The 228,798-nt window shown below is 71.6% G+C and carries 198 protein-coding genes, 3 tRNA genes, 4 pseudogenes and 1 riboswitch (1 of these 206 only partly in view); of the genes and pseudogenes, 115 read left to right on the forward strand and 90 right to left on the reverse strand.

Annotation, left to right across the window (positions count from 1 at the left end; all coding sequences use genetic code 11):
- The first annotated feature begins 141 nt into the window (after positions 1-141).
- The 3 genes from GTY67_RS23670 (at position 142) to moeZ (ending at position 3,212) form a co-directional block, all read left to right on the forward strand.
- The gene (locus GTY67_RS23670; protein WP_093693877.1) at positions 142-1,107 is read left to right on the forward strand and encodes an NAD-dependent epimerase/dehydratase family protein; all 966 of its coding nucleotides are present in this window, start codon (positions 142-144) and stop codon (positions 1,105-1,107) included.
- Complete coding sequence (locus tag GTY67_RS23675; protein ID WP_161280237.1) at positions 1,095-1,934, forward strand: spherulation-specific family 4 protein; 840 nt, start codon at positions 1,095-1,097, stop codon at positions 1,932-1,934. The genes GTY67_RS23670 and GTY67_RS23675 overlap by 13 nt, the downstream gene beginning before the upstream one ends.
- A gap of 99 nt (positions 1,935-2,033) precedes the next feature.
- Positions 2,034-3,212, forward strand: coding sequence for an adenylyltransferase/sulfurtransferase MoeZ (moeZ, locus tag GTY67_RS23680; RefSeq protein WP_030561087.1), 1,179 nt, complete (start codon positions 2,034-2,036; stop codon positions 3,210-3,212).
- 67 nt (positions 3,213-3,279) lie between these two features.
- Here moeZ and GTY67_RS23685 read toward each other — a convergent pair whose 3' ends face one another.
- From GTY67_RS23685 to GTY67_RS23695, 3 genes are all read right to left on the reverse strand, one after another.
- On the reverse strand, positions 3,280-4,860 hold the full coding sequence (locus tag GTY67_RS23685; protein ID WP_093693875.1) for an alpha/beta hydrolase: 1,581 nt from the start codon (positions 4,858-4,860) through the stop codon (positions 3,280-3,282).
- Between the two features lie 95 nt (positions 4,861-4,955).
- Complete coding sequence (locus tag GTY67_RS23690; RefSeq protein ID WP_161280238.1) at positions 4,956-6,557, reverse strand: alpha/beta hydrolase; 1,602 nt, start codon at positions 6,555-6,557, stop codon at positions 4,956-4,958.
- 83 nt (positions 6,558-6,640) lie between these two features.
- Positions 6,641-9,538 carry a lysylphosphatidylglycerol synthase domain-containing protein gene (locus GTY67_RS23695; RefSeq protein WP_161280239.1) on the reverse strand — a complete coding sequence of 966 codons (2,898 nt, stop codon included), beginning with the start codon at positions 9,536-9,538 and terminating at the stop codon, positions 6,641-6,643.
- Between the two features lie 221 nt (positions 9,539-9,759).
- Between GTY67_RS23695 and GTY67_RS23700 the strand changes: the two genes are divergently transcribed.
- The 5 genes from GTY67_RS23700 to nudC all read left to right on the forward strand — a co-directional run bounded on the left by GTY67_RS23700 (position 9,760) and on the right by nudC (position 19,812).
- Positions 9,760-10,167: an MGMT family protein gene (locus tag GTY67_RS23700; RefSeq protein WP_161280240.1), complete on the forward strand. Its 408-nt coding sequence runs from the start codon at positions 9,760-9,762 to the stop codon at positions 10,165-10,167.
- Positions 10,168-10,384: 217 nt separating this feature from the next.
- A complete protein-coding gene (locus GTY67_RS23705) occupies positions 10,385-13,825 on the forward strand; it encodes an ATP-dependent DNA helicase (protein ID WP_161280241.1) in 3,441 nt (1,146 codons plus the stop codon).
- Positions 13,826-13,877: 52 nt separating this feature from the next.
- The gene (locus tag GTY67_RS23710) at positions 13,878-17,381 is read left to right on the forward strand and encodes a UvrD-helicase domain-containing protein (RefSeq protein WP_161280242.1); all 3,504 of its coding nucleotides are present in this window, start codon (positions 13,878-13,880) and stop codon (positions 17,379-17,381) included.
- A gap of 10 nt (positions 17,382-17,391) precedes the next feature.
- Positions 17,392-18,789 carry a dipeptidase gene (locus tag GTY67_RS23715; protein WP_093693869.1) on the forward strand — a complete coding sequence of 466 codons (1,398 nt, stop codon included), beginning with the start codon at positions 17,392-17,394 and terminating at the stop codon, positions 18,787-18,789.
- A gap of 66 nt (positions 18,790-18,855) precedes the next feature.
- Complete coding sequence (nudC, locus tag GTY67_RS23720) at positions 18,856-19,812, forward strand: NAD(+) diphosphatase (RefSeq protein WP_093693868.1); 957 nt, start codon at positions 18,856-18,858, stop codon at positions 19,810-19,812.
- Positions 19,813-19,883: 71 nt separating this feature from the next.
- On the opposite strand, the gene GTY67_RS23725 is transcribed toward nudC, so the two are convergent.
- Complete coding sequence (locus tag GTY67_RS23725; protein WP_073878569.1) at positions 19,884-20,138, reverse strand: glutaredoxin domain-containing protein; 255 nt, start codon at positions 20,136-20,138, stop codon at positions 19,884-19,886.
- A gap of 278 nt (positions 20,139-20,416) precedes the next feature.
- On the opposite strand from GTY67_RS23725, the gene GTY67_RS23730 reads away from it, so the two are divergent.
- From GTY67_RS23730 to GTY67_RS23750, 5 genes are all read left to right on the forward strand, one after another.
- Positions 20,417-22,636, forward strand: a complete 2,220-nt coding sequence (locus tag GTY67_RS23730; RefSeq protein ID WP_161280243.1) for an ATP-dependent DNA helicase UvrD2 — start codon at positions 20,417-20,419, stop codon at positions 22,634-22,636.
- A 166-nt stretch (positions 22,637-22,802) separates the two neighbouring features.
- Positions 22,803-23,132, forward strand: coding sequence for a hypothetical protein (locus GTY67_RS23735; protein ID WP_161280244.1), 330 nt, complete (start codon positions 22,803-22,805; stop codon positions 23,130-23,132).
- Positions 23,133-23,296: 164 nt separating this feature from the next.
- Positions 23,297-23,665 carry a WhiB family transcriptional regulator gene (locus GTY67_RS23740; protein WP_015611216.1) on the forward strand — a complete coding sequence of 123 codons (369 nt, stop codon included), beginning with the start codon at positions 23,297-23,299 and terminating at the stop codon, positions 23,663-23,665.
- Positions 23,662-24,021, forward strand: a complete 360-nt coding sequence (locus GTY67_RS23745; RefSeq protein ID WP_176727602.1) for a hypothetical protein — start codon at positions 23,662-23,664, stop codon at positions 24,019-24,021. Before GTY67_RS23740 ends, GTY67_RS23745 begins: the two co-directional genes overlap by 4 nt.
- 234 nt (positions 24,022-24,255) lie before the next feature.
- Positions 24,256-24,459, forward strand: a complete 204-nt coding sequence (locus tag GTY67_RS23750) for a hypothetical protein (RefSeq protein WP_161280245.1) — start codon at positions 24,256-24,258, stop codon at positions 24,457-24,459.
- A gap of 7 nt (positions 24,460-24,466) precedes the next feature.
- Here the strand turns inward: GTY67_RS23750 and GTY67_RS23755 are convergent, their stop codons facing one another.
- Both GTY67_RS23755 and GTY67_RS23760 read right to left on the reverse strand, forming a co-directional pair.
- Positions 24,467-25,966: an AarF/ABC1/UbiB kinase family protein gene (locus tag GTY67_RS23755; protein WP_161280246.1), complete on the reverse strand. Its 1,500-nt coding sequence runs from the start codon at positions 25,964-25,966 to the stop codon at positions 24,467-24,469.
- A 63-nt stretch (positions 25,967-26,029) separates the two neighbouring features.
- Positions 26,030-27,175, reverse strand: coding sequence for a ThiF family adenylyltransferase (locus GTY67_RS23760; protein ID WP_161281582.1), 1,146 nt, complete (start codon positions 27,173-27,175; stop codon positions 26,030-26,032).
- A gap of 291 nt (positions 27,176-27,466) precedes the next feature.
- Between GTY67_RS23760 and GTY67_RS23765 the strand changes: the two genes are divergently transcribed.
- The 4 genes from GTY67_RS23765 to GTY67_RS23780 all read left to right on the forward strand — a co-directional run bounded on the left by GTY67_RS23765 (position 27,467) and on the right by GTY67_RS23780 (position 31,329).
- Positions 27,467-28,111 (forward strand): M48 family metallopeptidase, encoded by a 645-nt coding sequence (locus tag GTY67_RS23765; protein WP_161280247.1) that lies wholly within the window; start codon positions 27,467-27,469, stop codon positions 28,109-28,111.
- Positions 28,112-28,249: 138 nt separating this feature from the next.
- Positions 28,250-29,863, forward strand: coding sequence for a TerD family protein (locus tag GTY67_RS23770; protein WP_161280248.1), 1,614 nt, complete (start codon positions 28,250-28,252; stop codon positions 29,861-29,863).
- A 12-nt stretch (positions 29,864-29,875) separates the two neighbouring features.
- On the forward strand, positions 29,876-30,556 hold the full coding sequence (locus GTY67_RS23775) for an AIM24 family protein (RefSeq protein WP_093691315.1): 681 nt from the start codon (positions 29,876-29,878) through the stop codon (positions 30,554-30,556).
- Between the two features lie 17 nt (positions 30,557-30,573).
- Positions 30,574-31,329: an AIM24 family protein gene (locus GTY67_RS23780; RefSeq protein ID WP_093691317.1), complete on the forward strand. Its 756-nt coding sequence runs from the start codon at positions 30,574-30,576 to the stop codon at positions 31,327-31,329.
- A gap of 58 nt (positions 31,330-31,387) precedes the next feature.
- Here the strand turns inward: GTY67_RS23780 and GTY67_RS23785 are convergent, their stop codons facing one another.
- Together GTY67_RS23785 and GTY67_RS23790 are read right to left on the reverse strand one after the other, a co-directional pair.
- Positions 31,388-31,936 carry an NUDIX hydrolase gene (locus GTY67_RS23785; protein ID WP_093691319.1) on the reverse strand — a complete coding sequence of 183 codons (549 nt, stop codon included), beginning with the start codon at positions 31,934-31,936 and terminating at the stop codon, positions 31,388-31,390.
- The gene (locus GTY67_RS23790; protein WP_093691321.1) at positions 31,933-33,381 is read right to left on the reverse strand and encodes a zinc-dependent metalloprotease; all 1,449 of its coding nucleotides are present in this window, start codon (positions 33,379-33,381) and stop codon (positions 31,933-31,935) included. The genes GTY67_RS23785 and GTY67_RS23790 overlap by 4 nt, the downstream gene beginning before the upstream one ends.
- Before the next feature lie 190 nt (positions 33,382-33,571).
- Here GTY67_RS23790 and GTY67_RS23795 point away from each other — a divergent pair, with 190 nt between their 5' ends.
- The 3 genes from GTY67_RS23795 to GTY67_RS23805 all read left to right on the forward strand — a co-directional run bounded on the left by GTY67_RS23795 (position 33,572) and on the right by GTY67_RS23805 (position 36,808).
- On the forward strand, positions 33,572-34,729 hold the full coding sequence (locus GTY67_RS23795; RefSeq protein ID WP_093691323.1) for an SDR family oxidoreductase: 1,158 nt from the start codon (positions 33,572-33,574) through the stop codon (positions 34,727-34,729).
- A 109-nt stretch (positions 34,730-34,838) separates the two neighbouring features.
- The gene (locus GTY67_RS23800; protein ID WP_161280249.1) at positions 34,839-35,300 is read left to right on the forward strand and encodes a molybdenum cofactor biosynthesis protein MoaE; all 462 of its coding nucleotides are present in this window, start codon (positions 34,839-34,841) and stop codon (positions 35,298-35,300) included.
- 401 nt (positions 35,301-35,701) lie between these two features.
- A complete protein-coding gene (locus GTY67_RS23805) occupies positions 35,702-36,808 on the forward strand; it encodes a PDZ domain-containing protein (RefSeq protein WP_161280250.1) in 1,107 nt (368 codons plus the stop codon).
- Between the two features lie 24 nt (positions 36,809-36,832).
- Here the strand turns inward: GTY67_RS23805 and GTY67_RS23810 are convergent, their stop codons facing one another.
- Positions 36,833-37,393 carry a PPA1309 family protein gene (locus GTY67_RS23810; RefSeq protein ID WP_237502904.1) on the reverse strand — a complete coding sequence of 187 codons (561 nt, stop codon included), beginning with the start codon at positions 37,391-37,393 and terminating at the stop codon, positions 36,833-36,835.
- 136 nt (positions 37,394-37,529) lie between these two features.
- Between GTY67_RS23810 and GTY67_RS23815 the strand changes: the two genes are divergently transcribed.
- The 4 genes from GTY67_RS23815 (at position 37,530) to GTY67_RS23830 (ending at position 43,212) form a co-directional block, all read left to right on the forward strand.
- Positions 37,530-40,490 (forward strand): UPF0182 family protein, encoded by a 2,961-nt coding sequence (locus tag GTY67_RS23815; RefSeq protein WP_161281583.1) that lies wholly within the window; start codon positions 37,530-37,532, stop codon positions 40,488-40,490.
- 42 nt (positions 40,491-40,532) lie between these two features.
- A tRNA-Met gene (locus GTY67_RS23820) sits at positions 40,533-40,606 on the forward strand.
- Between the two features lie 211 nt (positions 40,607-40,817).
- On the forward strand, positions 40,818-43,049 hold the full coding sequence (locus GTY67_RS23825) for a tetratricopeptide repeat protein (RefSeq protein ID WP_161280251.1): 2,232 nt from the start codon (positions 40,818-40,820) through the stop codon (positions 43,047-43,049).
- A gap of 89 nt (positions 43,050-43,138) precedes the next feature.
- Positions 43,139-43,212: transfer RNA gene (locus tag GTY67_RS23830), tRNA-Met, on the forward strand.
- A 158-nt stretch (positions 43,213-43,370) separates the two neighbouring features.
- Here GTY67_RS23830 and GTY67_RS23835 read toward each other — a convergent pair.
- Entirely contained in the window at positions 43,371-43,790 is a 420-nt protein-coding gene (locus tag GTY67_RS23835; protein ID WP_109163703.1) for a Fur family transcriptional regulator, read from the reverse strand.
- A gap of 143 nt (positions 43,791-43,933) precedes the next feature.
- On the opposite strand from GTY67_RS23835, the gene GTY67_RS23840 reads away from it, so the two are divergent.
- Positions 43,934-45,403, forward strand: coding sequence for a catalase (locus GTY67_RS23840; protein ID WP_093691543.1), 1,470 nt, complete (start codon positions 43,934-43,936; stop codon positions 45,401-45,403).
- 129 nt (positions 45,404-45,532) lie between these two features.
- On the opposite strand, the gene GTY67_RS23845 is transcribed toward GTY67_RS23840, so the two are convergent.
- Together GTY67_RS23845 and hisN are read right to left on the reverse strand one after the other, a co-directional pair.
- On the reverse strand, positions 45,533-45,940 hold the full coding sequence (locus GTY67_RS23845) for a CBS domain-containing protein (protein ID WP_093691337.1): 408 nt from the start codon (positions 45,938-45,940) through the stop codon (positions 45,533-45,535).
- 211 nt (positions 45,941-46,151) lie between these two features.
- Positions 46,152-46,952 (reverse strand): histidinol-phosphatase, encoded by an 801-nt coding sequence (gene hisN, locus GTY67_RS23850; RefSeq protein ID WP_093691339.1) that lies wholly within the window; start codon positions 46,950-46,952, stop codon positions 46,152-46,154.
- Between the two features lie 197 nt (positions 46,953-47,149).
- Between hisN and GTY67_RS23855 the strand changes: the two genes are divergently transcribed.
- A complete protein-coding gene (locus tag GTY67_RS23855; protein WP_161280252.1) occupies positions 47,150-47,755 on the forward strand; it encodes a TetR/AcrR family transcriptional regulator in 606 nt (201 codons plus the stop codon).
- Here GTY67_RS23855 and GTY67_RS23860 read toward each other — a convergent pair.
- The 4 genes from GTY67_RS23860 to GTY67_RS23875 form a co-directional block, all read right to left on the reverse strand.
- Positions 47,647-47,970, reverse strand: coding sequence for a multidrug efflux SMR transporter (locus tag GTY67_RS23860; protein ID WP_030561029.1), 324 nt, complete (start codon positions 47,968-47,970; stop codon positions 47,647-47,649). The genes GTY67_RS23855 and GTY67_RS23860 overlap by 109 nt on opposite strands.
- Before the next feature lie 130 nt (positions 47,971-48,100).
- The gene (gene rsgA / locus GTY67_RS23865) at positions 48,101-49,117 is read right to left on the reverse strand and encodes a ribosome small subunit-dependent GTPase A (protein ID WP_093691343.1); all 1,017 of its coding nucleotides are present in this window, start codon (positions 49,115-49,117) and stop codon (positions 48,101-48,103) included.
- Between the two features lie 3 nt (positions 49,118-49,120).
- The gene (aroA, locus tag GTY67_RS23870; RefSeq protein ID WP_161280253.1) at positions 49,121-50,461 is read right to left on the reverse strand and encodes a 3-phosphoshikimate 1-carboxyvinyltransferase; all 1,341 of its coding nucleotides are present in this window, start codon (positions 50,459-50,461) and stop codon (positions 49,121-49,123) included.
- A 113-nt stretch (positions 50,462-50,574) separates the two neighbouring features.
- Positions 50,575-51,288 carry a M50 family metallopeptidase gene (locus GTY67_RS23875; RefSeq protein ID WP_161280254.1) on the reverse strand — a complete coding sequence of 238 codons (714 nt, stop codon included), beginning with the start codon at positions 51,286-51,288 and terminating at the stop codon, positions 50,575-50,577.
- 53 nt (positions 51,289-51,341) lie between these two features.
- Between GTY67_RS23875 and GTY67_RS23880 the strand changes: the two genes are divergently transcribed.
- The 9 genes from GTY67_RS23880 (at position 51,342) to GTY67_RS23920 (ending at position 59,634) form a co-directional block, all read left to right on the forward strand.
- Entirely contained in the window at positions 51,342-52,157 is an 816-nt protein-coding gene (locus GTY67_RS23880) for an SOS response-associated peptidase (protein ID WP_161280255.1), read from the forward strand.
- A 75-nt stretch (positions 52,158-52,232) separates the two neighbouring features.
- On the forward strand, positions 52,233-52,874 hold the full coding sequence (locus GTY67_RS23885) for an alpha/beta family hydrolase (RefSeq protein WP_161280256.1): 642 nt from the start codon (positions 52,233-52,235) through the stop codon (positions 52,872-52,874).
- Positions 52,875-53,147: 273 nt separating this feature from the next.
- On the forward strand, positions 53,148-53,804 hold the full coding sequence (locus GTY67_RS23890) for a sigma-70 family RNA polymerase sigma factor (RefSeq protein ID WP_018510075.1): 657 nt from the start codon (positions 53,148-53,150) through the stop codon (positions 53,802-53,804).
- Complete coding sequence (gene rsrA, locus GTY67_RS23895; RefSeq protein ID WP_161280258.1) at positions 53,801-54,142, forward strand: mycothiol system anti-sigma-R factor; 342 nt, start codon at positions 53,801-53,803, stop codon at positions 54,140-54,142. The genes GTY67_RS23890 and rsrA overlap by 4 nt, the downstream gene beginning before the upstream one ends.
- 95 nt (positions 54,143-54,237) lie before the next feature.
- The gene (locus GTY67_RS23900) at positions 54,238-55,602 is read left to right on the forward strand and encodes an HD-GYP domain-containing protein (protein ID WP_161280259.1); all 1,365 of its coding nucleotides are present in this window, start codon (positions 54,238-54,240) and stop codon (positions 55,600-55,602) included.
- Positions 55,599-56,894, forward strand: a complete 1,296-nt coding sequence (locus GTY67_RS23905) for a metal-dependent phosphohydrolase (RefSeq protein WP_256062296.1) — start codon at positions 55,599-55,601, stop codon at positions 56,892-56,894. Before GTY67_RS23900 ends, GTY67_RS23905 begins: the two co-directional genes overlap by 4 nt.
- Before the next feature lie 92 nt (positions 56,895-56,986).
- A complete protein-coding gene (locus GTY67_RS23910; protein WP_093691361.1) occupies positions 56,987-57,982 on the forward strand; it encodes a hypothetical protein in 996 nt (331 codons plus the stop codon).
- Between the two features lie 120 nt (positions 57,983-58,102).
- Positions 58,103-58,741: a peptide deformylase gene (gene def, locus GTY67_RS23915; protein ID WP_093691363.1), complete on the forward strand. Its 639-nt coding sequence runs from the start codon at positions 58,103-58,105 to the stop codon at positions 58,739-58,741.
- A 155-nt stretch (positions 58,742-58,896) separates the two neighbouring features.
- A complete protein-coding gene (locus GTY67_RS23920; RefSeq protein WP_161280260.1) occupies positions 58,897-59,634 on the forward strand; it encodes a D-Ala-D-Ala carboxypeptidase family metallohydrolase in 738 nt (245 codons plus the stop codon).
- Positions 59,635-59,669: 35 nt separating this feature from the next.
- On the opposite strand, the gene GTY67_RS35350 is transcribed toward GTY67_RS23920, so the two are convergent.
- Positions 59,670-60,647, reverse strand: coding sequence for a helix-turn-helix domain-containing protein (locus GTY67_RS35350; RefSeq protein WP_093691367.1), 978 nt, complete (start codon positions 60,645-60,647; stop codon positions 59,670-59,672).
- A gap of 81 nt (positions 60,648-60,728) precedes the next feature.
- On the opposite strand from GTY67_RS35350, the gene GTY67_RS23930 reads away from it, so the two are divergent.
- Positions 60,729-60,938, forward strand: a complete 210-nt coding sequence (locus GTY67_RS23930; protein WP_093691369.1) for a hypothetical protein — start codon at positions 60,729-60,731, stop codon at positions 60,936-60,938.
- A 46-nt stretch (positions 60,939-60,984) separates the two neighbouring features.
- Here the strand turns inward: GTY67_RS23930 and GTY67_RS23935 are convergent, their stop codons facing one another.
- The 8 genes from GTY67_RS23935 to GTY67_RS23970 all read right to left on the reverse strand — a co-directional run bounded on the left by GTY67_RS23935 (position 60,985) and on the right by GTY67_RS23970 (position 71,139).
- Positions 60,985-61,785 carry an ABC-2 family transporter protein gene (locus GTY67_RS23935; protein ID WP_161280261.1) on the reverse strand — a complete coding sequence of 267 codons (801 nt, stop codon included), beginning with the start codon at positions 61,783-61,785 and terminating at the stop codon, positions 60,985-60,987.
- A gap of 6 nt (positions 61,786-61,791) precedes the next feature.
- Positions 61,792-62,649 carry an ABC-2 family transporter protein gene (locus GTY67_RS23940; RefSeq protein WP_343238761.1) on the reverse strand — a complete coding sequence of 286 codons (858 nt, stop codon included), beginning with the start codon at positions 62,647-62,649 and terminating at the stop codon, positions 61,792-61,794.
- The gene (locus GTY67_RS23945; RefSeq protein ID WP_093691393.1) at positions 62,646-63,617 is read right to left on the reverse strand and encodes an ATP-binding cassette domain-containing protein; all 972 of its coding nucleotides are present in this window, start codon (positions 63,615-63,617) and stop codon (positions 62,646-62,648) included. Before GTY67_RS23945 ends, GTY67_RS23940 begins: the two co-directional genes overlap by 4 nt.
- A 200-nt stretch (positions 63,618-63,817) precedes the next feature.
- Positions 63,818-64,837 (reverse strand): ribonucleotide-diphosphate reductase subunit beta, encoded by a 1,020-nt coding sequence (locus GTY67_RS23950; protein ID WP_018510062.1) that lies wholly within the window; start codon positions 64,835-64,837, stop codon positions 63,818-63,820.
- Positions 64,837-67,251, reverse strand: a complete 2,415-nt coding sequence (locus GTY67_RS23955) for a ribonucleoside-diphosphate reductase subunit alpha (RefSeq protein ID WP_093691395.1) — start codon at positions 67,249-67,251, stop codon at positions 64,837-64,839. Before GTY67_RS23955 ends, GTY67_RS23950 begins: the two co-directional genes overlap by 1 nt.
- Before the next feature lie 133 nt (positions 67,252-67,384).
- Positions 67,385-67,520, reverse strand: a riboswitch (cobalamin riboswitch).
- 179 nt (positions 67,521-67,699) lie between these two features.
- Positions 67,700-67,903: a YbdD/YjiX family protein gene (locus tag GTY67_RS23960; protein WP_093691397.1), complete on the reverse strand. Its 204-nt coding sequence runs from the start codon at positions 67,901-67,903 to the stop codon at positions 67,700-67,702.
- The gene (locus tag GTY67_RS23965; RefSeq protein ID WP_161280262.1) at positions 67,900-70,125 is read right to left on the reverse strand and encodes a carbon starvation CstA family protein; all 2,226 of its coding nucleotides are present in this window, start codon (positions 70,123-70,125) and stop codon (positions 67,900-67,902) included. The genes GTY67_RS23960 and GTY67_RS23965 overlap by 4 nt, the downstream gene beginning before the upstream one ends.
- Positions 70,126-70,374: 249 nt before the next feature.
- Positions 70,375-71,139 carry a GntR family transcriptional regulator gene (locus tag GTY67_RS23970; RefSeq protein WP_093691401.1) on the reverse strand — a complete coding sequence of 255 codons (765 nt, stop codon included), beginning with the start codon at positions 71,137-71,139 and terminating at the stop codon, positions 70,375-70,377.
- A 279-nt stretch (positions 71,140-71,418) separates the two neighbouring features.
- Here GTY67_RS23970 and GTY67_RS23975 point away from each other — a divergent pair, with 279 nt between their 5' ends.
- From GTY67_RS23975 to GTY67_RS23990, 4 genes are all read left to right on the forward strand, one after another.
- A complete protein-coding gene (locus GTY67_RS23975; RefSeq protein ID WP_161280263.1) occupies positions 71,419-72,717 on the forward strand; it encodes a sugar ABC transporter substrate-binding protein in 1,299 nt (432 codons plus the stop codon).
- A gap of 114 nt (positions 72,718-72,831) precedes the next feature.
- Positions 72,832-73,839 carry a sugar ABC transporter permease gene (locus tag GTY67_RS23980; protein ID WP_093691405.1) on the forward strand — a complete coding sequence of 336 codons (1,008 nt, stop codon included), beginning with the start codon at positions 72,832-72,834 and terminating at the stop codon, positions 73,837-73,839.
- Positions 73,836-74,696: a carbohydrate ABC transporter permease gene (locus GTY67_RS23985; RefSeq protein WP_093691407.1), complete on the forward strand. Its 861-nt coding sequence runs from the start codon at positions 73,836-73,838 to the stop codon at positions 74,694-74,696. Before GTY67_RS23980 ends, GTY67_RS23985 begins: the two co-directional genes overlap by 4 nt.
- A 9-nt stretch (positions 74,697-74,705) precedes the next feature.
- Positions 74,706-76,247 (forward strand): glycoside hydrolase family 3 protein, encoded by a 1,542-nt coding sequence (locus GTY67_RS23990; RefSeq protein ID WP_161280264.1) that lies wholly within the window; start codon positions 74,706-74,708, stop codon positions 76,245-76,247.
- A gap of 198 nt (positions 76,248-76,445) precedes the next feature.
- Here GTY67_RS23990 and nagB read toward each other — a convergent pair whose 3' ends face one another.
- Complete coding sequence (nagB, locus tag GTY67_RS23995; protein WP_161280265.1) at positions 76,446-77,231, reverse strand: glucosamine-6-phosphate deaminase; 786 nt, start codon at positions 77,229-77,231, stop codon at positions 76,446-76,448.
- Positions 77,232-77,417: 186 nt separating this feature from the next.
- Here nagB and GTY67_RS24000 point away from each other — a divergent pair, with 186 nt between their 5' ends.
- Both GTY67_RS24000 and GTY67_RS24005 read left to right on the forward strand, forming a co-directional pair.
- Positions 77,418-78,500, forward strand: a complete 1,083-nt coding sequence (locus GTY67_RS24000; RefSeq protein WP_093691413.1) for an SIS domain-containing protein — start codon at positions 77,418-77,420, stop codon at positions 78,498-78,500.
- Between the two features lie 382 nt (positions 78,501-78,882).
- The gene (locus GTY67_RS24005; protein ID WP_161280266.1) at positions 78,883-80,349 is read left to right on the forward strand and encodes a PAS domain-containing sensor histidine kinase; all 1,467 of its coding nucleotides are present in this window, start codon (positions 78,883-78,885) and stop codon (positions 80,347-80,349) included.
- 192 nt (positions 80,350-80,541) lie between these two features.
- Here the strand turns inward: GTY67_RS24005 and GTY67_RS24010 are convergent, their stop codons facing one another.
- The gene (locus GTY67_RS24010; protein ID WP_003953983.1) at positions 80,542-80,799 is read right to left on the reverse strand and encodes a WhiB family transcriptional regulator; all 258 of its coding nucleotides are present in this window, start codon (positions 80,797-80,799) and stop codon (positions 80,542-80,544) included.
- Between the two features lie 320 nt (positions 80,800-81,119).
- Positions 81,120-82,088, reverse strand: coding sequence for a diacylglycerol kinase family protein (locus GTY67_RS24015; RefSeq protein WP_093691417.1), 969 nt, complete (start codon positions 82,086-82,088; stop codon positions 81,120-81,122).
- Positions 82,089-82,271: 183 nt separating this feature from the next.
- Here GTY67_RS24015 and GTY67_RS24020 point away from each other — a divergent pair, with 183 nt between their 5' ends.
- Positions 82,272-82,721 carry a hypothetical protein gene (locus GTY67_RS24020; RefSeq protein WP_161280267.1) on the forward strand — a complete coding sequence of 150 codons (450 nt, stop codon included), beginning with the start codon at positions 82,272-82,274 and terminating at the stop codon, positions 82,719-82,721.
- Between the two features lie 42 nt (positions 82,722-82,763).
- Here GTY67_RS24020 and GTY67_RS24025 read toward each other — a convergent pair whose 3' ends face one another.
- The 3 genes from GTY67_RS24025 to GTY67_RS24035 all read right to left on the reverse strand — a co-directional run bounded on the left by GTY67_RS24025 (position 82,764) and on the right by GTY67_RS24035 (position 84,616).
- Positions 82,764-83,687 (reverse strand): RNA polymerase sigma factor SigF, encoded by a 924-nt coding sequence (locus tag GTY67_RS24025; RefSeq protein ID WP_093691421.1) that lies wholly within the window; start codon positions 83,685-83,687, stop codon positions 82,764-82,766.
- A gap of 23 nt (positions 83,688-83,710) precedes the next feature.
- Entirely contained in the window at positions 83,711-84,124 is a 414-nt protein-coding gene (locus tag GTY67_RS24030) for an anti-sigma regulatory factor (protein WP_014048265.1), read from the reverse strand.
- Between the two features lie 231 nt (positions 84,125-84,355).
- Positions 84,356-84,616 (reverse strand): UBP-type zinc finger domain-containing protein, encoded by a 261-nt coding sequence (locus GTY67_RS24035; RefSeq protein WP_093691423.1) that lies wholly within the window; start codon positions 84,614-84,616, stop codon positions 84,356-84,358.
- Positions 84,617-84,651: 35 nt separating this feature from the next.
- On the opposite strand from GTY67_RS24035, the gene GTY67_RS24040 reads away from it, so the two are divergent.
- Positions 84,652-86,253, forward strand: coding sequence for a Na+/H+ antiporter (locus GTY67_RS24040; RefSeq protein WP_161280268.1), 1,602 nt, complete (start codon positions 84,652-84,654; stop codon positions 86,251-86,253).
- Here GTY67_RS24040 and GTY67_RS24045 read toward each other — a convergent pair.
- The 3 genes from GTY67_RS24045 to GTY67_RS24055 all read right to left on the reverse strand — a co-directional run bounded on the left by GTY67_RS24045 (position 86,229) and on the right by GTY67_RS24055 (position 88,929).
- The gene (locus tag GTY67_RS24045) at positions 86,229-87,149 is read right to left on the reverse strand and encodes a pyridoxal-phosphate dependent enzyme (protein WP_161280269.1); all 921 of its coding nucleotides are present in this window, start codon (positions 87,147-87,149) and stop codon (positions 86,229-86,231) included. The genes GTY67_RS24040 and GTY67_RS24045 overlap by 25 nt on opposite strands.
- Before the next feature lie 34 nt (positions 87,150-87,183).
- Complete coding sequence (locus GTY67_RS24050; protein ID WP_161280270.1) at positions 87,184-88,380, reverse strand: globin domain-containing protein; 1,197 nt, start codon at positions 88,378-88,380, stop codon at positions 87,184-87,186.
- 102 nt (positions 88,381-88,482) lie between these two features.
- On the reverse strand, positions 88,483-88,929 hold the full coding sequence (locus GTY67_RS24055) for an Rrf2 family transcriptional regulator (RefSeq protein WP_161280271.1): 447 nt from the start codon (positions 88,927-88,929) through the stop codon (positions 88,483-88,485).
- A 176-nt stretch (positions 88,930-89,105) separates the two neighbouring features.
- Here GTY67_RS24055 and GTY67_RS24060 point away from each other — a divergent pair, with 176 nt between their 5' ends.
- The 6 genes from GTY67_RS24060 (at position 89,106) to GTY67_RS24085 (ending at position 94,671) form a co-directional block, all read left to right on the forward strand.
- Positions 89,106-90,512, forward strand: a complete 1,407-nt coding sequence (locus GTY67_RS24060; RefSeq protein ID WP_093691433.1) for a family 2B encapsulin nanocompartment shell protein — start codon at positions 89,106-89,108, stop codon at positions 90,510-90,512.
- Between the two features lie 92 nt (positions 90,513-90,604).
- Entirely contained in the window at positions 90,605-91,648 is a 1,044-nt protein-coding gene (locus tag GTY67_RS24065) for a family 2 encapsulin nanocompartment cargo protein polyprenyl transferase (protein ID WP_093691557.1), read from the forward strand.
- Positions 91,649-91,749: 101 nt separating this feature from the next.
- Positions 91,750-92,346 (forward strand): GNAT family N-acetyltransferase, encoded by a 597-nt coding sequence (locus GTY67_RS24070; protein WP_093691435.1) that lies wholly within the window; start codon positions 91,750-91,752, stop codon positions 92,344-92,346.
- Positions 92,347-92,434: 88 nt separating this feature from the next.
- Positions 92,435-93,184 (forward strand): DUF6304 family protein, encoded by a 750-nt coding sequence (locus GTY67_RS24075; RefSeq protein WP_161280272.1) that lies wholly within the window; start codon positions 92,435-92,437, stop codon positions 93,182-93,184.
- A gap of 156 nt (positions 93,185-93,340) precedes the next feature.
- Entirely contained in the window at positions 93,341-94,312 is a 972-nt protein-coding gene (locus tag GTY67_RS24080) for a DUF1648 domain-containing protein (RefSeq protein ID WP_161280273.1), read from the forward strand.
- A 2-nt stretch (positions 94,313-94,314) separates the two neighbouring features.
- Positions 94,315-94,671, forward strand: coding sequence for a GntR family transcriptional regulator (locus GTY67_RS24085; RefSeq protein ID WP_161280274.1), 357 nt, complete (start codon positions 94,315-94,317; stop codon positions 94,669-94,671).
- Positions 94,672-94,840: 169 nt separating this feature from the next.
- Here GTY67_RS24085 and snpA read toward each other — a convergent pair whose 3' ends face one another.
- A complete protein-coding gene (gene snpA / locus GTY67_RS24090) occupies positions 94,841-95,500 on the reverse strand; it encodes a snapalysin (protein WP_093691443.1) in 660 nt (219 codons plus the stop codon).
- 285 nt (positions 95,501-95,785) lie between these two features.
- Here snpA and GTY67_RS24095 point away from each other — a divergent pair, with 285 nt between their 5' ends.
- The 5 genes from GTY67_RS24095 to GTY67_RS24115 all read left to right on the forward strand — a co-directional run bounded on the left by GTY67_RS24095 (position 95,786) and on the right by GTY67_RS24115 (position 100,733).
- Positions 95,786-96,739 carry a LysR family transcriptional regulator gene (locus GTY67_RS24095; protein ID WP_093691445.1) on the forward strand — a complete coding sequence of 318 codons (954 nt, stop codon included), beginning with the start codon at positions 95,786-95,788 and terminating at the stop codon, positions 96,737-96,739.
- Between the two features lie 124 nt (positions 96,740-96,863).
- Positions 96,864-97,871 (forward strand): NAD-dependent epimerase/dehydratase family protein, encoded by a 1,008-nt coding sequence (locus GTY67_RS24100; RefSeq protein ID WP_237502905.1) that lies wholly within the window; start codon positions 96,864-96,866, stop codon positions 97,869-97,871.
- A gap of 99 nt (positions 97,872-97,970) precedes the next feature.
- On the forward strand, positions 97,971-99,455 hold the full coding sequence (locus GTY67_RS24105) for a choice-of-anchor A family protein (RefSeq protein ID WP_202462329.1): 1,485 nt from the start codon (positions 97,971-97,973) through the stop codon (positions 99,453-99,455).
- A 22-nt stretch (positions 99,456-99,477) separates the two neighbouring features.
- Positions 99,478-99,855: a DUF952 domain-containing protein gene (locus tag GTY67_RS24110; RefSeq protein WP_161280275.1), complete on the forward strand. Its 378-nt coding sequence runs from the start codon at positions 99,478-99,480 to the stop codon at positions 99,853-99,855.
- The gene (locus GTY67_RS24115) at positions 99,852-100,733 is read left to right on the forward strand and encodes an NAD(P)H-binding protein (protein WP_161280276.1); all 882 of its coding nucleotides are present in this window, start codon (positions 99,852-99,854) and stop codon (positions 100,731-100,733) included. The genes GTY67_RS24110 and GTY67_RS24115 overlap by 4 nt, the downstream gene beginning before the upstream one ends.
- Before the next feature lie 21 nt (positions 100,734-100,754).
- On the opposite strand, the pseudogene GTY67_RS24120 reads toward GTY67_RS24115, so the two are convergent.
- A pseudogene (locus GTY67_RS24120) lies at positions 100,755-100,980 on the reverse strand (DUF1266 domain-containing protein); the annotation flags it as partial.
- A 143-nt stretch (positions 100,981-101,123) separates the two neighbouring features.
- Entirely contained in the window at positions 101,124-101,519 is a 396-nt protein-coding gene (gene sodN, locus GTY67_RS24125) for a superoxide dismutase, Ni (RefSeq protein ID WP_093691455.1), read from the reverse strand.
- A 121-nt stretch (positions 101,520-101,640) separates the two neighbouring features.
- On the opposite strand from sodN, the gene sodX reads away from it, so the two are divergent.
- Positions 101,641-102,159, forward strand: coding sequence for a nickel-type superoxide dismutase maturation protease (gene sodX / locus GTY67_RS24130; RefSeq protein ID WP_093691457.1), 519 nt, complete (start codon positions 101,641-101,643; stop codon positions 102,157-102,159).
- Here the strand turns inward: sodX and GTY67_RS24135 are convergent.
- The gene (locus GTY67_RS24135; protein WP_093691459.1) at positions 102,072-102,692 is read right to left on the reverse strand and encodes a CGNR zinc finger domain-containing protein; all 621 of its coding nucleotides are present in this window, start codon (positions 102,690-102,692) and stop codon (positions 102,072-102,074) included. The two genes, sodX and GTY67_RS24135, sit on opposite strands and share 88 nt — an antisense overlap.
- Before the next feature lie 87 nt (positions 102,693-102,779).
- Here GTY67_RS24135 and GTY67_RS24140 point away from each other — a divergent pair, with 87 nt between their 5' ends.
- Positions 102,780-103,541, forward strand: coding sequence for a class I SAM-dependent methyltransferase (locus GTY67_RS24140; protein ID WP_161280277.1), 762 nt, complete (start codon positions 102,780-102,782; stop codon positions 103,539-103,541).
- 86 nt (positions 103,542-103,627) lie between these two features.
- Here the strand turns inward: GTY67_RS24140 and GTY67_RS24145 are convergent, their stop codons facing one another.
- The 3 genes from GTY67_RS24145 to GTY67_RS24155 are packed head-to-tail and all read right to left on the reverse strand — an operon-like array spanning position 103,628 to position 106,348.
- Entirely contained in the window at positions 103,628-104,392 is a 765-nt protein-coding gene (locus GTY67_RS24145; RefSeq protein ID WP_093691463.1) for an amino acid ABC transporter ATP-binding protein, read from the reverse strand.
- Positions 104,389-105,357, reverse strand: coding sequence for an amino acid ABC transporter permease (locus tag GTY67_RS24150; protein ID WP_093691465.1), 969 nt, complete (start codon positions 105,355-105,357; stop codon positions 104,389-104,391). The genes GTY67_RS24145 and GTY67_RS24150 overlap by 4 nt, the downstream gene beginning before the upstream one ends.
- Positions 105,358-105,385: 28 nt before the next feature.
- Positions 105,386-106,348 (reverse strand): ABC transporter substrate-binding protein, encoded by a 963-nt coding sequence (locus tag GTY67_RS24155; RefSeq protein ID WP_030560888.1) that lies wholly within the window; start codon positions 106,346-106,348, stop codon positions 105,386-105,388.
- A gap of 527 nt (positions 106,349-106,875) precedes the next feature.
- Between GTY67_RS24155 and GTY67_RS24160 the strand changes: the two genes are divergently transcribed.
- From GTY67_RS24160 to GTY67_RS24185, 6 genes are all read left to right on the forward strand, one after another.
- Positions 106,876-108,117, forward strand: a complete 1,242-nt coding sequence (locus GTY67_RS24160; RefSeq protein ID WP_093691467.1) for an NADP-dependent malic enzyme — start codon at positions 106,876-106,878, stop codon at positions 108,115-108,117.
- Positions 108,118-108,412: 295 nt separating this feature from the next.
- Positions 108,413-109,381 (forward strand): zinc-binding dehydrogenase, encoded by a 969-nt coding sequence (locus GTY67_RS24165; protein WP_161280278.1) that lies wholly within the window; start codon positions 108,413-108,415, stop codon positions 109,379-109,381.
- 65 nt (positions 109,382-109,446) lie between these two features.
- Positions 109,447-110,892 (forward strand): cellulase family glycosylhydrolase, encoded by a 1,446-nt coding sequence (locus GTY67_RS24170; RefSeq protein ID WP_161280279.1) that lies wholly within the window; start codon positions 109,447-109,449, stop codon positions 110,890-110,892.
- Complete coding sequence (locus GTY67_RS24175; protein ID WP_093691559.1) at positions 110,870-111,409, forward strand: GNAT family N-acetyltransferase; 540 nt, start codon at positions 110,870-110,872, stop codon at positions 111,407-111,409. Before GTY67_RS24170 ends, GTY67_RS24175 begins: the two co-directional genes overlap by 23 nt.
- Before the next feature lie 31 nt (positions 111,410-111,440).
- Entirely contained in the window at positions 111,441-111,650 is a 210-nt protein-coding gene (locus GTY67_RS24180) for a sigma factor-like helix-turn-helix DNA-binding protein (RefSeq protein ID WP_006127526.1), read from the forward strand.
- Positions 111,650-112,228 carry a Clp protease N-terminal domain-containing protein gene (locus tag GTY67_RS24185; protein ID WP_161280280.1) on the forward strand — a complete coding sequence of 193 codons (579 nt, stop codon included), beginning with the start codon at positions 111,650-111,652 and terminating at the stop codon, positions 112,226-112,228. Before GTY67_RS24180 ends, GTY67_RS24185 begins: the two co-directional genes overlap by 1 nt.
- Before the next feature lie 280 nt (positions 112,229-112,508).
- Here GTY67_RS24185 and GTY67_RS24190 read toward each other — a convergent pair whose 3' ends face one another.
- Positions 112,509-113,582 (reverse strand): PadR family transcriptional regulator, encoded by a 1,074-nt coding sequence (locus tag GTY67_RS24190; protein ID WP_161280281.1) that lies wholly within the window; start codon positions 113,580-113,582, stop codon positions 112,509-112,511.
- A gap of 1 nt (position 113,583) precedes the next feature.
- Positions 113,584-114,441, reverse strand: coding sequence for a DUF4097 family beta strand repeat-containing protein (locus GTY67_RS24195; protein ID WP_161280282.1), 858 nt, complete (start codon positions 114,439-114,441; stop codon positions 113,584-113,586).
- A gap of 153 nt (positions 114,442-114,594) precedes the next feature.
- On the opposite strand from GTY67_RS24195, the gene GTY67_RS24200 reads away from it, so the two are divergent.
- Positions 114,595-115,446 carry a hypothetical protein gene (locus GTY67_RS24200; protein ID WP_161280283.1) on the forward strand — a complete coding sequence of 284 codons (852 nt, stop codon included), beginning with the start codon at positions 114,595-114,597 and terminating at the stop codon, positions 115,444-115,446.
- Here GTY67_RS24200 and GTY67_RS24205 read toward each other — a convergent pair.
- From GTY67_RS24205 to GTY67_RS24235, 7 genes and pseudogenes are all read right to left on the reverse strand, one after another.
- Positions 115,443-116,399, reverse strand: a complete 957-nt coding sequence (locus tag GTY67_RS24205; protein WP_161280284.1) for an IS481 family transposase — start codon at positions 116,397-116,399, stop codon at positions 115,443-115,445. The genes GTY67_RS24200 and GTY67_RS24205 overlap by 4 nt on opposite strands.
- A 110-nt stretch (positions 116,400-116,509) precedes the next feature.
- Positions 116,510-116,695: a DUF6104 family protein gene (locus GTY67_RS24210; RefSeq protein ID WP_003966321.1), complete on the reverse strand. Its 186-nt coding sequence runs from the start codon at positions 116,693-116,695 to the stop codon at positions 116,510-116,512.
- Between the two features lie 134 nt (positions 116,696-116,829).
- Positions 116,830-120,660, reverse strand: coding sequence for a multifunctional oxoglutarate decarboxylase/oxoglutarate dehydrogenase thiamine pyrophosphate-binding subunit/dihydrolipoyllysine-residue succinyltransferase subunit (locus GTY67_RS24215; protein WP_161280285.1), 3,831 nt, complete (start codon positions 120,658-120,660; stop codon positions 116,830-116,832).
- A 283-nt stretch (positions 120,661-120,943) separates the two neighbouring features.
- Complete coding sequence (locus GTY67_RS24220; protein ID WP_093691485.1) at positions 120,944-122,020, reverse strand: HAMP domain-containing sensor histidine kinase; 1,077 nt, start codon at positions 122,018-122,020, stop codon at positions 120,944-120,946.
- Positions 122,017-122,754, reverse strand: a complete 738-nt coding sequence (locus tag GTY67_RS24225; RefSeq protein ID WP_015611314.1) for a response regulator transcription factor — start codon at positions 122,752-122,754, stop codon at positions 122,017-122,019. Before GTY67_RS24225 ends, GTY67_RS24220 begins: the two co-directional genes overlap by 4 nt.
- Before the next feature lie 246 nt (positions 122,755-123,000).
- Complete coding sequence (locus tag GTY67_RS24230; RefSeq protein ID WP_161280286.1) at positions 123,001-123,711, reverse strand: spermidine synthase; 711 nt, start codon at positions 123,709-123,711, stop codon at positions 123,001-123,003.
- A gap of 640 nt (positions 123,712-124,351) precedes the next feature.
- A pseudogene (locus tag GTY67_RS24235) lies at positions 124,352-124,576 on the reverse strand (sigma factor-like helix-turn-helix DNA-binding protein); the annotation flags it as partial.
- 220 nt (positions 124,577-124,796) lie between these two features.
- On the opposite strand from GTY67_RS24235, the gene lon reads away from it, so the two are divergent.
- The gene (lon, locus tag GTY67_RS24240) at positions 124,797-127,217 is read left to right on the forward strand and encodes an endopeptidase La (RefSeq protein ID WP_093691493.1); all 2,421 of its coding nucleotides are present in this window, start codon (positions 124,797-124,799) and stop codon (positions 127,215-127,217) included.
- Positions 127,218-127,349: 132 nt separating this feature from the next.
- Here lon and GTY67_RS24245 read toward each other — a convergent pair whose 3' ends face one another.
- A complete protein-coding gene (locus tag GTY67_RS24245; RefSeq protein WP_161280287.1) occupies positions 127,350-128,114 on the reverse strand; it encodes a polysaccharide deacetylase family protein in 765 nt (254 codons plus the stop codon).
- Between the two features lie 153 nt (positions 128,115-128,267).
- Positions 128,268-129,125 carry a lysozyme gene (locus GTY67_RS24250; protein ID WP_202462331.1) on the reverse strand — a complete coding sequence of 286 codons (858 nt, stop codon included), beginning with the start codon at positions 129,123-129,125 and terminating at the stop codon, positions 128,268-128,270.
- 203 nt (positions 129,126-129,328) lie between these two features.
- Here GTY67_RS24250 and GTY67_RS24255 point away from each other — a divergent pair, with 203 nt between their 5' ends.
- Positions 129,329-129,811, forward strand: a complete 483-nt coding sequence (locus GTY67_RS24255; protein WP_161280288.1) for a MarR family transcriptional regulator — start codon at positions 129,329-129,331, stop codon at positions 129,809-129,811.
- Positions 129,812-129,837: 26 nt separating this feature from the next.
- On the opposite strand, the gene GTY67_RS24260 is transcribed toward GTY67_RS24255, so the two are convergent.
- Positions 129,838-130,629, reverse strand: a complete 792-nt coding sequence (locus GTY67_RS24260; protein WP_161280289.1) for a protein phosphatase 2C domain-containing protein — start codon at positions 130,627-130,629, stop codon at positions 129,838-129,840.
- A 363-nt stretch (positions 130,630-130,992) separates the two neighbouring features.
- Here GTY67_RS24260 and GTY67_RS24265 point away from each other — a divergent pair, with 363 nt between their 5' ends.
- From GTY67_RS24265 to GTY67_RS24285, 5 genes are read left to right on the forward strand one after another with little or no spacing between them, the layout of a single operon-like run.
- Positions 130,993-134,247: a nitrate- and nitrite sensing domain-containing protein gene (locus GTY67_RS24265; RefSeq protein WP_161280290.1), complete on the forward strand. Its 3,255-nt coding sequence runs from the start codon at positions 130,993-130,995 to the stop codon at positions 134,245-134,247.
- Positions 134,244-134,723 (forward strand): roadblock/LC7 domain-containing protein, encoded by a 480-nt coding sequence (locus tag GTY67_RS24270; RefSeq protein ID WP_093691505.1) that lies wholly within the window; start codon positions 134,244-134,246, stop codon positions 134,721-134,723. The genes GTY67_RS24265 and GTY67_RS24270 overlap by 4 nt, the downstream gene beginning before the upstream one ends.
- Positions 134,720-135,136 carry a DUF742 domain-containing protein gene (locus tag GTY67_RS24275; RefSeq protein WP_015611323.1) on the forward strand — a complete coding sequence of 139 codons (417 nt, stop codon included), beginning with the start codon at positions 134,720-134,722 and terminating at the stop codon, positions 135,134-135,136. The genes GTY67_RS24270 and GTY67_RS24275 overlap by 4 nt, the downstream gene beginning before the upstream one ends.
- Positions 135,117-135,788: an ATP/GTP-binding protein gene (locus GTY67_RS24280; RefSeq protein ID WP_093691507.1), complete on the forward strand. Its 672-nt coding sequence runs from the start codon at positions 135,117-135,119 to the stop codon at positions 135,786-135,788. The genes GTY67_RS24275 and GTY67_RS24280 overlap by 20 nt, the downstream gene beginning before the upstream one ends.
- Before the next feature lie 51 nt (positions 135,789-135,839).
- Positions 135,840-137,075: a styrene monooxygenase/indole monooxygenase family protein gene (locus GTY67_RS24285; RefSeq protein WP_093691509.1), complete on the forward strand. Its 1,236-nt coding sequence runs from the start codon at positions 135,840-135,842 to the stop codon at positions 137,073-137,075.
- Between the two features lie 49 nt (positions 137,076-137,124).
- Here the strand turns inward: GTY67_RS24285 and GTY67_RS24290 are convergent, their stop codons facing one another.
- The 5 genes from GTY67_RS24290 to GTY67_RS24310 all read right to left on the reverse strand — a co-directional run bounded on the left by GTY67_RS24290 (position 137,125) and on the right by GTY67_RS24310 (position 143,756).
- On the reverse strand, positions 137,125-138,348 hold the full coding sequence (locus GTY67_RS24290) for a C40 family peptidase (protein WP_161280291.1): 1,224 nt from the start codon (positions 138,346-138,348) through the stop codon (positions 137,125-137,127).
- Positions 138,349-138,542: 194 nt separating this feature from the next.
- Positions 138,543-141,602: a PQQ-binding-like beta-propeller repeat protein gene (locus GTY67_RS24295; RefSeq protein WP_161280292.1), complete on the reverse strand. Its 3,060-nt coding sequence runs from the start codon at positions 141,600-141,602 to the stop codon at positions 138,543-138,545.
- A gap of 94 nt (positions 141,603-141,696) precedes the next feature.
- Positions 141,697-141,972, reverse strand: coding sequence for a hypothetical protein (locus GTY67_RS24300; RefSeq protein ID WP_093691515.1), 276 nt, complete (start codon positions 141,970-141,972; stop codon positions 141,697-141,699).
- Positions 141,973-141,976: 4 nt separating this feature from the next.
- Positions 141,977-142,753 (reverse strand): TetR/AcrR family transcriptional regulator, encoded by a 777-nt coding sequence (locus GTY67_RS24305; RefSeq protein ID WP_093691517.1) that lies wholly within the window; start codon positions 142,751-142,753, stop codon positions 141,977-141,979.
- A gap of 34 nt (positions 142,754-142,787) precedes the next feature.
- Positions 142,788-143,756, reverse strand: coding sequence for a diiron oxygenase (locus GTY67_RS24310; RefSeq protein WP_202462332.1), 969 nt, complete (start codon positions 143,754-143,756; stop codon positions 142,788-142,790).
- Between the two features lie 279 nt (positions 143,757-144,035).
- Between GTY67_RS24310 and GTY67_RS24315 the strand changes: the two genes are divergently transcribed.
- Positions 144,036-145,145 carry a ferritin-like domain-containing protein gene (locus tag GTY67_RS24315; RefSeq protein WP_093691521.1) on the forward strand — a complete coding sequence of 370 codons (1,110 nt, stop codon included), beginning with the start codon at positions 144,036-144,038 and terminating at the stop codon, positions 145,143-145,145.
- A gap of 61 nt (positions 145,146-145,206) precedes the next feature.
- On the opposite strand, the gene GTY67_RS24320 is transcribed toward GTY67_RS24315, so the two are convergent.
- The 3 genes from GTY67_RS24320 to GTY67_RS24330 are packed head-to-tail and all read right to left on the reverse strand — an operon-like array spanning position 145,207 to position 147,789.
- Positions 145,207-146,151: a sucrase ferredoxin gene (locus GTY67_RS24320; protein WP_161280293.1), complete on the reverse strand. Its 945-nt coding sequence runs from the start codon at positions 146,149-146,151 to the stop codon at positions 145,207-145,209.
- Positions 146,152-146,161: 10 nt separating this feature from the next.
- On the reverse strand, positions 146,162-147,367 hold the full coding sequence (locus tag GTY67_RS24325) for a cupin domain-containing protein (protein ID WP_161280294.1): 1,206 nt from the start codon (positions 147,365-147,367) through the stop codon (positions 146,162-146,164).
- Complete coding sequence (locus GTY67_RS24330) at positions 147,364-147,789, reverse strand: BatC protein (protein WP_161280295.1); 426 nt, start codon at positions 147,787-147,789, stop codon at positions 147,364-147,366. Before GTY67_RS24330 ends, GTY67_RS24325 begins: the two co-directional genes overlap by 4 nt.
- Before the next feature lie 383 nt (positions 147,790-148,172).
- On the opposite strand from GTY67_RS24330, the pseudogene GTY67_RS24335 reads away from it, so the two are divergent.
- Positions 148,173-148,853, forward strand: a pseudogene (locus tag GTY67_RS24335) (ADP-ribosylglycohydrolase family protein).
- 101 nt (positions 148,854-148,954) lie between these two features.
- Positions 148,955-149,848: a hypothetical protein gene (locus tag GTY67_RS24340; protein WP_093691527.1), complete on the forward strand. Its 894-nt coding sequence runs from the start codon at positions 148,955-148,957 to the stop codon at positions 149,846-149,848.
- 484 nt (positions 149,849-150,332) lie between these two features.
- Here GTY67_RS24340 and GTY67_RS24345 read toward each other — a convergent pair whose 3' ends face one another.
- The 10 genes from GTY67_RS24345 to ligD form a co-directional block, all read right to left on the reverse strand.
- Positions 150,333-150,818: a DUF3291 domain-containing protein gene (locus GTY67_RS24345; RefSeq protein WP_161280296.1), complete on the reverse strand. Its 486-nt coding sequence runs from the start codon at positions 150,816-150,818 to the stop codon at positions 150,333-150,335.
- Entirely contained in the window at positions 150,815-151,897 is a 1,083-nt protein-coding gene (locus GTY67_RS24350; protein WP_161280297.1) for an amidase family protein, read from the reverse strand. Before GTY67_RS24350 ends, GTY67_RS24345 begins: the two co-directional genes overlap by 4 nt.
- 53 nt (positions 151,898-151,950) lie before the next feature.
- Positions 151,951-153,408: a penicillin-binding transpeptidase domain-containing protein gene (locus GTY67_RS24355; RefSeq protein ID WP_093691533.1), complete on the reverse strand. Its 1,458-nt coding sequence runs from the start codon at positions 153,406-153,408 to the stop codon at positions 151,951-151,953.
- The gene (locus GTY67_RS24360) at positions 153,405-154,937 is read right to left on the reverse strand and encodes an FtsW/RodA/SpoVE family cell cycle protein (protein ID WP_237502907.1); all 1,533 of its coding nucleotides are present in this window, start codon (positions 154,935-154,937) and stop codon (positions 153,405-153,407) included. The genes GTY67_RS24355 and GTY67_RS24360 overlap by 4 nt, the downstream gene beginning before the upstream one ends.
- A 150-nt stretch (positions 154,938-155,087) precedes the next feature.
- The gene (locus tag GTY67_RS24365) at positions 155,088-155,600 is read right to left on the reverse strand and encodes an SH3 domain-containing protein (RefSeq protein WP_161280298.1); all 513 of its coding nucleotides are present in this window, start codon (positions 155,598-155,600) and stop codon (positions 155,088-155,090) included.
- A 107-nt stretch (positions 155,601-155,707) separates the two neighbouring features.
- On the reverse strand, positions 155,708-157,051 hold the full coding sequence (locus tag GTY67_RS24370; protein WP_161280299.1) for a HAMP domain-containing sensor histidine kinase: 1,344 nt from the start codon (positions 157,049-157,051) through the stop codon (positions 155,708-155,710).
- Positions 157,048-157,836, reverse strand: coding sequence for a hypothetical protein (locus GTY67_RS24375; protein WP_161280300.1), 789 nt, complete (start codon positions 157,834-157,836; stop codon positions 157,048-157,050). Before GTY67_RS24375 ends, GTY67_RS24370 begins: the two co-directional genes overlap by 4 nt.
- A gap of 86 nt (positions 157,837-157,922) precedes the next feature.
- Positions 157,923-158,237 (reverse strand): zinc-ribbon domain-containing protein, encoded by a 315-nt coding sequence (locus GTY67_RS24380; protein ID WP_161280301.1) that lies wholly within the window; start codon positions 158,235-158,237, stop codon positions 157,923-157,925.
- Positions 158,234-160,390, reverse strand: coding sequence for a PBS lyase (locus GTY67_RS24385; RefSeq protein WP_161280302.1), 2,157 nt, complete (start codon positions 160,388-160,390; stop codon positions 158,234-158,236). The genes GTY67_RS24380 and GTY67_RS24385 overlap by 4 nt, the downstream gene beginning before the upstream one ends.
- 249 nt (positions 160,391-160,639) lie before the next feature.
- Entirely contained in the window at positions 160,640-161,539 is a 900-nt protein-coding gene (gene ligD / locus GTY67_RS24390; protein WP_161280303.1) for a non-homologous end-joining DNA ligase, read from the reverse strand.
- 59 nt (positions 161,540-161,598) lie between these two features.
- Here ligD and GTY67_RS24395 point away from each other — a divergent pair, with 59 nt between their 5' ends.
- Entirely contained in the window at positions 161,599-162,714 is a 1,116-nt protein-coding gene (locus GTY67_RS24395) for a Ku protein (RefSeq protein ID WP_161280304.1), read from the forward strand.
- Positions 162,715-162,780: 66 nt separating this feature from the next.
- Complete coding sequence (locus GTY67_RS24400) at positions 162,781-164,667, forward strand: serine/threonine-protein kinase (RefSeq protein WP_202462333.1); 1,887 nt, start codon at positions 162,781-162,783, stop codon at positions 164,665-164,667.
- Here the strand turns inward: GTY67_RS24400 and GTY67_RS24405 are convergent.
- Both GTY67_RS24405 and GTY67_RS24410 read right to left on the reverse strand, forming a co-directional pair.
- Positions 164,636-166,303 (reverse strand): hypothetical protein, encoded by a 1,668-nt coding sequence (locus GTY67_RS24405; RefSeq protein ID WP_202462334.1) that lies wholly within the window; start codon positions 166,301-166,303, stop codon positions 164,636-164,638. The genes GTY67_RS24400 and GTY67_RS24405 overlap by 32 nt on opposite strands.
- A gap of 323 nt (positions 166,304-166,626) precedes the next feature.
- On the reverse strand, positions 166,627-169,839 hold the full coding sequence (locus tag GTY67_RS24410) for a BTAD domain-containing putative transcriptional regulator (RefSeq protein ID WP_161280305.1): 3,213 nt from the start codon (positions 169,837-169,839) through the stop codon (positions 166,627-166,629).
- Between the two features lie 275 nt (positions 169,840-170,114).
- Here GTY67_RS24410 and GTY67_RS24415 point away from each other — a divergent pair, with 275 nt between their 5' ends.
- Positions 170,115-171,365 carry a hypothetical protein gene (locus GTY67_RS24415; RefSeq protein WP_161280306.1) on the forward strand — a complete coding sequence of 417 codons (1,251 nt, stop codon included), beginning with the start codon at positions 170,115-170,117 and terminating at the stop codon, positions 171,363-171,365.
- A 445-nt stretch (positions 171,366-171,810) separates the two neighbouring features.
- Here GTY67_RS24415 and GTY67_RS24420 read toward each other — a convergent pair whose 3' ends face one another.
- Positions 171,811-174,051 carry a tetratricopeptide repeat protein gene (locus tag GTY67_RS24420; RefSeq protein ID WP_161280307.1) on the reverse strand — a complete coding sequence of 747 codons (2,241 nt, stop codon included), beginning with the start codon at positions 174,049-174,051 and terminating at the stop codon, positions 171,811-171,813.
- A 358-nt stretch (positions 174,052-174,409) separates the two neighbouring features.
- Positions 174,410-174,808: a WXG100 family type VII secretion target gene (locus tag GTY67_RS24425; RefSeq protein ID WP_161280308.1), complete on the reverse strand. Its 399-nt coding sequence runs from the start codon at positions 174,806-174,808 to the stop codon at positions 174,410-174,412.
- Positions 174,809-175,105: 297 nt separating this feature from the next.
- Here GTY67_RS24425 and GTY67_RS24430 point away from each other — a divergent pair, with 297 nt between their 5' ends.
- Genes GTY67_RS24430 through GTY67_RS24450 form a run of 5 tightly spaced genes read left to right on the forward strand, consistent with a single transcriptional unit; the run spans position 175,106 to position 178,801 of the window.
- Positions 175,106-175,411, forward strand: coding sequence for a WXG100 family type VII secretion target (locus GTY67_RS24430; RefSeq protein ID WP_161280309.1), 306 nt, complete (start codon positions 175,106-175,108; stop codon positions 175,409-175,411).
- Positions 175,411-177,180: an RNase A-like domain-containing protein gene (locus GTY67_RS24435; protein ID WP_093693070.1), complete on the forward strand. Its 1,770-nt coding sequence runs from the start codon at positions 175,411-175,413 to the stop codon at positions 177,178-177,180. The genes GTY67_RS24430 and GTY67_RS24435 overlap by 1 nt, the downstream gene beginning before the upstream one ends.
- Before the next feature lie 30 nt (positions 177,181-177,210).
- On the forward strand, positions 177,211-177,771 hold the full coding sequence (locus GTY67_RS24440) for a hypothetical protein (protein ID WP_093693071.1): 561 nt from the start codon (positions 177,211-177,213) through the stop codon (positions 177,769-177,771).
- Positions 177,772-177,831: 60 nt separating this feature from the next.
- Positions 177,832-178,131 (forward strand): RNase A-like domain-containing protein, encoded by a 300-nt coding sequence (locus GTY67_RS24445; protein WP_161280310.1) that lies wholly within the window; start codon positions 177,832-177,834, stop codon positions 178,129-178,131.
- A 13-nt stretch (positions 178,132-178,144) separates the two neighbouring features.
- On the forward strand, positions 178,145-178,801 hold the full coding sequence (locus tag GTY67_RS24450; RefSeq protein WP_093693073.1) for a contact-dependent growth inhibition system immunity protein: 657 nt from the start codon (positions 178,145-178,147) through the stop codon (positions 178,799-178,801).
- Between the two features lie 128 nt (positions 178,802-178,929).
- On the opposite strand, the gene GTY67_RS24455 is transcribed toward GTY67_RS24450, so the two are convergent.
- Positions 178,930-179,001, reverse strand: a tRNA-Arg gene (locus GTY67_RS24455).
- Between the two features lie 173 nt (positions 179,002-179,174).
- Here GTY67_RS24455 and GTY67_RS24460 point away from each other — a divergent pair.
- The 26 genes from GTY67_RS24460 (at position 179,175) to GTY67_RS24585 (ending at position 206,874) form a co-directional block, all read left to right on the forward strand.
- A complete protein-coding gene (locus tag GTY67_RS24460) occupies positions 179,175-179,588 on the forward strand; it encodes a response regulator (RefSeq protein ID WP_093693074.1) in 414 nt (137 codons plus the stop codon).
- Positions 179,589-179,736: 148 nt separating this feature from the next.
- Complete coding sequence (nrtL, locus tag GTY67_RS24465) at positions 179,737-181,104, forward strand: ArgS-related anticodon-binding protein NrtL (RefSeq protein WP_161280311.1); 1,368 nt, start codon at positions 179,737-179,739, stop codon at positions 181,102-181,104.
- Between the two features lie 29 nt (positions 181,105-181,133).
- Complete coding sequence (gene lysA / locus GTY67_RS24470) at positions 181,134-182,525, forward strand: diaminopimelate decarboxylase (RefSeq protein WP_093693075.1); 1,392 nt, start codon at positions 181,134-181,136, stop codon at positions 182,523-182,525.
- Between the two features lie 256 nt (positions 182,526-182,781).
- Positions 182,782-184,071: a homoserine dehydrogenase gene (locus tag GTY67_RS24475; RefSeq protein ID WP_093693152.1), complete on the forward strand. Its 1,290-nt coding sequence runs from the start codon at positions 182,782-182,784 to the stop codon at positions 184,069-184,071.
- Between the two features lie 7 nt (positions 184,072-184,078).
- Positions 184,079-185,149, forward strand: coding sequence for a threonine synthase (gene thrC, locus GTY67_RS24480; RefSeq protein WP_030569176.1), 1,071 nt, complete (start codon positions 184,079-184,081; stop codon positions 185,147-185,149).
- A 561-nt stretch (positions 185,150-185,710) separates the two neighbouring features.
- On the forward strand, positions 185,711-186,628 hold the full coding sequence (gene thrB, locus GTY67_RS24485; RefSeq protein ID WP_093693077.1) for a homoserine kinase: 918 nt from the start codon (positions 185,711-185,713) through the stop codon (positions 186,626-186,628).
- A 389-nt stretch (positions 186,629-187,017) separates the two neighbouring features.
- Complete coding sequence (rho, locus tag GTY67_RS24490; protein WP_093693078.1) at positions 187,018-189,072, forward strand: transcription termination factor Rho; 2,055 nt, start codon at positions 187,018-187,020, stop codon at positions 189,070-189,072.
- Positions 189,073-189,403: 331 nt separating this feature from the next.
- A complete protein-coding gene (locus GTY67_RS24495) occupies positions 189,404-190,507 on the forward strand; it encodes an LCP family protein (protein ID WP_161280312.1) in 1,104 nt (367 codons plus the stop codon).
- A gap of 138 nt (positions 190,508-190,645) precedes the next feature.
- Positions 190,646-190,870 (forward strand): 50S ribosomal protein L31, encoded by a 225-nt coding sequence (gene rpmE / locus GTY67_RS24500; RefSeq protein ID WP_093693080.1) that lies wholly within the window; start codon positions 190,646-190,648, stop codon positions 190,868-190,870.
- Between the two features lie 152 nt (positions 190,871-191,022).
- Complete coding sequence (gene prfA / locus GTY67_RS24505) at positions 191,023-192,099, forward strand: peptide chain release factor 1 (RefSeq protein ID WP_093693081.1); 1,077 nt, start codon at positions 191,023-191,025, stop codon at positions 192,097-192,099.
- 46 nt (positions 192,100-192,145) lie between these two features.
- On the forward strand, positions 192,146-192,991 hold the full coding sequence (gene prmC, locus GTY67_RS24510) for a peptide chain release factor N(5)-glutamine methyltransferase (RefSeq protein ID WP_093693082.1): 846 nt from the start codon (positions 192,146-192,148) through the stop codon (positions 192,989-192,991).
- Positions 192,992-193,043: 52 nt separating this feature from the next.
- Entirely contained in the window at positions 193,044-193,691 is a 648-nt protein-coding gene (locus GTY67_RS24515) for an L-threonylcarbamoyladenylate synthase (protein WP_093693083.1), read from the forward strand.
- Positions 193,688-194,329, forward strand: coding sequence for a low molecular weight phosphatase family protein (locus GTY67_RS24520; protein ID WP_018509915.1), 642 nt, complete (start codon positions 193,688-193,690; stop codon positions 194,327-194,329). Before GTY67_RS24515 ends, GTY67_RS24520 begins: the two co-directional genes overlap by 4 nt.
- 279 nt (positions 194,330-194,608) lie before the next feature.
- On the forward strand, positions 194,609-195,889 hold the full coding sequence (gene glyA, locus GTY67_RS24525; RefSeq protein WP_093693084.1) for a serine hydroxymethyltransferase: 1,281 nt from the start codon (positions 194,609-194,611) through the stop codon (positions 195,887-195,889).
- A gap of 132 nt (positions 195,890-196,021) precedes the next feature.
- On the forward strand, positions 196,022-197,413 hold the full coding sequence (locus GTY67_RS24530) for an MraY family glycosyltransferase (protein WP_176727565.1): 1,392 nt from the start codon (positions 196,022-196,024) through the stop codon (positions 197,411-197,413).
- Positions 197,414-197,782: 369 nt separating this feature from the next.
- Positions 197,783-198,169 (forward strand): hypothetical protein, encoded by a 387-nt coding sequence (locus GTY67_RS24535; protein ID WP_161280313.1) that lies wholly within the window; start codon positions 197,783-197,785, stop codon positions 198,167-198,169.
- Between the two features lie 380 nt (positions 198,170-198,549).
- Positions 198,550-198,990 (forward strand): hypothetical protein, encoded by a 441-nt coding sequence (locus GTY67_RS24540; RefSeq protein ID WP_093693087.1) that lies wholly within the window; start codon positions 198,550-198,552, stop codon positions 198,988-198,990.
- Between the two features lie 200 nt (positions 198,991-199,190).
- Positions 199,191-200,024 carry a F0F1 ATP synthase subunit A gene (gene atpB, locus GTY67_RS24545; RefSeq protein WP_093693088.1) on the forward strand — a complete coding sequence of 278 codons (834 nt, stop codon included), beginning with the start codon at positions 199,191-199,193 and terminating at the stop codon, positions 200,022-200,024.
- Between the two features lie 86 nt (positions 200,025-200,110).
- On the forward strand, positions 200,111-200,341 hold the full coding sequence (gene atpE / locus GTY67_RS24550; RefSeq protein WP_093693089.1) for an ATP synthase F0 subunit C: 231 nt from the start codon (positions 200,111-200,113) through the stop codon (positions 200,339-200,341).
- A gap of 41 nt (positions 200,342-200,382) precedes the next feature.
- Positions 200,383-200,919 carry a F0F1 ATP synthase subunit B gene (locus tag GTY67_RS24555; RefSeq protein ID WP_093693090.1) on the forward strand — a complete coding sequence of 179 codons (537 nt, stop codon included), beginning with the start codon at positions 200,383-200,385 and terminating at the stop codon, positions 200,917-200,919.
- The gene (locus GTY67_RS24560; protein ID WP_161280314.1) at positions 200,916-201,731 is read left to right on the forward strand and encodes a F0F1 ATP synthase subunit delta; all 816 of its coding nucleotides are present in this window, start codon (positions 200,916-200,918) and stop codon (positions 201,729-201,731) included. Before GTY67_RS24555 ends, GTY67_RS24560 begins: the two co-directional genes overlap by 4 nt.
- 135 nt (positions 201,732-201,866) lie before the next feature.
- A complete protein-coding gene (gene atpA / locus GTY67_RS24565) occupies positions 201,867-203,438 on the forward strand; it encodes a F0F1 ATP synthase subunit alpha (RefSeq protein WP_073727285.1) in 1,572 nt (523 codons plus the stop codon).
- 3 nt (positions 203,439-203,441) lie between these two features.
- On the forward strand, positions 203,442-204,359 hold the full coding sequence (locus GTY67_RS24570; protein WP_093693092.1) for a F0F1 ATP synthase subunit gamma: 918 nt from the start codon (positions 203,442-203,444) through the stop codon (positions 204,357-204,359).
- Positions 204,359-205,801 carry a F0F1 ATP synthase subunit beta gene (atpD, locus tag GTY67_RS24575; RefSeq protein ID WP_161280315.1) on the forward strand — a complete coding sequence of 481 codons (1,443 nt, stop codon included), beginning with the start codon at positions 204,359-204,361 and terminating at the stop codon, positions 205,799-205,801. The genes GTY67_RS24570 and atpD overlap by 1 nt, the downstream gene beginning before the upstream one ends.
- A gap of 109 nt (positions 205,802-205,910) precedes the next feature.
- Positions 205,911-206,285: a F0F1 ATP synthase subunit epsilon gene (locus tag GTY67_RS24580; RefSeq protein WP_093693094.1), complete on the forward strand. Its 375-nt coding sequence runs from the start codon at positions 205,911-205,913 to the stop codon at positions 206,283-206,285.
- 142 nt (positions 206,286-206,427) lie between these two features.
- Positions 206,428-206,874 (forward strand): DUF2550 domain-containing protein, encoded by a 447-nt coding sequence (locus GTY67_RS24585; protein ID WP_030569125.1) that lies wholly within the window; start codon positions 206,428-206,430, stop codon positions 206,872-206,874.
- A gap of 176 nt (positions 206,875-207,050) precedes the next feature.
- On the opposite strand, the pseudogene GTY67_RS24590 reads toward GTY67_RS24585, so the two are convergent.
- The 3 genes and pseudogenes from GTY67_RS24590 to GTY67_RS24600 form a co-directional block, all read right to left on the reverse strand.
- Positions 207,051-208,925: pseudogene (locus GTY67_RS24590) on the reverse strand (glycoside hydrolase family 18 chitinase).
- A gap of 189 nt (positions 208,926-209,114) precedes the next feature.
- Complete coding sequence (locus tag GTY67_RS24595) at positions 209,115-209,765, reverse strand: response regulator transcription factor (protein ID WP_161280316.1); 651 nt, start codon at positions 209,763-209,765, stop codon at positions 209,115-209,117.
- Positions 209,762-210,949 carry a histidine kinase gene (locus GTY67_RS24600; protein WP_161280317.1) on the reverse strand — a complete coding sequence of 396 codons (1,188 nt, stop codon included), beginning with the start codon at positions 210,947-210,949 and terminating at the stop codon, positions 209,762-209,764. Before GTY67_RS24600 ends, GTY67_RS24595 begins: the two co-directional genes overlap by 4 nt.
- 151 nt (positions 210,950-211,100) lie before the next feature.
- Here GTY67_RS24600 and GTY67_RS24605 point away from each other — a divergent pair, with 151 nt between their 5' ends.
- Positions 211,101-211,673: a hypothetical protein gene (locus GTY67_RS24605; protein ID WP_161280318.1), complete on the forward strand. Its 573-nt coding sequence runs from the start codon at positions 211,101-211,103 to the stop codon at positions 211,671-211,673.
- Here the strand turns inward: GTY67_RS24605 and GTY67_RS24610 are convergent.
- From GTY67_RS24610 to GTY67_RS24620, 3 genes are read right to left on the reverse strand one after another with little or no spacing between them, the layout of a single operon-like run.
- Positions 211,670-212,242, reverse strand: a complete 573-nt coding sequence (locus tag GTY67_RS24610; RefSeq protein ID WP_093693099.1) for a cob(I)yrinic acid a,c-diamide adenosyltransferase — start codon at positions 212,240-212,242, stop codon at positions 211,670-211,672. The two genes, GTY67_RS24605 and GTY67_RS24610, sit on opposite strands and share 4 nt — an antisense overlap.
- Positions 212,243-212,255: 13 nt before the next feature.
- Positions 212,256-213,005: an ABC transporter permease gene (locus GTY67_RS24615; RefSeq protein ID WP_161280319.1), complete on the reverse strand. Its 750-nt coding sequence runs from the start codon at positions 213,003-213,005 to the stop codon at positions 212,256-212,258.
- 10 nt (positions 213,006-213,015) lie between these two features.
- Positions 213,016-213,798: an ATP-binding cassette domain-containing protein gene (locus GTY67_RS24620; protein WP_161280320.1), complete on the reverse strand. Its 783-nt coding sequence runs from the start codon at positions 213,796-213,798 to the stop codon at positions 213,016-213,018.
- 82 nt (positions 213,799-213,880) lie between these two features.
- Here GTY67_RS24620 and GTY67_RS24625 point away from each other — a divergent pair, with 82 nt between their 5' ends.
- From GTY67_RS24625 to GTY67_RS24640, 4 genes are all read left to right on the forward strand, one after another.
- Positions 213,881-214,522, forward strand: a complete 642-nt coding sequence (locus GTY67_RS24625; protein WP_093693101.1) for a TetR/AcrR family transcriptional regulator — start codon at positions 213,881-213,883, stop codon at positions 214,520-214,522.
- Between the two features lie 151 nt (positions 214,523-214,673).
- Positions 214,674-215,522, forward strand: coding sequence for a 3-hydroxyacyl-CoA dehydrogenase family protein (locus GTY67_RS24630; RefSeq protein ID WP_030569100.1), 849 nt, complete (start codon positions 214,674-214,676; stop codon positions 215,520-215,522).
- A 215-nt stretch (positions 215,523-215,737) separates the two neighbouring features.
- Positions 215,738-216,061 carry an STAS domain-containing protein gene (locus tag GTY67_RS24635; RefSeq protein ID WP_093693102.1) on the forward strand — a complete coding sequence of 108 codons (324 nt, stop codon included), beginning with the start codon at positions 215,738-215,740 and terminating at the stop codon, positions 216,059-216,061.
- A 221-nt stretch (positions 216,062-216,282) separates the two neighbouring features.
- Positions 216,283-218,784, forward strand: a complete 2,502-nt coding sequence (locus GTY67_RS24640; RefSeq protein ID WP_161280321.1) for an ATP-binding protein — start codon at positions 216,283-216,285, stop codon at positions 218,782-218,784.
- A gap of 51 nt (positions 218,785-218,835) precedes the next feature.
- On the opposite strand, the gene nucS is transcribed toward GTY67_RS24640, so the two are convergent.
- Positions 218,836-219,507, reverse strand: coding sequence for an endonuclease NucS (gene nucS, locus GTY67_RS24645; RefSeq protein ID WP_093693104.1), 672 nt, complete (start codon positions 219,505-219,507; stop codon positions 218,836-218,838).
- Between the two features lie 272 nt (positions 219,508-219,779).
- Between nucS and GTY67_RS24650 the strand changes: the two genes are divergently transcribed.
- A complete protein-coding gene (locus GTY67_RS24650) occupies positions 219,780-220,172 on the forward strand; it encodes an SCO5389 family protein (protein WP_003966234.1) in 393 nt (130 codons plus the stop codon).
- Between the two features lie 157 nt (positions 220,173-220,329).
- Here the strand turns inward: GTY67_RS24650 and GTY67_RS24655 are convergent, their stop codons facing one another.
- Positions 220,330-221,364: an LLM class flavin-dependent oxidoreductase gene (locus tag GTY67_RS24655; protein ID WP_161280322.1), complete on the reverse strand. Its 1,035-nt coding sequence runs from the start codon at positions 221,362-221,364 to the stop codon at positions 220,330-220,332.
- Positions 221,365-221,589: 225 nt separating this feature from the next.
- Here GTY67_RS24655 and GTY67_RS24660 point away from each other — a divergent pair, with 225 nt between their 5' ends.
- Positions 221,590-221,919: an ATP/GTP-binding protein gene (locus GTY67_RS24660; protein WP_093693106.1), complete on the forward strand. Its 330-nt coding sequence runs from the start codon at positions 221,590-221,592 to the stop codon at positions 221,917-221,919.
- 18 nt (positions 221,920-221,937) lie between these two features.
- Here GTY67_RS24660 and GTY67_RS24665 read toward each other — a convergent pair whose 3' ends face one another.
- The 6 genes from GTY67_RS24665 to scy form a co-directional block, all read right to left on the reverse strand.
- Entirely contained in the window at positions 221,938-222,795 is an 858-nt protein-coding gene (locus tag GTY67_RS24665; protein ID WP_161280323.1) for an ABC transporter permease subunit, read from the reverse strand.
- The gene (locus GTY67_RS24670; RefSeq protein ID WP_161280324.1) at positions 222,792-223,985 is read right to left on the reverse strand and encodes an ABC transporter ATP-binding protein; all 1,194 of its coding nucleotides are present in this window, start codon (positions 223,983-223,985) and stop codon (positions 222,792-222,794) included. Before GTY67_RS24670 ends, GTY67_RS24665 begins: the two co-directional genes overlap by 4 nt.
- Before the next feature lie 195 nt (positions 223,986-224,180).
- A complete protein-coding gene (locus GTY67_RS24675; RefSeq protein WP_093693108.1) occupies positions 224,181-224,960 on the reverse strand; it encodes an ABC transporter permease in 780 nt (259 codons plus the stop codon).
- A gap of 5 nt (positions 224,961-224,965) precedes the next feature.
- On the reverse strand, positions 224,966-226,006 hold the full coding sequence (locus GTY67_RS24680; protein WP_161280325.1) for an ABC transporter ATP-binding protein: 1,041 nt from the start codon (positions 226,004-226,006) through the stop codon (positions 224,966-224,968).
- A 79-nt stretch (positions 226,007-226,085) separates the two neighbouring features.
- Positions 226,086-227,024, reverse strand: a complete 939-nt coding sequence (locus GTY67_RS24685) for a cellulose-binding protein (protein ID WP_093693110.1) — start codon at positions 227,022-227,024, stop codon at positions 226,086-226,088.
- 304 nt (positions 227,025-227,328) lie between these two features.
- Positions 227,329-228,798: the final stretch of a polarized growth protein Scy gene (scy, locus tag GTY67_RS24690; protein WP_161280326.1), read on the reverse strand. 2,421 nt of this gene lie beyond the right edge of the window; 1,470 of the gene's 3,891 nt are visible here — the last part of the coding sequence; the start codon falls outside the window, past its right edge; its stop codon occupies positions 227,329-227,331.

Consider the following 228,798-nt stretch of genomic DNA (forward strand, 5'->3'; position numbering starts at 1 on the left):
CCCCGCGGAGCCGACGCCGCGGGTCTGTCCGACACCGCACGAACCGACCGCACGAACTGACTGACCCACCAAGGAGTAACCCGCCATGACCCCCCAATCCCCCGCACCGGCAGCCCGCCGTCGGCACCGAGGCGGTGCGCGATGAGGGTGCTGCTGCTCGGAGCCAACGGATTCCTCGGCCGCTTCGTCGCCGACCGTCTGCTCGCCGACCCCGCTGTCCACCTCACGGCCCTCGGCCGCGGCGACGACGCCGACGTCCGGTTCGACCTCGCCGGCGGCAGCCCGGGAGCGCTCACCCGCTTCCTGGACGCCGTCCACCCCGGAGTCGTCGTCAACTGCGCGGGCGCCACCCGCGGCGGCGCCCGCGACCTCACCCGCCACAACACCGTCGCCGTCGCCACCGTCTGCGAGGCCCTGCGCCGCAGCGGCTGCGGGGCCCGGCTCGTCCAGGTCGGCTGCGCCTCCGAGTACGGCCCCTCGCAGCCCGGCTCCTCCACCGCCGAGGACGCCGTCCCGCGCCCCGGCGGCCCGTACGGCGTCAGCAAGCTCGCCGCCACCGAACTGGTCCTCGGCTCGGGCCTCGACGCCGTCGTGCTCCGGGTCTTCTCACCGGTCGGCCCCGGCACCCCGGCCGGCTCCCCGCTCGGCCGGCTCGCCGAGGCGATGCGCCGGGCCATGCAGTCCGGCGACGGTGAGCTCAAGCTCAGCGGCCTCGGCGTGCAGCGGGACTTCGTCGACGTACGGGATGTGGCGCGGGCCGTCCACGCCGCCTCGCTCTCCGCCGCCCAGGGCGTCGTCAACATCGGCACGGGCCGCGCCGTCCGCCTCCGCGACGCCGCCGCCGTCCTCGCCAGGGTCGCCGGATACGCGGGCGCACTCCACGAGCTGGACTCCCCGCCTCCGCGCCTGCCCATCGGGGCCCCGCGCACATCCGCCGAGTCGGTCATGGAGCACCTCTCGGCGACCCCGTCCCCGTACCCCGACGGCTGTGGCGCCTGGCAGCAGGCCGACGTCCGCACCGCGCGGGACCGGCTCGGCTGGCGCCCCCGGATCAACCTGGAGGAGTCGCTCGCGGACATCTGGATGGAGGCGGCATGCCGTATCTGACCGCCCCCGCCGACGCCCGCAGGACCGCCGGCGGCGAACAGCTCGGCTTCGGCGTCCCCGGCTACGCCCACCCGCTGCTCGCCCCCGCCGAGTGGGCCGAGCTGACCCGCCCCGGCACCCCGCTGCACTGGGCCGTCCTCAACATCGCGGAGGGCCCCGGCACCCGGCCCGACCCGCACTGTCTGGAGGTGGCCGGGAGACTCCGTAACGCCCGGGAACGCGCCCTGCACGGCGAGGCCCCGGACGACTCCGTACGCGCCTGCGGCGGCCGGCTGCTGGGCCACCTCGACCTGGCCCACGGCAACCGGCCCTTCGACGAGCTGATCGAGGACGCGCGGGCCTTCATCGACTGGTACCGGGTCGGCGGCTTCTACCTCGCCCGCTGCCCCGCCGAGCGGGCCGGCCTCCCCGGCGTACGCCGTCTCACCGGCACGCTGCACGCCCTGCTCTCGGAGAGCGACAGCGCGGACGACGGCGGACGCCTGGTCCTGGGCCACGCCACCCACCCGTACCCCGGTTACGCGGAGGCGGCCGACCAACTGGTCACCTTCCAGGGCCCGTGGACCGACTACCGCTGGTCGCAGGTGGCCGAGTGGACGGCGGACTACCCGCCGGAGCGGTTCGCGCACTTCGTCCACGGGGTGCCGCGCACCCATCTCGACGAGGCGATGCGCATCGCCCGCTGGCAGGGCGCCGGGACGATCTTCTTCACCGACCGGGGCGGGCGGAGCGGCGAGGGGCAGAGCGGACAAAGCGACCCATTCGCGGCGCTGCCCAGGTACTGGGACGAAATCGTCTCGCGGATCGGACCCGGTATCTCGGAATGAGAAGGGGCGTGGCAGTGTTACCGGAAGAACAACCGTACGTAGTCGATGTACGCGCAGTCGACGTACGTAAATCCGACCACCTGCATTGTTGAGGTTCCTGTGTCGCTGCCACCCCTGGTCGAGCCAGCCGCTGAGCTCACCGTCGACGAGGTCCGCAGGTACTCCCGCCACCTGATCATCCCGGATGTCGGGATGGACGGACAGAAGCGCCTGAAGAACGCCAAGGTGCTCTGTGTGGGCGCCGGCGGGCTCGGCTCGCCGGCCCTGATGTATCTCGCCGCCGCCGGTGTCGGCACGCTGGGCATCGTGGAGTTCGACGAGGTTGACGAGTCGAACCTGCAGCGCCAGATCATCCACAGCCAGGCCGACATCGGCCGGTCCAAGGCGCAGTCCGCCAAGGACTCCGTGCTGGGGATCAACCCGTACGTCAACGTGGTCCTTCACGAGGAGCGGCTCGAAGCCGAGAACGTGAAGGAGATCTTCGCCCAGTACGACCTGATCGTGGACGGCACGGACAACTTCGCCACCCGCTATCTGGTCAACGACGCGGCGGTGCTGCTCAACAAGCCGTACGTCTGGGGATCGATCTACCGCTTCGACGGCCAGGCCTCCGTGTTCTGGTCCGAGCACGGCCCCTGCTACCGCTGCCTCTACCCGGAGCCCCCGCCGCCGGGCATGGTCCCCTCCTGCGCCGAGGGCGGCGTGCTGGGTGTCCTGTGCGCGTCGGTCGGCTCCATCCAGGTGACCGAGGCGATCAAGCTGCTCGCCGGCATCGGTGACCCGCTGGTGGGCCGTCTGATGATCTACGACGCCCTGGAGATGCAGTACCGCCAGGTCAAGGTCCGCAAGGACCCCGACTGCGCGGTCTGCGGCGAGAACCCGACCGTCACCGAGCTCATCGACTACGAGGCCTTCTGCGGCGTCGTCTCCGAGGAGGCCCAGGAGGCGGCGGCCGGCTCCACGATCACTCCCAAGCAGCTCAAGGAGTGGATCGACGGCGACGAGAAGATCGAGATCATCGACGTCCGCGAGCCGAACGAGTACGAGATCGTCTCGATCCCCGGCGCCAAGCTGATCCCGAAGAACGAGTTCCTCATGGGCAACGCCCTCCAGGACCTCCCGCAGGACCGCCGTATCGTCCTGCACTGCAAGACGGGTGTCCGCAGCGCCGAGGTCCTCGCGGTCCTCAAGTCGGCGGGCTTCGCCGACTCGGTGCACGTCGGCGGCGGCGTGATCGGCTGGGTCAACCAGATCGAGCCCGAGAAGCCGATCTACTAGAGCGTCACGCAGTACAGGTGAAAGGGGCCGGTCCACTCCGCGTGGACCGGCCCCTCTCTCATGCGCGTCACCCGCAGGTCGTGCCGTCCTCCGGGACCTTCCCCTCCAGGAAGTAGTCGTCCACGGCCCGGGTCACACAGTCGCCCTCGCCGTAAGCCCCGTGTCCCTCACCCTTGTTGGTGAGCATGATGCCGACGCCCTTGCCCAGCTCGTCCGCCATCCGCTGCGCCCCCTCGTACGGGGTGGCCGGGTCGCCGGTCGTCCCGATGACCAGGATCGGGCCCGCGCCCGGCGCACTGGTCTCCGGCGTCTCGTGCTCCCCGTCGACCGGCCACTGCGCGCACCAGCCCGCCGTGTCCCAGGCCAGGAACGGCCCGAACACCGGCGAGAGCCTGCGGAACTCCGGCAGCAGGGCCCGGGCCTCGTCCACCGTGGGGCGGGCCTTGGAGTCGGCGCAGGAGATGGCCCGCTGGGAGTGCGCCTGGGTGTCGTAACGCCCGTTCTCGTCCCGGCCGTTGTACGAGTCGGCCAGCCGCAGCAGGCCGTTGCCCGTGCCCTTGTTCTCCGCCTCCTCCAACGCGGCCGTCAGCGCGGGCCAGTTGGAGCGCGAGTAGAGCGGGGTGACGATGCCGGTGATCGCCAGGGACTCGGTCAGCTCGCGGCCGGACGCGGTCGGCAGCGGCTTGCGGTCGATCCGGGCCAGCAGCCGGGCGATGCGCTCCGAGGCCGCCTTCGGGTTCTCGCCGCGGTCCTTGAGGTAGTTCTCCAGGGCGCGTTGGAAGCCCGTCGCCTGGTTGCGGGCGTGCCCGATGCCGTCGGCCGTCGGGTCGACGACCGCGTCCAGCACGGTGCGCCCCACGTTCTGCGGGAAGAGGTGCGCGTACGTCCCGCCCAGCTCCGTACCGTAGGAGAAGCCGAAGTACGACAGCTTGTCGTCGCCGAGGACCTGGCGGATCAGGTCCAGGTCGCGGGCGGCGTTGGACGTGCCGACGTGCGGGAGGACCTTGCCCGAGCGGCGCCGGCAGCCCGCGCCGAAGTCCGCGCCGTCCTTGATGAACGCCGCCTCCTCGGCCGCCGTGTCCGGGGTCAGGTCCACACTGCGGAACGCCTGCTCCTGCTCCTCGTCGGTGCGGCAGCTCACCCCGGAGCTGGCCGCGACCCCGCGCGGATCGAACCCCACCAGGTCGTAGCGCGAGTTGAGCCTCTCGTACGAGGGGGCCGCGCGCGGCAGTATCTCGACGCCCGAACCGCCGGGGCCGCCGAAGTTGAACAGCATCGACCCGATCCGGCGGTCCCGGTCGCGGGCCTGCTTGCGGATCAGCGCGATGGAGATGGTCTCGCCGGACGGCTTCGCGTAGTCCAGGGGCACGTCGACGCTCGTACAGCGCCAGTCCGAGCCGGGCGCGCTCCCGCCGCGCGGGGCCTCACAGCGCTTCCAGTCGGGGCGCTGGGAGGTGAGGGCGGCGGGCAGCGGCGGGGTCTTCGGCGTCTCCTTCAGGCCCGGCGACGGGGAGGCGGCGGTGTCACCGGGGCGGCCGTCCGCCGGCTCGCTCTTCTCGGGTTCCGTCGTCAGCAGGCCGCAGCCGGCGAGCAGTCCCGCCGCCACCAGGCCCGCTCCGGCCTGTAGAACCCGTCGGTGCGCACGCATGATCCGGCTCCCCTCCCCGTGGCCCGAAGCCGGTGGTGCCGCGTCGGGCGTTCGTGATGTCCCGTCATGCTAGAGGCAGCTGCCACGGGTGTGGATCACTCGCAGACGGTGCCCGACTTCGGGACCGTACCGTTCAGGAGATAGCCGTCGACGGCCCCCTGAACACACGTGTTCTTACTGTTGTACGCGCCGTGGCCCTCACCCTTGTACGTCAACTCGACGCCTACTCCCTTGCCGAGCTTCTCGACCATCGCCTTGGCGCCCGCGTACGGGGTCGCCGGGTCGCCGGTGTTGCCGATGACCAGGATCGGGGCGGAGCCGGGGGCGCTGACGTCGGGGGTCTCCCAGGCGCCCGCGACCGGCCAGCCGGTGCAGCCCATCAGCCCCCAGCCCAGGTACTCCCCGAACATCGGGGAGGCCTTGCGGAAGGCGGGCAGGGCCGCCTTCGTCTGCTCCAGGGTGAAGCGCTGCTTGTCGTCGGCGCAGTTGATCGCGATGTTGGCCGCGTTGGAGTTGTCGTACCGGCCGTCCTCGGAGCGGCCGTTCAGCGAGTCGGCCAGCGCGAGCAGCAGGGCGCCGGAACCGCCGTCGGCCTCGTCCAGGCCCTGTTCCAGCAGCGGCCAGGTCTCCTTGGAGTAGAGCGCGGAGGCGATACCGGTGGTGGCCAGCGTCTGGGTCAGCGCCCGGTCGCCGAGCCCGTCGATCGGCTCCTTCTCCAGCTTCGCCAGGAGGTCGGCGATCCACTTCTCGACCTCGGCCCCGGTGGAGCCGGGCAGGGCGCACTTGTCGCCCCGGTCCGCGCAGTCCTTGGTGAAGTTGTCGAAGGCGAGCTGGAACCCCTGGGCCTGGCCGAGCGAGGACTGTTCGGCGTCCTTGGTGGGGTCGACCACCGCGTCGAAGACCGCCCGGCCGACCTTGTCCGGGTAGAGGTGGGCGTAGACGCCGCCCAGCTCGGTGCCGTAGGAGATGCCGAAGTAGTGCAGCTTGTCGTCGCCCAGGACCGTGCGCATCAGGTCCATGTCGCGGGCGGCGTTCGTGGTGCCCACATAGGGGAGTTCGGGGCCGGAGTTCTTCTTGCAGGTGGCGATGAAGTCCTTCTGGCCCTGGACGAACTCCTTCTCCTCCGCCGCGTCGTCCGGCGTGGAGTCCTCCTGGTACATCGCGTCCAGCTGGGCGTCGTCCGCGCACTCCACGCCTTCGCTGCGCCCCACCCCGCGCGGGTCGAAGCTCACCAGGTCGTACCGGGTGCGGAGCTTGTCGTAGTCCGCGCCGAAGGCCGGCAGGGTCGCGACACCGGACGCGCCGGGCCCGCCGAAGTTGAACAGGAGCGACCCGATCCGCCGCTTCTGGTCCTTGGCCTTCCCCCGGATCAGCGCCAACTCGATCGTCCGGCCGTCCGGCTCCGCGTAATCCAGCGGTACGTTCATGAAGGAGCACTCCCAGACCGTGCCGCCGGGCAGGGGCGAGGGCGACTCACCACCGCCCTGCGCCACGTTCGGCGCCGGACACGGCGACCACTCCAGCTCCTGCGACGCCAGCTCCTTCGAGGTGGCCGTGGGGGAGGCGGTCGAGGCCCCGGTGGGTGTGGAGCGGCCTTCTCCGCCCCCGTCGTCGCCGTCCGAGCAGCCCGCCAGGGGGAGCAGCACGGCGGTGGTGGCGGCGAGGGCGGCGGCACGCAGAGCGGGGGAAGTCCTCATGGGCTCCATCGTGCGGCGGGGCGCCGGGGAGCGCGCTGGGGCGCGGTCCATGCGGGTGGTGCACCCCCGGATATCCCTTCTCCTTACAGCTCGCCCTTCCGGGTCAGCTGGTTGAAGGCGATCCACCCCGGCAGCACCGGCAGCCACAGCGTCATCACGCGGTACAGCAGCACCGCGGGCGCCGCGACCTCCATCGGCAGGCCGACCGCGATCAGGCCCAGCGTCAGGGCGCCCTCGACCGCGCCCATGCCGCCCGGGGTGGGCGCGGCGGAGCCGAGCGCGTTGCCCGCGAGGAAGACCACCGCGATGCTCGCGTAGCTCAGCTGGGTCACGTCCGGGCCGCTGAACGCCCGGATCGACGCGTCCAGGCAGAGCACGAACAGCCCGGTCAGCAGCAGCATCCCGCCGATGCCCGTGACCAGCTTCTGCGGCCGCTGCACCACGTCCAGCATGCGCGGCACGACCCCGGCGAAGAGCGAGCGCACCCGCGTGACGACGAACTTCCGCAGGAACGGGATGGCCGTCACCACCAGCACCAGCACCGCCACCGTCAGCAGACCGGCGATCACCGTACGGGAGGGGGTGAGCGAGTCCGGGGTCTTCTCCGTACCCGTGAGATAGCCGAAGAGGGCCAGCAGCAGGATGTGGCAGCCGAGCCCGAAGAGCTGCGAGGCCCCGACGCTCGCCACGGCCAGACCGGGGCGCACTCCGGCGCGTTGCAGGAAGCGGGTGTTCAGCGCCACACCACCGACGGCGGCCGGGGCGACGATCTTCACGAACGAGCCCGCCACCTGCGCCTGCACGGTCTTCAGGAACGGCACCCGCTCCGGCACGAAGCCCAGCAGGCTCATCGCCGCCGCCACATAGCTGAGCGCCGAGAAGCCGAGCGCGGCGGCCACCCAGCCCCACTCCGCCTCCTCCACCAGCACCCCGAAGTCGGCCTGGGTGACCTGGGAGATCAGGAAGTACGCGGCGATGGCCCCGGCGATGAAGCTGAACAGGGTGCGCGGCTTGATCCGCTCCAGGCGCACCGGCTCCACCGGCGCCTGCGGCCGGATCAGCAGCACCTGCTGACGGATCTGGGCCAGCAGATCGCCCTCCCGGGCCTCCTCCAGCGCATCGTCCACGGCCCGCTTCTCTGCCTGCTTCTCGGTCCGCAGCGACTTGCGCTCGGCCTTGTGCCCGCTCTTCCGCAGGGTCCGCTGCTCGGCCTCGCCGTGCTCCGGCGCGCGCTCCCCGGCGGCCCCGGATCCGTCCTGGGCCCCGGCCCGCGCCGCGTCCTGCGCCCGCGCCTCCTTGGCCGCCCGCGAGGCCTCCAGCACCGCGTCCCGCTCCTGCTGCGAACGCTCCCGCGCGAGCCGGCGCAGCGTCGCCCGGGTGGAGCGGCTCAGCGCGATCGGCTGGAGCAGCGGCAGACAGTCCGCGACCGCGTCCGGCCCGAGCACGGCCAGGGCGCCGGAGACCGAACGCTCGGCCCCCACCCGCAGCCCCAGCGTGGTCAGCAGCTGTGCCACGTCCATCCGGAGTACCAGGTCACCGGCGGCGATCTCACCGCCGCGCAGGTCCGTCACGAACGCCTTGCCGGAACGATCCACCAGCAGCGCGTCACCGGTCAGCCTGCGGTGCGCGATCCGGCGCGACTGGAGCGCCTTCACCTGGCGCCAGGCGCTGCGCACCAGGTCGTCGGTGATCTCCTCGTCCTCCATCTGGTCCAGCGACCGGCCGCCGATGTGCTCGTAGACGAGCATCACCGCGTCCGGGCCCAGCTCGGAGGTGGCGATCAGCTTCGGCGCGTTCGCCCCGGCGGCGATCGCCGCGTACGCGAGGAGCGCCTCCTGCTCCAGCGCCTGCCGCAGCGACTGGATGGAGCGGCGCTGGGTGATCCCGCGCAGCGTGAGCCGGCGCCAGGCCCGGTAGAAGAACCCCTGGGCCTGCTGCTCCCGGTCGACGACCGTCACGTCCAGCGGCGGGCCGTCCTCCAGGGTGACCAGATACCGGCGCCCCCGGTCGTTCGGGTCGGTGTTGTCGTTGTCGGGGGCGTCCTCGGTGCGCATCGCGGCGACCGGCCGGAAGCCGACGTGCCGCAGCCCCGCCATCAGGTGCTGGCCGGTGGGGCGGACGTTCGGGGAGCCGACGGCGTACAGCGTGCCGTACGCCACGGTCCAGCCGATCAGGACCGTCAGGATGATCGAGAACGGGGTGGTGTACCCGCCGACGAGCATCGCGAACGCGTCGAGGAGCAGCACCGCCCAGAGCACGACCCGCCAGCGCGGCCGTCTCGCCATCCCGACGGCGGTCATGTACGCGATCACGGGGGCGAGGTAGCCGTGCACCGGGTCGGTCAGTCCGGCGCCCGGCTGCGGCTGGGTCAGCGCCTCCTGGATGGTGCCGGGCGCGGAGCGCGAGACCCAGAGGTCGGTGGCGAGGGTCACGCCGTGGGCGAGCACGGCGGCCAGGACACCGTCGGCGATGCGCAGCCCGTCCCGCTTGATCAGCCGTTCGATGGCGAAGGCGACCGGGACGAGCAGCACGGCGATGCTGGAGACCAGTCCGGCCATCTTGATCAGCAGATCGGGCGCCTGCTCGGTGCCCTTGGAGATGTCGTCCTCAAGCCCGGTGGTGGTGCCCTGGGCGAACGCGGCGATCGCGAAGAGCACGCCGATGGCGGCGATGCCGATGAGCAGCCGCATCAGGTCGGAGGGGCGGTGCACCCGGGCGGGGAGCAGCGGCTCGTCGCCGGAGACCCGGTCGGTCAGGGCGGCCTCGGCGGAGGCGAGGGTGGAGCCGGTCAGATGGCCGAGGGTGGACGCGGTGGCGGCGCTGGGACCGTCGGCCCGGACCACGGGGGCGGGGTCCGGGGCCGTCTCCGCGCGCTCCCCGGCACGCTCCGGCGTACTCTCCGCGCGCTCCCCGGTGGGCTCCGGCGCACTCGGCGGGCGCTCTCCGGCATCGGAGGCGTCCGCCGCCTTCGGTGGCTGCACGCCCTGCTCCTTCGTCGCCTCTGGTTCGTCTTCGTGGTCTCGTATCACCGGTCACCGCCCGGATGATGGTGGCACGGCCCGGAGACGGAGGGGGGCATCAGGGTGCGTCGCACGGGCGCGGGATGCGCAACATACGCCCCTTTGCACCCGCGCGCACGCGCGGTGCCCCTACCGACACGGTTCCGGCCGCGCTGTCGGTGGCGTACGGCAGGATGGGGCGGATGAGCCAGGACGAGACGGGCGACGAGCAGCCGGCCGAGCTGCCGGAGTACGCGGAGCGGGTCCTCGACGTCGCCGACCTGATCCCGCCGGGCCGGGTCATGACGTACGGCGATGTCGCGGAGTGGCTGGGCGACGGCGGCCCCCGGCAGGTCGGCCGCGTCATGGCGCTGTACGGCTCCGCCGTGCCGTGGTGGCGCGTGGTGCGGGCGGACGGGGCGCTGCTCCCGGGCCACGAGCTGCGGGCGCTGGACCACTACCGCGCGGAGGGGACGCCGCTGCGTGAGGCGTCGCGCCGGGCGAACGGACACCTGCCGCGGCTGGACATGCGCCGGGCGCGCTGGGACGGGAGCGGCGGGGGAGGTGACGGCGGCCCCCTCGGCGGCCGGGGCGAGGAAACTCACATCTGACGCCGGACGCCACCGCCCGTCTCCGGCAGGGCGCGGCCGGAGGCGTGACGAGAGACGCAGCGCACCCGCCGCCTCCCGCACCCCCGCTGGCGTAGCGTCGTCACCGCGTCGCACGCGCGCCCCCCTCCTCGTACCGAGTACCGACTCCACGACCTGTGCGGCTGCACAACCCGTACGACCTGTACGGCCCGAAAACCCACCAGGACCGGCGATCCACGTGAGCTCCTCCTCTTCCACCCGGCACAGTCCGCACCGTGAACCACGGCCGCGGACCACGGGCGCGTACCGCCTGGTGCGCACCCCGCCGGGTGCGGTGGAGCCTCCTCTTCTGGACGCAGGCCAGCGCGCTGTGGTTGATCACGCCGAGGGACCGCTCCTCGTCCTCGCCGGTCCCGGCACCGGCAAGACCACCACGCTCGTGGAGTCCGTGGCCGCCCGGGTGAACCGGGGCGCCGACCCCGCCCGCATCCTCGTCCTCACCTTCAGCCGCAAGGCGGCCGTCGAACTGCGCGACCGGATGGCGGCCCGGCTCGGGGCGGCGCGCGGCCCGCAGGCCACCACCTTCCATTCGTACTGCTACGCCCTGGTCCGCGCCCACCAGGACGCCGATCTCTTCGCCGATCCGCTGCGGCTGCTCTCCGGGCCCGAGCAGGACGTCACCGTCCGCGAGCTGCTCGCCGGCCAGCTGGAGCTGGAGAAGGAGGGGCTGGCCCATGTCCGCTGGCCCGACGAGCTGCGCGCCTGCCTGACCACCCGGGGCTTCGCCGACGAGGTGCGGGCCGTGCTCGCCCGCAGCCGCGAACTGGGCCTCGGTCCGGACGCCCTCGCCGCCTTCGCCCGCCGCACGGGCCGCCCGGACTGGTCGGCGGCGGCCCAGTTCCTCGCCGAGTACCTGGACATCCTCGACGCCCAGGGCGTCCTGGACTACGCGGAGCTGGTCCACCGCGCGGTCCTGCTCGCCGAGCGCCCGGAGGTCTCCGCGCAGCTGGCCGGGGCGTACGACGCGGTGTACGTCGACGAGTACCAGGACACCGACCCGGCGCAGGTGCGCCTGCTGCACGCCCTGGCCGGGAACCGGGGGCGCGGGGCGCACGCCGGGGGCGGCCGGACGCTGGTGGCCTTCGGCGACCCTGACCAGTCGATCTACACGTTCCGGGGCGCCGATGTGAACGGCATCCTCGAATTCCCCGACACCTTCCGGCGGGCGGACGGGGCCCCCGCACCCGTGGGCGTCCTGACCACCTCGCGCCGCTCCGGCTCCGAGCTGCTCGCGGCGACCCGGCTGCTCACCCGCCGGATGCCGCTGACCCGGCTGCCCGCCGACACGGTCCGCGCCCACCGCGAGCTGCACGCCGTCCGGGAGGGCGGCCGGGTGGAGACGTACACCTACCCGACCGCCTCCACGGAGCTGGACAACATCGCGGACCTGCTGCGCCGCGCCCACCTGGAGGACGGGGTTCCGTGGCGCGAGATGGCCGTGCTGGTACGGGCCGGAGGCCGCTCGCTGCCCGCCGTCCGCCGCGCCCTCACCTCGGCGGGCGTCCCTCTGGAGGTCGACGGCGACGACCTCCCGCTCCGCCACGAACCGGCCGTCGCCCCGCTGCTGACGGCGCTGCGGACGGTGGCGACGGCGGCGCTGCACACGCATCGGATCGACGAGCAGGCGGCCGATGAGGAACAGGGCGACGGGCAAGGCGAGGGGCAAGGCGAAGGCGCGGGCGAGCAGGCCGGGGGCGGGGGCGAGCAGGCGGCCGATGAGCCGGAGGCAGCCCCGGTCACCGCGCCCTGGCTCACCACCGAGACCGCCCTCACCCTCCTCACCTCCCCCCTCGGCTCCATGGACGCCGCCGACCTCCGCCGCCTCGGCCGGGCACTGCGCGACGAGGAGCGCGCCGCCGGAATTCGGGTCCCCGCCCCCTCCGACGAGCTGCTGGCCCGAGCGCTGGCCGAGCCCGAACGGCTGGTCACCCACGATCCGGCGTACGCCCACGGCGCGCAGCGCCTCGGCGCGCTCCTGCGCAAGGCCCGCGAGCTCCTCGAAGGCGGCGGCACCGCAGAGGAGGCCCTGTGGACCCTGTGGAACGGCACCCCCTGGCCGGGCAGGCTGGAGCGGGCCGCGCTGCGCGGCGGGGCGGGCGGACGCAATGCCGACCGCGACCTCGACGCGGTGTGCGCCCTGTTCGACACGGCCGCGCGCGCCGAGGAGCGCACCGGCGGACGCGGGGCGCTCAACTTCCTGGAGGAGGTGGACGCCCAGGACATCGCCGCCGACACCCTCTCCCGGCGGACCGCCCGCCCCGACGCCGTACGCCTGATGACCGCGCACCGCTCCAAGGGCCTGGAGTGGCGGCTCGTCGTCGTCGCCGGGGTCCAGGAAGGGCTCTGGCCCGACCTGCGCCGACGCGGTTCCCTCCTGGAGGCGGACCGGATCGGCCGCGACGGGCTCGCCGAACCCCTCACGCCCGGCGCCCTCCTCGCCGAGGAGCGCCGCCTCTTCTACGTCGCCGCCACCCGCGCCCGCGAGCGCCTCGTCGTCACCGCCGTGAAGGCCCCCGCCGACGACGGCGACCAGCCCTCCCGCTTCCTGACCGAGCTGGGCGTCGAACCCCGCGATGTCACCGGCCGCCCGCGCCGCCCCCTCGCCGTCGCCGCGCTCGTCGCCGAACTGCGGGCCACCACGGTCGACCCGGCCGCCTCCGACGCCCTGCGCGACGCCGCCGCCCACCGCCTGGCCCGGCTCGCCGCGCTCACCGACGACGAGGGCCAGCCGCTCGTGCCCGCCGCCCACCCGTCCCGCTGGTGGGGCCTGGACGAACCGACCCGCTCCGCCGTCCCCCTGCGCGACCGCGACCAGCCCGTCACCCTCTCCGGCTCCGCCCTGGACCAGCTCGCCAACACCTGCGCCCTCCAGTGGTTCCTGGGCCGCGAGGTCAAGGCCGACGCCCCGGCGACCGCCGCCCAGGGGTTCGGCAACGTCGTCCACGTACTCGCCGACGAGGTCGCCTCCAGCCGTACGCCCGCCGATCTCGACGTCCTCATGGAGCGCCTGGACTCCGTCTGGAACGGCCTCGCCTTCGACGCCCCCTGGAAGTCCGAGCAGGAGAAGGACCAGGCCCGCGCCGCCCTGGAACGCTTCCTGCACTGGCACGTCCTGGACCGGGGCGGCCGCACCCCCACCGCCAGCGAGCACGACTTCGACGTGACCCTGGAGGCAGGCGAGTACGCCGTCCGCATCCGGGGCTCCATGGACCGCGTCGAACAGGACGCCGAGGGGAGGGCGTACGTCGTCGACTTCAAGACCGGCAAGGGCGCGCCCACCAAGGACGAGGTGGCCACCCACCCCCAGCTCGCCGTCTACCAGCTGGCGGTCCGCGAGGGCGCGGTCGACGAGGTGTTCGACGGCAAGCGCCCCGAACCCGGCGGCGCCGAACTGGTCCAGCTCCGCCAGCCCGCCCCCAAGAAGGAGGGCGGCGACACCTTCCCCAAGGTCCAGGCCCAGGAGCCGCTGGCCGGGGAGTGGGTCTCCGACCTGCTCGCGACGGCCGCCGGCAAGGTCCTGGACGAACGGTTCACGCCCACCACCGGCACCCACTGCGCCCACTGCGCCTTCCGCGCCTCGTGCAGCGCGCAGCCGGAGGGGCGGCAGGTGGTGGAGTAGGGCTCATGGGCATCGGCCCGGGTTGTCAGTGGCTCCGGTTACCGTTTTCCACGTGTCCTCACGCATCACCGATCCCGAGCAGCTCAAGGAGCTCCTCGGGATCCCCTTCACCCCGGAGCAGACGGCCTGCATCACCGCGCCGCCCGCCCCGCAGGTGATCGTGGCCGGAGCCGGGTCGGGGAAGACCACGGTGATGGCCGCGCGTGTGGTCTGGCTCGTCGGCACCGGCCAGGTCGCACCGGAACAGGTCCTCGGCCTCACGTTCACCAACAAGGCGGCGGGCGAGCTGGCCGAGCGCGTCCGCAAGGCGCTCGTCGCCGCCGGGGTCACCGACCCGGAGGTCATCGACCCGGACAACCCGCCGGGCGAGCCCACGATCTCCACGTACCACGCGTTCGCCGGCCGCCTCCTCACCGAGCACGGACTGCGCATCGGCCTGGAGCCCTCCACGCGCCTCCTCGCCGACGCCACGCGCTACCAGCTGGCAGCAAAGGTGCTGCGGGAGGCCCCGGGCCCGTATCCGGCGCTCACCCGTTCCTTCCCGACCCTGGTCAGCGACCTCCTGGCCCTCGACGGAGAGCTGTCCGAACATCTCGTACGGCCCGGAGAGCTGGAGGCGTACGACAGCGAGCTGCTGCGCGAGCTGGCCACCGCCAAGCTCAGCAACGCCGACCTGCGCAAGATCCCCGAGACCGCCGAGGCCCGCCGCTCCCTCCTCTCCCTCACCGAGCGCTACCGGTCGGCCAAGCGGAGCCGTGACCTCCTGGACTTCGGCGATCAGATCGCCCTCTCCGCCGAGCTGGCCCTGACCCGGCCGGAGGTGGGGGAGATCCTGCGGGACGAGTTCCGGGTGGTGCTGCTGGACGAGTACCAGGACACGTCGGTCGCCCAGCGGCTGCTGCTGTCGGCGCTGTTCGGCAGCGGCGGTGGTGGAAGCGGCGGTACGGCTACGGAGTCGGGGGCGGCCGGCCCCCCGCCCACCGGCCACGCGGTGACCGCCGTAGGCGACCCCTGCCAGGCGATCTACGGCTGGCGCGGCGCCTCCGTCGCCAACCTGGACGACTTCCCCGAGCACTTCCCGCACGCCGACGGCACCCCCGCCACCCGTTACAGCCTCAGCGAGAACCGCCGCAGCGGCGGCCGCCTCCTCCACCTCGCCAACGGCCTCGCCGAACCGCTGCGCGCGATGCACGAGGGAGTGGAGGCGCTGCGCCCCGCACCCGGCGCCGAGCGCGACGGGCTGGTCCGCTGCGCCCTGCTCAGCACCCACACCGAGGAGATCGACTGGCTCGCGGACTCCCTCGCCCACCTCGTGCGCACCGGCACCCCGCCCGGCGAGATCGCCGTCCTGTGCCGCACCGCCGGGGACTTCGGGCAGATCCAGGCGGCCCTGGTCGCCCGGGACATCCCGGTCGAGGTGGTCGGCCTCGCCGGGCTGCTGCACCTGCCCGAGGTGGCGGACCTGGTCGCCGTGTGCGAGGTCCTCCAGGACCCGGGCGCCAACGCATCGCTGGTCCGCCTCCTCACCGGCCCGCGCTGGCGCATCGGCCCCCGCGACCTCGCGCTCCTGGGCCGCCGCGCCCGCCTCCTCGTCCACCGGGCCGCCCAAGGGGACGACGCCGACCCGGACCGGCGGCTCGCGGAGGCCGTCGAGGGCACCGACCCGGCCGAGGTGATATCGCTCGCCGACGCCCTGGACACCTTCCTCATCGCGGGTGACGCGGCGGACGACGGGCTGCCGTTCTCGGCTGAGGCCCGTGTGCGCTTCGCCCGCCTCGCCCGGGAGCTGCGCGACCTGCGCCGCTCGCTCGCCGACCCCCTGATGGACGTCCTGCACCGCGTCCTGGCCACCACCGGTCTGGAGGTCGAGTTGTCCGCCTCCCCGCAGGCACTGGCCGCCCGCCGCCGCGAGACGCTGGCCAACTTCCTGGACATAGCGGCCTCCTTCGCCTCCCTGGACGGCGAGGCGTCGCTGCTCGCCTTCCTGGGCTTCCTGCGGACGGCAGCGCAGTACGAGAAGGGCCTCGACAACGCGCTGCCCGGCGGCGAGAACACGGTGAAGGTCCTCACCGCGCACAAGTCCAAGGGCCTGGAGTGGGACGTGGTCGCCGTGCCCGGACTGGTCTCCGGCCAGTTCCCCAGCGACCGGGCCCGGGACGCCTGGACCGCCCAGGCCAAGGTGCTCCCGCACGCCCTGCGCGGCGACGCGGCGACCCTTCCGGTGCTGGACGCGTTCGACGCCAAGGGCATGAAGGCGTTCAAGGCGGAGATGAAGGAGCACCAGCACACGGAGGAGCTGCGCCTGGGGTACGTCACCTTCACCCGCCCCCGCTCCCTCCTCCTGGGCTCCGGCCACTGGTGGGGCCCGTCCCAGAAGCGGACGCGCGGCCCGTCGGCGTTCCTGGAGGCGCTGTACGAGCACTGCGCGGCCGGTCACGGCGAGATCGAGGCCTGGGCGGACGAGCCCGCCGAGGACGAGGAGAACCCGGCCCTCGCGACGCCCGACACCGACCTGGCCTGGCCGCTCCCGCTGGACGCCACGGCCCTGGCCCGCCGCCGCGCCGCCCGCGACACGGTGCTGGCCCACCTGGAGAGCCTGGCCCTCCACGGCGACGAGCAGCCACCGGCGTACGCCCCCGAACCCGACGACGTACCGGCGCACGAGCCCTGGGCCGAGGAGCCCCCGGCCGACGAGCCACCGTTCGACGAGGACTGGGACTGGGACGCGCTCCCCACCGAACGCCCCCCGGACCCGGCATCGGAGCCCGTCCCGGCCACGGCATCAGGGCCCGTACGGGAGACCGCCCCGCACATCCCCGCCGCCCGCCACCCCCAGGAAGAACCGGCGGACCACCTCACCCCCGAGGAGACCCGCACCCTCGCCTCCTGGGACCGGGATCTCGACGCGCTCGCCGGGGAGCTGCGCCGGGCCCGGGCCACCGTGCACGACGTCCTCGTCCCCGCCTCGCTCTCCGCCACCCAGCTGCTGCGCCTGGCCGAGGACCCCGACGCCTTCGCCAAGGAGCTGGCCCGGCCCATGCCCCGCCCGCCGCAGCCCGCCGCCCGCCGGGGCACCCGGTTCCACGCCTGGGTGGAGTCGCGGTACGAGGAGCTGCCGCTGCCCATGCTCGGCCCCGACGAACTGCCCGGGGGCGACGAGAGCGACGCGGAGATCGCCGACGAGCGGGACCTCGCCGAGCTGAAGGAGGCCTTCGAGCGCACCGCGTACGCCCGGCGGACGCCGTACCGGGTGGAGACCCCGTTCCAGATCACCCTCGCGGGCCGGGTGATCCGGGGCCGGATCGACGCGGTGTACCGCACGGGTGACACGTACGAGATCGTCGACTGGAAGACCACCCGGCACCGCACCGCCGACCCGCTCCAGCTCGCCCTCTACCGGCTGGCCTGGGCCGAGCTGCACGGGCTGCCCCTCGACGCGGTCACCGCCACCTTCCTCTACGTACGCACCGGGGAGACCGTCCATCCCCAGGGGCTGCCGGGCCGGGCTGAGCTGGAGCGGATCCTGCTGGACGAGCCGGCCCCCGAGGACGGATAGGCTCAAGAGCATGAGCGAGACCCCGGACAGCGCCGTCCGTACGTACACCGAACAGCACCGCGCAGCCTTCCTCGACGACCTCGCCGAGTGGCTGCGCATCCCGTCCGTCTCCGCGCAGCCGGAGCACGACGGGGACGTACGGCGCAGCGCCGAGTGGCTGAGCGCCAAGCTCAAGGAGACCGGTTTCCCGGTCACCGAGATCTGGGAGACCCCCGGCGCCCCGGCGGTCTTCGCCGAGTGGCCCAGCGAGGACCCGGACGCCCCGACGGTCCTGGTCTACGGCCACCACGACGTACAGCCAGCCGCCCGCGAGGACGGCTGGGCCACCGACCCGTTCGAGCCGGTGATCCGCGACGGCCGGATGTACGGACGCGGCGCGGCCGACGACAAGGGCCAGGTCTTCTTCCACACCCTCGGCGTCCGCGCCCACCTCGCCGCCACCGGCCGCACCACCCCGGCCGTCCACCTCAAGCTGCTGATCGAGGGCGAGGAGGAGTCGGGCTCCCCGAACTTCCGTGCCCTGGCCGAACAGCACGCGGACCGCCTCGCCGCCGACGCCGTGATCATCTCCGACACCGGCATGTGGGACGAGGAGACCCCGACCGTCTGCACCGGCATGCGCGGCCTCGCCGAGTGCGAGATCGTGTTGGACGGCCCCGCCCAGGACATCCACTCCGGATCGTTCGGGGGAGCCGTCCCCAACCCGGCCACCGAGATCGCCCGCCTGGTCGCCGCCCTCCACGACGAGGACGGCAAGGTCGCGATCCCCGGCTTCTACGACGGGGTCACCGACCTCACCGACACCGAGCGGGCCCTCTTCGCCGAGCTGCCCTTCGACGAGGCGACCTGGCTGCGTACGGCGAAGTCGCGGGCGGCCTCCGGCGAGGCCGGGTACTCCACGCTGGAGCGCGTGTGGGCCCGCCCCACCGCCGAGGTCAACGGCATCGGCGGCGGCTACCAGGGCGCGGGCAGCAAGACGATCATCCCGTCCTCCGCCCTGGTGAAGATCAGCTTCCGGCTGGTCGACGGCCAGGACCCCGACCACGTACAGCAGGCGGTCCGCGCCTGGGCCGAGTCCCGCATCCCGGCGGGCATCCGGCACAGGATCACCTTCCAGCCCGCCACCCGCCCCTGTCTGACCCCGCTGGACCACCCCGCGCTCCAGGCCGTGGCCCGCGCGATGGGCCGGGCCTTCGGCAAGAAGATCCTCTTCACCCGTGAGGGCGGCTCCGGCCCGGCCGCCGACCTCCGGGACGTGCTCGGCGCCCCCGTCCTCTTCCTCGGCATCTCCGTACCCTCCGACGGCTGGCACGCCCCCGACGAGAAGGTGGAGCTGGACCTGCTGCTGAAGGGCGTGGAGACGACCGCGTACCTGTGGGGCGAACTGGCCACGGCGCTCGGCCGGTGAACCTCGGCCGATGAATCCGCCCCACCTCCGCACACCCGATCCACCCAGGGGGAGTAGGAAGCACCTGTGAGCACCTTCGACAACGCCACCGCAGACCGCCCGATCGGCCTCACCGCGCCCAGCGGCATCGACCGCGCGGCGCACCACCGCCTCGACGAGGCGTGGCTGGCCGTGGCGTGGAGCCACCCGACGACCCGCGTCTTCGTCGTCTCCGGCGGGCAGGTGCTGATCGACGACACCCCCGAGGGGGGCACCTCCATCGTGATGACCCCGGCCTTCGAGGCCCCGGTCACCGAGACCCACCGGTATTTCCTGGGCACCGACGAGGAGGGCGTCAGCTACTTCGCGCTCCAGAAGGACTCGCTGCCCGGCCGCATGGACCAGTCGGCCCGCCCGGCCGGGCTGCGCGAGGCGGGCCTGCTGCTCGGCCCCCGCGACGCCGGTCTGATGGTCCACGCGGTCGCCCTGGAGAACTGGCAGCGCCTGCACCGCTTCTGCTCCCGCTGCGGCGAGCGCACGATCATCGCGGCGGCCGGGCACATCCGCCGCTGCCAGGCCTGCGGCGCCGAGCACTACCCGCGCACCGACCCGGCGGTCATCATGCTCGTCACCGACGACCAGGACCGTGCGCTGCTGGGCCGCCAGGTGCACTGGCCCGAGGGGCGCTTCTCCACGCTCGCCGGGTTCGTGGAGCCGGGGGAGTCGATCGAACAGTCCGTGGTCCGCGAGGTGTACGAGGAGGCGGGCGTCACCGTCGGCGAGGTCGAGTACGTCGCCAGCCAGCCGTGGCCCTTCCCCTCCAGCCTGATGCTGGGCTTCATGGCCCGGGCGACCTCCTCGGAGATCAACGTCGACGGCGAGGAGATCGAGGAGGCCCGCTGGTTCTCCCGTGAGGACCTCACCGCCGCCTTCGAGTCGGGCGAGGTCATGCCCCCGTTCGGCATCTCGATCGCCGCCCGGCTGATCGAACTCTGGTACGGGAAGCCGCTGCCGAGGCCGGGCAGCCTGAACCGCACGAACTGAACCCGCACACACCGCTGCCCCCGGCGTATGCCGGGGGCAGCGGTGGAAAGCCGGTGCTCGGTGCGCGGGCCTCAGGCGGCCAGAGCCTGCTTCACCTGGGCCAGCGACGGGTTCGTCATGACCGACTCGGTGCCGGAGGGGGAGACGATCAGAAGCGTCGGGACCGTCTGGTTTCCGCCGTTCGCCTTCTCGACGAAGGCCGCCGAGTCCGCGTCGTGCTCGATGTTGACCTCGTTGTACGCGATGCCCTCGCGGTCCATCTGGCCCTTGAGCCGACGGCAGTAGCCGCACCAGGTGGTGCTGTACATCGTCACAGTGCCCGCCATGTCGCTGGCGCTCCCTTGTCTCGTCCGTCCCGCTGCGCGGCCGGCAGCGTCACCTGCGGTCGGCGGCCTGGGCCGCTCTCCGCACCGGATGGAACGTACGGGAGGCGTCCACCATTCCCACACCCGGTCCCAGGACCCGGCGTCCCGCACCGGCACGACCCGTCGACCGCACGACCCGTCGTCCCGCAGGACGACGGGTCCCCGCATCAGTACGACGAATACCTCACCCCTGTGGACAACCGCCGCATCGGCCCCACGGGACCTGGCAGCATGGCGGGGTGACAGCAGCAACGCATTCCACCCTCTTCCCGCAGGTCCCCGAGACCCCGGACGCCGTTCTCGACGGGCTCGACCCCGAGCAGCGCGAGGTGGCTCTGGCCCTGCACGGACCGGTGTGCGTGCTGGCCGGAGCGGGTACGGGCAAGACCCGCGCGATCACCCACCGCATCGCGTACGGGGTGCGGGCGGGCATCCTCCAGCCCTCCACGATCCTCGCCGTCACCTTCACCAACCGGGCCGCCGGGGAGATGCGCGGCCGGCTCCGCCAGCTCGGCGCGACCGGGGTCCAGGCGCGGACCTTCCACTCCGCGGCGCTCCGCCAGCTCCAGTATTTCTGGCCGAAAGCAGTCGGTGGCGAGCTCCCCCGGCTGCTGGAGCGGAAGGTGCAGCTGGTGGCCGAGGCGGCCGCCCGCTGCGAGCTCCGCCTCGACCGCAACGAGCTGCGGGACGTCACCGGTGAGATCGAGTGGGCCAAGGTCACCCAGACCGTCCCCGCCGACTATCCGGCCGCCGTCGCCAAGACCCAGCGGGACGCCCCCCGCGACCCGGCGGTCCTCGCCCAGATCTACTCCACGTACGAACAGCTCAAGCGCGACCGCTCGGTGATCGACTTCGAGGACGTGCTGCTGCTCACCGTCGGCATCCTCCAGGACCGGCAGGACATCGCCGACCATGTGCGCGGCCAGTACCAGCACTTCGTCGTCGACGAGTACCAGGACGTGAGCCCGCTCCAGCAGCGCCTGCTGGACCTGTGGGTCGGCGACCGGGACAACCTCTGCGTCGTCGGCGACGCCAGCCAGACGATCTACTCCTTCACCGGGGCCACCCCCGACCACCTGCTGAACTTCCGCACCCGCCACCCCGGGGCGACGGTGGTCAAGCTGGTCCGGGACTACCGCTCCACCCCTCAGGTCGTCCACCTCGCCAACGGTCTGCTGAGCCAGGCCCGGGGCAGGGCCGCCGACCACCGGCTGGAGCTGGTCTCGCAGCGCGACAAGGGACCCGAGCCGGTCTACGCGGAGTATCCCGACGAGCCCCACGAGGCCGAGGCGACCGCCCGGCGCATCCGCGACCTGATCGCGGCGGGCGTCCCGGCCGGGGAGATCGCCGTGCTCTACCGGGTCAACTCCCAGTCCGAGGTCTACGAGCAGGCCCTCGCGGACGCGGGTGTGGCCTACCAGCTGCGCGGCGCCGAGCGGTTCTTCGAGCGGGCGGAGGTCCGCGAGGCGGGCACCGCCCTGCGCGGCGCCGCCCGCGCCGGGCGCAACGACTCCCTGCTGGACGGGGCGGAGGGGCTGCCGTCCCAGGTGCGGGCGGTGCTCTCCACCAAGGGCTGGACCACCCGGCCGCCCGCCGGGTCGGGGGCGGTGCGCGACCGCTGGGAGTCGCTGGCCGCGCTGGTGCGGCTGGCGGAGGACTTCGAGGCGGCCAGGCCGGGGGTGACCCTGTCCGACCTGGTCCGGGAGCTGGACGAGCGGGCGGCCGCCCAGCACGCGCCGACGGTCCAGGGCGTCACGCTGGCCTCCCTCCACTCGGCGAAGGGCCTGGAGTGGGACGCGGTCTTCCTGGTCGGCCTCACCGAGGGCATGATGCCGATCGCGTACGCCAAGACCGACGAGCAGGTCGAGGAGGAGCGGCGCCTGCTGTACGTCGGCGTCACCCGCGCCCGCCTCCACCTCTCGCTCTCCTGGTCCCTGGCGCGTTCCCCCGGCGGACGGGCGAGCCGCAGGCCCACCCGGTTCCTGAACGGGCTGCGGCCGGGCTCCACGGCGCTCGGTGCCCGGGGCGGGGCCGGAGGCGGCGGCGGGATCGACCGGGGGACCGGCCGGGCCGCGCGCGCCGAGCGGACCGAGGCCGTCGAGAGCAGGCCCCGGCAGACGGCGCGGTGCCGGGTCTGCCGCCGTCCCCTCACCGACGCGGGCGAGATGAAGCTGATGCGGTGCGAGGAGTGCCCGTCCGACATGGACGAGGCGCTGTACGGCCGGCTGCTGGAGTGGCGGGCCGGCCAGGCGGCCCGGCTGAGCCAGCCGGACTACTGCGTCTTCACCGAGAAGACCTTGATGGCCATCGCCGAGGCCGTGCCGTCCACCGAGGGGGAGCTGGTCGTCATCGCCGGTGTCGGGAACCGGAAGCTGACCCGTTTCGGAGCCGACGTACTGGCCATCTGCGCAGGTGAGACGGTCGGTGAGGGGGCCGAGGAGGGCGACGGCGAGGACTGAGAAAAACTCGTCCAGAAAATAGTTTGCGCGCGCACCAGTCGTCACCATAGGTTCTTAACCACGGGAACAGCGACTTCTCTGAAGCCCTGAATCCGTGCTGTACTTATCCGAATACGCGCGACCGGCTCCGGCCGGTCACCCTAGACGCCGAGAGGAGGCGATTGAAGTGATCAGCATCATCGAAACCCAGAAAATGACCGGTCTTTCGGTCGTCTCCGCCTGCTCGCTCGGCTTCGCCCGCTCCTCGGCTGCTTCGCTCCGCGCCACCGGTCTGTCCGGCATCTCCGCCGTCAGCCCGCTGTCCCTGGCGAACCTCCCCGTGATGCGGGAGCGCAATGAGCGACCGATCGAGGCACCGGCGGCAGCAGTAGCGAAGGATGCACAGGCTCAGGCCTATGCCTTTGCGGCAGCCGGTGCCGGAGCCAAGAAGCAGACGCAGCAGCACCACACGATGTGGGCCTTCCGTGGGCCTGAACCCTGGAGCGATCCAGCCTGATCCAGCATCAGGCCGGCGCCTCAGGGCCGCGGAACCCCACTCGGGATCCGCGGCCCTTTTGTTTTGTCCGAACGGACGGGACACACCGAAGGCGCCTCGGGCCAGCAGTACCAGCCGCCAACCGGCCAACCGGCCGGCACGACCAGACGAGGACACCACCCACCGTGCAACTCGAAGCGCACGCCCCGTCAGTACCGCAGTCCGACTCGATCTCCCCGCCCGGCTCCACGGAGGACTCCACCTTGCTCCCCCTCACCGCGCTCACCGCGCTCGACGACGCCATCGAGAACCTCGGCGTGCCCGTCCCCTGCCGCTCGTACGACCCGGAGGTCTTCTTCGCCGAGTCCCCGGCCGACGTCGAGTACGCCAAGTCCCTCTGCCGTACCTGCCCGCTCGTCGAGGCCTGCCTCGCCGGTGCCAAGGAGCGGCGCGAGCCGTGGGGCGTCTGGGGTGGCGAGCTCTTCGTCCAGGGTGTCGTCGTGGCCCGCAAGCGGCCGCGTGGCCGTCCGCGCAAGAACCCGGTCGCAGCGTGACCGCCGACTGCGGCGCCCCCGCCCCCACGCGGTGGCTGCGCCTAGGAACGATCGACCGTCCCCAGACCCATGACCCCCGGAATCAGGCACCAATGATCACCCCCACGCAGGAGCCCGTCGGCTCCGCAACCCTTGACGTCACCATCACCGGCGCGAACGACTCGCGTCAGAACAGGACCCGCGAGATGCAACTCATCCCAGAAGCCCTGGCTCGTGCGCATATGCACGACCGCCTGCGGGAGGCCGAGGTGGACCGCCAGGCGGTGCGCCTCGTCGCCGCCCGCCGGATGCAGCGCCGAGCGGAGCGCGCCTCGCTGCGCGCCCGCCGCGCGCTGGCCATGGCCGTCATGCACTGAGAGGCCCCGCCTCTCCGCTCCACGCCGGAGCATCGACGCGCCTCGACCGGCGCCGACGCTCCACAACCGGAGCTCCGACGCTCCATGACGGAGCACCAGCGCTCCTCACCGGGTAACCGCTCTGCCCGGTGAGGGGCTGCCGAGGTCACCACCCGACTGCGGGGCTGTCCGAACGAGGACGGCCCCGCAGTGCGTTGAGCTGCCGGGTCCCGGTGGCGGGGGTATCGTCACGAGGTGGACGAGGAGACGCATCCCCCCGAAGAACCGGCCGCCGGACCGGTGGTCTGTGCCCGCTGCGGCACCGCCGCCGAAGGCGCGACGGCCCCGCTGACCTGGCTCTCCTCCGTGGAGGACGGCCGCCGCCTCCACTTCTGCGAGGCCTGCGCCCGCCTCCACATCAGAGCGATCGAAAGCCGCCTCGACTCCGTGTGGTGGTGACCGTCGCCTACGCGTCGCCCTCCGCGACCAGCTCCGGCTCTCCGCTCTCCGCCGCGGACTCAGGGTCTTCGGCCTCCCCGGCCTCCTCGGCGAACCCCGGCAGCCACGCTTCGAGCTCGTCCCGCAGCCTGACCGCCGCGCCGAGCTGGCACAGCACCCCGATCGTGCTGAGCGTGACCCGGTGGATCAGGAGGTAGGACGGCGGGAGGTTGAGCTGCCTGCCGAGCTGGTGCGCGGGGGAGCGGGGGTCGGCTATCCGGGCCGCCTGGTCCCGCAGCCAGCCCCGGGAGAAGGCGAACTCCTCCACCTGCGCCGGTTCGATGATCGGGAGCAGGTAGTCGAGTACCTCGTCCGGCTCCAGGTCGATCGACTCCTTCACGAACCCCTCGTCGCGCAGCCGCCCGTACACCCCGGCCGCGTCGCCCTCCAGCGTCATCCGCAGGGACTCACCGATGGTTCCCGGCAGCCCGCCCGGAAGCCGGTCCACCGTGCCGAAGTCCAGCACCCCCAGCCGCCACGCAAGGGACTCCGGCTTGCCCGCCGCGTCCGCCGCGTCCGCCGCGTCCGCCGCGTCCGTCGCATCCGCGCCATCCGCCGCATCCGAGTCGTCCGTGCCATCCGCCCCTTCCACCGGGGGCAGCAGCCGGAAGTTGCCCGGGTGCGGGTCGGCGTGGAGCAGGCCGGTCCGTGCCGGGCCGGAGAAGAGGAAGCGCGCCAGCAGCTGCCCGGCCCGGTCCCGCTGCTCCGCCGTACCGTCGGCGATGACGTCCGCCAGCGGGATCCCGTCCATCCACTCCGTGATCAGCACCTGGTCGGACTGGTGCACCACCCCAGGGATCACCACATCGGGATCGTCCGCGAACTCCTCCGCGTGGATCCGCTGGGCCTGTGCCTCCAGCTCGTAGTCCAGCTCCTCCGACACCCGGTCGCGCATCTCCTTGATGAGCGGCTTGATGTCCATCCCCGGGACCAGGGGACCGAGCAGCCGGGCGAAGCGGCTGAGCTGGGTGAGGTCCGAGAGCAGCGCCTCGCCCGCACCGGGGTACTGCACCTTCACGGCGACCTCCCGGCCGTCGTGCCAGACCCCCCGGTGCACCTGCCCGATCGAGGCGGCGGCCGACGGCTTGTCCTCGAACTCCAGGAAATACTCCCGCCACTCCTCGCCGATCCGTTCGGCCAGCACTGCGTGGACCGTGGCGGCGGGCAGGGGCGGGGCGGCCTCCTGGAGCTTGGTCAGCGCGGCCCGGTAGGGGCCCGCGACCTCCTCGGGCAGCGCCGACTCGAAGACGGAGAGGGCTTGGCCCAGCTTCATGGCCCCGCCCTTCAGCTCGCCCAGGGTCTTGAACAGCTGGTCCGCCGTGCGCTGCTGCACCTCGCGGGCGACCAGCTCGGCGGATCTGCCGCCGATCCGCTTGCCCAGACCCCAGGTGGCACGGCCGGCGAAGCCGAGCGGGAGCGCGGCCAGCTTGGCCGTACGCGTAACCGCCTTCCGGGGAAGATCAGACATGTGCCCCTCCAGTTCCCAGACTGCCGTGCCGCTCGGACCTCCGGTGTCACCCGTCGGCGGCGGTCACCCGGCCATTGTGTCCTGCGCCGGAACGGAGCCGGAGGCCCCCGCCCCCTCCGCGCGCTCGGCCGCCCCGCAGGAGCAGTCGGCATGCGGGCCGATCCGCTCGCTCCGCCAGTCCAGCAAGGGCAGCGCGGCCTCCCAGCGCGCTCCGGTGCTGGCCGGCAGCTCCCCGTCCAGGAAGGACAGCGCGTGAGCCGCGGCGAGTCCGGCGACCGCGGTGGCCAGCCCCAGGTCGCAGGCGGGCACCGCACCCCGCCGCCCCGAACGCCACTGGGCCAGCATCCGCGGCCACTGCGAATCCCGGTCCGCGCGGTGCAGCTCCAGACACCCCGCGCACCCGGTGCCGCCCGGAAGCACGAGCGGTCCCACCACCCCCGTGGCCTCGATCACCCCCGCGTAGAGATGAGGGGTGCCCGACGCGATCCAGCAAGCCGCGCTGTCCGGCACCGGCGCATACACCGAGAGGCCGTCCCGGGGTGCGACGACGATCAGCGAAAGCCCGGGCTGCCCACCGCCCGTACCCCGCTCCGCCCCCGTCGACCGGGGCGCGGGTCCGGCGGCGGCCTGACGGACGAGCCGGCGGGCCGCCACATCGCGCCGTTCCCCCACGGCCGAGGGCGGAAGCCCGGCCGGCGCCACGTCCCCCGGTTCGGCCCGGCCCCCGTCCAGCACCTCCACATGGCCCACCCCCGAGCCGGACAGCACGGCGGCGATCGACGCGCCGACCCGGCCCGCACCCCGCACCTGGACCCGCATCCCCCGCCGGGCCGCCATCCGGCGCAGCCCCTCGCCCGGCCCGGGATGGACGACGGAGAGCGAGGCCACGTCAGGGCGTTGACGCTCCATCACCTCGGCCCGGTGGCGCAGGACATCCGCCTGCGGGCCCGCGGACCGTGGATCGTCGAGAAGGCCCGCCTCCGCCAGCCGCCGCACCAGGACGTCCACATGACGGTCCGACAGATCCAGGGCCCGTGCCTCCTCGCGCAGCAGTGGCAGGCCGCGCGTCCCGTCGAGCAGCTCCAGAAAGCTGCCCGTCGCGATGTCCACCGGGCCCAGCGTCACGGCGTGCGCCGGTGTCACCCCGAATTGGACGGTGTTCCGTCCGCGCCAGGCCCGGCGCAGCGCGGGCTTCAACATCGGATGCAGGACTTCTCCCCCGAGACGCACGGCTTTCCCCCGATCGGTGTCGTGACCGCGTGCTCGGGAGGATTCCCGGCCGCGTCGGTGCATTGCCAGAATGCGCGCCCGCGGCGAAGCGTGCTCGGAGATATCCACAGGAAAGGGGATCAGTCATTCAATAGCACCGCTCATGGTGCGAATCGAGGATGCACCGAGGACGCATCGAGGTGCGCATCGTGGTGAGGGGAGTGAAGGGGATCGGTGGTGAACGGATCCGGAGGCGGGACTTCCCCCACGTACAGCGGGTAACGTCGAGGCGTGCCCGCAGACCCGTCACCCGGCGTCGCCGGGGAGATCCCCGCGCGCAGCGCCGCGAGCCAGCAGCGCAGCGCCGCGCGCCAGCAGCCCGGCCCGGCCGCCCGTACGCCCCGTGCCTCGGCGACGAGCGCGGTCGAGGTCCGCAGGAGCACCCGGCGCAGGAAATCGGTCTCCGCGTACCGGGAGGGCGGCCGCACGATCGTGCTCATCCCCGCCCGGATGTCGGAGGCGGAGGAGCGGCGCTGGGTGGGCGTGATGCTGGACAAGCTCGCGGCCCAGGAGAGCAAGCGGGTCCTCGGGGACAGCGAGCTGACGGAGCGGGCCGAGCGGCTGTCCGCCCAGTTCTTCGACGGCAGGGCCCGCCCCGCATCCGTCCGCTGGGTGACCAACCAGAACACCCGCTGGGGCTCGTGCACCCCCGCCGAAGGCAGCATCCGGCTCTCGCACCGGCTCCAGGGCATGCCGGAGTACGTCGTCGACTACGTACTCCTCCATGAGCTGGCCCATCTGCTCGTCCCCGGCCATGGCCCGGAGTTCTGGCGGCTGCTGGAGGCGTATCCGCGTACCGAGCGGGCCCGTGGCTACCTCGAAGGAGTGGTGGCGGCGGAGCAGTTTCCCCCTCCGCCCGGCGCGCGCGAGGAGTGAGACCGGCGCACGCGGCGCTCCCGATGAGCCGCGTTCGGCGATTCTGTACCGGGTCTGTACCGGCTTGGCCGGATGTCGCGGTTTGCGGTTAGCCTGACGCGACGCATTCACCTTCGGGATGGGGGACGGTCGTTACGTATGGCCAGGGAATTCCAACGAGGCCACAAGGCCAAGCTCAGTGATCTCACACCGGGGACAGATCTGTACGTAGGTGTGCAGATTGCCGCCCCTGGGCTGACCTTCGACATCAGCTGCTTCGGCCTGGACGCCGACGAAAAGCTCTCGGACGACCGGTATTTCATCTTCTTCAACCAGCCGAAATCGCCCGAGGAGGCCATTCAGCTCCTCGGTCCGCAGTCCGGCGACACCGAGTCCTTCCGCGTCACACTGGACCGCATCCCGGCCACCGTCCACAAGCTCTCCTTCACCGCGACACTCGACGGTGCCGGGCAGATGTCGCAGGTCGGCCCCGGGTACATCCGGATCGTCGCGGGCGGCGAAGAAGTGGTCAGATACGCCTTCACCGGTTCGGAGTTCACCACCGAGCGCGCGGTGATGCTCGGTGACTTCTACCTGAAGGACGTCTGGCGCTTCGCCGCCGTCGGCCAGGGCTTCGACGGCGGTCTCGAAGCGCTCCTGAAGAACTTCGGCGGCGAGGTCGCCGAGGAGGAAGAGGCGCCGCCCGCCCCGCAGGCGGCCCCCGGGTTCGCCCCGCCGGCCCAGGCCACCGCGCCCCCGGCCTTCGCGGCACCGCCCGCCCCGCCCGCACCCCAGGCCCCGCAGCCCGCCCCGTCCTTCGGCGCCCCGCCCCCGCCCGCCCCCGCGCCGCAGCAGCCGATGCACGCCGCGCCCACGATCGCGGCGCCGCTCACCCCGCAGGCGCCCCCGGCCCCGTACGGCCAGCCCGGGCACCAGCCCCCGCCGCCCCCGCCCCCGCAGTTCGGCCAGGTCCCCGGCCAGGGCACCCCGCCCTACGGCCAGCCCGCGCCCGCTCCCTACGGCCAGCCGGCCCCGGCACCGTACGGGCAGAGTGCCCCGCCCCCCTTCGGGCAGCAGCCCGCCGGTGTGCCGCAGGGCGTTCCGGCGGCCGGCGCCGGGCTCGAGGCGGCCCTCCAGAAGTACAAGGAGACCCCCACCGGACAGCGCTGGACCCCGCAGAACCAGCAGCTCATGCGGGTCGACCTGACCATCGGCGGCGCCGGGGTGCTGGCCCGCCAGGGCAGCATGGTGATGTACCAGGGCAAGGTCGACTTCGGCTACAAGGGCGCCGGGTTCGTCGGCCGGGTCGTCGGCAACGCCACCGGCCAGGAGATGCAGCTGATGCGCTGTACCGGCCGCGGCCAGGTCTTCCTTGCCGAGGAGGGCTCCTACCTCCACCCGATCGAGCTCCAGGGCGACGCCATCTGCGTCTCTGCGGAGAGCGTCCTCGCCTTCGACGAGTCCCTCCAGTACGAGATCCGCCGGGTCGAGGGGCACGGCATCCCCGGCGGCGCCCTGTTCACCATGCAGTTCCAGGGCACCGGGACCGTGGTCATCAAGACCCACGGCACCCCGGTCGTCCTGCCGGTCACCCCCACCACGTTCGCCGACTGCAACGCGGTGGTGGCCTGGTCGGCCGCGTCCCAGGTGATCGTCTCCAGCCAGGTCCGGCTGCGCCGCAACGCGTACCCGGGACACAGCGGCGAGACCGTGAACCTCCAGTTCCGGGGAGCCCCCGGCAACTTCATCGTCGTCCAGCCCTACGAGGTCTAGAGGGAGCCCGTCATGAACCAGCAACTCGCGGGCTTCGCCCCGACCCCCGTCACGGCCCGCATGGAGAACCACGGCTCGGCCATGCTCAAGGTCGCCATGGCCTCCGGACAGGACCTCTACGCGCGCACCGGATCGATGGTGGCGTACGAAGGGTTCATCCAGTACGAGCCCAACCCGCCCGCCGTCCGGCAGATCGCCTCCCAGTGGATCACCGGCGAGGGCGCACCCGTCATGAAGTGCTCCGGCGACGGACTGCTCTACCTCGCCGACTACGGCGCCGACGTGGTCGTCATCAACCTGAACAACGAGTCCATCTCGGTCAACGGCACCAACCTCCTCGCCTACGACGCGCACCTCACCTGGAGCGTCGAGAGGGTCAAGGGGATGGCCAAGTTCGCCGGACAGGGGCTGTGGAACGTCGTCATCCAGGGCACCGGATGGGTCGCCATCACCTCCCGGGGCACCCCGATCGTCGTCGACTGCGGACGCGGCGACGACGAGACGTACGTCGACCCGGACGCGCTCGTCGCCTGGTCCACCAACCTCAAGGTCAAGGGCAAGCGCAGCTTCAAGGCCGGGGCGCTGATCGGCCGCGGCAGCGGGGAGGCGTACCAGATGGCCTTCTCCGGGGAGGGCATCGTCGTCGTCCAGCCGAGCGAGGACAGTACGGACCGCCTGCGGATCCGGAACTGAAGGGAGGGGAACACACCATGCAGAGTCCGCTTTTCAGCCACACCGAGCAGCAGTCCCAGGACCGGTACACCATCCAGAACCCGCAGCTCCTGCGGGTCTCGCTGACCGGGCAGGACGACATCCTCGCCCGCAAGGGCGCGATGGTCGCCTACCAGGGCCTGATGGACTTCGACGGCGAGTACCAGTCGCACGGCCAGCGGCGCGCCCGCGCGCACACCGGCGAGGGCCTCGACCTGATGCGGGTCTCCGGCCAGGGCACGGTCTACTTCGCCAACCTCGCCCAGTACATCCATGTCGTGGACGTCGACCGCGAGGGGATGACCGTGGACAGCGCCTACGTCCTCGCTCTCGACTCCTCGCTGCACACCGAGGTCATCGCGGTGGACAGCCAGTACGGGATCTCCGGCAGCGGCAAGTACCAGCTCAACATCACCGGCACCGGCAAGGTCGCCCTCATGACCTCCGGCCAGCCCCTGATGATGCAGGTCACGCCCGAGAAGTACGTCAACGTGGACGCCGACGCCATCGTGGCCTGGTCCAGCGCCCTGCGGGTCCAGATGCAGGCCCAGACGCACTCCAGCGGTGTCTTCAGGCGCCGGGGCAACACCGGGGAGGGCTGGGAGCTCAGCTTCCTCGGACAGGGCTTCGCGCTGGTCCAGCCGAGCGAGGTCATGCCCCCGCAGAACGCCCAGATCGGCGGGGGCGCCCGCGCCCAGTTCGGCATGGGCCAGCAGGGGGCCTACGGCCAGAACCAGAACAACGCCTGGAACTGACCGGGCAGCGGTAAGGGGCGGCCTCTGTGGAGGCCGCCCCTTACACATGTCGCGCGGGCTACAGCCGCGCGCGCGTCGCCTCCAGCAGCCGTACGACGGAGGCGTCGGCCACCTCGGCCACGTCCTCGTAGCCGAACCAGCGCAGCTCCAGCGACTCCTCGCTGATCCGCTCCGCCGCTCCCGCCGGGGCCAGCGCCGCGTACTGCACGTCGAGGTGCCAGTTGCAGGGGGCCGGGATCGGGTGCCGGTCCAGCCGGACCGGGCCGCCCGGCAGCAGGGTGAGCCCCGTGATGCCGGACTCCTCCGTCGCCTCCCGGAGCGCCGCCGCCTCCAGAGTGGTGTCCTGGGGCTCGCAGTGCCCGCCCATCTGGAGCCACATCCGGAGCTTGCGGTGCAGGGTGAGCAGCACCTTCTCCCGCTCCGGATCGATCACCAGGGCGCTGGCCGTCAGATGCCCGGCCCCGCACGCCTTCCACATGGCGTCGTCGTGGACCGCCAGGTGGTCCAGATAGGCCTGGCGCAGCTCGGCCTGACCATCGCCGGACCCGGCCTCGCCCTCGGGGGCGTAACCCTTCAGTACGAGGGTGGCGTCGTCGTGCAGGGTCACCGGTCGCGGCCGTCCTTGCCGTCTTCCGTGCCGTCCTCGCCCTTATCCTCGTCGCTCGCGGTGCCCTCGGAGGGCTTCCGCGGGCCTTGCGCGGCCTCGCCGAGCATCTTGTCCAGCTCGGAGAAGTCGGCCTGCTCGTGGTGGACGAAGCCGTCCGGGTCGTCCAGGTCGTGGGCGGTGGGCAGCATGTCCGGGTGCGCCCACAGCGCGTCGCGGCCCTCCAGACCCCGGGCGTCGGTGAGCGAGGCCCACAGCCGCGAGGCGTCCCGCAGCCGGCGCGGGCGCAGCTGGAGACCGATGAGCGTGGCGAACGTCTGCTCGGCCGGGCCACCGGAGGCACGGCGCCTGCGCATCGTCTCGCGCAGGGCGTCCGACGAGGTCAGCCGGGACTTCGCGGCCTCGTGGACCACCGCGTCCACCCAGCCCTCGACGAGCGCCAGAGCCGTCTCCAGACGGGCCAGGGAGGCCTTCTGCTCGGGTGTGTCCTCGGGCTGGAACATGCCCTGCTGGAGGGCGTCCTGCAACTGCTCGGGGTTCGAGGGGTCGAACTGTCCGACCACGTCCTCCAGCTTGCTGGTGTCGACCTTGATGCCCCGCGCGTACGACTCGACCGCGCCGAACAGGTGCGAGCGCAGCCACGGCACATGGGCGAAGAGCCGCTGGTGGGCGGCCTCGCGCAGGGCCAGATACAGCCGCACCTCGTCCTGCGGGACGCTGAGGTCCTTGCCGAACTGCGCCACGTTCAACGGGAGCAGCGCGGCCTTGCCCGCCGGGCCGAGCGGCAGCCCGATGTCCGTGGAACCGACCACCTCACCGGCCAGAGTGCCCACGGCCTGCCCGATCTGCTGGCCGAACATGGCGCCGCCCATCGACCGCATCATGCCGATCAGCGGGCCCGCCATGGCCTGCATCTCCTCGGGCAGCACATCGCCCATCGCCAGGCCCACCCGCTCGGCCACCGGGTCGACCAGCTGCTGCCAGGCCGGCAGCGACGCCTCGACCCACTCCGCGCGGCTCCACGCCACGGTGGAGACCGAACCGGAGGGCATCGACGTCACACCGTCCAGCCAGAGATCGGCCAGCCGCAGCGCCTCGTCGACCGCCGTCCGCTCGGAGGGGCCGACGCTGGCGTCCTTGGTGCCGTCGGCCGTGCCCTGCGAGACGGTCTGGCGGGCGATCTGCTTGGCCATGTCCCAGTTCACGGGACCGCCCTCGTAGCTCAGCATCTGCCCGAGCTGCTGGAAGGCCGCACCGAGATCGTTCGGATTCATCGCGCCGAACATTGCGGCGAACGGGTTGTCCCCGCCGGCCCCCGGCCCGAAACCGAACGGGTTTCCCGGCCCGCCCGCGCTCTGCCCACCTTCGGTGGGGTCCTTCTTCTTGCCCTCGTCGCCGTTCTCCGGCTCCTCCGGCGGAAGGCCGAATCCGAATGGGGTGTCACTCACGGGTTTCCTCGGCTCGTAGGGCCGCCGGCTCGAACCGACGGCGACTGCCCGACATCACCATCCAGCGTAGACACCACGCCCGCTTCGGGCCTCAGTGCTCCGCCGACTCCCGGCCTGCGGCAGGATGGACGCCACCTGGTACGTACGCGTCATTCGGGTACGTACTGAAGACAACCGCTGGAGACGCCCGGTGAGTTCCCCAGATCCGCAGGTTCGCGCAGCGCGAAACCTGACCGACCCGCCGCCCGAGAGCACACCCGAGAAGAAACGCCCCAGGTCCCCCAGGAACCGGGGCCCCGTCGTCGCGGTCACCGGTGCCGCGACCGGCGTCGGCGAGCTGCTGACCGCCCATCTCGCCGCATCCGACGAGGTCAAGCAGGTCATCGCGATCGACGAACGCCGCGGAGAGGTCTCCGAGGCGACCTGGCACATCCTGGACGTACGGGACCCGGCCATCGCCGAGAAGCTGCGCGGCGCGGACGTCGTCGTGCACCTGGCCCTCGACCTCGACCTGGAGACCGACCCCGCCGCCCGCACCGCGTACAACGTGCGGGGCACCCAGACCGTGCTCACCGCCGCGGCCGCCGCCGGGGTCCACCGGGTCGTGCTGTGCACCTCCGCGATGGTCTACGGGGCCCTCGCCGACAACGATGTGCCGCTCTCCGAGGACGCCGAGCTGCGGGCCACCGCCGAGGCCACCGGGGTCGGCGACCTCCTGGAGATCGAACGGCTGGGCCGCCGCGCACCCCGCGCCCACCCCGGGCTCAACGTCACCGTCGTACGCCCCACCGTCCTGGTCGGCGGCACCGACACCGCGCTGACCCGCTACTTCGAGTCACCGCGTCTCCTGGTTGTCGCCGGTTCCCGGCCCACCTGGCAGTTCTGCCACGTCGACGACCTGGTGACCGCCCTGGAGTACGCCGCCCTGGAGAAGATCGACGGGGAGTTCGCGGTCGGCTGCGACGGCTGGCTCGAACAGGAGGAGGTCGAGGAGCTCAGCGGCGTACGCCGGATGGAGCTGCCCTCCGCCGTCGCCCTGGGTGCCGCCGCCCGGCTGCACCGCATCGGCCTCACCCCCTCCCCGGCGGGCGACCTGGCGTACACGATGCACCCCTGGGTGGTCAGCGTGAGCCGGCTGCACGATGTGGGGTGGCGGCCGAAGTGGACCAACGAGGAGGTCCTCGGGGCGCTCCTCGAAGAGGTCGAGGGACGCCACACGCTGGCCGGCCGCCGCCTCGGCCGCAAGGACGCCACCGCCGCCACGGCCACCGCCGCCGGTGCCACGGTCGCCCTGCTCGGTACGGCCGCCCTCGTCCGCCGCGCCCGCAAGGCCCGCCGCCGCATCTGACCGCGTCCACGGGGCGGCCGGCCGTCTGTAGGAGGCTCCAACGCGGTCGGGTGTCCGCCGGTCGAACAGGCAATTCCGGGTTGTCGGTGCCGTACGGCACGATGGGGGCATGGCACGTACTCAGGACCACCCCGGCGAGCAGGCGGCTTCGGACCCCATCCGGCTGCTGGCGATCCGCGAGAGCGCACTCTCCGTCGACGAGCTCTTCCGTGCCGTCGGGGACGACGCCGCGGGCGGCATCGCCCTCTTCGTCGGCACCGTGCGCAACCACGACGGCGGCCAGGACGTCGGCGCGCTCGGGTACTCCTGCCACCCCTCCGCCGAGGACGAGCTGCGCCGAGTGGCGGAGAAGGTCGTCGCCGACTTCCCGGTCCGCGGCCTCGCCGCCGTCCACCGGGTGGGTGAACTGGGCGTGGGCGATCTGGCGGTGGTCGTCGCCGTCGCCTGTCCGCACCGCGCGGAGGCCTTCGCGGCCTGCCGCAAGCTCATCGACGACCTCAAGCACGAGGTTCCGATCTGGAAGCACCAGCGTTTCTCCGACGGTACGGAGGAGTGGGTCGGAGCCTGCTGAGCGCAAACCGGACCGGGGCGCATCAGCCCCGATTTGCGTAACCGACCCCCTGCCATGAGCGTTGGTCTTCCGGATCGTTAATCTGCAGATCGATCACTCGGTCGCTCATGGGGTAGGGAGGTCGTGATGGCGGCACTCGCTTGGCTGTTGATTCCACTTTTCGCTGCTGTCGGCGGTGCGATATGGGCGTCTTGGGCTGCTCGCAATCGCACGACCGGCGATGTCACCGAACTCGCCGGCTACGCCAGGTTCCGTGACGCGATGGAGAAATCGCACTCCGGTTCCGAGGCTCTCTGAGGCCGTCGAACGCCGCGTGACTCTCTTTCCGCCGCGTCCCGGCCGCTCCTCGTACGGACCGGCCCCGGCGGTGGACGGACGGGCCCTTCCCGTACTGTCGTTCCATGCCACGCCGCACCGCGACGATGCTCGCCTCCACCCTCATCCTCATCGCGCTGCTCTGCGCAGGCCTGCTGATCAAAGTGCCGTATTCGGAGATGTCTCCCGGACCGACGGTGAACACCCTGGGTGAGGCGCGCGGCGAGCCGGTCCTGCGGATCGTGGGCCGTGACACGTACCGGACCACCGGGCATCTCAACATGACGACGGTCCGGGTCACCGGTGCGGACTACCGGATGAACCTGGGCCAGGCCGTCTACGGCTGGCTGGCCCACGACAGCATCGTCGTACCGCACGACACGCTCTACCCGGACGGCAAGACCGAGGAGCAGTCGACCCAGGAGAACGCCGAGGAGTTCAGCCAGTCCCAGGAGAGCGCCAAGGTGGCCGCCCTGACCGAGCTGGGCATCCCGGTCGCCACCCAGGTGATCGTCTCCAGCGTGGTCAAGGACAGCCCCTCCGAGGGCAAGCTGCACGCGGGCGACGTGATCAAGTCCGTCGACGGCACCGAGGTCAAGGAGCCGGGCGACGTGGCCGAGCTGGTCACGAAGCACAAGCCCGGCGAGGACGTCACGTTCACCATCGTCCCGGCCAAGGAGGCGGCCGCCGCCGAGAAGGCCGGCCGGACCCCCGAGGGCGGCCGGAAGATCACCATCACCACCGAGAAGGCGGCGGCCTCCGAGGAGACCGGCGGGAAGGAGCGGGCGATCGTCGGCATCAAGGCCGGGACGGACCACACGTTCCCGTTCGTGATCGACATCAAGCTCGCGGATGTCGGCGGGCCCAGCGCCGGTCTGATGTTCTCCCTGGGCATCATCGACAAGCTCACCCCCGGCAACCTGACCGGCGGCAAGTTCATCGCGGGCACCGGAACCATCGACGACGCGGGCAAGGTCGGCCCGATCGGCGGGATCAACATGAAGCTGGTCGGGGCCCGCTCGGCGGGCGCCCGCTACTTCCTCACGCCCGACGAGAACTGCGCCTCGGCCGCCGCGGACACCCCGGTCGGGCTGACGCTGGTCCGGGTCAAGACCCTCGACGACGCCAGGAAGTCGCTGGAGAAGATCAGCGAGGGGAAGACCGACGCGCTGCCGAGCTGCTCGGCCGGCTGACAGCGCGTCGGGAAGCGGGCGGCGTCAGGACTCGAACGTCGCCGCGAGGGCCTCGGCGAGCCCCGGGACCAGACCGGCCCCGGTCAGCACCTCGGTGGGGGAGTCCTTCTCGCGCAGCCGTACGGCGGACTCGCGCGCCCCGTCCCGCAGCACGGCCACCGTCATCCGCACCTCCTGCCGGTCCGGGTGCTTGGCGACCCACTGGGTGAGCTTCTTGTCGCTGAGCCCTTCCGGTACGGAGGCCTCGGCGGACGGCGGCAGCATCAGCCGCTCCACGGTCATGGCGCAGCCGACCACGGCGTCGGGCCAGGCGATGGTGCCGAGGAAATCGTCCAGGGCGGTACCGGCGGGCAGCTCCTCCTGCTCGATCGGGGTGAGGGAAGCGGTCGTGGCGGCGGAGTCGTCCAGCCCGAGCTGGGTGGCGAGAGCGGGCTCCTGGACCCGCAGCCGGGCGGTGTCGACCAGGGCGAACAGCCGGGCGGGCTGGTCCCAGCCGAGGGTGGAGGCATAGGCGTCGATTTCGAGGACGGCGACGGTGAGCGGGCTCGCGGCCATCGGGGGTCCTGCGGGGGAAACGTTGGGCATGGGCAATATCCTGCCTCCTTCGGCCCCGGTATCGGGAACTAGGTAAAGCTTCAGTAAGTTGCATAGGTGGGCTCTACGACCGCTGGGGCCGCTCCACACGACCGCGAACTTCGAGGTGCGCACGTTGGCTTTCCAGATGCCGGACCGCGGCGGAGGCCCGACCGGGCCACGGATCAGTGTCGGCCGCCCGTCCCGGCGGGTCCGCACCCTGCTCATGACCTTGGGGGTCCTGGCGGTTCTCGCCATGGTCTTCGTCATGTTCGCCGGGTTCTGGACGGACTGGCTCTGGTACCGGTCGGTCGCGTATTCCTCCGTCTTCACCACCACCCTGTGGACCAAGATCGGACTGTTCCTCGTCTTCGGACTGCTGATGGCCCTGGCCATCGGCGTGAACATCTGGCTCGCGCACCGGCTCCGGCCGCCGCTGAGCGCGATGTCGCTGGAGCAGCAGAGCCTGGACCGCTACCGCATGAGCGTCGCCCCCTTCAAGAAGTGGGTGCTGCTCGCCGTCACCGCGCTCGTCGGACTGATCGCCGGAGCATCCGCCTCCGGCCAGTGGCGTACGTGGCTGATGTACATCAACGGTGTGCCGTTCGGCCAGAAGGACCCCCAGTTCAAGCTGGACGTCGCCTTCTACGCCTTCGACCTGCCCTGGTACCGCTTCCTGCTGGGCTTCGGCTTCGCGGCGACCGTGCTCTCGCTGATCGCCGCAGCCCTGACCCACTACCTGTACGGCGGGCTGCGCATCACCAGCCCCGGCGCCCGCGCCACCGGAGCGGCCACCGGCCATCTCTCGGTGCTGCTCGGCATCTTCGTCTCCCTGAAGGCCGTGGCCTACTGGCTGGACCGGTACGGGCTCGCGGTGAAGTCCAGTGACTTCAAGGCCGCGGAGAACTGGACGGGCCTGCGGTACGTCGACGCCAACGCCTACCTCCCGGCGAAGACCATCCTGTTCTGCATCGCGGCGATCTGCGCGGTGCTGTTCTTCGCGACGCTGTGGCGCCGCACCTGGCAGCTGCCGGTCATCGGCTTCGGCCTGATGGTGCTCTCGGCGATCCTGATCGGCGGGCTCTACCCGGCGATCGTGCAGAAGTTCCAGGTCCAGCCGAACGAGCAGGCCAAGGAAGCACCCTTCATCCAGAAGAACATCGACGCGACACGCGATGCGTACGACATCGATGACGCCGTGATGGAGGACTACTCGGGCCAGGCCACCACGAGCGACGACACCAAGCTGCGTGCCGCCGCCAACACGGCCGCCAGCTACCGCGTGATGGACCCCAACGTGGTCTCCCCGGCCTTCCAGCAGCTCCAGCAGCGGAGGAACTACTACCAGTTCCCCAAGACGCTGGACGTCGACCGCTACAAGGGCGAGGACGGCAAGGAGCAGGACACGATCATCGGTCTGCGTGAGCTGAACATCCAGGGCCTGCCCAAGCGGAACTGGATCAACGACCACTTCACGTACACCCACGGCTACGGCGCCATCGCGGCCCGCGGCACCAGCACCGGCACCAACCCGACGGGGTCCCCGGACTTCACCGAGTCGGGCCTGCCCTCCACCGGTGAGCTGGGCAAGTACGAGCAGCGGATCTACTACGGCGAGAAGACCGAGCAGTACTCCATCGTCGGCGGGCCCCAGAAGGAGCTCGACTACGAGGAGGACGGCGAGAAGACCACCAGCTACAAGGGCGACAGCGGGGTCAGTCTCTCCAACACCTTCAACCGTGCCGCGTACGCGGTCGCCTTCAGCGAGCCGCAGATCATGTACTCGGGAGCCATCGGTGACGGCTCGCGCATCCTGTACAACCGCACGCCCAAGGAGCGCGTCGAGGCGGTCGCCCCGTGGCTGACCATCGACGGTGACGCCTACCCGGCGGTCATCGACGGCCGCATCCAGTGGATCGTCGACGCCTACACCACGACGAACGGCTACCCGTACGCGTCCCGGACGACGCTCGGCGACACCACGGCCGACTCGCTGACCACCAATCAGCGCGCGGTCGTCGCCCAGCAGAACCAGGTCAACTACATCCGCAACTCGGTGAAGGCCACCGTCGACGCGTACGACGGCAAGGTCAAGCTCTACGAGTGGGACACCAAGGACCCGGTCCTCAAGACCTGGCGCAAGGCGTTCCCGGGCACGGTGAAGGCCCGTTCGGAGATCTCGCAGACGCTCATGGACCACCTGCGCTACCCGCAGGACCTCTTCAAGGTCCAGCGCGAGCTGCTCACCCGGTACCACGTCGAGGACCCCGCGCAGTTCTACAGCGGCTCCGACGCGTGGCAGGTGCCGGACGACCCGACGACCAAGGAGTCGGGTGCCGTTCCGCCGTACTACCTGTCCATGAAGATGCCGGGCCAGGACCAGCAGGCGTTCTCCCTGACCACCACGTTCACCCCCAGGGGGCGGCCGAACCTCGGCGCCTTCATGGCGGTGAACGCGGACGCGGCCAGCAAGGACTACGGCACGATGAGACTGCTCCGGGTCACCTCCACGGTGAAGGGCCCGGGCCAGGTACAGAGTGAGCTGAACGGTAACGACGACGTCGCCGAGTTCGTGAGGAACCTCAAGGGCACGGACTCCGACATCGACTACGGCAACCTGCTGACGGTTCCGCTCGAAGGCGGCTTCCTCTACATCGAGCCCGTCTACACGCGCGGTGGCACCCAGAACTACCCGCTGCTGCGCAAGGTGGCCGCCTCGTACGGCTCGAAGATCGTCTTCGAGAACAACCTGGGAGACGCGCTCAACGCGGTCTTCGGGGTCGACGGCGACGCGGACACCACACCCGACCCGAGTGACCCGCCTGGTGACACCACCAAGCCGCCGGCCACCGGCAGCGACGCGCTCAAGAAGGCCATCGTGGACGCCCAGAAGGCGTACAACGACGGTGAGGCGGCGCTGAAGGAGCAGGACTGGCCCGCCTACGGCAAGGCGCAGGACGCGCTCCAGGAGGCTCTGGAGCGGGCGGCCAAGGCGCAGCCCACGGGCGGTGCCGAGGGCGACAAGGCGGCCACTCCCGAGAAGGACGGCGCGGCCGACCCGGCCAAGAAGCCGGACGAGAAGCCCGCCGAGGGCGACCAGGGCACCTGAGAAAGCTCCACCCCGCGTCGTGGTACGGTTTGAACACAACGACGCGGGGTGGAGCAGCTCGGTAGCTCGCTGGGCTCATAACCCAGAGGTCGCAGGTTCAAATCCTGTCCCCGCTACTGAAAGACGAAGGCCCGGATCCTATGGGATCCGGGCCTTCGTCATGTCGCCGTGTCTTTCCTGTTCCGTGGGCGTGAAGTGCGGTTCGCTGGGCACCAGTTGGGTTCCGGCGTGTTTGACTTGTCTCTCTGTGGGCATGTCGACAAAACGCTGAAGTGACCTCACTGACCGCGATATACCAGGTGTACGCGGGTTACAGGTGGTGCGACGATGGTATTTATGGGGGACAGGGCAACTCTGTTGGAGACAGGGCGGTTTGTGCAGCGGCGCGGCCAGAAGGCGGACAAGGTGGCAGATGCGGCCTTCGCTGCCGTCATCGCCGGGGCGGCCGGAGCGAGCACGAGCACACCCGGACCACGGGACGCCACCACCGCCGGTGGAGCAGGGCCCGCCGTCGAGGCGCCGGTCCGGGGCAGGGGGCGTGCCACGAGCGAGACCACCGCGACGGTGGGACACGTGGACGCGGACGCCGTGCACGCCACCGGCGCCACGGGCGTGACCACGCCGGACGCGACCACCACCGACGCTGATGCGGGCACCACGGACGCCGTCGACGCGGCGGACAGCGCCGAGGCGGAGGCGCGCCACCGCCGGGCCGCCGAGGCCGGGGACACGGCGTCCATGAGCGTGCTGGGCGCGCTCCTGCTGCGCCGGGGCGAGCTGGACGGCGCCGAGACCTACCTCCGCGCCGCCACCGCCGACGGTGACCGGGCCGCCGCCAACAACCTGGGCGTCCTGCTGCACCAGCGCGGCTACCCGGACGAGGCCGCGGGCTGGTGGCGCGTCGCCGCGGTGGCCGGCTCCGCCGCCGCCGCGCACGCGCTGGGCCGCCACTTCCGCGAGCGCGGGGACGAGCCCGGCGCCGAATACTGGCTGCGCCAGTCCGCCGAGCAGGGCCACGCGCTGGGCGCCTACGCCCTGGCCGACCTCCTGGAGCACCGCGGCGACATCGGCGCCGAGCGCTGGCTGCGCGCCGCCGCCGAGCAGGGCCACCGGGAGGCCGCCTACCGGCTGGCCCGCACCCTGGAGCGGAACGCGGTCGAGGACCCGCACGACGCCTTCGGCCTGGGCCGGTCCACCGGCCGCAGCCGCCTCGGCCTCCCCGGCGACCCGGCCCCGGCTGCCCCCGACGCCCTGAAGGCGGACACGCAGGGCACCAAGGGCGTAAAGGACGAGAAGGGCGCGAAGGGCGGAGCCGGTGGCGACAGCCCCGTGGCCGGTCCCGCCGCGGGCCGCGTCGGCGAGGCCGAGCAGTGGTACCGCCGTGCCGCCGCCCGGGGGCACCGCCGTGCCGCCCTGCACCTCGGCGCGATCCTGGAGCAGCGGGGCGAGCTCAAGGAGGCGGGCCGCTGGTACCTCACCGCCGCCAAGGACGGCGAGGCCCGCGCCGCCTGTGCGCTGGGCTTCCTGCTGCGCGACGCCGGTGACGAGGAGAGCGCCGCCGTCTGGTGGCTGCGCGCCGCCCAGGACGGCGACGGCAACGCGGCCAACGCGCTGGGCGCCCTGCACGCGGCGCGCGGCGAGCAGCAGACCGCCGAGCGCTGGTACCGGGCCGCCATGGACGCCGGTGACGTCAACGGCGCGTACAACCTCGGGCTGCTCTGCGCCGCCCAGGACCGTACGCCGCAGGCCGAGCAGTGGTACCGCCGCGCCGCCTACGCCGGGCACCGCGAGGCCGCCAACGCGCTCGCCGTGCTGCTCCTCCAGGCCGGGGACCACACCGGTGCCGAGCCCTGGTTCTCCAAGGCGGCCGAGGCGGGCAGCGTGGACGCCGCCTTCAACCTCGGCATCCTGCACGCCGGACGCGACGAGGACCGTACGGCGCTGGGCTGGTACCAGCGCGCTGCGGCGGCCGGGCACACCGACGCCGCGCTCCAGGTCGCCATGGCCCTGCTGCGCGAGGGTGACGACCGGGAGGCCGAGCGTCATCTGCGCTGCGCGGCGGGTGGCGGCAGCGCCGAGGCGGCGTTCCGGCTGGCCGGGGTGCTGGACGCGCGCCAGCCGCCGCCGGGCCCGCCCGCGCTGGGTGAGCCGATGCCGGAGAAGACCGAGTGCGAGGAGTGGTACGAGCGGGCCGCCCAGCAGGGCCACCGCCGCGCCCAGGTCCGGGTCGGCATGCTCGCGGCCGCCCGCGGGGACGTGGAGAGCGCCGCCCACTGGTACCGGGAGGCCGCCGAGGCGGGCAGCCGCAACGGCGCCTTCAACCTGGGGCTGCTCCTGGCCCGCGAGGGCAGCGAGCGCGAGGCCGCCCTGTGGTGGAGCCGCGCCGCCAACGCCGGGCACGGGCGGGCCGCACTGCGCCTGGCGCTCCTCGCCGCCCGCCGGGGCGAGCTGACCGAGGGCCAGCGCTGGTGTGCGCGGGCCGTGGAGCTGGGCCCGGCCGAGGTGGCCGAGCGGGCGGCCCGGCTGCGCGACGCGCTCCACCAGGAGCTCACCGCGTAGCCCGTGCCGCCTGCGAAAGCCGGGCCTCCGGGGCCGGTGTGAATGAATTTGCGCCGTTCGACCTGCTGACGTAATGTTGCATTCACCGACGCGGGGTGGAGCAGCTCGGTAGCTCGCTGGGCTCATAACCCAGAGGTCGCAGGTTCAAATCCTGTCCCCGCTACTGAAGAGCGAAGGCCCGGATCTCGATCAGAGATCCGGGCCTTCGTCATGTCCGGGAACGGATTCGTCGTGTCCGGGGACGCAGGAGCCGGGTGTCCGGGAACAAAGGAACCGGGCCCGCCTCACAGGAGATGGGCCCGGCACAGGCTCACGACAGGTTCACGCGGCGGCGGCGCAGCTGGGGCAGAGCCCCCGGTACGTCACCTCGACGCCGGAGACCGTGAAGCCGTAGCGCTCCTCCGACGGGAGGTCCGCCAGCGGGTTGCCCGCCGGGTGCACATCGCGGATGGCGCCGCACCGGCCGCAGATCAGGTGGTGGTGCGGGCGGTGCGCGTTCGGGTCGTACCGCTTCGCCCGGCGGTCGGTGGAGACCTCCAGCACCTCGCCGAGGGACACCATCTCGCCGAGGGTGTTGTAGACGGTGGCGCGCGAGATCTCGGGCAGCTTGTCGACGGCCCTCGCGTGGACCTCGTCAGCCGTCAGGTGCACGTGGTCCCCGTCGAGGACCTCGGCCACGACACGCCGCTGCGCCGTCATGCGCCAGCCGCGTCCACGGAGTCGTTCCAGCAGGTCGCTCATGGAGCCCAGCCTAACAGTGGAGGGAGCGAGTCCCGATCGGGTGTGACTTTGGATGTTCACTTGACTTAGACATTGTCCATTGTAGGATCGGGATCGGCATTAGCCAAGGGACAGGGCTGTACAGGAAACAGGCTGTGCAGGACATGACGCAGGAGGCGCACGTGACGCAGGGACCGCTCACCACGGAGGCCGGGGCTCCGGTCGCGGACAATCAGAACAGCGAGACCGCGGGCGTCGGCGGTCCGGTTCTTGTCCAGGACCAGGCGCTGCTGGAGAAGCTCGCCCACTTCAACCGGGAGCGCATTCCGGAGCGCGTCGTGCACGCCCGCGGAGCCGGCGCGTACGGCACCTTCACCGTGACCCGCGACGTGTCGCAGTGGACCCGGGCGAAGTTCCTCTCCGAGGTCGGCAAGCAGACCGAGACGTTCCTGCGCTTCTCCACCGTCGCGGGCAACCTCGGCTCGGCCGACGCCGTGCGCGACCCGCGCGGCTTCGCGCTGAAGTTCTACACCGAGGAGGGCAACTACGACCTCGTCGGCAACAACACCCCGGTGTTCTTCATCAAGGACGCCATCAAGTTCCCCGACTTCATCCACACCCAGAAGCGCGACCCGTACACCGGCTCGCAGGAGGCGGACAACGTCTGGGACTTCTGGGGTCTGTCGCCCGAGTCGACGCACCAGGTGACCTGGCTCTTCGGCGACCGGGGCATCCCCGCCACGCTGCGCCACATGAACGGGTACGGCTCGCACACCTTCCAGTGGAACAACGAGGCCGGCGAGGTCTTCTGGGTCAAGTACCACTTCAAGACCGACCAGGGCATCAAGAACCTCACCACCGAGGAGGCCGTCCGCCTCTCCGGCGTCGACCCCGACTCGCACCAGCGCGACCTGCGCGAGTCGATCGAACGCGGTGACTTCCCGTCCTGGACGGTGCAGGTCCAGATCATGCCGGCGGCGGACGCGGCGACGTACCGCTTCAACCCGTTCGACCTCACCAAGGTGTGGCCGCACGCGGACTACCCGCCGATCGAGATCGGCAAGCTGGAGCTCAACCGCAACCCGGAGAACATCTTCGCCGAGGTCGAGCAGTCGATCTTCAGCCCCGCGCACTTCGTGCCGGGCATCGGCCCGTCCCCGGACAAGATGCTCCAGGGCCGTCTCTTCGCGTACGGCGACGCCCACCGCTACCGCGTCGGCATCAACGCCGACCACCTGCCGGTCAACCGCCCGCACGCCACCGAGGCGCGTACCAACAGCCGGGACGGCTACCTCTACGACGGCCGCCACAAGGGCACCAAGAACTACGAGCCGAACAGCTTCGGCGGCCCCGTCCAGACGGACCGCCCGCTCTGGCAGCCCGTGCCGGTCAGCGGCACCACCGGCAACACCGAGGCCCCCGGCCACGCCGAGGACAACGACTTCGTGCAGGCGGGCGACCTCTACCGGCTGATGTCGGAGGACGAGAAGGGCCGGCTGATCGACAACCTCGCCGGGTTCATCTCCCAGGTCTCGCGCGACGAGATCGCCGAGCGCGCGATCGACAACTTCCGCCAGGCGGACGGCGACTTCGGCAAGCGGCTGGAAGCCGCGGTCCAGGCCCTTCGCGGCTGACCGGTCGCTTGCCGTCGACGGTGGGCCGGCTCCCCTTCGCGGGGATCCGGCCCATCGGGCGTTCGTAGGGGATGCGCCGCCTGTCGGCAGGACACCCGCGGGAATGCCGGGCCCTGTCGGCGGGGTCTCCTACGCCGACCCGGCGGCCGCCACCGTACGGCGACGGGCGGGCGCCCAGCAGCGGATGATGTCGCGCACCGACACGATGCCCACCGGGCCGGTGTCGTCCAGCACGATCAGATGCCGGAACCCGCCGTGCGTCATGGCTTCCGCGGCCTCCTCCAGGGTCCAGGCCGGGGCGGCGAACACCACGTCGGTGGTGGTGTGGGCGGACGCGGTCTCCAGATCGGGGTTCTGGCCCGATCCGACCGCGTTGAGGATGTCGCGCTCGGTGATGATCCCGAGCCCGCAGGTGTCCGGGTCATGGACGACGGCCGCCCCGATGCGGCGCGCCGACATCAGCCGGGCGGCCTGGCGGAGCGTGTGGGTGGGGCCGATGGTGAGGACCACCGTGCTCATGGCGTCACGGACGAGCATGAAACGAGCCACCTCCTCGGTGCGCCGACTCTGTGAGTCGATTCACAAGTTCACAAGTGGGGGGACTCTCAGAGTTGCATCCCTGCGGCGGGCCGACAAGGGGTGGACCGGGCGCGTACCGGGGGAGTGCGCGAGCGCGCGCCGGATCCCCGGGCCTCTCGGTGGTCACCGCGCGCCGGATCCCCCGGGCGCCCGGTGACCAGCAGGGGCATCAGTAGCGCTGGTTGAGGTAGCCGAGCAGCTCCTCGTGGAGCAGGCCGTTCGACGCGGCCCCGTTGGCGCCGCCGGGTCCGTCGGTCCCGTCCAGGTCGGTGAAGCGGCCGCCCGCCTCCTGGACGATGATCGCGTTCGCCGCCATGTCCCAGAGCGAGAGCTCCGGCTCGGCGCAGATGTCCACGGAACCCTCGGCGACCATCATGTACGGCCAGAAGTCCCCGTACCCCCGCGTCCGCCAGCACGCCCGGGTCAGGTCCATGAAGCCGTCCAGGCGGCCCTGCTCCTCCCAGCCGCTCAGCGAGGAGAACGCGAACGAGGAGTCCGCGATCGTCTCCACCTTCGACACATGCAGCCGGGTCGCGGAGGTGAGGCTGCGCCCGGAGTACGCGCCGGCGCCTTTCGCCGCCCACCAGCGCCGGTTCAGCGCCGGCGCGGAGACCACGCCGACCACGGGCTGGAAGCCGTTCTCGCCTGCCTCCATCAGCGAGATCAGCGTCGCCCACACCGGCACACCGCGGACGTAGTTCTTGGTGCCGTCGATCGGGTCGATCACCCAGCGCCGCGGCCCGGTGCCCTCGACCCCGTACTCCTCGCCCAGGATCGCGTCGCGCGGGCGGGCCCGATGCAGATGGCCGCGGATCAGCTCCTCGGCGGCCTTGTCGGCCTCGCTCACCGGCGTCATGTCCGGCTTGGTCTCCACCTTCAGGTCGAGAGCCTTGAACCGGTCCATGGTCGCCGCGTCGGCGGCGTCCGCCAGTACATGGGCGAGACGCAGATCATCGTGGTAGTCGGGCATGCCGTCACAGTATCCAGCGGTACGGGGGAGGAGCCACCGGCCCCCGGCCTGCGGCCCGTACGCGAACCCGGCCCGTACGCGAACCCGGCCCGCACGCGAACCCGTCCCGTACGCGGATCGGCCGGTACGCGGACCCTTGACAGTCGCCATGAGCGCCTCAACTCTGAACCGCAGGCCCCGGGGCGTGGGAGGCGGCGATGCCGACAGCGCGAGAAGCCCTGCTGGACGCCGCGCTCAGGGCGCTCGCCGACCGGCCCTGGCGCACGGTGCGGATGGTCGACGTCGCCGCGCTGGCCGGTGTCTCGCGGCAGACCCTCTACAACGAGTTCGGCACCAAGGGCGGCCTGGCCACCGCCCTGTTACGCCAGGCCGCCGACGGCTATCTGACCGGCGTGGACCGCGCACTGACGGCGCCCGCGCCGGAGCACCCGGCCGCCGTGGCGCGCTGGACCGTACGGGCCGCCGGTGCGAATCCGCTGGTCAAGGGGCTGCTCACGGGGCTCTGGGGCGAAGGGCTGCCCCGCCCCGGACATGATGTGCCGGGCCCGGGCCAGGATGTGCCGGGCCCCGCCGAGCTGCTGGGGCTGGCCAGGGACCGCATGGTGGCCGCGTCGTCGCGCCCCGTGTCGCCGGAGCGCTGCGAGACCGCCCTCCGGCTCGCGCTCTCCCATGTGATCGCGCCCAGCCGGTCGGCTCAGTGCGCGGAGCCGGACAGCTGGAGCCCGATCACTCCGATGATCACCAGCGAGATCGACACCAGCTTCAGCGTCGAGACGACGTCACCGAGGAAGACCATGCCGTAGATCGCCGTCCCGGCCGCGCCGATGCCGGTCCACACCGCGTACGCCGGTCCCACGTCCAGCTTCTTCAGGGCCATCGTCAGAAGGCCGAAACTGCCCAGGGCGAACGCCGCGAACGCGATGGTCGGCCAGAGCCGGGTGAAACCGTGCGAGAGCTTCAGACAGACGGCGAAACCGGTCTCCAGCAGTCCGGCGACCACGACCAGCAGCCATGCCATCGTCCGTTGCCTCCTGCATAGGTGACTGGTTGGTCCCGCACGGTGCGATTATGCCTTTACCAATCGTTGAAACTGGCAAACATGCCCGTGCCGCACCGGCCGAATACAGCCACTCCGCAACGGGTCCGGGTCAGTCGCCCTCGCGGCGCTCGCGGGTCGAGAGCAGCCGGCGCAGGGAGTCCAGACGCGCCGGGTCCGCGTGCCCCTCGGCCACCCAGGCGTCCAGCGCGCACTCCGGCTGGTCCGCGTCATGGGTGCAGCCGCGCGGGCAGTTCTCGGTGCCCGGCTGGAGGTCGGGGAACGCGTTGATGACGCGCGACGGGTCGACGTGGTGCAGCCCGAACGAGCGTACGCCGGGGGTGTCGACGACCCAGCCGCGGCCGTCGGGCAGCGGCAGGGCGAGCGCGGAGGTGGTGGTGTGCCGGCCGCGGCCGGTGACCGCGTTGACGATGCCGGTGGTCCGCCGCCGGTCCTTCGGCACCAAGGCGTTGACCAGCGTCGTCTTGCCGACGCCGGAGTGCCCGACGAAGGCGGTGATCCTGCCGTCCAGCTGCTCGCGCACCCGGTCCGCCGCGCCGCCGTTCTCCAGCTCCTCGCGGTTGGTCACGATGTACGGGACACCGAGCGGGGTGTACGCCTCCAGCAGCTTGTCCGGCGAGGCCAGGTCGGACTTGGTCAGCACCAGCAGCGGGGTGAGCCCGCCGTCGTACGCCGCCACCAGACAGCGGTCGATCATGCGCGGGCGCGGCTCCGGGTCGGCCAGCGCGGTGACGATCGCCAGCTGGTCGGCGTTGGCGACGACCACGCGCTCGTACGGATCGTCGTCGTCGGCCGTGCGGCGCAGCACCGTACGGCGCGAGGCGATCCGCACGATCCGGGCCAGGGTGTCCTTCTCGCCGGACAGGTCCCCGACGATGGAGACGGTGTCGCCCACCACGGCGGCCTTGCGCCCCAGCTCGCGGGCCTTCATCGCCACCACGGTCCGGCCGTCGACGAGGCAGGTGAGCCGGCCCCGGTCGACGGTGAGGACCATGCCGTCCTCGGCGTCCTCGTGCTTGGGCCGGATGTGCGTACGCGGCCGGTTGCCCTTGCGGTTGGGGCGGACGCGGATGTCGTCCTCGTCGGGGTTCTTCCCGTAGCGGCGCATGATCTAGATCCCGAGCATTCCGGTCCACATGTCCGGGAAGTCCGGCAGGGTCTTGGCGGTGGTGCCCACGTTCTCGATCTCCACGCCCTTGACCGCGAGGCCGATGATCGCCCCGGCGGTGGCCATGCGGTGGTCGTCGTACGTGTGGAAGACGCCGCCGTGCAGCGGGCGCGGGCGGATGTGGAGCCCGTCGGCCGTCTCCGTGACATCACCGCCCAGCTCGTTGATCTCCTTGGTGAGCGCGGCCAGCCGGTCCGTCTCGTGCAGCCGCAGATGGGCGACGCCGCTCAGCGTGGAGGGGGAGTCCGCCAGCGCCGCGACCGCCGCGATGCCCGGGGTCAGCTCGCCGACCTCGCCGAGGTCCACGTCGATGCCGTGGATCCGGCCCGTACCGGTGAAGGTGAGCCCGCGCTCGGTCAGCTCGCAGCTGCCACCCATCGCGGTGAAGATCTCACGCAGCGCGTCACCCGGCTGGGTGGTCCGCTCGGGCCAGTCGGGGATGGTGACCTTGCCGCCGGTGACCAGCGCGGCGGCCAGGAACGGCTGCGCGTTGGAGAGGTCCGGCTCCACCGTCAGGTCCCGGCCGAGCAGCGCGGAGGGCGAGACCCGCCAGACGTTCGGCTCGCCGCCCGTCTCCGGCTCGTCCACCTGGGCGCCGACGGCCCGCAGCATGTCGACGGTCATCCGGATGTGCGGCATCGAGGGCAGGACGGAGCCGGTGTGCCGGACCTCCACGCCCTGGTTGAACCGGGGCCCCGACAGCAGCAGCGCCGAGACGAACTGCGAGGACGACGAGGCGTCGATCGCCACCGGGCCGCCGTCCAGCGCCCCGCCGCCGTGCACGGTCAGCGGCAGCGCGCCGCGCCCGTCGTCGTCGATCCGCGCGCCCAGCGCGCGCAGCCCCTCGATCACGCCGGTCAGCGGCCGCTCGTACGAGCGGGGGTCGCCGTCGAAGCGGATCGGGCCGTCGGCGAGGGTGGCGACGGGCGGCAGGAAGCGCATGACCGTGCCCGCGTTGCCGACGTCGACGGTGGCCGGGCCGTGCAGCCCCGCCGGGATGACCCGCCAGGCCTCGCCCGTGATCTCGGGCTCGCCCGACGCGGTGGAGCTGGAGGCGATCGTCTCCTCGATGCCGACGCCCATGGCGCGCAGCGCCTCGGCCATCAGCAGAGTGTCGCGGGAGCGCAGCGGGCGGCGCAGCCAGCCGGGCTCGGAGGCCAGTGAAGCGAGCACGAGCGCCCGGTTGGTGACCGATTTGGATCCGGGCACGGTGACGGTCGCATCGACGGCTCCACTCGCGTGAGGGGCGGGCCAGAGGGCGGGCTGCACGGAACTCTCGGTCATGGCCATTACTTTAGTGGCTCCGCGCAAACCCGGATCGTCACCAAAAGCGCGGAAACCGGTCCGTAACGAAAGACTGGTACGGACCGGATCGGGTGCCGTGCGGCAGCGGGGCCTCACCACCCCAGCAGCCAGCGCCCCCCACCGATCAGCGAGCACAGCGACACCGCGTGGAAGAGGAAGAGCCACAGCGCCGCCGGGGCGTGCGTCAGCCGCGCCAGCTGGTCCGCGTCGGAGTCCGGCGCACCCCCGAACCGCCGCTTGGACTGGAGCTCGAAGGGCGGCCGCACCCCGCCCAGCAGCAGGAACCAGACCACCGCGTACGCGAACGCCGACTGCACGTCCGACGAGGTCAGCCAGGACACCAGCAGGAACGTTGTACCGGTCAGGATGACGGTGAGCGCCCCGTACACATTGCGGATCATCACCAGCATCGCGGCGAGCAGCGCCGTCGCGATCCACAGCAGCAGCGTGATCCGCCCGTTGGTCAGCAGCCAGGCACCGCCGAGCCCCAGCAGCGAGGGGGCGGTGTAGCCGGCCGCCGCGGTGAGGATCATGCCGATCCCGGTCGGCTTGCCCCGGCTCACGGTCAGCCCGCTGGTGTCCGAGTGCAGCCGGATACCGGAGAGCTGGCGCCCGCTGAGCAGGGCCACCAGCCCGTGGCCGCCCTCGTGCGCGATGGTGATGGTGTTCCGCGCCAGGCGCCATATCGGGTTCGGCACGACGGCGATGAGCGCCAGCGCGGCCGTCACCACCACCAGCCACTGCTCGGGTGCGGGCTGGGTGCCGGTGAGGCGATCCCACAGATCGCCCAGTTCGGTGCTGTTCATCGGCCGGGCGACTCCTTGCGGCGGGGGCGGGCGGTCGTGGCAGTCTGGCACTTATGTGCGGACGGTATGCAGCGAGCCGGGGACCAGAGGATCTGGCCGGATTCTTCGGGATCGAGAAGTGGGAACCCACCGAGACCCTGGAGCCGGATTGGAACGTGGCGCCGACCAAAGAGGTGTACGCGGTTCTGGAGCGTCCTGTTAAGGACGCGGACGACCGGCGTCCGGTTCGCCAGCTGCGGACCTTGAAGTGGGGGCTCGTGCCCTCCTGGTCGAAGACGCCCGAGGGCGCGGCCCGGATGATCAACGCCCGTGCGGAGACCGTGCACGAGAAGCCGTCCTTCCGGAACGCCTTCGCCCAGCGCCGCTGCATCCTGCCCGCCGACGGGTACTACGAGTGGGTCACCGGTGCCGAGGAGCGGCAGCTGGAGGAGAAGAAGGGGAAGAAGCGGGCGCGCAAGCAGCCCTACTTCGTCACCCCCGCCGACGGCTCGGTCTTCGCGATGGCCGGGCTTTACGAGTTCTGGCGCGACCCGACCCTCCCCGGCGACCACGAGAACGCCTGGTGGGTGACGTGCTCGGTGATCACCACCGAGGCCGAGACCACGCCGCTGGGCGTCGCCCCCGCCGAGGGCCCGGCCGCGCTCGCCGACATCCACCCCCGGATGCCGCTGATGCTCACCCCGGACCGCTGGGACACCTGGCTGGACCCCTCCCACACCGGCCTGGACGAGCTGCGCGCGCTGCTGGAGCCGCCGCCCGGCGGGCTGATGCGGGCCTATCCGGTCGCCACCGCCGTCAGCAACGTCCGCAACAACGGGCCGGAGCTGCTGGAGGAGCTGGCCGCGCCGGAGGAGGCCACCCTCTTCTGAGGGGCGCGCGGGGCTTCTGAGAGGCGCGCGGGGGAGTCCCGGCGATCCGTCGGCCGCGCGGGAGAGGATGTCCGCGTGAGCCGTCAACCACGTACGCAGAACGTCACCACCGACGCCGGTGAGGCCCGGATCACCTGGGTCCCCGCGCCCGCGCCCCGCCTCGTGCTCGCCGTGAGCCACGGGGCCGGCGGCGGTATCGAGGCCCGGGACCTGAAGGCCCTGGCCGCCGCCCTGCCCGCCCACGGGGTCACCGTCGCCCTGGTGGAGCAGCCCTGGCGGGTGGCCGGCAAGAAGGTGGCCCCCGCCCCGAAGACCCTGGACACCGGGTGGCGGGGGCTGTGGCCCGCGCTGGCCGAGCCAGGGCTGCCCGTCGTCTCCGGAGGGCGGAGCGCCGGGGCCAGGGTCGCCTGCCGGACCGCCACCGAGCTGGGCGCGGCGGCCGTCCTCGCCCTCAGCTTCCCGCTCCACCCGCCGGGCAAGCCGGAGAAGTCCCGGGCCGACGAGTTGCTCGGCACCGGCGTACCCACCCTCGTCGTCCAGGGCGGCAACGACCCGTTCGGGCGACCCGAGGAGTTCCCTTCCGGGCCCTACGAGCTGGCGGAAGTGCCGTACGGCGACCACGGCTTCGCCGTACCGAAGAAGGCCGGGCTGAGTGAGGCTCAGACGATGGACGTCCTCACCGGCGCGGTGACGGAGTGGCTCGCCGCCCTCGGGTGACACGGACCACGGGAATGCGGCGTACGGGGGCGCTGTTGTTCGGGACGTCGGTACAACAACGTCGTACGTGGAGAGGGAGTCCGTCGCATGGGTTCGACCATCTGCCCCAGCCGCTCGAACGCCGCTGAACTGGAGTGGACCGTGCTGCCTGCGGCGAAGACCACCCGCGAGCGGTCGATGGGCGGCGCTGATCGACAGCCCGTCTCCAAGCAAGGTCGACTATTCTCCGAGGCGAGCGGGTCCGGTTTCGGCTCCGCCACATCGTTGGAGGAGGTGGGTCCGGTCACTGGGACCGACACAGGGACCGACGACGGCCGTGCACCCGAGACGACCGCCGAGCGCAACGCGCGCTTCGAGCGGGACGCCCTCGGCTTTCTCGACCAGATGTACTCGGCCGCGCTGCGCATGACGCGCAACCCCGCCGATGCCGAGGACCTGGTCCAGGAGACCTACGCCAAGGCGTACGGCTCCTTCCACCAGTTCCGTGAGGGCACGAACCTCAAGGCGTGGATGTACCGCATCCTCACCAACACCTTCATCAACTCGTACCGCAAGAAGCAGCGCGAGCCCCAGCGCAGCGCCGCCGAGGAGATCGAGGACTGGCAGCTGGCGCGCGCCGAGTCGCACATGTCGACCGGTCTGCGCTCCGCCGAGTCCCAGGCCCTCGACCACCTGCCGGACTCCGACGTGAAGTCGGCGCTCCAGGCGATTCCCGAAGAGTTCCGCATCGCCGTCTATCTCGCCGATGTAGAGGGCTTTGCCTACAAGGAGATCGCGGACATCATGGGGACTCCCATCGGTACGGTGATGTCCCGGCTGCACCGCGGCCGCCGTCAGCTGCGCGGCATGCTGGAGGACTACGCCCGTGAGCGCGGGCTCGTCGCGGCCGGTGCCGGTGACTCGGACGATCGGAAGGGCTCTACCTCATGAGCTGCGGAGAGCCGCACGAGACGGATTGCTCGGAGGTCCTCGACCATCTCTACGAGTTCCTCGACCGGGAGATGCCCGAGGGCGACTGCACCAAGTTCGAGGTGCACTTCGAGGAGTGCTCCCCGTGCCTGGAGAAGTACGGCCTGGAGCAGGCCGTGAAGAAGCTGGTCAAGCGCTGCTGCGGGCAGGACGACGTCCCGACCGACCTGCGCTCCAAGGTGATGGGCCGGATCGACCTGATCCGGGCCGGCGAGGCCGTGCCCGAGCAGGACATCACCTTCAGCGGCCAGGACATCCCCGTCAGCGGCACGGACCAGACCGCGACCGCGCGGGAATAGTCACCCGAATGTGCTAATCGCACCTGTAGCGGCTCGGCGGACCCGCCGACTCGCTAGCGTGGCGCCTCCATGGACCATGGGGGGCGAGTGCGGGCGTGAGAGGCACACCGGTGGCGGCGCGCGGCTGCATCCTGGCGGCGGTGATCACCGCCGCCTGCTGCGTGCTCCCGGTGTTACGTCCCGGGGCCGCGACCCCGTGGGGCACGGCGGCCCTGCTCGCCGCCCTCTGCCTCGTCTGTGAGGCCGTCGGCCGCCGCTTCGACCCGGGCTCCGCCCAGGCCGTCGCCGGATCGTTCCTCCCGCTGCTGCCCGCCGCCGCCTTCCTCCTGCCGCCCCCGGCCGCCGCCCTGGTCGCGGCTGCGGCGTCCCTGGCCGGGCGGGTGGACCAGCCGCCCTTCGCGGCCCGCCGGATCTGGCGGGCCGCACAGCTCGCCCTCACGTGCTGCGCCGCCTCCTGGACGTACACGCTCCTCGGCGGACCGGCCACCCTCGGCACCGCCCCGGACTTCCCGTACGCCCTGTTCCCCGCGTGCGCCGCGGCCCTCACCTTCTCCCTGGTGCTCACCGCCCTGGACTGCGTCATCCTCGCGGCGGCCGAAGGGCGGCCCGTACGCCGTTCCTGGCGCACCCTGCTGCCGCGCGCCCTCGGCCCCCACCTGGTGCACGCGCTCGCCGGGCTGATGATGGCCGTGCTGTGGCGCAGTCCGTACGGGCCCGTCTCCGCGCTCTTCGTGCTGCTGCCGATGTACCTCTCCTGCTGGGTCTTCGCCCAGTACCACCGCGAGGACGCCGCCCACCGCGCCACCATCCGCGCGCTGGTCCACGCCGTCGACATCAAGGACACCTACACCCGCGGCCACAGCGAGCGGGTCGGCCGGGCCTCCGTCCTGATCGCCCGGGAACTCGGCATGGACCCCGACCGCCTGGAGGCGCTCCGCTTCGCCGGGATCCTCCACGACATCGGCAAGCTCGGCGTACCGACCCGGGTGCTGCGCAAGGACGGCCCGCTCACCCCGGACGAGCGCCGGGTCATGGAGCTGCACCCGGAGTACGGGCACGAGATCGTCCGGTCCATCGGCTTCCTGGACGAGGCCCGCGCGGCGATCCTGCACCACCACGAACGACTCGACGGCACCGGCTATCCGTACGGGCTCAGCGGTGGCCGCATCCCCGAGTCCGCCCGGATCGTCGCGGTCGCCGACGCCTTCGACGCCATGACCTCGACCCGTTCCTACCGGCGCGGGCGGCCCGTCCCCGCCGCCCTGACCGAGCTGCGCCGGTGCGCGGGCACCCAGTTCGACCCGCGCATGGTGCGGGCGCTGGCCAGCGCCCTGGACCGGCACGGCTGGAGCGGCGCGGACACCGCCGTCACGGCGGACGAGGCGGGCGCGGGAGCCGCCGTGCCCAACGCCCGCAGGGGGACCGGTCGGCGAAGCCCCTCCCCGGAGCGATCCCCGTGAGAAACCACACGCAGCCCGCCCTCCTCGCCGTCCGGGGAGCCGCCCTCCTCCTCACCCTCGCCGCGCTCGCCCACACCTTCTGGCACGGCCTCGCCGATCCGGGCCACGCCCTCGCCTTCGGGCTCCTCGTCGCCGTCGGGGAGCTGGCCCGGCGGGGCGGGGCGCCCGGAGAGCGGGAGCCCGCGCCGCTCGCCGCCGCCGGGGCACTGGCGTACGCCCTGCTCGGGGACAGCGCGGGGGAGCCGACGGCGCACGGGCCCCTCCAGGTGGTGACCGTGGTCGTCGCCGCGCAGCTCACCGCCCAGCTCGTGGCGGCCGTGCGGCACCCGGCCCCGGACCTGGACCGGGTGGCGCGGCGGGTGCTCACCGTGGGGTTCGCCGCCGTCTGTTTCCAGCCGTTGTACGCCTCCGGGCAGGCGGTGCGGTGGTTCGGCGACGGGCTGTACTTCGCGCTGTTCCTGCTCGGCGTGCTGGCGCTGACCGCCGTCTGCGACGCGCTGCTCGCCGCCCTCGTGGCACGTGCGCGGACTCTGCCGTACGGGGCCGGGAAGCCCTCCCCGTACGGACCGGCGACCCCGCCCCCGTACGGACCGTTCCTCGGTGACGAGCTGCGGGCGCTCGCCGGGGTCGGGCCCGCCGTCGGGGCGAGCGGCGTGGTCCTGGCGCTTGGGGTGGCCGTCGCCGGGCTGTGGGCGCTGCCCGTGCTCTGTGTGCCGCTGCTGCTGACCCAGGTCGCCTTCCGCCGGTACGCGGCCGTCCGCACGACCTACCGGCAGACCATCGCCTCGCTCGCCCGCGCCACCGAGATCGCCGGGTACACCCCGCCAGGCCACGCCCGCCGGGTCGCCGCTCTCGCCACCGCCGTCGGGCGGGAGCTGGGGTTCACCAGGGCGCAGCTGACCGTGCTGGAGTACGCGGCCCTGATGCACGACATCGGCCAGCTCTCCCTCCTCGACCCGGTCGCCGACGGGGCCACCGCCCGGCTGCCCGCCGCCGAGCAGCGCCGGATCGCGCTGCTCGGCGGGGCCGTGGTGCGCCGGACCGGGGTGGACCCGCAGGTCGCCGTGGTGGTGGAGCAGCAGGCCGATCCGTACCGGGAACAACTGCCCGCCGCCAGGATCGTCAGGACGGTCAACGCATACGACGACCTGTGCGGGGAAGGCGTCGGCGGGCCGCTGGGGGCGCTGGAGGAGCTCAGGCTCTCCACCGGACACGACCACCAGCCGCAGGTGGTGGAGGCCCTCGCGAGAGTCCTCGGCCGGGGCGGTCTGACCCGGGTCGGGGCTGGGTAACCCATGGGTAATGAGCGGGCGTCCGGCCGGGCATGGTTGGATGCGAAAGCAGAGCGGAAAACGAGGGTGTCCAGTCGGGACAGGCGGGAATCGTGAGGATCTTCGGGAAGGTACGGCATCGGCCGTCCGCCTCTTGGCGGCAGGCCACGGACCGCGCGTTCACGCTGATCGGCGACGGCCGGTACGAGGACGCGGGGGCGCTGCTGACGCGCGCGGCGGATCTGGAGCCCTGGCTCTCGGAGTCCTGGTTCAATCTGGCGCTGCTCCACAAGTTCCGGCACGACTGGGAGCAGGCGCGCGCGGCGGGCCTGCGGGCGGTCGCGCTGCTGGACCGCGAGGCCGGCGCCCCGGACTGGTGGAACGTCGGCATCGCCGCCACCGCCCTCCAGGACTGGCCGCTGGCGCGCCGTGCCTGGCAGGCGTACGGCCTCAAGGTGCCCGGCTCCGGGCTGAACAGCGCGGCCACCACCGAGCCGTCCGGCATGGAGCTGGGCAGCGCGGCGGTACGGCTCTCGCCGGAGGGCGAGGCCGAAGTGGTCTGGGGGCGCCGCCTCGACCCGGCCCGGATGGAGGTCCTCTCCATCCCGCTGCCGTCCTCCGGGCGGCGCTGGGGCGAGGTCGTGCTGCACGACGGGGTGCCCAACGGCGAGCGGGTCACCGCCGCCGGACCCTCGTACCCGGTGTTCGACGAGATCGAGTTGTGGGCGCCCTCCCCGGTGCCGACCTGGGTGGTGCTGCTGGAGGCGGCCACCGAGGAGGACCGGGACGCGCTGGAGAAGCTGGCCTCGGACGCCGGGTTCGCCGCCGAGGACTGGTCGTCCTCCGTACGGCTGCTGTGCCGGGCCTGTTCGGAGAGCCGGATGGAGAGCGACGAGGGCGACGGGGAGCACCTGGACCCGCACGACCACAGCGAGCCGGGCCACCCGGGACCGCTGGGCCACCGCACGGCGGGCGGCGGTGACCTGTGGGTCCCCGAGCGCGAGTGCGGCCTCGCGGCCCCGGCCGGTCTGGTGCGCGGGCTGCTGGACGGCTGGGTCGCCGACAGTCCGGACAGCCGCGAGTGGCGGGATCTCGAAGAAGTCTGCTGACCGCTGGCCGTAGGCTGTACGCGCACCGATCGCGGTGCTGTTCCTCCCGTGGTTGCCGGGTTCCGGCCCGGTCCCGCGGGGTCACCGAGTTCAGGTTTTGCAGGAAGGCGTACGGCGGACATGTCGCAGCAGGAGACGGACGGGCGGATCGGCGTGGACGACGAGGGATTCGTCATCGACACCGAGGACTGTGAGGAGCGCGAGACGGCGCACCGGGAGCGCGGCACGTCGCGCCCGATCACGGTCGTGGGCAACCCGGTGCTGCACAAGGAGTGCAAGGACGTCACCGAGTTCGGCGACGAGCTGGCGCAGCTGATCGACGACATGTTCGCCAGCCAGAAGACGGCCGAGGGCGTGGGCCTGGCGGCCAACCAGATCGGCGTGGACCTCAAGGTCTTCGTCTACGACTGCCCGGACGACGAAGGCAAGCGGCATGTCGGCGCCGTCTGCAACCCGGTCCTGGAGGAGCTGCCGCCCGAGGAGCGGGTGCTGGACGACTCCGGCGAGGGCTGCCTCTCGGTCCCGACCGCGTACGCCGCCCTCGCCCGTCCCGACTACGCGGTGGTGCGCGGCCAGGACGCCCAGGGCAACCCGATCAAGGTGCGCGGCACCGGCTACTTCGCGCGCTGCCTCCAGCACGAGACGGACCACCTGTACGGCTACCTGTACATCGACCGGCTCTCCAAGCGCGACCGCAAGGACGCGCTGCGCCAGATGGAAGAGGGCACGCCGCGCTACGAGACCGTTCCCAACGACTGAGGACGCCGTACGTGGGAAGGCCCGGCACCGACTCCTGGTGCCGGGCCTTTCGCGTACGCGTGGCAGATAACTGCCGTTTCCCTTGCGGTAGTTGACGCGCGTCGACCCCTTGGGCCAGGCTCGCCGCACAGCGTCCGTGACCGAGAGGGAGCACCATGCCGAAACGCGCCGCACGCGTTCTGCTCGCACTTGTCATGACCATTGCGTTCGCGTTGGGCGGGGCGGTGCTGACAGCCGGGCCCGCGCAGGCCGACGGCTGCTACACCTGGACCCGTACGCTCTCGCCCGGAGCCACCGGCAACGACGTCACCCAGCTCCAGATCCGGGTGGCGGGCTGGCCCGGGTACGACTCCGTGCTCGCCATCGACGGCTCCTACGGCCCCGCCACCACCGCCGCCGTCAAGCGCTTCCAGTCGGCCTACGGCCTGGCCGCCGACGGGGTCGCGGGCCCGGCCACCCAGGCCAAGATCTACGCGCTCCAGGACAACGACTGCACCCCGATCCACTTCACGTACCCCGAGCTCAACAAGTGCAACAGCACCTGGGCCGGCGGCGCGGTCGCGGCGGGCACGGCCAAGGCCAACGCGCTGAGCAGCATGTGGAAGCTGGAGGCGCTGCGCCACGCGCTCGGCGACAAGTCCATCCGCGTCACCAGCGGCTTCCGCTCCACCTCCTGCAACGCGGCCGTCGGCGGTGCGACCAACAGCCGCCACCTGTACGGCGACGCGGTCGACCTCGGCGCCTCGCCGCACTCCCTGTGCACGCTGGCCAAGCAGGCCCGCTACCACGGCTTCCGCGGGATCCTCGGCCCGGGCTACGCCGGCCACGGTGACCACGTGCACGTCAACCAGGGGCCCAGCCGCTTCTGGTCGGCGTCCCAGTGCGGCATCTGACCGGCTGACGCGCTCACCGTGCCCGGTGTCCGCCCTCAGGCGACGTCGGGCACGGTCCCCGCCGGGCCCCGGAAGGTCCGGCGGTAGGCGTTCGGGGTGGTCCCCAGCGTCCGTACGAACTGGTGGCGCAGGGTCGCCGCCGTACCGAACCCCGTCCGCCCCGCGATCGTGTCGACCGTCAGGTCGGAGGTCTCCAGCAGGTGCTGGGCCAGCAGCACCCGCTGCCGCAGCAGCCAGCGGTACGGGGTCGTCCCGGTCTCCTGCTGGAAGCGGCGGGCGAAGGTGCGCGGCGACATGTGCGCCAGCCCCGCCAGCTGCTCCACCGACATCTCCTGGTCCAGATGGTGCTCCATCCACGCCAGGGTGGAGCCGACCGTGTCGCAGGCGCTCCGGGGGAGCGGGCGGCTGATGTACTGCGCCTGCCCGCCGTCCCGGTGCGGCGGCACCACCATGCGGCGGGCGATCGTGTTGGCCGCGTCCTGCCCGTACTCCTGACGCACGAGGTGGAGGCAGGCGTCGATGCCCGAGGCGGTCCCGGCCGAGGTGATGACCGGGCCCTCGTCCACGTACAGCACGTCCGGCTCCACGATGGCCTTCGGGTAGCGGCGGGCCAGCTCCGCCGCGTGGCGCCAGTGCGTCGTGCAGCGCCGGCCGTCCAGCAGGCCCGCCGCCCCGAGGACGTACGCCCCGGAGCAGACGCTCAGCACCCGCGCCCCGCGCTCCACGGCCCGCCGCAACGCGTCCAGGACCTCGTCCGGATACTCGCGGTCCACGAAGTTGCTGCCCGCCGGTACGGCGATGAGGTCGGCCTCCTCCAGCCGCTCCAGGCCGTGTTCGGTACGGATCGTGAAGCCGGCGTGGGTGCGCAGCTCGGGGCCCTCGGCGGAGACGACCGCGAAGTCGTGGACCGGCAGCCCCTCCTCGCTGCGGTCCAGGCCGAACACCTCGCTGAGCACGCCGAGTTCGAAGGGGTGGACCTCGTCCAGCAGCAGGGCGGCGACATTTTTCAGCATGGAGCCAGTGTGGCAGTAATTTGATGCTGTGTGGCAGTGCTGCCACTGACTCTTTTCGGCGGCGCGGACGACAGTGGAGCCATGAACCTCTTCCTGGACTACCTCACCGTGACCGCCCTCTTCGCCCTCGTCCTCCTGCCCGCCGCCATCGGCTTCGCCCGTGAGCGCCGCATCGACCGTCAGCTGCGTGACGCGGAACGGGGGGAGGTGGCGCGTACGGAAGCGAGGAGCGCCGCGCGACCCTATAAGGTCACGCGGCGCTCCTACCCGAAGGGTTGGGCGAAGGCCTAGTCCGGTCGGTCGTGGCAACCGCAACGACGCCACCTCGGCGCCTCGCTCAGTGCCCGCTGCTCTCGTAATGGCGGGACTGCCGCTCCCAGAAGCGGTACGCGGCGTACATGAGGACGACGCCGATGGCCGGAGCGCCCCAGGCGAGCCACTCCGGCACGGCCAGTTCCTCCTCCCGGTCCATCAGCACGGTCGCCGGCAGATAGGCGACGAAGGCCAGCGGGAAGACGAAGGTCAGCCCGAAGCCGGCCACCGGGCCGAAGATCTTCAGCGGGTAGTTGCCGAAGTCGCTGAAGATCATGTCGATGGCGAACTTGGTGGGGGAGACCCGCTTCATCCTGAAGACCAGCGCGGAGGCCACCAGTTGCAGGGAACTTTCCACCAGCGCACCGCCCACCACCGCGAGCGCGAGGAAGCCGACGGCTGCCGGTGACCAGTCGACCGGTGCGGAGGCCGAGGCGATGGACAGGAGGACCACTCCGCCCGCCAGGTCGCCGAGCGAGCTCAGCCTCACCCGGCGGGTGAGGAGCTGGACCAGCGGCGGCACCGGACGGACGAGATAGCGGTCGTACTCGCCCTCGACGACGACCTCGTCGACGTGGATCAGCTGGTGGCCGGGGAGCAGCCACAGGCCGTGGGCGGTCAGCCTGATCCCGTAGAGGAAGGCGATCTCCCCCAGTCCCCAGCCGCCGACCTGCCCGAAGCGGTCCAGCACCGCCCAGATGAAGGCCAGCCCGACGCCCTGGTAGAACAGGCCGCCGATGATGTTGACGAACAGGTTCCCCCGGTACTGGAACTCGGCCCGGAACGCCGCACCGGCCAGCAGCAGATAGACACGCGGACCTCGCACCGCCCCTCATCCCCCCTGCGACATGACGCGGCGCCGGGCGCGCGACCAGACGAACGCGGCCAGGGCGCCGAGCGCGCCGATCCACGCGAGCTGGACCGCCAGGGCGGCCACGATGCCCGCACCCTCGACCTGGCCCAGGTAGACCGCCGCCGGGGTGAACGCGGTGGCCTGGAAGGGCAGCCATTCGGCGGCCGCCCTGACCGGGCCGGGCATGAACCACAGCGGGACCAGGGCCCCGGAGAAGAACTGTGCGACGAAGCGGTAGGCCATGAGGGCGCCGCTCACCTCCAGGGTCCAGAAGGAGACCATGCCGAGCAGCAGCCCGAGCAGCTGGTTCACGAGCAGCGCGCCGAGCAGGGCCACGGGGTAGGCCAGCCCCGCCGCCGTGGAAGCCGGTGCCTGGCCCGCGCCGATCAGCAGCGCGAACGGCAGGGCCACCAGCAGGACCGGGACCGCGGCCGATGCCCACCCGAGCTGGCCGGCGAGCATCTGCCCGGGGAAGCCGACGGGCCGCAGCAGGTCCACGGCGACCTTGCCCTCCCGTACCCGCTGGTCGACGGGGGAGGACCGCCACGGGCTGACGAGCTGGTATTGGAGCGTCGTCAGCGTCGCGTACGCCGTCATGGTGGTGAGGCCCAGTCCGTCCACCTCCGCACGGCCGTCGTAGAGGGCCTTCCAGACCACTGTCAGCAGCCAGATCTGGAGGAGCATCATCGCGAAGGACGACAGATAGGCCGTGCGGTAGGTGAGGGCGGCGCGGAACTCCATCCGGGCGCAGGCGAGATAGGCCTGGAGCGGCCTCCCGAGCGGCTGCCCCACGGAGGCCGGCGCCGTGTTCGCGGCGGAGGCGGTCGGCGCGGTCATCCGCGGTCCGCGTAGATCCGGTGGATGACGCTCTCCAGCTCGGGTTCCACGATCGAGAGGTCGGTCACCCGGTGCCGCGACAGCACCGCAGCCACCAGTTCGGCGGGCGGGGTGCGGACGGGATCGAAGCGCAGCCACACCTTGCCGTCCTCCCGGCGGACGACCTCCGCGCCCTCGACGCTCTCCAGCCGGTCGGTCTGCACCACGAGTTCGCGGTGCGGGGCGTAGCGGGTCTTCAGCTCGTCCACCGCGCCGTCGTAGGCGACCCTGCCGTGGTCGATGAGGATGATCCGGTCGCACAGTTCCTCGACGTCGTCGAGGTCGTGGGTGGTGAGGACGACCGTGGTGCCCGATGCGCGGTTCAGCTCCGCGACGAAGGTGCGTATCCGCTCCTTGGCGATGACGTCGAGTCCGACGGTCGGCTCGTCCAGGTAGAGGATGTCCGGGTCGTAGAGCATCGCGGCGGCGAGGTCGCCGCGCATCCGCTGGCCCAGGGAGAGCTGGCGGACGGGGGTGTCGAGGAACGGGCCGAGGTCGAGTACCTCGCCGAACTGCCGCTGCCTCTCGCGGAACCTGGCCTCCGGCACGTCGTAGAGGCGGCCGATCAGCCAGAGCGAGTCGCGCAGGGGCAGGTCCCACCAGAGCTGGCTGCGCTGGCCGAAGACCACGCCTATCCGGCGGGCGTTGCGGGAGCGGTCCCGCCAGGGCGTGGCCCCGGCGACCGTGACCGTGCCGGAGGTGGGGACGAGGATGCCGGTGAGCATCTTGATGGTGGTGGACTTCCCCGCGCCGTTGGGGCCGAGGTAGCCGACCATCTCGCCCCGCCGGACCGTGAAGTTCACGCCGTCGACGGCACGTTTGACGGTCTTCTCACGGGTCAGGAGCGTGCGGATGCCCGCGAAGGCGCCCTCCTGCCGTTTCGGCCGGCTGAACTCCTTGACCAGATCTGCCACTTCTATGACGGGCATGTGCGCCTCTCCTGGAGCGGGCCGGGCCCGGTCGGGCGTGATCGATCTGAGAGTGTGCACGCCGAGGCTTGGTCCGGTCCAAGTGTTTTCCGTCCGGCCGGTCCCCGTGATGCCGTGACGGGACGCGGAAGGCCCCACCGTGCTCAGCAGCACGGTGGGGCCTTTTGCTGTCCGCAGTCCGGAGAGGGTCCGGAGCGGGCCTAGAAGTCGTCGTCGAACCCGACCGAGCCCTCGACCGCCACCTGGTAGGCGGACGGGCGGCGCTCGAAGAAGTTCGTCAGCTCCTGGACGCCCTGGAGCTCCATGAAGGAGAACGGGTTCTCCGAGCCGTACACCGTCGGGAAGCCCAGGCGGGCCAGGCGCTGGTCGGCGACGCACTCCAGGTACTGGCGCATCGACTCGGTGTTCATGCCCGGCAGGCCCTCGCCGCACAGGTCGCGGCCGAACTGGAGCTCCGCCTCGACCGCTTCCTTCAGCATGTCGGTGACCTGCTGCTGGAGCGCGTCGTCGAAGAGCTCCGGCTCCTCCTTGCGGACGGTGTCCACGACCTCGAACGCGAAGTTCATGTGCATCGTCTCGTCACGGAACACCCAGTTGGTGCCCGTGGCGAGGCCGTGCAGCAGGCCGCGCGAGCGGAACCAGTACACGTACGCGAAGGCGCCGTAGAAGAACAGCCCCTCGATGCACGCCGCGAAGCAGATCAGGTTCAGCAGGAAGCGGCGGCGGTCGGCCTTCGTCTCCAGCCGGTCGATCTTCTCGACCGAGTCCATCCACTTGAAGCAGAACTGGGCCTTCTCGCGGATCGAGGGGATCTCCTCGACCGCGTCGAACGCCGCCGCCCGGTCGTCCGGGTCGGGCAGATAGGTGTCCAGCAGCGTCAGATAGAACTGGACGTGCACGGCCTCCTCGAAGAGCTGCCGCGACAGGTACAGCCGCGCCTCGGGGGAGTTGATGTGCTTGTAGAGCGTCAGCACGAGGTTGTTGGAGACGATCGAGTCACCGGTCGCGAAGAACGCCACCAGCCGGCCGATCATGTGCTGCTCACCCGGCGACAGCTTCGCGAGGTCGGCGACGTCCGAGTGGAGGTCGACCTCCTCGACGGTCCAGGTGTTCTTGATCGCGTCCCGGTAGCGCTCGTAGAAGTCCGGGTAGCGCATGGGACGCAAGGTCAGCTCGAATCCCGGGTCGAGAAGGTTCTTCTCTTCGTTCGTGGTGCTCATTACTGGCAGGCCTCGCAGGACTCAGGGTTTTCCAGGGAGCAGGCGATGGCGTCCGCGTCGGGAGCCGTTGCCTGCTGTACGGGAATGGGGGCGGCGGCCGACGCCTGACCGGACGCGGCACGGGCGATCCGGGTCGCCGGGCGCGAACGCAGGTAGTACGTCGTCTTCAGCCCCTGCTTCCAGGCGTACGCGTACATCGAGGAGAGCTTGCCGATCGTCGGCGTCTCCAGGAACAGGTTGAGCGACTGGCTCTGGTCGAGGAACGGCGTACGGGCCGCCGCCATGTCGATCAGGCCGCGCTGCGGGATCTCCCACGCCGTGCGGTACAGCGCCCGCACGTCCTCGGGGATCCAGGCGAAGCCCTGCACGGAGCCGCTCGCCTCACGCAGCGCCTCACGGGTGCGGGCGTCCCACACGCCGAGCTTCTTCAGCTCGTCCACCAGGTAGGCGTTCACCTGGAGGAACTCACCGCTGAGCGTCTCGCGCTTGAACAGGTTGGAGACCTGCGGCTCGATGCACTCGTACACACCGGCGATCGAGGCGATCGTGGCGGTCGGCGCGATGGCGAGCAGCAGCGAGTTGCGCATACCGGTTTTCGCGACCCGGGCGCGCAGGGCGTCCCAGCGCTCCGGCCAGTTCAGCTCGGTGTCGTAGTGGTCGGGGTGCAGCACACCGCGCGCGGCACGCGTCTCGGACCACGCGGGCAGCGGGCCCGAACGCTCGGCGAGGTCGCAGGACGCCTCGTACGCGGCGAGCATGATGCGCTCGGAGATTTTCGTCGAGAGCGCGCGGGCCTGCGGCGAGTCGAAGGGCATCCGCAGCTGGAAGAAGACGTCCTGGAGGCCCATCGCGCCCAGGCCGACCGGCCGCCAGCGGGAGTTGGAGCGCCCGGCCTGCTCGGTCGGGTAGAAGTTGATGTCGACGACCCGGTCGAGGAAGGTGACCGCGGTGCGGACCGTGGCGTCCAGGCGCTCCCAGTCGATGGAGCCGTTCGCCACGAAGGCGCCCAGGTTGACCGAGCCCAGGTTGCAGACGGCCGTCTCGCCGTCGTCGGTGACCTCCAGGATCTCCGTGCACAGGTTCGAGGAGTGCACGACCCGGCCCGGCTCGGCGGTCTGGTTCGCGGTCCGGTTGGAGGCGTCCTTGAACGTCATCCAGCCCTGGCCGGTCTGCGCGAGGGTCCGCATCATCCGGCCGTACAGCTCACGCGCCGGGATCGTCTTGCGGGCCAGGCCCTTGGCCTCGGCCGCGCGGTAGGCCGCGTCGAACTCGTCGCCCCACAGGTCGACCAGCTCGGGCACCTCGGCGGGGGAGAACAGCGACCAGTCGGTGTCCGCGTCGACGCGGCGCATGAACTCGTCCGGGATCCAGTGCGCCAGGTTCAGGTTGTGCGTACGGCGCTGGTCCTCACCGGTGTTGTCGCGGAGCTCCAGGAACTCCTCGATGTCCGCGTGCCAGGTCTCCAGGTAGACAGCGGCCGCGCCCTTGCGGCGGCCGCCCTGGTTCACCGCCGCCACCGAGGCGTCCAGCGTCTTGAGGAACGGCACGATGCCGTTGGAGTGCCCGTTGGTGCCCCGGATCAGCGAACCCCGGGCGCGGATGCGGGAGTACGACAGACCGATGCCGCCCGCGTGCTTGGAGAGGCGCGCCACCTGGTGGTAGCGGTCGTAGATCGAGTCCAGCTCGTCCTTGGGGGAGTCCAGCAGGTAGCAGGAGGACATCTGCGGGTGCCGGGTGCCGGAGTTGAAGAGCGTGGGGGAGGAGGGGAGGTAGTCCAGCCGGCTCATCAGTTTGTAGAGCGCGGCGACCTCGTCCAGCGCGCGCACCGACTCGTCCTCGGCCAGGCCCGCGGCCACGCGCAGCATGAAGTGCTGCGGGGTCTCGATGACCTGACGGGTGAGCGGGTGGCGCAGCAGGTAACGGCTGTGCAGCGTACGGAGGCCGAAGTAGCCGAAGCGGTCGTCGGCACCGTCGGCCAGCGCCTGGTCGACGAGCTCGTCCAGCGCGGCCGCGTGCAGCGCCACGAACTCGGCGGTGCGGTCGGCGATCAGGCCCTCGCGGTGGCCCACCGCGACCGAGGCGGAGAAGTGCGTCGCGCCCTGGCCCGCGGCCTCGTCCGCGATCGTACGGGTCAGCAGCCGGGCGGCGAGCCGGGAGTACGCCGGGTCCTCGGAGATCAGCCCCGCCGCCGCCTCGGTGGCCAGCGAGCGCAGCTCGGCCTCGTCGGAGCGGGCGTTGCGCCCGCGCAGCGCGGAGGCGGCGACCCGTCCGGGGTCGGTGTCGGGCAGATCGACGGTGAGGTCGGTCAGGGTCCGCAGCAGGGCGGTCCCGGGTCCGTCGTTCGTGCCTTCGCCGGACGTGGTGGAGGCAGCGGATTCGGTGGCTGAAACCGGATCGGCGGGCGCGATGGTCACTGGGCTTTCCCTCGCTCGGCTGGGGGCCGGCGGCGAGCGGGGAGCCGGGCAGCACGGTGCCCTTCAGGGCAGCACTGCTCACGGCGTCCACCGGCCCATCCGCGAGGCCCGGACGTCTGGCGTCCGGTTCGGTCGATCCGGACGCGCTGTCGACAGGTCGTCGGACTTCGGGTGTGCAAAAGCACACTGATCACACCGTTGCGGGACAGTTCCGGATTCGCACCGGATTCCCCTGCGGCGACAGCGAGGTCGAGCATACATGTGGGGGGCGCTCGATGAGGAAGCCCCCACATGTTGTGTCGGCGTGAACAGATGTCGGTATGGCGGTCTGGCTTCTTCGCCCGGTTTTCTCCGGATCGGACAGCTGCGGACAGCCCCGTGCGAGGGCGCGAAAAGGGGCCGCCGCGCCCCTGGGAGGGGTGCGACGGCCCCGATCGGCCGGTGGTGGTCAGCAGCAGCGGAAGCCCTCGCGCGGGTCCGCCTCGCGGGCGTCCGTACGGCTGCGTTCGAAGGCGCGGCGGGTCATCACCGGCGTGTCCGGATCGTGGGCCCTCGCGTGCGCCACATAGCGGTCGTACGTCGACTCGCCGGTCAGCTCACGGACGTACCAGCGGATCCGTCCGGCCACCCGCCGTACGTCCGCGAGGGTCATGTCCGGCTCCCCGCTCCCGCCGCTTCCTTGCGGATGCCGCCCTCGGGGCCGACACCGGCGGCGGCCAGTTCGGCCTTCTCCTCCTTGGTGGCGATGAGCGAGGCCGGGGCGACGAACTTGGACTGGACGAACGGCGTCTCGTGGAGCTTGACGCTCTCCGGGTCGCGGATGGCGTTGAAGCAGACCCGCCCGGCGTCCACCAGCACCACGATGATGAGGAGTGCGAAGAGGGCGCACAGCACCCCGTCGACGGTGGAGTTGGTGACGACGGTCTGCATGTCGTCCATGTTCTTGGCCGGGGGCAGCACCTCGCCCGCGTCGATGCCCGCCTGGTACTTGTCGCGCTGGGCGAAGAAGCCGACCTTCACGTCCGGCGAGAAGATCTTCTGCCAGCTGGCGGTGAGGGTGACCGCCACGTCCCAGGCGAGCGGGACCGCGGTGACCCACGCCCACTTCAGGCGGCCGGACTTGACCAGCAGGGTGGTGCAGACGGCCAGCGCGACGGCGGCCAGCAGCTGGTTGGCGATGCCGAAGAGCGGGAAGAGCTGGTTGATGCCGCCCAGCGGGTCGTGCACACCGACCCAGAGGAAGTAGCCCCAGCCGCCGACCACGACGGCGCTGGCGAACCAGACGCCCGGCTTCCAGCTGACCTCGCGGAACGGCTTGTAGGCGTTGCCCAGCATGTCCTGGAGCATGAAGCGCCCGACGCGGGTGCCGGCGTCCACGGTGGTGAGGATGAAGAGTGCCTCGAACATGATGGCGAAGTGGTACCAGAACGCCTTCATCGCGGTCCCGCCGACCACCGCGGAGAAGATCTCCGACATGCCGAGCGCGAACGTGGGCGCGCCACCGGTCCGCGAGAGCAGGCTCGCCTCCTCGACGTCCTTGGCGGCCTGGGCCAGGGCGTCCGGCGTGATGGTGAAGCCGAAGTTGGCCACGGCCTGGGAGGCGGACTGGACGCTGTCGCCGATCACACCGACGGGCGCGTTGATGGCGAAGTAGAGACCGGGGTCGATGATGCAGGCCGCGATCATCGCCATGATCGCGACGAACGACTCGACCAGCATGGCGCCGTAGCCGATCACCCGGATCTGCGTCTCCTTCTGGACCATCTTCGGCGTGGTGCCGGAGGAGACCAGGGAGTGGAAGCCGGAGAGCGCGCCGCAGGCGATGGTGATGAAGACGAACGGGAACATCGAACCGGCGAAGACCGGTCCCGAGCCGCTGGAGGCGAAGTCGGTGACCGCGGGCATCTTCAGGGTCGGCAGCGCGACGACCACGCCCAGGGCCAGCAGCCCGATCGTGCCGACCTTCATGAAGGTGGAGAGGTAGTCGCGCGGGGCCAGCAGCAGCCACACGGGGAGCACGGAGGCGAGGAACCCGTACACGATCATCCAGATGACCAGCGTGCCCGGCTCCAGCGTGAAGAAGTCCGCCCACGACGACTCGGCGACCCAGCCGCCTGAGACGATCGCCAGGAGCAGCAGCGCGACGCCGATGAGGGAGACCTCACTGACCTTGCCGGGCCGCAGGATGCGCAGATAGACGCCCATGAAGAGGGCGATCGGGATCGTCATGCCGATGGAGAAGACGCCCCACGGCGAGTGGGCGAGCGCGTTCACGATGACCAGCGCGAGGACCGCGAGCAGGATGATCATGATGATGAAGACCGCGACCAGTGCGGCGATCCCGCCGACCGGGCCGATCTCGTCACGCGCCATCTGGCCGAGGGAACGGCCGTTGCGGCGGGTGGAGAAGAACAGCGTCACCATGTCCTGGACGGCACCGGCGAAGATGACGCCGACGACGAGCCAGATCGTGCCGGGCAGATAGCCCATCTGCGCGGCGAGCACGGGGCCGACCAGCGGGCCCGCGCCCGCGATGGCGGCGAAGTGGTGGCCGAAGAGGACCCGGCGGTCGGTGGGGTGGAAGTCGACACCGTTGTCCAGCAGTTCGGCCGGGGTCGCGCGGTTCTTGTCCGCCTTCAGGACCCGGTTGGCGATGAACCGGGAGTAGAAGCGGTACGCGATGGCGTACGAGCCCAGCGCCGCCGCCAGCATCCAGGCGGCCGAGACCTCTTCACCGCGCGAGAGCGCGAGGGTGGCCCAGCCGATCGCGCCGACCAGGCCGACCAGGCTCCAGACGACTATGGACTTCGGGGACAGCGCCCGCCGTCCCGGTACTTGTGGAACCGGTGGTGCTGGTGTGGGCGATTCCGGCATATCGATCCGTCCCCTCGCGTGATCACAGTCGTAACGTGCGCGAAATCTAGGTGGTAAGGCCGCTCTCCGGAACCCCTGTCCGCATACCGGTCGCGTATCGCCGATGTCTCCACCGAAGGTCCGCAGTAGGGACACGGACGGGAGGCGGAATCGGTTCACGCGGACGGGTGACACCGGGCCTGACCGAAAACAGGCGGTGGCCCGGGGACGGAATCCCCGGGCCACCGCCTGTCCGCACGCTGTCGGCTCTCAGTCGGTCGGCCGCTTCAGGCGGGCCACGAACTTGTACCGATCGCCCCGGTACACGGATCGCACCCACTCCACGGGTTCACCCTGGCCGTCGATGGAATGGCGGGAGAGCATCAGCATCGGCAGCCCCACGTCCGTCCCCAGCAGACCGGCCTCGCGCGGGGTGGCGAGCGAGGTCTCGATGGTCTCCTCGGCCTCGGCGAGGCGGACGTCGTACACCTCGGCGAGCGCGGTGTAGAGAGAGGTGTACTTCACCAGCGAGCGGCGCAGCGCCGGGAAGCGTTTGGCCGAAAGGTGGGTTGTCTCGATCGCCATCGGCTCTCCGCTGGCGAGCCGGAGCCTCTCGATGCGCAGCACCCGGCCGCCCGTCGAGATGTCCAGCAGTCCGGCGAGCGTGTCGTCCGCCGTGACGTAGCCGATGTCGAGGAGCTGGGACGTCGGTTCAAGGCCCTGGGCGCGCATGTCCTCGGTGTACGAGGTCAGCTGGAGCGCCTGGGAGACCTTCGGCTTGGCGACGAACGTCCCCTTGCCCTGGATGCGTTCGAGCCGGCCTTCGACGACCAGCTCCTGGAGGGCCTGGCGCACGGTGGTGCGCGAGGTGTCGAACTCGGCCGCCAGGGTGCGTTCGGGCGGCACCGGGGTGCCGGGCGGCAAGGTATCGGTCATGTCGAGGAGATGGCGCTTGAGCCGGTAGTACTTCGGTACGCGCGCCGTGCGCGCACCGTTGCCGGTCTCGCTCCCCGAACTGCCCCCGTCGGCACCCATGGCCCGCCTCTCCGACGCTTGCGTTGCTGCCGTCACCGGCTCCTCCGTCTGTCGCGGCTCACATGGTGGCACGGTCCGGTCACGGGTCGTCGCCCTCCCTTAGGTGTCGGTCCTATAACGGACGCGAGTGCACTTCTTATACACCCTTGACACCCCTAAAGGTCTAGGCCAAGCTCCCGGTACTGGTCTAAACCATTAAAGACCAGGTCCAGCCCCAGCAGAACTCGTCGAATGTCTTCGCGGTGGGTGGGGTTGCAGCATCCCTGAGGAGGGTTTGACGTGAAGCGCAAGCTCATCGCGGCTATCGGTGTCGCGGGCATGTTGGTTTCGGTCGCGGCATGTGGTTCCGACGACAAGGCATCGTCGCAGGACCCGAAGGACCGCAAGGAAAACCTGACCGTCTGGCTCATGGGCGAGGCCCAGTCGACCTGGCCCGAGCTGGTCAAGGACGTCAACGCCGAGTTCAACAAGAAGTACCCGGGCGTCACGGTCAAGGTTCAGTACCAGCAGTGGGCTGACAAGGTCAAGAAGCTTGACACCTCCCTCGGTGGCGACAAATTCCCGGATGTCGTCGAACTCGGCAACACCGAGACCATGCAGTACATCCTCAATGGTGCGCTCGGGGAAATCGACCCCGCGAAGTACGAGAACTCGGACACCTGGATCAAGGGTCTGAAGGACACCTGCACCTTCGAAGGCAAGACGTACTGCGTTCCTTACTACGCCAGTGCCCGTCTGGCCGTCTACAACAAGGACATGCTGAAGGCCGGCACCGGCAGCGACGTCCTCCCGCAGACCGAGGACGAGTTCCTCGCGGCGATGGACAAGGTCTCCGCCGAGCTGGCCAAGAAGGACAAGCGCGCCTCCTCGCTCTACTTCCCGGGCCGCTACTGGTACGCCGCGATGTCCTACGTCGCCGCCTACGGTGGCCAGATAGCCACGTACGACGAGGGCACCAAGGAGTGGAAGGGCGCGCTGTCGACGCCCGAGGCGCAGAAGGGCATCCAGCACTTCGTCGACCTGGTCAAGAAGTACAACAAGGCCGACGTCACGAAGGACGAGCAGGACCACGCCAACGTCATGGCCAACGAGAAGGCCGCCGTGATCTACGGCCAGGCCTGGGAGGCCGGCAGCGTCACGGGTGGCGAGAACGGCAACCCGAAGCTCGAGGGCAAGATCGCCACGGCCGGTATCCCCGGCCCCGAGGGCAAGGCCCTCCCCTCCTTCATCGGCGGCTCGGACCTCGCGACGATCTCCAAGTCCAAGGTCCAGGACCTCGGCCAGGAGTGGATCGCCCTCTTCACCAACGCCAAGGGCGGCGAGGTCCTCGCGTCGAAGAACGTCCTCCCCAACAACGAGAAGCAGCTGGAGCCGCTGAAGACGAAGCCGGAGACGGCCGCCATCGCCAACGCGGTGCCGGACGCCTGGTTCACGCCGATCGCGCCGGGCTGGGCTTCCGTGGAGAAGGAGGAGGTCCTCCAGAACATGCTCCTGGAGATCGTCAAGGGCGCCTCCGTCGCCGACGCCACCAAGAAGGCCGACGACAAGATCAACGCTCTGATCAACAAGAAGTCCTGACCTTCCGGTCGCCAGGCGGGGCCCGGCAGAGATGCCGGGCCCCCGCCCTCTTCTCGTAAGTGAACGCCGTGAATTCCGGGGCTCGCCTCGGACCCGCGATGGAAGGTCAGCCACGTGTCTGCCGCTGATACCAAGGCCGTCGGGCCGCCGGTCCCGCTACCGCCCGACCCGCAGCCGACCGGGAAGTCGTCCTCCGACGACGACGCGCCCCGGGTACAGAAGAGGAAGCGGAAGAAGGGTGAACTCCTCCCCTACTTCCTGATCCTCCCGGCGATCGTGGCGATCGCCGCCGTCTACCTCTACCCGCTCGGCAAGACGGTCATCATGTCCTTCCAGGACATGGGCCGGCGCGAACTGTGGTCCGGAGAGCCCGCCCCCTGGGTGGGCTTCGAGCAGTTCACCAACATCCTCGGCGACTCCGAGTTCTGGTGGGTCACCTTCCGCACGGTCGTCTTCATGGCCATCTGTGTGACGCTCACCATGGGCATCGGGCTGCTGGTCGCCCTGCTCATGCGCAAGCTCTCCACCTGGGTCCGGCTCATCCTCACGGTGGCCCTGATCGCCGCCTGGTCGATGCCGCTGATGGTCGCCGCCTCGATCTTCCGGTTCATGGCCGACTCCGACTACGGCCTGATCAACACGCTGATCGCCAAGGTCGTCGGCGAGGACTGGCTCGGCCACAACTGGTACCTCGACCCGGTCCAGGGCTTCGGCATCATCACCCTGCTGGTCGTCTGGGGCGCCATCCCGTTCGTCGTCGTCACCCTGTACGCCGCCCTCACCCAGGTCCCCCAGGAGCTGGAGGAGGCCGCGGCCCTCGACGGCGCCAGCGCGTACGGCGTCTACAAGTTCGTCACCTGGCCGGTCATCAAGCCGGTCTTCACCATGGTCGCGACGCTCTCGGTGATCTGGGACTTCAACGTCTTCGGCCAGATCTGGCTGCTGCGCGGCAACAAGCCCGAGCCGGAGTACGAGACCCTCGGCCTCTACTCCTACTCCAAGGCGTTCGAGTCCACCTCCTTCAGCCAGGGCACCGCGATCGCCCTCATCACGGTGGTGCTGCTGTCCGGCGTGGCCGTGTACTACCTGCGCCAGCTCATGAAGACGGGAGAGGTCGAATGAGCAGCACGACCGAAACACAGGCGCTGCGACCGGACCGCAAGAAGAGCCGGCTCCACCTCGACATCCTCGGCCTCGGCATCGCCGCGGTCATGATCTTCCCGGTGTACTGGCTGGTCATCAGCGCCCTGCGGCCCAACCAGGAGATCCGCAGCTACGACCAGACGCTGTGGCCGACGTCGATCACGTTCGACAACTTCGAACGCGCCGTCAACCAGCCGAACTTCACCACCGCCATCCAGTCCAGCCTGATCGTCGCCGTCACCGCGGTGGTGGGCGGCATGATCATCGCCACGCTGGCGGCCCTGGCGATCGGCCGGTTCCGGTTCTTCGGACGCAAGCCGCTGCTCCTGGTCATGATCCTGGTCCAGATGCTGCCGCCGACGGCGATGCTCATCCCGATCTACGCCCAGCTCAACGCCATGGGCGGGATCGACGAGTACTGGGGCCTGATCGTCGTCTACCTGGTCGCCACGCTGCCCTTCGCCACCATCATGATCCGCGGCTTCGTCGTGAACATCCCGGTGGAGCTGGAGGAGTCCGCGATGGTCGACGGCCTCACCCGCTTCGGCGCCTTCCGCAAGGTCGTCTTCCCGCTGCTCGCCCCCGGGCTCGCCGCCGCGTCGATCTTCGCCCTGGTGAACGCGTGGAACGAGTACCTCTTCGCGTACATCCTGATCAACGACAACTCCAAGTACACGCTCAACGTGTGGCTGATGACGTTCACCACCGAGCGCGGAACGGACTACGGCGCACTCATGGCGGCCTCCACCATGATCGCCCTGCCCGTCGTCATCTTCTTCATGATCATCCAGAAGAAGATGGCCGCAGGCCTCACCTCCGGCGCTGTGAAGGGATAGTGCGGGCCCATGACCACCCTCGTTTCCACCACGGACACCCTGACGCGTGACGCGCTCGCGGTGCTCCAGCCCGGCTTCACCGGAACCACCGCACCGGACTGGCTGCTGCGCCGCGTCGGTGAAGGGCTCACCTCCGTCGGGCTGTTCGGCCGCAACATCGAGTCGCCCGGGCAGCTCGCCGCCCTCACCGCGCGGCTGCGCTCCGAGCGGGACGATGTCCTCGTCGCCATCGACGAGGAGGGCGGGGACGTCACCCGCCTGGAGGTCAGGGACGGCTCCTCGTTCCCGGGCAACTTCGCCCTCGGCTCGGTCGACGACGTGGACCTCACCCGCGCCGTCGCCCACGAGCTCGGCCGCCGGCTCGCCGCGTGCGGCGTCAACCTCAACTGGGCGCCGTCCGCCGACGTCAACTCCAACCCGGGCAACCCGGTCATCGGCGTACGGTCCTTCGGCGCCGACACCGCCCTGGTGGCCCGGCACACCGCCGCGTACGTCGAGGGGCTCCAGGCCGCCGGCGTCGCCGCCTGCACCAAGCACTTCCCCGGCCACGGCGACACCGCGGTCGACTCGCACCTGGCGATGCCCCGCATCGATGTGGATCTCGACACCCTGCACGCCCGTGAGCTGCTGCCTTTCCGGGCGGCCATCGCGGCGGGTTCCAAATCGGTGATGAGCGCGCATATCCTGCTTCCCGCACTCGACCCGGACCGCCCGGCCACCCTGAGTCCGCGGATCCTCACCGGTCTGCTCCGTCAGGAACTGGGCTACGACGGCCTGATCGTCACCGACGGCGTGGAGATGGAAGCCATCTCCCGGGCCTACGGCATCGAGCGCGGATCGGTCCTCGCGATCGCCGCGGGCGCCGACGCGATCTGCGTCGGCGGCGGGCTGGCCGACGAGGACACGGTGCTGCGCCTGCGCGACGCCCTGGTGGCGGCCGTGCGCGGCGGAGACCTGGCCGAGGAGCGGCTCGCGGATGCGGCCGCCCGTGTACGAGCCCTCGCGTCCTGGACGCAGGGGGCCCGGGGGGACGTCCCGGAGCCGGGCGCGGAAGTGCAGGAGGGGACCGCGCCCGGCACCGGAGTCAGCTCCGACATCGGCCTGGTGGCCGCCCGCCGCGCGATCCAGGTCACCGGCACCGGCGACCGGCTGACCGAAGCGGCGTACGTCGCGGAGTTGTCCGCGGTGGCGAACATCGCGGTCGGCGACGAGACCCCCTGGGGCGTCGCCGCCGGCCTCACCCGGCTCCTGCCGGGCACGGAGGCGGGCCGGTACACCAGCGAGAGCACCGACCCGGCGGCCGAGGCGGTCGCGGCGGCGGGGGAGCGGCGCATCGTCGCCGTCGTCCGCGACGAACACCGCCACGCCTGGATGGGCGAGGCCCTGGACGCCCTGCTGACGGCGCGCCCGGACACGATCGTGGTCGAGATGGGCGTCCCGGCGTCCACCCCTCGGGGCTCCCTCCACATAGCCACCCACGGCGCCTCAAGGGTCTGCGGCCAGGCGGCGGCGGAAGCGGTGGCGGACACATCAAGCCCGTCCGGCGTTTGAGGACAAGGCCGTAAGGCCGGTAACCCGGTCCCGGCCACAATCAAGCCCGTCCGGCGATGACCAAGCGTGCCGGGCGGACACACATCAAGCCCGTCCGGCGATTGAGGACAAAGCCTCTCGCCGGACGGGCGGCACAACGGGAAGGGCCAGGACGCCTCACGGGTGTCCTGGCCCTTCCCGCACGTACAGCCGTACGACCTACAACCCCTGCCAGGCCGGCTTCGCCGCATACGTGGCGCGGAAGTAATCCGCCAGCTTCAGCTTCGAAGCCGCCGCTTCGTCCACCACCACCGTCGCATGCGGATGCAGCTGAAGCGCCGACGCGGGCACGATCGAGGCGACCGGCCCCTCCACCGTCTGGGCCACGGCCTCCGCCTTGCCCTCCCCGGTGGCCAGCAGGATCGGGTGCCGGGAGTCCAGGATGGTCCCGATCCCCTGGGTGATCACATGGTGCGGCACCTGGTCGATGTCGTCGTCGAAGAAGCGCGCGTTGTCCACCCGCGTCTGCTCGGTCAGCGTCTTGATCCGGGTGCGCGAGGCGAGCGAGGAGCACGGCTCGTTGAAGCCGATGTGCCCGTCGGTGCCGATGCCGAGCAGCTGGAGGTCGACCCCGCCGGCCTCGGCCAGCGCCCGGTCGTACGCCTCACACGCGGCCTGGACGTCCTCGGCCGAGCCGTCGGGGCCCATGAAGGACGCCTCGGAGAGCCCGAGCGGCTCCACGACCTCCCGCAGGACCACGGAGCGGTACGACTCCGGGTGGCCGGCGGGCAGCCCGACGTACTCGTCCAGCTGGCAGATGCGGGCGCGCGACGCGTCGACGGCACCGGAGGCGACCTTGGCCGCCAGCGCGCGGTAGATGGGCAGCGGGGTAGATCCGGTGGCAACGCCGAGCAGGGCGTCGGGCTTGCGGCTGAGCAGGGAGGTGATGGCCTCCGCGATCAGTTCGCCGCCTGCCGTGGCGTCCGGGACGATGACAACTTCCACGCTGTGCCTGCCGATCTGATGAGTGGAACCCGTGTGGTATAGACCAATCAAGGACCCAATCTAGCAGAATCGGGCAGCTGTGCGGTGAACAGCCCAAGGATCGGTCCGCCCTCCCCGCCCGCTGGCGGACCCCGGCTTTGCCTGGTCGACTTGTCCGGTACGACACCGCACCGGGAGGCACCCCACATGTCAGCCACCCCTCCGCCCGGCCCCGACGACCAGGGCGACGCGCCCGGCCGCATCATGTCCGGCGAGATGGCCGAGCAGCCCGCGATGCTGCGCCGCATCCTCGACCGGGGCGCGCCCCGCATCCGCGAGGTGGCCGCCGAGATCGCCGCCAGGAAGCCCCGCTTCGTGCTGCTCACCGCGCGCGGCACCTCCGACAACGCGGCGCTCTACGCGAAGTACCTGCTGGAGATCCGGCTCGGCCTGCCCTGCGGCCTCGCCTCCATGTCCACCACGACGGCGTACGGGGCCAAGCCCGATCTGCGGGACGTCCTGGTGATCACCGTCAGCCAGTCGGGCGGCTCACCGGACCTGGTGGCCTCCACCCGGGCCGCCCGCGAGGCCGGCGCGGTCACCCTCGCGGTCACCAACAACCCGGACTCCGCGCTCGCCGCCGTATCCGAGTACCACATCGACATCCTGGCGGGCCCCGAGAAGGCGCTCCCGGCCACCAAGACGTACACGGCGTCCCTGCTCTCCCTCTACCTCTTCGTCGAGGGGCTGGCGGGCGTCGACGGTACGGAGGCGGCGGCCTCCCTGCCTGACCTGGCGGGCGCGATCCTGGGCCGCCGGGCCGAGGTCAAGGCGCTGGCCTCCCGCTACCGCTTCGCCGAGCGCATGGTGATCACCTCGCGCGGCTACGGCTACCCCACGGCCAAGGAAGCGGCCCTGAAGCTCATGGAGACCAGCTACATCCCCGCTCTCTCCTACTCGGGCGCCGACCTGCTGCACGGCCCGCTGGCGATGGTCGACAACATCTCCCCGGTGATCGCCGTGGTCACCGACGGCCGGGGCGGTGAGGCCCTCCAGCCGGTGCTGGACCGTTTGCGCGGGCGTGGAGCGGACCTCTTTGTGGTCGGACCAAAGGCCCAGGTGGAGGCGGCCTCGGCGGGCTTCTCGCTGCCGACCTCGGGGGTGCCGGAGGAGTTGCAGCCGATCCTGGAGATCCTGCCGCTCCAGATGCTCGCGTACGAGGTCACCATCGCCCGCGGCCAGGACCCGGACTCGCCACGCGCCCTGGCAAAGGTGACAGAGACACGCTGAGGCACACAGCCCCCGGAAACACCCGCGGGCCGCGGCGCCAGGACGGGACCCTCAGCCCGCCCGGCACCGCAGCCCGGAGCTACCTGGCCGGCGGTGTGCGGTGCCCCCGGCCACAGGAGGCACCGTGGCGCGGTCAGGGCAGAGAGCGCCGGGTGCCTCGGTCCACTCTCCTGTGCGGGGAGAGTGGAGGTCTTGGTGAACTCATTGTGGACTAGACCAATTGCCCGTGTCCATCCATGTGCGCGACATTCTCGGGCCGTAGACCGCGCCCTGTCCATCGACATCCCGTCCAACACGGGCGCCTTGCCCTGAGGCACGGCCCGCGGGACCGATCGGTTCGAACACCGCTGTTAACCCCGGGTACGCTCCACAGGTGCCCTCCATGAACGATCTCGTCCGCCAGCACACCGCTCTGAGCGACACCGACCTCGAGTGGCTGCATCTGCTGGTCTCGGAGTGGCAGCTGCTCTCCGACCTCTCCTTCGCCGACCTCGTGCTGTGGGTCCCCACCCGGGACGGCACACGGTACGTCTCCGTCGCCCAGATGCGGCCCAACACCGGCCCCACCTCCTACCAGGACGACATGGTCGGCCATCTGGTGCCGCGAGGCCGCCGGCCGCTGCTGGACGCGGCCCTGGACGAGGGCCGGATCGTGCGCGAGGGCGACCCGGAGTGGCGCGAGGAGGTTCCCGTACGGGTCGAGTCCATCCCCGTACGCCGTGAGGGCCGGGTGCTCGGCGTCATCGCCCGCAACACCAACCTGCTCACCGTGCGCACCCCCTCCCGGCTGGAGCTGACCTACCTCCAGTCCGCCTCCGACCTGGCCCAGATGATCGCCGCCGGGTCCTTCCCCTTCCCCGGCCAGCAGGTCGACATGGACGCCTCCCCTCGCGTCGGCGACGGCCTGATCCGGCTGGACGCCGACGGGGTCGTCCAGTACGCCAGCCCCAACGGCCTCTCCGCCTACCACCGCCTCGGCCTCGCCTCCGACCTGGTCGGCCACCACCTCGGCACCACCACCGCCGAACTGGCGCCCTCCCGGGGCCCGGTGGACGAGGCGCTGGTCAAGGTGGCCAGCGGGTACGCGCCGCGCGAGTTCGAGGTGGAGTGCGCGGGCGGGGTGATCCAGCTGCGGGCCATCCCGCTCAAGCCCAAGGGCGTCCGCATCGGCTCCCTGGTCCTGCTCCGGGATGTCACCGAACTCCGCCGCCGCGAACGCGAGTTGATCACCAAGGACGCGACCATCCGGGAGATCCACCACCGGGTGAAGAACAACCTCCAGACGGTGGCCGCCCTGTTGCGCCTCCAGGCCCGCCGGATGGATTCCGAACAGGGGCGCGAGGCGCTCAACGAGGCGGTGCGGCGCGTCGGTTCGATCGCGATCGTCCACGAGACGCTGTCGCAGAACCTGGACGAGCGCGTCGAGTTCGACGAGATCGCCGACCGGGTCATCGCGATGGTGTCCGAGATCTCACCCGGCAAGGTGACCTGCCGGCGCACCGGACGCTTCGGCATCCTGGACGCCGAGGTCGCCACCCCGCTCTCCATGGTGCTCACGGAAGTTCTACAGAACGCACTGGAACACGCGTTCGCGGTGGGGGACCAGGGCACGGTGGAGGTCTCCGCAGTGCGCGGCGGCTCCCCGACCGAGGGCCGGCTCCTCATCACCGTCACCGACGACGGGCGCGGTCTGCCCAAGGGGTTCGACCCGCAGCGGGCTGGCAATCTGGGGCTCCAGATCGTACGGACGCTGGTGGAGGGTGAGTTGGGCGGCACGTTCGGCATGGTCCCGGCGCCGGAGCGGGGCACCCAGGTGGTGCTGGACCTGCCGGTGCGCGGCGACAAGTAGGGGCACGTACAAGCAAGTGGAGCACGTACAGGCAAACAGAGCGGGCCCGGACCGTGGTGACGGTCCGGGCCCGCTCCGTGATGCTCACGTTGCGATGCGCTCCGGGGTACTGCGCGCTGCGACTCGAAGGCGGGGCTGTGCGCACGCTCTGTGCGCGCCGCCTGGCTGAGGCGTGTTCGTGGGGGGCGTCGGTCAGGCGCTGGCGTTACGCGCCCGGTTGCGAGCGGCACGGCGCTTCATCGCGCGGCGCTCGTCCTCGCTGAGGCCACCCCAGACGCCGGAGTCCTGGCCGGACTCGAGCGCCCACTGCAGGCACTGCTCCATGACGGGGCAGCGACGGCAGACGGCCTTGGCTTCCTCGATCTGCAGCAGCGCAGGACCGGTGTTGCCGATGGGGAAGAACAGCTCGGGGTCTTCCTCACGACAAACGGCGTTGTGACGCCAGTCCATGGCTGCTACCTCTCCTTGGTATTACACGCTTGTTGCTTGTGAATGTGAACGCTTTCACGAATCCCCCCACAGATGACGGGCCGACTCCCAGAAGCACTGGGTGTGGTCTGTGATGGTGAGGAGGGGTTCTGGCTCTCAGTGGAGGCCGGTGTTGCGGGCCGTCCCGATCGCCATGTAGAGATTCGCAAACCTCGGCTGCGGATACAACCCCTTCTGGAAAGTTTTTTTTGATTCCTCGGTGTCGACTAGGTCACAGCCGCACTTCTAAGGGGTGGGGGCCAGGCCAAACGTTCGAGTTAAAGGACTTTCGGCCCTTCCACTCACACAATCACACGCAGTGCACGGCGTACGCCTGTGAACGTCACGCTCGTGCGCAGTCCCAGGTGGTCGCCGTCCATCTGGAAGGGCAGTGGGACCTTTGAATGCAAGGTGAAGTCCGTGAGGTCATGGCGTGAAACGGCGTGCTTCCCGCGCGGCCCTCTGTCAGGGCTCGAAGTGAGCAGCTGGGTGCCGTACACGGCCACCGCCGCGGTGGACAGACGCTCCAGTCCCAGGACGTCCAGAGCGGTGTCGAAGGAGGCCTTCGGAGAGGCGTACACCGGACGATTCCCCAGGTAGGTCCAGGGGGCGGTGTTGCAGATTATGGAGAGCGCGAGGTCGGTCACGGGGTCCTGGCCGGGCACGTCCAGCGTGATCGTCCCGTGTCTGCGGTGGGCCTCGTTCAGGAACTGGCGCACCACCTGGCGTACGTACAGCGCATGCGTCGACCGCTTGCCGTGCTCGCGCTTCTGTTCGACCCGGCCGACCACTCCGGCGTCGAAACCGAGACCGGCACAGAAAGTGAACCAGCGTTCGGGTACGGACTCGTCCTCGGTTCCCGGGGTGCCGGCGGCCAGGCCCAGACCGACCGTGCGTTCGGTCCGGTTCTCCAGGGCGTCCAGAATCGCGCCCGTCGCCTCCACCGCGTCGTTCGGCAGCCCCAGGGCGCGCGCGAAGACATTGGTGGAGCCGCCGGGGACCACGGCGAGCTTCGGCAGGCTGTCCACGTCCGGGCCCCGGTGCAGCAGCCCGTTCACGACCTCGTTCACCGTGCCGTCGCCGCCGAGGGCGACCACCAGGTCGATGTCGTCGCTGTCGGCCGCCCGCCGCCCCAGGTCCCGCGCGTGACCCCGGTACTCCGTGGTCACCGCCTCCAGCTTCATCTCGCTGGCCAGGGCGTGGATGAGTACGTCACGGGTGCGGGCACTGGTGGTGGTAGCTGCCGGGTTGACCACGAGGAGTGCGCGCATGCCCGTCAGAGTACCTACCGGGTGGTTCGGTCCCGAAGTCGCGGTTCGCTGCGCTCCGGTACGGTCACGCTCCGTGAGGCCCCTCCCGTACGTGCTCCGTGGCGCCGTCCCCGTACGTGACGTGCGCCGCGCCCGCGCACCCCGGCTTCACTTCCGGGCCCCGGAGATGCCAACCTGAAGGGCGTGAGCACTGAAGCGACCTCCTCCACCCCCTCGCCCGCCGCGACGGAGCGCCCGCGAAGGATCACCCTCCTCGCCGGGATCAACGCCCTCGAAGGCGCCGCGCTCGCGGTCAGCGGGCTCTGCCTGCTGGTCATGGGGGTGCTCGGCCGGCCCGAGAGCCCGCAGCAGGCGGAGACGGTCGGCATCACGCTGATCGCGCTGGGCGCCATCCCGCTCATCGCCGCCCGCGGCCTGATGCTGCTGCGAAGCTGGAGCCGGGGCCCGGCGCTGATCACCCAGATCATGGCGCTGCCGGTGGCCTGGACGCTGCTGCGCTCCCAGGGCGCGCTGATCCCGGCCGGGATCGTCCTGGCGGCGGTCGCCGTGACCGGTCTGGCGTTCGTCCTGAACCCGGAGACCACCCGGACCCTGGGGCTGCGCAGGGGCGCCGGGACGGGCCCGCAGGACTGAGCCCCGGGGCCCGCGGGCCCCGGTCCACTCCCGCGGCGGTGTCTACTCCTCGACGAGCAGGCGCTCGCGCAGCTGGGCCAGGGTGCGGGCCAGCAGCCGGGAGACGTGCATCTGCGAGATGCCGACCTCCTGGGCGATCTGCGACTGGGTCATGTTCCCGAAGAAGCGCAGCAGCAGGATCCGCTTCTCGCGCGGCGGCAGGTCCTCCAGGAGCGGCTTGAGCGACTCCCGGTACTCCACGCCCTCCAGCGCCTCGTCCTCCGAGCCCAGCGTGTCCGCGACCGCCGGGGACTCGTCGTCCGTGTCCGGCACGTCCAGCGAGAGCGTGCTGTACGCGTTGGCCGACTCCAGGCCCTCCAGCACCTCCTCCTCGGAGATGCCCAGCCGCTCGGCCAGCTCGTGCACGGTCGGCGAGCGGCCGTGCTGCTGGGAGAGCTCGGCGGTGGCCGTGGTCAGCGAGAGGCGCAGCTCCTGGAGGCGGCGCGGCACCCGCACCGCCCAGCCCTTGTCCCGGAAGTGGCGCTTGATCTCGCCGACGACCGTGGGGGTCGCGTACGTCGAGAACTCCACGCCCCGGTCGGGGTCGAACCGGTCCACCGACTTGATCAGGCCGATCGTGGCGACCTGCGTCAGGTCGTCCAGCGGCTCCCCGCGGTTGCGGAAGCGGCGGGCCAGGTGCTCCACCAGCGGCAGGTGCATCCGCACCAGCCGGTTGCGCAGCTCCGCCTTCTCCGCCGAGCCGTCGGGAAGCTCCCGCAACTCGATGAACAGGGCCCGGGCCCCGCTGCGGTCGTGTGGATCGTGGTGCCCGTGCTCGCTCATCTGGCCCGCCCGCTCCTGCGCCTGCTCCACCGCGACGTTGAGGCTCTCAGGCCCGTCCGCTCCGTCCACCGGATGCGGCCGGGCCTGTTGCTCCGGGATGCCTGCCGGCCGCACCACCCCGGATCGGATCGTCTCGTCCCGCACAGGACCGTCCCCGTTCCCGCCGCTCACGCCGGCCCGGGGCCCGCGCCGCGCTGTTTGTAGAGGCTGATGCTGACCGTACGGTCGTCCGCGACCGTCGAGTCGACCTTGCCGGCCAGTGCGGAGAGCACCGTCCAGGCGAAGGTGTCACGCTCGGGTGCGCGGCCGTCCGTCGTGGGGGCCGACACCGTCACCTCGAGAGAGTCGTCGATGAGACGGAACACGCAGCTGAGGACGGAGCCGGGCACGGCCTGCTGAAGCAGGATCGCGCAGGCCTCGTCGACCGCGATGCGAAGATCCTCGATCTCGTCGAGAGTGAAGTCCAAACGCGCTGCGAGACCGGCCGTGGCCGTTCGCAGCACCGACAGGTAGGCACCCGCAGCGGGCAGCCGGACCTCTACGAAGTCCTGATTCCCGGGCTCGCCTGCGATCTGGGACACCCTCACCTCCAAGGTGGCACAAACTCTTTCGAGGTTCCGGGAAGGGTGGCCCGGAGCCATGCGGTCGGTCGACGGTTCTCAGCTCGGCGACGCTATCGGATCCATGATGCAGTGTCGCCCGCACCCCATCCCCCGGCCATCACTCATAGTAAACCCATGAGTACGCACAGTGGCTAGGGGTCTGCGGCGTCCAATTACGAAGAACCGGCGCCGGATTGACGTACCCAGACGTCAGACGATCGAACCGTCCTCGAAGCACCAGCGCCAGCTCTCGCCCGGCTCGAAGCTCCGCATCACCGGGTGACCGGTCTCCCGGAAGTGCCCGGTGGCGTGCCGCAGGGGTGAGGAATCGCAGCAGCCGACGTGCCCGCAGGTCAGGCAGAGCCGCAGCTGCACGGGGTGGGTGCCCGCGGCCACGCACTCGGGGCAGGTGTCCCCGAGCGGTACGGGCTCGGGGCGTGGCAGATCCGCTACATGCGCACACTCGCTCATGATGGGCAGGTTACGACGGATCCGAGGACGGTGAGATGGACGCGCTGCCGCTGGTGGCGCTGGTCGCGGCCAGCGCCGCGGTCGCCGGTGCGGCGCGCCGCACCCCGATTCCGGCCCCGCTCGTCCTGGTCGCCGTCGGCCTCGCCGCGGGCCTGGTGCCGGGCGTACCGACGTACCACCTGGACGCGCACGTCGTCCTCCCGCTGCTGCTTCCCCCGCTGCTCTACATGGCCGCCGTCGACAGCTCCTACCTCGACCTGCGGGCCAACATCCGGCCGGTCGCACTGCTCTCCGTGGGGTACACCCTCTTCGCCACCCTCGCCGTGGGGTGGCTGGCCTACCTCGTCATCCCGGAGCTGCCGCTGACCGCCGCGCTCGTCCTGGGGGCCGTCATCGCCCCGCCGGACGCCGTGACGGCCGCCGCGATCGCCCGCCGGGTCGGGCTGCCCGCCCGGGTGACGACCATCCTTCAGGGTGAGTCGCTGGTGAACGACGCCACCGCCATCACCGCCTTCCGGGTGGCGCTGGCCGCCGCGGTCGGGGAGGGGATGAGCTGGGGCGAGGGGATCGCCGAGTTCCTGCTGGCCGCGGTCGGCGGGGTCGGGGTCGGCCTGCTCCTGATGGTGCCGCTGCACTGGTTGCGCACACACCTGAAGGAAGCCCTTCTCCAGAACACGCTCTCTCTACTGATCCCGTTCGTGGCGTACGCGGCGGCCGAACGGGTGCACGCCTCCGGAGTCCTCGCCGTGGTCGTCGTCGCCCTCTATCTGGGACACCGCTCCTGGCAGGTCGACTTCGCCACCCGCCTCCAGGAGGCCGCGGTCTGGAAGATGGTCGCCTTCATCCTGGAGTCCACGGTCTTCGCCCTGATCGGGCTCCAGCTGCCCTTCGTCCTCAAAGGGCTCGAAGCGGGCGGCATGACGGCGGCGCTCGGCTACGCGGCGATCATCTTCGTCGCGGTCGTCGTAGTCCGCTTCATCTGGGTCTACCCGGCCACCTACCTGCCCCGACGGCTGTCGAAGCGGGTACGGGAGCGGGAGCCGGGCACCGACTGGACCGCGCCCCTGATCGTCGGCTGGGCGGGCATGCGCGGGGTCGTCTCGCTCGCCGTCGCCTTCTCCATCCCGCTGGTCACGCACGACGGCGAGCCGTTCCCCGCCCGCAACCTGGTGCTGTTCCTGACCTTCACCACCGTCATCGCCACGCTGGTGATCCAGGGGCTGACCCTGCCCGTACTCGTCCGCGTACTGAAGCTGCCGGGGCGCGACCCGCAGACCGAGACGCTCATCGAGGCGCAGGCCCAGAGCGAGGCGTCCGTGGCCGCCGAAGCCCGCCTGGAGGAGCTGCTCACCGACCCGCACAACAACCTGCCGCCCCCGCTGGCCGACCGGCTGCGCGCTGTGCTGGAGCGCCGCCGCAACGCCGTCTGGGAGCGGCTGGGGGCAGCCGACCCGGTCACCGGGGAGTCGGCGGACGACACCTACCGGCGGCTCTCCCGCGAGATGATCGAGGCCGAGCGGGAGGTCTTCGTCCGGCTCCGGGACGAGCGGCGGATCGACGACGAGATGATGCGTACGCTGCTGCGCCGGCTGGACCTGGAGGAGGCGGCCGCCTACCGGGAGACGGACGACTCCTGAGAGCCCCGCACGTCCGGTGTGCCGGTGATCACCGCACTCACCCGGGTGCCCGGTGCGAACGCGCCCTCCTCGGCCAGGGCCGTCAGGGCGAACAGCAGCTTGGCGACGTAGACCCGTTCCACCGGCAGCCCGTGCCGGTCCTCGAAGTCCGCGGCGAAGGCGTCCAGTTCCGGAGTCGTACGGGCGTAGCCGCCGAAGGTGAAGCGCTCGTCGAGGGACCAGTTCCCGGCCGGGCCGCCGAACGCCTCGTCCTGGAGCGAGGTCACGGCAGCCCCGAGGAAGCCGCCGCGCAGCACCGGTACGCCCAGGGCGCGCTGTCCCTCATCCAGCCCGGCCGCGAGCCCGGCGAGGGTGCCGCCGGTCCCGCAGGCCACGGCCGCCACATCGGTGTGCCCGCGCAACTCGCGCCCCAGCGCTGCGCAGCCCTGTGCGGCCAGCGCGTTGCTGCCGCCCTCCGGGACCACCTCCACGTCCCCGTACAGCCTCAGCAGCCCCTCCAGGACCTCGGGCGAGGCCTTCGCCCGGTAGGTCGTCCGGTCCACGAAGTGCAGCCGCATGCCGTCGGCGGCGCACCGGGCGAGCGAGGGGTTGAGCGGCCGGTGCGCCAGCTCGTCGCCGCGTACGACACCGATGGTGGGGAAGCCCAGCAGCCGGCCGGCCGCAGCGGTGGCCCGCAGGTGGTTGGAGTAGGCGCCGCCGAACGTCAGCACGGTCCGCCCGGCGGCCGCCTCCAGGTTGAGAGCGAGTTTGCGCCACTTGTTGCCCGGCAGATCGGGGTGGATCAGATCGTCCCGCTTGAGGAGGAGCGTGATCCCGCGCCGGGCGAAGCGGTCGTCCCGGACCTCCTGGAGCGGGGACGGGACCCGGGGGCGCAGAAGGGTCTCGGGGCGGTTCACGTGCTTATTGTGGCCCGCTCCGGTCCGGGCGCTCTCAGGCGCTCGCCAGCCACAGGTCCGGGCCGAACACCTCGTAGTGGATGTCGGCCGGGCGGACCCCCGCGTCCAGCAGCCGGGTGCGGACCGTGCGCATGAAGGGGAGCGGGCCGCACAGATAGGCGTGGGTGCCCGGCAGCACGGTGACGCCGTTCAGGTCGACGAGGCCGGTGCGGTGGGCCGGGTGGCCGGCCTCCGGGGACTCGTACCAGAAGTGCGGTTCGGCCTCCGGGAGCTTCTCCGTCAGCCGGATGTGCTGGGCGCGCAGGGCGTGGTCGGCGGGGGAGCGGTCGCCGTGCACCACGGTGACCGGGCGGTCGTGGCCCTGCTCGGCCAGGTGCTCCAGCATCGACAGCATGGGCGTGCAGCCGATCCCGGCCGAGGCCAGCAGCAGGGGCGCGTCCAGGTGGTCGAGGACCAGGTCCCCATAGGGGACGGAGACGCGCAGCCGGTCGCCCGCGCGGGTGCGCTCGTGCAGATGGCGGGAGACCTCGCCGTCGGGGGCCGCCTCCCCGCGCACCCGCTTGACCGTGATGGAGCGCAGCCGGGAGCCGGGGGAGGAGGAGAGGCTGTACTGGCGTATCTGCCGGGCCCCGTCGGCGAGTTCGACCTGTACGGAGACGTACTGTCCGGGCCGGAAGACCGGAGCGTCACCACGGTCCGCCGGGCGGAGGTGGAAGGTGGCGACGTCCTCGGTCTCCTCGATCCGGGCGGCGACCTCCCACTCCCGCCACACATCGCCCGCCACCACACCCTGCTGGGCGTAGAGCCGCGCCTCGGTGGCGATGAGGGCGTTCGCCATCAGCCAGTAGACCTCGTCCCAGGCCGCGGCGACCTCAGGGGTGACCGCGTCACCCAGTATGTCGGCGATCGAGGCGAAGAGATGGGTGTGCACCACCTCGTACTGCTCGGGGGTCACCCCCAGGGAGGCGTGCTTGTTAGCGATCCGGTTCAGCATCACGTCCGGCCGGGTGCCGGGGTTTTCGACCAGCGCGGTCGCGAACGCGGCGATGGATCCGGCCAGGGCCCTGCGCTGGTCGCCGGAGGCCTGGTTGCCCCGGTTGAACAGGTCGCGCAGCAGCTCCGGGTGGGCCTCGAAGAGCTTCTCGTAGAAGAGGTCGGCGATGTCCCCGATGGCCGCGCCGACGGCGGGGAGGGTGGCACGGACGGTGGCGGTGGACCGGTCGGAGAGCATGCGAAGGGGCTCCTCTGCTGTTAATTGGTATCTGGAATGCTTATTTTTGGGGAGCGTGGCGCCTGGCCGGGGGCCGGATGGTCGGGGTGGGTGGTGGCGGGCTCAGTCCGGTGGCGGTCCGCTGCCGATGCCGAGCAGCAGGGGGCCGGTGGGGGAGGCGACGAGATCGGTGACGGTGATCGGGTCGAGTGAGGCGTAGAAGGCCTCCTGGGCCTTCCGCAGGGCGCCGCGCAGCCGGCAGCCGGAGCGCAGCGGGCAGGGTGTGGCGCCCTCGCACTCCACGACGTCGTCCGTGCCCTCCAGCTCCCTCACGAGAGCGCCGATCGAGGCGGAGCGCCCGGCCGAGGTGAGGGTGAGTCCGCCGCCCCGGCCGCGCCGGGCGTCCAGCAGGCCGAGGTGCTGGAGGCGGGCGACGACCTTGGCGGTGTGCGTGTAGGGCACCCGCATGGTGTCCGCCACCTCGCGCGTGGTGGGCGGGTCCGCGCCTTCGGCGACCGCCAGCCGCATGAGGACGCGGAGCGCCACGTCGGTGTACCTGGTCAGCCGCATGGTTCCACTCTAGATATGTGGCATCTGAGATGCAACTTTTGCGGTACGCGGAGCGACGGGGAGCGACATGCCCCACCCGAAGGCCGATTAGTCACACTCTTTTGTGTAATGGCGGGCCGCGTCCTCCTGCTGAAAGGCTTCTCCAGCAGGTCAGCCCATGATCGAAAGGACGTCAGATGTCCGTTGGTGAAGAGGTTCGCGACACGCAGGCGCCGCCGCAGCAGAGTCTGGGGACGGCAGCTGCGCGGAACCTCGCGACGACCACCAAATCCGCGCCGCAGATGCAGGAGATCACCTCACGGTGGCTGCTGAAGATGCTGCCGTGGGTGCAGGTACAGGGCGGTACGTACCGGGTGAACCGTCGGCTCAGCTATTCGGTCGGTGACGGCCGGGTGACGTTCGTCCAGACCGGGGACCGGGTCGCCGTGATCCCCGCCGAGCTGGGGGAACTGCCCGCTCTGCGCAACTTCGAGGACGAGGAGGTCCTCGCCGAGCTCGCCCGCAGGTGCGAGCAGCGGGATGTGGCCGCGGGGGAGGTGCTCGCCGCGGCGGGGGACGCGGCGGACCGGGTCTTCCTGCTGGCGCACGGCAAGGTGGAGAAGATCGGATCCGGCCTCTACGGGGACGAGACGGAGCTCGAAGTCCTCGCCGACGGCGCGTACTTCGGCGACCAGAGCCTCGTGGACGGGGACGCCGTCTGGGAGTACACCGCCCGGGCCGTCACCGCGTGCACGCTGCTGACGCTCAGCCGTGCGGACGTGTTCAACCTGGCGGAGCGCGCAGAGCCGCTCCGCGCCCATCTCGCCGGTCTGCTCTCCATCCCGCACCAGCGGACCAACAAGTACGGCGAGGCGGCGATCGACCTCTCCGCCGGCCATGTCGGCGAGGCCGTGGTCCCGCACACCTTCGTCGACTACGACGCCGCACCCCGCGAGTACGAACTGAGCGTCGCGCAGACGGTGCTCAAGGTGCACAGCAGGGTCGCCGACCTCTACAACCAGCCGATGAACCAGACCGAGCAACAGTTGCGGCTCACGGTCGAGGCGCTCCGCGAGCGCCAGGAGCACGAGCTGATCAACAACCGGGAGTTCGGCCTCCTCAACAACTGCGACTACGGCCAGCGGCTCCAGCCGCACGACGGGGTGCCCAGCCCCGACGACATGGACGAGCTGCTCTCGCGCCGGCGCGGATCGAAGCTCTTCCTCGCCCACCCGCGCGCCATCGCCGCCTTCGGCCGCGAGTGCAACCGGCGCGGACTGGTCCCGGAGAGCGTGGACATCGGCGGCCACCACGTGCCCGCCTGGCGCGGGGTGCCGATCTTCCCGTCCAACAAGATCCCGGTCACCGACGCCCGCACCACCTCCATCATCTGCATGAGGACCGGTGAGGCCGAACAGGGCGTCATCGGCCTCCAGCAGACCGGCATCCCGGACGAGATCGAGCCGAGCCTCTCGGTCCGCTTCATGGGCATCGACGAGCAGGCGATCATCTCCTACCTGGTGACTGCGTACTACTCCGCCGCCATCCTGGTACCGGACGCCCTCGGCGTACTGGAGAACGTGGAGGTGAGCCGCTGGCGCTGACCCCGTGTCACCCCCGGCGGCCCGGTCGGCCGACACCGGCCGGGCCGCCGGGGCCCCGCCCCATCGCACCGCCCCAGGGAGTGACCGTGACCATGACCAGTACGGACGCAGCGACGGAAGGGCACGAGGCCGCGGCGCTGCTGGAGCGCACCCGCGCCATCGTCGACCCGCATCTGCGATCGGCCGTGGAATCGCTGCCCGGTGGCATACGCCGGATCGCGATGTACCACTTCGGCTGGGAGAACGCCGACGGAACACCCGCCGCCGGACAGGCGGGCAAGGCCATCCGGCCGGCCCTCGTGCTGGCCGCCGCCCGGGCGCTGGGCGGCGATCCGGAAAGCGCCGTGCGCGCGGCCGTCGCCGTGGAGCTGGCGCACAACTTCACCCTCCTCCATGACGACGTCATCGACGAGGACACCACCCGCAGACACCGGCCCACCGCCTGGGCCGTCTTCGGCGTCCCGGACGCGATCATCACCGGCGACGCCATGCTGGCCCTCGCTCAGCGGCTGCTCGCCGAGGACACCCACCCGGCGGCGCAACGGGCCGGTGCCAGGCTCTCCTCGTGTGTCATCGAGTTGTGCGCGGGCCAGCAGGCCGACTGCGCCTTCGAGGAGCGCGGCCCGGACGAGGTCACGCTGGACGAATGCCTGACCATGGCCACCGCCAAGACCGGCGCGCTGCTCGGCTGCGCCTGTGCGCTCGGCGCCCTCTACGCCGGGGCGGACGACCGGGCGGTCCGCGCCATGGACGGCTTCGGGCGGGAGGCCGGCCTCTCCTTCCAGCTCATCGACGACCTGATCGGCATCTGGGGCGACCCGGCCCGCACCGGCAAGCCCGTCGGCGCGGATCTGGCCGCCCACAAGAAGTCGCTGCCCGTGGTGGCGGCCCTGACCTCCGGCACCCCGGCCGCCGCCGAGCTCGCCGCGCTCTACCGGGGACCCATGGCCACCTCCGCGGAGGTGGACCGGGCGGCCGACGCGGTGGACCGGGCCGGCGGCCGGGACTGGGCCCAGGTGGCCGCCGCCGACCGGATGGCCCGGGCGGTGCACCACCTCTCCCGGGCGGTCCCCGACCCCGACGGAGCCGGTGACCTGCTGGCCCTGGCCGAATTCGTCACCCGCCGCACCAGCTGACCGGCCTCACCGGACCTGCCCGGGTCCGTCAACTCTAGTATTCCGGAGGTTGGTTGAGAGCAGAGCGTCGAGAGCAGCGGGCGAAGGGGTGGAAGCCGGTCATGGGCATACGGATTCAGCAGGCGGGCCAGGACGACAGGGAGCTGGTCGTATCGGTCCTGGAGGAGGCCTTCCACCACGACCCGGTCAGCAGCTGGGTATTCCCCGACGAGGCGCACCGGCGGGCGGTGCACGGCAAGTTCCTCGGCGTCTTCGCCGACATCACCCTCGCCGAAGGCCGGATCGACATCGCGGACGACGGCGCCGCGGTGGCCCTGTGGCTGCCCGTGCCCGCCGGGGCGCCCGAGGAGGAGGACCCCACGCCCGCCCTGATGCGGCAGACCGCCGACCCCGACAACGAGCGGTGCGAGCTGGTCGGGAGGCTGACCGGGAAGGTGCACCCGCACGACCGCGCCCACTCCTACCTGCTCATGGTCGGCGTCTCCCCGCAGCGCCAGGGCCAGGGCGTCGGGGCCGAGCTCATCCGGACGGAGCTGGACCGCTGCGACCGCGACGGCGTCCCCGCCTACCTGGAGGCGAGCAGCGCCCGCAGCCGGACGCTCTACGAACGGCTCGGCTTCGGCTTCCTGGGAAGCGCCGTCGAACTGCCGGACGGGCCGTCGATGTGGCCCATGTGGCGTGAACCGCAGGCGGATTGACCCGTCGGGCGCCGCCCCTGGCCGGACCGCCCGCGGAGGGGGAGGGCGGCACGGGGGCCGCACCGGGCAGGGGCTACAGTCCATGCTCATGACAGATGAGTCGTGGGCCGGCTGGTACCGGGACCGCAACGGTTCCGATTCCGTCGTTCTCACCACGGACGGACAGCAGCTCCGGATCCGGATCAGAGGCGTCGACTTCGAGGGCGAGAGCCTCGACGACCTGGCGCCGGTGTCCGGCACGCCTCCGGAGAGCGGGATGTTCGCCCTGGCGGACGGCGCGCTCACCGACTGCGTGCTGGAGTGGGACCTCCCGCTGCCCGTCCTCGTCGAGGGTGAGCTGCGCCAGGCCACCCTCGGCTGCCTGCTCTCCCTGCGCCGGGCCGACCCGGACCTCTACCTCACCCTCCACCTGGACGGCGCGGCCTACGAATCCGCCCGGGCCGAGAGCGACTTCGCCGCCGCGCTGGCGGCGATCCAGCGCATCCTCCCGGACGGCATCCGGCTCCAGACCTGCATCGCCTGCGCCTTCTCCGACTACTTCCCGGCCCCCGGCCGCGCCCTCTCCGGCGGCCTCGCCTGCTTCCGGGGCGCCAAAGACGCCTACCGGGAGGCGGAGGGCGAGGACGCGGTACTGGACCTGTGGGACCGGCGTACCGGATTCGTCCAGGAGGTCTGGAGCTGCCAGGAGTTCGAGGTGCGCCCGTCCCGGGGAGAGGGGACCGGCCACCGAGGGGCCTTCCCCACTGAACCGGTGGAGCCGGGGGAGCCGGGGGAATCGGGGGAGTCCATGAGCCCCCTGGAATCCGTGCAGCCTCTGGAGCCCATCGATTCCGCCTGACGGTCACGCCGTCCCTGGCGGACCGCCTCCTCTGCCCCGTACCGCAACTCCGGTACGGGGCAGAGCTGTTCCCGCACCCGGACGGCGGGCCGCGCCGCCGCGGCCCATTGCCGTATCTCTAGTTGTTCTACTAACATGCGAACAACGGAGGTTTCCATGACACGCAAGAACCTTGGCCGCGCCACGCTCGCGGCCCTGCCCTTTGTCCTCGCACTCCTCGTCGACCTGATCCTCTTCCTCGTCCTCAAGGACCGTCTTCCCACCCGTCTGGCCAGCCATTTCGACGCCACCGGCGATGCGAACGGCTATGTCGACCGCACCGCCTACGTCCTCGTCACCGCCCCGGTGATGCCCGTGCTCGGCGCCCTCTGGGTCCTCATGGCGGTCAGCGGAAAGTTCTACGGGCGCGCCCACCGATGGCTCATCGCGGGTGGCTGGGCCGTGGCGGCCTTCCTCCAGTACGCGCTGGGCGCCACCCTGGTCATCAACCTGGACGTCCCGGAGGGGGGCGAGGCCGGCGGCTTCCCGATGTGGCACCTCGCCGCCGCCTTCGGTGCGGCCGCCCTCGCCGGTGCGGTCGGACTGCTGCTGGCCCGGCTGGTCCCGGCGCCGGAGGACCCGCGCGCCGGGAAGGACCCCGCCGACCGCGAGCGGATCGCGCTCGCCGACGGTGAGGTGGCCGGCTGGGCGCGCACCACCGGCTCCTGGTGGCTGCCGCTCGGCACACTGGCAGTGGCCGCCGCCGGGGCGGTGCTCGGATACGCGGTCAACTGGCTCGCGGCCGCACCGCTGTTCCTGCTCGCCCTGCTGACGGTCACCTTCTGCCGCCCCCACGTCACCGTGGACCGGCGCGGCCTCACCGTCTCCGGTCTGCTGCCCTGGCCCCGGGTCCAGGTCCCGCTGGAGCGCATCGAGGGGGCGGACAGCCGGCAGGTCGACGCGATCGCGGAGTTCGGCGGCTGGGGCTACCGCATCCGCCCCGGACGTACCGGCTTCATCGTCCGCTCGGGCGAGGCCATCGTCGCCCGGCAGACGGGCGGACGTGAATTCGCGGTCACCGTGGAGGACTCCGCGACCGGCGCCGCCCTGCTCAACACCCTCGTCGACCGGAACCGGGCGGGGCGCTGACCATGCTCTTCCGGGTCGACCCCACCTCCACCGTGCCGCTCGGCGACCAGATCGCGGCCTCGGTGCGCCGTGCGGTCGCCGACTCGACGGTGACTCCGGGCGAGCGGCTCCCCGCCGCCCGGGTGCTCGCCGACTCCCTCGGGGTGAACGTCCACACGGTGCTCCGCGGCTACCAGCGGCTGCGCGAGGAGGGGCTGATCGAACTGCGCCGCGGCCGTGGCGCCGTGGTCACCGCGGCCGCCTCACCCCGCCGGGCCCAGCTGCTGGAGCGCGTCCGCGAAGTGGTCGCGGACGCCCGGGAGCTGGGCATGACGGAGGAGGAGCTGCTGACGCTGGTCCGCGCCGAACTGGACACCTGACGCCGCCGCCACCGTCGTACGAGGGCAGCCCGCCCACCACCGGCGTACGACGGGCGGTCATCCATCACGGCGTACGACAGCGGCTCACCACGGCGTACGACCACATCCCGCCCACCGCAGAGGGCCGTTCCGCGTCCGGAACGGCCCTCTCCTCATGCGGCGCCCCGGGTCAGGAGGCGGTGCCCGCCAGCGCGGCGGCGAAGCCGTTCTGCCAGAGCTGGTTCACCCGCGCCCGCTCGTTGGCGTCCGGCTGGGCGTTGGTGCAGGACGGGCCGGGGCCGCCGCCGGACATCAGCTGGCTGCACGGACCGGAGTAGGTGTCCGGCAGGCCGAGCACGTGCCCGGTCTCGTGCGTGGTGACGCGGGTCGAGTTGTACTGCTGGTTCTGCCGGTAGTCCAGGAAGATGAAGCCCCGGCCGTGGCCGTTGGTCGAGGCGTACGAGCCGCGCGGGTCGTTGCCCTCGCGGTAGGTGAAGTCGGCGTTGGAGCCTTCCTGGAGCCGTACGTTGGTGACCGAGCTGTTCCAGATCCGGGTGCTGTTGGCTATCTGGGTGCGGAAGCTCGGGGCGGAGGCCGTGCTGTAGGTGACGGTGACGGCCTGGGTGCCCAGGGGATTCGCCGCACGCTTCTCGGCGACGGACTTCATGACCGCGTCGAAGAAGGCCCGGTTGGCGGCGGCGTTCTCGCCGGACCCGTTGTACGCGGCGATGGTGGCGGGGGTGGAGACGGCAGGTGCAGGAGCGGCGGAGACCGCGGGAGCCGTGCCGAGCGCGGCGACGAGGCCGAGACCGGCGATGGCGGAGGCGATGGCGGTCCTGAGGTGTCTCATGGGGGATTTCTCCTACTGTCCGGTGAACCCGCGCCGTGGGGGTTGTCCGCTGAACGGACGGGGCGCGGGGCGGTACGGGGAGAGTGTGGGGGAGCGGACGGCCGCCGGGGATGATGCCAACCGGCGATAGCACGGCCCTATCCCCGCGCCAGGCACCAGCCCGGCCGAGGGACGGCACCCTCTCATCGCCGTATGAAGCGCTGCCCAACACCCCCTGAATTAACGTCCTTTGGTGGGGTTGAGTCCGCTGGTGCAGCGGGCACGACCGGTCGTAGTCTCCGATCCATGGAGCTTGAGGTGAGGCACCTCAGGGCGCTGTGCGCCATCGCCGACGCGGGCAGTCTGCACCAGGCCGCCCGCCGTCTCGGCGTGAGCCAGCCCTCCCTGACCACCCAGCTGCGGCGGATCGAGAACTCGCTGGGCGCCGAGCTGTTCCGCCGCGAACGCACCGGCTGCCGCCCGACGCCCCTGGGCCGCGCCGTCCTGAGCCGGGCCCGGCCGCTGGTCGACGGGATGAGCGCCCTGGTCAGCCACGCCTTGGCGGAGGCCGACGCCACCCGGTCCCGGGGGCCCCGGCTGCGGATCGGCTCCACCGCGAGCCGGGTCGTGGGCAGTTGGCTGCGCAGGCTGCGGGTCGCCCTGCCCGGTACGGAGATCTCCCTGCGGGTCGACGTCTCGGCCCACGCCCTCCTGGGCTCGGTGGAGGCGGGCCGGCTGGACGTCGCCTTCGTGCACGAGGTGGAGGGGAGCCCGCTGACCCTCCCCGGCGGCCTGGTCCAGCGCGTACTGGTCGACCGGGAACCGCAGTTCATCTCCCTGTCGCGGGACCACCCGGCCGCCCGCCGCCGGGTCGTGGAGCTCGGGGAGCTGGCCGGCGACCGGTGGATGGTCGATCCGACGGTGGACGGCGAGTGGGACGGGGTGCGCCGCGTGCTGGGCGCCGCCGGGATCGACCCGCCGGTCCTGCACGGGGACTACCTCACCGCCGCCTCCCTCGTCGTGCTCGGCGAGGCCGTCGCACCCTGCCAGCCCACCTCGGGGCCGCGCGACGACATGGCGATCCGCCCGCTCCGCGACGACCCGCTGGCCGTCCGGCTGCTCCTGGTCTCCCGGCCGGAGACGGACACGTCGGTGGCGTACGCGGAGCTGGAGGCGGCCTACCGGGAGGCGGCCCGGCGCTCCAGCGGCTACTACGAGTGGCTGCTGCGCCACCGCAGCCCGCTGGCCCGCACGCCGTGAGGCCTTGAGGCCGTGAGGTTTTGAAACCTGGGCCTTCGAGCCTCCGGGCCTCGGGGAGAGTTCCCCGTTCTGCTGTCAGCGTGCGGGTGTTCCCCAGGGCGGCCCGGGCGGGCAGGCTCGGTCCATGAAGCTACTGATGCTGGGCGGTACGGAGTTCGTCGGACGGGCCGTCACCGAGGCCGCCCTGGCGCGGGACTGGCAGGTCACCGTCTTCCACCGCGGCCGCCACGCGCCGCCGCCGGGCGTGCGCGTGCTGACGGGCGACCGTACGGGAGGGGAGCGGGGCCTCGCGGCGCTGGCGGACCACACGGGCGACTGGGACCTGGTCGTCGACACCTGGAGCGGGGTGCCCACCGCCGTACGGGACGCCGCCCGGCTCCTGGCGGACCGCGCGGGCCACTACACGTACGTCTCCAGCCGCTCGGTCTACGCCTACCCCGCGCCCGCCGGACTGGACGAGGACGGACCGCTGGTGGCGGGCGCCTCGCCCGACGACGGCGGCGAGGCCGGGGACGTGCCGTACGACCGGGCCAAGCGAGGCGGTGAGCTGGCGGCCCTCGACGCCTTCGGCGACCGGGCCCTGCTGGCCCGCGCGGGGCTGATCATCGGCCCCGGGGAGAACATCGGACGGCTGCCCTGGTGGCTCACGCGGATCGCCCGCGGCGGCCCGGTGATCGCCCCCGGCCCGCGTACCAATGAACTCCAGTACGTCGACGCGCGCGACCTCGCCGACTGGATCCTGGACGCCGGGGCGGCCGGGCTGCACGGCCCGTACAACACGGTCAGCCGCCCCGGCCACGCCACCATGGGGGAGTTGCTGGACGCCTGCGTCCGGGTCACGGGCTCCGGCGCCGAGCTGCGCTGGACGGACCCGGAGACCCTGCTGGCCGCCGGGGCCGAGCCCTGGAGCGGGCTGCCGATCTGGCTGCCGGAGGGGGAGCTGCACGACACGATGCACCGGGGCGGCCATGCCAAGGCCGAGGCGGCCGGGCTGCGCTGCCGGCCGGTCGGCGAGACCGTCGCCGACACCTGGAGCTGGCTGTGTGAGCGCGGCGGCACCGCGCCCCAGCGGCCGGACCGGCCGACGGTCGGCCTCGATCCCCGGCTGGAGGAGAAGCTGCTGGTGCTCTGAACCCTCCCGGCCCTTCCCACACTCCTATAGGCCTACGCATGCGGGCAAATCCGGCGTGTCATAACAAATGACTAGTATTAAAGATGCATATTGCGCGGCATGGAACAACAGGCGCGCAGGCGCGGCAACGCAATCCGGGCAGCAGTGACAGTGGCCACGGCCGCGGCGATGGTGGGCATGCTGGCCCCGGCCGCCGCCGCCGACCCGTTGCCGGGCGGGCTCGGCCCCTGCCTCGGCAGCAGGTGCCCGTCCGTGTGGAACGACCCCAACAACGGCCCGGTCGTCGGATTCGACGAGAACATCAACATCTACGTCGGCGGGGACTACCTGGTGCGGGAGGCCGCCGCCGAGGCCGAGGGGAAGATCGTCACCCTCGGCCGGTTCGACATGGACAAGCGGCCCGAGGCCTCGCAGATCTACAACGTCGGTGTCGTGGGCGTCGGTTCGCGGGTTCCGCCGCCGGACGGCTCCGACTATCTGACGGTGGGCGGGGACATCCGCATCGCCGACGGCAAGCGCCTCCTGGCCGAGGAGGGCAGCCACTCGGGCCGGGTCGCCCACGCGGGCAGCCTCACCGGAACGGTCAACCCACTGACCGCCCCGCGCCCCGACCCGGAGGCCGCCGCCCCCTTCACCGGCCTGCGCCCGCAGCTCACCGAGGCCAGCCGGTGCTACGCGTACGACGGCGACGCACACCGTACGCCGACCGGCCGCTGGACCAGGGCCGGGGACACCTTCACCTTCACCGGGGACGGCACCTCGCCGATCCAGATCTTCGACGTGGACGCGAACCTCGTCTCCGAGAGCGGCGGGAACGCCGGGTTCACCTTCACCGGCATCCCCGCCGGGGCGACGGTCCTGGTCAACGTCTACGGCAGCGCCCGCACGGTCGCCACGTTCATGGGCTCCCTCCCCAACCCCGGGCTCCGCGAGCGCCTGCTGTGGAACTTCCCGGACGCGACGGACCTGACGCTGACCGGACCGGCCCAGTTCCAGGGCAGCGTGCTGGTCGGGCAGCCGGCGAGCACGACGACCCTCGACATGAGCGGCACCAACGGCCGCTTCTACAGCGCGGGTTCGCTCACCCACACCTCGGGCCGCTCGGGCGGCCAGGAGATCCACGCGTACCCGTTCGACGGCGACCTCCCGACCTGCGCCCCGACGCCGACGCCGACCCCCACGCCAACGCCCACACCGACCCCCACGCCGACGCCGACCCACACGAAGCCGACGCCGACTCCCACACACACGAAGCCGACGCCGAGCCCCACACACACGAAGCCGACGCCCACGCCCACGGAGCCGACTCCCACGCCGACCCCCACGGACCCGACCCCGGGTCCGTCGCCCACCGACCCGACCCCGGATCCCACGGAGCCCACGCCGGGCCCCACCGACCCCACGCCGGATCCGACCGACACACCGACGTGGCAGCCGTCGCCCTCGCCGTCCCACCCGGGTGAACTGCCCGACACCGGATCGCGCGGCGGCGAATGGATCATCGGCTCCCTCGCGGCAGCGCTGGTGGCCGCCGGTGGAACGGTCCTCTTCGCCACCCGCAGGGCGCGCCGCCGCACCTACTAGCAGCGCCCGCTAGCGTGGTTCGATGACCGAACCACTGCTGCACCTCGCCGAAGCACCCCTCTGGGAGGCGGCCCGCGGGACCGGGACGTACGAGATGTCCACCCGCGGCCGCACCCTCCAGGAGGAGGGCTTCATCCACCTCTCCCTGCCCCGCCAACTCCCGGGCGTGGCAAGGATGCTGTACGGGGACGGAGGCGGGTCCGGGGACGACGGCCACGACCTGGTGGTCCTGGTCGTCGACCCCGCCCGCCTCACCGCCCCCGTGCGGTACGAGGCGATGAAGCCTGGCGGCGAGGAGTTCCCGCACCTGTACGGACCGCTCCCGGTGGAGGCGGTCGTGGAGGCGCGGCGCTACGAGGACTGGCACCAGGCACGACGAGAGGAAGACGAACCCCAGTGAACGGCCCCCTCACCGCGGTGACCGGAGCGAGCGGAGGCGTCGGCGGCCGGGTCGCCGAGCGGCTCGCCCGCACCGGAGTCCCCGTACGCCTCCTCGGCCGCGACCCGGCCCGCCTCCCCGATCTGCCCGGCGCCGACCGTGCGCCCGCCTCCTCCTACGGCGACGGGGAGGCGATGCGCCGGGCCCTGGACGGGGCGCACACCCTGTTCCTGGTCTCCGCGCACGAGAGCCCGGACCGGGTGCGCGAGCACATCACGGCGGTCGACGCGGCCGTGGCGGTGGGCGTGGAGCGGATCGTGTACGTGTCCTTCCAGGGCGCCGCGCCCGACGCCACGTTCACCTTCGCCCGCGACCACTGGCACACCGAGGCCCACATCCGCACGGCCGACGTGCGCCACACGTTCCTGCGGGACAACTGGTACCAGGCGGGGCTGCCCGCGATGACCGGCGCGGACGGGGTGCTGCGCGGGCCGGGCGGGGAGGGCCGGGTCGCCGCCGTCGCCCACGAGGACATCGCGGACGCCGCGGCCGCCGTCCTGCTGGACGAGTCCACCGCCCACGACGGCCGGGCCTACGACCTGACCGGCCCCGAGGCGTTCACCCTCGCCGAGGCCGCCGAGGAGCTGAGCCGGGCCACCGGACGCTCCATCCGCTACGTCCCCGAGACCGTCGAGGAGGCCTACGCGTCCCGGGTCGGATACGGGGCCGCCGAGTGGGAGGTGGCCGGCTGGGTCACCTCGTACGAGGCGATCGCGGCCGGCGAACTGGCCGCCGTCTCCGACGCGGTCCCCACCCTCACCGGCCACCCCGCCCAGAGCTTCGCGGAATTCCTCGCGGAGCACCCGGAGAGCTACCGGCATCTGCTGCCCGGAGCCTGACCGGGCTGCTCGGGGCCCGGCTCACCGCCACGGGACAGGGCGCCACGGACTGCCCTCGCTCTCCGTCAGCAGACGGTGGGCGAGGGCGTCCTGTTCGTAGAACGGCCCGTACTCCTCCTCGTCGAACCGCAGCACCCGCCCCCAGCGCGTACCCCGCCGAGAAGTCCTCCCACGACCGGTGGGAGGACTGGCTCAGCGCCCCGGCATGGACGATCGCCTGCTCGGCGTCGGCCGGGGCGCAGTAGCGGCCTGGGCGGTCGCACCGGTGCGGTCCCGCGCAAAAGACCGCACCCGACCCGCTGTGGACGCCGATATCGGCGGCCTGCGGACCGGGTGCGGAAGGCTGGGCGGAGCGGCCCGCGAAAGTGCGGACCGTACCGCCCGGCACGATCAAGCCTTCTTGGTCTCCCAGAAGATCTTGTCGACCTCGGCGATCAGGTCCAGGGCCTTCTGGCCCGTCGCCGGGTCGTTCGAGCCCTTGGCCGCGGAGAGCGCCTTCAGGGTGTCGTTGATCAGCTGGTGCAGCTCCGGGTACTTCTCGAAGTGCGGGGGCTTGAAGTAGTCGCTCCAGAGCACCGAGACGTGGTGCTTCGCGAGCTCGGCGCGCTGTTCCTTGATCAGGATCGCGCGGGTGCGGAAGTCCGCGTCCTCGTTGGCCTGGTACTTCTCCTGGACGGCCTTGACCGACTCGGCCTCGATACGGGCCTGGGCCGGGTCGTAGACGCCGCAGGGCAGGTCGCAGTGGGCGCTGACCTTCACCTTGGGGGCAAACAGGCGGGAAAGCATGGAGCTGTCCTCCTCGTGATCGTCTTCTCAGGTGGGACATTACTCCGTGGAGCGCCGCTTTCCGTGGCTGCCCCTGGGGCTTAGGTCAAAAGTCCGGGGTGGGATTCGGGCCGTCGGCCGAATGTACGGAGCGGAACGCGGTACGCGGGACGGTGTGCCGGAGGAGGACCGGGAGGTGGCCGAGGTGCCGGAGCGGGGACGGGTGTCCGGAGGCGGGCGGGCCGGGCGGCGGCCGTTGCGGGTGGTGGAGGTGACGGGGCCTTCGATGGTGCCCACGCTCTACCACGGGGATCTGCTGCTGGTGCAGTACGGGGCGCCCGTGCGCCCCGGTGACGTGGTGATCCTGCGTCACCCCTTCCAGCAGGACCTGCTGGTGGTGAAGCGGGCGGTCGAACGGCGGCCCGGCGGCTGGTGGGTGCGGGGGGACAACACGTTCGCGGGCGGCGACAGCACGGATTACGGGGTGGTCCCCGAGGAGCTCGTACTGGCCCGGGTGCGGGCCCGCTACCGGCCGCTGCCGAAGGGGCCCAGGGGGCCGAAGGGCAGCGGAAGTCAGCTGTCGGTGACCGCGGTGCTCGGCTGGGCGGTCTCGGCGCTGAGGCCGGTCCGGTCCGCCTCCGCCCGTTTGCGGGCCCGGTAGGCGGCCACGTTGGCGCGGGTGGCGCAGCGGTCCGAGCAGTAGCGCCTCGACCGGTTGGTCGAGGTGTCCAGGTAGGCGTTGCGGCACGGGGCCGCCTCGCAGAGGCCGAGCCGGTCCACGCCGTGCGAGGTCAGGTGGAAGGCGAGGCCCATCGCCGCGATGGCCGCGTACCCGGCGGTCGCGTTGGACGGGTGGTCGGCCAGGTGCATGTGCCAGTCCGGCCTGCCGTCCTCGTCCCGGGTGTCGTGGCCGGAGATCTGCGGGCTCACCGGGAACTCCAGCAGCAGCGAGTTGAGCAGGTCCACCGCGAGCGTCTCGTCGCCGCTGTCGGCCGCCTCGAAGACCGCGCGCAGCCGGCCCCGTACGGAACGGAAGCGGGTCACGTCCGCGTCCGTCGTCCGCCGTGCCGCCTGCTGATTGGCGCCGAACAGCTCCCGGACCGCCTCGACCGAGGTGAGGACGTCCTTGTTGCGGGCCGGCTCCTCGGTGTTGACCAGGCGCACGGCGTAGTCCGAGTAATAGGCCAGTTCCACTTGTAGTCCTTACCGGGTCGGTCTAGGGTCGGAGTGTCGGCCAGTGTAATGGGTGGCCGTCATTCATGAGGCTTACTGGAGGTTGGCGTGACGGAGACGGGGACGAACACCGACTGGCAGTCCTGGCAGGAGAGCTGGGACCGCCAGCAGGAGTGGTACATGCCCGACCGCGAGGAGCGGTTCCGGGTGATGCTGGACATGGTCGAGGCGGTCGTCGGCCCCGCGCCCCGGGTCCTGGACCTCGCGTGCGGTACGGGAAGTATTACGGACCGGCTCCTCAAGCGGTTCCCGGACGCCACGAGCACCGGCGTCGACCTCGACCCGGCTCTCCTGGCCATAGCCCGCGGCACCTTCGAGGGGGACGACCGGGCCACCTTCGTCACGGCCGACCTCAAGGACCCGGACTGGACGGCCCGGCTGCCCCACACCTCGTACGACGCCGTCCTCAGCGCCACCGCCCTGCACTGGTTCCACAGCGAGCCGCTGGCCGTGCTGTACGGGCAGCTCGGCGGGCTCGTCCGGGACGGCGGCCTCTTCATGAACGCCGACCGCACCATCGACCCGGACACCCCGCGCATCAACGCCGCCGAACGCGCCCACCGGCACGCCGCCATGGACCGCGCCAAGGCCGCGGGCGCCCTGGACTGGGCCGAGTGGTGGGCCGTCGCCGCCAAGGCCCCGGTCCTCGCCGGACCCACCGCCGAACGGTTCGCGATCTACGGTGAGCACGCGGACGGCGACATGCCCTCCGCCGCCTGGCACGCCCGCACCCTGCTCGCCTCAGGCTTCGGCGAGGCCCGCACGGTCTGGGCGTCGCCTTCGGACAGCTTGATCCTCGCCGTGAAGTAGGCCGGAGAACGCGTGGGAGGGCGGTACGGGCCGCGCCCGTACCGCCCTCCCGGGACCACTGTCCACGTCACCTTCGACCCGGCTGTTTACAGCACCTTCGACAGGAACGCCTTCGTCCGGTCCTGCTGCGGGTTGCCCAGCACATCGCGCGGGTGGCCGGACTCGACCACCACGCCGTCGTCCATGAAGACCAGCGCGTCACCGACCTCGCGGGCGAAGCCCATCTCGTGGGTGACGACGATCATCGTCATGCCGTCCTCGGCCAGACCGCGCATGACGTCCAGGACATCGCCCACCAGCTCCGGGTCGAGCGCGGAGGTCGGCTCGTCGAAGAGCATCAGCTTCGGCTCCATCGCCAGCGCGCGGGCGATGGCGACGCGCTGCTGCTGGCCGCCGGAGAGCTGGGTGGGGTAGTTCTTCGCCTTGTCGGCGAGGCCCACCCGGTCCAGCAGCTTCTCGGCGCGGGCCCGGGCCACGGCCTTGGCCTCGCCCTTGACCTGGATCGGCGCCTCCATGACGTTCTCGAGCGCCGTCATGTGCGGGAAGAGGTTGAAGCGCTGGAAGACCATGCCGATCTCGCGGCGCTGGAGGGCGACCTCGCTGTCCTTGAGCTCGTAGAGCTTGTCGCCCTTCTGCCGGTAGCCGACCAGCTCGCCGTCGACCGAGAGCCGGCCGGCGTTGATCTGCTCCAGGTGGTTGATGCACCGCAGGAAGGTGGACTTGCCGGAGCCGGACGGGCCGATCAGGCAGAACACCTCACGCGGGGCGACCTCCAGGTCGATGCCCTTGAGGATGTGGGCGGCGCCGAAGGACTTGTGGACGCCCTCGGCCTTCACCATGGGGGTGGTCATGCGGAGACACCTCCGGAGGGCCGGTTGCTGAAGGAGGCGAGGTTCACCTTGATGCGCTGGAGCGGCGTGAGCGGCAGCGAGCGCAGCGAGCCGCGGGCGTAGCGGCGCTCCAGGTAGTACTGGCCGACGCTGAACACGCTGGTCATCACGATGTACCAGATGGACGCGACGAACAGCATCTCCATGACCGCGTACGACGTGGAGCCGATCTGCGAGGTGGAGCGGAGCAGCTCGTTGTAGGTGACCGCGTAGACCAGGGAGGAGGTCTTGAGCATGTTGATGAACTCGTTGCCGGTCGGCGGGATGATCACCCGCAGCGCCTGCGGCAGGACCACGCGGCGCATGGTCTTCGCCTGGGTCATACCGAGCGCGTGCGACGCCTCGGTCTGGCCCTCGTCCACCGACTGGATGCCGGCGCGGCAGATCTCCGCCATGTAGGCGGCCTCGTTCAGGGCGAGCCCCAGCAGGGCGCACATGAACGGGGTCATGACGTCCGTCATCTCGTCCTTGTAGATGAACGGGATGTTCAGGACCGGGAAGATCAGCGCCAGGTTGAACCAGAGCAGCAGCTGGACGTAGACCGGGGTGCCCCGGAAGAACCAGATGTACAGCCAGGCGACCCAGCTGGTGACCGGGTTCTTCGAGAGCCGCATCACGGCCAGGATCACACCGAGGATCACGCCGAGCACCATGGCCAGGACGCTGATCAGCAGGGTGCGGCCGGCTCCGGCGACGACGTTCTTGTCGAACAGCTTGTCGCCGACGGCGTGCCACTGGATGTTGCCCTGCGAGAAGGCGTAGGCGAGGGCCACGAGGAGGCCGATGACCACGATGCCGCTGATCCAGCGGCCGACATGGCGGACCGGGATGGCCTTGATGTTCTCCGGGGCCGTGGTGGCGCCCTTGGAGACGGACACCTGGCCGGCCGGTGAGCCGGGGGGTGTCTTGTCGAACTTGTCAGTCATCGTGACTGCCCTTCGGTGAAGCGTCCGGTCACTTGCCGCCGTTGATGGCGGCCTTGTCGATCGCTCCCGTGCCGGCGCCCCACTTGTCGAGCACCTTCTTGTACGAACCGTCGGCGATGATCGCGTCGACGGCCTCCTTCAGGGCGTCCCGGAGACCGGTGTTGTCCTTCTTGACGGCGATGCCGAACGGGCCCGCGTCGATCTGCTCGCCGACGACCTCGAAGGCGTTGCCGCCGTCGGCCTTGCGGGCCAGGTCGACCGCGACCGGGTAGTCGTTGACACCGGCGACCGCACCGCCGGACTTGACCCGGGTCTGGGCCTCGGTGTCGTTCTCGAACGACTCGATCTTGACCGCCTTCTTGCCGCCGTCCGTACACGCCTTGGACTGCTTCTTGAGGGCTTCCTCGTAGGTGGTGCCGCGCTGGACGGCGGCGGTCTTCCCGCAGAGGTCCTCGATGGACTTGATGTTCTGCGGGTTGCCCTTCTTCGTGTACACGGCGGTGCCGGCCAGGAAGTAGTCGACGAAGTCGACGCCCTCGCCCAGCTTCTTGCCGGAGTCGTCCAGGCCCTCCTGGCGCTGCTTGTTGTCCGTGATGGACGACATGGCGATGTCGTGGCGGCCGGAGTTCAGGGCGGTGATCAGCCCGTCGAAGGAGCCGGAGGTGAACTCGAACTTCACACCCAGCTGCTTGCCGAGGGCCTCGGCGATGTCGGGGTCGACGCCCACGATCTTGCCGTTCTCGACGGACTCCATCGGGGCGTACTCGGCGTTCGTGCCGACCTTGATGACACCCGACTTCTGGTACTTCGCCGGCAGCTTGGCGAAGAGCGGGGCGCCGGCCTTGGTGGCCGTGCTGTCGCCGCCCTCCGAGGAGGCGCTCTCGGTCTGGTCGCCGCAGGCGGTGAGCAGCAGGGTGCCGGCGACCGCGATGGCGCCGACCGCCGCAATCCGGGACTTGGCGGTCTTACGACGCATGATGCTTGCGGTCATGTCGGGATCCTCCGGCAGGTGAGGGTTGAGGGTGCTTTCTGGGCGGCTTGGCACGCACCTTCGAGTGTCGCCACCTTGTGTTGTGACGGCATCCTGCCATTCGGATTGGCAGATTCAGGGGCCCAGCCATGTCAAAATCGGATAACGGGCGACCCCCGAACTCGCGTGGCCGGTACCTCGGGGCCGGACCATCTGTCGCGAAAGCTCCCCACCACCGGAGAATCTCCGGCGCGCCTCCTCTGCCGGGCGGCATTTATGCCGGTTTGCCGACTTGTCCAGATATTCGACTATGAGTCACGTCACCGCACCGGAATGGACTCGTGCGGGAGCGGGTTGGTCCGGTAAGAAAGACGTTTACACCCCTCATCCGGGGCTCAGGGCGCGTGTGCGGCGCGCCCGCGCGTATGTACCTCTCCCTGCCAGGGCGGGCCAACCGCTCGGCGCAGGGCACGTACGCGGTGCCCGCCCACCCCTCCTCAACCAGGAGTGGCCACCCTCAAACGATGAAGACTTAAGGGGTCAACACCATGGCAGCGGAGATCGTCAATCCTCGCAGCGACAGCAGTACCGACAGTGGCATCCAGCGCACGAGCGCAGCGGACACCGGGGCCGACGAGCCCTTCGATCCGGCCTTCGCCCTCCACCGCGGAGGGAAGATGGCCGTGCAGTCCACCGTCCCGATCCGGGACAAGGACGACCTTTCCCTGGCCTACACACCCGGCGTGGCCAAAGTGTGCAGCGCCATCGCCGACAACCCCGAGCTCGTCCACGACTACACCTGGAAGTCCCAGGTCGTGGCCGTCGTGACGGACGGCACCGCCGTGCTCGGCCTCGGTGACATCGGGCCCGAGGCGTCCCTCCCCGTGATGGAGGGCAAGGCCATCCTCTTCAAGCAGTTCGGCGGCGTCGACGCGGTGCCGATCGCGCTGGCGACGACCGACGCGGACGAGATCGTCGACACCGTCGTCCGGCTCGCCCCCTCCTTCGGCGGGGTGAACCTGGAGGACATCTCGGCCCCCCGCTGCTTCGAGATCGAGCGCAAGCTCCAGGAGCGGCTGGACATCCCCGTCTTCCACGACGACCAGCACGGCACCGCCGTCGTCACCCTCGCCGCCCTGCGCAACGCGGCCAAGCTCTCCGGGCGCACGCTCGGTGACCTGCGCGGTGTCATCTCCGGCGCGGGCGCGGCGGGCGTGGCCATCGCCAAGTTCCTGCTGGAGGCCGGCATCGGCGATGTCGCGGTGGCCGACCGCAAGGGCGTCGTCAGCCGGGACCGGGACGACCTGACCGACGTCAAGCGCGAGCTGGCCGAGCTGACCAACCGGGCCGGGATCTCCGGTTCGCTGGAGAAGGCGCTGGCCGGTGCGGACGTGTTCATCGGTGTCTCCGGCGGTACGGTGCCGGAGGCGGCGGTGGCGTCGATGGCGCCCGGTGCGTACGTCTTCGCCATGGCCAACCCGAACCCGGAGGTCCACCCCGAGATCGCGCACAAGTACGCGGCCGTGGTGGCGACCGGGCGGTCCGACTTCCCGAACCAGATCAACAACGTGCTGGCGTTCCCGGGGATCTTCGCCGGGGCGCTCCAGGTGCGGGCCTCGCGGATCACGGAGGGGATGAAGATCGCGGCGGCGAACGCGCTGGCCGATGTGGTCGGCGATGAGCTGGCGGCGGACTACGTGATTCCTTCGCCGTTCGACGAGCGGGTGGCTCCTGCGGTGACCGCCGCGGTGGCCGCGGCCGCTCGGGCCGAGGGCGTGGCTCGGCGCTGACGGTGGGCGTGTGCGTGTGGGGGTGCCTGCACGTGTGATGGGGCGGGGTCCGGTTGGTACGGGCCCCGCCCTCTCTTCTTCGGGCCCCCGGGGCGCTGCCCCGGACCCCGCTCCTCAAGCGCCGGAGGGGCTTGAATGCGGCCCCGGCCCATTGAGTGCGGGAGAGGCTTGAACTGGCCGCCGGAGGCGCTGGGTGAGGTCCCGAGGGGTAGGGGGCGCGCAGGGGCCGGCAGGTTGGTGTGTGTCACATGCGTAAGCGGTTACGTCCCCGCGCCGCCCGGCCTATCGTCTAGCCATGTTCGCCGCCTACGCAGCCCGCATCGACCCCGACCAGCCTCTCGACGGCCTTGAGCTGGGTGAACGCCCGGCGCCCGGGGCGCGTGCCGGATGGAGCACCATCACCGTCCGGGCCGCCTCCCTCAACCACCACGACCTCTGGTCGCTGCGGGGCGTGGGCCTCGCCGAGGACCGGCTTCCGATGATCCTCGGCTGCGACGCGGCCGGTGTCGACGAGGACGGCAACGAGGTCGTCCTGCACTCCGTGATCGGCCAGTCCGGGCACGGGGTCGGGCCGAAGGAGCCGCGCTCCATCCTCACCGAGCGCTACCAGGGCACCTTCGCCGAGCAGGTCGCCGTGCCCACCTGGAACGTACTGCCCAAGCCGAAGGAGCTCTCCTTCGAGGAGGCCGCCTGTCTGCCGACCGCCTGGCTCACCGCGTACCGGATGCTCTTCACCAACGCCGGTGTCCGGCCGGGTGATTCCGTGCTCGTGCAGGGCGCGGGCGGCGGGGTCGCCACCGCCGCGATCGTGCTCGGGAAGGCCGCCGGGCTCCGGGTCTTCGCCACCAGCCGCGACGAGACCCGGCGCAAGCGGGCCGTGGAGCTCGGCGCACTGGAGGCCTACGAGCCCGGGGCGCGGCTCCCGCAGCGGGTGGACGCCGTCATCGAGACCGTCGGCGCCGCCACCTGGTCCCACTCCGTGAAGTCGCTGCGCCCCGGCGGCACCCTCGTCATCTCCGGGGCCACCAGCGGTGACCGGCCCGCGCACGCCGAGCTGACCCGGATCTTCTTCCTGGAGCTGAAGGTCGTCGGCTCCACCATGGGCACCAAGGACGAGCTGGAGGACCTGCTGGCCTTCTGCGCGACCACCGGCGTACGGCCGGTCATCGACGAGGTACTGCCGCTGGACCGGGCCCGTGAGGGGTTCCAGCGGCTGGCCGACGGCGAGCAGTTCGGGAAGATCGTGCTCCGGCCGGCGGAGTGACCCCGTAGAACCCGTCAGCTCCCCATACTTGAATAAGTGTCAGCTTTGCTGATGGGATGCCGCCCATGCGTATGGGCAGAGCACTCATAGCACTTGTCGTCGCGTCCGTTCTCGCGGCGGGGGCCCTCGCTCCCGCCGCCTCGGCGCGCCCCGCACCCGTCCCCGCGCCCCCGGCCTCGTACGAGCACTCCATCCCGCCCCTGACCGACAGTCGGGGCCGCACCCTCACCCTGCGCGGCTGGAACGTCGAGGACAAGGCGAACCGGGGCGAGGCCGCGCTCAGCGCCATCACCGAACGCCACTTCCGCGACCTGCGGGCCAACGGGTTCAACTTCGCCCGGCTGCTGGTCTTCTGGGACGACCTGGAGCCCCGGCGCGGCCGGTACAGCGAGCGCTATCTCCGGAAGATCGAACGCATCCTCGGCTGGGCGCACCGGCACCGCATCCATGTCCTCATCGACGCCCACCAGGACGTCTTCGGGCCCGCCTTCGGCCACCGCGGCATCCCGGAGTGGGCCACCAGGACCGACGGGCTGCCGTTCAGGCCGAACCCCGACGACTGGTTCTCCGAGTATTTCGAGCCCGCCGTCCAGCGGGCCTTCACCCACCTCTACGAGGACCCCGACCTGCGGCGCGCCCAGGCCGCCATGTGGCAGGTCCTCGCCGAACGCTTCCGCCACCACCCGGCCGTCATCGGCTACGACCTGATCAACGAGCCGATGGGGGAGCTGCGCGAGGGCGAGGACCTGGCGACCGCCGCCCGCCGCATCGAGGCCCAGCACCTCACCCCGATGTACAACCGCCTCGCCCGCGCCATCCGGGCCAAGGACCGCTCCACCTGGCTCTTCGTCGAACCGACCCCCATCGTCGGTGAGGGCGTGCCCACCGGACTCGGCCGGATCCATGACAGCCGGACCGTGTACGCGCCGCACTTCTACAACACCGCCATGGAGGCGGGCGCGGACTACGACCCGGACGCCGGGTGGATCGAGGCGTACGAGGCCGCCGTCACCGCCTACCCGGCCCGTTACCGGATGCCCGTGGTCGTCGGCGAGTGGGGGCCGCTCAACAACTCCCTCCCCAACATGGGCCGCTTCTACCGCGAGGCCGTCACCTCCCTCAACCGCTACAGCTCCGGCTGGGCCGGGTACGTCTGGTGCTACGGCGGCGGCTACTGCGCGGTGGACGAGCGCGGCCGCTTCCGTACGAACAAGGAGCGGACGGCGACCCCGTACGCCCCAGCGGTCGCGGGGACGGTCCGCTCCGACACGTACGACGCCGTCGACCGCTCCTACCGGCTCGCCTACCGGGCCGCCGTGCGTCCCGGGATCACGGAGCTGTCCCTGCCGCCCTCCACCCGGGGCTGGCGGGTCTCCGTCACCGGCCGGGGCGCCCGTGCCCTCGGCAAGGCGCCGCACGGGGGGCGGCTGACCGTGCCGGCGTGGCCGGGGGCGGAGGTGGTGGTCACCGTGCGGGAGGCTGGCCCGTATGGACGAACTGACCGCCCCTGAAGGGTTCCTGCTGCGCCCCTGGCTCCCCGCCGACGCCTCCGCCGTACTCCGCGCCTTCGCCCCGGCCGAGATGGACCGCCAGAGCGACCGGCCCGTCGCCGACCGGGCCGGGGCGCTGGCCTGGATCGCGGACCGTACGCGGGAGAGGGGGGCCCGGACCGGCTACTCCTGGGCAGTGGTGGGGGAGGAGGGCGAGGCGCTAGGCTGTGTGGCCGTCCGTGCCGTCAACCTGGCCCATGGCACCGGCTGGGTCTCCTACTGGACCACCGAGGCGGCGCGCGGCCGGGGCGTTGCCCCCGCCGGGGTGCGGGCGCTGGCGCGGTGGGCGTTCGGCGAGCTCGGGCTGTACCGGCTGGAGCTGGGCCACCGGACCGACAACCCCGCCTCCTGCCGGGTCGCCGTACGGGCCGGGTTCGCGCCCGAAGGGATCGAGAGGGCCAAGCTGCGCTACGGCGACCAGCGGTACGACGTGGAGCGGCATGCCCGGCTCGCGGACGATGGTGTCAACTTTGATTGACGACTGAGTGGTGTCAATGTACGTTGACGCCATGACCGAAGCAACGGATCTGGCCGCACGCGCCGGTGACCGCGACCCGCGCGTCGGGCTGCGGGCGGTGGCAGCGCTGCGGCGGCTGCTGGAGCAGCTCGAAGCCGTACAGGTACGCAGTGCCCGCGTCCAGGGCTGGTCGTGGCAGGAGATCGCCGCCGAGCTGGGTGTCAGCCGGCAGGCCGTACACAAGAAGTACGGGAGGCGCTGATGTTCGAACGGTTCACCCATGGGGCCCGCGCGACCGTGAAGGGAGCCGTGGCGCAGGCGGAGCGCGTCGGGGCCGGGTCGGTCACCGAGGAACACCTGCTCCTCGCCCTGCTGGAACAGGAGGGCAGCCGGGCTTCCTTCGCCCTCGCCGCCCTCGGGCTGAGCGCCCGCCGCGCCTCCCTCGACGCCTCCTTCGCCGAGGCCCGCCGCCGGGGCGGGCTCACCAAGGCCGACACCGAGGCCCTCGCGGGGATCGGGATCGACGTCGACACCGTGGTGGGCCGGGTGGAGGGAGCACACGGCGAGGGCGCTCTCGCCGCCGGTCGGAGCGGCCGCCGCTGGTGGTCGGGGCACCGCCCCTTCACCCCGGGGGCCAAGACCATCCTGGAGAAGTCGCTACGGGTCGCGCTGGGGCGCGGCGACCGGTTCATCGGCGAGGAACACCTGCTCCTGGCCCTCACGGCGACGCCCGGAACCGTCGCCGACGTCCTCGCCGAGCACGGGGCGACGCACGCGACCGTGCACCGCGCGCTGTACGGGCCCGAGGCCGAGGGCCAGGGGTACGCCGAGGCGGGGTGAGGACGCGGACGGTGCGTACGGGGGCGGGCGCTCGTGCAGCGAGGGGCCCGTTCCCTGGGGCGCGTGCAGCTGGGGCCGCCCGCCCCTAGGTGTGCGGACAGTGCGTACGGGGGCGGGCGCCCGTGCAGCGAGGCGCCCGCTCCGGGGCGTGCGCAGCCGGGCCCTCGGGCCCCTGGGTGCCTCGTACGTAACCAGGCGCCCCCGGGGGGCGTGTGCAGTCAGGCCGCCCGGCCTTGGGCGCCTCGTACGCGACCAGGCGTCCGTCCCCTCACCCCTCGGCTCAGTCCTTCTCGTCGTCCTCCGGCGTCAGCAGCGCCTCGATCCGTTCCGCCGCCGTGCCCAGGTGGCGGCGGGCCTCGGCCAGCTGGGTGTCCGTCACCCCGTGGTCGCGGGCCGTGTCCCGGACCGTGTCGCGGAACCGGTCCAGCAGGCGGTCCAGATCGCGTGCCGGGTCGTCCGTGACCGGGATGTCCTTGCCCCAGTCGGGCGAGGCGTCCTGGGACCCGGTCGCCGGGGCGCTCGCCGCGGCCTCCGCACCCTCGGCGTCGTACGGTCCGGGCTTGCCGAAGGAGGACCAGCCGCCCGCCCGCGCGAACCCGCCGAGCTGGCCGGTGATCTCGGCCAGCCCCTCCCGTACGCCGGAAGGCCAGTCGCCCCGTGCGAAGTGCTCCTGCACCTGGCGGGCGGCGTCCCGCATCTGCTCGCGCGCCCTGTCCTGGGCCTCCTTGGCCTGGCGGCGGGCCTGCTGGGCCTCCTCGCGGGCGCGCCGGGACTCATCCTTCGCTCGCCGCGCCTGCTCCTTCCACTCCTGCTTGGCCCGGCGCAGCTCCTCCTTGGCGTTGCGCCACGCCTCGCTGTCGCCGAAGTCGCCCAGGTTGCCGAAGTCCCCGAACTCTCCGAACTCCCCGAAAGGCGAGGACGGCTTGTCCTTGGCGCCGTTCTTCGCGCCGCCTGTTCCCGCGCCCTGCCGGGACTCGGAGGCCGCCGCCCGCACGTCGCTGCGGAGCCGGCCCGCCGCGCCGCGCACGTCGTCGCGTATCTCGGCGGCCAGTTCGGAGAGGGAGTCGCGGATCTCCAGCTCCAGGTCGGCCAGTTCGCCGCTGCGGCCCGCCAGTTCGGCGCGTCCGGCGTCGGTGATCGAGTAGACCTTGCGGCCGCCCTCGGTGGCGTGGGTGACCAGGCCCTCGGCCTCCAGCTTGGCCAGCCGGGGGTAGACGGTGCCCGCGGAGGGGGCGTACAGGCCCTGGAAGCGCTCCTCCAGGAGGCGGATCACCTCGTAGCCGTGGCGCGGGGCCTCGTCCAGGAGCTTGAGCAGGTACAGGCGCAGTCGGCCGTGGGCGAATACGGGGGGCATGTCAGAGAACCTTTCCGGTCGGCTCGGCACCGTACGCCTCGTCCTCGGCGGGGGGCCTGCGCAGCAGGGCGATCGAACCGGACACGGTCGTCGCCTTCAGGGTCCCCGTCCCGGCGCCGAGCGTGCCGGTGATCTTCTTCGCGCCCCACTGCCCGCCGACCCGCAGGTCCTCGAAGGCGTTGGAGACGGCCCCGCTCGCGGTGTTGGCCTCGACCCGTGCGTCCGCCGGGTGCGGCAGCCGGATCGCGATCTCGCCGGAGACCGTGGTCAGCCGGATGTCGGTGGGCTTCCCCGACGGGTCGACGTCCAGCACCATGTCACCGCTGACCGACTCGGCCCGGACCGAGGCGCCCGCCCCGTCCACCACCGTCAGGTCACCGGCCACGGAGTGGAAGCGCAGGTCCCCGGTGACGCTCTGGGCCTCCAGGCTGCCCGAGACGGAGTCGCCGCGGACCGCGCCGGTCAGGCCGACGAGGGTGATGTCCCCGGTGATGCCGCGTACGTCGGTGCGGCCGCTGATCCCGGAGACGACGGCCCCGGCGCCCACCACGCCGACCTCCACCGAGGCGGTGGCGGGCACCACGAGCGAGACCACCGCGCTGCGGCGCCGCCCGTTGGGGTCCAGCCAGCGCAGGAGGTCCTGCCAGGGGAGGTCCTCGTACGCCACCGTCAGCCGGCCGTCCTCGTGGGTGACCAGGAGCGGCGGCCCCTCGATGGCGGAGACCTCCAGCCGGGCGCCCGGTTCGTCGGTCCCGACCACGTTGACCGTGCCGCCGACGACGCGCACGTGGAGCGCGGTCACCGGAGCGTCGAAGGTGAGCTTCTGCGGCTCGGCGACGGTCTGCTTCGACACAGCCATGGACAGGACCTCCCGGAGGGAATGACGACGCAACATATCGCGTCTCGTAAGGAACACGATATATCGCGGATAGAGGAAGTCAAGCGCCATCCGCAGGCACTTCAGGTGGTCAAAGAACATCGGAGTGGGGCAAATTGCCCTAGCGTGTGGCACATGAACGCGACATCCACGGGGGCGCTCCTGCTCTGCCGCGCCGAGCCCGAGACCGTACGGCCGCTCGCCCACCTGCTGCGCGAGCAGATGCTGCTGACGCGCGCGGGCGGCGAGTGGAGCGTCCTCGTACCGGAGGGGAAGCCCTGGCGAGGCACCGGCCCTTCCGGCTCCGGCTCTTCCGGCTCCGGCGGCCCCGAGCCGGTCGACCGGGTCATCGGCGGCTGGGCCTCCGCCCTGGCCGTCGGCTCCACCTGGCCGGTCCTCGCCCTGTGGTGGGACGCCGACCGGGCCGGATACACGCTCGCCGCCGGGTTCCGCCGCCCCGTGGGCTACGTCTGGCTGGCCGACGGTACGCCGGTGGGCGAGGACGAGGCGATGCGCACCTTCGCGGCCCGGCTCGGCCTCGATCCCGTACTGGACCTCCAGGCGCTGGAGGAGCTGACCCGGCCCGACCCGGAGGCGGACGCCGAGGCCCGGCTGCGCGGACTGCTCGCGGTCCTGACCCGTACGGGACTCACCCTGCCGGCCGGGCTCACCCCGGGCGAGAGCGCCGACCGGCTGCGCAGCGTGGCCGCCGTGCAGCGCGGGGCGGAGCGCGTCGAGTGGGCGGGGTGGCGTGATGCCGTACGGGTCGAACTCGACGCGGTGGAGAGCAGCAGTCTGGGGCCCTGGGTGCGCGGCCCCCGGGCCCGAGCCGTCGCCGCCGCCCAGCTCGCGGCCGGGCTCCCGCTCCTGCTCTGGGGCGCCCGCCGCCGCAGCGGGGGATGGGCGGCCGCCGGGGCGGTGCTCCTGGCGCAGGGGGCGCTGGGACTCGCCTACCACCGGGCCCGGGCGGGCGCGGAGAAGCCCTAGGTGTATTGACCCGCAGGGTTGTTGACGCGGGTGATGGGTGGGTGGCCGCCGAGTGCGGTGTGGCTGCGGTGGTGGTTGTAGGTGTGGAGGAAGTCTGCCAGGGCTGCTGTCCGCTCGTCGTTGGTGGTGTAGGGCCGTTGGTAGGCCCATTCGTCGGCGAGGGTGCGGTTGAAGCGTTCGACTTTGCCGTTGGTCTGGGGCCGGTAGGGGCGGGTGAGTTTGCCGGTCGCGCCGATGTGGGCCAGGGCTTGCTTCCAGGCCAGGCCTTTGCGGTAGGCCCACGCGTTGTCGGTTAGAACGCGCTCGATGCGGGTGGTGCCCAGGTCGGCGAAGAAGGCGGCGGCCCGGGTCAGGAAGGCTGCGCAGGTGGCGGCTTTCTCGTCGGGGTGGATTTCGCTGTAGGCGAGGCGTGAGTGGTCGTCGACGGCGGAGTGGATGTAGTCGAAACCGACGTTGTTGCGGGTGGCGCGGCCGGCCTGGCGGCCCACGACCTTGTGGCCGCCGCCGTCGGGGATCCGTCCGAGCTTCTTGACGTCGATGTGGGTCAGCTCGCCTGGGTGTTCGCGTTCGTAGCGGCGGATCACGGTGCCGGTCGGGCGGTCGAGCCAGGCCGGCCGGTTGAGCCGGTGGCGGGTGAGGATCCGGTGCACGGTGGATGCGGGCAGGCAAAGGATCGGGCCGATCCGCGCAGGTCCGAGCTTTCGGGTTCGCCGCAGATCGCAGACGCGTTCTTCCACTGCGGCCGGTGTCCGGTGCGGGGTCCTGCATGGCCTGCTGGACCGGTCGACAAGACCTGCGTCGCCTTCGCTTTTCCAGCGGCGGACCCATTTGTGGGCCGTGGGCCTCGATATGCCCATCTCGGCAGCCACATGCGCGACCGGACGGCCCTCCAGGACGCGTGCGACCAGGATCCGCCTGCCGTGAACGGTCAGGCGGGCATTACGGTGTGACACGAAGACCTCCGTGTGCGGTGCAGCGTAGACACCTCCACCACACCGGAGGTCTTCGTCATGATCAAGACCTGACCAGCGTTAACAACGCTCGTGATCAATACACCTAGGGCCTACGCGTCCTCGTCGTCCTCGTCGTCCAGCCGGGCCAGCCAGGTCGCGAGGCGTTCGACCGGCACCTCGAAGTCGGGGTTGAGATCGACGAACGTACGCAGCTGCTCGGCGAGCCACTCGAAGGTGACCTCCTCCTCGCCGCGCCGCTTCTCCAGTTCCTCGATGCCACGGTCCGTGAAGTACATGGGAAAAGGATAACGAGGCCCGAGGGGCCTCCAGGACGCCGGATAGGCCGGATACGCCGGAGGCCCGGCCCCGCGACGAGCGCGGAACCGGGCCTCGGTGACGTACGAACAGGTCGTACGGCTGTTGCGGGTCCTCAGGCCTCGAAGACCTCGTTGACCAGCTGCGTCTGCTCCGCCTGGTGACGCTTGGCCGAGCCGACCGCCGGGGACGAGCCGTGCGGCCGCGAGATGCGGCGCAGGCGCTCGCCGTGCGGCACGTCCGCGCCGACGGCCAGGTCCAGGTGGTCGATCAGGTTGAGCGCGATGAACGGCCACGCACCCTGGTTGGCCGGCTCCTCCTGGGCCCAGAGGTACTTCTCGGCGTTCGGGTACTTGGCGATCTCGGCCTGGATCTCCGCACCCGGCAGCGGGTACAGCCGCTCCAGGCGGATGATCGCGGTCTCCGTGTCGCCGCGCTTCTCCCGCTCGGCGTCCAGGTCGTAGTAGAGCTTGCCCGAGACGAACACGACCTTGCGGACGTTCTCCGCCTTGACGCTGTCGTCGCCGATCACCGGGCGGAAGCCGCCGGTGGTGAACTCCTCGATCTTCGACGCCGCGGCCTTCAGACGCAGCATCGACTTCGGGGTGAAGACGATGAGCGGCTTGTGGTGCGGGTTGTGCACCTGCCAGCGCAGCAGGTGGAAGTAGTTCGACGGCAGGGTCGGCATCGCGACCGTCATGTTGTCCTGCGCGCACATCTGGAGGAAACGCTCCGGGCGGGCGGACGAGTGGTCCGGGCCCTGGCCCTCGTAACCGTGCGGCAGCAGCAGCGTGACGCCGGAGGTCTGGCCCCACTTCTGCTCGGCCGAGGAGATGAACTCGTCGACGACGGTCTGCGCGCCGTTGACGAAGTCACCGAACTGGGCCTCCCAGATGACCAGCGACTCCGGGCGGGCCAGCGAGTAGCCGTACTCGAAGCCCATCGCCGCGTACTCGCTGAGCAGCGAGTCGTAGACGTTGTAGCGGGCCTGGTCCTCGGTGAGGTACAGCAGCGGGGTGTAGTCCTCGCCGGTGACCTGGTCCACCAGGACCGCGTGGCGCTGGCCGAACGTGCCGCGGCGGGTGTCCTGGCCGGCGAGCCGGACCGGGGTGCCCTCCATCAGCAGCGAACCGATGGCCAGGGTCTCGCCCATGCCCCAGTCGATCGTGCCGTTCTCCACCGAGGCCGCGCGACGCTGCATCTGCGGCATCAGACGGGGGTGGACGGTGATCGACTCGGGGATGTTGACCTGGGACTCGGCGATCCGCTTCACGACCTCGGCGGAGACCGCCGTGTCGACGGTGACCGGGAACGCGGCCTGCGGCTCCGGGACGTGCGGGGCGGCCGGCTGCGAGGTGGCCTCGCGGACCTCGGCGAAGACCTTCTCCAGCTGGCCCTGGAAGTCCTGGAGCGCCTGCTCCGCCTCTTCCAGCGTGATGTCGCCGCGACCGATGAGGGACTCGGTGTAGAGCTTGCGCACCGAGCGCTTCTTGTCGATCAGGGTGTACATCTGCGGGTTGGTGAACTCCGGGTTGTCGCCCTCGTTGTGACCGCGGCGGCGGTAGCAGATGAGGTCGATCACGACGTCCTTGTTGAACGCCTGCCGGAACTCGAAGGCGAGCCGCGCGACACGGACCACGGCCTCCGGGTCGTCACCGTTGACGTGGATGATCGGCGCCTCGATCATGCGCGCCACGTCGGTGGCGTACATCGAGGAGCGCGAGGACTCCGGGGCGGCGGTGAAGCCGACCTGGTTGTTGATCACCACGTGCACGGTGCCGCCGGTGCGGTAGCCGCGCAGCTGCGACATGTTGAGCGTCTCGGCGACGACGCCCTGGCCCGCGAAGGCCGCGTCGCCGTGGAGAGCGACGGGCAGGACCGTGAAGTCCGTGCCGCCCTTGTTGATGATGTCCTGCTTGGCGCGGGCGATGCCCTCCAGGACCGGGTCGACCGCCTCCAGGTGCGAGGGGTTGGCGGCCAGCGAGACCTTGATCTGCTCGCCGTCCAGACCGGTGAAAGTGCCCTCGGCGCCCAGGTGGTACTTGACGTCGCCGGAGCCGTGCATCGAGCGCGGGTCGAGGTTGCCCTCGAACTCGCGGAAGATCTGCGCGTACGACTTGCCGACGATGTTCGCCAGCACGTTCAGGCGGCCGCGGTGGGCCATGCCGATGACGACCTCGTCGAGGCGCGCCTCGGCGGCGGAGTCGAGAACCGCGTCCAGCAGCGGGATGACGGACTCGCCGCCCTCCAGCGAGAACCGCTTCTGACCGACGTACTTGGTCTGGAGGAACGTCTCGAACGCCTCGGCCGCGTTCAGCCGGCGCAGGATGCGCAGCTGCTCCTCGCGCTCGGGCTGCTGGGCGCGGGGCCGCTCCACCCGGTCCTGGAGCCACTTGCGCTGCTTCGGGTCCTGGATGTGCATGAACTCGATGCCGGTGGTGCGGCAGTACGACTCACGCAGTACGCCGAGGATGTCGCGGAGCTTCATCATCGACTTGCCGGCGAACCCGCCGACCGCGAAGTCCCGCTCCAGGTCCCACAGGGTGAGGCCGTGCTCGGTGATGTCGAGGTCGGGGTGCTTGCGCTGGCGGTACTCCAGCGGGTCGGTGTCGGCCATGACGTGGCCGCGGACCCGGTAGGAGTGGATCAGCTCGAAGACCCGCGCGGCCTTCGTCACGTCGTTGTCGTGCGACGCGTCGATGTCCGTGAGCCAGCGCACCGGCTCGTACGGGATGCGCAGGGCCTTGAAGATCTCGTCGTAGAAGTCGTTCTGGCCGAGCAGCAGCTGGCTCAGGACCCGCAGGAACTCGCCGGAGGCGGCGCCCTGGATGACCCGGTGGTCGTAGGTCGACGTGAGCGTCATGACCTTCGAGATGCCGAGCTTGTTCAGGGTGTCCTGGGAGGTGCCCTGGAACTCCGCCGGGTAGTCCATCGCGCCGACGCCCATGATGAGGCCCTGTCCGGGCATCAGGCGGGGCACCGAGTGGACGGTGCCGATCCCGCCGGGGTTGGTCAGCGAGGCGGTGACGCCGGAGAAGTCGTCCATGCCGAGCTTGCCGATGCGGGCGCGCCGGACGATGTCCTCGTACGCCTGCCAGAACTCGAAGAAGTTGAGCGTCTCGGCCTTCTTGATGGCCGCGACGACCAGCTGGCGGTCGCCGTTCGGCTTCACCAGGTCGATGGCGAGGCCGAGGTTGACGTGCTCCGGCTTGACCAGGGTCGGCTTGCCGTCCTTCACCGCGAAGGAGTAGTTCATCGACGGCATGGCCTTGAGGGCCTGCACCATCGCGTACCCGATGAGGTGCGTGAAGGAGATCTTCCCGCCGCGGGCGCGCTTGAGGTGGTTGTTGATGACGATGCGGTTGTCGAAGAGCAGCTTCACCGGGACCGCGCGGACGGACGTGGCCGTCGGCAGCTCCAGCGAGGCGTTCATGTTCTTCGCGACGGCGGCCGAGGGGCCGCGCAGCGTCACGTACTCGGGGCCGGCCGGGGCCTCGGTGGCCTCGTCCGCCTTGGCCTCGGCCTTGGCGGGCGCGGGCTTGGCGGCCGCGGGCTTCGCCGGGGCCGGAGCCGGGGCGGCCTTGGCCTCGGCGGGCTTCGCCTCGGCAGGCTTGGCCGGTGCCGGGGCTGCCGGAGCAGCGGCGGCGGGCTTCGCCTGTGCCGGGGCCGCGGGCTGCGCCGGGGTGGTGGCGGCCGGGGCCTCGGTTGCCGCAGCCCCCGAGGCTGCGGCGCCGGGAACGGGCTTGTCCGCCGTGCCGGAGGTACCCGGCTTGTAGTCGGCGAAGAAGTCCCACCAGGCGCGATCGACCGAACTGGGATCCTGGAGGTACTGCTGGTAGATCTCGTCGACGAGCCACTCATTGGCGCCGAAAGCAGCGGCCGGGTTGGTGCCCGGGCTGGCTTGGTCGGTCGAGATGCTCGAGTTACTGGGGGACTGAGACGACACGGCGGCAACCGCCCTCTTCCGCTTCACAAGGTGATGGACAGCGGAAATCAAGGCTACGCCCCCCAAACCGTTCCTTGCAGACCGGGCCGGTGCTTCGTCGTGCACATCACATCGCAACGCGGGTTTCGGCGCAGGAAATGGCGGGAAACAAGCGAGGTTCCACTGCACTTCGGGTACGCAGGACCGTGGATACGGTCATCCGACCGTATCCCCTTGAGATCCCCTACAGGGAGGACACGGACAACGTGCCCCCTCCGGTTCGAACCCTATGTCAACGGGGTCGTCAACCGCGTCGCTCGGCCAGCCCCGGAAGTGTGACCTGGATGCGGCAGCCCCGAGCGGATTCGGCCACACCGATCCGGCCGCCGTGCAGATCGACGGCCCAGCGGGCGATCGCCAGGCCCAGTCCCGTACCGCCGTCGCTGCCCGGACCGTGCGGTGAGGGGGCCTGGCCCCGGTTGAACCGCTCGAAGACCCGGTAGCGCTCAGCCTCCGGGATGCCGGGGCCCTCGTCGACGACCTCCAGCTCCAGCGACTCCGGGTAGGCCCCGCGCCGGGCCAGGACCGTCACCCGGCCGTGCGGCGGGCTGTGCTTGACCGCGTTGTCGATGAGATTGGCCACCACCTGGTGCAGCCGCTCCGCGTCCGCGTGCGCGGTGAGCTCCGGCGGCGAGACGTCCAGATGCAGATGGACATCCGTACGGGAGTGGTTGCCCGAACCCGACGACAGGTGGCGCTGGGACGCGGCGAGATTGGCTTCTTTCAGTACGCCCGAAAGGTACGGCCACACCTCGAAGCGGCGCGCCTTCAGCGTCACCACCCCGTTGTCCAGCCGGGACAGGTCCAGCAGCGTCTCCACCAGCCGGCCCAGCCGCTCCGTCTGCTTCAGCGCCGTACGCATCGTCTCGGGATCGGCGGCCGAGACCCCGTCCACCACGTTCTCCAGCACGGCCCGCAGCGCCGCGATGGGGGTGCGCAGCTCATGGCTGACATTGGCGACCAGCTCCTTGCGGTGCCGGTCCTCCGCCTCCAGGTCGTCCGCCATGCGGTTGATCGTCTGGGCCAGGTCGCCCAGCTCGTCCCGCCGCCCGGCGCCGCTCACCCGGCGCGTGTAGTCGCCGTGCGAGATCGACCGGGCCACCGCCCGCATCTCGTCCAGCGGCGCGGTCAGGCCGTGCGCCACGAACTGGGTGATCAGCAGCGTCGCGATCACCGAGAACACGGTGATGAACTGGAACTCGGTCCGGGTCCGCAAGGCCACGATCAGCAGACCCGTCGTGATGAACACCGAGACCACGACGAGCGTGCCCAGCTTGGCCTTGATGGAGAAGGGCCGCATCCCCGACCCCGGCCGGGTCATGGGGCCGGGGTCTCCAGGGCGTACCCCACGCCGTGCACCGTACGGATCCGCTCGGCGCCGATCTTGCGGCGCAGCGCCTTGATGTGGCTGTCGACCGTACGGGTCCCGGAGGCGTCCGCCCAGTCCCAGACCTCGGCCAGCAGCTGCTCACGGGAGAGCACCGCGCGCGGGGTGTTGGCCAGGCAGACCAGCAGGTCGAACTCGGTCGGCGTGAGGTGGACATCCTCGGCGCGGACCCGGACCCGGCGCTGCGCGTGGTCGATCTCCAGCTCGCCGAGGCGCAGTATCCCGCTCCGCGGCGTGACGGCGGCCAGCGCGGCCCGCTCCACCCGGCGCAGCAGGACGTGCACCCGGGCGGCCAGCTCCCGCATGGAGAACGGCTTGGTCATGTAGTCGTCGGCGCCGACCCCGAGCCCGACCAGCATGTCGGTCTCGTCGTCGCGCGCGGTCAGCATCAGCACCGGCACCGGGCGCTGCGCCTGCACCCGGCGGCAGACCTCCAGGCCGTCGAAGCCGGGGAGCATGATGTCCAGCACCATCAGATCGGGCTGCCACGCCTCGGCCGCGTCCACGGCCGCGGGCCCGTCCAGTGCGGTCTGCACCAGGAAGCCCTCCGCCCGCAGCCGGGCGGCAATGGCGTCGACGATCGTGGCGTCGTCCTCGACCACCAGCACCCGGCGTTGAGCCCCTGGGGTGGCCGCGACGCCGTTGTGGGTGGTGTGTGTCTGTTCCATCGCCCCGCCCCTGCCCGTTCTCGCGGCGGGTGAACCCCCGCGAGGCACGGTCTTCGCTCGTGGATTTCTGGGTGATCCCTATGTGCCGGTCAGCAGCGTAAAGGCAGCGGAGGGCTCTCGGCTACGCAGGGTGTTGCCCCGGAGGTGCGAGTTCGGCTCCCGCGGGGCGGCGGATCGTCGGCCTTGTGAAGGTTGCCCCGTCTCCTACCGGACCCGTACATACCGGGAGGGGGCTCCGCGGACCTTTCAGAGGCTCCTCGATGCGAGATGGACCACGTCCGGCACACCTCGGGCAACAGCCACTTCTTCGGTCCTAACCCTGGTGAACCCGGCATTCCGCAACGCCTGTTCGAAGGCCGGCGACGGCTGCGCGGACCAGACGGCGAGCACGCCGCCCGGGGTCAGCCGGTCGTGGCAGTGGGCCAGCCCGGTGGGGGAGTAGAGGCTCCCGTTGTCCTCCGTGACGGTCCAGTCGGGCCCGTTGTCGATGTCCAGGCAGAGTGCGTCGTAACGCTCCGTGGCGGTACGGAGGTGGGCGACCAGATCCGTGTGGAGCACCTCGATCCGCCCGTCGGCCAGCGCCGCCCCCGAGATCCGGTCCAGCGGCCCTTCCCGGTGCCAGTCGACGATGGCCTGCTCCCGCTCCACGACCACGATCCGCCCCCACTGCTCCTCCTCGGCGGCCCGCACCAGCGAGAAGCCGACGCCGAGCCCGCCGATCAGCACGGAGGGGCCGGTGCGCCCGGCGGGCAGGGCGCCCAGGGCGGCGTCGATGAGCAGTCGCTCGGAGCGCCCGTCGGAGGTGTCCATCAGGAAGCAGCCGTTGGCGATGATCTCGAAGTGCTCCCCGCGCTCCCGCAGGACGACCTCGCCGAAGGGGCCTTCCCGGCGGTCCAGGGTGACGGGGGCGGGGGGAAGGGCCGTGCGGGTGTAGGTCTGGGTGGTGTCGGGCTCCATGGGCCGGATTCTAGGAGAGCGGTGGCCGTGTCCTGGGCGGCTTTGATCTTCACGAATGCTTCACGCGATGTCCCCGGGCGGGTGTCTCCGGGGGCGGGTGTTGTTGGGGCTGCGCGGGGTCCTCCGTGATCGGGCTGGGTGTGCCGGGGCTCCACGGCGTCCTCCGCGATCAGGCCGGTCGGCGCCGGGACGCTCACCGCGAGGACCGCCGCCGCCCGGATCAGCAGCAGCCGGAGCCCGCCGGACGGGGTCGAGGTGGCGACCTCGTACAGCGGATCGGCGTGCCGCCCGTAGAACAGGGCGACCCCGGCGAACGGCAGCACCGGCGCCGTCACCAGCAGCAACGGCCGCACGGAGGCCCCGGGCCCGGCCCCGTACGACAGCGCAACGGCCTCGGGACGCCCCCCCCGAGCGCCACCAGCCAGGCCCCACGCAGGGCGGGCCCGGCCGCCCACAGCACCCGGGTAGCCCGAGACAGACGTGGGGGCGCCCCCGTGGTCCCCGCGCCTGCGCTTGTGACGGTTTCGGCGTACGCGGGTGGGGCGGCGCCCGCGTGCCGCGTGGCCAGCTCACCCTCCACGTGCCAGACCGGGCCCCGGCCCGGACGCTCCCGCCTCATGCCGTGCCTCCCAGCGCTTCGCCGTCCGAGCGCGGCCCGCAGTTCGGGCCGGGCCCGCATCGCGCGGGTCTTGACCGTGCCCTCGGGGATGCAGAGCAGCGCGGCGGCCTCCCGGGTGGAGAGGCGGTCCACGACCGTGGCGCGCAGGGCCTCACGCAGTTCCGGCGAGATCCCGGACGGCGCGGTGCCCACGTCCCCGTGCTCCAGGCCCGCCGGCACCCGGTCCTCGGCGTAGGGCGCAACAGCCTCACCCCCTCCCTATCGACGGCCGGGTCCCCTTCGGTCGGTTCACCGGGTGAGAGAGCGATCCGGGGGAATAGCCGTTCCCCGCCGGACGCTCCCGTGGACAGGTGCCGGCAGGAGGCGCGATCGTCTGATCGCTCACAGCGAACACCGCGCGGGGAACATTCGGCGGCTCACAAGCATTGAGTCCACATAGCTCAACTTGCCTGCCGAAGGGGAGATCATGACTAACGAGTCCAAGGCGTTCACACCGATCGACCTGCCCGTGCTGCCACTCGACGACGAGGTCGTCCTGCCCGGCATGGTGGTGCCGCTGGACCTGTCCGACACCGAGGTGCGCGCCGCCGTCGAGGCCGCGCAGGCCGCTGCCCGTCCCGGCGGCGGCAAGCCCGAGGTGCTGCTGGTCCCGCGGATCGACGGGACGTACACGGGGACCGGTGTCCTCGGGACCGTCGAGCAGGTCGGACGCCTGTCGGACGGCGACCCGGGGGCGCTCATCCGGGCGCGTGACCGGGTCCGTATCGGGGCCGGGACCAGCGGTCCGGGGCGGGCGCTCTGGGTCGAGGGGACCGTTCTCGACATTGTCGTGCCCGATCCGCTGCCCGGTTCGGCCGCCGAGCTGGTCAAGGAGTACAAGGCGCTCGCCACCAGCTGGCTGAAGAAGCGCGGCGCCTGGCAGGTCGTGGACCGGGTCCAGCAGATCGACGACATCTCCGCGCTCGCCGACAACTCGGGATACTCGCCGTTCCTCACCACCGCGCAGAAGGTCCAGCTCCTGGAGACCGTGGACCCGATCGCGCGCCTCAAGCTCGCCATCCAGTGGCTGAGCGAGCACCTCGCCGAGCAGGATGTCGCCGAGTCCATCGCCAAGGACGTCCAGGAGGGCGTGGACAAGCAGCAGCGCGAGTTCCTGCTGCGCCGCCAGCTGGACGCCGTACGCAAGGAGCTCTCCGAGCTCAACGGCGACCCGGAGGACGAGTCCGACGACTACCGGGCCCGCGTCGAGGCCGCCGACCTGCCCGAGCACGTCCGTACGGCCGCGCTCAAGGAGGTCGAGAAGCTGGAGCGGTCCAGCGACCAGTCTCCTGAGGGGTCGTGGATCCGCACCTGGCTGGACACCGTCCTCGAACTTCCGTGGAACGAACGCACCGAAGACTCCTACGACATCCGTGGCGCCCAGGACGTCCTGGACGCCGAGCACGCCGGTCTCGCCGATGTGAAGGAGCGGATCACCGAGTACCTCGCGGTACGCAAGCGGCGTGCCGACCGGGGGCTGGGTGTCGTGGGCGGGCGCCGTGGCGGTGCCGTGCTGGCCCTCGTCGGGCCGCCCGGCGTCGGCAAGACCTCGCTCGGGGAGTCCGTCGCGCACGCCATGGGGCGTAAGTTCGTCCGCGTCGCGCTCGGCGGTGTCCGGGACGAGGCGGAGATCCGGGGCCACCGGCGTACGTACGTGGGTGCCCTCCCCGGACGCATCGTGCGGGCCATCAAGGAGGCCGGTTCCATGAACCCGGTCGTCCTCCTCGACGAGATCGACAAGGTCGGCTCCGACTTCCGGGGCGACCCGGCCGCCGCCCTCCTCGAAGTCCTCGACCCCGCGCAGAACCACACGTTCCGCGACCACTACCTGGAGGTCGAACTCGACCTCAGCGACGTCGTCTTCCTCGCCACCGCCAACGTCCTCGAAGCCATCCCCGAGGCCCTGCTGGACCGCATGGAGCTGGTCAGGCTGGACGGGTACACCGAGGACGAGAAGGTCGTCATCGCCCGCGACCACCTGCTCCCGCGCCAGCTGGAACGAGCGGGTCTGGAGAAGGACGAGGTCGCCCTGGAGGAGTCGGCGCTGCGCAAGCTGGCCGGCGAGTACACCCGCGAGGCGGGCGTACGGAATCTGGAGCGGGCCGTCGCCCGGCTGCTCCGCAAGGTCGCGGCCCAGCACGAACTGGGCGACCGCGAGCTGCCGTTCACGGTGACCGACGCCGACCTGCGCGGCCTGATCGGGCGCCCGCACCACGTGCCCGAGTCCGCCCAGGACCCGGCCGAGCGCCGCACCGCCGTGCCGGGCGTGGCCACCGGGCTCGCGGTGACCGGCGCAGGCGGTGACGTGCTCTTCGTCGAGGCGTCGCTCGCCGACCCGGAGACCGGGGCGTCCGGACTGACCCTGACCGGTCAGCTCGGCGACGTCATGAAGGAGTCCGCCCAGATCGCGCTGAGCTTCCTGCGGTCGCACGGCGCGGAGCTGGAGCTTCCGGTCGCCGACCTCAAGGACCGGGGCGTGCACATCCACTTCCCGGCGGGCGCGGTCCCCAAGGACGGCCCGAGCGCGGGCATCACGCTCACGACCGCGCTGGCCTCGCTGCTCTCCGGACGGCTGGTCCGTACGGATGTGGCGATGACCGGTGAGGTGTCGCTGACCGGCCGGGTGCTCCCGATCGGCGGCCTGAAGCAGAAGCTGCTGGCGGCCCACCGCGCGGGCATCACCACCGTGGTGATCCCCCAGCGCAACGAGGCCGACCTGGACGACGTCCCGGCCGAGGTGCTGGAGAAGCTGGACGTCCACCCGGTCACCGACGTCCGCCAGGTGCTGGAGATCGCCCTCTCCCCGGCTTCGGCCAGGGCCGAGGAAAGGATCCCGGCCGCGGCCTGACCGCCACGCGTGACGGGCGCGGTGCCTGCCACGGCCGGTACGGACGGCCCGCTTCCCGAGTCGACGGGGGCGGGCCGTTCCGCATGTACGGCGACACGGTGTTCAAGGGAGGTGTGTACGGCAACCGGGCGCTCAGGGGCGGTAGATCGTGCCCGGCACCGGCTCGGCGGGGGCCATCAGCTCCGGGACGGTCACGAAGGTGTAGCCGTCCTTCTGGAGCGCGTCGACGATCCCGGGCACGGCGGGCACGGTGCCCGGGTAGATGTCGTGGAGCAGGATGACGCCGTCCTTGGCCGCCTGGTCCAGGATCCGCTTCGTGATCAGCGCGGAGTCGTCGGTCGAGTAGTCCTTGGCGGTGGCGTTCCACAGCACCTGGGAGAGCCCCAGCTCCTTGCTGATCTCCGAGACCGTGTCGTCGGTGCGGCCCTGCGGCGGACGCATCAGCCGGGGCCTCTTCCCGGTGATCTTCTCGATCGCCACCTGGGTCTTCTCCAGCTCGGCCCGTATCGCGTCCGGCTCCTGGTCGGTCAGGATCTTGTGCGTCCAGGTGTGGTTGGCGACCTCGTGCCCCTCGTCCTGGATGCGCCGCACGGTGTCCGGGTGCTTGACGACATGGTGCTTGCCCAGCAGGAAGAAGGTCGCGTGGACCTTCCTCTCCCTCAGGATGTCCAGCAGCTCCGGGGTGTCCTTGCCCGGCCCGGCGTCGAAGGTGAGGGCGATGCACTTCGCCTTCCGGCAGTCCGCCCGCCCGAAGGCGCCCTTGGCGTCGGCGGCCGCGTCCTGCCGCGCCGAACCCGGCGCCGTCGTCTCCATGGAGCAGCCGCCGAGCGCCAGTGTGAGCGTCGCCACCAGGGCGGCGGCCAACCCACCGCCGAGCAGGCCTGTCTTCTTGGGCACGGCACACCACTCCTCAGCGCGGAAAATCCGCACAGGTGTGCGGTACGCCGATGACTATACATAGTGCGTATACGTCGAGTGCATAGTGGGGTGCGAGGCAGCGCGAAACCCCGGTGACCTGGGATGGGATCACCGGGGCGGGCTCGGGAGGGGTCAGCCGTTGGCGAGTGCCTGTACGCGGTCGAGGGCGCCGTTGAAGCGGTTGTGGTCGCCGACCGTGGGGCCGGTCGAGGTGTACTGCCACATCGTGTGGACGGGCCAGCCCGCCGGCAGCTCGCCGACCGTCGTGTTGTACCGGGCCACCCAGAGCGGGTTGGTGGCGCCGAAGCCCGCGTTGTTGCCGGTGCAGTCCTTCCACCAGCTGGTCGCGGTGTAGATGACCGCGTCCCGGCCGGTGCGCGCCCGGTAGGTGTTCGTGAAGTCCCGGATCCAGTTGACCATCGCGGCCTGGCTGAGCCCGTAGCACTGGGCGCCGTACGGGTTCCACTCGATGTCGAGAACGCCCGGCAGGGTCCTGCCGTCCCGCGACCAGCCGCCGCCGTTGTCCACGAAGTAGTGCGCCTGCGCGGCGCCGCTCGCCGTGTTGGGGGTGGCGAAGTGGTACGCGCCGCGGATCATGCCGACGCTGTACGAGCCGTTGTACTGCTGCGCGAAGTAGTTGTTCTTGTAGTACGTCCCCTCGGTGGCCTTCACGTAGGCCCACTTCACTCCGCTGTTCCACAGGGTCTGCCAGGCCACGTCGCCCTGGTGGCTGCTGACGTCCACGCCCTCGGTCTGGACGGCCCGGGGATCGCGGGGCAGCCCTCCCTGGCCGTCGTGCGGGATGACGCCCTGGCCCATCCTGGCGGTGCCGCGGGCCGGAGGGGAGTCGGCGGCGTCGGCCGCGGTGGCGGCGCCCGGGAGGGCGAGGGGGAGGGCGAGGGCGGCCAGAAGGATCCACGGTGCGGCGAAGCGCGAGCGGCGTAAGTGGTGGGAGGGGGCGGGTCTGTGGCGGTGCAGTGGCGTGGGCATGGGTGTGCCTCCGAGGCGTGAACGGTGAAGTGGCGTGCTCATGTCAGGCGAGCCGAAATTCACGCTACGCACGTAGACCCGGGCACGGAAGGGGGCCTGGCGGCCGCCGTTGGTCTACTCCTGCGAAATACTGGCCGAGCTGCGGCGTCGACCGGCCGTGGAAGAAACTTTCATCGGCAGGAAACCGTACGAGGGGTGCTGACGTGCAAGGGAGCGAGAGCGAGCCGGAACCGGCCGCCACCGCCGGGACCGGTGTGGACCACGAATTCCTGGCGCTGGAGCGCGAGCTGGCGGTCTTCCTGCGCCGGGCACGGGCCAGCTCGGGGGAGATGGCCCGCGAGGTCCACCCCGAACTGGAGCCCGCCGCCTACGGCTTGCTCGTCCGCCTGGAGTCGGCCGGCCAACAGCGGGCCACCGAGCTGGCGGCGTACTTCGGCGTCGGCAAGGCCACCATGAGCCGCCAGCTCCGCGCCCTGGAGGACCTCGGGCTGGTCCACCGCGAACCCGACCCGGCGGACGGCCGCGCCTGGCTCGTCCGGCTCACCGACGAGGGCCTCGCCCGCTTCCGCAGCGTCCGCGACGCCCGGCGCGGGCAGTACGTCCGCAAACTGGCGGACTGGGACCGGGCCGAAGTGGCGGAACTGGCCCGGCTGCTGCACCAGCTCAACGCCCGCGCGGAGGAGTGACGGCCCCTGGGGACCCGGGCGGGCCCCTACAGCTCCGCGAACACCGCCGTCGCGTCGTCGTGCGTCTTGCTGCGCCGCAGCCGTACGCGCCCGGCGGCCGCGTCGGCTTCCTCCAGCTCCCGTACCCGGTCGACCAGCCCCTGGGGACCCGCCTTGCGGACCAGCGCCAGCAGCGCCGTCCAGTCGCCCTCGTGGAACCTCTCCGTCCACCGGCTCGCCCCGTCCGTCAGCGCGACCAGCGACCGGACCTCGGCGACCGGGACGCTGCCGGTCACCGCCCGCGCGGCCACCGCGGGGTCGGCGGCCGCCGTGAAGAAGCCGCCCTCCTTGTTGCGCAGCCGGCCGTCGACGGCCTCCGCCGAGACCAGCGAACCCGGCGGCAGCCGGTCGAGGCGGTCGTCGAGGACCGCCCGGACCGCGCCGTCCGGCCCCTCCAGCAGGAGCACCGCATCGGAGAGCACCAGGTACTCGATCGCGCGTTCGCCCCAACGCGCCAGGGCCACGGTCGCCTGAGGCGTACGCACGTGAGAAAGGTCACAGGTCGCCCGATGGGCGTCGGCTGTGCGCCTGATGGACGCCGACAGGATCTCGGCCAGGTCCATATCTCGCCGTGAACCCGACAGTTCCACCAGCGCGCCGCCCAGCCGGGCCGTGAACCAGGGGACGGAGTGCACACAACCGTTGTCCCCCTCCGGCGGCGTGACACCGTCCAGCACCACCAGCGCTCCCCCCTGGCCGGACGCGGGGAGAGCGGCCGACGCCCAGTCCTCGTTGGGGCGTTCGGGATCGCCGGGGACGGTGACGAGTTCGAGACGCATGGAGCCAGTCTGCACGAGGTCTTCACGGAGCCCGCACGAGGGCGGTTTCCAGCCGTACCAGCAGGTCAACGCGGGCCCGGCGGGCGAAGGACGGGGCTCCGGGGGAGTGCGGGCGGGCATCTTGCCAAAGGCCGCGCCGAAGTTCCACCCCGCGCCCTATGCATGGTCAGAGGCGCGCCTGGGGAGACTTGTTCGCCAACTCAAGAGTGATGTTCACTCCTTCGAGTGGCGGAGCGGTTGATGCGCGCCCCCCTCTCAAAAGCACTGGAATGGTCAGAAGCCGTACCAGGAGCGGGGGGTCCTTCTACGTGACCGAACGTCACCTCTGCTTCAAGGGTGGACGAGTCAAGATTGCGAGCACCGGTGCAGAAGAAGCGGCCGCGGAGCCAGGGCAGCACGCGCGACGGTTCCGGGGCGACGCCTCCGGCTCCGGTCGCCACCAAGCGGACCGTACGGGTGCGGAGCCGGCTGGTCGCCGGGGTCGCCGTCGTCGGGGTCATCGTCCTCGCGGCGGGCGCTCCCGCCGCGCTGAGCGCCTCCTCCGACCTGGCCGAGTCCCAGCGGCTGGTGACCCTCTCCGAGCTGAACCGGCAGGCCGTCACCCTGGCGCACTCCCTCGCCGACGAGCGGGACGCCGTCACCGCGTACATCGCGGGCGGCCGCACCGATGACGGCAAGGCCGCCGCCGCGAACCGCCTCACCCGCACCACCCGCGTCGACCAGCAGATCGACGAGATCCACGAACCGGCCCCCGCGGCCCTGCGGCGCGACCTCTCCACCGTGCCCTCCCTGCGCCGTGACGCCCTCACCGGCAAGGGCTCGGCGCTGGAGGCCCACCAGGCGTACTCCGAGGTCATCGCCAAGCTGCACGGCATCTCCGCCGAGCTGGCCGAGAAGACCCCGCCGCGCGCCGCCGACGCCACCCGCGCCCCGCTCGCCCTCGGCGGAGCCGTCGAACAGGCCTCCGCCACCCGCGGGCTCCTCCTCGCCGCCCTCGCCGTACCGAGCCCCGAGCCCGCCGCCCCGCAGACCGACCCCTTCACCGGCCTCCCGGTGGAGACCCAGGACGACGAGAGCAAACGGGCGGACCGCGTACGCGACGAGCTGAGCGCCGCCGCCCAGCAGGCCCGGGTCCGTGAACTGGCCTCGCTCGCCGAGTTCGACCAGGCCGCGAACCCGGTCGCCCGCGACAAGCTCTCCGCCACCGTCACGGGTCCCGAGGTCAACAGCGCCGAGAAGTACCTCGGCCGCCTCACCGACCGCCCCGAACTCTCCGACAGCGAGCGCTCCACCAACGCCAAGAAGCTGGAGTCCGCGCTCTCCGCCCGGATCGACCGCATGCGCGGCGTCGAGTCCGCCCTCTCCACCACCCAGGTCCAGCGCCTGGAGGGGCTCCGCGACGACGACGTCACCGCCCTCGAACTGAGCATCGCCCTGCTCGGCGGCTGTTTCCTGCTCGCCGTCGGCGTCTCCACCGCCGTCGCCCGTACCCTCACCCAGCCGCTCGCCGTCCTGCGCATCGGCGCCGCCCGCCTCGCGGAGGAGCCCGAGAGCGCCGAACCGGTCCGCTACACCGGCCGCAACGACGAGTTCGCCCAGGTCGTCCGGTCGATGAACACCCTGCACGCCAGGCTGACCGGGCTCCAGCAGGAGTTCACCGGCCGCTTCGAGGACCTCGGCACCGAGCGCGCCGAACTGATCGCGGGCCGCGAGGCACTCACCCTCCAGCGCGCCGAACTCCAGGTGCGGACCGCCGAGCTCACCGCCCAGCTGGAGCGGCTCAAGAACACCGTCCACCACACCTTCGTCAACCTCTCGCTGCGCAACCTCGGCCTCGTGGAGCGCCAGCTCGGCGTCATCGAGAGCCTGGAGGAGCGCGAGCAGGACCCGGAGCGCCTGGCCACCCTGTTCAAGCTGGACCACATGGCCACGGTCATGCGCCGGCACAGCGAGAACATGCTCGTCCTCGCGGGCGCCGAGCACGGCCACGGCCACGCGGGCCCGATCCCGCTGGTCGACGTGGCCCGCGCGGCCGTCAGCGAGATCGAGCGGTACGAGCGGGTCACCATCCAGTCCCTGCCGCCGCACGCCCAGATCGCCGGGTTCGCCGCCGACGACCTCAGCCACCTCCTCGCCGAACTCCTGGAGAACGCCACCTCCTTCTCCCCGCCGGACTCCCATGTGGAGCTCTCCGGCTGGCTGCTGGAGACCGGCGAGGTGATGCTCTCCGTGCAGGACGCGGGCATCGGCATGTCGACGGTCCGGATGGGCGAGCTGAATGCGAGGCTGGCCGACCCGGCCTCCTTCGAGGCGGGGGAGCAGAGCGCCGACGGGGCCGGACTCGGCCTCCAGGTCACCTCGTTGCTGGCCGCCCGGCACGGTGTGCGGGTCCAGCTGCGCGAGCAGAAGGGGAGTGGAGTGACGGCCGTCGTCGTCCTGCCGCAGACCCTGCTGCCCAACTCCCTCCCGGCCTCCTCGCCGCCCGCCGTGCAGCTGCCCGGCGAGGCGCCGACGCTCAACCTGCCGGGCTCGGTGGCCGAGGCCAACTCCAACGCCCTGCCGAGCCGTACGCCGGTGCTGCCGCCGACCGCCGAACCGGCAGCGCCGGAGGCGGAGACGGGGGCGGGGGCCGGTGCTGAGGTGGCGCCCGGTGCTGCGGTTGAGCCGGAGACGACGCCTGAGCCGTCGGCGCCTGAGGCCCGGTCCGAGACGACGCCTGAGCCCGTGCCCGAGGCGGCGCCCGCGGTGGAGTTCGAGCAGGCGGCCGAGACGACGCCGGAGGCCACCGCCCGGCCAGCCGTGGACCCGATGATCGCCGCCGCCGAGCGGGCGATCCGCGAGGCCGGTACGCGGGGCCCCGCGCCCGCCGCCGAGGACGCGGAGGCGCCCGGGGCGCCCGAAGCCACCGACGTACCGCAGCAGAGCCCCGACGCGGACGCGCGGGCAGAAGCCCACGCAGCCGCAGATGCAGACGCCGATGCCGATGCCGACGCAGCCTCACCGGAAGGCGCGGAGGCGGACGCTGCCGCCGAGTCGGAGTCCGAGATCACGATGCAGGTCCGGCTGCCGAGGCCCCCGGCGGCCCCGGCCGCCGCCGCGGACCCGCAGCCCTCCGACCCGTACGCCATCGGCCCCGACCGCCACGAGCGTCCGGCCGAGAGCGGTCCGGGCGGCCAGGACCCGGACGGGCCCGAGTTCCGTCCCGCGCCCCGGGCCGAGGCCGCCGCCGACACCGTGCCCGGACCCCGGAAGCCGCAGGCCGGGCGGGTCACCGACAAGGGGCTGCCCAAGCGCACCCCCAAGGTGGTCCGGCCCGAGGGCACACCCACCACCGGGCGCACCGGCAGCCTGGACAAGGACGACCTGCGCCGCAGGCTGGGCAGCTTCCATCAGGCGGCGAAGGAGGGCCGGCGCGATGTCGAGGCCGAGATCGCCGAGTCGACCGGCTCCATCGCCCTCGCCGACCACGAGGGCGTAGCCACCGGCACCGCCGGGCACGAGACCACCACCGCGCCCGCGACGGGCCGCGCACACGACACAGGGACCGAGCAGACCGGCGGCCGCACGGACCGCCGGAACGGAGAGACGGGGGACACAGTCGAGGAGGCACGCAGTTGACTGCGCCCAGCACGTTCGGGCTGAGTACCGAGGCCCGGAACCTTCACTGGTTGCTGAGCAATCTCGTGGAGGAGGTGCCAGGGGTCCACTCGGTCACCGTCGTCTCGTCCGACGGGCTGATGCTGCTCTCCTCCGACCCCGGACACCACGAGGCGAAGGCGGCAGGACCGTCGGACGGCCCCAAGGGGTCCAGCGCCGACCTGGCCACCATCGTCTCCGGCATCGGCTCGCTGACCGTCGGAGCCGCGAAGCTGATGGACGGCGGCGGCGTCAAACAGACGATGGTCGCCATGGACGAGGGCAGCGTCTTCGTCATGTCGATCAGCGACGGCTCCCTCCTCGGCGTCCACGCCACCCCTGACTGCGACATGAGCGTCGTCGCGTACCACATGGCCCTCTTCGTCGGCCGGGCCGGACACGTCCTCACCCCCGAACTCCGCAGTGAGCTGCGCAAATCGATGGAGAGTGCCCAGTGACGACCGCCGCAGCCGAGCCCTCCCCCCGCCTCCCCGTCCGCGGCGCCGACAAGCGCCCGGCCCGGGTCCGTCCGTACTCCCTCACCGGAGGCCGCACCCGGTTCGGGCACGTCCTGCTCGTCGAGACGTTCGTCGCCGCCCTCGAAGCACCCGAGGAGCGCCGCGAGCTGACCAACGGCAACCTCGCCTCGCGGGTCATGCCGGAGCTCCAGGCCATCGTCGAAATCTGCCGCCGGATGCGTACGGTCGCGGAGATCTCGGCCCTGTTGAAGATGCCGCTCGGAGTCGTCCGGGTGCTGCTCAGCGACTTGGCCGACCAGGGAAAGATCCGCGTGTACGGAACCGGTCACGGCACCGGTCAGCCCGACCGCGCACTGCTCGAAAGGGTGCTCAATGGACTCCGCCGTCTCTGAGGCGCCGCTCTTCGCCCCGCGTCAGCCGGGGCCGCAGGACCAGCCGTCACGGCCCCAGGACCAGCCGGAGGAAGCCCTCCAGGCCTGGCAACTCGACCACACCCGCGCGCCCACCGCGACCAAGATCGTGGTGGCGGGCGGATTCGGCGTGGGCAAGACGACGTTCGTCGGCTCGGTCTCGGAGATCACGCCGCTCCAGACCGAAGCGCTGATGACCCAGGCCAGCGAGGAGACCGACGACCTCTCCGCGACGCCCGAGAAGACCACCACGACGGTGGCCATGGACTTCGGCCGGCTCACCCTCGACGACGACCTCGTGCTGTACGTCTTCGGCACCCCCGGCCAGCAGCGCTTCTGGTTCATGTGGGACGACTTGGTGCGCGGCGCGATCGGTGCGGTCGTCCTCGCCGACACCCGCCGGCTGGAGGACTGCTTCCCGGCGCTGGACTACTTCGAGAGCTGCGGGCTGCCGTACATCGTGGCGGTCAACCACTTCGAGGGGACGCCCGGTTACGAGGCGGAGGACGTCAGGGAGGCCCTGACCGTACCGCCGCGGGTGCCGATAGTGATCATGGACGCACGTAACAGGATCACGGTCGTCGAGTCGCTGCTGGCCCTGGTCGGCCACGCCCTCGACGTCACCCCCGCGTAGATCGCACAGATCGCACAGATCGCCTCGAAACAGAGACAACGGAGAGCCGCGATGCGGAAGATACTCATAGTCGGAGCCGGGCAGTCCGGACTCCAGCTGGCCCTGGGGCTCCAGTCCCGAGGCTACGAAGTCACCCTGATGTCCAACCGCACCGCCGACGAGATCCGCACCGGCCGGGTCATGTCGACGCAGTGCATGTTCCACACCGCGCTCCAGCACGAGCGGGACTACCAGCTGAACTTCTGGGAGTCCCAGGCCCCGAAGATCGAAGGCCTCGGCGTCTCCGTCGCCGCCCCCGACTCCTCGCGCGCCATCGACTGGGTCGGCAAGCTGGACGGGTACGCCCAGTCCGTCGACCAGCGCGTGAAGATGGCCGGCTGGATGGAGACCTTCGCCCAGCGCGGCGGCCAGCTCGTCATCCACGGGGCGGCCGTCTCCGACCTGGACTACTTCTCCCGCACCTACGACCTGGTGATGGTCTCCGCAGGCAAGGGCGAGCTGGTCTCCATGTTCGGCCGCGACGCGGCCCGTTCGCCGTTCGACGCCCCGCAGCGCGCACTGGCCGTCGCCTACGTCCACGGGATGGGCCCGCGCCCGGAGCACCCGGAGTTCGACGCGGTCCGCTGCAACCTGGTGCCGGGCGTCGGCGAGCTGTTCGTGATGCCGACCCTGACGACTTCCGGCCGCGCCGACATCCTCTTCTGGGAGGGCATCCCGGGCGGCCCGCTGGACGCGTTCCAGGGCATCAAGGACCCCTCCGAGCACCTGGCGAAGACGCTGGAGCTCATGGAGAAGTTCACGCCGTGGGAGTACGCCCGCGCCACCAAGGTCGAGTTGACCGACGCCAACGGCACCCTCGCCGGCCGGTACGCCCCCACGGTCCGCAAGCCGATCGGCCGGCTCCCCGGCGGCGGCCTGGTCCTCGGCGTCGCGGACGTCGTCGTGGCCAACGACCCGATCACCGGCCAGGGCTCCAACTCGGCGTCCAAGTGCGCCAACTCCTACCTGGACTCGATCCTGGAGCACGGGGACAAGGAGTTCGACGCCGCCTGGATGCAGTCCACCTTCGACCGCTACTGGGACACCGCCCAGCACGTCGTGAAGTGGACCAACGCGATGCTCGGCGTCCCCCCGGAGCACGTCCTGAACCTGATCGGCGCCGCCGGCCAGCTCCAGCCCGTCGCGGACCGCTTCGCCAACGGCTTCGACAACCCGGCGGACTTCGAGAACTTCTTCTTCGAGCCGGAGAAGACGAACGCGTACCTGGCTTCGGTCTCCGGAGCCTGAGCGCCCCACCGATCCGGCCGGACCCGCACCGCCGGTCCGGCCCCCGGGCCTATTCGGGTGCCGCCTCCGCGCTGTAGCCGGTGTCCGAGCCGTCGCGGGCGTTCTCGGGGAGGTCGGGGCGGGTGTACGTGGACAGCGGTACGCCGTCGGGGTCGGGGCGGACGGCGCCCAGCAGCGGGTTGGACGCCAGCGGGGAGACCTTCACCTTCGTCCCGGGGCGGGGCGCCTGCACCACCAGGCCGTCGCCGATGTACAGCGCCACATGGGTCGCCTTCGGGAAGTAGATCACCAGGTCGCCTGGGCGCAGTGAGGAGATGGGCACCCTCGGGAGCTGCTTCCACTGTTCCTGCGAGGTCCGGGGGATCGGGCGTCCCGCCGCCGCCCAGGCCTGGGACGTGAGGCCGGAGCAGTCGAAGGAGCCGGGGCCCTCGGCGCCCCACACGTACGGCTTGCCGATCTGTTCGATCGCGTACGTGATGGCGTCACCGCCCTGCCGGGTCGGCGGGCGGACCGAGCTGAGCGCCCCGGAGGCCACCAGTTCGTTCTGGGCCGCCTCCACGCCCTGCTGCTCCAGGCCCGCCAGCTGGGCCATCTGCTCGGGCGAGAGCGTGGCCAGCAGCGTCTCCACCTGCTTCAGCTTGCCGCGTACGGTGTCGCGCTGCTTCTTCTGCCGCGCGGCCAGCTTCCTCTGCTGGTCGACCGCCTTGAGGGAGGCGGCCGCGAGGGCGTCGGCGCGGCGGGCGGCGGCGGTCAGCCGTTCCACCGTCGCCGCGCGGCCCGCCGCCACCCGTTCGATGACATGGCTCTGGTCCAGGGCGCGCAGGGGGTCCCGGGCCAGCAGCAGCTGGAGGTAGGCGGAGAACTCGGTACGCCCCTGGTACTGCTCCCGGGCCAGCCGCCCGGCGTCCCCCCGGCTGAGCTCCAGCGCCGCCCGGGCCTTCGTCAGCTCCGCCTCGACCTTCTTCGCCTGCGCGGTCCGCTGCTTCAGCTTCTCGGCGGTGGCGTTGTAGGTCTCGCTCGCCTCTTCCGCCTCCTGGTAGCGCTTCTGGAGCTCGCGTAGGAGGGTCGCCACGTTCTTGGGGGCCGTGGGGGCTTCTGGGGCTGCGAGGGCGGTTTCCGCGTCGACTTCTGCCGCGTCCTCGTCGATTTCCAGCGATGGTACGGGGGTGGGTTCGGCCGGTTCGGCGGTGGCGGGTTCGGCGGTGGCGGGGGAGACCGCGAGGGCCGTGGCGAGTGCGGCTGCGCAGACCGCGCGCAGGAGTCTGGCTGACACGACATCACCTCCGTGACGGAGACCGGGCCCGTCCACACATGCACGTGGGCGAGCTAATCCGATTAATCCGGTCAGTCGGTGTCAGGTGATGCAAGCACCGCACGGCGTGCCGCCCGGGGATGCCCCGGACGGCCGTACCGATGGCGGGTTGTGCCGATGGCGGGATGGCGGGCGGTATCGGCGGCGCCCCCTGCTCAGGCCACCGGGAACGCGTAGAAGGACCTGTCCCGCTGGACGATGACGTTCCCGCCGGCGGCGAGGGTCCGGTACGAGGCGCTCACGGTGGCCCCCTTCGGGTCGGCCACCCCGATGTCCTGGAACTTCCACAGCCGCTCCCCGTCGGCCGCCGAGAACGCGGTGACCTGGGTGGCGTCGGAGGCGAGCAGCGTCTTTCCGCTGCCGCTCAGCGCGAGGGAGGGGGCGTTGCCGATGCCCGGCACCTCCGTCGAACGCCGCCAGAGCAGGCGCCCGCTCTCCCGTTCCACGGCGCCGACCTGCTGGCTGCGCTCGGTGGTGTGGAGGAGGGGACCGGCCAGGAGCGGGGTGCCGAAGACCGAGCCCGCCGTGCCCGCGACCCGCCACAGCGGCTTGGCGGTGTCCGCCTCGAACGACTGGAGATCGGCGCCGACCGCCGCGTACAGGGTGCCGTCCTCACCGCCCGTCACGGCGGCGTCGGGGGCGGCCGTGCCGTACTGCTTGGCCCACCGCACCTTGCCGGTCTGCTGGTCGAAGGAGCGGATGGTGCCCTTCCCCTTGGCCGCCTTGACCTCGGCCGCCGTCAGGGTGACCGCGTCCTGCCGTACGAGGAGATCGGCCGAGCGCTCCGCGACGACCCGGTAGCCGGGTGTGCCGGGGGCGCGGCCCGCCGGGACCGGGGTGCGCCAGACCTCGGTGCGCCGGACGATGTCGTACGCGAAGAAGTACGCCTGGACGACCTGCTTGTCCGGCGCCTGCTTCTTGCCCTTCTTCGGCTTCGGCGCCTTCACGGTGACCGTGTGCGAGCCGGTGAACCAGATGACGGGCCCGGACTGGCCGGCCAGCCGTCCGACCTGAAGGTCCGGCAGGTCGGTGAAGCCGTCCGCGTACCGCACGCGGTGCACGACCGTCCCGTCCTTCGGCGCGAGCCAGAGGAACTCCGTCGGGCTCGCCACGAAGCACAGGTCGCCGGCGGCCAGTGCCGCCTGGCCCTTGGCGGCGTCCGCGCGCTGCCAGACCCGCTTGCCGGTCCGCAGGTCGACGGCGCTCGCCTGGCTCTCGCTGGTCACCACCAGCAGCCGGTCCTGCCAGAGCGCCGTGGTCAGCGGGGAGGACTCGGAGGCCGGGTGGGAGTAGGTCCAGCGCGGCTCGGGGGGCTGGCCCGGGAGCGTACGGCGCGGCTTCGGCGCGGGCTTGTCGTCCGTGGCGGCCACGCTCTCCCCGCCACCGATCGCGGCGACCGCCCCGCCGCCCACGACGAGCCCGCCGACCGCCGCGGCCGCGATGGCGATCAGGGTCCGGCGGCTGGTGGCGGAGCCGGGCGGAGGGGTGGGCGCGGGCGGCAGGGGCAGCGTCACCATGGGGGAGCCGTTGCTGCCGTTGCCCTGGTTGCCGCTGTTGCCCTGGCCCGTGGAGCCCGGGAGCGCCGCTGCCGGGTAGGGGGCGGGGCTGCCGTGGGTGTGGTGGTGGCCCGGTGCCGGGAGTCCGGGGGAGGCGGGGAGCTGGGGCGCCGACCGGGCCGGACCGGGAGGGAGCGCGGCAGGTGTGTGGGGCGGGACGGGGGCCCGGCCCGGGGACCGGGGGAGTTCGTGGGGGAGGGCGAGCTGGGTGGTGGCGCGGTCGGACTGGGGCGGCTTGGGGCCGGTGTTGAGGAAACGGGTGGTGCCCGGGTCCTCGCCGATGTCGCCGTTGGTGCCGTTGTCCCTGTTGTTGCCGTTGGCGGTGTGGTCCGTCTTGCCGACGTCTCCGGTGCCGGTGTGGCTGCCTGCGCTGTTGTCGCCGGTGCCGGTGCCGGTGCCGGTGCCGTGGGCATGGCTGGTGGTGGCTACGGCGGCCCTTGGGTCGGCCGGGGCCTGTGCGGCCGGTGCCCCCGGGGGTGTGTCGGCGGGTGTCCCTGTCGGCTCCTCGGCCGGTGCGTCCGCCGGTGCCTCGGCCGCCGCGACGCCACCCGACGCGCCGGGCACCGCGTCCTCGGGCACCGCGTCAACGGGCTCCTCCCCAGGCACCGCGTCCTCGGTCTCCTTGACGGGCCGTACGTCCTCGGGTGCGGCCGTCCCACCGGTCCCGGGCCCGGCAGCGGCAACGCCCCCGGCAGCGGCGGCACTCGCGCCCACCGGGCCTGCGGCGTCGGCGGGCGCCTCCTCCGCCTCCTCCGGGGAATCCTCCGGCACCTCCAGCGCCCGCACCCGCGCCTCCTGGTCCGCGACCGCTGCCGCGAGCCGTTCGGGGAGCCAGCCGCCCCGGGCGAGGCCCGCCGCGCCCTCCAGGGCCAGTTCGGCGGCGACCGTACCGGCCGTCGGGCGCTCGGCCGGGTCCTTCGCCAGGCAGCCCGCGATCAGCCCGCGCAACTCCGCCGGTACGGTGTCCAGTTCGGGTTCGGCCTCGGCGATCCGGCGGGCGGCCTCCTCGGGCGGGCCCTCCGTGAACGGGGTCGTCCCCGTGGCCGCGTACGCCAGCAGCAGCCCCAGCACGAACAGGTCGGACGCCGCACCGGCCTCCTTGCCCGCGACCTGCTCCGGCGTCAGGTAGCCCAGCCGGACCGAGAGCTGCCCGCCCGGCTTCGCCTCCGCCGACGCGGCCGCGCCCAGCGGGCCGAACGCGGTGAGCCGGGGCCCGTCCTCGGCCAGCAGCACCGTGCCCGGGGCGAGCCCCTGGAGCGCGGAGCCGCCCGCGTGCACCCGGGAGAGGATCTCGGCGATGCCCGCGCCCAGTATCCGCAGCGCGCGCTCCGGCAGCGGACCGGCGATGCCGATCGCCTCGGCCAGCGGGAGGGCGGGGACGTACTCCGTCGCGGTATGGAGGAGTCCGTCCTCACCGGTCTCCAGGGGCGGTGTCACCCAGCCGCCCGCGAGGCGTTCGGCGGTGCGGGCCTCGGACTGGAAGCGGCGCCGGAAAGCGGGGACGGCGGCGAGCGCGGGGCGCGCGGCGGTGATCACGGAGAGCTCGCCCGTAGCGGTGTCCCGCGCCACGAACTGCACGGCGCTCGCGGCTTGTCGGAAGCGGGCCAGCACGGTGAAGCGGCCGAAACGGCGTGGATCTTCCCTACGCAGCGCCTCCATGGCGCACCCCCCTTGTGACCGTTCTACGGCACCCGAGTGACCCGTCCCTCGGCACCTGACCGTCGATCTTAGGGCCTGCGCCCGCACACGGGTCTCAGTCGTCGCTCGCGGGCTTGGACCAGGGCCACTTGAGGGCGGTGCGCCTGCGGCCGCCGGGGACGTACTCGTACACCCAGCCGCGCTGGAGCCCGAGCCGCTTGGTGTAGCCGGCCGGGACGCGCTCGTAGGCGTACACGGTGGGCGGGGAGCCGTCGGGGGAGGGCACGGGGACCTCGTACCACTTCGGCGGGTGGCCGGTCGGGCCGACCAGGACCGGCAGCACCCGGCCGTCCAGGGGGCCGCCTCGGAAAGGGGTGTTCTCGCTCTTCACCCGGTCAGTCTGCCGCAGGGGCGTGCGGCAGCAGGTGCGCCGCCTCGGCGACGACCGGGATGACCAGCTCCGCCAGCCGTCCGGCCGGGCCCTCGGAGGTCTCCAGGGCGAGCAGGTCGCGTACCACCGATGCGGTCTCCTCGTCGGTGGCGGCCGTCGCCGCCAGGAGGGCGATCAGGTGGTCGACCAGCCAGCCGCGCAGCTCGGCGGCCGGGGGCCGCTTGCCCTCGTCCAGCCAGATCAGGGAGGCCGCCTCGACGGCCGCGATCCAGCTGCGGACCATCATCCGCAGCCTCGGCCCGGCGCTGCGCGGGCCGCTGCCGCCGATCCTGCCGAGGTGGCTGAGGATCTCCTCGGCCGCCGCCCGCCGTACGCCGTCCACGATGCTCGTCGTACGGGAGGTCTCCACCACGCTGCCGCCGCGCAGCAGGGCGCTGAAGCCGGTGTCGTGCTCGTCGACGAAGCGGAGGTAGCGGTCCAGGACGCGGGCGACCCGCTCGGTGGGCGGGCCCGCCGGCGGCTCGGTGAAGCAGAGCTTCAGCTCGTCGGCGGCCGAGCCGAGCGCGGCCTCGTACAACTGCTGGCGCCCGCCCGGGAAGTAGCGGTAGACCAGCGGCCGGGAGACCCCGGCCGCCACCGCCACCTCGTCCAGCGAGACGTCGTCGGGGGCCCGGTGGGCGAAGAGGCCGAGCGCCGCGACCAGGAGCTGGGCGCGGCGCTCCTCGACACTGAGCCTGCGGTACGCGCGGGGCGGCGGCGGGGCTGCGGCGGTGGACGTCATGCCTCCGAGCCTAAAGCCTCCGGTCCGCACGCCCTCAGGCCAGCAGCCCTGAACTCCGCCACAGCCTGCGGCTGACGCCGTTCAGCAGCCCGATGTCGTCGAAGAAATCCGTCAGCCGCCGGGAGCCGGTCTGCATGACCTCCGCGCGGTGGCCGCTCGCCTTCACCTGGGCGACGGCCTCGCGGCGGTCCAGGCCGGCGTTCTCGTACACCTGCGGGTTCACGAAGCAGATGGAGAAGACCCGGGCCGCCTCGCCGCAGCTGACCTTGGTGAGTTCGCGCTCCCAGCGCGGGGCGGTCACCATCTGGCGGCGCAGCTCCTCCCGGGCGTACCGGACGTGCCGGGCCTCCTCGATGACATGGATACGGGTCACGCCGCGCACCAGGGTCTGCACCCGGTCGTCCGGGAAGGTCAGCCGCTGCATCCAGTCGAGGATCTCCTCGCCGAGCAGGGTCGCGGCGAACGAACCGGGCGTGGTGGAGACGGTCTTCAGGACCCGCGCCAGGTTGTGGTAGACGCGCGGCACCTCGTACGCCGGGGCGCCGCCCCAGTCGATCATGCGGCCGAACATCATCGAGTGGCGGCACTCGTCGGCTATCTCGGTGAGGGCGTAACGGACGTGGTTGCTGGTGACGGGCTTGTCGTAGACGTGCCGGACCAGCAGCTGCATCAGGATGATCTCGAACCAGATGCCGAGCGAGGCGAGCGCGGCACCCTCGTGCCGGGAGAGGTCCAGCCGCTGCTCCTCGGACATCCGGTGCCACATCGGGGTGTCGTAGAGCGAGAGCAGCTCCGGCGGCCAGAACCACTTGCCCTCCTCGACGGCCGCGTCCCAGTCGAGTTCGGTGTCCGGGTCGAAGGAGTGCTTGGCCGAGGATTCGAGCAGGCGCGCGGCGATCTGCTCACGGTCGCGGAGCGGGCCGAGGGCGTCGCGGAGCACGGTCGCGCCGCGATCGGTCGCGGGCGTTGTCGCTGGCGTCGTCACGGGCGTCACGGGCGTCATGGCGGGAGCACCTCACAGGCACAGGGGTTGCCGGGCACGGGAGTTACCGGCGGTCACCCCTTATGAGACTGCTTGTCAGCAAGGCCGTCAATCCCCTGGGCAGGACTACGACTGATTTGTTGACCCGCTGTCCACCACCGTGTGAACCTGCGAGGGGAGGCGGCGGGCGGTCGCGCTCAACTGCCTTCGGTGTCACGGAACTTGTCAGGGCTTGCCAAGCCGTTCGAGTCAGCCGAGCCAACCGGGCCAGTCGAGTCAGTCGAGGCGAAGGAGCTGTCCGTGTCCACTCATGACCTCTACACCACCCCGCCGCCGGAACCGCTCTGGCAGGTCCCCGCCACCGGGGCCGCCCGGTTCAGCTGGGACTACGACGACGGCCGCGAACGCCTCCTCGCCCTCTACCAGAAGGGCAAGGACAAGCAGTGGGACGGCAACAAACGCATCGACTGGTCGCAGGAGGTCGACCCCACCGACCCGCTCGGCACCCCCGACGAGGCGCTCACGCTGTACGGCACCCCGCACTGGGCGAAGATGACGGAGAAGGACCGGGGCGAGCTGCGCAAGCACTACACCTCCTGGCAGTTCAGCCAGTTCCTCCACGGCGAGCAGGGCGCGATGGTCTGCGCGGCCAGGATCGTGGAGTCCGTGCCCGACCTGGACGCCAAGTTCTACTCCGCCACCCAGACCATGGACGAGGCCCGGCACGCGGAGATATACGGCCGCTTCCTCCACGAGAAGATCGGCATGCTCTACCCGGTCAACGACAACCTCCAGGGTCTGCTGGGCGACACCCTGCGCGACTCCCGCTGGGACATGCCGTACTTGGGGATGCAGGTCCTCATAGAAGGCCTGGCGCTCGCCGCCTTCGGGATGATCCGCGACACGACCACCAAGCCGCTGCCCAAGCAGATCCTCGCGTACGTCATGCAGGACGAGGCCCGGCACGTCGCCTTCGGGCGGATGGCGCTGCGCGACTACTACAAGCAGCTGAGCGACGCCGAACTCCGCGAGCGCGAGGAGTTCGTCATCGACGGCTGCTACCTGATGCGCGACCGGCTCAGCGGCGTCGAGGTGCTGGAGAACTTCGGCATCGGCAAGCAGGAGGCGAAGGAGCTCTCCGAACACTCCGACTTCCTCCGGCTCTTCCGCAAGCTCCTGTTCAGCCGGATCGTCCCGTGCGTCAAGGACATCGGCCTGTGGGGGCCCCGGCTCCAGAAGGCGTACGTCGACATGGGCGTCCTGGAACTCGGCGACTCCAACCTGGACCTGCTCATGTCCCAGGACGAGGAGATAGCCGAGGAGCTGGACCGCGAGCGCTTCGCCGCCGAGGAGGAGGCCCGGGTGGCGGAGGTCGCGGAGGCGATCGGGGAGGGGCGGGAGGCGGCTTGAGGCGGTCCCGCAAGTGCCGGGTCGGCAAGGCGCTCCTTCGGACCGGGTCCGTGAGGCTCCTTCAGACCGGGCGGACCGATACGGCGTCGTAGACCACGGCCGAACTCGTCGCCGGACCCCGGCAGGTCAGCTGGTTCTGCGGCGTACGCCGGGCGCGCACCACGACGTCGACGGCGGCCGGGCCGGGCGGGCGGCCGGTGACCCGGATCTGCCAGCCGTCGTCGTCGCGGAACGTACGCGCGACCGCGTAGTCGTGCCGGCCCGCCGGACCGAAGCGGTCGAGTACGGCGGCGACGGCGGCCTGCTGCGGCGGGAACAGGTCGGTGTACCCGCGTAGGTGCTCGGCGTGGATACGGCCCTTCAGGTGCTCCTCGACCACCGCTACGGACGAGGCGGCATCGAGGTTCCCGTAGTAGACGCCGTCGGGCACGACGACGACGTTGGCGGCGAACCTGTCACCGCCCACATGCGTGCACTCCCACACCAGCTCCGGCCAGCGCTCGCTCAGGGCGCGCCCCACGGGCCGTCCGCGTACGGCACAGCAGGCGTCGTGGAGGCCGTGGGCGCAGACGAGGACGACGGGCCGACGACCGCCGGGCTCCCCGGGGGCGTCGAGGGCGGGGGCGTCGACGGCGGGAGCGGCGAAGGTGGGGGCGCTGAGGGCCGGGGCGATCTGCGCCAGGTCCTCGTCGCGTTCCCACGTGCCCCAGTGCCGGCGGTGGGCGCCGGTGCCGTCGTAGTGCAGTACGGCCCAGCGCGGTGGGCCCTGGGGGCCTTGGCGGCCATGGCGCCGGATCAGCAGTACGCGGGCCCGCACCGCCTGGGCGGCGGCGAACACGAGCGCCTTGGTCCCGGGCTCCAGGCCGAGGCCGTCGAAGCCGTTGGCCGGCCAGCCGCCCCGGTACTCGATGAGGACCCAGGCGGTGCCGTGCGGTGCCGTGCCCACGAACGAGTCGCCGCGCGTCCGGGCGGCGTCCGCGCAGAAGAACCGTCCTGTCGTGGTCACCGCGGCCGGGTCACTCTCCGGCGGGCACGAGCACGCCCGCGCGCAGCAGTCGCCCGACGAGCGCGACGCCCAGCTCACCGGCGGTGCGGGTCCCGCCGTCCAGCAGGCGGGAGACGGACGGCAGGTCGGCATCGGGGAAGTCCAGCCAGCCGACGCGGGTGGCCAGGCGCGAGCCCTCCAGCCGTGCTTCCAGCGCCGCCCGGAGCCGTACGGGGGTGTCGGGACCCAGGCCGTCGACGGCGGCGAACTGGGCCAGCGGCCCCAGCGGTGCGGGGCGTGCCTGTCCTCGCCGGGCCCGGTGGAAGAGCGGGGCGGAGTCGGCCTGGGCGATGGCGGCGAGGAGGTGCTCGCGGACGATGCCGAGCTCCCCGTCCGGTCCGTCCACCCCCAAGGGCAGGGTGCTCCGCATCCGGGGGTCGTCGCGCAGTGCGGCGAGGGCCGCCTGTGCGAGCTGTTCGGCCAGCGCGTACCGCGTCCAGGTGTGGATCCCCAGCGTCACATGGACGGAGACCCCGCCCAGCGCCTCGGCTCCGTGCAGCCAGCCCCGGGGCAGGTAGAGGACGTCCCCGGGCTCCAGCACGGTGTCGAGGTGGGCCGCGCCCCGGGCGGCCTCGGCGACGGCGGACCGGTGATCGGTCCAGGGCTGGTCGCGCAGCGGATCGGGGTGTACGGGCTCGTGGACGAGCCAGCGCTTCGCCCCCTCGATCTGGAGGACGAACACGTCGTGCACGTCGTAGTGGGCGTCGAACCCCCGGTTCTGCGGCGGGGTGACATAGGCGTTGGCCTGCACCGGATGACCCAGCTCCGCGCTCAGCCGGGAGGTGAGGTCCGCCACCGGCTCCCAGGTGCGCTGGAGCGCCTGGAGCACGAGCGTGGCGCCGTCGGCGAAGGCACGCCACAGCGCGGTGTCGTCGAGTTGGTCGGCGATGGTGGCTCCGACACCGGCCGGTGCGGTGAACCCCGACTCGGGGAGGGTGGAGCCGTCCTTGGCGACGCGGAGGAAGGGCGTACGCAGGCCGCGGCGCGAGATCAGCTCGTCAACGGCGGCCGTGGAGAACAGGTCGGAGAAATCGCTCGCGCCACGGGTGAGCAGCGGCTTCCGGGCCCAGACGTCACGGGCGAACTCTTCCGTGCCGAGCCCGGTCAGACGTGTCTCCAGGACCCCGGCGCCCGGTGCGGCGCCGACGTCCTGGAGCGCGGTTCGGGACGTGCTCAAGAGCGGCTGCCGGACTGGTCCGCCCCGCCGTCCGCACCTCCGTCGGCGCCGCCGTCGTGGACGCCCGGGGTGCCGGCCGCTCCGCCGTCGGCCGGTCCTTCGGCTCCGCCGTCCGCGCCGCCGTCGTGGACGCCCGGGGTGCCGGCCGCTCCGCCGTCGGCCGGTCCTTCGGCTCCGCCGTCCGCGCCGCCGTCGTGGACGCCGGGGGTACCCGCCGCTCCGCCGTCGGCCGGCCCTTCGGCCCCTCCGTCGGCGCCGCCGTCGTGGACGCCCGGGGTGCCCGCAGCTCCGCCGTCCGCGGGGCCTTCGGCCCCGCCGTCCGCGCCGCCGTCGGCTCCGCCGTCATGGACGCCGGGGGTGCCCGCCGCTCCGCCGTCCGCGGGGCCTTCCTGCTGGTTCGGGTCCTGCTCGGGGTTGGCCATCATTCCTCCTCTGAGTAAAAGGCTGAGAACCGGGCTCCGTGGGCGAAGCCCGTAATCACCGTATCGCCGTAGGGCGGAAGCAACGATTCGAGCGCCGGGAAGCTGCGGGAATGGAGGCGAGGCGGCCGGCATTCACCGCCGACGAGGCACAGGACAGGCGCCTACCAGGGAAAAGTGTTCGTGGAAGGCGTTCGCCATATGGCGTAACCGGCGCAGGGACGAGGATCAGGCGATGCCGGCAGAGAGCGCGCCGAAGGAAATACGGGAAAGTGCCGAGGCGCAGTGTGGCGGATTTCCGGCAGGCCCGCACATCACGATAGGCCGTATTCCCGCGCTGCCGATATTCGATGTACGCCGACGGGGTGCGGCGGCGCGATGCCGGTATGACGACCAACCCGCTCCCAGCCACCGCCGCCGGGCTCACGGCCGCCTGCCGCAGCCTCGAAGCGCTCGCGCTCGGCGACGCGTTCGGGGAGCGGTAATTCCCGCTCTTCCGCGAACGCCGTCAGGCCGTGAACGAGATCCGGGCCCGGCACACCCCGCAGGAACCGCTCTGGCACTGGACCGACGACACGGCCCTGGCGCTCGCCCTGCAACGCTCCCTCGACGGGCGCGGCCTCGTCGACCAGGACCACCTGGCGCTCTGCTACGCCCTCGCCTTCGACGCCGACCAGGCTCGCGGCTACGGCCACGGCATGCACCTCCTGCTGCCCCAGCTCCTCGCCGCCCCCGCCGACTGGCGCACCCTCGCCCCCGGGCTCTTCGACGGCGGCAGCCTCGGCAACGGTGCGGCGATGCGGTTCGCCCCGTTCGGCGCCCGCTTCCACGAGGACCTGGACCGGGTCGCCGAGCAGGCCGTGCTCTCCGCCGCCGTCACCCACGCCCACCCGGACGGCATCGCGGGGGCGGTCGCGGTGGCCGTGGCGGCGGCGCTCTGGGCGACGGCCGAGGGGTTCGGCGACGTGGACACCACCTGTGCCATCACCGGCGGGGTGGTCGGGACGGCGACCGGTACGGCCGGGGCGCCGGAGGAATGGCTGCGCAGGCGCGAGCCGTTGGGGTGAGGAGGCGCCGGGGCGCCCGGCCGGAGGGGGAATTGTTCCGGCCCGGTACCGATATCCGCCGCGTCGAAATTCCGTTCGCAAACGTGTCGTACCGTGAGCGCATGACCACCCCGCCTCAGCCGCCGCAGGGCCCCTACGGGCCGCCCCCGCACCCGCAGCAGAACCCTTACGGCCCGCCGCCCGCCGCCTCTCCCGGGGTGCCGCAGCAGCCGCCCTACGGCTACCCGCAGCAGCCTCCGGCCCCGCCCCAGCAGGGCGGCTGGGGGCAGCAGCCGGGGTGGGGGCAGCAACAGCCCGGCATACCGGGCGGGGGCGGTCCGGGCGGGGCCGGCTGGCCGCCGCAGGGGCCGGGCGCGCAGCCGCCGCGGAAGAAGCGGACCGGGCTGATCGTCGGGATCGTGGCCGGTGCGGTGGTGCTGGCGGGCGGAATCGCCTTCGGGGTCTCCCAGTTGGTCGGGAAGACCGCCGACGCGGCGTTCCCGGAGGCCAAGTACAAGCTCGTCCTGGAACAGAAGCTGCTGGACGGGGAGTTCACCCTGGCCCAGGACCTCTCGTCGACCGAGGGCAAGAAGATCGAGAAGATGTACGACCCCACCGTCCGGGACGCGAAGGCGGTGGTCGGTCAGTACAGCTCGGCCAAGGGTGGGGCGCTGGTGATCTCCGGGATGTACGGGAAGTTCACCAGGCCGGAGGTGATGACCGGCAAGATGATGGACGGTGGGGCCGCCGGGGACGGCGCGACCGTCGTCGTACCGCCCAAGAAGTTCACTCCCGCCGGGTACGACATCACGCTGGAGTGCCAGGTGCTCCAGTCGAACAAGAGCGGCGTCAAGGCCAACATTCCGATGTGTGCCTGGGGTGACGACAACACGGGGGTGTCCGTGGGGATCATCCGCGCCGAGACCGCCCTCAAGGACGCCACGTCGATCGACCTGGAGGCGGCCGCGGCCGAGACCGCCAAGATCCGCGAGGAGATCCGCCAACCGATCGGCTGACGGGCGGCGGGCCGGGGCACACCGCTCACGGGCTGGAGCACTGCTCTCGGGCCGGAGCATCGCTTACGGCCCGTGGCGCCGCTCACCGGCCCGAGCGTCGCTCACGGGCCGGAGCGTCGCTCACGGGCCGGAGCGTCGCTCACGGGCCGGAGCGCCGCTCACCGGCCGGAGCACTGCTCATGGCCTGAGCGCCGCTCACCAGTCGGAGCACTGCTCACTGCTCGCGGGACCGCTCACCGGCCGGAGCGCTGCTCACCGGCCGGGGCGTCGCTCACCTGCCGGAGCGTCGCTCACCGGCTGGAGCACCGCCCACCGCCGGAGCACCGCTCACCGGCCCGAGCGCCGCTCACCCGCCGGAGCACCGCTCACCGGCCCGAGCACCGCCCACCGCCCGGGACCGTCGCCGGACCCGGCCCCCGGGCCGCCCGGCCCCCCGGCCCCCCGGCCACCTGGCCCCCGGCCCCCCGGCCCCCCGCCCCCCGGGTCAGCGCACCCCGGCCGGTTCCGGGAAGCGGGTGCGCAGAGTGAACGCCCGGTCCGTCGGGCCGTGTTCGCGCAGGTGCAGCAGGCGCTCCTCGGCGTCCGCGACCGTCGGGCGTACCCCCTCGGGCACCCACCACAGGGCGGTCATCGCCTCCCGGACCTGCTCGAACCACTCGCGGCGCCGCTTCAGCAGCTCCCGGTGCTGCCCGGCGTACATGAAGGCCGTGAGCGCGTCGGCGTCCCGCCACACCGACATGTTCACGATCAGCCACTCGTCCCCGAAGACCGGGACGTCCGTGGCGTTCCCGGAGTCGGAGCGCAGCCGCCACACGAACCCCTCGGCCTGGTCGGCGACCGCGTTCACCGGGTCCAGTCCGTCGACGAAGTCCTTCAACTCCGGTGAATCCAGCGGGAATTTGAGCCGGGCGATGTTCACCTGCGCCAACTCGTGTCTTGCGCCGTCTGTTTGCGTCTCGATGGAGGTCATGGCCGCACGGTAGGCAGGGAGTTCTCCACCGCGCGGGCCATTCCGAGCAGCGAGACGTCCGCCCCGCGCGCCGCGACCAGGTGGAGCCCCACCGGGCAGCCGTCCCCGGTGAATCCGGCGGGCAGGCTCGCCGCCGGGTGCCCGCTCAAGTTGAACGCCCAGGTCAGGGCGGTGGAGTAGAGGTCGCCCGGACCCTCGTGCCCGTGCGGCCGGTTCGGGGTGACCGGGGTCAGCAGCAGGGGCGCGGCGGCGAAGAGGTGATCCAGCCGCTCGTCGTTCGCCCGCCGGACCGCCACCGCCTCCGGGTCCCCGGGCGCCCCGCCCCGTACCGCCTGCCAGGCCCGTGCCGGATCCAGGAGCACGCACGCGGCGTCCAGCAGGCGTACGGTCCCCGCCGCGACCAGCCGGTCCACCGCGCCCCGGACGACGGCCGCCACCCCCGGGTCCACGTCCGCGAACCCCAGGTCCTCGCTGTACACGGCGGGCAGGGGCAGGGGCAGGGAAGGGGCGGCGGGCTCCTCGTAGCCGGGCAGCACATGGCGTACGTACCGTTCCGCAGCCGCCGCCGACCGGGCCAGCACCCCCGCCGACGCGAGCCCCGACCGGTCCGGGGACGGAAGCAGCCCGTTCGTCGTTCTCAGCCCGAACACCCCGCACCACGCGGCCGGGATGCGGACCGATCCGGCCCCGTCGCTGCCCGTCGCCAGCTCCACCATCCCCGCCGCCACCGCGACCGCCGAGCCCGCCGACGAACCGCCGGGCGTACGGTCCGCCCGCCACGGGTTGACCGTACGGCCGTGGGCGCCCTGCCCCCAGGTCTGCCAGTAGGTGCCGGGACCGGGTACGGAGGTCGCGCCCACCGGGACCCCGCCCGCCGCGATCAGCCGGCGGGCCGCGTACGAGCGGATGCCGGAGGGGCCCTTCACGGCGAACGGCAGCCCGCGCAGGGGGAGTTCGAGTGCCGCCTGCTCGCGGGCGAGGGCCTCCTCGGGCCAGACCTCGGTGAACGCGTTGAGCGCCGGGTCCAGCCGGGCGATCCGCTCCAGGGCCCGCGCCACGGCGGACGGTGTGCTCGTCATGGGCACACTCTGCCCCGTACCGCCACGTGCTTCGCCCCTCACCCCTCGCCCCCTCACCCCTCCAGCGCCGCCTCCATCACCGCCCGGGCGATCGGGGCCGCGCTGCCGCCGCCGCTGATGTCGGCCCGGTCCGCCGCCGCGTCCTCCACCACCACGGCCACCGCGACGGCCGGGCGGCCGGAGTCGGGAGCCTGCGCCCAGGAGATGAACCAGGCGTACGGGAGGCCGGAGTTGTCCACGCCGTGCTGGGCGGTGCCGGTCTTGCCGCCGACCGTGACCCCGTCGATCGCCGCGTTCGACCCGGTGCCGTTCTCCACCACGTCGACCATCATCCGCTGGAGCTGCACCGCCGTGGAGGGGCTCATCGCCCGCTGGTAGGAGCGCGGCCCCTGCTGCTGGACCGTGTCCCCGTCGGCGGCGGTCACCCGGTCCACCAGGTACGGGTACCGCAGGTCGCCGCCGTTGGCCACCGCCGCGGCGACCATCGCCATCTGGAGCGGGGTCGCGGTCGTGTTGAACTGCCCGATCGAGGAGAGCGCGAGCTGGTCCTCGCTCATGTCGGTGTCGAAGTTGCTCCGCGCCACCCCGGACGGGATGCGCAGCCCGGTCTCGTTGAAGCCGAAGTGCCCGGCCGTCTCGACCATCCCCTCCAGCCCGACCCGTACCCCCAGATGGGCCATCACCGTGTTGCAGGAGGCCCGGATCGCATCCGCCAGCGAGGCCTTCTCGCAGCCGCGCGCCTCGTTGGGCAGAACCGTCCTGGTGTTCGGCAGGACGTACGGCGACGGGGTGTCCGTGGGCGCGTCCGGGTCCTTCACCACCCGGGCGTCCAGGGCCGCCGCCGCCGTCACGATCTTGAAGGTGGAGCCCGGCGGATAGGTCTGCCGAATGGCCCGGTTGAGCATCGGCAGGCTCTTGGCCGCGTTCAGCCGGGTCCACGCCTCGGTGACCGCCGGACCGGTGCCGGAGAGCCGTTCGGGGTCGTACGAGGGGGTCGAGACCAGCGCCAGGATCTTGCCCGTCGACGGCTCCAGAGCGGCGACCGCGCCCCGCCGCCCGCTCAGCCCGGCGTACGCGGCGCGCTGCATCGACTCCTTGACCGTCGTGACGACGTTGCCGCCGGGCTGCCGGCCCCGGGTGAACTCGTTCCAGAAGGGGAGGGGGGCCAGCAGTGAGTCCGTTCCCGACAGGACGCCGTCCTCGGCGTTCTCCAGGAGGGTGGTGCCGTACGTCTGCGAGGCGTACCCGGTCACCGGCGCGTACAGGGGGCCGTGCAGATAGGTGCGTTCGAAGCTGAGCTGCTCGCCGGTCTCCTTGCTGCCGGTCACGGCCCGGTCGCCGACCAGGATGTTGCCGCGCGGCTGGTCGTAACGGGCGATGGTGGAACGGCGGTTGGCCGGGTTGGCGTCCAGCTCCTCGGCCTCGAAGAGCTGGACGCGGGCCGCGTTGACGAGCAGCGCCACGAGCAGCAGCAGACAGAAGGCGGCGGCCCGCCGGATGTAGCGGATCACCGGTCCTCCTCCGGGGGGTCCGCGGGCTTCATGGGATCCGCATCGCCCACGGGTCCCGAAAGCCCCGCCGAGCCCCCAGAGCCGGCGGGTCCCGCATGGTCCATGGGGCCCACGGATCCCGCAGGCCCCGCCGACCCCACAGACCCCGCACGCCCCCCAGGCCCCACCGCGCTGGCGATGACCCCCGTCTCCACATGCTCCGGCTCCGGCCTGCGCGAGACATCGCTGAGCCGGATCAGCAGCGCCACGATGATCCAGTTGGTGACGACGGACGAGCCGCCCTGCGCGAGGAACGGCATCGCCATCCCGGTCAGCGGGATCAGCCCCATCACCCCGCCCGCGATCACGAACACCTGGAGCGCCAGGATCGAGGAGAGGCCGATCGCCAGGAGCCGCCCGAACGGGTCGCGCAGGGCGAGCCCGGCCCGGTAGCCGCGCGCCACGAGGAGCGCGTACAGCAGGAAGATGGCGGTCAGGCCGCTCAGCCCCAGCTCCTCGCCCGCCGTCGCCAGGATGAAGTCGGACTTGGCGGCGAAGCCGATGAGGATGGAGTGGCCCGCCCCGAGCCCCGTACCGAGCATGCCGCCCGCCGCGAACGCGAACAGCGACTGGGCGAGTTGGCCAGGGCCCCGCCCGGCGTCGATCGAGGCGAACGGGTCCAGCCAGTCCTGCACCCGGCCGTGCACATGCGGCTCGAACGATCCGACGACGAACGCCCCGACGGCGGCCAGCAGCAGCCCGACCGCGATCCAGCCGGTCCGGCCGGTCGCCACGTACAGCATGATGACGAAGAGGCCGAAGAAGAGCAGCGAGGTGCCGAGGTCCCGTTCCAGCACCAGCACACCCACGCTGAGCAGCCAGATCGCCACGAGGGGGCCGAGCACCCGGCCGGTTGGCAGTTGCAGCTTCCAGAACGTGCGGCCGGTGTACGCGAGCGCGTTGCGGTTGGCGGCGAGATAGGCGGCGAAGAAGACCGCGAGCAGGATCTTGGCGAACTCGCCCGGCTGGAACGAGAGTCCGCCGACCCGGATCCAGATCTTCGCCCCGTTCACCGCCGGGAAGAAGATCGGCACGATCATCAGGACGAGCGCGGTGGCGACCGAGAGGTACGCGTACCGCTGGAGCACCCGGTGGTCGCGCAGCAGCACCACGACGACGGTGAAGAGCGCGACGCCGAGCGTGGACCAGATCAGCTGAGTGGGGGCGGCCTGGTCGCGCGGGGTCTCCAGGTCGAGACGGTAGATGAGCACCAGGCCGAGCCCGTTGAGCAGGACGGCGATCGGCAGCAGCAGCGGATCGGCGTACGGGGCCCGGAAGCGGACCGCGACATGGGCCAGCAGGGCGAGCATGCCGAGCCCGGCGCCGTAACCGGCGACATCAGGGGGCACGGCCCCGTCGTGGGCGAGGCCGACGGCCGCGTAACCGTAGACGGAGATGAGGACGGCCCCGATGAGGAGCGAGAGCTCGACCCCACGCCGTCTGGGCAGGCGGAGCTCGGGCGGGGGAGCGTCCGCCGTCGTTGCGGTCATGGACCGCAACGTAGCAAGAGGTGTGCCGTATTTCCCTTATGTCATAGTGCCCGCCGCCATGTCACCGTGCTCGCCCGCCCCTGCCGTGGCGCGCGTCCGCCCGGGGAGCCACCGGCTCCCCGGGCGGACGAGGGCATGCGGGACGGGGCGTCAGCAGAAGTGCGGCGCCGCGCCGATGTTCTCGATGTAGCGGGCCGAACCCCACGCCCACGTGCCGTCGGTCAGCAGGTACCAGCGGTTGTTGCCGTCGACGTTGTCGCCCGTGGTCTTGCAGAAGATGTTCACCACGGTGCCGTACTTCACCGAGCCCACGACCCGGCTGCTGCGGGTCGGCCGGTCGCGGAGCAGCAGGTTCGGCTTGGCGATGACCCGTCCCTTGTAGGTCCGCTTGGGGGCCTGGGGGTTGGCCTGGTTCTGCGCCTGCGCCTCCTGGCGGGCCTCGTGCTCGCGCTGGAGAGCCGAGGCGGAGAGCTCGTCGGAGGCCGGGGCCGAGGTGGAGAGCTCGTCGGAGGCCGGGGCCGTGGCGGCGGCCTGGTCCCGGTGGTCGACGGGGTGGGGGTCCGCCGCCAGAGCGGGAGCGGCGGCCGTGACCGCCGCGAGGGCGCCGATGGCGACGCAGAGACCGATCCGGCGGAACCGCGAGGGGCGGGACAGGGGGGACATGCTGCCTCCATGGGAAAGGAAGGGGGACCGTGGGCGGCGCGAGATGATCTCGCCCTCGTCACGCTAAGTTGGCCACGGAGAGTCCGCAACGCGCACTGTGCGTGACATCAGGCCGGTCGGGTGGTCCCCGCGCCCCCGTCGCCCGTGTTCCCGGCGCCTTCCCCGTCGTCGAGGCGTACGTACTCCGGCAACGTCAGCCGGGCCAGCGCCCCGCCGTCCGGGGGATTCAGGAACTCCAGCCGCGCCCCGATCACCGCCGCCTGGCCCACCGCGATGGTCAGCCCGAGTCCGTGGCCCTTGCCTGCGCCGTCCGTGCGGAACCGCTGCGGACCGCCCTCCAGGAGGTACGCCGGAAAGCCCGCGCCATGGTCGCGTACGGAGACCACCGCACCCGCCACCTCCAGCACCACCGGCCCGGCGCCGTGCCGGTGCGCGTTGGCCACCAGATTGCCGAGCACCCGCTCCAGCCGCCGCCGGTCCGTCTCCACCGGCGCCGGATCCACGACCCGCACCTCGGTCTCCGTGCCGGAGGCCCGCACCACCCGCTCCACCACCGGGGCGAGGTCGTGCACGGCCAGGTCGACCTGTTCCGTACGGGCGTCCAGGCGCGAGATCTCCAGCAGGTCCTCGGTCAGCGCGCGCATCGCCCGCACCCGGTCCCGCACCAGCTCCGCCGGACGGCCCGGGGGCAGCAGTTCGGCGGCGGCCGAGAGACCGGTGAGCGGGGTGCGCAGCTCGTGCGCCACATCGGCGGTGAACCGCTGCTCCGTCTGGAGCTTGCGCTGGAGGCTGGAGGCCATGGTGTCCAGGGCGCCCGAGACGATCGCCACCTCGTCCTGGCCGCGCACGGGACGTGCCGTACGGGGGTCGCCGACCCGGGCGTCCAGGTCGCCCGCGCTGATCCGGCGGGCCACCTGGGCCGTCTGGTGCAGCCTGCGGGTGACCCGGCCGACGGCGAAGAGGCCGACCACCAGAGTGGCGGCGATGGCCAGCAGCGAGGAGCCGATGATCGCCCGGTCCAGGCCCGCGATGGTGTTGGCGCTGTGGCTGTAGTCCGTCCAGGTGGCCAGCGCCCGCCCGTCCGCCGGGCCCGCCGCCCACATCGCGGGGCCGCCGCGGCCGTACGGGTCGCCCGGGCGGTGCGGGCCGTCCGCGACCATCGTGCCGCGCTCGCCGCCCGCCGCCAGGGCGCGCAGCGGGGCGGGCAATCCCGCCGGGTCGATGCCGGAGCCCCTGGGCAGCGGCTCCCCGGCCTCGTACGCGTCGGTGACGACCTCCAGCCGGTCCAGCGCCTTCTCGCGGGCGTGGGAGACGGTCTGCCGGGTGACGGCGGTGTGCACGAGGACGCCGAGCAGGGCGGCGAGGGTGCAGCACATGACGGTCAGGAAGACCGCGGACTTCCAGGTGAGGGTCGCGGTCCAGGCAGGCGTACGGAACCGGCGCCGCTTCATCGGACGGCCGCCGAAGGGCTCCCGCTCGGACGGCCGTCCGCCGGGGCCGAGGGTGCCGAGGGTGAGGCAGACGGCGAGGCCGTCGGGCTCGGGGTCCGGTTGCGGTCCGTGTCCTTGCGCCGCTCCGGGGCCCGCAGGATCTCGTCCCGGGTGGCCAGCATCGCCTGCTGCCGCTCGTCCCAGGACCACGCGGTGCGGTACTCGTACCCGGAGATCGCCGAAGGCGCCCGCAGGATCAGGTCCCGGCCCGCCAGCTCCACGCTGATCACGGCGTCCGAGGTGGACATGATCCGGGTCAGCCCGCCCTTGTCGCCCCGGTCGGCCCGGTACGCGCGCACGGTGAGCTGGCGGCCGGGCATGCGGATGCCGAGCACCAGTTCGTCCCTGCCGTCGCCGGTCAGGTCGAAGTAGTACGGGGCCAGGACCGGGCAGTCGTCCGGTGCCGTCCGGCAGGCGCGGATCGCCCGGACCGTCGCGTCGGGCAGCTCGTCCAGCCCGCTGTCCCGGTCCGTCCTGGCCTTCAGCCCGGCCTGCACCACCGCGACCGGGTCCAGCCGGTGCACATCGCCGCCGGGCACGGTGATCCCGGGGATCCGGGCGGTCTCGCCCTCCCCGTAGTCGTACGGGGCGGCCGATGCGGGCGGCAGGTCGGGCCAGAGGCGGGCGGGCTCCACCGCCGATGGGGCCTCGCCGGCGCTCCGGAGCCCGCCGGCCGCACCGCAGCCGGAGAGCAGGGCGAGCACGGCCACGGCGGACGCGACGGCACGGACGCGGACCGGGCGCACGGCTGGCCCTCCTCTTGGACGACAGGGGGCCTACACCCTAGGGCGTGTCCGTACGCAATGCCCACTTCGTACCCGTACGGCAGGCTTTAGCGCTGGAACGGGCTCTGTCCCGGCTGCTGGAAGCCCGGCTGCCGCGGGGCCTGTCCGTGGCCGCCGTCCGGGCCCGCCCCGTGCTGGGCGAGCAGCTGGTCGGCCTGCTCCTTCGATATCTGCTGCTCCCCGCCGCAGAACGTGCACTGCGTGGCGTACTTCGTCGAGAACGGGAAGAGCGGGATGAAGAAGAGGGTGAACTTCGTGACCCGCTTGCGCAGGGTGTGCGCCGCCGGATTGCCGCACCAGCCGCACACCATCGTCAGGATGGCCAGCTGGTGGAGATAGCCCTTGGTACCGAAAATGATCATGCCGTGGTCCCTTTCCCCGTCCCCCGGAGTGCCTGTCGGCACAGCGCCAGGAGCTTTTCGTCCTCGTAGGTGTCATGGCTGCCGTACCCGCCGTCCAGCGCGTTGTGACGGCGTACGGAGGAGAGTTCGGCGCGCAGCACCTGGGCCGTCGTCGACGCCGGGTCCACCGGTCCCGTCCGCGCCAGGCATTCTGCCACCCGGACGCGTACATGGCGGTTCTTCTCCCAGGCGGCGAGCAGCACCTCGGTGCTCTCCTCCGGCCGCCCGGTCACCTCCCGGAGCGCGATCGCCGCGTCCACCCGCAGCCACAGCTCGTCATGGGCCAGCAGTCCGCGCAGCCGGGGCGCCACCACCGCCGCCTGCGGGCCGAGCGCCCCCAGCGCCGCCGCGGCCGCCCGCCGGTCGTGCACCTGGTCCGAGCCGAGCCCCTCGACCAGCACGGGCAGCACCGCGTCCCGGTCCCCGGCCACCGCCCACAGCGCCTCGGCCGCCTCCGTGGCCGTCCCCGGCCGCCGCAGCATCGCCCGCAGCTCGGGCACGGCCTCCCGGGCGGCGGGCCCGAACGAGCCGAGCGCCCGCAGCGCCGCCGTACGCAGCCACTCGCCCCGGTACTCCGGGGCGCCGCGCAGCACCCGCAGCACCTCCGGCGTCGCCTCGCCCGCCCGCAGCCCGGTCAGCCCGGCCAGCAGCGGGCTCGCCCGGTCGTACGCCCCCTCGTCCAGCGCCACCCCGGCGAGCCTGCGCCGCAGCGCACCGGCCAGCGGGCGGGCGGCCGGCCCGAGATGGGTGACCGCGAACCCCACGTCGTGCGGCACCTCCGGCAGCTCCAGGGCCGCCGCCAGGGCGGGCACCGCCCGGGCGTCGCCGAGCCGGGCCAGCGCCTTCACCGTGGAGCCGAGCCCCGGCGGACCGCTGGCCCACTCCTTCACCCAGCCCCCGGGATCGGCCGCCAGCCGGGCCGCCAGCGCGTCGGCGGTCGGCGCGGCCAGCGAGAACAGCTCCTCCAGGACGTGCGAGGCGGCCTCGGCCAGCCGGGGCTCGGGGTCGGCGAGCTGGTCGCCGACGAGCGCCACCAGCTCCTCGTACGAGCCGCGCCAGGCCCGTATCAGCCCGCCGCTCATCCGTACGGCGTCGATGCGCTGCCAGGGGTCGGGGCTGCGGAGCTGGTCGACGAGGAGGGCCGTACGGTCGCCGACGCGGTCGTCCAGGCCGACGTGCAGGGTGCGCAGCAGATCGGCGGCCCAGGGGGTGCCGCGTCCGGCGCTCTCCTGGGCGGAGAGGGCGCGCAACTGGCCCACCAGGGTCGGTGCCGCGCCCTGCTCGGGCCGGGGGACGTCCGTACAGCCGACCGGGTCGCACTCCGGCTCCGCCTCGGCGTCGGCCTCCGGCTCCCCGTCCGGGTCGTGCTCCGCTGCCCCGCCCGGCGCCGACCGCAGCTCGCGCAGCAGCCCCGACACGACCGGCACCACATCGCGGGGCAGCGCGTCGGGCGAACAGCGCGCCAGCTGGGCCAGGGCGGCGAGCCGCAGCCCCGGTGCGTGCTCCCGGTCCACCAGCAGGCCCAGCCACCGGGCCACCCGCCCCGCCAGCGGGCGGTGGCGCAGGGCGACCCGCCCGGCCGCCTCCACGAGGGCGAGCCGCACCTCCTCGTCGGGCTCCACCGGCAGCCGCTCCCGCAGCAGCTCCAGGACCCGGACGGGGTGCCGGTGGAGCGTGGCGAGCGCCAGCGGGGCCGCCAGCCGCACCCCGGGGTCCTCGTCGGCGATCAGCTCGAAGAACACCCCGGCCCCGGCCGTGACCGCGGCGGCCGCCATCGCGTAGTTCGCGGCGCCCTCGATCTCGTCCTCGTCTATCTCGTCCTCGTCGTCCTCGTCCAGATCGAAGCCGCCGATGCTGGTGAGCAGCTCCACCACGCTGCCCCGGTCCTGCACCTCCGGGTCCACGGCCAGCTCGAAGAGGAAGGGGATGCACGCCAGGGTGCAGGCGTAGACGTCCCCCTGGTGGTGCACGGCTCCGTACATGCCGTCGAGTGCGCTCTCCCGCTCCGCCGGATCGGCGGAGGCGAGCCCCCGAAGGAGCACCGGCACGTCGTCGGCGGGCCCGTAGGCATGCTCCATCGAAGCCCAGTCGACCTCATCGATCCCCGAGAACACGCCATCCCCTCCCCACGTCGCGGCGGCGCCCGGAACCTCCACCCGTCTCCGGCACGCCTGTTCCCCACACGCCTGCGGCGCGTCCCGAAAGAAAGCGCCTGCGCAGAGTGTGCACCACGGCTCCGACAATCCACCCGCCACTTGTGGCCTTTCCTCATGCCGTGACCAGGTCATGACCCTGTCATGACGGGGCGGCCGAAAGGGAACCTGTGAGTTGGCTGTGAATCAAGGGGGACCAGCCGGAAGGAATCAGGGGGAATCCGGCGGAAGCGGTCGGGCCTGTTCCGGGTCGAGGAGGGGGCCGAGCAGCTCCCCGTACCGTTCCAGCCGTCCGGCCATGTTCTCCGCGCGGAACACCAGGGCCTCAGGCGACCGGCACCCCTCGATCTCCGCCCAGGTGACCGGCGCGGAGACGGTGGGCTCGGTCCTGGCCCGCAGGGTGTAGGGCGTGGCGGTGGTCTTCGACGCGGAGTTCTGGCTGAAGTCGACGAAGACCTTGCCGGGCCGCAGGGCGCGCTTCATCCGGTGCAGGGCCAGCTCCGGCAGGGCGCTCTCCGCCTCCATCGCGAGCCGTTTCGCGTACGCGGACACCTCGGCGGACGGGGTCGGCTCCACCGGGACCAGCAGGTGCAGCCCCTTGGAGCCGGACGTCTTCCCGTACGCGGACAGTCCGTCGGCGGCGAGCCGCTCCCGCAGCCAGAGAGCCACCGAGCAGCACTGCACGACGGTCGCCGGGGAGCCGGGGTCCAGGTCGAAGACCATCCGGTCGGCCATCTCCGGGGCCTCGGCCCGCCACTGCGGGGTGTGGAACTCCACCACCAGGTTGGCCGCCCACATCAGCGAGGCCAGGTCCTGGACCACCACCTGGCGGGCGCCCGGGTCCTCGCTCCGCGGCACGGGGGTGGTGCGCACCCAGTCGGGCGTACCGGGCGGCGGATTCTTGGTGAAGAACAGCTGCCCCCCGGGCCCGTCCGGATAGCGCAGGAAGGAGACCGGGCGGTCGCGCAGATGGGGCAGGATCGCGGCCGCCGCCGTGGCCGCGTAGTAGTGCAGCACCTCGCCCTTGGTGGTCCCGGTGGCCGGATACAGCACCTTGTCGAGGTTGCTGAGCGAGAGGCGCCGCCCCTCCACCTCGGTGATCGGCGTCATACGATAAGAGTCACACGAAAACCCTCCTAAGCGTCCTTAACGGTCAAAAGGGGTGAACGGTGAGGTCCATATGGAACGGCGCGATCTCCTTCGGGCTGGTCAGCATCCCGATCAAGCTCGTCAACGCCACCGAGAACCACTCGATCCACTTCCGGCAGATCCACCTCGCCGACGGCGGCCGGATCCGGTACCGCAAGGTCTGTGAGCTGGACGAGGAGGAGGTGTCCGGCGGCGAGATCGGCAAGGCCTACGAGGACGCCGACGGCACGATGATCCCGATCACCGACGAGGACCTCGCCCAGCTCCCGCTGCCCACGGCCAAGACCATCGAGATCGTCGCCTTCGTGCCCGCCGACGAGATCGACCCGCTCCAGATGGACGCGGCGTACTACCTCTCCGCCAACGGGGTCCCGGCCGCCAAGCCGTACACCCTGCTGCGCGAGGCCCTCAAGCGCAGCAACAAGGTGGCCGTCGCCAAGTTCGCCCTGCGCGGTCGCGAACGGCTCGGCATGCTCCGCGTCGTCGACGACGTGATCGCGATGCACGGCCTGCTCTGGCCCGACGAGATCCGCGCCCCCGAGGGCGTCGCCCCGGACAGCGACGTCACGGTCCGCGACGCCGAACTCGACCTGGCGGACGCCCTGATGGACACCCTCGGGGAGGTCGACATGGAGAGCCTCCACGACGACTACCGGGAGGCGGTGGAGGAGCTCATCGCGGCGAAGGCGTCCGGCGAGGCGGTGGAGCCCGCGGAGTCGAAGGAGAGCGGCGGGGGCAAGGTCATCGACCTGATCGCGGCCTTGGAGAACAGCGTCCGCGCGGCGAAGAAGTCCCGGGGCGAGGGCGAGGAGGAAGGGGAGACCGAGGCCGGGGACGGGGAGGGGGACATGGCGGACGTCCACCCCATCAAGAAGACGACGTCGAGGAGTACGGCGAAGAAGACGGCACAACAGAAGTCCACGGCGCAGAAGTCCAGCCCGAAATCCACGGGCGGGAAGAAGTCCACGGCCTCCACAGGCTCTGCGGCCAAGAGGACGACGCAGAAGAAGACGGCGTCCAAGTCGGCCTCCGCCGCCAAGGACTCCTCGTCCTCGGCGAAGAAGCAGACGTCGTCCGGCTCCCGGAGCACCACCAAGAAGAAGACGGCCGCGCCCCGCAAACGCGCCTCGGCCTGACCCCGCCGCGTCCCGATCCCCGGCCCTGGCTCCCCCCTGTCGTACGGCACCCGTACGCTACGGCGCATGAGCGCAGAGGCCCCCTCGGGACGGGTGATCGACGGCCGCTTCACACTGGTGGAGCGGCTCGGCAGCGGCGGCATGGGCATGGTGTGGCGGGCCCACGACGAGGCGCTCCACCGTGACGTCGCCCTCAAGGAGGTCCGGCCCCCGGACCCGGCGCTCGCGGAGTACGACCCGGAGGGCGCCCGCACCCTGCGCGCCCGGGTCCTGCGCGAGGCCCGCGCCCTGGCCCGCCTCGACCACCCCAACGTGGTGACCGTCCACCACATCGTCGACCCGGGCGAGGACGGCTACCCCTGGATCGTGATGGAGCTGGTGGCCGGCTCCTCCCTCCACGACCGGCTGGCCGAAGGGCCCATGGAGCCCGCCGAGGCCGCCGAACTGGGGCGCGGCATCCTCTCCGCCCTGAACGCCGCCCACGCCTCCGGCATCCAGCACCGCGATGTGAAACCGGCCAACGTGCTGCTGCGCACCGACGGCCGCCCGGTCCTCACGGACTTCGGCATCGCCGCGATCCGCGAGTCGACGAGCCTCACGATGACGGGCGCCCTCATCGGCTCGCCCGACTACATAGCCCCCGAGCGCATCCGGGGCACCGAGGGCGACCCGTCCTCGGACCTCTGGTCGCTCGGCATGATGCTGTACGTCGCCGTCGAGGGCCACCACCCGCTGCGCAAGGCCACCACGCTCGCCACCCTGGCCGCCGTACTCGACGAGGAGGTGCCCCCGCCGGTACGGGCCGGGGCGCTGACCCCCGTCCTGACGGCGCTCCTGACCCGGGACATCCCGGCCCGCCCGGAAGCGGAGACCCTGGACCGGATGCTGGCGGAGGCGGCGCGGCCGACCGGCACCCCGCAGGCCACGCCGACGCCACGGCCCGGCGACCGCCCGCAGCCCGCCCCCGACCCCCGGAGCGCCTACGGATCGGCTTCGGCGACCCCGGGCCTCCACGGGCCGTCACCCACACCGCCGGCCACCCCGCCGACCCCGGCCCCGGCGGACCGGACCCCCACCGGCTACGGCTACCCGCCGGCCTTCCCCACCCCCGTGGACCAGCAGCGCAACCCGTACGCGAACAGTCCCTACGGGACCGACCCGTACGCGAGCCCGGCCACGCCCCCGTCCGCCTCGCCGTCCGCCTCGCCGACGGTCTCCACCGCCGACGACGAGCGCCGACGCCGCATCCTGCGCCGGGCCTGGACGATCACCACGGCCTCCTCCGTCGTCTCGGCGGCGGTGGTGGCGGGCGTGATCCTGTGGAAGGTCGACCCGCCGCTCTTCGGGGGAGACGGCGACGACAGTGCGAAGGGCGGCAACCGCCCCGACACCACCGCGAGCGCCCCGGCGAACGACCGGAGCGCCGCCCCGTCCACCGCCGGGGGCCAACCGGTCGTCGACGACGACGCGTCCGGGTCGGACGACGAGGCGGAGGCCCCCACCGACCTGCTCACCCCGCAAGGGGCGCGGCAGGCTATCGCCGCGCTGAAGCCGCTGATGGGCGGGACGAAGGTCACCGACTTCACGCTCTACGACGAACACGCCTCCGCCCAGGCCCCGCTGAAGTCCAACTCCCGCCTCTACGACCGGTTCAGCTACCGGAACGGGCAGGCGAAGAACGACGACATGGGCGGCACCCTCATGTCCGGGGACAAGGCGGTCGACCTGAACTCCGTCGACTGGGACGCCCTGCCCGCCCTGCTGCGGACGGCCAGGACGAGCCTCAACATCCCCGAGCCCGAGAGCAGTTACGTGATCGTGGACCCGTCGTCGCCCTTCCACGGCGACCGCCCGGTGCTGCGCGTCTACGTCTCCGACAAGTACGGCGGCGCCTACCTCACCGCCGAGCTGGACGGCAAGGTCATCGAGAAGAACCCGCGCGAGAAGGGCTGACGAGCGGGGCGGAGGCCGGCTTGACGGAGTCGGGCAGGGTGGGCAGGTCGAGGCCGAGCGGACTGCGTTCGACGACATAGGTGCAGCTGGTGTACGTGTACCCGGGCTGGACCTTCGACCCGGCCGCGTAACTGTCCACCCGCGACGTCGCCCCCGTACCGTGCTTGTAGAGGAAGTGGTAGTCGCCCGCGGGCAGTTGGAGCCGGGCCTTCGGGTAGCTCCGGCCACCGGCCTTGCAGGCGAGCCGGGGTCCGGCCGACGCGCTGTAGCGCTCGCAGTCCCCGCAGGGCTTCAGCGTGACGGTGCCGGTGACCGGTCCGGTGTAGAGCACCTCGACGGCGTTGGGCGCGTCGTTGCTGATGACGAGCTCCATCCGGGGTCCGCCGGGGCTCCCCGACGGCGGCAGCCGCTTGCCCGCCGCGGGCCGGTCGTCGGCTATCTCCGCGGCGATGGCGATCTTCCGGGCCTGCGCCGCCCGCCCGTCGCCCTTGTAGGAACGGGCGAATCCGGCCAGTGTCGTGCGGGCCTCGCCGAACTTCTTCTCCTTGAACTGGTCGACCCCACAGGCGTACACCCCGTCCTGGATCCCCTTGGCGGCCTTGGCGCTCAGCCCCGGGACGCTCTCGGCGGGCAGGGCGGAGGCCGTGGAACGCAGGCCCCGCAACGCCTCGGTGGCCGCACACGGGTCGCTGCCCTTCACCTCCGCGACGCGTCCGTCGATCCGCCCGCCGATCGCGGGCCCCACCTGCCGCGCGGACGCGGACTCGGGGAACGTACGCAACAGCTCGCCGAACTCCGCCGAGCCCCCGGCGGATGCCCCGCCCAGCCGTGAGACCCCGCACCCGTACAGCGACTCGGCGAGCGGTTCGTCGGGCCAGGAGGCGAGCTCGCCCAGCAACTCCCCGCCGACCGAACCCGGCAGGCTCCGCAGATAGGCCAGCGGCTCCACGGCCTCGCAGTGCTGCTTCGCGGCGTACGGGGAGGAGACGGCGTCGTAGTAGGCCTTCAGCCGGTCCGGGACGAGCTTCGCCGCCCGGGAGTCGGGGTGGTCGCGGTCGAGTGCGCGATAGACGCCGAGGGCCCCCTCGTACTCACCCTTCGCCGTCCCGAAGGGCTGCTGGGACGCGGCAGCCACCCGCCGGTCCCCGCCCGCCAGCCGTTCGAGCAGCATCTCCTCCCGCGCCTCGTCCCGCGCGGCCCCGTACGCCACCACCCCACCGGCCGGAACGGCCAGCAGCACGACCCCCAGCGCGGCCGCGAGCACCGGCCGCCACGACCCCGCGAGCGCCGAACGCAGGGCGATCCGCGCCCCGTCGGCGGCGGCGAGCACCAGCACCAGGAGATACCCGACGAGCACACCCGCGGGCACCCCGTCCGGGTCGGCGGGCAGCGCCACGAAGAGCAGCACCCCGGTGGCCACCCAGCACCCGACGGCCCGCCCCCACCGCCCCAACAGGGCGTAACCGAGCCCGAGCCCGGTCAGATTGAGCAGCCCGGCCCCGACGGCCCGAAGCCCCGCACCGGACGGTGGCGGCCCGACGGTCGGCGCATGGGAGGGCGGCGGAGGCACACCCGCGCCGAACCCAGGACCGCCCGCGCCCTGCCCCGCTGTCCCGTACCGGTCATCCGACTCCATAACGGTCCCCCACCGCCGAGCCTTGCAAGTCGTCGGGACTCTGCCCGGGGCCGCCTCGGTTCACGCGTCGGCGCACGGGCATTCTGCTCGGGCCGCAATTGGATCACTCAAACGGGTGACCCTTGTTTGGTTCTTGTGCGGCCGTGGCGTGTGCCATGATCGACGCTCGGATCACGGCCAACTCGGCCCAGAGTGAAGGAAGTTGTTAGGCACATGTTCTACAAGCTCCTCCAGTGGATGTGGTAAAACCGTCCGGCCCGCCGGGCCACGTCGTCGGCGGTTGATCCGCACCGCGGCCGAGCGGACCGGCACCCGGGCAAGGCTCAGGAGCCGGTCCTTCTCGTCTCCCCCGGCAACAGCCGCCGCAGGCTCTCCGCCTCGGCCTCGGAGCCCAGGCTCCGGTACACATCCATCGCCCTCCTGCCGTACTCCTGGGCCACTTCCTCCCGCCCCAGGCCCAGCGCCGTACGGGTGAGCCCCGCCAGCGCCCGGGCGGCGGCGGGGCGGGAGCCGGTGCGTCCGGCCAGGTCGAGTGCCTGGCCGTAGGCCTCGAACGCCACCTCCAGGCGGTCCGCCGCACCGTGGACGTCGGCCACGCCGAGCAGGGCCCGGGTGCGCTCATAGGCGCTGTCGATGCTCCGCGCGACCTCCTCCGCCAGGGTGAAGTGGAGCAGCGCCTCACCGCCGTCACCGCTCTCGGCGTACGCGGACCCCATGCTGATCAGCGCGTTCGCCTCACCGAGCGCGTCGCCCCGGCCGCGATGGCTCTCCAGCGCCCGCCGGAAACCGGCCAGCGCACGCGGGGTGTCGCCCATGGCCTGGTACACCGCACCCAAATTCATGTCCAGAATCGCCAGCTCCTGGGCTCCGCTGTGCAGTTGGGCCAGCACCCGCGACCGCTCGAAGTGGTCGTGGGCGTGCTCTATGCGCCCCTGGAGGCGATGGATCTCGCCGATGTTGTTGAGCGCGCGGATCTGGCCCAGCAGATCCCCCGTCCCCTCGTACATGTGGAGCGTGAGGCGCGCCCGGCCGAGCGCCTCGTCGTAACGGCCCTCGTGGTGGAGCGCCGCCCCCTCCACGTTGAGGCACTCCGCCTCGCCGTGCAGATCGCCCCGCTGCCGGTAGAGGTCCAGCGCCCGCGCCACCATGCGCAGCGACGGGCCGGTGTGACCGGCGGCCAGGTGGGCGCGGCTCGCCTGCAACGAGGCGTCGGCGCACCCGGCCGGGTCGTCCAGGTCCTGGAAGAGGGTCAGCGCCTCGCCCGCACAGCTGAGCGCCTCCCCGTGCCCCGTCTGGGCCAGCGCGCCCGCCGCCTCCACCAGGGTCTGTGCCAGCAGTACCGGGTCGCCCCGCGAGCGCAGCGCCGCCACGGCCGCGCCGTACAGCTCGTTGGTGACCGCCCAACTGCCCCAGATCCGGAGGGAAGGGGCAAGCGCGTGCGGGAAGAGTGCCGCGTGGTCCGGGTCCTCCGCTGCGGCCGTGCGGGCGGCGGCCAGCAGGTTGGCCCGCTCGGCCTCCAGCCAGGCCGCCGCCTCCTGCTCATCGCCGAACTCGGCTGCGTACGGCGAGAGCTGTCCGGGCTCCAGGGCCCTGCGGCGTGGATGGGTGAGGCGGTGGGCCCGGTGCGCGGAGGTGACGTAGTACCCGAGGAGCCTGCCGACCGCCTCGGCGCGAGCGCTCTCCGGCTCCTCGGCGGTGCACATGCGCAGGGCGAACGCCCGTGTGAGGTCGTGGAGTTGGTAGCGGCCGAGCGCCGGCTCCGCCAGCAGATGGCAGTCCAGCAGCTCCTCGATGCTGCGCCGCACGCCCTCCGCGCCGCCGGTCCCTCTCCCCGAGAGGGCGGCCGCGGCCGCCGCCGTGACGTCGGGCCCCGGGTGCAGCGCGAGCAGGCGCAGCAGCCGGCGCGTCCCGGGAGCCAGCTCGGCGTAGGAGAACCGGAACGCCGAGACGAACACCTCCTCGTCGAGTTCGCCCAATGGGTCGCCCGACTGCGCCAGGCGCTCCAGGAGGTGGCGCAGGTCCCAGATCTCCCGGTGCCGGAAGCGGCCCGCCAGCAGCGTCGTGGCCAGCGGATGGCGGCCGCAGGCGTCCACCAGCAGCGTCAGCGCGTCCGGATCACGGGAGGTGCGTGCGGTCCCCGCGATCCGGGTGAACAGGGCCGCCGCCTCCTGGGCGGGCAGCGCGTCCACGAGCAGGGAGGTGGCCCCGTCCAGCCCGGAGAGCCGGTTGCGGCTCGTCACGATGGCCAGGCACCCGGCCGAGCCGGGCAGCAGCGGGCGGACCTGGGCGGCGTCCCGCGCGTTGTCGAGGACCACCAGCACCCGGTTGCGCGCGGTCCACTCCCGCCACTTGGCGGCCCGCCCGTCGAGGGTCTCCGGCAACCTCCCGCCGGCTCCGGCCGCGTGCAGCAGGAGGGCCAGGGCCTCGGCCGGGTCGAAGGGCCGCCGCCCGCTGAACCCGTGCAGATCGACGTACAGCTGACCGCCCGGGTACGCGTCGGCCAGCCGGTGCGCGGCATGCACCGCCAGCGCGGTCTTGCCGATGCCGGGCATCCCGTGGAGCACGGCGAGCGGCAGCGCGTACCCGTCATCGGCGAGCCCGTCGCGCAGCAGCCTCAGCTCGCGGGTACGGCCGGTGAAGTCCCTGGTGTCGCGGGGGAGGTTGTTGCGGCCGGAGCCGGCGCGCGGGGGCTGCGCCGGGGGAGCGGGGGCGGTGGGCGCCGGGGCGTGGGGCTTCGGTGCGGTACGGGGAGTGACGGTCACGGCGGACGTCCGCGGCTGGGTGAGGCCCCGGTCCTGTTCCAGGATCCGCTGGTGCAGCGCCCGCAGATCGGGGCCCGGCTCCATGCCCAGCCCCTCGCGCAGCCGGGCGTGCGTCGTGCGGTAGAGCTCCAGCGCCTCGCTGTGCCTCCCACTGCGGTGGAGCGCCAGCATCAGCGAGCCGACCACCCCTTCCGCCAGCGGGCTCTCCGCCGCCAACTCGCGCAGCTCACCGATGAGATCGGCATGGCGCCCGAGCTCCAGCTCCAGCCGGATGCGTTCCTCCCGCACATGGCGGTACTCCTCGACCAGCCGTGCCCGTACCGAGGCCGCCCACTCACCGGAGCTCTCCGTCAGCGGCTCACCCCGCCACATGCTCTCGGCGGTCCGCAGCAGCCCGAGCGCCCAGTCCGTCCGGCCCTGCTCCGCCGACACGGCGGCCTCGGAGCGGAACCGCTGGAAGCGGACCAGGTCCAGGTCGTTGAGGTCGTTCATCCGGAGCCGGTACAGCCGGGGCTGGAGGAGGTCCACCCGTACAAGGGGGCCCACGGCGTCGAACAGATACCTGCGCAGCTTGGAGACGTACGACTGGAGCGTGGCCAGGCCCTTGGGGGGAGGCTCGTCGCCCCAGACCCGCTCCATCAGCGTGTCCGCGGCGACCGGCTCTCCGCGCGCGTGTACCAGAACCGCGAGCACGCAGCGCTGTTTCACCGAACCGAGCATGTGCTGCTGGTCCCCGTGCCATAGTTCCAGGGGTCCCAGAGCAAGAAGGTCCATCTCGCCCCCCGATGGGTGCGCCACTTCCTGCCGCCGGCGGCAGCGTCCGCACGTGCGTGCGGAACAATCCACTGTTCCCTGAGCCATCCACCCGGACCAGAGCGCACGGGGGCGTGAGCGGGGCGCATGGAGCGGCGCGTTTCCCGCCGCAGTCGGAACGCAGGATTCCTGCAAGCCGCCCGTCCACGTCGGTGGGCAGATGCGCCCCGGGCCGCGATGAGCCGCGGCCCCCGCGGGCCTGCCGGTCCGCGGCGACGGAAACGGGGACTGATCAGATGAGCCTGACCGTGCCGGAAACACACCGGCCCCTTGTACCGGTGAGACTGGACGTCGACCGCTGGGCCACCCGGCGGACCCGCAGGAAGGTCCTGGCCGTGGTGCACACCGTCACCGCGGGGCAGCGGCTGCTCGAAGCCGTACGGCTGCTGGAGGGCGACGCCCGCGTCCAGGTGTTCTTCACCCAGGCCCCCGACGTGTTCAGCCACGGGGTCGACCCCTTCCTCCAGCGGCTGGGCGGTCTTGTCCTGCCCTGGCACCAGGCGGTGCAGATGCCCTTCGACCTGGCGCTGGCGGCGGCCCACGGCGGACTGCAGGAGTTACACGCCCCGGTGATCGTGCTGCCGCACGGTGCCGGGCACAACAAACTGGTCCCCGCCGGGCAGCGCGGCCGCCGGGTCGCCGGACACGTGGTCTACGGCCTCAACCGGCAGTGGCTGATCCAGGACGGCCGGGTGGTGCCCGAATCCATCGTGCTCGCCCACCACGAGGAGCTGACCCGCCTGGGCCGCGAATGCCCCGAGGCGCTGCCCGCCGCCGAGGTGGTCGGCGACCCCTGCTTCGACCGGATCTCGGTGAGCCTGCCGCAACGGGCCCTGTACCGCGCCGCCCTGGGGGTCGGCGCCCGGCAGCGGCTGGTGCTGGCCTGCTCCACCTGGGGGCCGGGCTCCCTCCTCGGACAGCGGTGGGAGCTGCTGGAACGGCTGGTCGACGAGCTGCCCCGGGAGGAGTACCGGGTCGCGCTCCTGCTCCACCCGCACGTCTGGAACGCCCACGGCGAATGGCAGATCCGCAGCTGGCTCGCCGACCTCGGGCGCGCCGGCCTCCTGGTGGTCAGTCAGTACGCCGACTGGGTCGGGGCGCTGGTCGCCGCCGACCACATCGTGGGGGACCACGGATCCGTCTCGCTCTACGGGGCGATGACCGGCGTCCCGGTCCTCATGGGCACCGTCCCGGAGGCCGGCCTGGACCCCGGCTCACCCGCCGCCGAACTGGCCTCCATCGCCCCGCGCCTGCACCCCGACCGCCCCCTGGACCGCCAGCTCACCCGCGCCGCCGCGGCCTACCGCACGGAGCGGTACGAGCAGGTGGCGGCCCGGATCACCTCGGAGCCGGGGCGGTTCGCCACCCGGATGCGCGCCCTGATCTACCGCAAGCTCCACCTGCGCGCCCCCGCCGTGCGGCCGCGCACGGACCACGCGCCGCTCCCGGTGACGGTGCGCCACGACGAACGGGGACCCGCCCGATGACCACGCCGACCGTACGGCTGACCGAGGACGTCCCCCAGCGCGGCGTCCGCCGCACCGGGGCCACCCTGCTCCACCCGGACCGGGGCCTGCGGGTGATCGACGAGCACCTGCGCGTACGGCTCTCGGCACCGCACCCGATGCCGCTGCTGGCGGATGTGCTGGTGGCGGAGTTCCCGTCGGTGGGGCTCCCGCCGCACGAGGACCCCGTTCGGTACGCGGCCGAACTCGCCGACTGCCATCCCGGTGCCCTGGTGGTGGCCGTGTACCGGGGCCCGCGTTGCTGGCTGCGGCTCGGCGGCCGGGCCCGGGCGCTGGTCCGGGAGCCGGAGTGGCCGACGCACCCCTGGGCGGTCTGGGCCTCGGTCGCCCATGTCTGGCTGGTGGCCGGACTGGACCCGGACGCGCTGGACCCGGCCCCCGTACGGATCGTGAGGACCGTACGAGGCTACGCGCCGGCCTCGCCCCGGCCGTCCTCGGAGGCGGCCGTTCCCGAGGGCTCGGGACCCGGTGCAGGAGCCTCCGCCCCGGCCGGTTCCAGGGCCCCGAGCCGGGCCCGCGCCTCCTCCGCGTCGGCCGAGCGTGACCGGCCGACGGAGGAGTACAGGGACAGCGCCTCCCGGTAGAGCTGCCGGGCCTGATGGGGCTGCCCGCGCCGCTCGGAGAGCTGGGCCAGACCTCCGAGTACGCGGGCCGCCTCGAACCCGGCGGCCTGGGCCCGTAACGCGGACAGCGCCGCCGACAGCTCCGCCTCCGCCCGGTCGAGTCTGCCGAGCCCCATGCAGGCCCGCCCGGCCAGCCCGGCGGCCCGTGCCGCGTTGTACGGGTCGCCGGCCGCTTCCAAGGTCAGGCGGGCGGCTTCGGCGTCGACGGCGGCGTCCCCGTACCGCCCCTGGGAGAAGGCGACATCGGCCAGATTGAACCGGGCCAGCGCACCGGCCCGGAGATCGCCGCAGGCGGGCAGTTCACCGGCCGCGCGGGCGAACAGCTCCGCCGCGCGGTCCGGCTGCCCGAGCCGCTGATGGGCCAGCCCCCGGTAGTTCAGCGTCCGGGCATGCCCGAGAGCGTCCCCGCGCCGCTGGAAGGAGGCCGCGGCCCGCTCGAACATCGCCAGCGCCTCGGCGTGGGCGCCCGTGGCGAGCTTCCCCAGGGCCCCGGAGGTCAGCATCCGGCAGACGGCCTCCTCGTTCCCCGCCTCCTCGGCGGCCGACAGCCCCTCCTGGTGCGCCTCGTGCCACTCCCGGTACAGCTTGCGGCGCGGGAACAGCGGCCACATCGCGTCGGTGAGCTGCCAGGCGAGCTCGGGGGCACCCATGGGACGGGCGAGGCGGACCACCGCCATCAGGTTGGGCAGCTCCCGCTCCAGCCAGCCCAGCGCGGCCTCCGCCGCGCGCTGCCCGCCGCCGTCACCGAAGTCCTCCTCCACGATGTCCACGGCTTCCGACTCGAACTCCCGCTCCAGCGAAGGGCGTCCGGGCTCGATGACCTCCTCGGCCCGACCGGCGTTGGCGAGATAGTGGTGGCCGATGCGGAGCAGTGCGGCGGCCCGCTCCTCGCCGCTCTCGTCCTGCGCGGCCCGCGCGGCGGCGTGCAGCCGCACCAGATCGTGGAACCGGTAGCGCTCACCGCCCGAGGCCTCGGCGACATCGACGAGCAGATTGGCGTCGTACAGCGCGTCGAGTGCGTCGACGGCCTCCTCACCCAGGAGCGCCCGCGCCACCGGCCCGCCGAACTCCCGCCCCGGGTGGAGTCCCAGCAGCCGGTAGAGGCGGGCGGCGGAGGGCGGCAGCCCCTGGTACGAGAGGTCCAGCGCCGCCCGTACGTCATGGTCGCCCTCTATGGCCAGCGCCTCCAGCCGCTCGTGCTCCTCGGACAGGGCCCGCACCATCGCGGTGATGCCCTGCCGGGGCCGGGCCGCCAGCCGCGCCCCCGCGATCCGCACCGCGAGCGGCAGCCCCGCACAGAGCAGCACCAGGGCCCGCGCCTCCTCGGGCTGGGCGGCGACCCGGCCGTCGGCGAGCGTCGAATCCAGCAACTCGACCGCCGCCTCGGGGGAGAGGGGATCGAGATGGAGCACATGGCCCCCGTCGAGGCTCAGCCCCGGCATGCGCCGACGGCTGGTCACGGCCGTCACACACCGTCCGGCCGGCAACAGGGGCCGCACCTGGGCGGCGGTCGCCGCGTCGTCCAGCAGCACCACCAGCCGCCGGTCGGCGGTCAACGACCGGTAGAGCGCGACCCGTTCACCCAGCGCCGGAGGCACCTGACCGCTCGGCACCCCCAGCGCCCGCAGGAACCGCCCCACCACCTCACCGGGGTCGACGGGCCCGTCCGGCGCCTGGGCGCCCAGATCGGCGTACAGCTGACCACCGGGAAACTCCGCCCGCAACGTGTGCAGCCAGGCCACCGCCACCGCGGTCTTCCCCACCCCACCGAGCCCGCTCACCGCCGCCAGCGTGGGATGCCCGTCCTCCGTGGCCCGGCACCGGTGCAGCTCCAGCGTGCGCAACTCGCGCGTACGGTCGGTGATCCGCACCGAGGGCGGTAACTGCCAGGGCGCCGGCACCTCTTCCCGCGCCGAGCCCTCGCCCCCGGACACATGGATGCCCCCGTACACGTTCCCCGCCTGCACCGCGAAACCGTGCACCGTACCGCTCAGCTCGTTGTTGCTGTGCTCGTGCCCCCGCATGCGTCCCCCTCCGGACAGCCGAGTACCAGCTTCTGCAGACATCCTTTCCGTACAGATCCGTACAGACACTCGATCACCCCGGGCCTGCGGGGGCCGACTGCGGCCGGTGGCCTGAATAATCCACCGGGGAAGCGCGTATTGGCATATGCCAAGAGCATGTGTCACCCCAACGGGTGACAGTCCGAGCGCTTGAGGAGGCGAGACACGAAGGGGCTGAGGCCGCCGGTCGGTCCAGGTGGCATGCCCTCCGCCCGGGTCCGGCGTCCGCGTCCGTACGCCGATCAAGGTCTGGACGTGTGGGCTGAGAGCATCGTGGCCCTACGGCTATCTCGCACCGGCACCGCTCACCTGCCGGAAGTCAGAGATCTTCCAGGCGACTACGGGGAGCCGGCGGGTTGGTGGCAGCCGTCGGCGTGGAGAGGGCGTCGGCTGCTGCCTCGATGTCGGCGTCGACTTGGATTCTGCGGAATTGTTCGAGAGTTTCGAGTTCTTGCTTGGTGAAGCCGTCCTCGCTGAGCCGGACACCCAGGGCGAGCAGCTGCATGGACTGCTGGATGCGAACGGCGTCAAGCGCGGCATCACGATGCAGAGCCCGGTAGGCCTTGGCGGTGGGGCCACGCCAACCGGCCTCGATGCTGTCGACGACCTCGTCCATGCGCTTGACCTGTGCGCCGAGATACTCCTGCATGTCATCCAGATCGTCGGCGAGCTTCTTCAACTCCGATGATGTGTAAGCGAGTTTTGGCTCCGTGCTCATGCCGCCCTCCTTCTTCCGAGCTTGTTCAGTGATAGCGGCCAACAGTACGAGGTTGATTACGGCCCCACCCACCGACAGATCGGCCCATCGTGCTGGCTGTTGTTAAAGTGAGCATCCAAGCGTAAGCACGCGGACAACCATCACCGATGGCTGGGCCCGGGATGCGAATGCCGTTCCGGATACCCAGGTGGTCGACCGGTTGCCATGCCGTCAAGGCATATGGATCGCAGGCCACTTCGGATGTCGGTCAGCCGATGGGCCGCATTCTGGACATCTGAACCACGGGGGATCAGCGCCATGCCGGACGAAGATCGGATCACCGTCGATTTCGTCACCCTGCATCGTCTTTCGGGTGATCTGGAGGCCATTCTCCGTGCCCTCAACAAGAAGCTGGACACGTTGTACGAGCGGGCCACCCATGCCGTGCTGAGCTGGGACGGTGAGGCGCGCGAGGTATTCATCGACGAGCTGGACAAGTGGAGCCACTCGGCCGACGACCTCAAGGCCACTCAGGCCTGGCTCCACGAGGTCGTGGTGAAAGGACACCTCAACTACGCGACAGCCAACAGGTCCGTACTCGAAGGCTGGGGCGGCGGCGCCTGATGGCTGGGTCCCCCACCCCCGCCCAGCCGCCGGGTGGCAACGGAACCATCGACGTCAAGCCGAGCGACCTCTGGTCGGTCTCCGGTCGCGTCGCCGTGCAACAGGACTTCCTGGTACGCGGTGCCAAGAAGCTTCTGGAGGAGCTGGGCAAGTACCCCGACGCGGGAGGCGCAGGCGCCGAGGCCCAGAAGTTCGCCCAGGCGTACAAGAGGATCGGCGACCGCTGGCTGGAGGTGTGGGGCCGGTCCGTAGTCAGCGTCGGCGGTGTGGCAGTCGGGTTCACCGAGACGGCCAACGCCTACACCAGAGCTGACGTCGCGGCGCATCCCAAGCCCGGGAGGACGGCCGAGCAGCGCCCCCGCCCCGCAGTCATCGACAAAGAGCCCAATCTCGGCTCCATTCCCGACATCAAGTGGGGCGACGACGACGGCGGCGACGACATCCTGCGCGGCTTGATGGAAGGCATACCCGAAATCGTCCGGGACCTCCTCCACCCCCTGTGCAAGAACGTGTTCCGGGTCGGCAGAGTGGCGGACGTCTACCCGTATCCGGAACAGCACTATCTCAACTCCCTTTGCCACAGCTGGATGAACGTCTCCATCACCGCGTCACTGGGTGCGGATCAACTCACCCAGGCCATCGGGGCCATCACCAACCACCAGCAGGCCGAATGGGAAGCCGCCATGCGGACCTTCTGCAGCGCCTTGTGGGGAGGTACGGCCTGGGGGCAGCAACAACACGGCTACCAGTGGGCGCAGACCGCCAACTCCGGCCGCGGCACACCCCGCGTCCCCACGGGCAGCCAGCCCGTCCTGGCCGTACTGAAGGACACGGCCGACGACATAGCCACCATCCTCCGTGAGTACGCGGAAGCCGCCGTCGACCTGAACCGCGACGTCAAGGACGAACTCGACCGCGCCATGTGGAAGGCGGCCAAGGAGGTCATCGAGGACCTGGCGAAGCCCAAGGACGTCAAGAGCGCGCTCGGTGCCGCCACGTCGCTCATCGGCAGTGGTGCGGGACTGCTCCTGTCGTTCGACGTCAAGACGGTACTGAACATCGACACGGCCAAGCTGAACGGGATCGTCGACAAGTACACCGGCATCCTGGGCCGCCTGACCACGCGCATGGAAGCTCTGAAGGAGCCGCTGGACGAGGCCCACCGCAGCGCCCCCAAGTTCGAGGCCGGCGTCGCTCGTGCCCATGGCTTCGGCACTCGTGCCCTGGAAGAGTTCAAAAGCTCACAGGTCTGGCTGAAGACCGACTCGAACGGCAACTACAACCTCAACCTCGCCGCCAACGAGTACATGGCAGACGGTCATACCCTGGACAAGCATGTCGGCAAGACGGACGAACAGCTCGCGCAGCGCCTGCGTGACCAGCAGTCGAGCGGTCCGACGCAGGCTTGGCCTCACGGCAAGCCCATGCCCAGCGGCTCCTCCGCCTTCCCGAACTACCGGCGCGCCCAGGAGCTGACCGAGCACAACCTCAACCAGAACAAGGCGGCCATCGAGGCGTGGATCAAGGGCCCGCCCCCGCCCTCTGATGGCGACGTCAAGCCGTTCCACTCGACGGCGCCCAACGGCGAGTCCAGTGGCCGCAGCGTGAGCAAGCAGCCGGTGGATCCGAACGACGCGCTGTCCGGATACAAGCTGGGCGGCGTGAACGCCAAGGCCTACGACGTGCACGGCATCGACACGCGCATCCGTTACGACAGCAGCCGCAACCCGCCCTTCACCGTCATGACGTCGATGCCGTCCAAGCCTTAGCGACCCCGCCGAGAAAGGTTTCGCCCCCCTGTGTCCGTCGATCAGAAGTCCTGGGAAGCCGCGGTACGCCACCTGTACGAGGATGCGTGCCCCTACAGCGCCACAGGCGCGCGTCGCCATGAGGACTGGATCCTCGACGTCCTCGCAGTGATGGCGAGGGTCCCGGACCCTCGCGGCTGGACGGGTCTCGATGACACGGCACAGCACCCGGAACGCGAGGCATCGCCCACGTACCCCTTCGTCGCCCACCCGCCGGAGTACGTCGCGAGACGTCTCCAGGAGATCGACGGGGGCAGTGCCGAGAATCTGCTCCTGGCCCTCACGGACGACGGGTGCACCCTGTCCAATCTGGCCCGCTTCACCGAGAGTCAGGAGGAGCTGCGGGAGATGGCACGCACGATCCTCGCGCGTTACGGGGAGGGCGCCAGCTATCACACCAACGTCAACAAGCCTGGCCACGTACGCGGCACACTCGACTTCACGACGTCGGACTGGGCGTACAGCCCCCTGAGTGTCCACTCGGAGGACTACGGCTTGATCGTCGTCTCGGACGACGAGGTCGGCATGTTCTGGAATTTTTCCGACTACTGACCCGCCTGTTCGTCCGCGTTCGAGCGCAGCTCCTGAGCCGAATATTTGAGAGGGTGCCCCATGCTGACCCGTTCCGCTACGTACCCCGACCGGGAGACCGCCCAGTGGGCCACCCAGCAGGTGGTGACCGCCAACGAGCGGGCCATCCACCGCTGGCTCGCCCAGAGCACCCGGTCCCGCCTCACCGTCGAGGCCGCCTGGCCGTCCCGAGAGGCGCCCGTGGGCCGGGTCCAGCTGGAGGCCGAGCTACTGGCCGGGCGCGGGCCCGTCGATGTCCGCGCGGCGCGCGTGGTGCTGCGTCGCGAGCCGTCGAGCCCGCACGGCTTCGTCGTCCACACGACTGTCCCGTTCTATCTGTAGAGGTCACACGCACATGTCCATGAAGCCCCTCGAACACGACCGTCGCTACGGCGAGCTGGACCAAGTCATGCGCGCGTACCTGGGGCAGCCGGCCGACGACACCCCGGAGCGGCGCAGCCGCGCGCTGGACGCGTACCTCCGTCACACCTGGCACACCCGCCCCTCGGCCATCGCGGAGGCGGAGCGCCAGCTGCGCGAGTACAGCCGCAACCCCCCGGGCCGCCTCCGGCTCGGCCTCGGCGAGTTCTACGCGATCCCGGACACCGGTATGCCCGAGTCGAAGATCGGCGACTGGCTGATGGTGCTGGCCGACCACCTGAAGAAGAGCATCGAGGAAGGCGACGTCCCGAGGCCGTCCTCCCCGCAGACCCACTGGGAATGGCACATGCGTTTCCCAGAGACCGCGCAACTGCTCGGCGGCTGGTTCTCCCAGGACATCGTCGACGAGTTCCCCGACCACGAAGCCGCCGTCGCCGACTACGCCGCCACCACCGACCCCCAGCTGGTCGCGCGCCTCGTGGGCGAACTCCACGAGCTGCTCGCCCTCCCCCTGGACGAGGCGGACTACGCACTGGCCGCGGCGGAGCTCGGCATGGAAGTGAACCCGCCCGAACCCTTTTCCCACGGAGCCTGGTTCCAGGCGCTGGCAACCATGCTGCCCAGCACCTGACCCGTCCGTCGCGTCACCCTCTCCGGCTCATCTCCGCGCCATCGACAGAGCCCCCTCACCGAGGAGAGGCGGAGACGCAAAAAAGACGCTGACCTGCATTTCTGCTGGTCAGCGTCTTAATCCGGAAGTGCCCCCGGCAGGATTCGAACCTGCGCACCCGGCTCCGGAGGCCGATGCTCTATCCCCTGAGCTACGGGGGCGTATCGCGGTGTTGCTCTGCGACGGGTGAAACACTACCAGCTCCCGACGGGTCCCCGTGAACAGGTATTCCGTCGCGTCAGCCCGTCCCCCGTCCGGGGCGGAAGTGTCCAAACGCCGGACGCGGTCGTGGGGGCCGACCTACTCTCGAAGGGTGTCAGGGGCGTACGGCCGCGTGCTTGTTGTCGACGACAACAAGGTCATCCGGCAGCTGATCAGGGTCAATCTCGAGCTGGAGGGCTTCGAGGTCGTGACCGCGGCCGACGGCGCCGAGTGCCTGGACCTGGTCCACCGCATCCGCCCCGATGTGATCACCCTCGATGTCGTGATGCCCCGCCTCGGCGGCCTGGAGACGGCGTCCGCACTGCGCTCCGACCCCCGCACCCGCCAGGTGCCCATCGCCGTCATCAGCGCCTGCACGCCTTACGAGGTGGACGCGGGCGTCTCGGCCGGGGTCGACGCGTTCCTGGCCAAGCCCTTCGAGCCGAGCGAGCTCGTGCGGATGGTGCACCGGCTGGCGACGGGGGAGGAGCGGCCACCGGTCGACGGATGGAGCGGTGCCGGGCGGGCGGGGACCACCGCCGGCTGACCGGCCGGGACCACCACGGCCGGCCCGCATCGGCCGTACTGGTTGCCCCACGTCGGCGGCACCGGCTGACCCGCGAGGAGCACCACCGGCTGACCGGATGGCGAAACCGGGTCGCGGAGTGCCCCTCCTCCTCCCATACGCTTGTGCCGTGACCCCCGCCGACCTCTCCCGGACCGTGCTGCACGCCGTGCGCCGCGCGGTCGACGAGAACGCGCTGCGCGCGCCCGTGCCCGCGCGCGTGCGGGTGGAGAGGACCCGGCCCGGCGGGAGCGGCGACTACGCCTGCGCGGTCGCGCTCCAGCTCGCCGGACCGGCCGGGCTGCCGGCCCTGGAGGTCGCGCGGATCCTGCGCGAGCGCGTCGCCGCCGAGCCCGGCGTCAGGCGGGTCGAGATCACCGGGCCCGGGTTTCTGAGCTTCACCCTGGACGCCCCGGCCGCCGGCGACCGGGCCGTTCTCGACGCCGTACGGGAACAGGGGATCGCGTACGGACACGGGGACGCGCTCCGGGACGAGGAGATCCGGCTGCCCTACGCGCCCGAAGTACGTGCGGCCGTCACCGCCGATGCCGTACGCCGACTCCTGGCGGCCCAGGGCGCCCGGGTCCGGATCATCTGCGAAGGGGTCGGCGATCCGGAGTGGGGCCGCCTCGGTGTCACCGCCACCGCCGACGCGCACGGCACGCCCGCGGCCCCGCACACGCCCCTCGCCTCGCCTGGCCCCCTCACCGCCAACGCGCACGGAACGCCCCCAGCTCCGGCCCCGTACAGTCCCCTCGCCTCGCCTGTCACCGCCGCCACCGCCGACGCGCACGGCACGCCCCCGGTTACGCATACGCCCTCCGCTTCGTCTGGCCCCCTCACCGCCGACGCGCAGGGAACGCCCGCGGCCCCGCACACGCCCCTCGCCTCGCCTGGCCCCCTCACCGCCGACGCGCACGGCACGCCCCCGGCTCCGGCCCCGCACACCCCCCTCGCCCCGTCTGCCCCCCTCACCCCCCTCCGCCCCGTCCCCGCCGGTGCCACCGCCGCCGAGTTGCTGGAGCGGCTCGGCTCGGACGCCGCCCGCTGGGGGCTGCTGCGGCTCGCCTCGCACGACCGTGCCCCGCTCGGCGACGATCTGCTCGTCCAGGGGGAGGCCAACCTGTTCTTCCGGGTCCGGTACGCCCACGCCAGGGCCCGCGCGCTCACCCGGAACGCCGCCGCCCTCGGGTTCACCTCCACCACTGGCGCGGTCCCGTACGGCAGCCCCGCCCGCCCCCTCCTCGATCTCCTCGCCGACCACCCCGGCGTCCTCCTCGCCGCAGCCCGTCACCGTGCGCCCGACCGGGTGGCCCGGCAACTGGAAGCCGTCGCGCACGCCTTCTTCGACTTCCATGACTCCTGTCCGCCGCTGCCCTCCGGCGACGAGAAACCCTCGGCCGCCCACCGCTCCCGGCTGGCCCTCGCCGAAGCCGCCGGGACGGTGCTGGCAGGCGGCCTGTCCCTGCTCGGTATCCGTGCGCCCGCACACCTCTGACGAATCTGACGAATCCGAGAGACCCCACCATGAGCCGCTCCGCACACCCCGCCGGTCCCCGTCACGCCGACGTCCTGACCGAGGGGCACTACTCCGCCCCCGCCGCCGACCTCAACGTCCTCGACGAGAAGGTCTGGGCCCGTACCGTCACGCGCGACGCGGACGGCGCCCTCACCGTCGGCGGGATCGCCGTCGCCCGGCTAGCCGAGGAGTTCGGCACCCCCGCCTACTTCCTCGACGAGAGCGACTTCCGCGCCCGCTGCCGCGCCTGGGCCGACGCCTTCGGGCCGGACGCCGACGTCTTCTACGCGGGCAAGGCCTTCCTCTCCCGTGCCGTCGTGCGCTGGCTCACGGAGGAGGGGCTCAATCTCGACGTCTGCTCCGGCGGTGAGCTGACCACCGCCCTCGACGCCGGCATGCCCGCCGAGCGCATCGCCTTCCACGGCAACAACAAGACCGTCGCCGAGATCGAGAGGGCCGTCCAGGCCGGTGTCGGGCGGATCGTCCTCGACTCCTTCCAGGAGATCGTCCGCGTCGCCCACATCGCCCGCGGCCACGGCGTCCGCCAGCGCGTCCAGATCCGGGTCACCGTCGGCGTCGAGGCCCACACGCACGAGTTCATCGCCACCGCGCACGAGGACCAGAAGTTCGGTATCGCCCTCGCCGACGGGCAGGCCGCCGAGGCGGTACGCCGCGCCCTCGGCCTCGACAGCCTCGAACTCATCGGCATCCACTCGCACATCGGCTCGCAGATCTTCGACATGGCCGGCTTCGAGGTCTCCGCCCGGCGCGTGGTGCAGCTGCTCGCCGAGGTCCGCGACGAGCACGGCGTGGAGCTGCCCGAGATCGACCTCGGCGGCGGGCTCGGCATCGCGTACACCTCCGAGGACGACCCCCGCGAGCCGCACGAGATCGCCAAGGCGCTCAGCGACATCGTCACCCGCGAGTGCGAGGCGGCCAAGCTGCGCACGCCCCGCATCTCCGTGGAGCCCGGGCGGGCCATCGTCGGACCCACCGCGTTCACGCTGTACGAGGTCGGCACCATCAAGCCCCTCGAAGGGCTGCGGACGTATGTCAGCGTCGACGGCGGAATGTCGGACAATATTCGTACCGCGCTGTACGACGCCGAGTACAGCGTGGCGCTCGTCTCGCGCACCTCGGATGCCGAGCCGATGCTCGTCCGGGTCGTCGGCAAGCACTGCGAGAGCGGGGACATCGTGGTCAAGGACGCGTTCCTCCCCGCCGACCTGGCGCCCGGGGACCTGATCGCGGTCCCCGCCACCGGCGCGTACTGCCGCTCGATGGCGAGCAACTACAACCACGCCCTGCGCCCCCCGGTCGTCGCCGTCCGGGACGGCGAGGCGCGCGTCATCGTCCGGCGCGAGACGGAGGAAGATCTCCTGCGTCTCGATGTCGGCTGATGAAATAGTCATCTCAGGATCCGGACGGGGGTCAGAAACGCCCGTCCGGTGAGTGAGACTGGTCCACACATGAGCATGACCCTCCGGCGATCGGGGGGTGGGAGAAGGAGCGGTACTGGGTGCGTGCAGCTGCAAGGCGGAGGAATGAGGCATGGCGGAGCCATGGTGATTGACGACAACGCCGCAGATGTGTGCCCGGCACCGCGACGCCGCCCCAATCGCCGGAGGGTCTAGGTATGAGAAACGAGGTCGGATGATGCGTACGCGTCCGCTGAAGGTGGCGCTGCTGGGCTGTGGTGTGGTCGGCTCAGAGGTGGCGCGCATCATGACGACGCACGCCGAAGACCTCGCGGCGCGCATCGGTGCGCCCGTGGAGCTCGTCGGCGTCGCCGTCCGCCGCCCCTCGAAGGTGCGTGAGGGCATCGACCCCGCACTGATCACCACCGACGCGACCGCGCTCGTGCAGCGCGGCGACATCGACGTGGTCATCGAGGTCATCGGGGGCATCGAGCCCGCCCGTACGCTCATCACCACCGCCTTCGAGAACGGCGCGAGCGTCGTCTCCGCCAACAAGGCGCTCCTCGCCGAGGACGGCGCCGCCCTGCACGCCGCCGCCGAGAAATACGGCCGCGATCTCTACTACGAGGCCGCCGTCGCGGGTGCCATCCCGCTGGTACGGCCGCTGCGCGAGTCGCTCGCGGGCGACAAGGTCAACCGGGTGCTCGGCATCGTCAACGGCACGACCAACTTCATCCTCGACAAGATGGACACCAGCGGCGCCGGCTACTCCGAGGCACTCGACGAGGCCACCGCCCTCGGGTACGCCGAGGCCGACCCGACCGCCGACGTCGAGGGCTTCGACGCCGCCGCCAAGGCCGCGATCCTCGCCGGGATCGCCTTCCACACCCGGGTGAAGATCGGCGACGTCCACCGCGAGGGCATCACCGAGGTCACCGCCGCCGACATCGCCTCCGCCCGCCGGATGGGCTGCACGGTCAAGCTCCTCGCCATCTGCGAGCGCGCCGCCGACGGGCAGTCCGTCACCGCCCGCGTCCACCCCGCGATGATCCCGCTCAGCCACCCGCTGGCCTCGGTCCGCGAGGCGTACAACGCGGTGTTCGTCGAGGCCGAGGCCGCCGGGCAGCTGATGTTCTACGGGCCCGGCGCCGGCGGCTCCCCGACCGCCTCGGCCGTCCTCGGCGACCTCGTCGCGGTCTGCCGCAACAAACTGGGCGAGGCCACCGGACCCGGTGAGTCCGCCTACACGCGCCTGCCGGTCAGCCCCATGGGCGAGGTCGTCACGCGCTACCACATCAGCCTCGACGTGGCCGACAAGCCGGGCGTCCTCGCCCAGGTGGCAACGGTCTTCGCCGAGCAGGGCGTATCGATCGATACCGTCCGCCAGCAGGGAAAGGACGGCGAGGCCTCCCTCGTCGTCGTCACCCACCGCGCGCCCGACGCCGCCCTCTCCGGGACCGTCGAAGCGCTGCGCAAGCTCGACACCGTGCGCGGTGTCGCCAGCATCATGCGTGTTGAAGGGGAGTAAAGGACCCATGACCAGCAAGGGCACCCACCAGTGGCGCGGCATCATCGAGGAGTACCGGGACCGGCTTCCGGTCACGGCCACGACGCCGGTCGTCACCCTTCGTGAGGGCGGTACGCCGCTCGTTCCGGCGCAGGTCCTCTCCGAGCGCACGGGCTGCGAGGTGCACCTCAAGGTCGAGGGCGCCAACCCCACCGGTTCGTTCAAGGACCGCGGCATGACCATGGCCATCACCCGGGCCAAGGAGGAGGGGGCCAAGGCCGTCATCTGCGCCTCCACCGGCAACACCTCGGCCTCCGCCGCGGCGTACGCGGTGCGTGCGGGCATGGTCTGCGCCGTCCTCGTACCGCAGGGCAAGATCGCGCTCGGCAAGATGGGCCAGGCGCTCGTGCACGGCGCCAAGATCCTCCAGGTCGACGGCAACTTCGACGACTGCCTCACCCTGGCCCGCTCGCTCTCGGACAACTACCCGGTGGCGCTGGTCAATTCGGTCAACCCGGTCCGTATCGAGGGCCAGAAGACCGCCGCGTTCGAGATCGTCGACGCGCTCGGCGACGCCCCCGACATCCACGTCCTCCCGGTCGGCAACGCGGGCAACATCACCGCGTACTGGAAGGGGTACACCGAGTACGCCGGTGACGGCGTCTCCACCCACGCCCCGCGCATGTGGGGCTTCCAGGCCTCCGGCTCCGCGCCCATCGTGCGCGGCGAGGTCGTCAAGGACCCGTCCACCATCGCCACCGCGATCCGCATCGGCAACCCGGCCTCCTGGGACTTCGCCCTGGCGGCCCGGGACGAATCGGGCGGTTTCATCGACGAGGTGACGGACCGGCAGATCCTGTCCGCCTACCGGCTGTTGGCCTCCCAGGAGGGCGTCTTCGTGGAGCCCGCATCGGCCGCCTCGGTCGCCGGTCTGCTCAAGGCCGCCGAGGAGGGCAAGGTCGACCCCGGCCAGCGCATCGTCTGCACGGTCACCGGCAACGGACTCAAGGACCCCGACTGGGCCGTCGCGGGCGCCCCGCAGCCGGTCACGGTCCCGGTCGACGCGGCCACCGCGGCCCAGAAGCTCGGGCTCGTCTGACCCGTCCGGCGACGCGTCCCGGCGACCTGTCCGGCGACGCGTCCCGGCGACCTGTCCGGCGACGCGTCCGGGCCGGGCGTCGGCAGTCCGGGCCGGGCGTCGGCAGTCCGGGCCGGGCGTCGGCAGTCCGGGCCGGGCGTCGGCAGTCCGGGCCGGGCGTCGGCAGTCCGGGCCGGGCGTCGGCAGTCCGGGCCGGGCGTCGGCAGTCCGGGCCGGGCGTCGGCAGTCCGGGCCGGGCGTCGGCAGTCCGGACCGGGCGGTCCGGTCAACACGAGACAACCCAGCTCAACCGCCCTCTTATCGGGGCGGAGAGCGCATAGGAGGCGGGCGACACGCATCGTGCGCCTCCTGTGCGCCCTATGTCGCGAGGGAACCTTCCTTCGATAAGCTGTACCCCATCCGCCCGACATGCGCCCGACGGGTCTGCCGCGGCGCGATCGCCGTCCTGACGGCGCGTACGGGCCGGGCCACCGGCCCCATCCCCATATCCCCGCAGGCCCCCACCGCCGCAGAGCCACCGCACCGCAAATCCCCGCCGCCTTACAAGGAGTCGTCCAGCCGATGGCCGGTCCCGCGTTCCGAGCCGCCGCCGTCAGGGTGCGCGTCCCCGCCACCAGCGCCAATCTGGGCCCGGGTTTCGACGCCCTCGGCCTCTCGCTGGGGCTGTACGACGACGTCGTCGTCCGGGTCGCCGACTCCGGGCTGCACATCGACATCGCAGGTGAGGGCAGCGAGACGCTTCCCCGCGACGAGAGCCACCTGCTCGTACGCTCCCTGCGCACCGCCTTCGACCTGCTCGGCGGACAGCCCCGCGGCCTGGAGATCGTCTGCGCCAACCGCATCCCGCACGGCCGCGGCCTCGGCTCCTCCTCCGCCGCCATCTGCGCCGGAATCGTCGCCGCCCGCGCCGTGACGACAGGCGGCGACGCCCGTCTCGACGACGAGGCCCTGCTGGAGCTGGCCACCGAGATCGAGGGCCACCCCGACAACGTCGCGGCCTGTCTGCTCGGCGGGTTCACCCTCGCGTGGATGGACGGCGGAGCGGCCCGCGCGATCCGGATGGACCCCGCGGAGTCCGTCGTTCCGGTGGTCTTCGTGCCCGGCCGGCCCGTGCTCACCGAGACGGCGCGCGGGCTGCTCCCGCGCTCCGTCCCGCACGTCGACGCGGCCCTCAACGCGGGCCGGGCGGCCCTGCTCGTCGAGGCGCTGACCAGGCGCCCCGAGCTGCTGCTCGCCGCCACCGAGGACCGCATCCACCAGGAGTACCGGGGCCCCGCGATGCCGGAGAGCGTCGAGTTGGTGCACCGGCTGCGCGCCGACGGCGTGCCCGCGGTGATCTCCGGCGCGGGCCCCACGGTGCTCGCGCTGGCGGAGGAGGGTTCCGCCGACAAGGTCGCCCGACTGGCGGGCGAGGGCTGGGCCGCGAACCGGCTGGCACTCGACGCCGCGGGCGCCACCGTGCTGCCGCTGGCCGCGTAACCGCATGTGATTACCGGTGGCCGAGAGGGGGAATGTTTGTTGGAGCCGGTAGTGTTAACCTCAAGTCTGCAACCGACGTCTTTGAGGCGCGTTGCTTCGTGTCCCCCTCCGGGACCGCCATTCTTCCGGGAGCCTCCCCAACTGCCTGAGCAGCCTGCCTGAGCAGTTTCGAGCACGCTCCGGAACCGGCACGACACCCCTCGCTCGTCCAGGAGTGGGCCGAGCAGGGGGATCTCGCGCCGGACCCCGCACGTTCATCTCTCCGCCGTACCCGGCGGACCACCGCCCCGGCAAGGTCCGCGATCCAGCAAGATCAACAGACCGCAGTCGGACAGCACAACCGGTCGCCGAGCCAGAAGGCCGACGTCCGCTCCAGGGAAGGACCCTTCGTGAGCGACACCACCGATCTGATGGGCGTGACTGCCGACAAGAACGTCGACAGCGCCGCGCCCGCCGAAGGTGCTGCCACTGGCACCACCGCACGGCGCCGCCGCTCCGGCACCGGCCTCGAGGGCATGGTCCTGGCCGAGCTGCAGCAGGTCGCGTCCGGCCTCGGCATCAGGGGTACTGCGCGGATGCGCAAGAGCCAGCTGATCGAGGTCATCAAGGAGGCGCAGGCGGGCGGCGGATCCGCCGCCCCCAAGGCCTCCTCCAAGGCTGGCACCGGGGACGGCGCCCCCGCCGCCGAGGCGGCGGAGAGCAAGCCCAAGCGGCGCGCCACCTCCAAGGCGCGCACCGGGGACGACGCCGCCGCTGCCGAGAAGGCGGCCCAGCAGCAGATCGACATCCCCGGCCAGCCGGCCAGCGACGACCAGCCCACGGGCGAGCGCCGTCGCCGCCGCGCCACCGCGCAGGCGGGCAGCCCCGACACCAAGGCCGAGGCGAAGACCGAGGCCAAGGCGGAGCCGCAGGCAGAGCAGAAGACCGAGGACCGGGGCGAGCCCAAGGGCGACGCCAAGGCCGAGGCCGCCGCCGACACCGCCGAGGGCCGCCGTGGCGACCGCCAGGGCCGTGGTGACCGCGAGCGCGGTGACCGGGGCGAGCGCGGGGAGCGCCGTGAGCGCCAGCGCGACCGCCGGGGCAAGGGCGACGACCAGGGCCAGCAGGGCGGCGGGCAGCAGCAGCGCCCGCAGCGCCAGGGCCAGGGGCAGAGCCAGGGCCAGCAGAACCGTGACAACGGTCCGCAGGACGACTTCGACGACGAGGCGGGCGGCCGCCGCGGCCGCCGTGGCCGCTACCGCGACCGCCGTGGCCGCCGTGGCCGCGACGACTTCGCCAGCGATGTGCAGGTGGCCGACGACGACGTCCTGATCCCCGTCGCGGGCATCCTGGACATCCTCGACAACTACGCGTTCATCCGGACCTCCGGCTACCTGCCGGGCCCGAACGACGTGTACGTCTCGCTCGCCCAGGTCCGTAAGAACGGCCTGCGCAAGGGCGACCACGTCACCGGTGCGGTGCGCCAGCCCAAGGACGGCGAGCGGCGCGAGAAGTTCAACGCGCTGGTCCGCCTCGACTCGGTCAACGGCATGGCCCCCGAGTCCGGCCGCGGCCGCCCCGAGTTCCAGAAGCTGACCCCGCTCTACCCGCAGGACCGGCTCCGTCTGGAGACCGACTCCAACATCCTGACGACGCGGATCATCGACCTGGTGGCCCCGATCGGCAAGGGCCAGCGCGGGCTCATCGTGGCCCCGCCGAAGACCGGCAAGACGATGATCCTCCAGGCCATCGCCAACGCCATCACGGTCAACAGCCCCGAGTGCCACCTGATGGTCGTCCTGGTCGACGAGCGTCCGGAAGAGGTCACCGACATGCAGCGGTCGGTGAAGGGCGAGGTCATCTCCTCGACCTTCGACCGCCCCGCCGAGGACCACACCACCGTCGCCGAGCTGGCCATCGAGCGCGCCAAGCGCCTCGTGGAGCTGGGTCACGACGTGGTCGTCCTCCTCGACTCGATCACCCGTCTGGGCCGTGCGTACAACCTCGCGGCGCCCGCCTCCGGCCGCATCCTCTCCGGTGGTGTCGACTCGACCGCGCTCTACCCGCCGAAGCGCTTCTTCGGTGCCGCGCGCAACATCGAGGACGGCGGCTCGCTGACCATCCTGGCCACCGCGCTCGTCGAGACCGGCTCGCGCATGGACGAGGTGATCTTCGAGGAGTTCAAGGGCACCGGCAACATGGAGCTCAAACTCGACCGGAAGCTCTCGGACAAGCGCATCTTCCCGGCGGTGGACGTCGACGCGTCCTCCACCCGTAAGGAAGAGATCCTGCTGGGCACCGACGAGCTGGCGGTCGTCTGGAAGCTGCGCCGGGTGCTGCACGCACTCGACCAGCAGCAGGCGATCGAGCTCCTCCTGGACCGGATGAAGAAGACCCAGTCCAACGCGGAGTTCCTGCTCCAGATCCAGAAGACGACGCCGGGTAGCGGAAACGGCAACGACTGACGTATCCACGGCAGTTGACGCCGAGGGCCCCCAGCACCACGGTGCCGGGGGCCCTCGGCGTTCCCGGCCCCCGCCCCGAGACCTTTGCCACACGCCGGCCCGCCGGACCACGCCCCCGCAGGTGCGTGTACGGGGCAGGAAACCGCAGGTGAACGCGGAAGCGCGGCCCGTCCGCCGACCCTCTCGCGCCCTTCGCCGCTCACACGGGACACACAGGGCCCTGTGCAACCCTTTTTGCTGCTTCGCCGTCTGATCAAGAGATGACAAACCCTCCCGGAAGCATCACGGCCGGGGGCCAGGAGCAGGCGGAGCGCCGTAACGAGGGAGACGCGTGAGCGAGCAGAAGAAGACCCCGGGGCGGATACGCGGCTCCGGCACCCGCCGGAGGAAGCCCTCGCGGAGCCACCGCGCGAAGGCCATCACGGCCTGGACGGTGGCGGGCGTGGTGGTCGTCGGCGGGGCCGGGCTCGGATACGCCTACGTCACCCTCGACGGCAACCTCTCCAGCGTCGACATCGACGCCAAGCTCGGTACCGACCGCCCCGACGACGTGGACGACGGCTCGCAGGACATCCTGGTGCTGGGCTCCGACTCGCGCTCCGGTGACAACGGCAAGTACGGCGCCGACGAGGGCGCCGCCCGCTCCGACACGGCGATGGTCATGCACGTCGACAAGGGCCACAAGTCGGCGAGCGTCGTCTCGATACCGCGCGACACCCTGATCGAACGCCCCGCCTGCGCGAGCGACACCACGGACGAGACGGTCCCCGCCGCCCACCGGGCCATGTTCAACACCGCCTACGAGGTCGGCGGGCCGGCCTGCGCGGTCAAGACCGTCGAATCGATGTCCGGTATCCGCATGGACCACTACGTCGAGGTCGACTTCACCGGCTTCGAGAAGCTCATCGACGAGCTCGGCGGCGTCGAGATCACCACCAGGACCGCGATCAACGACTCCAAGAGCCACCTCGACCTGGAGCCGGGCACCCACACCCTGGACGGCGAGGAGTCCCTCGGCCTCGTCCGTACCCGCAAGAGCGTCGGCGACGGCAGCGACCTGGGCCGTATCCAGCTCCAGCAGGCGTTCATCAAGGCGCTGATGAAGCAGGCCAAGAACGTCGGGGTGTTCTCCAGCCCCACGAAGCTGTTCGGCCTCGCGGACGCCGCCACCAAGGCGCTCACCACCGACTCCGGCCTCGGCTCGGTCAAGAAGCTCACCGGCTTCGCCAACGGCCTCAAGGGGCTCGGCGCGGACAACGTCCACATGGTGACCCTGCCGGTGGAGTACGACCCCGCCGACCCCAACCGGGTCCTCCCGCAGGAACAGGCCGGCAAGCAGGTCTGGGCCGCCCTGAAGCAGGACCGGCCCATCCCCGCCTCCGCCACCGAGAAGTCCGCCGGGGACAAGGGCGAGGCCGGACAGGTGGTGCGCTGAGGCCCGCGGGGAATACCTGCGGCCCGCCCCCGGTTTTGGGAGATACGGCTGGTCCTGGCAGACTGGTACGTCGGCCCCGGTTCACGGCCGCGCAATCCGCGCGGACGACCCGGCGCCCTCCCGAAACTAGGAGACACCTTGAAGCGCGACATCCACCCCGAGTACGTCGAGACGCAGGTCAGCTGCACCTGCGGTGCGTCGTTCACCACCCGGAGCACCATCGACGGCGGCAACATCCGCGCCGACGTCTGCTCCGAGTGCCACCCGTTCTACACGGGCAAGCAGAAGATCCTCGACACCGGCGGCCGCGTGGCCCGCTTCGAGGCCCGCTTCGGCAAGGCTGCCGGCTCCGCCAGCAAGTAGCGAGCCACTGCGCCGGTTCCTGGCGCCCTCTTCCCGGGGGCGTCGGAACCGGCGTTTTTTCCGGTCGGGTGTGCGGGGGAGCCCCCGGCACACCCCACCCGGCAGTACGCCCTCCAGCAGGTCGCAGACTTACATCAACCAGGAGCCCCCGAATGTTCGAGGCGGTCGAGGAACTGATCGGCGAACACGCCGGTCTTGAGAAGAAGCTCGCCGACCCGTCGGTCCACGCCGACCAGGCCAACGCGCGCAAGCTGAACAAGCGCTACGCGGAGCTGACCCCGATCGTCTCCACGTACCGGGCCTGGAAGCAGACCGGCGAGGACATCGAGACCGCCCGCGAGTACGCCGCGGACGACCCCGACTTCGCCGCCGAGGTCAAGGACCTGGAGAAGGAGCGCGAAGAGCTCACCGAGAAGCTCCGCCTCCTCCTCGTACCCCGCGACCCCAGCGACGACAAGGATGTCCTCCTGGAGATCAAGGCGGGCGCCGGCGGTGACGAGTCCGCCCTGTTCGCCGGTGACCTGCTGCGCATGTATCTGCGGTACGCCGAGCGCATCGGCTGGAAGACCGAGATCATCGACTCCACCGAGTCCGAGCTCGGCGGCTACAAGGACGTCCAGGTCGCCGTCAAGACCAAGGGCGGCAACGGCGCCACCGAGCCCGGCCAGGGCGTCTGGGCCCGGATGAAGTACGAGGGCGGCGTGCACCGCGTGCAGCGCGTGCCCTCCACCGAGTCCCAGGGCCGCATCCACACCTCCGCCGCGGGCGTGCTCGTCACCCCCGAGGCCGAGGAGGTCGACGTCGAGATCCACGCCAACGACCTCCGTATCGACGTCTACCGCTCCTCGGGCCCCGGCGGCCAGTCCGTCAACACGACCGACTCCGCCGTCCGCATCACGCACCTGCCGACCGGCGTCGTCGCCTCCTGCCAGAACGAGAAGAGCCAGCTCCAGAACAAGGAGCAGGCCATGCGCATCCTGCGCTCCCGGCTGCTGGCCGCCGCCCAGGAGGCCGCCGAGCAGGAGGCCTCCGACGTGCGCCGCAGCCAGGTCCGCACGGTCGACCGCTCCGAGAAGATCCGTACGTACAACTTCCCGGAAAACCGCATCTCGGACCACCGCGTCGGCTTCAAGGCGTACAACTTGGACCAGGTACTCGACGGAGAACTCGACGCCGTCATCCAGGCGTGCGTCGACGCCGACTCCGCCGCCAAGCTCGCCAACGCGTAAGCGCACCGCCCGCCCCGCACACCCGTGAACCGTACGGAGAACCGCGATGAACCTGCTGCTCGCCGAGGTGGCCCAGGCCACCCAGCGGCTGGCCGACGCCGGTGTCCCCTCACCGCGATTCGACGCCGAGGAACTCGCGGCCTTCGTCCACGGCGTGAAGCGGGGCGAGCTGCACCAGGTGCCCGACACCGACTTCGACGCCCGGTACTGGGAGACCATCGCCCGTCGTGAGGCCCGCGAACCGCTCCAGCACATCACCGGCCGCGCCTTCTTCCGCTACCTGGAGCTCCAGGTCGGACCCGGCGTCTTCGTGCCCCGGCCGGAGACCGAGTCGGTCGTCGGCTGGGCCATAGACGCCGTCCGCGCGATGGACGTCGTGGAGCCCGTCGTCGTCGACCTGTGCACCGGCTCGGGCGCCATCGCGCTCGCCATGGCGCAGGAGGTCCCGCGCTCGCGCGTCCACGCCGTGGAGCTCTCCGAGGACGCCCTCAAGTGGACCCGGAAGAACGCCGAGGGGTCCAGGGTCACCGTCCACAAGGGAGACGCCCTGAGCGCCCTTCCCGAGCTGGACGGCCAGGTCGACCTGGTGATCTCCAACCCGCCGTACATCCCGCTCACCGAGTGGGAGTACGTCGCCCCCGAGGCCCGCGACCACGACCCGGAGATGGCTCTCTTCTCCGGCGAGGACGGCCTCGACACCATCCGCGGCATCGAACGCACCGCCCACCGTCTGCTCCGCCCCGGCGGCCTCGTCGTCATCGAGCACGCCGACACCCAGGGCGGCCAGGTGCCGTGGATCTTCACCGAGGAGCGGGGCTGGGCCGACGCCGCCGACCACCCCGACCTCAACAAGCGGCCCCGGTTCGCCACCGCCCGCAAGGCCCTGCCGTGACCGGCCCCCGGCGCCACACCCCGTACCCGTACACGCTTGAGGAGGCCGGCTGATGGCACGGCGATACGACTGCAACGACGCCACCGACCGGACCAGCGGGCTGCGCGAGGCCGCGTCCGCCGTCCGCCGCGGCGAACTGGTCGTGCTGCCCACCGACACCGTGTACGGGATCGGTGCGGACGCCTTCAGCTCCGAGGGCGTCGCCGACCTGCTGGACGCCAAGGGGCGCGGCCGCAACATGCCCACCCCCGTCCTCATCGGCTCCCCGAACACCCTGCACGGCCTGGTCACCGACTTCTCCGAGCAGGCCTGGGAGCTGGTCGACGCGTTCTGGCCCGGCGCCCTCACCCTGGTCGCCAAGCACCAGCCCTCGCTCCAGTGGGACCTGGGCGACACCCGCGGCACCGTCGCCATCCGGATGCCGCTGCACCCCGTCGCCATCGAGCTGCTGACCGAGGTCGGCCCGATGGCCGTCTCCAGCGCCAACCTCACCGGACACCCCTCTCCCGAGGACTGCGACGCCGCCCAGGGCATGCTCGGCGACTCCGTCTCCGTCTACCTCGACGGCGGCCCGACGCCCGGCATCGTGCCGTCCTCGATCGTCGACGTCACCGGCAGTGTCCCGGTCCTCCTGCGGGCCGGTGCGCTCTCCGTCGAGGAGCTGCGCAAGGTGGTCCCCGACCTCGAGGTGGCCAATTGACCGCCCCCGAGGGGCGTGGCATAGCGGGGCGGACCGACACCTTCCGCATCCTCCACGTCAGCACCGGCAACGTCTGCCGCTCGCCCATCACCGAGCGGCTGACCCGCCATGCCCTGACGCACCGCCTCGGCGACCCGCTCAGCGGCGGCCTGATCGTGGAGAGCGCGGGCACCTGGGGCCATGAGGGCGCCCCCATGGAGGCCAACGCCGAGGTCGTCCTCGCCGACTTCGGCGCGGACGCCAGCGGCTTCGTCGGCCGCGAGCTCCTCGACGAGCACGTGATCCGCGCCGACCTCGTCCTCACCGCCACCCGCGACCACCGCGCCCAGGTCATCTCCATGGGCCACTCCGCGGGCCTGCGGACCTTCACGCTCAAGGAGTTCACCCGGCTGGTGCGGGCGATAGACCCCGCCACCCTGCCCGACCCCCTCGACGAGGGCGTCGTGGAGCGCGCCCGCGCCCTGGTCCGCGCCGCCGCCGCACTGCGCGGCTGGCTGCTGGCCCCGACCGCCGAGGCGGACGAGGTCTACGACCCGTACGGGGCGCCCATCACGTTCTTCCGCTCCATCGGCGACGAGATCAACCAGGCGCTGGACCCGGTGGTCACGGCGCTCACGGGCGTACGCGCGCCGCACTGACGGCGTACGCGCGCTGTACGGAGACGGCGTACGCGCGCCGTACGGAGGGCCGGCGGCAGACCGACGCACATGCTCCCGCACCGGCGTACACGCTCCGCACCGGCGCACATGCCCCGCACCGGCGGACACACGAGCACCCTGGCGTACGCCCCGCCACCGGTGCGCCGACCGGCGTACCGGACGTTCCGACAGCGGGCACACCGCCCCGCCCCGGCCTACATTGGAGCTGACACCGGCACCCCTCGCCGGCGCACCCACCTCCAGGCCCGGAGCCGTCCCATGCCGGTCACCTCTCCCGCCGCACCCGTACCCGCGCCGACCACGCCCGACGCCCTGCCCCAGGACTTCGGCGCGCTGCTCCGCCAGGACCCGGAGATCGCCGGGGTCCTGCTGGGGGAGAGGGACCGGCAGGCCGCCACCCTCCAGCTGATCGCCGCCGAGAACTTCACCTCGCCCGCCGTCCTGGCGGCCCTCGGCTCCCCGCTCGCCAACAAGTACGCCGAGGGGTACCCGGGCGCCCGCCACCACGGCGGCTGCGAGCACGCGGACGCCGCCGAACGCATCGCCGTACGCCGCGCCACCGCCCTCTTCGGCGCCGAACACGCCAACGTCCAGCCGCACTCCGGCTCCTCCGCCGTCCTCGCCGCCTACGCCGCGCTGCTGCGCCCGGGCGACACGGTCCTCGCGATGGGGCTCCCGTACGGGGGACACCTCACCCACGGGGCGCCGGGCAACTTCTCCGGCCGCTGGTTCGACTTCGTCGGCTACGGCGTCGACCCTACGACCGGCCTCATCGACTACACCCGGCTCCGCGCCCTGGCCCGGGCCCGCCGCCCCAAGGCGATCGTCTGCGGCTCCATCTCCTACCCCCGCCACCCCGACTACGAGCTGTTCCGGGAGATCGCCGACGAGGTGGGCGCGTACCTGATCGCGGACGCCGCCCACCCGATGGGGCTGATCGCCGGGGGAGCGGCGCCGAGCCCGGTCCCGTACGCCGACGTCGTCTGCGCCACCACGCACAAGGTGCTGCGCGGACCGCGCGGCGGCATGATCCTGTGCGGCGCGGAGCTGGCGGAGCGGGTCGACCGGGCGGTGTTCCCGTTCACACAGGGCGGTGCGCAGATGCATACGGTGGCGGCGAAGGCGGTCGCGTTCGGGGAGGCGGAGACACCGGCGTACACGCTGTACGCGCACCAGGTCGTCGCGCACGCGCGGGTGCTGGCCGCAGGTCTCGAGGCCGAGGGGTTCGAGGTCACCACGGGCGGCACGGACACCCACATCATCGTGGCGGACCCGGCCCCGCTCGGCGTCGACGCCCGCACCGCCCGCGAACGGCTGTCGGCCGCCGGCATGGTGCTGGACACCTGTGCGCTGCCGTACGGGGAGGCCCGGGGCATCCGCCTGGGGACCGCCGCCGTCACCACGCAGGGCATGGACGAGGGCGACATGGCGAGGATCGCGGCCCTGTTCGGGGCGGCGGTACGGGAGCCGGGCGATGTGAGCCCGATCGCGGCGGAGGTACGGGAGCTGGCCGCGCGCAATCCGCCGTACCCGCAGTAGTCGGCCGGACCGTTTCCGGAGTGGTGGACTCCGGCGTATCCGGGGCAGACGAACCCTGTGCAACCATCACCCGTACCGTGGAGTCCTTGTTCCTGAGACTAGGGTGTGGGTTTTGGATGGCCGGCGAATTCTGTGGGGCAGCCCGTGCGTGATTACCTGCTGACGCTCTGTGTCACGGCTGCGGTGACCTATCTGCTGACCGGACCGGTGCGTAAGTTCGCCATCGCGGTCGGGGCGATGCCCGCGATCCGTGCGCGCGACGTCCACCGTGAGCCGACACCCCGGCTCGGTGGGATCGCCATGTTCGGCGGACTGTGTGCGGGCCTGATCGTCGCCGACCACCTCTTCAATCTGAAGGGCGTCTTCGAACTCTCCAACGAGCCACGGGCGTTGCTCTCCGGTGCCGCCCTGATCTGGCTGATCGGCGTCCTCGACGACAAGTTCGAGATCGACGCCCTGATCAAGCTCGGCGGCCAGATGATCGCCGCCGCGGTCATGGTCATCCAGGGGCTCACGATCCTGTGGCTGCCGATCCCCGGCGTCGGTACGGTCGCCCTCACCCAGTGGCAGGGCACGCTGCTCACGGTGGCGCTGGTCGTCATCACGATCAACGCGGTCAACTTCGTCGACGGCCTGGACGGGCTCGCGGCGGGCATGGTGTGCATCGCCTCGGCGGCGTTCTTCCTGTACGCCTACCGCCTCTGGTACGGGTACGGGATCGAGGCGGCCGCCCCCGCGACGCTGTTCGCCGCGATCCTGATGGGCATGTGCCTGGGCTTCCTGCCGCACAACATGCACCCGGCGCGGATCTTCATGGGCGACTCGGGGTCGATGCTGATCGGCCTGGTGCTGGCGGCGGGCGCGATCTCGATCACCGGCCAGGTGGACCCGGACAACATGCAGATCTTCGGCAGCGAGCGCGGGGCCACCCACGCGATGCTCCCGGTCTTCATCCCGCTGGTGCTGCCGCTGACGATCATCGCGATCCCGGCCGCCGACCTGATCCTGGCCATCGTCCGGCGCACCTGGAACGGCCAGTCGCCGTTCGCCGCCGACCGGGGCCACCTGCACCACCGCCTGCTGGAGGTCGGCCACTCGCACAGCCGGGCCGTGCTGATCATGTACTTCTGGTCGGCCCTGATCGCCTTCGGCGCCGTCGGCTACTCGGTCCACTCGGCCTCGATGTGGATCGTCTTCGTGATCATCGCGGCGAGCGCGGTGGGCCTGGTCCTGCTGCTGATGCCGCGCTTCACCCCCCGCACCCCGCACTGGGCCAACCGCTTCGTGCCCCCGCGCTACCGCCACCGCGCCTCCACGCAGGCACCCGCCCCCTCGTCCTCGTACGACGAGAAGCCGGCCCCCGCGACCTCCGGGGCCCAACAGGGCGCGGCAGACGCTCAGATGGGCGAGGAGAGCCCCGAACGGGCCCCTGTGGCGGTCGGGGTCTCCGGCGTCAACGGGGCGACCGCGATCGGCGCCCGTTCGCGTTTTCCTGAACGCCGCTCCATCGACTCGTCGCGCTGACGATTCGGATTCCGCGGTGGGTGACGACCGGTGGTCGCCCACCGGGGGCGTGTGCCTCATGAGGTGGCCGCAAGTTTGGCTGAATCGGGCACCGCAACTCCTGACATCGTTGCGGTCACCTTTTTGACCAGCACATATGTTGTTCCCATCCGCTCAAGTCCCCTGTCGGCGGCTCCACGTAATCCAGGAATAAGACATTCCTGTACGCGTGTCGGGAGCGTCTGCCCAGAATCTTGTTTGCGGTTGCCCGAATGTGCCAACTAGCGTCTCCTCCTGTCGTGCCCGTGACCAGGGCACGACTGTCAAGGGAAAAGCGATCCAGGGGGAGCAGTGCGTAAATTCACGGGTACAGCCGCGTCGGCTGTGATGGTGAGCGGTCTGCTGGGGGCGGGAGTCGCCCAGGCCGCGGCGGCGCCTGCCGCGCAGCCGATCGAAGCTCAGGCGACCAAGAAGTTCACCATCGCCACCAGCCCGCTGGAAAAGAAGGAGTCCCCGGAGAAATTCAAGAAGGGGAAGGCGGGCAAGGTCCAGTACACCATTACGAAGAAGGTGTACGACCACGCGATCGGCGTTCGCCTCATCACGTGCGGAAAGGACTGGAAGTCGCTGACGGGGTGGAAGGACTTCAAGAAGAAGAAGGGCGAGTACTACACCTTCGACAAGTCCTTGAAGAAGGGGACGTGCTTCCGGGTGCAGGCGGGGCGCAGCACGGCCGGGGGAGCCTCCGGGATCGAGGGCAAGGTCAAGTTCTCCTGACCTCGGCCTGAGGCCGGACGCATGAGGTGATCGGCGGCTGCTTCGGCAGCCGCCGATCGTCGTGTCCGGCGTCGGCGGTGTTCTACAGTCGCTCACTCGTCCTGGTGGTCTTCTCGCCGCGCCGGAAGCAGTCCATTAGCAGACAAGTCGGCCACTTTCGCGCTCAGGCGCGCGGACTAGCCCTCACGTGTGACAGTTGGCACACTTTCCAGGTAAAGACCTCATCAAATAGTTTGTGATACCGTTCACGAGACCCGGTGACGGAGCCGAAGGACCCTGGTGAGACGGTCCATCGGCCTGGTAATCCGCCTCGCGGACCGGGTCTACGCTCGTCCATGACGACGCCCCATTCCTCCCCTCAGACCAGTGGAGCTGCCGCCATGCAGTCCGACATGCGCGAAGTACTGCGCATCGCCACCCCCACCGCCGCAGTGGGAGCCATCGCCACGCTTGTCGGCGGGCTCGTCGTCGGTGGCAAGGGGGCGATCGGCGCTGTCGCGGGCTGCTTGGTGGTCATCCTGTTCATGGCTCTCGGACAGCTGGCGTTGCAGTGGGTCGCCAAGTCGATGCCCCAGCTCTTCCAGGGCATGGGACTGCTGGTCTACTCGGTGCAGTTGGTGATCCTGCTCGGCCTCATCATGGCCATCAGGAACACCACTCTCTTCGATCTCCAGGTCTTCGCCCTCACGCTGGTCGTCTCGGTGCTCACATGGATCATCACGCAGAGCGTGCTGCATGCCAGGAGTAAGACCCTGTACGTCGATCCGGAGGCTGAGAGCCGGACCACCCCGGGCGGAACCAAGGGGAAGCATGACCAGTAGGGCCGGGATAAAGCCCTGTTCGACATGCTGCTATCGTCCGGTCTCGGTTGCGGTACTGCGGGCGCGGACAACACGGCTGTCGCCTGATTCATCGCGAGGCTTCGGGCCCGGCCGCCGCCTCCTCACCGTAAGAACCAGTCCGGTGCCGACCTGCGGCTGCCAGCCGCTCCGATACAACGAGGTAGCCGTATCCATGCGCCATGCAGAAGGAGCTCCTGGTGACTGCTGACGCCCAGACGCTCGCCTTCGAGGTTGACTGCCACCTGTTCCAGGGCTCGTGCGGATTCCCAGCCCCGAGCGCGTGGTCGTTCATCTTCGACCCGATCTTCAGTATCGGTCCGGTCGACTTCAACAAGCCGATGCTGCTCGCGATCATCGGCACGATCGCCATCGTGAGCCTGTTCTGGGCCGGCTTCTCCAAGCCCAAGGTCGTTCCGGGCAAGCTGCAGATGGTCGCCGAAGCGCTGTACGACTTCGTGCACCGGGGCATCGCCAAGGAGATCATCGGCAAGAAGGGCGAGCCCTTCGTCCCGCTGCTGGTGTCGCTGTTCTTCTTCATCTGGGTGATGAACCTCTGGGCGATCATCCCGCTCGCGCAGTTCCCGGTGACCTCGCTCATCGCCTACCCGGTCGGACTGGCCCTGCTCGTCTGGGTCGTCTACATGTCGGTGACCTTCCGGAACAACGGTTTCGTCGGCGGCATCCGCAACCTGTGCGTGCCGAGCGGCCTGCCCAAGCCGATCTACGTGATCCTGACGCCGATCGAGTTCGTCTCGAACATCTTCGTGCGCCCCTTCACGCTGGCGGTCCGGCTCTTCGCGAACATGTTCGCCGGCCACATCCTCATCCTGGTCTTCACGATCGCGACCTGGTACATGCTCGGCACCGTGCTCGGCACCGTGTACGCCACCGCGTCGTTCGCCGTGACCCTGGCCCTGACCGTCTTCGAGATGTTCATCCAGGCGCTCCAGGCCTACGTGTTCACCGTGCTGACCGCCACGTACTTGTCCCAGGCGCTCGAAGAAGCGCACTGAGGACACCCGGGCCACCACCCGGACACCCCCTAGACGTCCGGTGGATGCAATCTCCACCGGCCACTCAAGAGAAGGAACACAGGTCAATGTCTCAGACTCTCGCAGCCGTCGTGGGCAACGTAGGCACCATCGGTTACGGCCTCGCGGCGATCGGCCCCGGCGTCGGCATCGGCATCATCTTCGGTAACGGCGTGCAGGCCATCGCCCGTCAGCCCGAGGCGGCCGGCATCATCCGCCAGAACATGCTGCTCGGCTTCGCGGTCATCGAGGCCCTGGCGCTGATCGGCTTCGTCGCGCCCTTCATCTTCCCGAAGTAGTCCAGGCGACCTGACGATACGTTTTCGACGAAAGGTCCACCATGTTGCATCTGGCAGCCGAGGAGCCGCAGTCACCGCTGCTGCCGGTCTGGCCCGAGATCGTCATCGGTCTGATCTGCTTCAGCATTGTCTTCTTCGCCTTCTACAAGAAGCTCCTCCCGGCCATCAACAAGGCCCTGGACGAGCGTCGTGAGGCGATCGAGGGTGGCATCGAGAAGGCCGAAGCGGCTCAGACCGAGGCCCAGAGCGTTCTTGAGCAGTACAAGGCTCAGCTCGCCGAGGCCCGTCACGAGGCCGCGCGTCTGCGCCAGGAGGCGCAGGAGCAGGGTGCCGTCATCATCCAGGAGATGAAGGCGGAAGGTCAGCGGCAGCGCGAAGAGATCATCGCCGCCGGCCACGCCCAGATCGAGGCCGACCGCAAGGCCGCTGCCTCGGCGCTGCGTCAGGACGTGGGCAAGCTCGCCACCGACCTGGCCGGCAAGCTCGTCGGTGAGTCCCTCCAGGACCACGCCCGGCAGAGCGGCACCGTCGACCGTTTCCTCGACGAGCTCGAGGCGAAGGCCGAGGCTGCCCGATGAACGGCGCGAGCCGCGAGGCACTGGCCGCCGGACGTGAGCGGCTGGACGCGCTGACCGACAACACGTCGGTCGACGCGGCGGCCCTCGCCGACGATCTGGCATCGGTCACCGCGCTGCTCCACCGCGAGGTTTCCCTGCGCCGGGTCCTCACGGACCCGGCCCAGAGCGGCGAGAGCAAGGCCGAGCTGGTCGCGCGCCTGCTCAGCGGTCAGGTCAGCGGCGAAGCCGTCGACCTGGTCTCCGGGCTGGTCCGCTCCCGCTGGTCGCAGTCGCGTGACCTGGTGGACTCGGTCGAGGAGCTGGCGAACACCGCAGACCTCACCGCGGCTCAGCGCGCGGGCGGCCTCGACGACGTCGAGGACGAGCTGTTCCGGTTCGGCCGCATCGTCGGCTCCGACACGGAGCTGCGTTCCGCGCTCACCAGCCGTACGGCCACCACCGCCGCCAAGAGCGATCTGCTGCGCAGCCTGCTCGGCGGAAAGGCACAGCCGGTGACCGAGCGGATCATCGTCCGTCTGGTGACCCAGCCGCGGGGACGTAGCCTGGAAGCAGGGATCGAATCCCTGTCCAAGCTCGCCGCGGACCGGCGCGACCGCACGGTCGCGATCGTCACCTCGGCGGTGCCGCTCAGCGACCGGCAGAAGCAGCGTCTCGGCGCCGCCCTGGCGAAGCTGTACGGCCGTGAGATGCACCTGAACCTGGACGTGGACCCCGCGGTCCTCGGCGGGATCTCGGTGCGCGTCGGTGACGAGATCATCAACGACACCGTCGCGGAGCGCCTCGAAGAGGCGACCCGCCGCATGGCCGGCTGACACAGCGCAGCGCAGAAGAACAAGCAAGACCAGCGGCCCGGTTGGGCCGTGCAGAAATTGCAGAAGATTCCTGGGGGTCGGCCCCCAGACCCCCTTAAGAAACTTCGGGCCCAACAAGGAGAGCAGGGAACCCAGATGGCGGAGCTCACGATCCGGCCGGAGGAGATCCGGGACGCGCTGGAGAACTTTGTCCAGTCGTACAAGCCGGACGCGGCCTCGCGCGAGGAGGTCGGTACGGTCAGCGTTGCCGGCGACGGCATCGCGAAGGTGGAGGGCCTGCCCTCCGCCATGGCGAACGAGCTGCTGAAGTTCGAGGACGGAACCCTCGGTCTCGCCCTCAACCTCGAGGAGCGCGAGATCGGTGCGATCGTTCTCGGCGAGTTCAGCGGTATCGAGGAGGGCCAGCCGGTGCAGCGCACCGGTGAGGTGCTCTCCGTCGGCGTAGGCGAGGGCTACCTCGGCCGCGTCGTCGACCCGCTCGGCAACCCGATCGACGGTCTCGGCGAGATCGCGACCGACAGCCGCCGCGCCCTCGAGCTGCAGGCCCCTGGCGTCATGGTCCGCAAGTCGGTGCACGAGCCGATGCAGACCGGCTACAAGGCCGTCGACGCCATGGTGCCGATCGGCCGCGGCCAGCGTCAGCTGATCATCGGCGACCGTCAGACGGGTAAGACCGCTCTGGCCGTCGACACGATCATCAACCAGCGCGACAACTGGCGCTCGGGCGACGTGAACAAGCAGGTGCGCTGCATCTACGTCGCCATCGGTCAGAAGGGCTCCACCATCGCCTCCGTGCGTGGTGCGCTCGAAGAGGCCGGCGCGCTGGAGTACACGACCATCGTCGCCGCCCCGGCGTCCGACCCGGCCGGCTTCAAGTACCTGGCGCCGTACACCGGTTCGGCCATCGGCCAGCACTGGATGTACCAGGGCAAGCACGTCCTGATCATCTTCGACGACCTCTCGAAGCAGGCCGACGCCTACCGCGCCGTGTCCCTGCTGCTGCGCCGCCCGCCGGGCCGTGAGGCCTACCCGGGTGACGTCTTCTACCTGCACTCGCGTCTGCTGGAGCGCTGCGCCAAGCTCTCCGACGAGATGGGTGCCGGTTCGATGACGGGCCTCCCGATCGTCGAGACCAAGGCGAACGACGTGTCGGCGTTCATCCCGACCAACGTCATCTCCATCACCGACGGCCAGTGCTTCCTGGAGTCCGACCTGTTCAACGCGGGTCAGCGTCCGGCGCTCAACGTCGGTATCTCGGTCTCCCGAGTCGGTGGCTCCGCCCAGCACAAGGCCATGAAGCAGGTCTCCGGCCGGCTCCGCGTGGACCTCGCCCAGTACCGCGAGCTGGAGGCGTTCGCCGCCTTCGGTTCCGACCTGGACGCGGCCTCGAAGGCCTCGCTGGAGCGCGGTAAGCGCATGGTCGAGTTGCTGAAGCAGCCGCAGTACGCCCCGTTCCCGATGGAGGAGCAGGTCGTCTCGGTCTGGGCCGGCACCACGGGCAAGATGGACGACGTCCCGGTCGAGGACATCCGCCGCTTCGAGAGCGAGCTGCTGGAGTACCTGCGCCGTGAGCGCAAGGACCTCCTGACCAGCATCGCCGAGGGCGGCAAGATGTCCGACGACACGCTGCAGTCGATCGCCGACGCGATCGCCGCCTTCAAGCAGCAGTTCGAGACCTCGGACGGCAAGCTCCTGGGCGAGGGCTGATCGATGGGCGCTCAGCTTCGCGTTTACAAGCGCCGCATCCAAGCCGTCACCGCGACCAAGAAGATCACCAAGGCGATGGAGATGATCGCCGCCTCGCGCATCGTCAAGGCGCAGCGCAAGGTGGCGGCGTCGATGCCGTACGCGACCGAGCTCACCCGTGCGGTGACCGCGGTGGCGACCGGCTCCAACGCCAAGCACCCGCTCACCACCGAAGCCGAAGCGCCGACCCGCGCCGCGGTCCTGCTCGTCACGAGCGACCGCGGTCTGGCCGGCGGCTACTCCTCCAACGCCATCAAGGCGGCGGAGCGGCTGCGGGAGCGCCTTGCCGGTGAGGGCAAGGAGGTCGACACGTACATCGTCGGCCGCAAGGGTGTCGCGTACTACGGCTTCCGCGAGCGCAAGGTCGAGGAATCCTGGACCGGCTTCACCGACAACCCGGCGTACTCCGATGCCAAGCGCGTCGCCGCCCCGTTGATCGAGGCCATCCAGAAGGAGACGGCCGAGGGCGGGGTCGACGAGCTGCACATCGTCTTCACGGAATTCGTGTCGATGATGACGCAGAACGCGGTCGACAACCGGATGCTGCCGCTTTCCCTCGACGAGGTGGCGGAGGAGAGCACCCGCAAGGGCGAGATCCTTCCGCTGTTCGAGTTCGAGCCGTCGGCCGAGGACGTCCTCGACGCCCTTCTGCCGCGCTACGTCGAGAGCCGTATCTACAACGCACTGCTCCAGGCCGCCGCTTCCGAGCACGCCGCCCGCCGCCGCGCGATGAAGTCGGCCACCGACAACGCCGGGGATCTCATCAAGAGCCTGTCCCGGCTTGCCAACGCGGCCCGCCAGGCCGAAATCACCCAGGAAATCAGCGAGATCGTCGGCGGTGCCAGTGCTCTGGCCGACGCGACCGCGGGGAGTGACAAGTAATGACGACCACTGTTGAGACGGCCGCTGCCACGGGCCGCGTCGCCCGGGTCATCGGCCCGGTCGTCGACGTGGAGTTCCCCGTCGACGCGATGCCGGAGATCTACAACGCCCTCCACGTCGACGTGGCGGACCCGGCCGAGGCCGGCGCCCGCAAGACGCTGACCCTCGAAGTCGCCCAGCACCTGGGTGACGGCGTGGTCCGCGCCATCTCGATGCAGCCCACCGACGGCCTGGTCCGCCAGGCCCCGGTGACCGACACGGGCGCGGGCATCACCGTCCCCGTCGGTGACATCACCAAGGGCAAGGTGTTCAACACCCTCGGCCAGATCCTGAACGAGCCGGAGGCCGAGGCGCAGATCACCGAGCGCTGGCCGATCCACCGCAAGGCCCCGGCCTTCGACCAGCTCGAGTCCAAGACCGAGATGTTCGAGACCGGCCTGAAGGTCGTCGACCTGCTGACCCCGTACGTCAAGGGCGGCAAGATCGGTCTGTTCGGTGGTGCGGGCGTCGGCAAGACGGTCCTCATCCAGGAAATGATCATGCGTGTGGCGAAGCTGCACGACGGTGTGTCGGTGTTCGCCGGTGTCGGTGAGCGCACCCGTGAGGGCAACGACCTCATCGACGAGATGACCGAGTCGGGCGTTCTGGACAAGACCGCGCTCGTCTTCGGCCAGATGGACGAGCCGCCGGGGACGCGTCTGCGCGTGGCCCTGTCCGCCCTGACCATGGCGGAGTACTTCCGCGATGTGCAGAAGCAGGACGTGCTGCTCTTCATCGACAACATCTTCCGCTTCACGCAGGCCGGTTCCGAGGTCTCCACGCTGCTCGGCCGTATGCCGTCCGCGGTGGGTTACCAGCCGACCCTGGCCGACGAGATGGGTGTGCTCCAGGAGCGCATCACCTCGACGCGTGGTCACTCGATCACCTCGATGCAGGCGATCTACGTCCCCGCGGACGACCTGACCGACCCGGCCCCGGCCACCACGTTCGCCCACCTCGACGCGACGACGGTTCTCTCCCGTCCGATCTCCGAGAAGGGCATCTACCCGGCCGTGGACCCGCTGGACTCCACGTCCCGCATCCTGGACCCGCGCTACATCACGCAGGAGCACTACAACGCGGCCAGCCGCGTCAAGGGGATCCTGCAGAAGTACAAGGACCTCCAGGACATCATCGCGATCCTCGGTATCGACGAGCTGGGCGAGGAGGACAAGCTCGTCGTCCACCGTGCCCGTCGCGTCGAGCGCTTCCTGTCGCAGAACACCCACGCCGCCAAGCAGTTCACCGGCCTGGACGGTTCGGACGTTCCGCTCGACGAGTCGATCGCCGCGTTCAACGCGATCTGCGACGGGGAGTACGACCACTTCCCCGAGCAGGCGTTCTTCATGTGCGGTGGCCTGGACGACCTCAAGGCGAAGGCCAAGGAGCTCGGCGTCTCCTGAGCCGTCGGCTCACCGAGGGGGGTGGGCCTGGTCCCACCCCCCTCACCACGCCCCGTAGAATTGAACCGACACCCGGCCGGGCGGCCGGGTGGTGACCCGAGGAGTCTCCTTGGCTGCTGAGCTGCATGTGGAGCTGGTCGCCGCGGACCGCAGTGTCTGGTCCGGCGAGGCCACCCTGGTCGTCGCGCGTACCACGTCCGGCGACATCGGCATCATGCCCGGTCACCAGCCGCTTCTCGGTGTGCTGGAATCGGGCCCGGTGACGATCCGCACGAGCGAGGGCGGTACCGTCATCGCCGCTGTGCACGGTGGTTTCATCTCGTTCGCGGACAACAAGCTGTCGCTGCTGGCCGAGATCGTCGAGCTGGCGGACGAGATCGATGTCCAGCGCGCCGAGCGTGCGCTGGAGCGCGCGAAGTCGGACGCGGACGCCGCTGCTGAGCGGCGCGCCGAGATCCGTCTGCGCGCGGTGGCGGTGCTCTAGCACCCCACGGACAGATGTTTTTACTCAGCCGCGGCCCGCGCTGGAGAAATCCAGCCGTGTCGCGGCTGAGGCGATGCAGGTGCAATTCAGTTCGAATCGGTTTCGTTATCCGTTACTCGGCGATGCGAGGAGGTCGGTGGAGATGGTCCTCGCGTTGTGGGTGGGCGTATCCGTCATCGTGCTGGTCCTGGTGGGGCTGTTCGTCTTCGGTCTGCGCCGGCGGCTGATCCAGCGGTCCGGAGGCACGTTCGACTGTTCCCTCCGCTGGGACGTCTCCGAGGAGCCGGACCCCTCCGGCAAAGGCTGGGTCTACGGGGTCGCCCGCTACAGCGGTGACCGCGTCGACTGGTTCCGTGTCTTCTCCTACGCTCCTCGCCCCCGCCGGGGCCTGGAGCGTTCTGCGATCGAGGTGATCGCCCGCCGGCTGCCGGAGGGCGAGGAGGAGCTGGCGCTCCTGTCCGACTCCGTCGTGCTCGGCTGTCTCCACCGGGGGACGCGCCTGGAGCTGGCGATGAGCGAGGACGCGCTGACCGGCTTCCTCGCCTGGCTGGAGGCGGCACCGCCCGGCCAGCGGGTCAATGTCGCTTAGGGAGCAGCCCCGCTGGAAGGGGGTCCCCCCGGACGAAGTCTGGGGGAGGGTCGACGTGGCGTGACAGCCGCGTACGTACACACAGCGAAGAGCCGGGGAGACGGGGGGCGGACCCGTCTCCCCGGCCGTTTTCCGGGGTGGTGCGTGCCGTTACGGCGTGGGGATGGCCGTCACGGTTACTTGAGGCCGTTGTTGATCGCGCTCACCAGTTCACCGTTGGTGGTGTCACCGGAGAACTCCCAGAAGAACGCGCCGCCCAGACCCTGGCTCTTCGCCCAGGTCATCTTGGAGCCGATGGTGGCCGGGGTGTCGTAGCTCTACCAGTTGGTGCCGCAGTGCGCGTAGGCCGTGCCGGCGATGGTGCCGGTGGCCGGGCAGGTGCTCTTGAGGACCTTGTAGTCCTCGATGCCCGCCTCGTACGTGCCCGGGGCCGCGCCGGTCGCCGTGCCGCCGGGGGCGGACTGGGTGACGCCGGTCCAGCCGCGGCCGTAGAAGCCGATGCCGAGGAGCAGCTTCTTGGCCGGGACGCCCTTGGCCTTCAGCTTGGCGATGGCGTCGGCGGAGGTGAAGCCCTCCTGGGGGATGCCGGTGTAGGGGGTCAGCGGGGAGTGCGGGGCCGTCGGGCCCTTGTTCGCCCAGGCGCCGAAGAAGTCGTACGTCATCACGTTGTACCAGTCGAAGGACTGGGCGGCGCCCGCGTAGTCGGCGGCGTCGATCTTGCCGCCGTCGGAGCCGTCCGCGGTGATGGCGGCGGTGACCAGGTTGCCCGCGCCGAACTTCGTCTTCACGGCGGCGGCGAGGTTCTTGAGCGCGGCCGGGCCGCTGGTGTCACAGGTCAGACCGCAGGCGTTGGGGTACTCCCAGTCGAGGTCGATGCCGTCGAAGACATCGGCCCAGCGGGGGTCCTCGACCAGGTCGTAGCAGGACTGGGCGAAGGCGGCGGGGTTCTGCGCGGCCTGGGGGAAGCCGCCGGACCAGGTCCAGCCGCCGAACGACCAGAGGACCTTGATGTGCGGGTACTTGGCCTTCAGCTTGCGCAGCTGGTTGAAGTTGCCGCGCAGGGGCTGGTCCCAGGTGTCGGCGACACCGTCGACGGACTGGTCGGCGGTGTACGCCTTGTCGTAGTCGGCGTAGGAGTCACCGATGGTGCACTTGCCGTTCTGCACGTTGCCGAAGGCGTAGTTGATGTGCGTGATCTTCGCCGCGGAGCCGGACGTCACCAGGTTCTTGACGTGGTAGTTGCGCCCGTAGACGCCCCAGTTGGTGAAGTAGCCCAGGTTGATCTTGTCGCCGGCGGGCGGCTCGCCGCCGCCACCGCCGGTGGTGCGCACCGAGACCGAGGCGGAGACCGGACCGAGCTGGTCGATCGTGTCCCGGGCCTGGACGGCGTACGTGTAGTCGGTGCCGGCGGTCAGTCCGGTGTTGGTGTACGTGGTGCCGGTGACCGTGGCGATCTTGGCGCCGTTGCGCAGGACGTCGTAGTTCTTGATGCCCTTGTCGTCGGTGGCCGCGGTCCAGCTGAGCTTCACCGAGGTGTTGGTGACGTCGCTGGTCGTGGGGGTGCCGGGGGCTGAGGGCGGGTTGTCGCCGGGGACGGTGGAGCCGTCACAGGAGGCGCCGTTCAGCTTGCAGCCGGTGGGGGAGCCGGGGCCGGAGCCGTTGAAGCCGAAGCTGACGCTGGCGCCGGGGGCCACCGTCCCGTTCCAGCTGAGGTTCTTGGCGGTCCAGTGGGTGCCGGAGCTGGTGACGGAGGCGTCCCAGGCGGAGCCGACCGAGGTGCCCGAGGGGAAGTCCCACTCGATGGTCCAGGAGGAGAGCGCGGTGGTGCCGGTGTTCTTCACCGTCCACTGGCCCTCGAAGCCGCTGCCCCAGTCCGACTTCTTGGTGTACGTGGCGGTGGCCGAGGTGGCGGCCGCGGCCGGAGTGGCGAGACCCACCATCGCGGCGAACGGGACGGCCAGGGCGGTGAGCCCGGCGATGACCTTGGACCTGCTGCTCCGCAGGGGGATCCATCTGAATCTGGAACGGCGTCGGGGGGTGTCAGTGCTCAACGGTGCTCCTCGGGTGAGGTCCAACAAACGGGGGTAATTCGTGGACTGCAAACCCTGCGCCGCCCTGAGTACGGGTGCTCTCGTACTCACCGCAGTGTGTGATGGGTGACACTAGGAAGGTCTGGACCAATCGTCAAGAGGTCTGGACCAAAGATCGGCGGCCGGTACCGGACCGGAACCGGACCCCGATCAGACCCCCAACTCCTGTGCCAGCACGGCCGCCTGGACCCGGCTCCGCATCCCCAGCTTGGCCAGCAATCGGCTGACGTGCGTCTTCGCCGTCGCCTCCGCCATCGAGAGCCGCACCGCGATCTCCGCGTTCGACAGCCCATCCCCGAGACACCCCAGCACCTCCCGCTCACGCCGGGTCAGCGACTCCAGCACCGCCGGATCGGCCGCACCCGCCGCCCGTACGTTCGCCGTCCCCGCGAACTCCGCGATCAGCCGCCGCGTCACCGCCGGCGCGATCAGCCCCTCGCCGCGCGCCACCGTCCGTACCGCCGCCAGCAGATCGTGTGCGTCGGTGTTCTTCAGCAGGAAGCCCGAGGCCCCCGCCCGCAGCGCCCCGAAGACGTACTCGTCCAGGTCGAACGTGGTCAGCACCAGGACGTCCGCCAGCTCCTCCGCCACCACCTGCCGGGTCGCCGACACCCCGTCCAGCCGCGGCATCTGCACATCCATCAGGACGAGATCCGGCCGGAGTTCACGCGCCAGGCGCACCGCCTCCTCGCCGTCCCCGGCCTCCCCGACGACCTCGACGTCCGGCGCGCTGGAGAGGATCAGCACCAGCCCCGCCCGTACGGCCGCCTGGTCCTCGGCCACCAGCACCCGGATGATCATTCCCGCATCTCCCTTTCCCGGACGGGCAGTTCGGCCCGCACCCGCCACAACTCCGCGCCGTCCCAACCGGCTTCCAGCGTCCCGCCGAGCAGCGCCACCCGCTCCCGCATCCCCACCAGACCGGCCCCCGAACCCGGCGCGGTGGGCCCGGGGCGGCTGCCGAACACACTGGTCACCTCGACCGTCAGCACCTCGTCGGCAAGGTCCAGCCGCACCACCACCGGCCCCGGTGCCGCGTGCTTGAGCGCGTTGGTGAGGGACTCCTGCACGATCCGGTACGCGGCCAACTCGACCGGTGTCGGAAGCGCGGCGGCCCCCGCCTCCCTGGTGTCCTGAAGTGCGCAGACCAGCCCGCCCGGCGCGCCGTTGGTGTTGGCCTGCTCCACCAGCGCCTCCAGCGAGGCCAGCGTCGGGGCGGCGGAAGGGGCCCGGTCTGCACCGCCCTCGCGCAGCAGCCCGATCAGCCGCCGCATCTCCGCGAGCCCCTCCACGCTGTTCTCCCGGATCACCTTCAGCGCGTTCCGCGAGGTGTCGGGGTCGTCGATGGAGAGGGCCGCCGTGGAATGGATCGCCACGGCCGAGAGGTGGTTGGCCACCATGTCGTGCAGCTCCCTGGCCATCCGGGCCCGCTCGGCGACCACCGCCTGCACCCGGTCCATCTCGGCCAGCCGCGCGGTCTGGGCGGCGGCCAGCCGGGCGGCCTCGGCGGCCGTGCGGTGGCTGCGCACGCTGACCCCGGTGATCGCGGGGATGAAGGAGACCAGCCCGACGACCACACCGATCAGCAGCGCCTCGGGCCTGCGGAACCAGGCCAGGAAGCCGATCGTGGACGCGACGGTGACCAGCAGCGTGGCCACCGGCAGACGGCGGGCGGCGGCCGGGGTCCCGTACAGCACGGCCGCGTACATGACGTCCGTGAACATCAGGACGGTCGCGAGGCTGCCCCGGGTGAGCTGGTCCGCGACCAGCGCGAGCACGGCGGCGGTCAGCGCCGTCCGCGGGGCGCTGCGCCGCAGCAGCTCCGTCGCCGCCATCACGGTGAGCGGTACGAGCGTGATCCAGGGTGCGGAGAAGGGGCGGCCGCCCTGGGTGTGGAGGCCGAGCAGCCACAGGAGCAGCCCCCCGAGCAGCCCGGAGACGGCGAGGGCCACATCGTCGCGGTGGGGGCGGAGCGAGGTGAACACCCCTCCATCCAACACGCCGCGCCGCCGCCGGGCCTCCCTTCGCAGGCCGATGCGCGACTACATCGAAGGATGCAGTCCCGTTTCGTCACTGCCGACGACGACCGGCCGCCCGCCGCACGGGAGGCTTGAGGGGAACGGGAGGAGAGAAGCTGTGATCGCTCTACTGGTCGTGGCCTGCGAGGTCGCTTTCTGGGTGCTGCTGGCCGCCGGCCTCGCACTGCGGTACGTGGCGAGGAAGCCGAGGCTCGGCGCGGCCGTGCTGCTGTGCGAGCCGCTGCTGGAGGTGGTGCTGCTCGTGGTGACGGCGATCGACCTGAAGAACGGCGCCGAACCCGACTGGAAGCACGGTCTGGCCGCCGTCTACATCGGCTTCACCGTGGCCCTCGGCCACTCCACCATCAAGTGGGTGGACGTCCGCGTCGCCCACCGCTGGTTCGGCGGCCCGCCCCCGGTGAAGCCGCCCAAGTACGGCATGGCCCGCGCGATCCACGAGTGGCGCACCGCCGCCCGCTGGACCCTCGCCGCGGCGGTCGCGCTGGGCCTGCTCCAGGCGGCGATCTGGTACGTCGGCCCGGGCGCCGGGGTCAGCTCGCTCCAGAGCTGGCAGCAGAAGATGGTCCTGGTGATCGGCATCAACCTGGTCATCGCCGGAAGCTACACGCTGTTCCCGAAGCAGGCCCCCAAGGACGCGGTGGCGGAACGGGAGCCCGCCGACAGGACCTAGCGCTCGCCGCCCGGCACCCACAGCACGTCCCCGACCTCCTTGTTGGCACTCCGCGCCAGGATGAACAGGAGGTCGGAGAGGCGGTTGAGGTAGGTGGCGGTCAGGGCGTTCATCACCTCGCCGTGCACCTCCAGCGCCGCCCAGGTGGACCGCTCCGCGCGCCGGACCACGGTGCACGCCTGGTGGAGCAGGGCGGCCCCCGGCGTACCCCCGGGAAGGATGAAGCTGCGGAGCTTCTCCAGCTCCTCCAGGAAGCGGTCGCAGTCCGCCTCCAGCTTGTCGATGTAGGACTGCTCCACCCGCAGCGGCGGGTACTCCGGGTTCTCGACCACCGGCGTCGACAGGTCGGCCCCCACGTCGAAGAGGTCGTTCTGGACCCGTACGAGGACCTTCACCACGTCCTCGGACAGCTGCCCCAGCGCCACGGCGGTCCCGATCACGGCGTTGGCCTCGTTGGCGTCCGCGTACGCCGCGATCCGCAGATCGGTCTTGGCGGTGCGGCTCATGTCGCCGAGGGCCGTGGTGCCCTGGTCGCCGGTCCGGGTGTAGATGCGCGTCAGATTGACCATGGGGCCAGCCTAGTTACGCTCCGGCCCGCCGGAAGACCCGTGTGCCCACTGTCACGGCCACCAGGGCGAAGCCCACGGCCACCAGGACCCCGTACAGCATGTGCGCGGTGGCGTACGAGCCCGTGTAGGCGTCCCGTACCGCGTCCACCAGATAGCGGAACGGGGTGAAGTGCGAGACCACGTCCAGCCAGGCGGGGCCCAGGGTGATGGGCAGCATCAGACCGGAGAGCAGCATGGCGGGCATCGTCACCGCGTTGATCACCGGCCCGAACTCCTGCGGGGTGGCGACCCGCATGGCCAGGGCGTACGACAGCGAGGCCAGCGCGAGCGCCAGCACACCCGTGAACGCGAAGCCGATGAGGATGCCGGCCAGCGGTGCGCGCAACCCCATGAGCAGTGCGGCGAGCACCAGCAGGACCGCCTGGAACGTGAAGAGCAGGGCGTCGCGCAGGACGCGTCCCAGCAGCAGGGCGAGGCGGCTGACCGGGGTCACCCGCATGCGCTCCACCACGCCCGTCGACTTCTCGATGATGATCGCGAATCCGGCGAACGAGGCTCCGAAGAGGCTGAGTTGGAGGAGCAGCCCGGGCACGAGGACCTGCCAGGAGTCGGCGGACGAGCCGAGCGGGAGGCCCTGGAGCAGCGGGCCGAAGAAGAAGAGGTGGAGGAGCGGCATCAGCAGGCCGAAGAGGACCTGGAAGCGGGAGCGCAGGGTCTGCCGGGCGTAGCGCCCGAAGACGATCGCGGTGTCGTGGAAGAGCACGTCAGGGGTCCTATACGGCTACGGGGGCGGCGTCGGCAGGGGTGGCGGGGCGGCCGGTGGCGGCCAGGAACGCCTCTTGGAGGGAGGCGTCGGGGGAGTCGGCGTACCGGGTCCTGAGCTGTGCGGGCGTCCCCTCGGCGACCACCGTGCCGCCGTCGATCAGGACCAGCCGGTCGGCCAGCGCGTCGGCCTCGTCCAGGTAGTGGGTGGTCAGGACGACGGTGGTGCCCGTCCCGTCGCGCAGGCTCCGCACCAGGTCCCACAGGTCGGCGCGGCTGCCGGGGTCCAGGCCCGTGGTGGGCTCGTCCAGGAAGAGGACGGCCGGGCGGTGGGTGAGGCCCATGGCGATGTCGAGTCGCCGCCGCTGGCCCCCGGAGAGGCTCACCGCCTTCCGGTCCAGCAGGTCTTCCAGTCCGAGCGCGGCGGCCAGCTCCCCGGCGCGGGCGGCCGCCTCCGCCCGGCCCAGCCGGTAGAGCCGGCCCTGGGTGACGAGCTCCTCCCGGACGGTCAGATACGGGTCGGCGCCGCCGGACTGGGCGACGTACCCGCAGACCGCGCGGACGGCCGCGGGGTCGGTGAGCAGGTCGTGGCCGGCCACCGTGGCCGCGCCGCCGGTCGGGGCGAGCAGCGTGGTGAGCATCCGCAGGGTGGTGGTCTTGCCCGCGCCGTTGGGGCCGAGGAGGCCGACGATCTCGCCGGGCATGACGGACAGGTCGACGGAACGGACGGCGTGGACCGGCCCCGCCTTGGTCGTGAAGGTCCGGGCGAGGCCGGACGTGCTGATGACAGGCATGGTGACCACAAAAACAGAGCGACTTAAAAATTGCAATGCCTCCAAAATTTCAGCGGCACCACGACGGTCGTACGATGGGCCCATGGCTGAGGGACTGAGGGAGCGGAAGAAGCGCCGGACGAGGCAGCACCTCTCGGACGTGGCCACCGGGCTCTTCATCGAGAGGGGCTTCGACGCGGTCACCATCGCGGAGATCGCCGAAGCCGCCGACGTCTCGGTGAACACGGTCTACAACTACTTCCCGGCCAAGGAGGACCTCTTCCTGGACCGCGGCCAGGGCATCGTCGACCGGCTCTCGCGCTGGGTCCGGGGCCGCGACACGGGGGAGTCCGCCGCGGAGGCCGTCCTGCGCGAACTGCGGATCCAGGTGGAGGGCGTCTCGCCGGCGGTCGGCCTCATCGACGGCTATGCGAGCTTCCTGCGGGTCATCGAGGGAGCCGACACGCTCAAGGCCCGGCTCTGGCACATCGGGCAGGAGGCCCAGCTCCACCTGGAGGGCACCCTGCGGGAGGAGACCGCGGCCGGTCCCGGCGACCATGCACCGGTTCTGGTGGCCGGTCAGCTCGCCTGGGTGCACAGCACGCTGATGGCGTACATCGGCGGCGAGATGGTGGCGGGCCGCGCCACGGACGAGGTCTCGCGCGACGCCCTCGTCCTGATCGACGACATGGAGGACCTCCTCGGCGAGAAGGTCCTCAACTACGCGCGGCGCGCCGCCGGGTGACACCGGGCGGTGTGATGTCCGTCATTCGAGACGTGACGCGCATCTCTTCACGGCCCCAGCGCCCCCGACGGGTACTAATCTCCGCCGGAGAGCAATGTGAACCGCCGTGAACAGATGCCGCAGAGGCGGACAGAGAACAAGGGGTGCGAACGTGGCCAGGAAGCTCGCCGTCATCGGGGCCGGACTCATGGGGTCCGGGATCGCGCAGGTCTCCGCCCAGGCGGGCTGGGACGTCGTGCTGCGTGATGTCACCGACGCGGCGCTGACCCGCGGCCTCGACGGCATCAAGGCCTCGTACGACAAGTTCGTCTCCAAGGGCAAGCTGGAGGCGTCCGACGCCGAGGCCGCCCTCGCCCGCATCACCACGACCACCGACCTCGACGCCGTCGCGGACGTGGACGTCGTCGTGGAGGCCGTCTTCGAGAAGCTGGAGGTCAAGCACGAGATCTTCCGCGCCCTCGACAAGGTCGTCGGCGAGAACACCGTGCTGGCCTCCAACACCTCCGCCATCCCGATCACGAAGATCGCGGCCGTGACGGAGCGTCCGGAGCGCGTCGTCGGCGTCCACTTCTTCTCACCGGTCCCGATGATGCAGCTCTGCGAGCTGGTACGCGGCTACAAGACCAGCGACGAAACCCTCGCCACCGCACGGGAGTTCGCCGAGTCGGTCGGCAAGACCTGCATCGTCGTCAACCGCGATGTGGCGGGCTTCGTCACCACCCGGCTCATCTCGGCCCTCGTCGTCGAGGCCGCGAAGCTGTACGAGTCGGGCGTCGCCACGGCCGAGGACATCGACACCGCCTGCAAGCTGGGGTTCGGCCACGCCATGGGGCCGCTCGCCACCGCCGACCTGACGGGCGTCGACATCCTGCTCCACGCCACCGGCAACATCTACACCGAGTCGCAGGACGAGAAGTTCGCCGCTCCCGAGCTGATGCGCCGGATGGTCGACGCAGGTGACATCGGGCGCAAGAGCGGGCAGGGCTTCTACACGTACTGACCGCAGCCGCACCCCTGCACCCTCGGCCCACCGCCGTCGGGCCGGGGAGTGTACCCGGCAGTGTCCGGTCCCCGGCGAACCGACGTCACTCCACCGAGTGAATTCGGTATCGGTTCGCTTACAGACGGCAACTTCCCTGTCGCTGCGGCAGTCAGTTGTGGAAGAGAAGAACAGACAGACGGACCTCGCCACGGAGCAACAGCAGGGGAGCGCATATGCATATCAGGGGCGACCACGCCGAGCTGGTCGTCGGGGGCCGCCTCGACGTCCGAAGCGCGGCGGACGCCCGTACGGTCCTCCACTCGGCCGTCGACGACGGAGCCGGCGATCTGGTGCTGGACCTGACCGAGCTGAGCTCCTGGGACGCCACCGGACTCGGCGTCATCATGGGAGCCCACCGCAGAGCGGGCCGGGCCGGACGGCGTCTCGTGCTGCGCGGCGTCCCGCCGCAGATGCAGCGCCTCCTGGTGGCCACCCGGCTGCACCGCATCCTGGCGATCGAGGGCGGGATCGCCGCCGAATCGCTGCCGCGCGTCTGAGCACGTAGCGACCGCCGGGGCAGAAGACGCGCAATCCTCACCGGAATGTGATGTCCCGGACGGCATGGCACCCCGCCCGTGCGTGGATACTGTGCGAAGGTCTAGGGTTCGGCCGTCTGCCCCATGACACCCACCCGTGGCAGACACCGGACCGGAAGCGACAGCGGGGCGTGTGAGGCCGGAGGGGCAAACCGAGCGCGACGCGTCTGGGGGACTTGTTGATGGACCCGACACACCAGGGGCCGGAAGAGTACGGGCGGCACCCCGACGGCTCCGACGGCCGCCGCCGGCCGTCCCGCGAGTCCAACGCCGCCGATTTCGGCCAGCCGACACCGCAGCAGGTCCGGATCGTCCAGCTCACGGTCGGCGACCTCCTGCTCACGGTCAACCCCGTCGACGGCAGCGAGGTCGAGACCTGCCCGCCCGGCTCGGCGCCCGACGCCCCCGTCCGCCGCACCCCCGCCGAACGCGCCGACCACGAGCGCGCCGGCGCACCCCCCGTCCCGGCAGGGCCTCCCGCCCCGCAGCTCCCCCTGCTGGAGCGCCAGGAGGAGCGCGAGCGGCTGGTCGGGCTGCTGGCCCGCGGCCGCAGCGTCCGCCTCACCGGCCAGCCCGGCTCCGGCCGCACCGCCCTCCTGGACGCCGTCGCCGCCGACTGCACGGACCTGGCCCCCGACGGCGTCGTCCGCCTCAGCGGCCACCGGCGCACCGCCGCCGACCTGCTGTACGGCCTCTTCGACGCGATCCACCACGCCCCGCTGCACCGCCCGGGACCCGAGGAGCTGCTCGCCCTCGTCCGCTCCATCGGCGCCGTCGTCGTCATCGACGACCTGGAGATCGGCGGGGCCGCCCTCGACGGGCTCCTGGAAGCCACCCCCGAGTGCGCCTTCCTCTTCGGCACCGCGCCCGACCTCGCCGCCCCCGGCGTCGACGCCCACCTGGAGGAGGTCCTCCTCGCCGGGCTCGGCCGCTCCGCCTCGCTGGAGCTGCTGGAGAAGGTCGTGGAGCGCCCCCTCACCGAGGACGAGCGGAACTGGGCGGGCGACCTCTGGTTCGAGTCCGAGGGCCTCCCGCTCCGCTTCGTCCAGGCCGGATCGCTGCTGCGCCAGCGCGACCTGCTCAACACGGACCCCGCCGCCTTCGACGAGTACGACTACTTCGAGCCACGCCCGGACGACGCGCCGCCGGTCCCCGAAGCGCCCACCCCCGAGACCCTGGACGTGCCGCTGCCGAGCCTCGGCGAAGGGGCCGCGCCCGCCGTCCTGCTCGCCTCCCGGCTCAGCGAGGCGGCCCGCGAGACCCTGCGCTTCACCGTCGCGCTCGGCGGCGAGGTGCCCCACCAGGCCCATCTGTCGGCCCTCGTGGGCGACACCCATGCGGACGCCGCCCTCGGCGAACTCGCGGGCTGCGGACTGCTCTCCCCGGCCGGCCCCCGCTACCGGCTCGCCGCCGGTGTCCTCGCCCAGCTGGAGGCCGGCGGCTACGCGGAGAGCGCCGCCGCCCACGCCCGTACGGCCGCCCAGCACTACGCCTGGTGGGTCTCCCACCCCTCGGTCACCCCGCAGCGCGCCGTCGCCGAGTCCGACGCGATCGTCGCCGCCATGGGCCGCCTCGTGCCCGACGGCGAGGCGGGCCAGGCCAGCGCCGCCGTCCTACTGGCCCGCAGCGCCGCTCCCGCCCTGGCGGCGGGGATGAGCTGGGGAGCCTGGGAGAAGGCGCTCAGGGCCGGCCAGGAGGCCGCCAGGATCGCCGGGGAGGTCGCCGAAGAGGCCTACTTCCACCATGAGTTGGGCATCCTCGCGCTCTGCTCCGGCAACCTCGACCGGGCCCGTACGGAGCTGGAGACCTCGATCTCCATGCGCGGCGCGCTGGCCGACAAGTCCGGGGCGGTGGCCGGCCGCCGCGCCCTCGCCCTGGTCACGGACCGCTCCGGCGGCCTCGTGGCCCCGGTCCGGCCCCAGGCGGGCGACGACATCCCCGCCGTACACCAGGACTTCCCCGGTACGCCGCCGGGCGGGTCCCCGCCCCCGCCGCTCTTCGCCCGCCAGCCGGCCGAGGAGGCGCCGACCGTGGTGGCGCCGTACGAGGCCACCGCAGCGAAGCCGGGCGGCGGACGGGCGGTCCTGGGCGGCGCCCGGCGCAACCTGGCCGCCGCGGGCGCGGGCGCGCTGCTCATCGCCGTGCTCGGCACCGTCGTCACCCTCGGCCTCACCGCGGGCGACCCCGACGAGCCGGGCAGCCGCAACGTCACCACCGAGCAGTCGTCCCCCGAGGGCACCCCCGACGACGGGACCCCCGCCGACGAGCCGGACGACGGCCCCGCACCCGACGACGGCGCCCCCGGCAACGAGGCGCCCGCCACCCCGGGCACCTCCGAAACCGCCACCCCCAGCACCTCCGGCTCGCCCTCCCCGTCCGCCTCGTCGCCGGACGGCAGTTCACCGGGTACGGGGGAGCCGTCGGGCACGCCGAGCGGCAGCACCTCCGACGGGCCGTCCCCGAGCGGCGGGCCGACCACGCCGACCAGGCCGCCGACGACCCCGCCCACCACCCCGCCGACGACTCCGCCCACCGAGACGCCGACGACCCCGCCGACGGAGACCCCGACCGAGACGCCCCCGGAACCGCCGGACACCTCCTCCTCCGCCAGCGGCCCCGCCGAGTCGGCCAGTGCCACCGCCGACGCCCCGGCGAGCGGCGACCCCACCGAGACCGCGGCCTGACACACGGAAGCCGGGTGCCCCGCGGAGGGACACCCGGCTCTGGACGGTCGGTCAGAACAGGCGCAGCTTGTCGTCCTCGATGCCGCGCATCGCGTCGTAGTCGAGGACCACACAGCCGATGCCCCGGTCGGTCGCCAGCACGCGCGCCTGGGGCTTGATCTCCTGGGCGGCGAAGATGCCCTTCACCGGCGCGAGGTGCGGGTCGCGGTTGAGCAGCTCCAGATAGCGGGTCAGCTGCTCCACGCCGTCGATGTCGCCGCGCCGCTTCAGCTCCACGGCCACCGTCCGGCCGTCGGCGTCGCGGCAGAGGATGTCCACCGGGCCGATGGCGGTGGGGTACTCACGGCGGATCAGGGTGTGGCCCTCGCCGAGGATCTCGATCCGGTCGGCGAGCAGCTCCTGGAGGTGGGCCTCCACACCGTCCTTGATGAGCCCGGGGTCGACGCCCAGCTCGTACGAGGAGTCGTGGAGGATTTCCTCCATCGTGATGATCAGTTTTTCGCCCGCCTTGTTCACCACGGTCCAGACGCCCGCCTCATCGCCGGCGCCCTCCTTCAGGGTGCACGGCGGGGACATCCAGTTGAGCGGTTTGTACGCCCGGTCGTCGGCGTGGATCGAGACGCTGCCGTCCGCCTTCACCAGGATCAGACGGGGGGCGGAGGGCAGGTGGGCTGTGAGCCGGCCCGCGTAGTCGACGGAGCAACGGGCGATGACGAGACGCATGGTCGGCAACGCTACTCGACGACGGGGGCCCGGCGCGATTTCCCCATCCGTAGACCCCTGTCACTCGCTTCTCACCGCCGGGCGGCGAAGCGGGCTTGCCCCTCTTTGCGCCCCTTCGATCGTGGCCGGTTGTGTTCCCAATCTCCTGGTGCGGCCCCCACCGCGCGCTTAACGTGGATGCAGGAGGTCGCCGCCCGTGCACGCTGCGTCGTCGCCCTTCTTCCCTGCCCGTAAGGCCCCGGTCACCGTCCGGGGTCGCGAGAGGAGAACCCATGTCGCTCGACGTCTCACCGGCGCTGTTGGAACAGGCCGAGCGAGGCGAGGTCGACGAAGCCGACTTCGTCGACTGCGTCCGGACCTCCCTGCCTTTCGCGTGGGAGATGATCAGCTCTCTGGTGGCTCAGCTGAAGGTCGACGGCGGCCAGTTCGCCGACAACCAGACTCCGCCGCCGGACGAGCAGGCACGTGGTCAGCTGCTGCGTGCGCTCGCGAGTGATGCGATACGCGGCGCGCTCCAGCGGCACTTCGGAGTGCGTATCGCTTTCCAGAACTGCCACCGCGTCGCGGTGTTCCCGCTGGACGCCTCGGTCGACGACCGGCTGGCCAAGTTCACTTCGGTGAGGGGCCAGTTGCTCAACCAGTCGCCCGAACTACGGGACTGCTGAACGCTTCTGCTGCCGCTTCGGGCCGCGGGAGGTGCAACTGGCTCCGGGGCGGCAGCTCCCGTACCACCGCACCACGCTCCACCGCACCACGCACCACGTTCCACCGCATCACGCATCAGGCTTCACCGCGAGGTCGTTCCGCATGCACAGGCGCAGGTCAGGTCAGCAGCGGCAGCACGTCCGCGCCCAGGCGCCGCACGTTCTCCTCGGTCGCCGCGAGGTCGCCCGACCCCTCCACCAGGAGCGCGAAGCGGGTGATGCCGGTCCGCTCGGCCGTGGCCGCGAGCCGGTCGGCGGCCAGCTGCGGCGGGCCCACCGGGTGCAGCCCGCACAGCAGCTCCGTGTACGCCACCGGGTCCCGCATCACGCGGTGCCGGTCGTCCACCGTGACATGGGCGTCCAGCCCCTGGCGCAGCCAGCCGGGCATCGCCTTCACCAGCGTCTCCGTGGCGTCCCCCGGCCCGTCCGCGATCTGGGCCACCCCTGCGGACACATGTGCGGCCCCCTCGACCACCTCCGGCGCATGACCGGCCTCCCGGGCCGCCGTACGCCACAGGGCGACCATCTCGGCCTTCTCCTCGTCCCCGCAGTGCATGCCCAGCAGCATCGGCAGCCCCCGGCCCGCCGCCAGCCGCACCGTCTTCGGCGAGGTGCACGCCACGATCACCTCGGGCCCCTGCGCCGAGCCGTCCGGCAGCAGCTCGTCCGCGCGCGGCACCACCGCCACCTCGCGGAAGCCGAACCGCTCCCCGCGCCCCGCGACGCGCGGCTCCCGCAGCCAGTCGAGGAGCAGCTCCAGCGCCTCGGGGAACCCGTTCTCGTACGCGTCGAGTCCGCCGCCGAAGACCTCCAGGTCAACCCAGGGCCCGCCCCGGCCCACCCCGAGCGAGAACCGTCCGCCGCTGGTCAGATGGAGCAGCGCGGCCTGCTCGGCGAGGGCGACCGGGTGGTGGTTGGGCAGCACGCTGACGGCGGTGCCGACGCGGATCCGCCGGGTCCGGCCGAGCAGCAGCGCGGCCAGCGTGGTGGCGGACGGGCAGACCCCGTACGGCACGAAGTGGTGCTCGGCCAGCCACACCGAGTCGAGTCCGGACTCCTCCGCCGCCTCGGCGGACCGGACGGCCCGGTGCAGGGCCTCGCCCGGCCCCTGACCCGGGAACTGAGCTGCCAGAACGAACGTTCCGATGCGCATCGCGTGTTGCCTCCTTGCGGCCGACGCGTGTCTCCCCCACTGGCAACAACGTCTGACACGTGCCAAAGGCACGGTCCGGCGCGAAGTTGTTGCGATTTTCCGCTAACTCACTCCGCTGCCCGGTCGGGCCGGACCGCGTCGCCCCGCCCCACCCGGCACCTGCCCCCGGCACCAGGCTCTAGGCTTGGTTCCCACCGTGCCCGTGCCGCCCCCGTGAGGTGTCCTGTGTCCCCGCGCCGCAACCGCCCCCGTGGCGGCGACCGTCCCGACGAACACCCCGGTACGGCGCTGGGGCGGTACGGCGGGGGAGGGGCCACCGAGAGCTGGCAGGGCGAGGAGTGGTCGGTGCGCCCGGTGAGCGGCGCGAGCGCCCAGGGCAAGCGGTACCGCTGCCCCGGCTGCGACCAGGAGATCCCCTCCGGCGTCCCGCACCTCGTCGCCTGGCCCGAGTTCGGCGGCATCGAGGACCGCAGGCACTGGCACAAGGCCTGCTGGAACGCGAAGGACCGCCGCACCACGCGGGTGCAGCGGTCCCGTAACGCGCCGCGCTACTGAGAGGCCGTAGGGGTCCGTTCAGACGTCCCGCCGGTCCAGCGCCAGATAGGCGCCGCCCATGGCCACGGCCGCGATGCCCAGCATCAGCAGCAGCGGCTCCCAGCCGGACGGGCCGGAGTCGGTGACCACCGTGCCGTAGAGCGCGCCCAGCTGGTTGGGGATCGAGTATTCGAAGAGGAAGCGCTGTAGGCCGCGCAGGCTGTCGGAGAACATGAACATCGCGAGGACCAGCGGCAGCAGCACCACGGCGATCATGACCGTGATGGCGCCCGCCGAGTGCCGGATGATCGCACCGACCGCCAGCGACAGCAGCCCCAGGGACGCGATGTAGAGCCCGACGCCCACCGTGGCGCGCAGCCACACCGAGCCGTCGTCCACGCCGCCGTCCAGGATCGCGGTCTGCGCCACGGCGACGACCGTGGCCGTCACCGTGGTGATGGTGAACGCGAGCAGGAAGAAGACGATCGCCTTGGCCGTGAGCACCCGCGCCCGGCTCGGGCAGGCCGTCAGCGTCGTACGGATCATGCCGGTGCTGTACTCGGAGCCGATGGTCAGCACGCCGAGGGTGATCACACAGATCGACCCCAGCAGTACGCCGAAGAAGCCGAGGGCCACCACCGGTTCGCCGCCCAGATCGGTGTCGGCGGCGGCGATCAGCAGCGCGGACATCAGCCCGATCGCCACCATCAGCACGATCATCACGCCCAGCGTCCACAGCGTGGAGCGGACGGAACGGATCTTCGTCCACTCCGAGGCGATGGCGTCGCCGAGCGTGGCGCGGCGGATCGGGATGGGCGACTCGTAGTACCCCAGCAGGCCGTGCGGCGGCTCGGGCTGCGGCTGCTGGTAGGCCTGCGGGGCGGCCGGGGTCGTCATCGGGGGTCCTCGCTGGTCTTCGTCCCGGCCGCGTCGGCGGGGGAGGGCTCGGGGGCGGGCGCGGGGGAGGGGGCCGGTGCGGCGGGCGCGGTGGCCGGGCCGGGGGCGGCGTACGGGTTCTGTCCGGGCGGCGGCGGGGCGTACCAGCTCTGCTGCGGGGCGTGCGCCGGCTGGGGCTGCCCGGGGCCGGGCCCGGCCCCGTAACCGCCCTGAGCGTCCCCGTAGGGCCCGTACAGCCCCTCCGGCGGCTCCAGGAGTCCGGCCTTGGCGTCCTCCGTCGACCGGTAGTCCACGACGCCCTGCGTCATCCGCATGTACGCCTCCTCCAGCGAGGCCCGGTGCGGCGACAGCTCCCAGAGCCGTACGTCGGCACCGTGGGCCAGGTCGCTGATCCTCGGCAGCGGGAGGCCGGTGACGCGCAGGGCGCCGTCCGGCTCGGACATCACGCTGCCGCCCGCCTCGATGAGCGAGGACGTCAGCTTCTCCCGCTCCTCGGGGGCGTTCTCGGGGACCCGGACCCGGGCGAAGTCGGCGGAGTTCGCCGAGATGAAGTCGGTGACGCTCATGTCGGAGAGCAGCCGGCCGCGTCCGATCACGATGAGGTGGTCGGCGGTGAGGGCCATCTCGCTCATGAGGTGGGACGAGACGAAGACGGTGCGCCCCTCGGCCGCCAGCGTCTTCATCAGATTGCGGACCCAGTGGATGCCCTCGGGGTCCAGGCCGTTGACCGGCTCGTCGAAGAGCAGCACCTGCGGGTCGCCGAGCAGCGCCGCGGCGATCCCGAGCCGCTGCCCCATGCCGAGGGAGAAGCCGCTGGAGCGGCGCTTGGCGACGTCCTGGAGGCCGACGACGCCCAGCACCTCGTCCACCCGCCGGGCCGGGATCCCGGCGAGCTGGGCCAGCGAGAGCAGGTGGGCGCGGGCGGTCCGCCCGCCGTGCACGGCCTTGGCGTCCAGCAGCGCACCCACCTGGCGCGGCGCGTTAGGCAGGCTCCGGTAGGGGTGACCGCCGATCGTGACGTGGCCCGCCGTCGGCCGGTCCAGACCGAGGATCATGCGCATGGTCGTGGACTTGCCCGACCCGTTGGGACCGAGGAAGCCGGTGACGGCCCCCGGCCGCACCTGGAAGGAAAGGTCGTCCACGGCCGTCTTCGCGCCGTAGCGCTTGGTCAGGCCGATTGCCTCGATCATTCTCCAGCCCCATCGACTCACTCTGTCGTTCGGGGCTCGGGCCGCCTGGCCGCACACCCCCCGTAAGAGTTAGGAGGATAACCAGGCCTTGACGGTTCCGGCCAAGTTCGGCACAGGGCGCGAGCGGACCGTCACGGGCTCCGGGGCGTCTCCGGTGGACCGGGACCGGACAGGCCCTGATCCACCGGCCACGCCCTAGGCGTCCCGGTTCTTCAGGACCAGATAGCCGCCGAGCACCGCCGCCGCCACCCACGCGACCATGATCCCCATCCCGGCCCACGGCCCGTACGGCGACGGATCGCTGCCCATCGCGTCGGGGACGACCTGCATGATCTTCGACCCGGCCTGGTCGGGGAAGTACCGGATGACGTCCTTGGCGTACGGCACCGCGGCCAGGATGTTGGAGATCAGCAGGAAGAACGGGATCAGGATGCCCATCGACAGCATGGAGCTGCGCAGCATCGCCGTGACGCCCATGGAGAAGATGGCGATCAGCCCCATGTAGAGGCCCGCGCCGACCACCGCGCGCAGCACGTTCTCCTCGCCGAGGCCGGTGCCCCGGTCGCCCAGCAGGGCCTGGCCGAGGAAGAACGAGACGAAGCTGGTGAGCAGGCCGACCAGGACGGCCAGCACCCCGGCCACCGCGATCTTGCTGAAGAGGAGCGTTCCGCGCTGCGGCACGGCCGCCAGCGAGGTGCGGATCATGCCGGAGCTGTACTCCGTACCGACCACGAGCACCCCGAACACGATCATGGCGAGCTGGCCCAGGACCGTACCGGAGAAGCTGACGAGCGTCGGGTCGAAGGTGAGCTGCTCGGTCTCGGAGAGGTCGTCGAACGTGGCGTTCACCAAGGCGCTCACGCCGACGCCCATGGCGACCGTGACGGCGAACGCGCAGATGAGCGTCCAGGTGGTGGAGGAGACCGTGCGGATCTTGGTCCACTCGGAGTTGAGGACTGCGGGTACCGAAGCCATCGTCGTCAGGCCCCCTTGTTCTCGGTGCCGTCGGTGCCTTCGGTGGGCTGCGGGGCGGTGGCGCCCGGCTGGTTCCAGCCCTCGCCCCAGCCCGCCCCGACCGACCCGGCCACCGGCGGCGGGGGTTCGGCCCCGCCCGGCCCGGAGTGGGCGTGGTACTCCACGGAGCCGGCGGTCATCTGCATGAACGCCTCCTCCAGCGAGGCCCGCTGGGAGCTCAGCTCGTGCAGCACGATCTGGTGACGGGCCGCCAGCTCACCCAGCTCCTCGGTGGTGGCGCCGTCGATCTCCAGGGTGCCGCCGTCCGCCTCGACGGCGGTGAAGCCGCCTTCGTGCAGCGCGTCCCGCAGCCGCTCCTGCTGCGGCGAGCGCAGCCGTACGTAACTGCGGGAGTTCTCATGGATGAAGTCGGCCATCGAGGTGTCGGCGAGCAGCTTGCCCTGGCCGATCACGATCAAGTGGTCGGCGGTCAGCGCCATTTCGCTCATCAGGTGTGAGGAGACGAAGATGGTCCGGCCCTCGGCGGCGAGCGCCTTCATCAGGTTGCGGATCCAGTGGATGCCCTCGGGGTCCAGGCCGTTGACCGGTTCGTCGAACATCAGGATCTCGGGGTCGCCCAGCAGCGCGGAAGCGATACCGAGGCGCTGGCCCATGCCGAGCGAGAAGCCCTTGGACTTCTTCTTCGCGACCGCGCTCAGCCCGACGGTGTCCAGCACCTCGTCGACCCGGCTGCGCGGGATGCGGTTGCTCTGCGCCAGACAGAGCAGGTTGTTGTACGCGCTGCGGCCGCCGTTCATCGACTTGGCGTCCAGCAGCGCCCCGATGTACTTCAGCGGTTCCTGGAGCTCGTGGTAGTGCTTGCCGTCGATGCGCACCGTACCGCTGGTGGGGTTGTCCAGATCGAGCATCATGCGCATGGTGGTGGATTTGCCTGCCCCGTTGGGGCCCAGGAAACCGGTGACCATGCCCGGTCTGACCTGGCATGTCAGATGGTCGACGGCAACTTTGCTGCCGAAGCGTTTGGTCAGTCCCTCGAGCTCGATCATGCCGACACGCTAGAACGGCCGCGCGCCCGGCGCCACCACAAAGGGGGAACCGGGCGCGCGGAAGGAACCGCTCCGGGGGTCAGCGGGTCTGCTGGGCCGGGACACCGCGCTGGGCGGGCTCGTCGTCCACCGGGGAGCCGGCGGCGGCCACCGCGGCACCGGTCAGCGTGGCCAGCATCTCGCGGACGTTGGTCAGCTGCGCGTTGATGGAGTCGCGGCGGTTGGTGAGCGCCGCCAGCTCGCGCTCGGACTCGCTGCGGATCCGGTCGGCCTTGGCGTTGGCGTCGGCCACGATGTCCTCGGCCTGGCGCTGCGCGGTCTCCACCGTCTGGCGGGCCCGGCGCTCGGCGTCCGTGCGGAGCTTCTCGGCCTCCAGGCGGAGCTGCTCGGCGCGGTGCTCGATCTCGGCGAGGCGCTTCTCGGCCTTGGCCTGACGGGACGCGAGGTCGCGCTCGGACTGCTCACGCCGCTTGGCGAGGTTCGTCTCGAAGTCGGCGGCGGCCTGCGCGGCCTTGGCGCGGGTCTCCTCGAAGAGGGCGTCGGCCTCCTCGCGCTTCTGCTGGGCGTCCTTCTGGGCGTCGGAGCGGAGGGTGTTCGCCTCGCCCTGGGCCTTCTCGACGATGCGGACGCCCTCGTCCTCGGCCTTCGACTTGCGCTCGGCGGCGAAGGCCTCCGCGTCGTTGCGCACCTGCTGGGCGGCCGACTCGGCCAGCTCGCGGTGCTGCTCGGCGGCCCGACGGGCCTCCTCGCGCAGGTCCTTGGCCTCCTCCTCGGCGAGGCGGAGAATCTTCTCGACACGTGCACCGAGCCCGGCGTACGACGGCTCGGCGTCGTTCACCTGGGCCTGGGCGTTCTGCGTTTCGAGGTGCAACTCCTCGATGCGCTTTTCCAGAGACGTGATGCGCGCCAGGGCACTGTCACGGTCGGCGACGAGCTTGGTAATGCGGTCGTCCACCTGACCGCGGTCGTAACCACGTCGCACGAGCTCGAAGCCGAAGGGGGAGGAAGGGTCACTCATGGGGTTCCTGTCGAATGAGACCGGTGAGGTGATAGGGGAATCCTAGGGGCCATAGCGGCGTGTCAGCGTGCAGATGTCGGTTTGATCTGGAGAATGACACCCCTTTTGAGTGGCTGACCCCCGGAGTGCTTGCCACTCGAAGGGTTGAATGTCCATGACGAAGCACGCGCCCCCGTACGCCTGCCGCCTCCGGACGTCTTCGGTTTTCTCCCCCGTACGTCTGCTGCTCGCGCCCCCGTACGTCCCCCGCGCTCTCCCCCGTAAGCCTCCAGTTGCCCCCGTGCGCTGCCCCCGTGGGCGGCCGTCACCTCCCCGACGACTTGCCCCCCGAGCGGGTGCCCGCCGCCGCGGGGGCCTTGCCGCCGCCCGCCGTTCCGTCCGCCGGTTTCCCGCCGCCGGGAGTCTCGAAAGACTCCAACGCCTCCAGCACGTCCTGGACACGGGAGATCTCCGTATTGATGTCCTCGCGCCTGCGCACCAGGACATCCAGCTCGCGCTTGCCCTCGGCGACCGTCTTCTCCGCCTCGGCCGCCGCGTCGGCCCGCAGCTTCTCCGCCTCGCGGATCAGCCCGGCCTTCTTGGTCTCGGCCTCCTTCAGCAGCGACTCGGCCCGTTTCACCGCGGCGATCCGGACCTTGCTCGCCTCCGAATTGGCCTCCGCCAGCAGCTCCTTGGCCTTCGCCTCGGCCTCGTCGCGCTGCTCGGTCGCCGCCTTGATCAGGTTGTCGACGCGCTCGCCCGCGGTCTTCATCTGCTCGGACGTCTCCCGGCGGGCCCGCTCGTGGAGCTCCTCGATCTCGCTCTCCAGCCGGGCCCGCAACTCCTCGGCCCGCTCGCGGATCTGGGTCGCGTCGCGCCGGGCGCCGACCAGCAGCTCGTCGGCGTCGGTGCGGGCGCGCTCCACCAGGGTGTTGCCCTCGACCGTGGCCTCCGAGGTGATCCGCTCGGCCTCCTTGCGGGCCGCGCCGACCATCGTGTCGGCCTGCGTCTCCGCCTCGGTGGCCGTACGCAGCGCCTCCTCGCGGGCCTTGTTGATGAGCTGGTCCGCCTGCTCCGCCGCGTCCGCCCGCCGCTTGGCCGCGGCCTCGCGCGCCTCGTCCAGCACCCGGTCCGCCTCCCGGCGGGCCTCGGACCGCAGCTCCTCGGCCGCCGACTCCGCCTCGGCGCGCAGCCGTTCGGCCTCCTCGCGGGTGCGGGCGGCGTGCTCCTGCGCGGAGCCGAGCCGCTCGGCCGCCTCCGTACGCAGCCGCTCGGCCTCCTCGCCAGCCTCGGCCAGCAGCCGGTCGGCCTGCTCGTTCGCCTCCTTGCGGCGCCGGTTGGCCTCCGTCGTGGCCTCCACGACGAGCTGCTCGGACGCCTGGGCGGCCTCGGTGCGGATGCGCTCGCTCTCGGTCGTCGACTCGCCGATGAGCCGGTCCGACTGGGCCGCCGCCTCCGAACGGATCCGGTTGGCGTCCTGCCGGGCCTCGGCACGGGCCTTCGACGCGTCCTGCTCGGCCGAGGCGAGGGCGTTCGACGCCTCCGTACGCACCCGCTGGCTGTACTCCGAGGTGTCCGCGCGCAGCCGCTCCGACTCGGTGATCGCCTCGGAGACCGTCCGCTCGGCCAGCGCCTTGGCGGCCTCGGTCTCGTCGTGGGCCTCCTGCCGGAGCCGGGCCGCCTCCTCGTTGGCCTCCTGGCGCAGGCGTACGGCGTCCTCGGAAGCACGCTCACGCTCGGCGTGCGCGTCGGCGCGGACCCGGTCCGCCTCCTCCTGCGCCTCGGTACGGGTGCG

This window comes from Streptomyces sp. SID8374 (genome assembly GCF_009865135.1).
Classification (GTDB): domain Bacteria; phylum Actinomycetota; class Actinomycetes; order Streptomycetales; family Streptomycetaceae; genus Streptomyces.

What these genes read in the sequence shown, in the direction of transcription:
- GTY67_RS24625 (WP_093693101.1), top strand. Translation starts at nt 213,881, where the DNA reads ATGGCTGAGGGACTGAGGGAGCGGAAGAAGCGCCGGACGAGGCAGCAC.
- GTY67_RS23845 (WP_093691337.1), bottom strand. Translation starts at nt 45,940, where the DNA reads ATGCTCGTCCGTGACGCCATGAGCACGGTGGTCCTCACCATCGGCCCC.
- GTY67_RS24085 (WP_161280274.1), top strand. Translation starts at nt 94,315, where the DNA reads ATGCTCTTCCGGGTCGACCCCACCTCCACCGTGCCGCTCGGCGACCAG.
- GTY67_RS24150 (WP_093691465.1), bottom strand. Translation starts at nt 105,357, where the DNA reads ATGACTGACAAGTTCGACAAGACACCCCCCGGCTCACCGGCCGGCCAG.
- GTY67_RS23960 (WP_093691397.1), bottom strand. Translation starts at nt 67,903, where the DNA reads ATGACCCTCGCGGACGTACGGCGGGTGGCCGGACGGATCCGCTGGTAC.
- GTY67_RS24230 (WP_161280286.1), bottom strand. Translation starts at nt 123,711, where the DNA reads ATGGAGCCCGACACCACCCAGACCTACACCCGCACGGCCCTTCCCCCC.
- GTY67_RS24065 (WP_093691557.1), top strand. Translation starts at nt 90,605, where the DNA reads ATGACCAGTACGGACGCAGCGACGGAAGGGCACGAGGCCGCGGCGCTG.
- nucS (WP_093693104.1), bottom strand. Translation starts at nt 219,507, where the DNA reads ATGCGTCTCGTCATCGCCCGTTGCTCCGTCGACTACGCGGGCCGGCTC.
- GTY67_RS24620 (WP_161280320.1), bottom strand. Translation starts at nt 213,798, where the DNA reads ATGCCTGTCATCAGCACGTCCGGCCTCGCCCGGACCTTCACGACCAAG.
- GTY67_RS24585 (WP_030569125.1), top strand. Translation starts at nt 206,428, where the DNA reads ATGGTCCTCGCGTTGTGGGTGGGCGTATCCGTCATCGTGCTGGTCCTG.
- GTY67_RS24515 (WP_093693083.1), top strand. Translation starts at nt 193,044, where the DNA reads ATGGCACGGCGATACGACTGCAACGACGCCACCGACCGGACCAGCGGG.
- sodX (WP_093691457.1), top strand. Translation starts at nt 101,641, where the DNA reads ATGTACGGAGCGGAACGCGGTACGCGGGACGGTGTGCCGGAGGAGGAC.
- rsrA (WP_161280258.1), top strand. Translation starts at nt 53,801, where the DNA reads ATGAGCTGCGGAGAGCCGCACGAGACGGATTGCTCGGAGGTCCTCGAC.
- lon (WP_093691493.1), top strand. Translation starts at nt 124,797, where the DNA reads ATGACTAACGAGTCCAAGGCGTTCACACCGATCGACCTGCCCGTGCTG.
- atpA (WP_073727285.1), top strand. Translation starts at nt 201,867, where the DNA reads ATGGCGGAGCTCACGATCCGGCCGGAGGAGATCCGGGACGCGCTGGAG.
- GTY67_RS24450 (WP_093693073.1), top strand. Translation starts at nt 178,145, where the DNA reads ATGTCCATGAAGCCCCTCGAACACGACCGTCGCTACGGCGAGCTGGAC.
- GTY67_RS24560 (WP_161280314.1), top strand. Translation starts at nt 200,916, where the DNA reads ATGAACGGCGCGAGCCGCGAGGCACTGGCCGCCGGACGTGAGCGGCTG.
- GTY67_RS23670 (WP_093693877.1), top strand. Translation starts at nt 142, where the DNA reads ATGAGGGTGCTGCTGCTCGGAGCCAACGGATTCCTCGGCCGCTTCGTC.
- prmC (WP_093693082.1), top strand. Translation starts at nt 192,146, where the DNA reads ATGAACCTGCTGCTCGCCGAGGTGGCCCAGGCCACCCAGCGGCTGGCC.
- sodN (WP_093691455.1), bottom strand. Translation starts at nt 101,519, where the DNA reads ATGCTTTCCCGCCTGTTTGCCCCCAAGGTGAAGGTCAGCGCCCACTGC.
- GTY67_RS24650 (WP_003966234.1), top strand. Translation starts at nt 219,780, where the DNA reads ATGTCGCTCGACGTCTCACCGGCGCTGTTGGAACAGGCCGAGCGAGGC.
- ligD (WP_161280303.1), bottom strand. Translation starts at nt 161,539, where the DNA reads ATGACGCCGATCACCGAGGTGGAGGGGCGGCGCCTCTCGCTCAGCAAC.
- GTY67_RS23825 (WP_161280251.1), top strand. Translation starts at nt 40,818, where the DNA reads ATGGTATTTATGGGGGACAGGGCAACTCTGTTGGAGACAGGGCGGTTT.
- GTY67_RS24185 (WP_161280280.1), top strand. Translation starts at nt 111,650, where the DNA reads ATGTTCGAACGGTTCACCCATGGGGCCCGCGCGACCGTGAAGGGAGCC.
- GTY67_RS23725 (WP_073878569.1), bottom strand. Translation starts at nt 20,138, where the DNA reads ATGGCGGGCACTGTGACGATGTACAGCACCACCTGGTGCGGCTACTGC.
- prfA (WP_093693081.1), top strand. Translation starts at nt 191,023, where the DNA reads ATGTTCGAGGCGGTCGAGGAACTGATCGGCGAACACGCCGGTCTTGAG.
- GTY67_RS23880 (WP_161280255.1), top strand. Translation starts at nt 51,342, where the DNA reads ATGTGCGGACGGTATGCAGCGAGCCGGGGACCAGAGGATCTGGCCGGA.
- GTY67_RS23690 (WP_161280238.1), bottom strand. Translation starts at nt 6,557, where the DNA reads ATGAGGACTTCCCCCGCTCTGCGTGCCGCCGCCCTCGCCGCCACCACC.
- GTY67_RS24010 (WP_003953983.1), bottom strand. Translation starts at nt 80,799, where the DNA reads ATGGACTGGCGTCACAACGCCGTTTGTCGTGAGGAAGACCCCGAGCTG.
- GTY67_RS24165 (WP_161280278.1), top strand. Translation starts at nt 108,413, where the DNA reads ATGTTCGCCGCCTACGCAGCCCGCATCGACCCCGACCAGCCTCTCGAC.
- GTY67_RS23940 (WP_343238761.1), bottom strand. Translation starts at nt 62,649, where the DNA reads ATGACCGCGCCGACCGCCTCCGCCGCGAACACGGCGCCGGCCTCCGTG.
- GTY67_RS24350 (WP_161280297.1), bottom strand. Translation starts at nt 151,897, where the DNA reads ATGACGAGCACACCGTCCGCCGTGGCGCGGGCCCTGGAGCGGATCGCC.
- GTY67_RS23675 (WP_161280237.1), top strand. Translation starts at nt 1,095, where the DNA reads ATGCCGTATCTGACCGCCCCCGCCGACGCCCGCAGGACCGCCGGCGGC.
- GTY67_RS23855 (WP_161280252.1), top strand. Translation starts at nt 47,150, where the DNA reads ATGCCGACAGCGCGAGAAGCCCTGCTGGACGCCGCGCTCAGGGCGCTC.
- GTY67_RS24040 (WP_161280268.1), top strand. Translation starts at nt 84,652, where the DNA reads ATGGACGCGCTGCCGCTGGTGGCGCTGGTCGCGGCCAGCGCCGCGGTC.
- GTY67_RS24640 (WP_161280321.1), top strand. Translation starts at nt 216,283, where the DNA reads ATGGACCCGACACACCAGGGGCCGGAAGAGTACGGGCGGCACCCCGAC.
- GTY67_RS24340 (WP_093691527.1), top strand. Translation starts at nt 148,955, where the DNA reads ATGACCACCCCGCCTCAGCCGCCGCAGGGCCCCTACGGGCCGCCCCCG.
- GTY67_RS23835 (WP_109163703.1), bottom strand. Translation starts at nt 43,790, where the DNA reads ATGAGCGACCTGCTGGAACGACTCCGTGGACGCGGCTGGCGCATGACG.
- snpA (WP_093691443.1), bottom strand. Translation starts at nt 95,500, where the DNA reads ATGAGACACCTCAGGACCGCCATCGCCTCCGCCATCGCCGGTCTCGGC.
- GTY67_RS24420 (WP_161280307.1), bottom strand. Translation starts at nt 174,051, where the DNA reads ATGCGGGGGCACGAGCACAGCAACAACGAGCTGAGCGGTACGGTGCAC.
- GTY67_RS24310 (WP_202462332.1), bottom strand. Translation starts at nt 143,756, where the DNA reads ATGACGCCCGTGACGCCCGTGACGACGCCAGCGACAACGCCCGCGACC.
- GTY67_RS24145 (WP_093691463.1), bottom strand. Translation starts at nt 104,392, where the DNA reads ATGACCACCCCCATGGTGAAGGCCGAGGGCGTCCACAAGTCCTTCGGC.
- GTY67_RS24170 (WP_161280279.1), top strand. Translation starts at nt 109,447, where the DNA reads ATGCGTATGGGCAGAGCACTCATAGCACTTGTCGTCGCGTCCGTTCTC.
- GTY67_RS23685 (WP_093693875.1), bottom strand. Translation starts at nt 4,860, where the DNA reads ATGCGTGCGCACCGACGGGTTCTACAGGCCGGAGCGGGCCTGGTGGCG.
- GTY67_RS24060 (WP_093691433.1), top strand. Translation starts at nt 89,106, where the DNA reads ATGTCCGTTGGTGAAGAGGTTCGCGACACGCAGGCGCCGCCGCAGCAG.
- GTY67_RS24425 (WP_161280308.1), bottom strand. Translation starts at nt 174,808, where the DNA reads ATGAGCACGGAGCCAAAACTCGCTTACACATCATCGGAGTTGAAGAAG.
- GTY67_RS23780 (WP_093691317.1), top strand. Translation starts at nt 30,574, where the DNA reads ATGCAGAGTCCGCTTTTCAGCCACACCGAGCAGCAGTCCCAGGACCGG.
- GTY67_RS23920 (WP_161280260.1), top strand. Translation starts at nt 58,897, where the DNA reads ATGCCGAAACGCGCCGCACGCGTTCTGCTCGCACTTGTCATGACCATT.
- atpB (WP_093693088.1), top strand. Translation starts at nt 199,191, where the DNA reads ATGCAGAAGGAGCTCCTGGTGACTGCTGACGCCCAGACGCTCGCCTTC.
- GTY67_RS24015 (WP_093691417.1), bottom strand. Translation starts at nt 82,088, where the DNA reads ATGCGCGCACTCCTCGTGGTCAACCCGGCAGCTACCACCACCAGTGCC.
- GTY67_RS24540 (WP_093693087.1), top strand. Translation starts at nt 198,550, where the DNA reads ATGCAGTCCGACATGCGCGAAGTACTGCGCATCGCCACCCCCACCGCC.
- GTY67_RS23875 (WP_161280254.1), bottom strand. Translation starts at nt 51,288, where the DNA reads ATGAACAGCACCGAACTGGGCGATCTGTGGGATCGCCTCACCGGCACC.
- GTY67_RS24075 (WP_161280272.1), top strand. Translation starts at nt 92,435, where the DNA reads ATGACAGATGAGTCGTGGGCCGGCTGGTACCGGGACCGCAACGGTTCC.
- GTY67_RS24000 (WP_093691413.1), top strand. Translation starts at nt 77,418, where the DNA reads ATGTCAGCCACCCCTCCGCCCGGCCCCGACGACCAGGGCGACGCGCCC.
- GTY67_RS24555 (WP_093693090.1), top strand. Translation starts at nt 200,383, where the DNA reads ATGTTGCATCTGGCAGCCGAGGAGCCGCAGTCACCGCTGCTGCCGGTC.
- GTY67_RS24105 (WP_202462329.1), top strand. Translation starts at nt 97,971, where the DNA reads ATGGAACAACAGGCGCGCAGGCGCGGCAACGCAATCCGGGCAGCAGTG.
- def (WP_093691363.1), top strand. Translation starts at nt 58,103, where the DNA reads ATGTCGCAGCAGGAGACGGACGGGCGGATCGGCGTGGACGACGAGGGA.
- GTY67_RS24050 (WP_161280270.1), bottom strand. Translation starts at nt 88,380, where the DNA reads ATGCTCTCCGACCGGTCCACCGCCACCGTCCGTGCCACCCTCCCCGCC.
- GTY67_RS24190 (WP_161280281.1), bottom strand. Translation starts at nt 113,582, where the DNA reads ATGCCCCCCGTATTCGCCCACGGCCGACTGCGCCTGTACCTGCTCAAG.
- GTY67_RS24365 (WP_161280298.1), bottom strand. Translation starts at nt 155,600, where the DNA reads ATGTCCCCCCTGTCCCGCCCCTCGCGGTTCCGCCGGATCGGTCTCTGC.
- GTY67_RS24410 (WP_161280305.1), bottom strand. Translation starts at nt 169,839, where the DNA reads ATGGACCTTCTTGCTCTGGGACCCCTGGAACTATGGCACGGGGACCAG.
- GTY67_RS24330 (WP_161280295.1), bottom strand. Translation starts at nt 147,789, where the DNA reads ATGGCCAACCCCGAGCAGGACCCGAACCAGCAGGAAGGCCCCGCGGAC.
- GTY67_RS24200 (WP_161280283.1), top strand. Translation starts at nt 114,595, where the DNA reads ATGAACGCGACATCCACGGGGGCGCTCCTGCTCTGCCGCGCCGAGCCC.
- GTY67_RS24005 (WP_161280266.1), top strand. Translation starts at nt 78,883, where the DNA reads ATGAACGATCTCGTCCGCCAGCACACCGCTCTGAGCGACACCGACCTC.
- GTY67_RS24680 (WP_161280325.1), bottom strand. Translation starts at nt 226,006, where the DNA reads ATGATCGAGCTCGAGGGACTGACCAAACGCTTCGGCAGCAAAGTTGCC.
- GTY67_RS24675 (WP_093693108.1), bottom strand. Translation starts at nt 224,960, where the DNA reads ATGGCTTCGGTACCCGCAGTCCTCAACTCCGAGTGGACCAAGATCCGC.
- GTY67_RS23715 (WP_093693869.1), top strand. Translation starts at nt 17,392, where the DNA reads ATGAGCGAGACCCCGGACAGCGCCGTCCGTACGTACACCGAACAGCAC.
- GTY67_RS24360 (WP_237502907.1), bottom strand. Translation starts at nt 154,937, where the DNA reads ATGACCGCAACGACGGCGGACGCTCCCCCGCCCGAGCTCCGCCTGCCC.
- GTY67_RS24595 (WP_161280316.1), bottom strand. Translation starts at nt 209,765, where the DNA reads ATGATCATCCGGGTGCTGGTGGCCGAGGACCAGGCGGCCGTACGGGCG.
- GTY67_RS23810 (WP_237502904.1), bottom strand. Translation starts at nt 37,393, where the DNA reads ATGCCCAACGTTTCCCCCGCAGGACCCCCGATGGCCGCGAGCCCGCTC.
- GTY67_RS24665 (WP_161280323.1), bottom strand. Translation starts at nt 222,795, where the DNA reads ATGACGACCCCGGCCGCCCCGCAGGCCTACCAGCAGCCGCAGCCCGAG.
- GTY67_RS24370 (WP_161280299.1), bottom strand. Translation starts at nt 157,051, where the DNA reads ATGAAGCGGCGCCGGTTCCGTACGCCTGCCTGGACCGCGACCCTCACC.
- GTY67_RS23970 (WP_093691401.1), bottom strand. Translation starts at nt 71,139, where the DNA reads ATGGGTGCCGACGGGGGCAGTTCGGGGAGCGAGACCGGCAACGGTGCG.
- GTY67_RS23950 (WP_018510062.1), bottom strand. Translation starts at nt 64,837, where the DNA reads ATGAGCACCACGAACGAAGAGAAGAACCTTCTCGACCCGGGATTCGAG.
- GTY67_RS24195 (WP_161280282.1), bottom strand. Translation starts at nt 114,441, where the DNA reads ATGGCTGTGTCGAAGCAGACCGTCGCCGAGCCGCAGAAGCTCACCTTC.
- GTY67_RS23930 (WP_093691369.1), top strand. Translation starts at nt 60,729, where the DNA reads ATGAACCTCTTCCTGGACTACCTCACCGTGACCGCCCTCTTCGCCCTC.
- GTY67_RS24415 (WP_161280306.1), top strand. Translation starts at nt 170,115, where the DNA reads ATGAGCCTGACCGTGCCGGAAACACACCGGCCCCTTGTACCGGTGAGA.
- GTY67_RS24260 (WP_161280289.1), bottom strand. Translation starts at nt 130,629, where the DNA reads ATGCGTCTCGAACTCGTCACCGTCCCCGGCGATCCCGAACGCCCCAAC.
- GTY67_RS23860 (WP_030561029.1), bottom strand. Translation starts at nt 47,970, where the DNA reads ATGGCATGGCTGCTGGTCGTGGTCGCCGGACTGCTGGAGACCGGTTTC.
- GTY67_RS23770 (WP_161280248.1), top strand. Translation starts at nt 28,250, where the DNA reads ATGGCCAGGGAATTCCAACGAGGCCACAAGGCCAAGCTCAGTGATCTC.
- GTY67_RS24635 (WP_093693102.1), top strand. Translation starts at nt 215,738, where the DNA reads ATGCATATCAGGGGCGACCACGCCGAGCTGGTCGTCGGGGGCCGCCTC.
- GTY67_RS23840 (WP_093691543.1), top strand. Translation starts at nt 43,934, where the DNA reads ATGACGCAGGAGGCGCACGTGACGCAGGGACCGCTCACCACGGAGGCC.
- GTY67_RS24610 (WP_093693099.1), bottom strand. Translation starts at nt 212,242, where the DNA reads ATGGTCAATCTGACGCGCATCTACACCCGGACCGGCGACCAGGGCACC.
- GTY67_RS23700 (WP_161280240.1), top strand. Translation starts at nt 9,760, where the DNA reads ATGAGCCAGGACGAGACGGGCGACGAGCAGCCGGCCGAGCTGCCGGAG.
- GTY67_RS23775 (WP_093691315.1), top strand. Translation starts at nt 29,876, where the DNA reads ATGAACCAGCAACTCGCGGGCTTCGCCCCGACCCCCGTCACGGCCCGC.
- GTY67_RS23800 (WP_161280249.1), top strand. Translation starts at nt 34,839, where the DNA reads ATGGCACGTACTCAGGACCACCCCGGCGAGCAGGCGGCTTCGGACCCC.
- GTY67_RS24380 (WP_161280301.1), bottom strand. Translation starts at nt 158,237, where the DNA reads ATGATCATTTTCGGTACCAAGGGCTATCTCCACCAGCTGGCCATCCTG.
- GTY67_RS24435 (WP_093693070.1), top strand. Translation starts at nt 175,411, where the DNA reads ATGGCTGGGTCCCCCACCCCCGCCCAGCCGCCGGGTGGCAACGGAACC.
- GTY67_RS24220 (WP_093691485.1), bottom strand. Translation starts at nt 122,020, where the DNA reads ATGACCCGGCCGGGGTCGGGGATGCGGCCCTTCTCCATCAAGGCCAAG.
- GTY67_RS24305 (WP_093691517.1), bottom strand. Translation starts at nt 142,753, where the DNA reads ATGACGTCCACCGCCGCAGCCCCGCCGCCGCCCCGCGCGTACCGCAGG.
- GTY67_RS24445 (WP_161280310.1), top strand. Translation starts at nt 177,832, where the DNA reads ATGCTGACCCGTTCCGCTACGTACCCCGACCGGGAGACCGCCCAGTGG.
- GTY67_RS24475 (WP_093693152.1), top strand. Translation starts at nt 182,782, where the DNA reads ATGCGTACGCGTCCGCTGAAGGTGGCGCTGCTGGGCTGTGGTGTGGTC.
- GTY67_RS24035 (WP_093691423.1), bottom strand. Translation starts at nt 84,616, where the DNA reads ATGAGCGAGTGTGCGCATGTAGCGGATCTGCCACGCCCCGAGCCCGTA.
- GTY67_RS24280 (WP_093691507.1), top strand. Translation starts at nt 135,117, where the DNA reads ATGGACTCCGCCGTCTCTGAGGCGCCGCTCTTCGCCCCGCGTCAGCCG.
- GTY67_RS23945 (WP_093691393.1), bottom strand. Translation starts at nt 63,617, where the DNA reads ATGCCCGTCATAGAAGTGGCAGATCTGGTCAAGGAGTTCAGCCGGCCG.
- GTY67_RS24250 (WP_202462331.1), bottom strand. Translation starts at nt 129,125, where the DNA reads ATGCCCACGCCACTGCACCGCCACAGACCCGCCCCCTCCCACCACTTA.
- thrC (WP_030569176.1), top strand. Translation starts at nt 184,079, where the DNA reads ATGACCAGCAAGGGCACCCACCAGTGGCGCGGCATCATCGAGGAGTAC.
- GTY67_RS24670 (WP_161280324.1), bottom strand. Translation starts at nt 223,985, where the DNA reads ATGATCGAGGCAATCGGCCTGACCAAGCGCTACGGCGCGAAGACGGCC.
- GTY67_RS24400 (WP_202462333.1), top strand. Translation starts at nt 162,781, where the DNA reads ATGAGCGCAGAGGCCCCCTCGGGACGGGTGATCGACGGCCGCTTCACA.
- GTY67_RS24155 (WP_030560888.1), bottom strand. Translation starts at nt 106,348, where the DNA reads ATGACCGCAAGCATCATGCGTCGTAAGACCGCCAAGTCCCGGATTGCG.
- GTY67_RS24080 (WP_161280273.1), top strand. Translation starts at nt 93,341, where the DNA reads ATGACACGCAAGAACCTTGGCCGCGCCACGCTCGCGGCCCTGCCCTTT.
- GTY67_RS35350 (WP_093691367.1), bottom strand. Translation starts at nt 60,647, where the DNA reads ATGCTGAAAAATGTCGCCGCCCTGCTGCTGGACGAGGTCCACCCCTTC.
- GTY67_RS24570 (WP_093693092.1), top strand. Translation starts at nt 203,442, where the DNA reads ATGGGCGCTCAGCTTCGCGTTTACAAGCGCCGCATCCAAGCCGTCACC.
- GTY67_RS24055 (WP_161280271.1), bottom strand. Translation starts at nt 88,929, where the DNA reads ATGCGGCTGACCAGGTACACCGACGTGGCGCTCCGCGTCCTCATGCGG.
- GTY67_RS24295 (WP_161280292.1), bottom strand. Translation starts at nt 141,602, where the DNA reads ATGGAGGCGCTGCGTAGGGAAGATCCACGCCGTTTCGGCCGCTTCACC.
- glyA (WP_093693084.1), top strand. Translation starts at nt 194,609, where the DNA reads ATGCCGGTCACCTCTCCCGCCGCACCCGTACCCGCGCCGACCACGCCC.
- GTY67_RS24345 (WP_161280296.1), bottom strand. Translation starts at nt 150,818, where the DNA reads ATGACCTCCATCGAGACGCAAACAGACGGCGCAAGACACGAGTTGGCG.
- GTY67_RS23755 (WP_161280246.1), bottom strand. Translation starts at nt 25,966, where the DNA reads ATGTCTGATCTTCCCCGGAAGGCGGTTACGCGTACGGCCAAGCTGGCC.
- GTY67_RS23990 (WP_161280264.1), top strand. Translation starts at nt 74,706, where the DNA reads ATGACCACCCTCGTTTCCACCACGGACACCCTGACGCGTGACGCGCTC.
- atpD (WP_161280315.1), top strand. Translation starts at nt 204,359, where the DNA reads ATGACGACCACTGTTGAGACGGCCGCTGCCACGGGCCGCGTCGCCCGG.
- GTY67_RS24430 (WP_161280309.1), top strand. Translation starts at nt 175,106, where the DNA reads ATGCCGGACGAAGATCGGATCACCGTCGATTTCGTCACCCTGCATCGT.
- GTY67_RS24210 (WP_003966321.1), bottom strand. Translation starts at nt 116,695, where the DNA reads ATGTACTTCACGGACCGTGGCATCGAGGAACTGGAGAAGCGGCGCGGC.
- GTY67_RS23985 (WP_093691407.1), top strand. Translation starts at nt 73,836, where the DNA reads ATGAGCAGCACGACCGAAACACAGGCGCTGCGACCGGACCGCAAGAAG.
- GTY67_RS24685 (WP_093693110.1), bottom strand. Translation starts at nt 227,024, where the DNA reads ATGAGTGACCCTTCCTCCCCCTTCGGCTTCGAGCTCGTGCGACGTGGT.
- atpE (WP_093693089.1), top strand. Translation starts at nt 200,111, where the DNA reads ATGTCTCAGACTCTCGCAGCCGTCGTGGGCAACGTAGGCACCATCGGT.
- GTY67_RS23815 (WP_161281583.1), top strand. Translation starts at nt 37,530, where the DNA reads ATGCCGGACCGCGGCGGAGGCCCGACCGGGCCACGGATCAGTGTCGGC.
- GTY67_RS24225 (WP_015611314.1), bottom strand. Translation starts at nt 122,754, where the DNA reads ATGGAACAGACACACACCACCCACAACGGCGTCGCGGCCACCCCAGGG.
- aroA (WP_161280253.1), bottom strand. Translation starts at nt 50,461, where the DNA reads ATGACCGAGAGTTCCGTGCAGCCCGCCCTCTGGCCCGCCCCTCACGCG.
- GTY67_RS24160 (WP_093691467.1), top strand. Translation starts at nt 106,876, where the DNA reads ATGGCAGCGGAGATCGTCAATCCTCGCAGCGACAGCAGTACCGACAGT.
- GTY67_RS24405 (WP_202462334.1), bottom strand. Translation starts at nt 166,303, where the DNA reads ATGGAGTCGGATGACCGGTACGGGACAGCGGGGCAGGGCGCGGGCGGT.
- GTY67_RS24655 (WP_161280322.1), bottom strand. Translation starts at nt 221,364, where the DNA reads ATGCGCATCGGAACGTTCGTTCTGGCAGCTCAGTTCCCGGGTCAGGGG.
- GTY67_RS23965 (WP_161280262.1), bottom strand. Translation starts at nt 70,125, where the DNA reads ATGCCGGAATCGCCCACACCAGCACCACCGGTTCCACAAGTACCGGGA.
- GTY67_RS24175 (WP_093691559.1), top strand. Translation starts at nt 110,870, where the DNA reads ATGGACGAACTGACCGCCCCTGAAGGGTTCCTGCTGCGCCCCTGGCTC.
- GTY67_RS24110 (WP_161280275.1), top strand. Translation starts at nt 99,478, where the DNA reads ATGACCGAACCACTGCTGCACCTCGCCGAAGCACCCCTCTGGGAGGCG.
- GTY67_RS24180 (WP_006127526.1), top strand. Translation starts at nt 111,441, where the DNA reads ATGACCGAAGCAACGGATCTGGCCGCACGCGCCGGTGACCGCGACCCG.
- GTY67_RS24095 (WP_093691445.1), top strand. Translation starts at nt 95,786, where the DNA reads ATGGAGCTTGAGGTGAGGCACCTCAGGGCGCTGTGCGCCATCGCCGAC.
- lysA (WP_093693075.1), top strand. Translation starts at nt 181,134, where the DNA reads ATGAGCCGCTCCGCACACCCCGCCGGTCCCCGTCACGCCGACGTCCTG.
- rsgA (WP_093691343.1), bottom strand. Translation starts at nt 49,117, where the DNA reads ATGCGCCGCTACGGGAAGAACCCCGACGAGGACGACATCCGCGTCCGC.
- thrB (WP_093693077.1), top strand. Translation starts at nt 185,711, where the DNA reads ATGGCCGGTCCCGCGTTCCGAGCCGCCGCCGTCAGGGTGCGCGTCCCC.
- GTY67_RS24285 (WP_093691509.1), top strand. Translation starts at nt 135,840, where the DNA reads ATGCGGAAGATACTCATAGTCGGAGCCGGGCAGTCCGGACTCCAGCTG.
- hisN (WP_093691339.1), bottom strand. Translation starts at nt 46,952, where the DNA reads ATGCCCGACTACCACGATGATCTGCGTCTCGCCCATGTACTGGCGGAC.
- GTY67_RS24070 (WP_093691435.1), top strand. Translation starts at nt 91,750, where the DNA reads ATGGGCATACGGATTCAGCAGGCGGGCCAGGACGACAGGGAGCTGGTC.
- GTY67_RS24100 (WP_237502905.1), top strand. Translation starts at nt 96,864, where the DNA reads ATGAAGCTACTGATGCTGGGCGGTACGGAGTTCGTCGGACGGGCCGTC.
- GTY67_RS23805 (WP_161280250.1), top strand. Translation starts at nt 35,702, where the DNA reads ATGCCACGCCGCACCGCGACGATGCTCGCCTCCACCCTCATCCTCATC.